The following is a 227,505-nucleotide window of genomic DNA, read 5'->3' on the forward strand; positions in this document are numbered from 1 at the left end:
GTCGGTGGGTATCAACGCGATGATCCTGTCGTTGCTCTACAAGGCCGAGGCACGCGACGTCCGTCTGCTCATGATCGACCCGAAGATGCTCGAAATGTCGGTCTACGAAGGCATCCCGCACCTGCTGGCGCCCGTGGTCACCGACATGCGCCAGGCGGCGCACGGCCTGAACTGGTGCGTGGCCGAGATGGAGCGCCGCTACAAGCTCATGAGCAAGCTCGGCGTGCGCAACCTGGCCGGCTACAACACCAAGATCGACGAAGCCAAGGCGCGGGAAGAGTTCATCTACAACCCCTTCAGCCTCACGCCGGACGATCCGGAACCGCTCAAGCGCGAGCCGCACATCGTGGTCATCATCGACGAGCTGGCCGACCTGATGATGGTGGTCGGCAAGAAGATCGAAGAGCTGATTGCCCGCCTTGCGCAAAAGGCCCGCGCCGCCGGCATCCACCTGATCCTGGCCACGCAGCGGCCCAGCGTGGACGTGATCACCGGCCTCATCAAGGCCAACATCCCCACGCGCATCGCGTTCTCGGTGGGCTCCAAGATCGACAGCCGCACCATCCTCGACCAGATGGGCGCCGAGGCGCTGCTGGGCATGGGCGACATGCTCTACATGGCCAGCGGCACGGGCCTGCCGATCCGCGTGCACGGTGCCTTCGTGAGCGACGAGGAAGTGCACCGCGTGGTGGCCTACCTCAAGAGCCAGGGCGAGCCCGACTACATCGAGGGCGTGCTCGAAGGCGGCACGGTCGATGGCGACGGTGACGGCGACCTGCTCGGCGGCGGCGACGGCGAAAAGGACCCGATGTACGACCAGGCGGTCGAGGTCGTGCTCAAGAACCGCAAGGCCAGCATCTCGCTGGTGCAGCGCCACCTGAAGATCGGCTACAACCGCGCCGCGCGCCTCGTCGAGGACATGGAAAAGGCCGGCCTCGTGAGCGCCATGAGCGGCAGCGGCCAGCGCGAGATCCTCGTGCCCGCGCGCCAGGCGGAGTGACCCGCCGGCGCACCATCGACGACGACCCCCATCACCACCGCGGCAGGGCTGGTTACGTGCTGAGAGGCAATTTGCAAACGCGCACCGGCGCTGCTGCAAATCTTCATGAAAGCCTACAGAAGCCGGCACCAGCGGCGGGTAGTGTCGATGGGCATCGCAGCAACGTTTTTCCGAGGAACCTCCCATGAAGAAACCCCGCCTCTGGCTGTTGGCCGGCCTGATCTGCACGGTGGTCGGCAGTGCCTGGGCCGACGGGCTCGAAAGCCTCGAAGCCTTCGTGAAGACCGTCAAGTCCGGCCGCGCCGAGTTCACCCAGACCGTGACGGCCCCACCGCGCGAGGGCCAGCCGGGCCGCGTGAAGACGTCGACCGGCACCTTCGAATTCCATCGCCCCGGCAAATTCAAGTTCGACTATCGCAAGCCCTTTGCCCAGAGCATCGTGGCCGACGGCAAGACGCTGTGGCTCTATGACGCCGACCTGAACCAGGTCACGCAGCGCACCCAGGCGCAGGCGCTGGGTTCGACGCCCGCGGCGCTGATTGCCTCCGCCGCCGACCTGCGCGCCCTGCAGGCCGACTTCGCGCTGGAAGCCGCGCCCGAGCGCGACGGCCTGCAGTGGGTCAAGGCCACGCCGAAGAACAAGGACGGCCAGCTGCAGAGCGTGATGGTCGGCTTCCAGGGTGACGCGCTCGCGGCCCTCGAGATCCTGGACAGCTTCGGCCAGCGCTCGGTGCTCAAGTTCAGCAAGGTCGAGGTGAATCCGGCGTTGCCCGCCAGTACCTTCGAGTTCAAGGCGCCTGCGGGCGCGGACGTGCTCAAGCAGTAATCACCCTCAGCAGGACAGTCCCCGGTTTGGCCCCGCGCACCCACCAGCCCCTCGCCGAGCGCCTGCGTCCCAAGACGCTCGGCGAAGTGATCGGCCAGCAGCACCTGCTCGGTCCGGGCATGTCGCTGCGCATCGCCTTCGAGTCAGGCCAGCCGCACTCCTGCATCCTCTGGGGCCCGCCGGGCACCGGCAAGACCACCATCGCGCGGCTCATGGCCGACGCCTTCGACGCGCAGTTCCTGAGCATCAGCGCGGTGCTGGGCGGCGTGAAGGACATCCGCGAGGCGGTCGAGCAGGCCACCGCCGCGCGCGACGGGCTCACGCAGCAGCGCACCATCGTCTTCGTCGACGAGGTGCACCGCTTCAACAAGAGCCAGCAGGACGCGTTCCTGCCGCACGTCGAATCGGGCCTGTTCACCTTCATCGGCGCGACCACCGAGAACCCGTCGTTCGAAGTCAATTCGGCCTTGCTGTCGCGGGCGGCGGTGTACGTGCTGCAGTCGCTCAACGAAGGCGACCTGAAGCAGATCGTCGCCAAGGCGCAATCGATCCAGGCGGTTCCAGCCATCGATGAGGCGGCCATCGACCGTCTGGTCGCCTACGCGGACGGCGATGCGCGCCGCCTGCTCAACACGCTGGAGACGCTGGCGGTTGCGGCCGGCGCCGAGAAGCTCACGAACATCACCGACGAGTGGCTGCTGCGCGTGCTCGGCGAGCGCATGCGCCGCTACGACAAGGGCGGCGAGCAGTTCTACGACACCATCAGCGCGCTGCACAAATCGGTGCGCGGCAGCGACCCCGACGCCGCACTCTACTGGTTCGTGCGCATGCTCGACGGTGGCGCCGACCCGCGCTACATGGCGCGCCGCCTGGTGCGCATGGCCAGCGAAGACATCGGCCTGGCCGATCCGCGCGCGCTGCGCCTGGCGCTCGATGCGGCCGAGGTCTACGAGCGTCTGGGTACCCCCGAAGGCGAGCTGGCACTGGCGGAATGCGTGGTCTACCTGGCCATCGCACCCAAGTCGAACGCGGTCTACAAGGCCTACAACGCGGTGCGCGCGCTGGTGAAGAAAGACAGCACGCGCCCGGTGCCGATGCACCTGCGCAATGCGCCGACCAAGCTCATGAAGGAGCTCGACTACGGCAAGGGGTACCGCTACGCGCACGACGAGGAGGGCGGTTTCGCCGCCGGCGAGCGCTACCTGCCCGAGGGCCTGGAAGGCCAGGTGTTCTACGAACCGGTCGAGCGTGGACTCGAAATCCGCATCGCGGAAAAGCTGCGCGAACTGCGTCGCCTCAACACAAATTCAGATCGCTGATACAGGTTTGCGCATCTGCATGACTTCACGCGCATACAGCATGAAGTGAGCGGGTAAACCCCGGTCATCCCGCCCCAAAACAGCGCCGGGGCGTGTCTACAATCCCGCCCACCAAATCTGCCGGCGACACATGTTGGCTGGTTTTTTGCTTGTCAAGCCAGTGGCGCCAAACCGGTGCCTCGGTAGGTGAATGGCACCCGCAAGGTGCAACACATAGGGAATCGCGTTATGGAAATATTGCTGCAGCAGATCATCAACGGTCTGGTTCTCGGCAGCATGTATGCCTTGATAGCCTTGGGCTACACCATGGTGTACGGCATCATCAATCTGATCAATTTTGCGCACGGTGAAGTGCTGATGGTGGGGGCGCTCACAAGCTGGACCATCATCGGGCTCATGAAGGACGGAATGCCCAACACACCGGGCTGGCTGATCCTCTTCGTTGCGCTGATCATTGCCTGCGTCGTCGCGGCAAGCCTCAACTTCGTGATCGAGAAAGTGGCCTACCGGCCGCTGCGCAACAGCCCCAAGCTCGCACCGCTCATCACCGCCATCGGCGTGTCGATCCTGCTGCAGACGCTGGCCATGATCATCTGGAAGCCGACCAACAAGGCGTATCCCAACCTGCTGCCGACCGACCCCATCCACGTGGGCGGCGCCGTGATCTCGCCGACGCAGGTCATGATCCTCAGCGTTACGGCGTTCTCGCTCGTGATCCTGATGTGGCTGGTCAACTACACCAAGCTCGGCCGCGCGATGCGCGCCACCGCCGAGAACCCGCGCGTCGCAGCGCTCATGGGCATCCGGCCCGACATGGTCATCTCGGCCACCTTCATCATCGGCGCCGTGCTCGCGGCCATCGCCGGCGTGATGTACGCATCGAACTACGGCATCGCGCAACACGCGATGGGCTTCCTGCCCGGCCTCAAGGCCTTCACCGCGGCCGTGTTCGGCGGCATCGGCAACCTGGCCGGCGCGGTGGTCGGCGGCATTTTGCTCGGCCTCATCGAGGCCATCGGCTCGGGCTACATCGGCACCCTCACGGGTGGCGTGCTGGGCAGCAACTACAGCGACATCTTCGCTTTCATCGTGCTGATCGTGATGCTCACGCTGCGGCCTTCGGGTCTGCTCGGCGAGCGCGTGGCGGACCGGGCCTGAGGAGCAGCACACCATGAAGAACAGCAAGAACCTCGCGCTCTACATCCTCGGCGTGGTCGCCGTGCTGGCGCTGCCCATCCTATTGCAGACCCAGGGCAACGCCTGGGTGCGCATCGCCGACATCGCATTGCTCTACGTGATGCTCGCGCTCGGCCTGAACATCGTGGTCGGCTACGCCGGCCTGCTCGACCTGGGCTATGTGGCCTTCTTTGCGGTCGGCGCGTACCTCTACGCGCTGATGGGCTCGTCGCACCTCTCGGACACCTTTCCGTGGTTCAAGGCGATGTTCCCCAACGGGCTGCACACCTCGCTCCTGATCGTGGTTCCGCTCGCGCTGGTGGTGGCCGGGGTGCTCGGCGCGATGCTGGGGGCGCCCACGCTGAAGCTGCGCGGCGACTACCTTGCGATCGTCACGCTCGGCTTCGGTGAAATCATCCGGGTGTTCCTGAACAACCTGGACCAGCCGATCAACATCACCAACGGGCCGAAGGGCATCACGGCGATCGACTCCATCAAGTTCTGGGGTCTCGACCTCGGCAAGGCGTGGAAGTTCGACGGCTTCACGATTTCCTCGGTCACGCTGTACTACTACCTGTTCCTGGCGCTGGTGGTGGCCACCATCATCATTTCGCACCGGCTGCAGATCTCGCGCATCGGCCGCGCCTGGATGGCCATCCGCGAAGATGAAATCGCTGCCAAGGCGATGGGCATCAACACCCGCAACATGAAGCTGCTGGCCTTCGGCATGGGCGCCAGCTTCGGCGGCGTGTCGGGCGCGATGTTCGCGGCCTTCCAGGGCTTCGTGTCGCCCGAGTCCTTCAGCCTGATGGAGTCGGTGATGATCGTCGCCATGGTCGTGCTGGGCGGCCTCGGGCACCTGCCTGGCGTCATCCTGGGCGCCGTGCTGCTGGCCGCGCTGCCCGAAGTGCTGCGCTACGTGGCCGGCCCGCTGCAGGCGATGACCGACGGCCGCCTCGACGCGTCCATCCTGCGCCAGCTGTTCATCGCGCTGGCCATGATCGTCATCATGCTGATGCGCCCGCGCGGCCTGTGGCCATCGCCCGAACACGGCAAGACGCTGACCAAGAAGAACGGCGCGCCCGTCGACCCGACCCATGCGGCCGTGGCGCCCGGCACGCTGCAGACCCATGCACCGGGCATCGACAGCCCCGCTGACGAAGTGCCGGGTGCGGCATCGCGTCCCATGTCCATCAATCCGTGAGCCAAGGACACACAGACATGACGACAGACACCATCCTCGACGTTCGCGGCATCTCCAAGCGCTTCGGCGGACTGCAGGCCCTCTCGGACGTGGGCATCACCATCAAGCGCGGCCAGGTCTACGGCCTGATCGGGCCCAACGGCGCCGGCAAGACGACCTTCTTCAACGTGATCACCGGGCTGTACACGCCCGACAGCGGCACCTTCGAACTGGCCGGCAAGCCTTACCAGCCGACGGCCGTGCACGAAGTGGCCAAGGCCGGCATCGCGCGCACCTTCCAGAACATCCGCCTCTTCGCCGAAATGACGGCGCTGGAGAACGTGATGGTCGGGCGCCACATCCGCACGCATTCCGGCGTGTTCGGCGCCATGCTGCGCACCAAGGGCTTCAAGGCCGAAGAAGCGGCCATCGCCAAGCGCGCGCAGGAGCTGCTCGACTACGTGGGCATCGGCAAGTTCGCCGACTACAAGGCGCGCACGCTGAGCTACGGCGACCAGCGCCGCCTCGAGATCGCGCGTGCCCTGGCCACCGACCCCCAGCTCATCGCGCTGGACGAACCGGCCGCCGGCATGAACTCGACCGAGAAGGTCCTGCTGCGCGAGCTCATCGACCGCATCCGCAAGGACAACCGCACGATCCTGATCATCGAACACGACGTCAAGCTCATCATGGGCCTGTGCGACCGCGTCACCGTGCTCGACTACGGCAAGCAGATTGCCGAGGGCAACCCGGTCGAGGTACAGAAGAACGAAAAGGTGATCGAGGCCTACCTCGGCACCGGAGGACATTGAGATGAGCACCGCAGAAGCAACGATGGCACCCACGACGGCAGCGGCCGCCGCCAAGGCCGCAGGCAAGAACCTGCTCAAGGTCCGCGGCCTGAAGGTGGGCTACGGCGGCATCCAGGCTGTGAAGGGCGTGGACTTCGACGTGTTCGAGGGCGAGCTGGTCTCGCTCATCGGCTCCAACGGCGCCGGCAAGACCACCACCATGAAGGCCATCACCGGCACGCTGCCGGCCGGCGCGGGCGACATCGAGTTCCTGGGCCGCAGCATCAAGGGCCGTGGCGCCTGGGACCTGGTGGGCGAGGGCCTCGTGATGGTGCCCGAGGGCCGCGGCGTGTTCACGCGCATGACGATCACCGAGAACCTGCAGATCGGCGCCTACATCCGCAACGACAAGGCCGAGATCGCCAGCGACATGGAGCGCGTGTTCGTGACCTTCCCGCGCCTGCGCGAGCGCAAGGACCAGCTGGCCGGCACGATGTCGGGCGGCGAACAGCAGATGCTGGCCATGGGCCGCGCGCTCATGGCGCGTCCGAAGGTGCTGCTGCTCGACGAACCCACCATGGGCCTGTCGCCCATCATGTGCGACAAGATCTTCGAGGTGGTGCAGACCGTGGCGTCGCAAGGCGTCACGATCCTGCTGGTGGAGCAGAACGCCAACCGCGCGCTGCAGCTGGCCGACCGTGGCTACGTCATGGAGTCGGGCCTCATCACGATGAACGGCGACGCCAAGGAACTGCTGCGCGATCCGCGCGTGCGCGCCGCCTACCTCGGCGAGTAAGCACCAGCAAGCGCCAACCGGCCAGCACCGCCGAGCGCGGTGGCTGGCCGTTTTTACGTCTATCCCATCATCGCGGCGGCGGCCTTGATCGCCTCGCGGATGCGGCCATAGGTGCCGCAGCGGCACACGTTCTCGATGGCGTCGATGTCGGCGTCCGTCGGCGTGCGCGTGCGGCGCAGCAGGTCGACCGCGGCCATGATCTGGCCCGGCTGGCAGAAGCCGCACTGCGGCACGTCCAGGTTCATCCAGGCCTGCTGCACCGGGTGCAGCGTGTTGCCGTTGGCCAGGCCCTCGATGGTTGTCACCTGGCGGCCGCGCACGTCGGACACGCGCACCGAGCAGGTCGTCACGGCCTTGCCGTCGACGTGGCAGGTGCAGGCCTTGCACACGTTGATGCCGCAGCCGTACTTCGGGCCGGTGATGCCGAGCTTGTCACGCAGCACCCACAGCAGCGCCAGGTCGTCGGGCGCCTCGACGTCGACGTTCTGGCCGTTCACCTTGAAAGATTGCACAGGCATGGCGGGTCTCCTCAGGCGGGGATCGGAACGTTGACGGGCGTGGGCAGCTTGCCCGGCGGGATCGGCGTGAAGTCGACCGGAAAGTTCAGCGGGAAGCTGCGCGGCTTGATGCCGGTGGCGCGGCCATAGGCGTTGGCGATCGCACCCGAGCTCGCCGACAGGCCGACCTCGCCCAGCCCGCCGATGGCCTCGCCGTTGGCCGGCATGATGATGATCTTCACGTCCTTCGGGTAGTGCTTCATGCGCGAGAAGTGGTACTGCGAGTAGCTGCCTTCCAGCGGCAGGCCGTTCTGGATGTGCAGCCCCGCCGACAGCACCAGCGCGATCGATTCGCACAGGCCGCCCTGCAGCTGCGCCTCGATGCCCGAGGGGTTGATCGGCGTGCCGACATCGATGGCGATGGTCGCGCGCACCACGCGGGCCTGCGCCGGCACGCGCGCGTCGATCTCGACGATGCAGGCCGTGAACGACTTCGACTCCTGGTGCACGCCCACGCCTTGCGCAAAGCCCGCCGGCATCGCCTTGCCCCATTGCGCGGCCTCCGCCACGGCCTTCAGCACCGCGCGGGCGCGCGGCAGGCGCAGGTACTCGAGCCGGAAGGCGACCGGGTCCTTGCGCGCCGCACGGGCCATCTCGTCGACCAGGATCTCTTCCACCAGCCGCGCGGGCTGGATGTGCACCGAGCGGTAGGAGCAGGTGTTCATGTCCATCGGCACCGGCGTCAGCAGCTTGGTCGTGACACCGAAGTTGTACGGCGACGTCACCATGGTCTTGAACATCACCTGCTCGATCGCGAAGTTGCCCACCGTCTGCGGGAAGGCATTGGGCAGTGCGATGGCGGCGGCCTCGAGCATGTTGCCGAAGCCGTGGCGCGTGTCCAGGCGCACGCTGGCGATGCGCTGCTCGAAGGCGATGACCTGGCCCAGCAGCATCGTGGCGCGCGCCTTCTGGTAGATCGGCGGGCGGATGCGCGTGTGGCGCATGTCGTCGGTGCGGTGGTACATCAGGCGGCAAGGGCGCCCCAGCGCCTTCGACACCTGGATCGCCTGCAGCACCGGGTCCCAGAACAGGCGCCGCCCGAAGGAGCCGCCCGAGGGCACCGCATGCACGACGACCTTGTTCAGCGGCAGGCCCAGCTCGGCGGCCACCGCCTGCTGGGTGACGATGGGACTTTGCAGCCCGGCCCAGATCTCGGCACGGTCGGCTCGCACATCGGCAATCGCACATTCGACTTCCATCGGGCAGTGCGCGGCCGGTGCGAACTCGAACTCGGCCTCGACCGTCAGCGCGCCCAGCGGCGGCAGCGCAAAGGGCAGCAGCGACGACTTCAGCTTGCGCATGATGGTGGCGTTCGACTCGCCGTCGAGCGGGCCGGCGGCCCAGGTCACGTCGAGCGCGTTCACCGCGGCCCAGGCCTGGCCGAAGGTCTCGGCCATCACCGCCACGCCCGGCGGCGTCGGCGTGATGCCGTTGGTGGCGGGGATCGGCACCACGCCGATCACGCCCGGCATGCCCATCACGGTGTTCAGGTTGTTGATGCCGACGAACTTGCCGTTGATGGTCGGCGGGCGCCGCACCATCGTCGGCTTGGCATTGGGCACCGCCTGGTCGAGCGTGAACTTCTTGCGCCCGGTGACGATGTCCAGCGCATCGAGCCGCGTCACGCGCTGGCCGACCACCGAGGGCGTCGAGCCCGAGAGCAGGCCGCCGAGGCCGCCCAGCACCGGCATGCCGGCGTGCATCGAGCGCACGCTCGACGAGCCGCCCGTGAGCTGGTTCCAGATCAGCTCGGGGCTCGCGTCGGCCGACGTGACTTCGATGGCGCTCAGCGGCAGGCGCAGCTTGTCGGCCAGCATCATCGCGCTGGCCGTGGCGATGCCCTGGCCCACTTCGAGGCGCGGCAGCGCCAGGCGCACGCGGCCGTCGCCGGTGTTCGTCACCTTCACCAGCGGCATGGTCGGCAGCGAGGTCAGCGTGACCGCGTCGCCGATGTCGATCAGGTCGGTGGTGTCGGGCGGGGTCATGGGCAGCAGCGCGGCGACTGCCGAGGCGGGCGCCGTGAGGGCGCCGAGCCCCGCGATGCCGGCCGCCGCCGAGGCCAGCGGCGCGGCCGTGGCGTAGCCCAGCACGTCGCGCCGGCGCAGGCCGTGCGCATCCCCGCCGTCCGGCCCGCGCGCGGGGCGCGGGTCCTTGTTCGAACGCTTCATCGTTGTCTCCTTGTTGTTTGGCGAACGCGGATGACTGTGGCACCATCGCCGCGCCGAAGATGTCGTTGCAACGACATTTCTTACGGACCCCGCCGACCGGCGCCTGCGACGGTTCGGCCGATGCGATGTCACGAGGGACGACAGCAGGAGGCGCGATGTCGAACGCGTTGGAGAACATGCTTCGCGAGAGCCTGTGGGCGCGCGCGCTCACGGACGACGAACTCGACCGCGTCGTCCAGGAGTCGCACGAGCGCGTGGTGCCGGCCGGCGGCTTCGTCGTGCGGCGCGGCGAGCCGGCCGATCACTGGATCGGCGTGATCGACGGCCTCATGAAGATGTCGGTGTCGCTGCCCGACGGGCGCGTGTCCACCTTCACCGGCGTGACCGCCGGCGGCTGGGGTGGCGAAGGCTCGCTGCTCACCCCCGGATGCTGGCGCTACGACGGCGTCGCGCTGCGGCCCACGCGCGTGGCCTGCGTGCCGCGGCACAGCTTCGAGCGGCTGATGTCCACCAGCATCGACTTCAATCGGTTTCTGTTGTTACACATCAATGCGCGACTGAGCCTGTTCATCGGCCTCATGGAATTCGATCGCCTGCTCGGCCCCGACGCGCGCGTGGCGCGCTGCCTGGCCAGCCTGTTCGACCCCATCCTCTATCCGCGTGCCACCCGCTTCGTGCGGCTGAGCCAGGACGAGATCGGCCTCTTGTCGGCCGTGTCGCGCCAGCGTGCCAACCGCGCGCTGCATGCGCTGCAGCGCGACGGCCTGTTGCGCATCGAGCATGGCGGCGTGGAAGTGCTCGACCTCGCGGGCCTGCGCACCTACCAGAGCGGGGCGGCCGAAGCGGCGGCGGCCGTGGCTGCGGCCACCGACACGCAGGCCGCAGCGCCCCTGGACGACCTCGTCAGTCCACCTTCGCCCCGGTGGCCTTGACCACCTTCTCGTACTTCGCCAGTTCGCTCTTCATGAAGGCGCCGAACTGCTCGGACGAGTTGCCGACCGGCTCGGCCAGCATCGAGGCGAAGCGGGTCTTCGTTTCCGGCGCGTTCAGCGCGGCGACGAAGGCCTGATTCAGTTTCGCGACCACCTCGGGCGGCGTGCCGGCCGGTGCGACCAGGCCCCACCAGGTGTCGATCGAGAAGCCCTTGAGCGTGTCGGCCACGGGCGGCACGTCGGGCAGGGCGCTGCTGCGCTTGAGCGTCGTGACCGCGATCGCCTTCAGCTTGCCCGAGCGGATGTTCGGCGCGGCCGTCGCGAGGTTGTCGAAGTTGAAGTCGACCTGCCCCGACAGCAGCGCCAGCTGCGCCGGGTTGCCGCCGTTGTACGGAATGTGCACCGCGAAGATGCCCGCTTCCTTCTTGAACAGCTCGCCCGCCAGGTGGCCGGCGCTGCCGTTGCCGCCGCTGGCGTAGTTGAGCTTAGCGGGGTTGGCCTTGGCGTAGCGGATCAGGTCGGCCAGCGTGCGGATGTTCAGGCGGTTGGCCGTCTCGGCGTTCATCACCAGCACGTTGGGCACGCGCACCATCTGCGTGATCGGCGCGAAGTCGGTCGCGGCGTTGAATGGCATCTTGCTGTACAGCCACGGGTTCACCGCGTTCGTGGCCGTGGCCGCGATGCCGATCGTGAGGCCGTCCGCCGGCGCCTTGGCGACGAAGTCGGCGCCGATGTTGCCGCCCGCGCCGGGCTTGTTGTCGATGATGACCGGGCCGCCCAGGGTGTCCTTCACCTGCTCGGCCAGGATGCGCGCCGTGTTGTCGATCGGGCCGCCGGCCGCGTAGGGCACGACGAGGCGGATCGGGCGGTGTTGCTGGGCTGCGGCATGGCCGGCGGTGAGCACGGCGGCACCGGCGATCAGGGTCAGGAGGAAGTGTCTCGTCTTCATGTTGTTCTACGGAACGGAAAGGGGAGCGCGAAGGCTCAGGGCAGGGCTTTGTCGGCTTCGGTGGTGAAGGCGTCGGCGAAGAACTCTTCTTCGGGCAGGCCAGCCAATGCCACATAGTCGCGCTTGGCCGAGTCGACCACGATCGGCGCACCGCAGGCATAGACCTGGTGGCCCGACAGGTCCGTGAAGTCTTCCAGCACCGCCTGGTGGACGAAGCCGGTGCGGCCGGTCCAGTTGTCTTCCGGCGTGGCGTTCGACACCACAGGCACGTAGCGCAGGTTCGGCATCGCGGCCAGCTGCTCGCGCAGCCAGGCGTCCATGTATAGGTCTTCGGGGCGGCGCCCGCCCCAGTAGAGCGCGGTGGGGCGGTCGATGCCCTTGAACTGCATGTGCTCCAGCAGCGCCTTGATGGGTGCGAAGCCCGTGCCCGAGGCCAGCAGGATCATCGGCTTGTCGGAGTCTTCGCGCAGGAAGAAGCTGCCGAACGGGCCTTCGATGCGCAGGATCTCTTTTTCCTTCATCGCGCCGAAGACGTGGTCGGTGAACTTGCCGCCCGGCAGGTGGCGCAGGTGCAGCTCCAGGCCCGTGCCCGGCACGGCCACCGTATGCGGCGCGTTGGCCATCGAGTAGCTGCGGCGCGCGCCGTCGCGCAGGATGAATTCGACGTACTGGCCTGCATAGAACTGCAGCGGCTCGCCGGCCGGCAGTTGCAGGCGCAGCATCATCACGTCGTGCGACTGGCGCGTGAGCGCCATCACGCGCACCGGCATCTTGCGGATCGGCAGCGCGCCGGCCTCGGTGACCTGGCGCGACTCGAGCACCACGTCGCTCGTCGGATGGGCGCAGCAGGTCAGCACGTAGCCGGCCAGCTGCTCCTCGGCGCTCAGCGCCTTGCTCTGGTGCGGGCCGAGCGTGACCTCGCCCGACAGCTTCTTGCACTTGCAGGAACCGCAGGCGCCGTCCTTGCAGCCGTAGGGGAGGCCGATGCCCTGGCGGATGCCGGCCGCGAGGATGGTTTCGTCGCCCTGGACCACGAAGTGGCGCCCACTGGGCTCGACGGTGATGGAAAAGCCCGCTTCGTGCGGCGCTGTAGCAGTCATCGGTATTCTTCGGGGGTGAACTTTCCCGGCTGCGTGCGGCCGGGACAACTGAATTGAGACAGGAAACCCGGATTTTGCCTTCAATCAATAGTCCCTCCGGCGCACTGCCGGCCCGGTTCCGGCGCGAGCGCCTGCTGATCGTCGGCTGCGGCGACGTCGGCCAGCGCGTGGCGCGCAACCTGCGCGGGCGCATGCAGCTGGTCGCGCTCACGTCCTCGGCCGACCGCGTTGCGGCGCTGCGCGCGGCCGGCATCCGGCCGCTGCTGGGCAACCTGGACGACCGAGCCACCCTGCGCCGCCTGGCAGGCATCGCCACCCGCGTGGTGCACCTGGCGCCGCCCGCGCGCGAGGGCGGCGCGGCGTGGTGGCGCGACCAGCGCACCGTGTCGCTGGCGCAGGCGCTGCGGCTGCGTTCGCTGCCTTCGGCGCTGGTCTACGGCTCCACCAGCGGCGTGTACGGCGACTGCGGCGGCGCGCGCGTGAGCGAAACGCGCGGCGTGCGGCCCGACACCCCGCGCTCCCACCGGCGCGTCGATGCCGAGCGCGCCGTGCGCTGGTTCGGCCGCAGCACCGGCGTGCGCACCAGCATCCTGCGCATCCCGGGCATCTACGCGCCCGACCGCGAGAACGGCACGCCGCGCGGCCGCCTGGAGCGCGGCACGCCCGTGCTGCGCCGCGAGGACGACGTCTACACCAGCCACATCCACGCCGACGACCTCGCGCGCGCCTGCGTGGCGGCGCTGTTTCGCGGCAAGCCCCAGCGCGTGGTGCACGCGTCGGACGACACCGAACTGCGCATGGGCGACTACTTCGACCTGGCCGCCGACCTCTACGGCATGCCCCGCCCGCCGCGCGTGGCGCGCGGCGAGGCCGAGCGGCAATTGCCGCTGCAACTGCTGAGCTTCATGGGCGAATCGCGCCGGCTCGACAACACGCGGCTCAAGCGCGAGCTGCGCGTGCGGCTCGCGCATCCGACGGTGCACACCGGCCTGCAGCCCGCAGACGCCTGAAGGGACGCACCCGTGAACAAACAGAGCGTTCGCATCCCCGACGGCCATCCGACCTTCGGCTCGACCGCCGTCTTCGACACCTTCAAGTACGCGCCCGGCGTCAAGGCCGGCGGCCTGCTGTTCGTGGCGGGGCAGGTCGGCCTGCGTGCCGACGGCAGCGTGCCCGAGAGCGCCGCGGAACAGGCCGACTGGGCCTTCCGGCGGCTGGGCGTGGTGCTCGAAAGCGCGGGGCTCGGCTTCGCCGACCTGGTGGAGATCGTGAGCTACCACGTCGACGTCGAGCACGAGCTGGCGGGCTTTCGCGAGGTGAAGGACCGCTACATCACTGAGGATTTTCCGGCGTGGACGATCCTCGGTGTGGCGGCGCTGGCGCGGCCGGCGCTGTGGGTGGAGATTCGCGCCGTGGCGGCGTTGAAGACCGCGCAAGCGGGCTGACACCGAAGCGGATGCCCAGGGGCCGGGCGTACCATGGCGGCACAGGTTCCAGATCGAACAGATCGAAGCGAAGCGGACGAAACGAATGCCCCAAACGATTGAAGCGTTGCTTGCCGATCAAGGCGCACAGGCTGTCCTCGCCTACCTGAACGCGCGCGTGCCGCATCGGTACACCGGGATCTACAGGATTCGCGCCGACCTGGTCACGAGCCTCTACCTGCACGACAAGCAAGGCGAACTGATCCCCGAGAACATCGCCGTCGTGCCCTTCGAGGCGAGCATCTGTCCCTTTGTCCTGCGCGACGGGTGGTTCCGCACCGACGACTCGAGCGTCGACGAGCGCTTTGCCACGCATCCTGGGCGGGACTACACCATCAGCTACCACGGCGTTCCGCTCTTGAACCCCTCGGGCGCGGTCGCTGGCACCTTGTGCCACTTCAACTTCACGGCCGTGCCGCTGCCGGACGACGAGTTCGAGCTGCTGCACCATGCCGCCTTGTCGCTGCAGGTGAAGCTCGCCGACGTGCTTGGCTAGGGCGGGGCGCTGCCTGGCCCGAAAGGCCCAGAGGCAAAGAAAAACCCGCTGCGCCAGTGAAGCGAGCGGGTTTCTTGATGTGGGGGTGAGACGGCGTCGTCTCGTGGTGCCCGGGGCCGGAATCGAACCGGCACACCTTTCGGTGGGGGATTTTGAGTCCCCTGCGTCTACCAATTTCACCACCCGGGCACATCCGGAAGGAAGCCCAAAATTATGGCACAGTGGCTGGCATGAATTATCCGACGATCGAAGACGCCATCGGCAAGACCCCCCTGGTTGCCCTGCAACGCATCCATGCCGCGGAAAACGCCAAGCGCGGCAACGTGATCCTGGGCAAGCTCGAAGGCAACAACCCGGCGGGCTCGGTCAAGGACCGACCGGCGCTGTCGATGATCAAGCGGGCCGAGGAACGCGGTGAAATCAAGCCCGGCGACACGCTGATCGAGGCCACCTCGGGCAACACCGGCATCGCGCTGGCGATGGCCGCGGCCATCAAGGGCTACCGCATGGTGCTGATCATGCCGGAGGACCTCTCGGTGGAACGCGCCCAGACCATGAAGGCTTTCGGCGCCGAGCTGGTGCTCACGCCCAAGAGCGGCGGCATGGAATACGCGCGCGACCTGGCCGAGCAGATGGTCGCCCAGGGCAAGGGCCGCGTGCTCGACCAGTTCGCCAACCCCGACAACCCGCGCATCCACTACGAGACCACCGGCCCCGAGATCTGGACCGACACGCAGGGCAAGATCACCCATTTCGTGAGCGCCATGGGCACCACGGGCACCATCACCGGCGTCTCGCGCTACCTGAAGGAAAAGAACCCGGCGGTGCGCATCGTCGGTGCGCAGCCGGCCGAAGGCTCGCGCATTCCCGGCATCCGCAAGTGGCCGGTCGAGTACCTGCCGAAGATCTACGACCCGAGCCGCGTCGACGAGGAAATCAGCGTGAGCCAGGACGACGCCGAGGAGATGTGCCGGCGCCTGGCGCGCGAAGAGGGCATCTTCGGCGGCATCTCGGCGGCCGGCGCGCTGTGGGCGGCCATCGAGGTGTCGAAGAAGGTCGAGAACGCCACCATCGTCTTCGTGGTCTGCGACCGCGGCGACCGCTACCTGTCCACGGGCGTCTTTCCCGCCTGATCCCTTCACACTGCGGCGGCGCCCACGGGGCGCCGCACGTCCGAGAAAAAGAACAGAGACTCCCCATGCCCCACCCCAAGTTCTGCCAGGCCTGCGCCACCCCGCTCGAATGGATCGCGTTGATGGAAGACGGCGGTCCCAAGGAGCGCCTGCGCTGCCCCAACTGCGGCCACACGCACTGGAACAACCCCACGCCCGTGCTCGCGGCCATCGTCGAGTACCGCGGCCAGGTGCTGCTGGCGCGCAATGCGGCCTGGCCGGGCAAGATGTTTGCGCTCATCACCGGCTTCATGGAGGCCGGCGAGACGCCCGAGGAGGGCATCGCGCGCGAGGTCAAGGAAGAGACCAACCTGGACGTGAGCGCCGCCAAGCTCGTCGGGGCCTACGACTTCCAGCGCATGAACCAGATCATCATCGCGTACCACGTGGTGGCCGACGGCGAGGTGAAGCTCTCGCCCGAGCTGGTGGACTACCGCCTCTACGACCTGCCCGACCTGCGGTGCTGGCCCGCCGGCACCGGCTATGCGCTGGCCGACTGGCTGCGCACGCGCGGCCACGAGCCGGTGTTCTTCACCGCGGCGGAAAACGAAGAGCGTCGCCGCGGCCTGAACCTGCCACCGGAGCCTGGCAATGCAAGTTGACCGCGAAATCGACACGCGCGGCCTCAACTGCCCGTTGCCGATCCTGAAGGCGAAGAAATCGCTCAACGACATGGCGAGCGGCCAGTTGCTGAAGGTGGTGTCGACCGACCCGGGTTCGGTGCGCGACTTCCAGGCCTTTGCGCGCCAGACCGGCAACGAGCTGGTGGCGCAGGAGACCGTGGGCAGCGACTTCATCCACGTGCTGAAGCGGCGCTAGCGTCGGCAACCGACCAAAGAAAAAGGGGCCTCGCGGCCCCTTTTTTGTTTTCAGCGCTTTGCGGCGCCCTCAGAGCTTCAGGCTCTTGAGGTACTCGCGGAACTGCTCGCCCACTTCAGGGTGCGCCAGCGCCAGCTCCACCGACGCCTGCAGGAAGCCTTCCTTGCTGCCGCAGTCGTAGCGGATGCCTTTGTACGAGTAGGCGTAGACCGATTCCTTTTTCATCAGCGCGGCGATGCCGTCGGTCAGCTGGATCTCGCCGCCCGCGCCCTTGGGCTGGTTGCGGATCTCGTCGAACACGCCGGGCGTGAGGATGTAGCGGCCGGCCACGCCCAGGCGCGAGGGCGCGTCTTCGGGCTTGGGCTTCTCGACCATGCGGTTGACCTTCACGAGGCCGTCTTCCACGTTCTCGCCGGCCACGATGCCGTAGCGCTTGACGTGCTCCAGCGGCACTTCCTGCACGGCCAGCACCGAGGCGCCCAGGCGCGCGAAGACTTCGGTCATCTGCGCCAGCACCGGCTGGCCACCGACAGGGCCGACCATCAGGTCGTCCGCCAGCAGCACGGCGAAGGGCTCGTTGCCCACCAGGTGCTCGGCGCACAGCACGGCGTGGCCCAGGCCCAGCATGCGCGGCTGGCGCACGTACGAGCAGGTCATGTCGTCGGGCGACACCGAACGGGCGATTTCGAGCAGCGCGTCCTTGCCGCTGGCTTCGAGCTGGCTTTCGAGCTCGTAGGCGGTGTCGTAGTGGTCTTCGATCGCGCGCTTGTTGCGCCCGGTCACAAAAATCATGTCGCGGATGCCCGCGGCATAGGCTTCTTCGACGGCGTACTGGATCAGCGGCTTGTCGACCACGGGCAGCATCTCTTTGGGCTGCGCCTTGGTGGCCGGCAGAAAGCGGGTGCCGAAGCCTGCAACAGGGAATACGGCCTTGCGGATGCGCGTCGGGGAAGAAGTGGACATGGGCGGTTCAGTGTCGTTGGATGCAGGGAAAAGGAGAGGGATGAGGGTGGTTACGGCGCGAAGCCGATGACCAAATCCTAGTCCCCCACCCGGGCCGCGTCTGTCAGCCGAGGCGCACAAGCTGGTCGCGCAGGCGCTCCAGCGTGGCGGTGAAATCGACCAGGCGCGTGCGCTCCTGTTCGATCACGGCGGGCGGCGCCTTGGCCACGAAGGCCTCGTTGCCGAGCTTGCCGTGCACCTTGGCGATCTCGCCCTCGATGCGTGCAATTTCCTTGCCGATGCGCAGCTTCTCGGCCGCCTTGTCGATCTCCATGTGCAGGCACAGGCGCGCCGCGCCCACCACCGCCACGGGTGCCGCCTCGGCGGCAGCCTGCCACGAGGCCTCGTCGTCGAACACCTTCACTTCCTTGAGCTTGGCCAGCGCCTGCAGCACCGGGGCCGCGTCGCGCAGGAAGGCCGCGCCCTCGGCGTCGTCGGCCACCGCGTACAGCGGCAGGCGCGTGGCGGGCGACACGTTCATCTCGCCGCGCAGCGTGCGGCAGGCGTCGACCAGCGCCTTCAGGCGCGCCACGTGCGCTTCGGCGGCTTCGTCGATCTTCTCGGGCTGGCTCTGCGGATAGGCCGCGATCATGATCGATGCGCCTTCGCGGCCCGCGACCTTCGACACCTTCTGCCACAGCTCTTCGGTGATGAACGGGATGATCGGGTGCGCCAGGCGCAGCAGCGCCTCGAGCACGCGGATCAGCGTGCGGCGCGTGGCGCGTTTTTGCGCATCGTCGCCGGTCTGGATCTGCACCTTGGCGATCTCCAGGTACCAGTCGCAGAACTCGTCCCAGGCGAACTGGTAGATCGCGTTGGCCACGTTGTCCAGGCGGTATTCCTCGAAGCCCTTGGCCACTTCGGCCTCGACGCGCTGCAGCTGCGAGACGATCCAGAAGTCGGCACGGCTGAACCTCAGGTAGCCGTGCGCCTTGCCGCCGACCTGGCAGTCTTCCTTCGTGTGCTCCAGCAGGCCGCAGTCCTGGCCTTCGCAGTTCATCAGCACGAAGCGCGTGGCGTTCCACAGCTTGTTGCAGAAGTTGCGATAGCCCTCGCAGCGCTTCGAGTCGAAGTTGATGCTGCGGCCCAGCGAGGCCAGCGAGGCAAAAGTGAAACGCAGCGCATCGGCGCCGAAGGCCGGAATGCCCTCGGGGAATTCCTTCTGCGTGTTCTTGCGCACCGCCGGTGCGGTCTCGGGCTTGCGCAGGCCTTGCGTGCGCTTGTCGAGCAGCGCGGGCAGCTCGATGCCGTCGATCAGGTCGACCGGGTCGAGCACGTTGCCTTCCGACTTGCTCATCTTCTTGCCCTGCGCGTCGCGCACCAGGCCGTGGATGTACACGTCCTTGAACGGCACAGTGCCCATGAAGTGCTTGGTCATCATGATCATCCGGGCGACCCAGAAGAAGATGATGTCGTAGCCCGTCACGAGCACGGTCGAGGGCAGGTACAGCGCCAGGTCTTGTGTCTTCTCGGGCCAGCCCAGCGACGAGAAGGGCACCAGCGCCGACGAGTACCAGGTGTCGAGCACGTCTTCGTCGCGCGTGAGCGTCTTGCCCGGCGCCTTGGCCTGCGCCTCGGCTTCGGTCTCGGCCACGTACACCTTGCCGTCTTCGTCGTACCAGGCGGGAATCTGGTGGCCCCACCAGAGCTGGCGCGAAATGGTCCAGTCCTGGATGTTCTCCATCCAGTGGTTGTAGGTGTTGACCCAGTTCTCGGGCACGAAGCGCACCTCGCCCGACTTCACGACGTCGATGGCCTTCTGCGCGATCGACTGGCCGTCGGCGCCGGGGCGCGTCATGGCCACGTACCACTGGTCGGTGAGCATGGGCTCGACCACGGCGCCCGAGCGCGCGCAGCGCGGCACCATGAGGCGGTGCTTCTTCACCTCGACCAGCAGGCCGAGCGCCTCCAGGTCGGCCACGATGGCCTTGCGCGCCACGAAGCGGTCCATGCCGCGGTACTTTTCAGGCGCGTTGTCGTTGATGGTCGCGTCGAGCGTCAGGATGCCGATCACCTCGAGCTTGTGGCGCTGGCCGACGGCGTAGTCGTTGTAGTCGTGCGCGGGCGTCACCTTGACCACGCCGGTGCCGAATTCCTTGTCGACGTAGTCGTCGGCAATGATCGGAATCAGTCGGTCCACCAGCGGCAGCTTCACGCGCAGACCGATCAGGTGCTTGTAGCGCTCGTCCTCGGGGTGGACCATCACGGCCGTGTCGCCGAGCATGGTTTCGGGGCGCGTGGTGGCCACCGTGAGCGTGCCGCTGCCGTCTTCCAGCGGGTAGGCGATGTGCCAGAGCGAGCCGTCTTCTTCTTCGCTCTCGACTTCCAGGTCGCTCACCGAGGTCTTGAGCACCGGGTCCCAGTTGCCCAGGCGCTTGCCGCGGTAGATCAGGCCTTCTTCATACAGCTTCACGAAGGTGTGCGTGACCACCTTCGAGAGGTCGTCGTCCATCGTGAAGTACTCGCGGCTCCAGTCGACCGTGTCGCCCATGCGGCGCATCTGCTCGGTGATGGTGCTGCCCGACTTTTCCTTCCACTCCCACACGCGCGCCACGAAGTTCTTGCGGCCCAGGTCGTGGCGGCTGACTTTCTGCTCCTGCAGCTGGCGCTCCACCACGATCTGGGTGGCGATGCCCGCGTGGTCGGTGCCCGGCACCCACAGCGTGTTGGCGCCCTTCATGCGGTGGTAGCGCGTGAGGCTGTCCATGATCGTCTGGTTGAACGCATGGCCCATGTGCAGCGTGCCCGTCACGTTGGGCGGCGGCAGCTGGATCGCGAACGACTCGGCGCCTTCCTTGGGCTGCTGCGTGCCGCGGAAGCCCGCCTTGGCGTAGCCGCGCTGCTCCCATTCCGGGCCCCAGTGCGCCTCGATGGCGGCGGGTTCGAACGATTTGGACAGGCTCTCGAGGCCGGGCTGGGAGGTAGGTTCGCTCATGGGGAATGCAAAACGGCACCCTCGGGTGCCGTTGGTGACAGGGTGGGATTGCCCGGGATTTTACCGGGGCGGCCCGGGGTAACCCCAGCCCCACATAATCGACTGATGCTGTTCCTGCTTTCCCCCGCGAAGTCGCTCGACTACGACACCCCCGTCCCCTCCGAAACCCCCGCCACCCAGCCCCATTTCGAAGCCCCGCGCGGCCCCTCGGTCGAACTCATCAAGCTCTTGCGCGAGAAGTCGCCCCAGGACATCGCCGAGCTGATGCACCTGTCGGACAAGCTCTCGGCCCTCAACGTGGCCCGCTACGCCGCCTGGTCGTCCAAGAGCACCGACAAGAACGCCCGCCAGGCCGCCTTCGCCTTCGATGGCGACGTCTACGGCGGTTTCGACGCCCGCAGCCTCACGCCCGCCCAGCTTGCCTGGGCCCAGGACCACGTGGGCATCCTCAGCGGCCTGTACGGCCTGCTGCGCCCGCTGGACCGCCTGCAGCCCTACCGGCTCGAAATGGGCACCGCGCTGGCCAACCGCCACGGCAAGGACCTGTACGCCTTCTGGGGCTCGCGCATCGCCGAGCACCTGAACGAGCGCCTGGCGGCCGACCGCACGCCGGTCGTCGTCAACGTCGCCTCGCAGGAGTACTTCAAGTCGGTCGACCAGAAGGTGCTCAAGGCGCGCGTGGTCGAATGCGTGTTCCAGGAATGGAAGGGCGACAGGTACAAGATCGTGAGCTTCTTCGCCAAGCGCGCCCGTGGCCTGCTGGCGCGCTGGGCCGTGCTGCACCAGGCGGCCACGCCCAAGGCGCTGGAAAAATTCGACCTCGAGGGTTATGGTTTCGACGCCGATGTGTCGACAGCCGAAAGGCTGGTGTTCAGAAGAAAGCTAGCATGACCCCCAGGCTGCGCGCACTTCGTGTCGCTTCGCCAACCCCCTTCCAGGGGGCAACACCAGCGGCCCGGCAAAGCCGGTTCCGCGGTGTTTCTGGCGAAGAACTGCGTGGAGTCATGTGTTGCGGGTCTCATTGCAGAGTGGAGGAGCACTGACATGTCCCAAGCGATCAGTCCGGAATTGCGCGAATGGCTGGTGGCCCAGCTCGCGGCCGGCCATTCGGTGCCCGCGTTGCGCATGTCGATGCGGGCGGCCGGCTGGCAGGATGCCGCCACCGACCTCGCGTTGGCCCAACTGGAGGCCGGGTTCCCCGATGTCGAGGCGGCCCTGGCGCCGGCGCGCACCGAGATGCCCGGCCCCGACCTGGACGGCGCGCCGCTGTACCTCGACGCCGGCGACCGCCGCGTGCAGGTGCTGCAGACCGTGCGGCACCCGCGCGTCGTGGTGTTCGGCAACCTGCTGTCGGTCGAGGAATGCGAAGGCCTGATCGCCGCCGCGCGCGTGCGGCTGGCCCGCTCGCTCACCGTCGAGACCCGCACCGGCGGCGAGGTGCTCAACGTCGACCGCACCAGCGACGGCATGTTCTTCGAGCGCGGCGAGAACGAGATCGTCGCGCGCCTCGAACAGCGCCTGGCCATGCTGCTGCGCTGGCCGCTCGAATACGGCGAGGGCCTGCAGATCCTGCGCTATGCGCCCGGCGCGCAGTACCGCCCGCACTACGACTACTTCGACCCGCACGAGCCCGGCACGCCCACCATCCTCAAGCGCGGTGGCCAGCGCGTGGCCACGCTCGTGATGTACCTGCAGGAGCCCGAGCAGGGCGGCGCCACCACCTTCCCCGACATCGGGCTCGAAGTGGCCCCGGTGCGCGGCACCGGCGTGTTCTTCAGCTACGACCGGCCCGACCCCGCCACCCGCACGCTGCACGGCGGCGCGCCGGTGCTGGCGGGCGAGAAATGGGTCGCCACCAAGTGGCTGCGCGAACGCGAATTCAAGTAGCAGAAGAAGCAACAAGGAACCGATGAAAGTCACCGCCAACGGCCTGCAGATCGAAGTCGACGACACCGGCGGCGAAGGGCGCCCCGTCATCCTGTTGATCATGGGGCTGGGCATGCAGCTGGTCGCCTGGCCCGACGGCTTCGTGCAGCAACTGGTCGACGCCGGCTTTCGCGTGGTGCGCCACGACAACCGCGACATCGGCCTGAGCCAGGGCTTCGACCACCTGGGCACCGGCAACCTCGTGTGGGAAACCATCCGCCACCGCATCGGCCTGAAGGTGCGCAGCGCCTACACGCTGCAGGACATGGCGCTCGATTCGCTCGGCGTGCTCGACGCGCTGGGCATTGCCCGCGCCCACATCGTCGGCGCCTCGATGGGCGGCATGATCGCGCAGCGCATCGCCGCCACCGCGCCCGAGCGCGCCGCCAGCCTCGTGAGCATCATGAGCTCCAGCGGCGCGCGCGGCCTGCCGGGCCCGCGCCGCGAGGTCGGGGCCATGCTCATGCGGCGCCCGCGCAGCCACGACGAGGCCGCGCTGGTCGCGCACAGCATCAAGCTGCTGCGGCTCATCCAGAGCCCGGCCTACCCGCAGACCGACGAGCAACTGGCCGCGCGCCTCACCTTCAGCATGCGCCGCGCCTACCACCCGGCCGGCCTGATGCGCCAGATGCTCGCCATCGGCGCCGACGACGACCGCCCGCAGGTGCTGGCCCGCATCCAGCGCCCGACGCTGGTGCTGCACGGCGACGCCGACGCGCTCGTGCCCATCGCCTGCGGCCGTGATTCGGCGCAGCGCATTCCGGGCGCGACCTTCATCGCCGTGCCCGGCATGGGCCACGACCTGCCGCCCGAGGTCTGCACGATCCTCGCCCACCATATCGCTCCGTTCGCACACGCGGCGGATGCAGGAACCGCCCCATGAGCCACGACCCGACCAACCCCAACACCCCCGAACAGTCGCAGCTCGGCCGCGCCTCGGCCTACGCCGACAAGTACGACCCGAGCCTGCTGTTCCCCATCGCACGCACCACGCAGCGCGAGGCCATGGGCATCCAGGGCGGCGCCTTGCCCTTCTTCGGCGCCGACCTCTGGACCGCCTTCGAGCTGAGCTGGCTGAACCCGCGCGGCAAGCCGCAGGTGGCTATCGCGCACTTCACCATTCCCTGCGAAACGCCCAACATCATCGAGAGCAAGTCGTTCAAGCTGTACCTCAACAGCTTCAACAACAGCACCTTCGCCAGCATCGATGCGGTGCGCGAGCACCTGCGCACCGACCTCGCCGAAGCCGCATGGCGCGGCAGCGACCAGTCGGCCGGCATCGGCGTGAAGCTGCTCACGCCCGACCTCTTCGACCGCGAGCCGGTGCACGAGATCGATGGCCTGGACCTCGACCGCCTCGACATCGAATGCACCCACTACCAGCCCGCGCCCGAGCTGTTGAGCAGCGACACGACGCAGGTGCACGTGAACGAAACCCTCACCAGCCGGCTTCTGAAGAGCAACTGCCTCGTCACCGGCCAGCCCGACTGGGGCAGCGTGCAGATCCGTTACAGCGGCCCGCCCATCGACCAGGCCGGCCTGCTGGCGTACATCGTGAGCTTTCGCAACCACAACGAGTTCCACGAGCCCTGCGCCGAGCGCATGTTCACGGACATCTGGCGACAGTGCCAGCCGACCAAGCTCGCGGTGTATGCGCGCTACACGCGGCGCGGCGGGCTGGACATCAACCCGTTCCGCACAAGCTGGCCGCAGGCGCTGCCGGTGAACATCCGCACGGCGCGGCAGTAACGGCCACCCGCGGGCGGTCGCGCGCTGCCGCGGCTTAAGCCCCTCTTCGGAATTCCTGAACTCGCAGGCGTCTCCCTGTGGCATTCTGAAATTCCCCCGCGAACTCGCGGGCGAACGAACATCCGAAGCAGAGGCAAGACACATGGTTGAAGGCAAAGTGGTCGTCGTCACCGGCGCGGGCGGCGGCATCGGGCGCGACATTGCGCTCGCGATGGCGCGGCATGGCGCGAAGGTGGTGGTCAACGACATCGGCGCGGGGCTCGACGGCGCCGGCGGCAGTGCCGGGCCGGCGCAGCAGGTGGTCGAGGAAATCCGCGCGGCAGGTGGCGAGGCGGTGCCCAACACCGACAGCGTGGCCGATGCCGCGAGCGCCGGGCGCATCGTGGAATGCGCGGTCGACAGCTTCGGGCGCATCGATGCGGTGGTGAACAACGCGGGCATCCTGCGCGACCGGTTCTTTCACAAGATGTCGGTCGACGAGTGGGACGCGGTGATCAAGGTTCACCTGTACGGCGCCTACTTCGTGAGCCGCGCGGCCGCGACGCACTTCAAGGAACAGAATTCGGGCGCGCTGGTGCACATGACCTCCACCTCGGGCCTGATCGGCAACTTCGGCCAGGCCAACTACGCGGCGGCCAAGCTCGGCATCGCGGCGCTGTCGAAGTCCATCGCGCTGGACATGCTCAAGTTCAACGTGCGCTCCAACTGCATCGCGCCCTTCGCCTGGAGCCGCATGATCGGCGCGATTCCCACCGACACCGACGAGCAGCGCGCGCGCGTCGACAAGATCAAGCAGATGACGCCCGCCAAGGTGGCGCCGCTCGCGGTGTACCTGGCGAGCGACGCGGCGGCGGCCGTGAACGGGCAGATCTTCTCGGTGCGCAACAACGAGATCTCGCTCATCAGCCAGCCGCGCCCGGTGCGCTCCATCCACCGCTCGGAAGGCTGGACGCCCGAGAGCATCGCCGAGCACGCCATGCCTGCGATGCGCGCCAGTTTCTTCCCGCTGGACCGCTCGGCCGACGTGTTCAGCTGGGACCCGGTCTGAGAAGGTGTGAACGGACCCGCCATGTCCGGATTCATTCACACCTTCTGAGGACAAACCCGCAAGCGGCTGCAGGCGACGCCGTTCGCCGGACAATGCGCGTTCCTCCCGCTTCCTTCGTGCCCGCCCGGTGAACCTGCACTTCGACCTGTTCGACCTGAAACTGTTCGTCTACGTGGCGGACGCGCGCAGCCTCACGCGCGGCGCCGAGAAGGCCTGCATCTCGCTGGCCGCGGCTTCCACGCGCATCAAGCAGATGGAAGAGGCGGTGGGCGGCAAGCTGCTGCACCGCAGTGCGCAGGGCGTGAGCCTCACGGCCGCGGGGCAGGCCGTGCTGTACCACGCCAAGCGCGTGATGCAGCAGATGGAGCACCTGCGCTGCGACATGCAGGACTTCGGCAAAGGCATCAAGGGCCATGTGCGCGTGTTCGCCAACACCACCTCGATCACCGAGTACCTGCCGCAAAAACTCGCGGGCTTTCTCACGCAGCACCCGGCCGTGCAGGTGGACCTGCGCGAATACCTGAGCGAAGAAATCGTGCGCGCCGTGGCCGACGGCGAGGCCGACATCGGCATCCTCGCGGGCGACGTGCACACCGGCGAGTTCGATGCGCGCCCGTTCGGGCGCAACCAGCTCGTGCTGGTGGTGCCGCCCACGCACCCGCTGGCGGGCGCGTCGTCGGTGGCTTTTGCCGACACGCTCGATGAGCAGCACGTGGGCCTGCACCACGGCAGCGCGATCCACCGCTTCCTGCAGCGCCGCGCCGAACTTGCGGGGCGTGGCTTCAACCCGCGCATCCAGGTCAGCAGCTTCGAAGCTATCTGCCTGATGATCGAAGCAGGCGTGGGCGTCGGCGTGCTGCCCTCGTCATCGGCGCACCGGTTGTCGATGGCGATGCGCATCTCGACCGTGGCGCTCAGCGACGCCTGGGCCGAGCGCGAACTCAAGCTCATCGCGCGCAACCGCGAGCAGTTGCCGGCCTCCGCGCGCGAGCTGTTCGACCACCTCACCCTGGCCTGAGGCGCGACGGGCCATGTCCGCCGACCTGAAATCGCTGCGCCTGTTCGTGGCCGTGTCCGACCACGGCAGCATCAGCGAAGGCGCCAAGCGCTGCCACATCGCGCTGGCCGCTGCGAGCAAGCGCATCTCCGACCTCGAAGCCCGCGCCCGGTTGCCGCTCCTGGTGCGCCATGCGCGCGGCGTCACGCTCACCTCGGCCGGCCATGGGCTTCTTCTGCATGCGCGCGCCGTGCTCTCGGCCATGGACCGGCTGGGCGCCGAGCTCGACGATTTCCAGAATGGCGTGGCGGGCGTGGTCAGCATCACGGCCAACGCCTCGACCATCGCGCAGTTCCTGCCGGCGCAGATCGGCTCGTTCCTGCGCCTGCACCCGGTGCTCAAGATCGACCTGCAGGAGCGCGCCAGCACCGAGGTGGTGAAGGCCGTGCAGGCCGGCCTGGCCGACATCGGCGTGATCGAGGGCCAGACGCCGGCCGACGGCCTCGAATGCCTGCCCTACCGCACCGACGAGCTGGCCGTGGTGGTCGCGCGCGATCACCCGCTGGCGCGCCGCAAGCGCATCGACGTGGCGGAGGTGCTGCGCCACGACCATATCGTGGTGCGCGAAGGCACGGCGCTGCACCGCGTGCTGCTGGCCGCCGCGCTCGAGGCCCAGGTGCCGCTCAAGGTGCGCATGCAGGTGGGCAGCTTCGACATGGTGTGCCGCATGGTGGAGCAGGGCGTGGGCATCGGCGTGCTGCCCTATGCGGCCATCCTGCCGCAGCTGCAGATCCTCAAGCTGCGCTGCCTCAAGCTCGACGCGCCCTGGGCGCTGCGCCGTCACCTGCTGTGCGTGCGCCGCCAGCAGGAGCTCACGGCCGCCGCGCGCTCGGTGCTCGAACACCTCGGCCGGCCCGACTGAGGTCATCGGGGCAGCGAGCCTTCGCGTCGCGCGAAGGCTCGAACTCGCCAAAAACGAATTGTTCTCCTGCGGCCCTCGCGCAAAGATGCGGGCACACCAAAGGAGACACCCTTGAAGATCATCCGCGTCAGCGCCACGCCGCTGAACATCCCCGTGACCATCGACGTGGTCGGCCTGAACAAGCAGACCTCGCTGTCGCTGTGCCTCACCGAGATCGAGACCGACACCGGCCTCGTCGGCCACGGCATGACCGCCATCACCGAAGAAGAAATCATTGCCGCCGCCGTGCGCGAAGTGGCCGGCCCCGCGCTGATCGGCGAAGACCCGATGGCCACCGAGCGCCTGTGGGAGAAGCTCTACTGGCTGCTGTCGCCGCGTGGCCAGACCGGCTACGCGAGCCACACCATCGCCGCGCTCGACATCGCGCTGTGGGACCTGAAGGGCAAGGCCTTGGGCCAGCCGCTGTGGCGCCTGTTCGGCGGCGCGCGCGCCAAGGTGCCGGTGTACGCCACCTTCGGCTTCGGCTTCTTCGAACGCGACCAGCTCGCCGCCGCCGCCAAGCTGTGGGTGTCGCAGGGCTTCAACCGCCTGAAGATGACTGTCGGCAACCACGCGCTGGCGCGCCGCGACGAGCCGCGCCCGCTCGACGAGGTCATTGCCGAAGACGTGCGCCGCGTGGCCGCCGTGCGCGAGGCCGTGGGCCCCGACGTCAAGCTGTACGTCGATGCCAACTGCGGCTTGGACCTGTTCCACGCCACCGAACTCGCGCACCGCATCGAGCCCTACGGCATCAGCTTCTTCGAGGAGCCGCTCACGCAGAACGACGTGCGGCAGATGGCCCAGCTGCGCGCGCGCACGCGCATTCCGCTGGCCTGCGGGCAGAACGAGGGCCTGGCCTTCCGCTTTCGCGACCTGCTGGTGAACCAGGCGGCCGACGTGCTGCAGCCCAACGTGACCATCTCGGGCGGCTACTCGCAGTGCCTGAAGATCGCGGGCATGGCCGCGGCCTTCAACGTGCCCATCGACAACGGCGGCGCCTGGCCCTTCCACAACATGCACCTGCACGCGGGCGTGTCCAACGGCGGGCTGGTCGAGTACCACTACGTCGCGGTGCAGATGCTCAAGCAGATCTTCGACGGCCTGCCTGTGCCCGATCAGGGCTGGCTCACGCTGCCCGAGGCGCCGGGCCTGGGCTTCACGCCCAACGCCGAGCGTGTGCGCGAACTCGCCAAGTTGCCGACCTCGCACGGGAAAGGCAAGGCCTGAGCGCCACCCGACGACACTTCCGACCACGACCAGGCCGCGCAGACGGCCGGCGCATCCCGACCACCACGGAGACAAGATGAACGACAGAAGAAGAGATGCCATGCGGCCATCGCGCCGGCATGCCCTGCAGGCCGCCCTGGCCCTGGCCGGCCTGCTGGCCGCCGCACCCGCCGCATGGGCGCAGAAGTTTCCCGACAAGCCCATCCGCATCGTCGTCGGCTACTCGGCCGGCGGCGGCGTCGACGCGGTCGCGCGCATGCTCAGCGCGCGCCTGCCTGCGGTGCTGGGCCAGCAGGTGCTGGTCGAAAACCGCACCGGCGCCACCGGCCTCATCGCGGCCGACCTTGTCGCCAAGGCGCCGCCCGACGGCTACACACTGATGATGGGCGACAGCGCCTTGCTCATCGCCAAGCTGCTGCAGCCGAAGATCGCGATCGATCCGCTGACCAGCTTCAAGCCCGTGGCCGGTGCCTTCGTGTCGCCGCTGATGATCGTCGCGGGCAACGACTTTCCTGCGAAGACACCCGCCGAACTCGTCAAGGAACTCAAGGCGCACCCGGGGCGTTATTCCTACGCGTCGTCGGGCGTGGGCACCGTGCAGCACCTGGGCTTCGAGATGCTCAAGCAATCCACCGGCGCGTTCGTGGTGCATGTGCCCTACCGCGGCGCGGCGCAGATCGTGCCCGACGTGGTCGGCGGCCAGGTGCCGCTGGGCGTGGTGAGCGCCACGGCTGCGATGGCGCAGTCGAAGGCCGGCAAGCTGCGCGCGCTCGCGCTGTTGAACAACGCCAAGCTCGAAGGCGCCGAGAGCGTCGCACCGCTGGCCGAGGCGCTGCCAGGCTTCGACGTGGCGCCGCGCATCTTCCTGCTCGCGCCGGCGGGCACGCCCAACGACGTGGTCGACAAGCTCTCGGCCGCCGTGAAGACCGTGCTCGACATGCCCGAGACGGGCACGGCCGCCGCCGCGCAGGGCACGCTGCGCGCCTACGCCACGCCCGCTCAGCTGGGCAAGGACATGGCGGAGGAAACGACGCGATGGAAACGCATCATCACGGACCAGCGCATCGTGGCGGAGGGGAACTGAGGTGACACAGCCCCATCTCGGCCTCATCGTGCCGCCCGCAGCCGGCGCCGTGCCGGTCGACGGTCCACTGCTCTACGGCGACCGCATCCGCTTCAGCGCCAAGGGCCTCGGCCTCGGCGAAATCTCCACGCGCGGCTACACCGAAGTGATCGACTCGGTCATCGGCAAGGCGCTGGAACTCAAGGAAGAGGGCGCGAGCGCCGTCTCCCTCATGGGCACCTCGCTGAGCTTCTTTCGCGGCGTCGCCTTCACCCGCCAGCTGAAGCGCGAGATGGAGCAGGCCACGGGCCTGCCCTGCACGACGATGAGCGACGCCATCCTCGAGGGCCTGCGCCATCTGAAGGTGCGGCGCGTGGCCGTCGCCACCGCCTACATCGACGAGGTCAACACGCAGCTGCGCACCTACCTCGAACAGAGCGACTTCGAACCGCTCGCACTCGAAGGCCTGGCCATCTCCGACGTGCAGGCCGTGGGCCAGGTGTCGACCGAGGTGCTGGTCGATCTGTGCCTGAAGGTGTTCGACGACCAGCCCGGCGCCGACGGCCTCCTCATTTCGTGCGGCGGCCTCGTCACGCTCGATGCGGTGCGCGAGGTCGAGGCGCGCCTGCGGGTGCCCGTGGTGTCCAGTTCGCCCGCGGGCTTCTGGGACCTCGTGCGCACCGCGGGGCTTGATGCGCGCTCGCCGGGGCAGGGCCGGCTGTTCGGCTGACCGGCCTCAGCCCAGCCAGCGCCCCACGCGGGCCGTGCCGGCCAGCTGCCAGACGCGCTCGCACAGCGCCTTCGCTTCGTCGGCCGTCGCGCCTTCGCCGTAGTGCGCCAGGCGCTGCATCTTGTCCTCGATCTCGGCGCGGCTGAGGCTGTTGCCGGGGTCGCCCTTGGGCTCGTCGACGCGGCCGGCCAGCGTGCGGCCGTCGGCGGTGTGCACGCTGACCTTGCCGATCCAGCGTGCGGGGTAGGCGGTGTCGACCTCGTCGTCCAGCGCCATCGTCACCTTCTCGCGGAAGGCCGAGACCTCGGGCGAGAGAAAGTCGCGGTCGAACTCGCCCAGGCCCGCGCGGCCGTGCACGGCGATCAGGCCCAGCACCGTGCCCATCGAGAACTTGCCCTGGTGCACCGTGGCGGGCACCGTCACGCGGCCCAGCACGTCGATGGCGCCCTGGTGCACGTGGGTCGTGACCCGGGACACGTCTGTCGGCTGGAGCTGGTTCTGTTCCATCACCTGCAGCAGCGCGTCGGCGGCCGGGTGCGTGTGGCGGCAGGAGGCGTGGTACTTGAACGAGGTCTCGGCCAGCGTCCAGCGTGTGCCCAGGCCGTCGGTGAGCTTGGCCGGATCGGCGTCGCTCGACATGCCCACGCCCAGACCCTGCGCGCCTTCGAGGATCTTCGCCGCGCCCGTGAAGCCGTCCTGCGCGAGGTAGGCCGACATCAACCCGCTGGCGGCCGCGTGCGCGCAGTGCAGCTGCTTCGAATCGGCCGCGTCGCGCAGGAACTCCCACACACCGGCCGACTGCGTGCCGGCCGAGCCGAAGGCATGCAGCATCTGCTGCGGCGACAACTCGAGCAGCCGGCCCACTGCAGCAGCCGCCGCGAGCGTGCCCGCCGTCGCCGTGGTGTGGAAGGTGCGGTAGTGCGATCGGCCCAGGAACTCGCCGACGCGGATGCCCACCTCGTAGCCCGCGACCACGGCCGTCAGCAGCTGCGCGCCGCTGGCGCCGAGGCTCTGCGCCACGGCCAGCGCGGGTGCGATGACCACGGCGGCGGGGTGGAACACCGAGCCGTTGTGCACGTCGTCCTGCTCCACGTAGTGCGAGGCCGCCGCGTTGACCAGCGCCGCGAACAGCGGCGAGCTGGTGCGCCGCGAGGTGAGGATTTCGCTCGGCCCGTCGGCCGGGCCCATCATCTGCGCGAAGCGCTCGATGCTGCGCACCGGCCGCGCCGTGCGGGCCGCGAGCACGGAGCCGAGCCAGTCGAGGATCAGGTCCTCGGTGCGGCGCAGCACGGGGGAGGGAATGTCGGCGAACTTCAGCTCGGCCGCGAAGGTCGCGAGCACCTTGCTGGGGTGGTCGATGGCGTTCATGTGCAGTCCTTCAGAACGAACGAGGCAGGCCGAGCATGTGCTCCGCCACGTAGCTCAGGATGAGGTTGGTCGAGATCGGCGCCACCTGGTACAGCCGCGTCTCGCGGAACTTGCGTTCGATGTCGTATTCGCACGCAAAGCCGAAGCCGCCGTGGAACTGCAGGCAGGCGTTGGCTGCCTCCCAGCTCGCCTTGGCCGCGAGGTACTTCGCCATGTTGGCCTGCGCGCCGCAGGGCTGGCGCGCATCGAACAGGCGGCAGGCTTCGTAGCGCATCAGGTTCGCGGCCTCGGTCTCGATGAAGGCTTCGGCAATCGGGAACTGCACGCCCTGGTTCTGCCCGATGGGGCGACCGAACACCACGCGGTCCTTCGTGTAGGCCGTGACCTTGTCGATGAACCAGTAGCCGTCGCCGATGCACTCGGCCGCGATCAGCGTGCGCTCGGCATTCAGGCCATCGAGGATGTACTTGAAGCCCTGGCCTTCCTCGCCGATGAGGTTCTCGGCCGGGATCTCGAGGTTCTCGAAGAACAGCTCGTTGGTCTCGTGGTTCACCATGTTGAGGATGGGGCGCACCGTCATGCCTTTGCCGATGGCCTCGCGCAGGTCGACGATGAAGATCGACATGCCTTCCGACTTCTTCTTCACGTCCGCCAGCGGCGTGGTGCGCGCCAGCAGGATCATCAGGTCCGAATGCTGGATGCGCGAGATCCACACCTTCTGCCCGTTGATCACATAGCGGTCGCCCTTCTTCACGGCGGTGGTCTTGATCTTCGTGGTGTCGGTGCCGGTGGTCGGCTCGGTCACGCCCATCGACTGCAGGCGCAGTTCGCCGCTGGCGATCTTCGGCAGGTACTGGCGCTTCTGCGCCTCGCTGCCGTGGCGCAGCAGCGTGCCCATGTTGTACATCTGGCCGTGGCAGGCGCCCGAGTTGCCGCCGCAGCGGTTGATCTCTTCCATGATCACCGAGGCCTCGGTCAGGCCCAGGCCCGAGCCGCCGTACTCCTGCGGAATCAGCGCGGCCATCCAGCCGGCCTTGGTGAGTGCGTCGACGAACTCGGCGGGGTAGCCGCGCGCCTCGTCGACCTTGCGGAAGTACTCGTTGGGAAACTGTGCGCACAGGTCGCGCACGGCGTCGCGGATGTCGGGGAAACGGTTGTCGGTAGCGATCATCATGTGCTTCAGTCCTGGCGGGGGCCGCCTGCTTCCTTTTCGACGCGTTGCCAGATCTCGATGGCCATCGGGTCGTCGATCTCCTCGAGGATGTGGCCCACGAGGCCGATGGCGCGCGCCATCACGCCGAAGCCGCGGATGATCTTCCACGGAAAGCCGAACTCGGCCGCAATCGCGCCGATGGCGCCCGTGGCGTTGATCGGCAGCGACTTGCCCGACACGCGCTCGGCCTCTTCCTGCACGGCCTGCATCAGCGCGACGTAGTGGCTCGACAGGCCGTTCTCGGCCGCGATCTGGAACAGGCGCGGCGTGCGCGGGTCGATCGGCTTGTGCAGCGGATGGCCCAGGCCCGGCACGATGAGCTTGCGCGCGCGGTGGTCGGCCACGATGTCCTTGGCCATGTCGGCCAGCGGACGGCTCGGCTTCTCGCCGAAGGGAATGGCCTCGTACAGCATCTTCGCGGCGCCTTCGGTGCTGCCCACGAACACGCTGCCCAGCCCGCACAGGCCTGCGGCCACGGCGGCCTGCAGGGCTTCGGGCGCGCCGGCGTAGGTGAGCCGCGCGGCCAGTGCGCTGGGCGTCACGCCGTGCTCCACCAGCGTGACGACGATGGCGTTGAAGGTCACGGACTCCTGCGGCGTCGGGATGCGACCCGTCAGCTCCAGGAAGGCCATGTCGCCCAGGTTGAGGTGGCCGAGGATTTCCGAGGGCAGGTCGCGCCCGCGCACGGTGATCTTGTCGGGCGTGCTGTGGCCGAGGTCGGTGTGCAGGGATTTCTTGATCTTTGTCATGGCCGCAAATCTATCCCCGCGCGCGCCCGCAGGCGCTCAGTGATTGCGAAACCCTCCCTTCCGCAATCGCGAATGCCCGCCGGCGGGGTCTTCGGGCACGCTGCGACTCTTCATTGCAACGGAAAAGAAAAGGCAGACAGCGCGATGGATTCCGACTCACTCCTGGCCGTGCGCGAAGCGGCGCTCGACTACTTCACCCGCAGCGGCGCCACCGCGCGACGCCGCGCCCGCACCGAACGCCCCGAGGCCGACGAGGCGCAAGGCTGGGGCGAGATCGCGGCCCTCGGCTGGCCCGGCATGCTGGCGCCCGAAGCGGCCGGCGGCCTGGCGCTGGGGCTCGACGGCGCTGCGGAAATCCTGCGCGCGGCCGGCGAACACGCGGCGCCTGAGCCGCTGCTGGCGGTGGCGGGCCTGAGCGCGCTGCTGCTGGCGCGGCTCGAATCGCCCGGCGCGCGCGCCTTGCTGGCCGACCTCGTGGCAGGCCGCAGCCTGCCCGCGCTGGCCTGGCAGGAAAGCGCGGGCGACCTCAGCGCCGTGCCGCTGGCCTGCGGCTGCGAGGCGCGCGCGGGTCAGGGGGGCGGCGTGCTGCTGCAGGGCGACAAGCTCATGGTGCTGCCCGGCGCCGCCGCCAGCGGCTGGCTGGTGTCGGCGCGCGGCGAGGACGACGCCGTGCTGCTGTGGGTGCCGCGCGGCACAGCCGGCGTGAGCGAGACGATCGTGCCGCTGGTCGATGGCAGCCAGGCCGCAAACCTTCGCTTCGAAGAGGTCGTGCTGCCGGCCGACGCCGTGCTGGCCAGCGGACCGGCCGCGCAGGAGGCGTTGCACCAGGCGCTCGCGGCGGGGCAGATCCTGCAGGCGGCGGAGCTGCTCGGCGCGGGGCAGGCGATGCTGGCGCAGACGCTGGCCTACCTGCGCGCGCGCTCGCAGTTCGGCAAGCCCATCGGCAGCTTCCAGGCGCTGCAGCACCGCAGCGTCGACATGTTCATCCACCTCGAGGTGGCGCAAGCCACGCTCAACGAAGTGCTGGCGCTGGCAAGCGACGGCACCTTGCCTTCTGACCGGCTCGAAGCCGAGGCCAGCCGCGTCAACGCGCGTTGCACGGCTGCCGCGCTGCAGGCGTCGCGCGCGGCAGTGCAGCTGCATGGGGCCATCGGCTACACGCAGGAGTGCGATCTGAGCCTGTTCTACAAGCGCGTGCTGTGCCTGTCAGCGTGGCTGGGCAATGCCACGGCGCACCAGCGCCGGCATGCCGCGCTGACTGGCGAAGCTGAAGCTGCTGCGAGCAGTGCTGCAGCCTGGAACGGCGAGTTCCTCGCGCGCACCACCGACTGGTCCGCCATGCCCGAGCCCGAGTTCCGCCGCATGGTGCGCGGCTTTTTGCAGCAGCGCTATCCGGCGCAGCTGCGCTACCTGTCGCACCGCGCGCGCTGGAGCGAGGTTCGCGAGTGGTACCTCACGCTCTCGGCGCAGGGCTGGATCGCGCCGGCCTGGCCGCAGGCGCACGGCGGCATGGGCCTGCCGGCCGACAAGCTCATCGCGTGGATCGAGGAGCTGGAGCAGCACGGCGTGGCGCGCGCGCCCGACCAGGGCATCGTGATGATCGGCCCGCTGCTGATCCAGCACGGCACGCCCGAACAGCAGCAGCGCTTTCTGCCGCGCATCCTGAGCGGCGAGCACGTGTGGTGCCAGGGCTATTCGGAGCCCAATGCCGGCTCCGACCTGGCCGGCCTGCGCACCGAGGCGGTGGCCGGGCACGACGCGCAGGGCGATCACTTCGTCGTCAACGGCCAGAAGATCTGGACCACGCTCGCGCAGGATGCGAACCACATCTTCATGCTCGTGCGCACCGACAAGGGCGCGCGCAAGCAGGAGGGCATCAGCTTCCTGCTGTGCGACCTGCGCACGCCGGGCGTCACCGTGCGGCCCATCCACACGCTGGCGGGCGAGCCCGAGTTCTGCGAGGTGTTCTTCGACAACGTGCGCGTGCCGGCCGACCAGCTCGTGGGCCGGCTGCACGGCGGCTGGACCATCGCGAAGGCGCTGCTGGGCTTCGAGCGCATCTTCCTGGGCAGCCCCAAGCAGTCGCAGTACGCGCTGGGCCAACTCGCACGGCTCGGGCAGGCACGGCGTCTGTTCGCCGACCCGGTGTTCGCACAGCGCTTCGCGGCGCTGCGGCTCGACGTGCTCGACCTGTCGGCCGCCTACACGGGCTTTGCCGACATCGTGCGCGCGGGCAAGCCGCTGCCCGCGTCGGTGTCGCTGCTGAAGATCTGGGCCAGCGAGACCTACCACCGCATCGGTGCGCTGCTGGTCGAGGCCGGCGAAGAGCAGGGCGCGGTCGCGGGCGACCAGGTGCTCGACGGGCAGAGCTTCAACGTGCTCTCGCCGCTCATCGGCTCCACCGCCGCCATGATCTACGGCGGCACGAACGAGATCCAGCGCAACATCCTCGCGCGGCAGGTGCTCGACCTGCCGGCCTGAGCGATGTGAGCCGCCAAAGAAATACACAACTGGAGACAACGCTCATGCAATCCCTCGAACTTTCGCGCCGCCAGCTCATGGCCGCGCTGGCGGGCAGCGCGGCGCTCGCCGCACTGCCTTCGCGCGTTTTCGCGCAGCAGCCGCTGCCGCCGCTCATCAAGCTGGTGGTGGGCTATTCGGCCGGCGGGCCGGTGGACGGCGCTGCGCGCCTGCTCGCGCCCGCGCTGGGCCAGGAGCTGGGCACGCAGGTGATCGTCGACAACCGGCCCGGCGCCGCCGGCTCGCTCGGCGGCAACGCCGTGGCCAAGGCGCCGCCCGATGGCGCGATGCTGTTCTTCGGCGCGAGCCCGACCATCACCATCAACCCGAACGTGCAGCGCAGCATGCCCTTCGACCCGATGAAGGACCTCACGCCGCTGGCGCCGCTGGTCGACTACACCAACGTGCTGGTGGTCAACAACGACCTGCCGGTGCGCAACGTGGGCGAGCTGCTGGCCTATGCCAAGGCCAAGCCCGGCAAGCTGTTCTACGGCTCGGCGGGCGTGGGCGCGTCGAACCATCTGAGCGGCGCGCTGCTCGAGAAGATGAGCGGCGTGCAGCTCACGCACGTGCCGTACAAGGGCAGCGCCCCGGCGCTGGCCGACGTGATGGCCGGCACCGTGCCGATGATGTTCGACATCATCGCCACCTCGCGGCCCTTCATCCAGTCGGGCAAGCTGCGCGCGCTGGCCGTCACCTCGCGCCAGCGCAACCGCATGCTGCCCGACGTGCCGACCATGATCGAGTCGGGCGTGCCCGGCTATGACGTGGGCGGCTGGTTCGGCCTGTACGGCCCGGCGCGCATGGACCCGGCGCTGGTCGCGCGCGTGAACGCCGCGGCGCAGAAGATGCTGGCGCGCGAAGACATCGCGCACCGCCTGCGCGAGCAGGGCTACGAGGTCTGGACGGGTGCGCCGGAGGTGCTCGCGACCAAGGGCGTGTCGGACCGCAAGCTGTGGGCGAGCGCCTCCAAGGGCATCGAGGCGGAATAGCCGATGCAGCCCCGCATTCATCACCTGCTCGAAGACCGCGCGGCCCGCACGCCGGACGCGGTGTTCCTCCACGAACTGGGCGGCACCACCACCTACGGCGCGTTGCAGGCCATGGTCGAGACTGCCGCGAACGACCTGCTCGCCGCCGGCGTGCGGCCTACCGACCGCGTGCTGCTGGTGGCCGAGAACTGCGCCGCCCACATCGCGCTGCTGCTGGCCTGCAGCCGCGTGGGCGCGTGGTCATGCGGCGTCAACGCGCGTATGTCGCCGGGCGAGATCGCGGCCATCGCCGAGCGCGCCGACGCGCGGCTGTGTTGCTTCACCACCGACGCGTCCGATGCGGCGCGCACGCACGCGCAGCGCGCGTCGGCCGTGCCGGCCACGCTGCCCGGCGTGATGTTCACCACCGCGCGCGCCGAGGCCCGCACCGAGCCCGATCCGGCGCTGGCCGATGCCGCCGCGATCATCTTCACCTCCGGCACCTCGGGCACGCCCAAGGGCGTGATGGTGTCGCACCGCGGGCTGCTGCACTTCGGCCGCGTGTCGGCGGCGGTGCGTGCGCTCGACACGCGCGACCGCGTCTACGCCTTCCTGCCGATGACCCACATCTTCGGCATCGGCACCGTGCTGATGGCCGCGCTCACGGGCGGGGCCGCGCTGGTGCTGCGAGCCAGCTTCTCGCCGGCCGACATGCTCGAGGCGCTGGCGCACGGGCAGGTGTCGAACCTGCTCGGGCCGCCGACCATGTACGCGCGGCTGCTGGCGCACATCGAGGCGCAGCAGCTGGCGCCGCGCTTTCCGAATTTGCGCTACGTGTACACCGGCTCCGCGCCGCTCGACCCGGTGCTCAAGCAGCGCGTGGAGCGCTTGTTCGGCCAGCCGCTGCACTACGGCTACGGCCTGTCGGAGTACGCGGGCTCGGTGTTCCTCACGCGCACCGAGGCGCCGCGCGCCGACACCTCGGCCGGTTATGTGGTCGAGGGCGGCGAGGGGCGCATCGTCACGCCCGAAGGCACTGAAGCGGCACCCGGCGACACCGGCGAGATCTGGCTGCGCGGCCCGGGCCTGATGCTGGGCTACTTCCGCGACGCGCCCGCCACCGCGCAGGTGATGCGCCCGGGCGGCTGGTACGCCACCGGCGACCTCGGCCGCTTCGACGCCGACGGCGCGCTGTTCGTGGTGGGGCGGCTGAAGGAAATGATCATCCGCTCGGGCTTCAACGTGTACCCGGCCGAGGTCGAGGCGGTGATCGGCCGCTTCGCGGGCGTGCACCTGTGCGCGGTCGTCGGCGTGCCCGAGGCCGACGGCAACGAGCAGATCGTCGCCTTCGTCGAGCTGAACCCTGGCGCGGCGCTCGACGAGGCGGCGCTGCGCGCGCACCTGGCCGAGCACCTGTCGCCCTACAAGCGGCCCGCGCGCATCGAGGTGATCGACGCGATGCCGACCACCGCCAACGGCAAGCTGCTCAAGCGGGAACTGCAATCACGGGCCCAGCAAGCCTGAGATCCGCCGGAAGGTCGCCGATGACACTGCGGCGGCCTTTCTGCGTGTCCATGTACTCGCGCATGCGGGCGATGCGGCCCTCGCGCAGTTCGAGGATGAAGCAGTAGTCGTTGTCGTAGTGCCGGCCGCTGGCGAGCGTGGCCTGCAGGCGCATCTCGAGGACCACGGTGTCGCCGTCGCAGAGCAGGTGGGTGAAGTCCACCGAGACATCGGCCACGAACAGCTTCGGAAACTCCTCGACGAGAAAGCGCACGATCGTCTGCGGCCCGATCATGTGGTCGGTGAAGCCCAGGGCCACGCCGGTGGCGTTGTCCTTGGGCGCCAGCCATTCGGCGTCGTCGGTGAAGGCGGCGCGCACGCGCTGCGGGTCGCGGCTGGCGAAGGCCTTCCAGGCGTCGACGACGGCGCGCTTGTTCTGCTCGGGGGTCATGGGGTGCGGGGATGAAGTGAAGGAGCGGCGACGATAGGTGCGCCGCGTTGCGTCGGCCCGCTGCTTCCGGACATCTGCAACGCGCTCTCGGACTTATCCTGCAAGGAGCCGCGCTGCTGTCCGCCAGTCGATGCGCCGTGCAGACCGCATCGTGGGGGCCTTCAACAAGGAATCCACGCCATGGCCGATGACCTGAGCAAGCGCGGACCGCAGGATGCGGCCCGCATCAATGTCAACGAACTCCACGAGGTTCGCTACTGGACCCAGGCGCTGGGCGTGACCGAGGCGCAGCTGCGCTCGGCCGTCGCGGCCGCCGGGGTCGAGGTGAAGGACGTGCGCACCTACCTCGGCAAACCCTGAGCGCGCGCTGAAGGTGCGGCCCGGCGGGCAGGGCGCGCGTAGGCAGGCTCCTACAGCCGCGGCGCGGAGCGGGGCCGATACTCGTGGCCTTGTTCCCGCCTTCAGGAATCCTGCCTTGACCGTGCTCCCTGCCGCCTCTCGTCCCACGGGCCGCGCGCCCTTGCGGGCCGCTGCGCCGCGATGAAGTCGTCTCCCAGCGCCCGCAGCTGGATTGCGGCCGGCGTGCGCCACGAGCTGCTCACGCGCGCCCTGCCGGCGCTGCGGCACGACATGACGGCGCCTGTCTCGGTGATCCGCATGGCGGTGCTGATGCTCAAGCGCCAGGTGGCGGCCGACCCCGTCGACCCCGCGGCCTGCGAGGAGCGGGTGAACCTCATCGACAGCCAGGTGTCCGAGCTGGTGGCCGCGATCCGCTCGCTGCGCGACTGGGAGCTGGCCACCACCGACGACGGCATCACGCGCAGTGCGCTGGTGGCGCAATGCATGACGCTGATGCGCTCGGCTTTCGACCTGCACGGCGTGGCGCTCGAGGTCGACGAGGCGCTCGCCGCCCCGCAGGACGACGAGCCGCGCTGGCCCAATGCCGCCGCGCTGCGCTACCTGTTCCTGGGCGCGCTGGGCTACCTGCACGACGGCGCGGACGAGGCCGGCACCATCCGCATCGAGCCCGACGGCACCGACGCGCTGCGCCTGCACGCCCGGGTGCGCGAGGCCGGCGGCGCGAACGCGGTGCTCGACGCCCACCGCGCGCCGCGCGCGCTGGCCATCGACACCGTGGCGCTGCAGAACCTGGCCGAAGACCTCGGCTACGCCGTGCTGCTCGACGCCGACACCGTGCGCTTCGCCCTCGCCGCAGGCTGAGGCGTCCGCAGGAAGGCGAGCAATCGCCGCTCCGCCGCCACCAGGCCGCGCGCCGGGCCGGCCGTGGCGGCGCGGGCCGCGATCTTCTCCAGCAGCGTGCCGGTCGCCGCCGTGTCGTCCTCGCGCGCCAGCGCCTCGCCCAGCGCCAGCACGGCCGGGTGCACGTAGGCCTTCTTGCAGACCGCCGGCGTGTTGCCGAGCTGCCGCGCCACGGCCGCGAGGATGTCCTTGGCACCGGGCCGGCGCTCGCCCTCCCAGGCACAGGCCAGCCGCGTGAGCTCCAGCGCCTGCACCGTGCCGTGCCAGGTGCGGAAGTCCTTGGCGGTGAAGCGCTCGCCTTCGCCCTTGCCTGTGGCGGTGGCGTCGGCGATGTAGTCGTTCACGTCGTTGGACGACACGCCGCGCACCTCGCCCGCTTCGTCCGTGTACTGGAACAGCGCCTGCCCCGGCAGCTGCTGGCACTGGCGCACCACGCGGGCCACGCGCGGGTCGTCGATGCGGGCCTCGTGCGCCACGCCGCTCTTGCCGCGAAAGCGCAGCCGCAGCGCCGAGCCCTGTACCGCCGCGTGGCGGTTGCGCAGCGTGGTGAGGCCGAACGAGCCGTTGCTGCTGGCGTAGGCCTCGTTGCCCACGCGCAGCAGCGTGGTGTCGAGCAGGCGCACCAGTGTGGCGATCACCTGTGCGCGACCGGGTGTGCGGGTGCCGGCGCGCAGGTCGCGCGCCACGCGGGCGCGCAAACGGGGCAGGGCGCGCCCGAAGGCCGCGAGGCGCTCGAACTTGGTGCCGTCCTGCAGCGCACGCCAGTCGGGGTGGTAGCGGTACTGCGTGCGGCCGCGCGCGTCCAGGCCCGTGGCCTGCAGGTGGCCCTGCGGCAGCGGGCAGATCCACACCTCGGTGTAGGCCGGCGGAATCGCCAGGCTGCGGATGCGCGCGAGCGCGTCGGCATCGCGCAGCCAGCGGCCGTGCGCGTCGCGGTAGCGAAAGCCGTCGCCCCACTTCAGCCGGCGGATGCCCGGCATGCCGGGGTTCACGTAGACCAGCCCGCCGGCCAGCGCTGAGGTGGCAGCCGGCGCGGGCCGGCATGGGGTTTGCATCGAAGGCATGACATCGCGCTTGTGCCAGCATCGACAATCGTGCGGTGTAGGACGCCGCACGCTGTTGCCGAGGCGCGCTTTCCTTTCCTTCCTTCTCTTCGGATTCCACCCATGTCCCTCCTGAACTCCCGTCGCTTCTCCCTGGGCAGCCGCGGTCTGGCGCTGTGCGGCGCCGTGCTGCTCGCCACGGCCTGTGCCTCCACCTCGCCCACGGCCGACACGCGCGCCGCTGCCGCCGCCCCCACCGGTGCCCCCGTCAAGGTGAAGGTGTTCGTGGCCGCCATGTTCGAGATCGGCCAGAACACCGGCGACCGCGCCGGCGAGTTCCAGCACTGGTACGAGCGCTACTGGAAGGGCGCGACGCCCGTGGCCGTGCCCGGTGCGCTGCAGCCCGTGTACTGCAACGCCGACGGCGTGTGCGGCGCGGTGCTGGGCATGGGCAAGGTCAACTCGTCGTCGTCGATGCAGGCCATCCTGCTGAACCCGAAGTTCGACTTCTCGCAGGCCTACTACGTGATCTCCGGCGTGGCCGGCACGCCGCCCCAGCGCGGCACCATCGGCGAGGTGAGCTGGGCCACCTGGCTGGTCGACTACGACCTCGGCCACCGCTGGGCGCCCGAAGAGAACAAGCCCGGCGAGCCCACTTTCATGCCGCGCAAGGGCTACGAGGAGTACCGCCGCTTCAAGCTCAACCCCGACCTCGTCGGCTGGGCCATGAAGCTGTCGGCCGACACGCCGCTCAAGGACGCGGAATCGGCCCGCAAGTACCGCCTGCGCTACCCCGACGCCGCCGCGCGCCGCGCCCCCTTCGTGGGCACCGGCACGCACATGACGGGCGACACCTTCTTCCACGGCCCCGGCATGTCCAAGCAGGCGCAGTACATCGCCAAGCTGTATGGCGCCGACGACTACGTGATCACCGAAATGGAGGCCGCCGCCATCACCCTCGTGATCAAGCGCACCCACGGCACCGACCGCGTGATGAGCCTGCGCGGCGCAGTCAACTTCGACCAAGGCCATCCGAAGGAAAGCACGCTGCAGCACCTGGATCCGGCACCGGGCGAGACGGCGGGCGGCTTTGCCGAGACGGTGGAGAACATCGCGCTGGTGGGCACGCGTGTGGTCGACCACATCGTGAAGAACTGGCCCACGTGGTCGGCAGGCGTGCCCAAGCCCTGAAGATCGTCAGGGCTGCAGCACGGGCTGCAGATGCCACGTCACGTTGAAGTCGAAGGGCGTCCAGCGGCTCACCGTGACGCCCGCCTGGCGCAGGCCGCGGCCGGTCCACGTGTTGCAGGTCTCGAACAGGTGATAGCTGCCCCGGGCTTCGTAGAAGGCATCGTCGTTCGCGTAGTGCGCACCCGCGATCGGCACCGCGCGGTCTGAAGGCAGCGTGGCGCGCACATGGGCCACGAGCTGCGCGTACTGCGCTTGCGAGAGCGGCAGCTTGTAGGCCCCGCGCCGCAACTGCGCGCGCTGCAGGTAGGTCACGTGCAGCAGCGAGCGGTTGCCACCCGACAGCGCCCCGAAGGCGCGTGCGGCCGTCAGGTCGCCCCAGGTCGGCGTGTGCAGGTAGAACTCGCGGTCGCCCCAGCCGATGGCGACGAACTCGGCATCGGGCGGCGGCGCCTTGAAGTCGGACAAGGGAAAGAGCTGCAACCAGTCGATGCTGGCCGAGCGGACCGGAAACACCAGGTCGGTGTGCACGCCGTTGCTCAGCACCCAGGCCTCGACCGTCGCAGGCTCGACCGGCGGTTTCGCGTTGGCCGGCCAGAAGACCAGCGCGCAAGCCACCGCCACGTACAGCGTGATGGCCAGCAGCAGCCCCAGCAGCGTGAAGGCGATGCGCAGCAGCCAGCGTCGGATCATCGTCGGGGCGGTCAGAAGAGCGACGCTGTGGTCGCCACCGGCGCCGCGCTGCGGGCGTTGCCAGCGGGCGCCAGCGCCTCGGGGCTGCCGGCCTTGGTCAGCGCGCCCACGCGCACGCCCAAGAGGCGCAGCGGCTGCTCCAGCGGCACGCGCTTCAAGCACTGGCCGCCGACCTGGCGGATGGTCTTGCCGTCGTCGGTGAAGCGGTCGATGGTCTGGTCGCGCGTGGCGATCTTGAAGTCGTCGTAGCGCAGCTTGATGCCGATGGTCTTGCCCACGTAGCCCTTGCGTTGCAGGTCTTCGGCCAGCTTCTCGCACAGGTGCGTGAAGATCGCGCCCAGCTCGGCGCGGTCGCGCACGGCGTGCAGGTCGCGCTCGAAGGTGGTCTCGCGGCTCATCGACACGGGCTCGCTCTCGGTCACCACGGGGCGGTTGTCGCGGCCCCAGGCCACCTCGTGCATCCACGCGCCGGTGGCCTTGCCGAAGGTGTCGATGAGCCAGCCGCGCTCGCGCGCCGCCAGCTGGCCCACGGTCTCGATGCCGAAGCGCTTGAGTTTTTCGTCGGCCTTCGGGCCGATGCCGTTCACCTTGCGGCAGGGCAGGGGCCAGATGCGGCTTTCGAGGTCGTGCTCGTAGACCACCGAGATGCCGTTGGGCTTCTCGAACTCGCTGGCCATTTTTGCGATGAGCTTGTTGGGCGCCACGCCGATCGAGCAGGTCAGGCCCGTGGCGTCGAAGATCGATTTCTGGATCAGCCGCGCCAGCGAGCGCCCGCCGTCGCGCTGGCCGCCGGGCACGTCGGTGAAGTCGATGTACACCTCGTCCACGCCGCGGTCTTCCATGAGCGGCGCGATGTCCAGGATCACCTGCTTGAAGGTGCGCGAGAAGCGCCGGTACTCGTCGAAATCGACCGGCAGGATCAGCGCCTGCGGGCACAGCTTGGCGGCCTTCATGAGCCCCATGGCCGAGCCGATGCCGAACTGCCGCGCGGGGTAGGTGGCGGTGGTGATCACGCCGCGCCCCGTGTAGTCCTTCAGGCGCGGAAAGGCCTCGACCGGAATGTCGGCCAGCGTGGCGCCCTCGGGCAGTTCGCGGATCGCCTCGTCGACGCGGCGCCGTCCGCCGCCGATGACCACCGGCAGCCCCTTGAGCTGCGGGTAGCGCAGCAGCTCGACGGACGCGTAGAACGCGTCCATGTCGAGGTGGGCAATGCGGCGGATCGGAGGGGCCGGGGGCGGCGCGGGCTGGAAACTCACGGTGACAATTGTCTCGCTCTCCGGGCATGTTCGCCCGCCCCGGTGTCGCGTGCAAGAATGCGGCGGAATTTCAATCTCCACGCAGGTGGCGAACGGAAAGGAATGCACGATGGGTGACGACGAGGTGGAAGGCGGCCTGTCGGTCGCACTGACGCCGGTGCAGATGGCGGCGGTGCTCGGCGGCGAAGACGTGCCCGAGTCGGCCAGCCTCAGCAACCGGCTCTGGGGCACGGCGGCGCTGATCGGCGGCGTGATCGAACTGGTCGGCGCCGGCGTGCTGTGCGTGGCGCCCGAGCCCACCATGGCCAGCAAGGTCGGCTGCGTGGTGCTGGGCGCGCACGGCAGCGACGTCACCGCCACGGCCGCGCGCCAGATCTGGACCGGCCAGACACAGCGCACCGCCACCGCGCTCACCGCCGACGCCACCGCGCAGGCGCTGGGCGCCTCGCCCGAAACCGGCGCGCAGGTGGGGCTCGCGGTCGACGTGGCGGTGCCGCTCTTCGTGGCCGGCGGTCTGGCCGCATCGCGCGTGATCGCGGTGCGCGCGAGCCGCTTCAAGCTCGAGCCCGTGCGCCTCATCGAGCACGAGGGCATTGCGGGCTCCAAGGCCGGCGGCCACACCATCCGCGAGCACGTGGGCAAGTCGGCGCAGGAGCTGCTCGACCGCTTCGCGAAGAAGCCCAGCCTGCAGCGCTCGTCGTCGTTCTTCGACCTGGCCACCGCCGAGTCGGCCATCAGCCAGACCGTGCGCGCCAATGCGCGGGCCATTCGCGCGTGGTCGCGCTCCGCGGCGGTGGGCTCCAAGCCCGTGGCCTTCGAGCACGACATCGGCACCGTGGTCGGCATCGGCGTGCAGCGCGGCAGCACCGCCGTGAGCCAGCTCACCAAGGTGCGCGTGACGCTGAACATGCGCACGTACAACGGCAAGCCGTTCTACATCCTCACCGCCCATCCGTTCTGATTTTTCCCCTACGACCCACGATGCGATTCGAACTGATCGACCACCTCACCAAGGTCTATTTCGGCCAGGACGCCGACATCCTCTTCGGCGAAACCGGCGCCGAGATCATGGCCTCGTACCGCGAGTCGAGCACCGAGGCCGAGCTGGCCGCGCTGCGCGCCGAGATCGCCGACTACCTCGGTTCGCACGACGACCTCGAAGCGGCGTTCGCGCGCGACTTCTCGCGCGACTACATCCCCGAAGATTTCGGTACGCCGGCGAAACAGTTTCTCGACAGCGTGCTGGCGGCGGTGCGGTAGCCGGTCGTCAGCGCGATTCGACCGTCACCAGCAGCGGCGAATCGAACATCGCCACGGGTGAAATCACCGGCTCGTCCATCGGCACGGCGTCGCCGTAGCGCTCGCGCATCTTGGCGCGCACGGCCGGGTCGGAAAGGTTGAAGCTGCGGATCTTCTGCAGCTCGCCGATGCGCACGCCCAGCGCACGGTCGTAGAGCTTCCACACCAGCTCCGAGCAGTAGATGCGCGAATCCGACCATTCGAAGGTCAGGTCGTACGGGCGGCCCGCGAAGTCCGAGGTGCGCGCATGCAGGCGCGCCACGGCGCCGGGCGTGAGCCGCGTGTCGGCGTCGCGCAGCCGCTTCACCACGTAACGCCCGCCGTTGCCGCGCGCCGTCCATTGCGCCAGCGGCGTGTAGCGCACCGTCGAGACCGCCTCGAACACGTAGGGTTTGCCCTCTCGCAGCAGCACGATGCCCATGTGGCTGTAGCGCGAGCCGGTGGCGCGCTGCACGGCCAGGCTTTGCGCCGAGCGCGAGGTGTGGAAGATGATGTCGCCGTCCTTCAGTGCGGTGGCCGCATGGCCTGCGCCGGCTGCCAGGAGGGTGAAAAGGGCAGACAACGACGTGTAAAGGGCTTTCGACATGCAGGGCATTTTGCGGGATGCCGCTTGCGCCCCGCGGCATGCCGGTGCCATGATCCGCGCCATATGCAAACCGTCGCCTCCATCCTCTGGCGCAGGCTCGATGCACCGGGCCACGATGCCTGTCGCCTCGAACGCAACGCCTCGGCCTGGCAGCTCGACGGCGCGGCGGTGTTCCGCACCGAGGGCGGACGCATCGCCCAGCTGCACTACCGCGTGCGCTGCGACCTGCTCTGGCACACGCAATGGGGCACCGTGCGCGGCTGGCTCGGCGAGTCGGCCATCGACCTGTCGATCACGCGCGACGCGCGCGGCCACTGGAAGCTCAACGACGAAGCGGTGTCCGACATGTCGCACTGTGTCGACCTCGATCTGGGCTTCACCCCCGCCACCAACCTGCTGCAACTGCGCCGCCTGAACCTCGCCCCCGGCGAAAGCGCCGATGCACCGGCGGCCTGGGTCGACATCGAAGACGGCGGGCTCAGCGAGCTGATGCAGCGCTATGAGCGGCGCAGCGACAGCACGTACGCGTACGAGGCCAAGCGCTTCGATTATGCGGAGGTGCTCGGCGTCACGGCGGACGGGTTCGTGAGCGACTATCCGCGGCTCTGGGCCGCGCAAGGCTGACCGTCAGTCGAACTGCGCCCGCGCCCCAGCCACCAGCGCGCGGTTGCGCCGCCGGTCCGCCGCGATCTCCTGCGCGAAGTCCTCGATGCTCCCGCCGGCCGGCAGGTTGTAGGCCTCGCGCAGGCGCGCGCGCAGCGGGTCGCCTTGCAGCAGGCGGTTGATCTCGCCATTGAGGCGCTGCACCACCGCCACCGGCGTGCGTGCGGGTGCGAAGATGCCGAAGAGCGAATCGCGGTTCGCCTTCTCGTAGCCCAGCTCTGCGAGCGTGGGCACCGCAGGCAAGGCTTCGATGCGCGCGGGCGCGCCGACCGCCAGTGCCTGCAGCCGGCCGCTCTCGATGTACTGCAGCTGCTGCGCCGCGACGTTGGTCGACAGCACCTCGAACTGGCCGCCCAGCGCATCGTTGAGCTGCGGGCCGCCGCCCTGGTAGGGGATGTGCGTGATGTCGGTGCGGCTTTGCAAGCGCACCTGCGCCAGCACCATGTGGCCGATGGTGGCCACGCCCGAGGTGGCCCAGCGCACCGCGCCGGGCTGGCGGCGCGCCAGCGCGATCAACTCTGCAAAGCCGCGGCCCGCGAAGGCCAGCGTGCCCACGACCAGCACCGGCGTGCGCATCACGCTGGCCACGGGCACGAAGGCGCGCAGCGGGTCGTAGGGCGCGCGCGCGAGCAGCGGGTGCAGGGTGAGCGGGCTGATGGCCGAAAAGGCCAGCGTGTGGCCGTCGGGCGTGGCGCGTGCGAGCGCATCCATGCCCAGGCTGCCGCCCGCGCCGGCGCGGTGTTCGATGAGCACCGGCACGCCCAGCGACTGCGCCAGCGGCTCGGCCAGCGCGCGCGCCATGCCGTCGCTCACGCCGCCGGGCGGGTAGACCACGATCAGGCGCACGGGGCGATGGGGCCAGGGCAGGGCAGCGTGCGACAGGTGCGGCAACGCGCACGCAGCCGCGAAGCCGATGCGTTGCAGGAAATGGCGGCGCAGCAGCGGCAGGGTCATGCGGCAGCGTTCCCCTCGGCCAGCCCACGCAGCAGCGCCGCGAAGTGCCGCGCCGGCAGGTTGTCTTCGTCCGCGCGCGACACCAGCGTGAGCGGCGCGTCGAGCTGGCCGCCGTCGGCCAGCCGCGAGTAGGCGATGGCGTGCGCGTGCACGCCGGTCATCGAGGTCGGCACCACCGACAGGCCGACGCCCGCGGCCACGAGGTTCAGGTTGGTCATCATGCGATCGACTTCAGCCACCACGCGCGGGCGCAGGCCCTGCGCGTGGCACAGCGCGAGCAGCTCGGCATAGAGGCCGGGCGCGCCCGGGCGGCGCACGAGGATGATGCCCTCTTCGCAGAGTTTCGACAGCGGCAGCGGCTTCGCCGGCTTCTTGCCATGGGCAGACGGCGCGAAGCGGTGATCGCTCGGCATCGCGACCCACACGGGCTCGCGCAGCAGCGTCTCGAACACCAGCCCCTCGGGCCGCGCCACCGGCACGCGCAGCAGGCCGCAGTGCAGCCGGCCCGCGGCCAGCGCCTCGGTGAGCTCGGCGGCGTTGTCTTCGCGCAGCTGCAGTTCCACGCCGGGGTGCGCGCGGCGAAAGGCGCGCAGCGCCTCGGGCATGAAGCGGTGCGCCGCGGCCGAGCTGGTGAAGCCGACCGCCAGCGTGCCGGTCTGGCCCTGGGCCACGCGCGCCATGCGCTGTTTCATGGCCTCCATGTCCTGCAGCATGCGCAGCGCCTCGGCCTGGAACAGCCGGCCGGCGTCGGTGAGCGCCACGCCGCGCGGATGGCGCTTGAACAGCAGCACGCCCAGCTCGCGCTCCAGCGCCTTGATCTGCAGGCTCAGCGGCGGCTGCTGGATGCCCAGCTGCTCGGCGGCGCGCGTCATGTGGCCGGTGCCGGCCACGGCCACGAAGTACCTCAGGGCGCGTATATCCATATGTTTTTTGTATTGAATGGGCCTTGTTATTTTATTTGACCCTAGGTCACACGGAATCTATCGTCCGGCCGCCCCTTCACAAAGCCGCCCGCCGAGGCGGCATGCCGGAGACAAATCCATGCGCACACCGCGCCCTGCCTCGAAGTTTCGTGTCGTCGTTTCGTTGATCGGTATCTCGCTGGTCCTGGCCGCCTGCGGTGGCGGCAGCGGGGGAGGAGGAAGCCCCGGCTTCTTCCTGCCGACCCCGCCGCCCGCCAGCGGCAACACCCCGCCGGCCGAGGAGCCGCCCGGCACGGCCCCCCCGCCCGTGCTGCCCGTCGTGGCCTGCGCCGACCTCGCCGGCAAGAGCCTGCCCGCCGCGCTCATCAGCCTGCCCACGCAGGGCGCCACCGTCACCAGCGCCACGCCCGTGGCCGCGGGCGACGCTGGCAGCACCCTGGGCGATTACTGCCGCGTGCGCGGCACCATCGCGCCGGTGGACCCGGCCTCGCAGCTCATCCACTTCGCGGTCAACCTGCCCGAGCAGTGGAACCAGAAGACCATCCACTTCGGCGGCGGCGGCTTCGACGGCGTGCTCATCGACGGCACCGAGGTCATCCGCTTCGGCCCCGCCGGCAAGCCCGCGCCGCTGGCGCTGGGCTACGCCACCTATGGCGACGATTCGGGCCACCAGTCGAGCAGCATCACCGACGGCAAGTTCGCGGCCAACGACGAGCAGCTGGCCAACTACGGCGGCCAGTCGCTCAAGAAGACGCGCGACGTGGCGCAAGCGCTGGTGTTCGCGCGCTATGCCGTGAAGCCCAAACACGCCTACTTCCTCGGCACCTCGACCGGCGGGCGCGACGCACTGAGCTACATCCAGCGCTGGCCGCAGGACTACGACGGCGTGATCGCCAACGAGCCCGCGCTCAACTACACCGGCACGCGCCTGTCGAACGTGGCGGTGGGCCGCGCGCTGTACAACGACGGCGGCAAGGGCTGGCTCAACCTCACGGAGACGCTGCTGGTGCAGAAGGCCGCGATGCAGGCCTGCGACAAGCTCGACGGCGCGATCGACAACATCGTGAGCAATGTGGAGAGCTGCCGCCAGCTCAACACGCAGATCCTCGCGTCGCTGCGCTGCCCCAACGGCGCCGACACGGCGGACACCTGCCTGTCGGACGCGCAGATCGACACGGTGCACGCCATCGAATCGCCGCTCGAGTTCACGAGCTATTCGCTTGCCAACGGCGTGAAGCGCGCGGGCGGCTACAACCTGCTCGAAGGCGCGTTGGTGGCCGGCCCGTACACCACGCGCGACCTCGGCACGCGCAAGGCGCCGGGCAACCCCGCCACCTCGGCCGACGCCAACATGTACGTCACGGGCGACCAGTGGGTGAAGTTCTTCGTCACGCGCGATGCCGGTTTCAACACGCTCACCTTCGATCCGCAGAACCCCGGCACGTACGCGGCGCGCGTGGCCGAGGTGTCGAAGCTCACCGACGCGACCGATCCGAACCTCGCGCCCTTCTTTGCGCGCGGCGGCAAGCTGATCATGCTGCACGGCCTGGCCGACGAGGTGATCAGCCCCAACTCGACCATCGACTACTACCGGCAGCTCGTCGCCACGCTGGGCCAGGCCGCGGTCACGCAGAACGTGCGCTTCTACACCGTGCCCGGCATGGGCCACGGCACCGGCAGCTTCATTCCCAACTGGGACTCGCTCGCGGCGCTCGAAGGCTGGGTCGAGGCCGGCCTCGCGCCCGCCACGCCCGTCGCGGTGGACGCCGTGGCCGGCAGCTACGGCCGCACGCGCCCGCTGTGCCAGTTTCCGTCGTGGCCCAAGTACCGCGGCAGCGGCAGCCTCGATGCGGCCGTCAACTTCAGCTGCGTGACCGAGGTCGGCGACCCGCTGGCCTGCCCGAACCTGCCGGCGAGCGCAACGCGCTACAAAGGCGGCAACAGCTTCGGCGAGGAACTGCAGGTGCAGATCGACCCGGCCACCCTGGCCTACACCGTGACCATCGATGCCAGCCACGTACCCACGCGGGTCGGCACGCAGCGCAGCGGCTCGCTCGTGTCGCAGGGCAGCTGCAGCTACGCGAGCGGCGAGAGCGGCGCGGTGTTCAGCTTCGGCGCCGGCGGCGTGCTGCTGGGCGGCGTGAACCCGCCGAGCGGCAGCGGCTTCTCGCCGCTGGTGGCGTTCCAGAACACCTTCCAGAATGTGTCGCCGTCGACGGACTTCCGCACCGTGTCGCTGATCTTCAATGCGGCCGGCGTGGAGCAGCTCGGTGCGGGCACCACGGCGGCGTTCTCGTCGGCGGGGCGGCTGCGCAATGCGGGCACCTTCCAGTTCTGCCGCAGCCCGGCGTCGAACAGCTTCATGACCTATGACCAGACCTGCAAGAACACCGAGAAGGGCTACCTCAGCTACAGCACGGCGCGTGGCGCCTTCGACATGTACACGACCTCGACCTCGTCGAGCGGCACCGCCGAGACCACCGGCGGCACGCTCACCGGTTCGGTGGTGATCGGGCTGGTCAACGGCGTGTCGACGCCGCTGTACCTGCGCCGCGTGGCCACCGCCGTGCCGGCGGGCGACACCCCCAGCGGCGCGGCCACCGTCATCCAGCCGGGTCTGCGCCTGCTCGCGGTGCAGCAGACCCTGATGCGCGGCGCGGCCGACGGCAGCTACGCCATGGCCAGCGTGAAGGGCGAAAGCCGCGAGGCCACCGTGGTTGGCACGGCCTTCAACCTCGGCGGCGCGGCCACCACGCTGGGCTACGACACGCCGGTGCTCGGCGTGGCGCAGGCCGGCGCCGGCCGGCCGGGCCACCTCATCTTCAACAGCGGCGTCGTGGCCTTCGCCTCCACCGACGGAGCGAACGCGACGCTGGACCTCGGAGTACGCCATTGAAAAAATACCTCTCGCAACTTGCCGCCTTCGCCTTGCTGGGCGCCGCGCCGCTGCTGTCCACGCACGCGGCACCCGTCACCGCGCCGAAGCCCACGGCCTGCCCGTCGCCCGTGCCCGAGAGCGCACGCTGCTACACCGGTGAAGACGGCGCGGGCTCGTTCTACTGGATCGCCATTCCGAAAGACTGGCAGCGCGGCGTACTCGTGATGCACGCGCACGGTGGCCCCGAGACCGGTGCGCCCAAGCTCGCGCGCAGCGAGGAAGACCTCAAGCGCTGGGCCGTCACCGTGAAGGCCGGCTATGCCTGGGCCGGTTCCACGTACCGGCGCGGCGGCTACGGCGTGACGATGGCGGCGCAAGACACCGAGCGGCTGCGCCAGATCGTCGTGCGCCACTTCGGCACGCCCCAGCGCACGCTGCTGCACGGGCAGAGCTACGGCGCGGGCGTGGCGGCGAAGGCGGCCGAGCTCTATGCGCCGTTGGGCGATGCGAAGTCGCCGTACGACGGCCTGCTGCTCACCAGCGGCGTGCTCGGCGGCGGCAACAGCGCCTACGACTTCCGGCTCGACCTGCGCGTGGTGTACCAGTACGTCTGCCGCAACCATCCCAAGCCCGACGAGCCCCAGTACCCGCTGTGGATGGGTCTGCCGATGGACGCGAAGCTCACGCGCGCGGACCTCGCGGCGCGCGTCAAGGACTGCACCGGCGTCGGCACGCCCGCCGCGCAGCGCACGCCCGAGCAGGCGGCGCGGCTGAAGACGATCCTGTCGGTCGTGAAGATTCCCGAACGCTCGCTCGTCGGCCACCTCAACTGGGCGACGTGGCTGTTCCAGGACCTCGTGCAGCAGCGCCTGAAGGGCCGCAACCCCTTCGGCAACATCGGCGTGGTCTACAGCGGCTCGGCCGACGATGCGGCGCTCAATGCCGGCGTGCAGCGCTACGCGGCCGACCCGCAGGCCCAGGGCGCACTCGCGGCCGACAGCCAGCCCACCGGCCGCACCTCGCTGCCCACCGTGGGCCTGCATGCCATCGACGACCCCACGGCCTTCGTCGAACTCGAGAACGCCTACCGCCGCATCCGCGACGCGGCCGGCACCGGCGGCAACTTGGTGCAGAGCTTCAGCGCCGAGCGCGAGCACAGCTACCTCAGCGACTCGGAATACCCCGCGCTCTTCGGCGCGCTGCTCGACTGGATCGACAAGGGCGAGAAGCCCACGCCCCAGAGCCTCGCGCAACGTTGCGCGTCGCTCATGCCGCGCTACGACACCGACGGCAAGAACGGCTGCCACATCAAACCCGAGTGGCAGCCCCCGACGCTCGAAAGCCGCGTGCCTTCGCGCGCGCCCTGATTTTTCTTTTTGACCTTGACGGAGACTTTCATGAAAAAAATGTTCGCCCTTGCGGCCGTGGCCCTTGCCGTGTGCGCCCACGCGCAGGACTTTCCCGCGGGCAAGCCCGTGACCATCGTCGTGCCCTTCGCGGCCGGCGGCCCGACCGACCGCGTCGCGCGCGACCTCGCCGAGGCACTGCGCAAGCCGCTGGGCGGCGCCAGCGTCATCATCGACAACGTGCCCGGCGCGGGCAGCTCCATCGGCGCGGCCAAGGTCGCGCGCGCCAACCCCGACGGCTACACGCTGCTGCTCAACCACATCGCGATGGCGACCGTGCCGACGCTGGTGCGCAACGTGCAGTTCAAGGTCGAGACCGACTTCGAGTACCTGGGCATCGTCAACGACGTGCCCATGACGCTCATCGCCAAGCCCAGCCTGCCGGCCACCAACTACAAGGAACTGACGGCCTGGATTGCTGCCAACAAGGGCAAGATCAACCTGGGCAACGCAGGCATCGGTTCGGCCTCGCACCTGTGCGGCTTGCTCTACCAGAGCGCCACGAAGACCGAGATGACGCCCGTGCCTTACAAGGGCACGGCACCGGCCATCACCGACCTGATCGGCGGCCAGATCGACCTCTTGTGCGACCAGAGCACCAACACCTCGCCGCAGATCGAGGCGAAGAAGGTCAAGGCCTATGCCGTGACCACGCCCAAGCGCCTGACCACGCCGCTCTTGAAAGACCTGCCCACGCTCGACGAGGCCGGCCTGAAGAATTTCCAGGTGACGATCTGGCACGGCCTGTACGCGCCCAAGGGCACGCCCGCGCCGGTGCTCAAGAAGATCAGCGACGCGCTGAAGGCGGCACTGAAAGATGCGGACTTCATCAAGCGCGAGGAAGCACTCGGCGCCGTGGTCGCCACCGACGGCCGCATCGAACCCGAGGGGCACAAGAAGTTCGTGGCGGCGGAGATTGCGAAGTGGAGTCCGATCATCAAGGCGGCGGGGGTGTACGCGGACTGAGGTTGTCGGCCGCGCGCATCGCGCTCAGAGCCCGTGGATGGCAACGGTGGCCCAGAAGGCGGCCCACACGCCGATCAGCCCCAGCAGTGCCATGACGGCGACGTAGGCGATGAAGTACGTCACGCGTCTTGCGATGCTTGGGGTGGCTGGGACCTGCCACCAGTAGATCAACCCTGCCCACAAGAGCAGGGCGCAGGCGACGAGGGCTACACCGGTCCCTGTCAGTGTCAGGACCTGGCGTCGCGCCAGGCCGGTGAGCAGGACATTGAGGACCGGGATCGAAACGACCCACGTCAGCACGCTCAGCACCAGCCGTAGGCCGGCATTCATCGAATCGCGTCGCGCGGTGCTGCGTGAGCTCTGTACTGTCATTTTTTCTCTCCCTGTCGGACCGTTGTGGCCTTCGGAAAATCATAGGGAGAGTGGTCTCATACGCTCAAAGCGGTCACACAGTAATCATCGATGACCGTGACGCAAGTGACTTGTGAGCCGCTGCAATCGCAAACCGATCGTGAGCCCTCACCCCAACCGCATCGACAACTCCACGTCACCGCCAAACGGAACCGACAGATACCCGCTGTCAGGCGAGCGCACGCGCGCCAGGTACTCCGGGCTGTGGTCGGCGTTGTCCGCCACGATCAGCGCGCCCGGCCGCAGGCGCGGTTCGACCAGCGCCAGCACGTCGGGGTAGAGCGCCTTGGCGCCATCGAGCAGCAACAGGTCGATGGAGGCGGGCAGGTCGACCGCCAGCGTCTGCAGCGCATCGCCTTCACGGATCTCGACCAGGTCGGCCACGCCGCCTTCGGCCAGGTGCGCGCGGGCCCTGGCGACCTTCGTGGGCTCGAACTCGCTGCCGATCAGGCGGCCGCCGCCGTTGTCGCGCAGCGCCGCGGCCATGTACAGGGTGGACAGGCCGAAGGAGGTGCCGTACTCCACGATGTGGCGCGCGTTGGTGCTGCGCGCCAGTTGGTACAGCAGCACGCCGGTCTCGCGCGACACCGGCAGCCACAGATCCTTGAGCCGGCTGTAGAGCGCGATGTACTCGGTCTTGCTGTGCATCAGCCGGTGGCGTTCCTCTGGGCTGACGTCGGCGATGGCCGGACTGGTGGCCGCGCTGGCCTCCTGGAACAGGCGGTCCAGCAAGGGCGCCAGGGGTGCGGTGGTCAAGGTGGTCACGGGGTTCTTTCGTGTGAAAAGCAGATGAGAAATACTATGAAGAACCCTTCATGTTTTCCATTCGCGTTCCGCCACGCTCCCATGACCGACCGTCGAAGCCCCTCGATCTCCTCTCGCAGACAGCCCCGGCAGGCGCGCTCGGCCGACCTTCTTGGGGCCATTCTTCAGGCAGCCATTCAGGTTTTGGCGAAAGAAGGCGTGCGCCGCTTCACGACGACGCGCGTGGCCGAACGCGCGGGTGTGAGCGTGGGGTCGGTGTACCAGTACTTCCCGAACAAGGCGTCGATCCTGTTCCGCTTGCAGAGCGATGAATGGCGGCAGACCACGGAGTTGATGCGCGGCATCCTCGGGGACACGCAGCGTCCCGCGTTGGAGCGCCTGCGCCTGCTGACGCATGCGTTCGTGCGCTCCGAATGCGAAGAGGCCGATGTGCGAACGGCGCTCGACGACGCCGCGCCGTTCTACCGCGACGCACCCGAGGCACAAGAGGTGCGCGCCGCCGGTGACGAGATCGTCCGCGTGTTCATGCAGGAGGCGCTGCCAGCGGCTTCCGATGCCACGCGCCAAATGGCAGGCGACCTGATCGTGGCGACGCTCAGCGCCGTGGGGAAAGAGTTCTCGGAGCGCCCCCGCACCGACGCCGAGATCGAGGCCTGGGCGGGCGCGATGGCCGACATGTTCTGCGTCTACATGGAAAGCCTCGCGTCGCGCTGAGCACTCCGCGCCGAATCGGCCCGCCCTCGACGGGGCCTTCAGCCGCCCCTCAGAACGTCCCCGGCAACAGGATGTCCGACTTCACATCGTCGATCTGCGTGCGACCGCAGAAGGCCATCGTGATGTCCAGTTCCTTGTGGATGATCTGCAGCGCGCGCGTCACGCCTTCCTGGCCGTAGGCGCCCAGGCCGTACAGGAAGCTGCGCCCGATCAACGTGCCGCGTGCGCCCAGCGCGCGGGCCTTGAGCACGTCCTGGCCGCTGCGCACACCGCCGTCCATCCACACTTCGATCTGGCTGCCCACGGCGTCGGCGATGGCCGGCAGCGCGGCGATGGAGGAGGGCGCACCGTCGAGCTGGCGACCGCCGTGGTTCGACACGATGAGCGCGTCGGCGCCGCTGGCCACGGCCAGGCGTGCGTCTTCCGTGTCCATGATGCCCTTGAGGATCAGCTTGCCGCCCCAGCGCTTCTTGATCCATTCGACGTCTGCCCAGCTCAGGGCCGGGTCGAACTGTTCGGCGGTCCACGACGACAGCGACGACAGGTCTTTCACGCCCTTGGCGTGGCCGGCGATGTTGCCGAAGGTGCGGCGCTTGGTGCCCAGCATGCCCATGCACCAGCGCGGCTTGGTGGCCAGGTTGATGAGGTTCTTGATCGTGGGCTTGGGCGGGGTGGACAGGCCGTTCTTGATGTCCTTGTGGCGCTGGCCGAGGATCTGCAGGTCGAGCGTGAGCTGCAGTGCCGACACGTTGGCGGCCTTGGCACGGTCGATCAGGCGCTCGATGAAGTCGCGGTCCTTCATCACGTAGAGCTGGAACCAGAAAGGGTGGCGGTCGGTGTGCTCGGCAATGTCTTCCAGCGAGCAGATGCTCATGGTCGAGAGCGTGAACGGAATGCCGAAGGCCTTGGCCGCGCGCGCGCCCAGGATTTCGCCGTCGGCGTGCTGCATGCCGGTCAGGCCCGTGGGCGCGATGGCCACGGGCATGGCGACCTCCTGGCCGATCATGGTGGTGCGGGTGGAGCGGCCTTCCATGTTCACGGCCACGCGCTGGCGCAGCTTGATCTTCTGGAAGTCGCTCTCGTTGGCGCGGTAGGTGCCCTCGGTCCAGGCGCCGGAGTCGGCGTAGTCGTAGAACATCTTCGGCACGCGCCGCTGGGCGATCGCCCGCAGGTCTTCGATGCAGGTGATCTTGGAAAGGTCGGGCACGGGGGAGTCTCCTGGCTGGTGTTATGGGGGGCGCGGCGCGCTGCAGCCCATGCGGGCCACGGCAGCGCCGGGGGTCGAGTCTGCAGGGGAAACGCGCCGGCGACCTGAAAAAAGCCCGCACCCCGTCTGAAAATTATTCAGCCCGGCTCGCGCAGCGCCTGGCGCAGCCATTCGACGAATGTGGCGCATTCCCAGCGCTCCATGGTGCCGGGACGCCAGCACAGGAAGTAGGCGTTGGGCGAGGGGGCGCTGTGCGGCGACAGGCGCACCAGCCGGCCGTTGTCCAGCCAGGCGCGGCCCAGCCGCAGGTGCATGAGCACCACGCCGAAGTCTTCGGCGGCCGCATCGAGCGCCAGCCCCAGGTCGTTGAACTGGTGGCCCACGGCCGGCTCGGGCAGGCCGATGCCGCAGGCCTTGAACCAGATGCGCCACGACTCCAGCGGCGTGCGCAGCAGCTGCACGCGCGCCACCTCGGCGTCGGTCGAGAAGTGCTGCTCGAAGGGGCCGTGGCGTTCCAGGTAGGCCGGGCTGCACACCGGCGAGACGTCGTCGGCCAGCAGCTGGCAGAACTCGCGGTCGTGGAATGGGCCGGTGCCGAAGCGCAGCTCGATGTCGGCGTCTTCGGCCGTGAAGTTGCGCACCGGCATGGTCACCTGCAGCATCAGCTCGATGGTCGGGTAGGCGTCGCGGAACTCGGCCAGCCGGGGCAGCAGCATCTGGCGCGAGAAGGTGGGCGTGACCGCCACGCGCAGCCGCCGCACCTGCGATGCGGGCTCGCGCCCCGGCACCTGCTGCAGCGCCGCGATGGCCTCGCGCACGCGCGCCAGGTAGGCCACGCCGTCGGCGCTCAGGCCGAAGTCGTTGCCCGTGAAGAGCTTGAGCTCGAGCTGCGTCTCGAGCTGGCGGATGCGGTGGCTCACCGCGCTGGGCGTCACGCTGAGCTCTTCGGCCGCCAGGTTCACGCTGCGCAGCCGCGCGACGGCCTCGAAGGCCTGCAGGCCCTGGGTCGAGGGGAGTCGCGTCGATGCCATGTGTTTTTTGGGAAGGAGTGAGCGATGCGATGTTATCGAAGGGCGACCAGCGCATCGAGCAGCCGCCGCAGGTCGTCGACCGCCTCGCGCGCCAGCGCCGCATCGCCCATCTGCGCCTTGACGATGGCGCCGTCGACGCCGAGCGCGGCGGCCTGCGCGATGGCCATGCGCTGCGGGCCGTCGGGCAGCAGGCCGGCGATCACCTCGACCATCTCGCGCTTGTGCTCGCGCGCGATGTCGGCGGCGCCGGCCACGCTGGCCCCCACTTCCACCACCGAGTTGATGAAGGCACAGCCCCGAAACAGCGGGTCGGCGAACCACTCGGCCATCACGTCGGCCAGCACCGGCAGCGCCTGCCCCTGCGCGATGCGCTGCTGCGCGTCGCGACGGCCCAGCGCGTCGACGAACCAGGCCATCCACACGCCGTGCCGGTGATCGAGAAAGGCGCGCACCAGGTCGTCCTTCGAGGGGAAGTGCCGGTAGAAGGTGACCTTGGTGACGCCCGACGCGGCGATCACGCGGTCGATGCCGGTGGCGCGGATGCCGTCGGCGTAGAAGAGTTCGTGCGCCGTGAGCAGGATGCGCTCGCGTGCGGGCAGTGCAGAGATGTCCATGCGGCGATTGTAGGCATGTAGACAGGTCTGTCTACTCGTGGCACATTGCGGACCTTCATCACTTCATTTCTTGACTGAAAGACCGCCATGGAATCCCGCCCGCCGCTGCCGCCCTTCACCCTTGAATCCGCCCTCCAGAAAGTCCAGGCCGCGGAAGACGCCTGGAACTCGCGCGACCCCGCGCGCGTGAGCCTGGCCTACACGCCCGACACCGAATGGCGCAACCGCGCCGACTTCGTCAACGGCCGCGAGCAGGTGGTGGAATTCCTCACCCGCAAGTGGGAGCGCGAGCACGACTACCGCCTGAAGAAGCAGCTGTGGGCCTTCATGGACAACCGCATCGCGGTGCGCTTCGAGTACGAATGGCACGACGCTGCGGGCCAGTGGTTCCGCAGCCATGGCAACGAGAACTGGGAGTTTGCGCAGAACGGGTTGATGCAAAGGCGCTACGCGAGCATCAACGACCAGCCCATTGCGGAGTCGGAGCGCAAGTTCCGCTGGGAGCGCTGAGGCGCAGGGGCCGACAACGGGCATGCCTGTTGCTTGCCCTGTCGCATCCCTTCATACCCAGGAGCCAAGCCGCATGAACCGCAACGACGTCACCGAGAAGATCATCACCGTGAAGGTGTCCAAGGGCATCCAGTGGGCCGACGTGGCCAAGAAGGTCGGCCTGTCGAAGGAATGGACCACCGCCGCCTGCCTCGGCCAGATGACGCTCGACGACAAGCAGGCCAAGGTCGTCGGCAAGATCTTCGGCCTCACGCCCGAGGAGCAGAAGTGGCTCCAGGTCGTGCCCTACAAGGGCTCGCTGCCCACGCCCGTGCCCACCGACCCGCTGATCTACCGCTGGTACGAGGTGGTGAGCGTGTACGGCACCACCATCAAGGAACTGATCCATGAAGAGTTCGGCGACGGCATCATGAGTGCCATCGACTTCAGCATGGACATCCAGCGCCAGCCCGACCCGAAGGGCGACCGCGTCAACGTGGTGCTGTCGGGCAAGTTCCTGCCGTACAAGAGCTACTGACGTTCGGCGCTCAGTCAGTACACCGGTGCCGCCGGCTTCGGCCGCGGCGTCGGGGCCGGGCGCCAGCCGGGGCCCGCCATGCCGTAGCGTGCGCCCTCGATCGCGCCGCCAATGGCACGCGCCACGCCGTCGACCGGTGTCGTCAGCCGCCGCCGCGTGCGCATGCGCTCGAAGGCGTAGCTGTCGGCGATGCGCTCGGCCAGCGGGTCGGCGGCCTCGGCCACGTCGGGGCTCACCAGCGAGACGTGCACGCGCCCCGCGTGTTCCCGCCGCAGCCCTTCGGAAATCGCCTGCACCGCGTACTGCGTGCCGTGGTACACGGCCGAGTCGGGCGTGGCGCCGCCCATGGCCACCGGCGCGACGTTGACGATGTGGCCCCAGCCCTGCTCCTGCATCGTGGGCAGCACGGCCGCTACGCCCAGCAGCATGCCGCGCAGGTTGACGTCGATCATCAGCTCCCACTCTTCGATCTTGCGCTGCCACAGCGGCGACAGCGGCATCACGCCGGCGGCGTTCACCAGCACGTCGATGCGGTCGTGCGTGTCGAGGGCGAACTCGGCAAAGGCCTCCATGTCGGGCCGGTGCGTCACGTCCAGCCGCCGGAAGCTCGCCGAGCCGCCGGTGGCATTGATCTCGGCCGCGAGCGCCGCGAGCCGTTCGGTGCGGCGCGCGCCGAGCACCACATGGGCGCCGCGCCGCGCGAGCCGCCGCGCCGTCGCCTCGCCGATGCCGCTGCTGGCGCCGGTGACGAGAACCACTGTGTCCTGGATTGCACTCATACAAAACTCCTCATGCGGGTCGATGCGCCACGGCGCGAAGGGTGCGCCGGGCATGCAGAGGAGTCTCGGGGCGAAGGGGCTGGAAGCGGTATCCGGATCGAACGAGGTTTTTGCCTGATCCTGCGAAATGCAGAAACAGGCGGGTCGTGCGCGGGGCCGCGTCAGGCGCGCCGGCCCAGCCGGTTCCCCAACGCCAGCAGCCCCCATCCCGCCAACCCGAAGGTCAGCGCGATGCCTGCGGCATAGACGGCCACGCCGCCGTAGCCGCCGACGTTGGCGGGGTTGAGGAAAGGGTAGGGGTACCAGCCCGTGTGGCTGCCGCGCACCAGCGTGTAGACCAGGTAGGCCATCGGGAAGACCAGCGTCCACAGCAGCTGCCGGCCGCCGAGGCGCCTGCGCGGCGGCTGCAGCAGCCAGTCGAGCAGCACGACGCAGGGCATCACGTGGTGCAGCAGCGTGTTGATCCACGGCCGCAGCGCGCCAAGGTCGACGTCGCGCAGCAGCAGCGAGAAGACGATGCCGACCACCACCATGTTCACGGCCGACAGGGCGCGCAGCCCTTCGTCGGGCCCCGTGGACGCCGGCCGCCAGAGGCGACGCGCCCCCAGCACCAGCACGATGGCCGCGAGCAGGTTCGAGAGGTTGGTGAAGAAGCTGAAGAAGTTGACGACGTCGAAGCCCATGCGGACATGAATCGCCAGCTGCCAGCCGATCGCCACGAGGGTCAGCAGGCCGAAGAAGAGGCGCAGGGCGGACCAGGCCATGGGATGCCGGCCCTCAGGGCCTGCAGCTGCCGCCCATGGACACCGAGCCGTCCTTGCATTCGGTGAGGATGGGCTCGCCGCGCGATGCGGGCGCCGAGGTGGCGCTCGGGGCCGGCGAGGCCGCGCCGCCTTCGCGCTGGTAGACGATCTTCTTCGTGCCCAGCTCGCAGCTGCCCACCACCTGGCCGCTCGCCGTGGCGGCGGCATCGACGGTGACGACGCTGAAGTTGGTCACGCCCGAGGCGGCGATCTTCGCTTCGATCTGGGCGCGCAGCGTTTCGCAGTTGCTCTGAGTGGGGCTCTGAGCATGGGCGCTGCCGGCGGCCATGAGCAGGGGCCAGGCGGCGGCAACAGCAAGCCAATGGCGTTTCATGAGGGGCCTGCCTTTCTTTCTTGCGTGCAGTGGGGGCGGGAGAAATCGGAGTCTAGTCGCGCACAAAGACCAACGGCCCGCCGCGTGAGCGACAGGCCGTTGGTGTGGGCACTTCCGGGCCTGGTCAGGCCCGGGAGGCGCAACGCAGCGGAATCAGACCGCCGGTGCCAGCACCGCGTTCAGCGTGGCACTCGGGCGCATCACGGCTTCGTACTTCTTCGGGTCGGCCAGGTAGTAGCCGCCGATGTCCACGGCCTTGCCCTGCACGGCCGCGAGTTCGTCGACGATCTTCTTCTCGTTGGCGGTGAGCGCTTCGGCCAGCTTCTTGAACTTGGCCTGCAGCTCCTTGTCCTCGGTCTGCGCGGCGAGTTCCTGGGCCCAGTACATGGCCAGGTAGAACTGGCTGCCGCGGTTGTCCAGCTGGCCGGTCTTGGGCGACGGGTTCTTGTTGTTGTCCAGCAGCTGGCCGGTGGCGGCGTCGAGCGTCTTGGCCAGGATCTTGGCCTGCGCGTTGCCGGTCTTCAGGCCCAGGTCTTCCAGGCTCACGGCCAGCGCGAGGAATTCACCGAGCGAATCCCAGCGCAGGTGGTTTTCTTCCACCAGCTGCTGCACGTGCTTGGGGGCCGAGCCGCCCGCGCCGGTCTCGTACATGCCGCCGCCGGCCATGAGCGGCACGATCGACAGCATCTTGGCCGAGGTGCCCAGTTCCATGATGGGGAACAGGTCGGTGAGGTAGTCGCGCAGGATGTTGCCGGTGGCGCTGATGGTGTCCAGGCCGCGCACGACGCGCTCCAGCGTGTAGCGCATGGCGCGCACCTGGCTCATGATCTGGATGTCCAGGCCCGTGGTGTCGTGCTCGTGCAGGTACATCTTGACCTTGGTGATCAGCTGCGCCTCGTGCGGACGGTAGGCGTCAAGCCAGAACACGACCGGCATGCCGGAGTTGCGCGCGCGGTTCACGGCCAGCTTCACCCAGTCGCGGATCGCGGCGTCCTTGACCTGGCACATGCGCCAGATGTCGCCCTTCTCCACGTCTTCGCTCATCAGCACTTCGCCGGTGTCCAGGTCGGTGATGTTGGCCACGCCGTCTTCGGGGATCTCGAAGGTCTTGTCGTGCGAGCCGTACTCTTCGGCCTTCTGGGCCATGAGGCCGACGTTGGGCACGGTGCCCATGGTCTTGGGGTCGAAGGCGCCGTGCCACTTGCAGAAGTTGATGATCTCCTGGTAGATGCGGGCGAAGGTCGATTCGGGCATCACGGCCTTGACGTCCTTCAGGCGGCCGTCGGCGCCCCACATCTTGCCGCCGTTGCGGATCATGGCGGGCATCGAGGCGTCCACGATCACGTCGTTGGGCGAGTGGAAGTTGGTGATGCCCTTGGCCGAGTCGACCATGGCCAGCTCGGGGCGGCCTTCGTGGCAGGCGTGCAGGTCGCGCTTGATCTCGTCCTGCGTGCTCTGGGGCAGCGTGGCGATCTTGTTGTACAGGTCGACCATGCCGTTGTTGACGTTGATGCCCAGCTCGTCGAACAGCTTGCCGTGTTTCTCGAAGGCTTCCTTGTAGAAGATCTTCACGCAGTGGCCGAACACGATGGGGTGCGAGACCTTCATCATCGTGGCCTTCACGTGCAGCGAGAACATCACGCCGGTCTTGTGCGCGTCTTCGATTTCCTTTTCATAGAAGGCCAGCAGGGCCTTCTTGCTCATGAACATGGAGTCGATGATCTCGCGGTCGAGCAGGGCGACCTTGGGCTTGAGCACGATGGTCTTGCCGCTCTTGGTGAGCAGTTCCATCTTGACGTTGCGGGCGCGGTCCAGGGTCATGGACTTTTCGCCGTGATAGAAGTCGCCGCCATGCATGTGCGAGACGTGCGAGCGCGAAGCCTGGCTCCACTCGGCCATGCTGTGCGGGTTCTTGCGGGCGTATTCCTTCACGGCGCGGGGCGCGCGGCGGTCGGAGTTGCCTTCGCGCAGCACGGGGTTCACGGCGCTGCCGGTGCACTTGTTGTAGCGCGTGCGGATGTCCTTGTCCTCGTCCGAGGTCGGGTTCTCCGGGTAGTCGGGGATCTTGTAGCCCTTGCCCTGCAGTTCCTTGATGGCCGACTTGAGCTGCGACACCGAGGCGCTGATGTTGGGCAGCTTGATGATGTTGGCTTCGGGCTTGAGCGTGAGCTTGCCCAGTTCGGCCAGGTTGTCGGGCACCTTCTGGTCGTCGCTCAGGAACTCGGGGAACTCGCCCAGGATGCGGGCGGCCACCGAGATGTCGCTCGTCGTCACGTTGATGCCGGCCGGAGCCGTGAAGGCGCGCACGATGGGCAGGAAGGCGTAGGTCGCCAGCAGGGGCGCCTCGTCGGTGAGGGTGTAGACGATGGTGGGTTGCTTCGTGCTCATGCGCTTGCTTCCGTAGGTTCTGGGTTGTCGAGAGGGCTGAAATTTCATTGGGCGAAATGGACTTTCGCCGGAGCCCCCCATTGTCGCCCGGTCGGGCCGGGGCGCGGCCGGAGAAACCCCGATGACCCCTCTGCCAGGGCTTCCCGCGATGGCTACCATTGCGCCCCATGAAAAAGCTGCCTCTTGCCGGGATCGTCGGTCTTCTCGCGTCGCTGCCGGCCGGCCCCGTGCTCGCCGGGCCTGCCGCGCAGGTCTTCGTGGCCGTCAAGACGCCCGAGGCCGTCGACGCCATGTGGCGCGCCCACCTGTGCGCCTTGCTGCCGCAGCCCTGCGATGCGCAGGCGCTGAAGCTGCACCGCCCGCGCGACGGCGGCGCACCCGACGACTACCTGCTCACCTCGGAAAAGCCCCTGGCCATGGCACGCCTGAAGCGCGACGCCGGCACTGGTGGCTGGCAGCTCGCGCAGCTGCACGATTTCTCGACCTACGTGGCCTCGCAGCAGCGCGACCGCCCCAGCACCGACCCCGAGCTGCACCTGGCCCTCGCGCCGGTGCTCTACCCGCTGGCCGAAGGCCGCTAGGCCGTGGCCGTGACCCAGCGCGAATCGGAAAGCTATTCGGGCGGCGGCGCGTCCTACGTGACGGCCGACTTCGTGCCGCTGGACACGCCGCCCGGGCAGCGCGCCAAGGCCGCGCGCGAGGGCATCCCGTACTGGTGCTCGCGGTCGATCCGCGCCTGCTTCAGCGAGAAGGAATACAAGACCTCGAAGCACTGCCACGACGAAAGCCGCGGCAGCCTGCGCATCGCCTACGACGCGCCGGCGAAGGCCGGCGGTCCCTACGTGTGGCGCTACACATGGCTGCAGAGCGAATGGCCGGCGCACACGGGGCCGGCCGGCAACAAGCGCACCAGCGTGGACTTTACGGACGACAGCGCCCGGAAGCCGACCGCCTGCGACGGCGGACTGCAGTAGGCAGGCAGCAGCAGCGGCTCAGTGCCGCGGCACCGTCACCGCGCCCACGTGCAGCGTGCGTCCCGCGCCCAGCCCCGCCATGACCAGCACCACGCCCAGGCCGACGAACAGCCACGCCGAGGCGCGGAAGCTGCCGGTCCAGCCGTGCAGCAGCCCGGCCAGCAGCGGACCGAAGGCCGCCACCATGTAGCCCACGCCCTGCGCCATGCCCGACAGGTGCGCGGCAATGTGCGAATCGGGCGAGCGCAGCACGATCATCGTGAGCGCCAGCGCGAAGGTGCCGCCCTGCGAAATGCCCAGCACCACGGCCCAGGTCCACATGCCGCCGGGGGCGTCCAGCGGCGCGAACAGCATGGCCAGCATGGCCGCCACCGTCATCGCCGACAGCACCACCGCCAGCGCACGCTGGTTGCGCAGCTTCACGGCCAGCGCCGGCACCACGAGGCAGGTCACGACCTGCGTCATGACCGACAGCGACACCACGTAGCCGGCCATTTCGCCGCTGAGCCCGCGCTCGCGCAGGATCGGCGCCAGCCAGCCCATCACGATGTACGCCAGGGCCGACTGCAGCCCCATGAAGAAGGTCACCTGCCAGGCCAGCCGGTCGCGCCACAGGCCGCGCACGGTGAAGCCCGATTCGCTGGCCACCGGCTTGAGCGGCAGCGCCTGCGGCGCCCAGATGAACGTGACCAGCGCGGCCGGCACGGCCCACATGGCGAGCGCCAGCGTCCAGCCGCCGCCCAGCGCGTGCTCCAGCGGCACCGTGAGGCCCGCGGCGCTGGCGGCGCCGCCGCACACGGCCATGGTGTACAGGCCCATCATCAGCGCGGCCTGCTTGGCGAAGTCGCGTTTCACCAGGCCCGAGAGCAGCACGTTCGACACCGCGATGCCGCTGCCCGCGATGGCCGAGGCCAGGAACAGCAGCGGGATGTTGCCGGTGCCGCGCAGCACCGTGCCCACGCCGATCAGCACCATGCAGCCCAGCAGCGTGCGCTCGGTGCCGAAGCGGCGCCCGAGCCAGGGCGCCATCGGCGCGAACACGCCCAGGCAGACGATCGGCAGCGTGGTCAGCAGGCTGGCGGCGGTGGCCGACAGGCCGGTGGCGCGGATGATTTCCGGCAGCACCACCGACAGGCTGGCGAACACCGGCCGCAGGTTGAAGGCGATGAGCACCACCGTCAGGCCCAGCAACAGCCGGCGGCCCCGGCTGGGTGTCGGCGTGGGGCGCGGCGCGGGCAGGCTGTCGACTTCGGCGTCGATCAGCAGTTCTTCGGCGCCCGATGGCGCCGCCTGGGTGCGCGCAGCAACACCCGTGGGCAAGGTCATGGAGTTCATGCCGTGCCCAGTGCGAGCGCGTTGAGCGTCGGCGCCATCAGCTCGCGCACGGCGGCGGCGGCGCGCTCGGGGTCGCGGCTGGCAATGCCTTCGACGATGGCGCGGTGCGCCGCCTCGTCGGGCTCGGGCAGGCTGGCGCTCAGCGTGCTGGCGATGGTCTCCTTGATGTAGCCGGTGATGAAGCGGCAGGTCTCGACCAGCGCCAGGTTGCCCGACACATCGACGATGGCCAGGTGAAAGGCCAGGTCGCGCTCGATGAAGGCCGCGCCACCGTCGGCCAGGTCGGGCTGGCCGCGCTTGTCGAGCAGGGCGTTCAGCCGACGCAGGTCTTTCGCGGTGTGGCGCACGGCGGCGAGCCGGGCGGCCTCGACCTCGAGCGCACGGCGCACCTCGAACTGGTCGCGCAGGCTGGCCAGGCGCAGCTTCTGCAGGCTGGCCGAGGGGTCGAAGCCCGAGCGCACGTACGTGCCCGAACCCTGCCGCACCTCGAGCAGGCCGCGCGAGACCAGCGTCTTCACCGCCTCGCGCACCGTGCCGCGGCTCACGCCCAGCAGCTGCGCCAGCTGGGGCTCGATCGGAATGCGCGAGCCGATGGGCCAGCGGCCCGCCGCAATTTCGGTACGGATGCTGTTCGCGGCGGCGTCGGCCAGGGAGGTGCGGGGCGGTTGGACGAGCATGGGATCAGGGTGGCTTATTCATTCAATGATTGGATGAATTTAACCATTGTCAAAAAGACGCGGTCGGCGGGAGGGGCATGAGGCGGCGCGGCGGGGGTGCCTGGCCGCCCGCTTTACCAGCTGCCCGAGGCGCCGCCGCCGCTGCTCGAACCGCCGCTGTCTGAGGAGGACGAGGACGACGAGGAAGAGGAGGACGACGAACTGCTGCTGCTCCAGCCGCTGTCCCCGTCGTCGTCGCCCGATTCCATGACGCCGGGCGGCAGGAAGCCGATCAGCATCGAGAAGAACGCCGCCAGCGCGATGGGAATCCACGAGGTGTCCGGCACCGGGCCGGGCGAGGTGATGTGGAACACGTAGCCGCAGATGCCCGCCACGATGGCCAGGCGCACGAGGAAGCTGAGCACGCTGCGCTGGAAGGTGTTGACCATGCAGCGCACGATGATCACCGCGAACAGCGTCACGCCGCCGATGCACAGCGCCCACAAAAAGCCCCACCAGAAGCGGTCGGCGCCGACGGTCCACGCGACGGCGACCAGCGACGCGATCACGAGCACGAAGCCGCCCATGAAGATGGCGGCCGTGCGCGACATGCCGCAGAGAAAGCCCAGGCCGTAGCCGAAGATCGCCGGCATCGCCAGCACCAGCGCGATGGCCGGGTTCAGCAGCGCCGCGCCGGCGGCCAGCGGGCCGGCCCCGAGCAGGCCGAGCACCAGGCGCAGGTCGCGCGGGGCAGGGCGCGCACGCGCCGGTTCAGGCTCGATCGCCGCCAGGGCGTCGGCCCAGGGTTCGGGGCGCGCGCTGCCCTTGCGCTGGCCCTTGCGTTTTTTCTCTTCGGCACGCCGCGAGGCCGAGGTGCCGCGCGGCGGGTCGCGCTCGATGCCGCGGCCGTGGTAGATGCCCAGGCCCAGGCCCCACAGCACCACGCCCAGCAGGCCCCAGCCTTCGGGCGTGACGCGGCCGCCGCGCGAGAGGCTGGTGACTTTCTCTTCGTCGGGTGCGGCGGCGTGGTCCACGACGATCTGCTGCGATTCGGGCGCGACGACGCCCACTTCGCCGTCGAGCAGCCGCGCGAGCGCGCCCACGGCCGCCTGCACGCCGCCGGCGAAGTCGCCCTCGCGAAAACGCGGCGCCATCTCGCGGTCGATGATGCGGGCCGCCTGGATGTCGGTCACCGTGCCTTCGAGCCCGGTGCCGACCTCGATGCGCATGCGGCGGTCTTTCTGCGCTACGAGCAGCAGGATGCCGTCGTCGGCATCGCTGCGGCCCAGCCGCCACTTCGCGAACACGCGCGTAGCGTAGCTCTCGATGGTGTCCTCGCCCGTGGTCGGCACGATGAGCACCGCGAGCTGGGCCTGAGTGCGGCCCTGGATGTCGGCGATCTGCGCGCGCAGCGCCTCGGCCTCGCCGGGCGGCAGCGCCTGCGCGAGGTCGACCACGCGCGAGCTCATCGGCGGCACCGGCACGGGCTTGGCCTGCGCGGCGCGCGGGCCGGCCAGGCACAGCACGAGCAGCAGGCCCAGGCACAGCGACAGCCAGCGGGGCATCGACAGCAGCGCGCGCATCGGCGCGTTCATCGGCGCGCGCCCTTCGCCGCCACCACGCCCGCGCCGCGCACCTCCACCCGGCGCTGGTCGACCACCTTGCCGCTGGCGTCCACCAGTTCGATCAGGTGCCGCCCGGGCCACGGCAACCACTGCGCGCTGTTGCCGCGCGCGTGGAACTTGCCGTCGATGCGCCACTGCACGCCGCGCCCTTCGGCTTCGAAACGCACGCGCTGGCGCTGCGGCGGAATGTCGGGGTCGAGCGCCAGGATCGTGCCGTCGGCCGGCGCCGTGATGCGCGCCGAGGCGGCGTCGCTCGCCATGCCGGTGTCGAGCGCGAACAGCGGCTGCTCGGTGCCCTGCAGGAACCATTCGCTGCGCGCCGCTTCGAGTGGGTTGCCGTCGGCGCCCGGGCCGAAGCTCACGCGCGCTTCGACCAGCCCGGCGGGCGGCGCGGGCGCGCGGCTGGGTTCGCGTGCGTGCAGGAAGCGCATCACCTCGGCCCACACCGGCGCGGCGCCGCTGGTGCCGCTCACGTCCCACATCGAGGCGCCGCTGGCGTTGCCGACCCACACGCCGACCGTGTAGCGCTGCGACCAGCCCACGGCCCAGTTGTCGCGCATGTCCTTGCTGGTGCCGGTCTTCACGGCGGTCCAGAAGCGGGTGGACAGGATGCTGTCCAGGCCGAAGGTGCGCGTGCGCGCGTTCGGGTCGGAGAGGATGTCGCTGACGATGAAGGCGGCGCGCGGGTCGAGCAGTGGTGCGGCTTCGGCAGGCTTCTGCTTGCCGGCCGGGGCGGGTGAGCGCGGTGTGAGCGTGGTCGCGCCGAAGCGCCCACCGTTGGCCATCATGCGGTAGGCATTGGCCAGCGACAGCAGCGACACCTCGGCGCTCCCGAGTGCCAGGCTGTAGCCGTAGTAATCGCCGCTCTCGCGCAGCGGCAGGCCGGCGGCGCGCAGCTCGCGCGCGAAGGCCTCGGGCGACACCATCACCAGCGTGCGCACGGCCGGCACGTTGAGCGAGGCGGCCAGCGCGGTGCGCGCCGACACCGGGCCCTTGAAGCGGCGGTCGTAGTTCTGCGGAATGTAGAGGCCGCTCGCGGTGCTGATCTGCGCCGACGAGTCCTCGATCAGCGAGGCCGCCGTGATGCGCTTCTCGGCGAGGGCCTGCGCGTACAGCAGCGGCTTGAGCGTGGAGCCGGGCTGGCGCAGCGCGGTCACGCCGTCGACCTCTGCGGCCTGGCTCAGCGGGCCCGAGGAACCGACCCAGGCCAGCACCTCGCCGCTCGCGTTGTCGAGCACCACGAGCGCGCCGTCTTCCACGTGGCGGTCGCGCAGCTCGCGCAGGTGGCGCTGCAGGCTGTCGAGCGCGTAGCGCTGCAGCGGCGCGCGCAGCGTGGTGCGCACGCTGGTGGGGGCGACGGACTTGTCGTTCCCTGCATCACGCAGCTCGCGCAGCACCCGCCGCGCGGCATGCGGCGCGATGCCTTCGTTGGGCTCGAACGCGCGCCGCTGCACCACGGCGCTGGTGAACATGTCGAGCGCCTCGCAGTCGGTCTTGGCGCCGGGCTCCATCACGCGCAGCACCTCGCAGGCGCGCTGCGCCACCAGCGCGGGGCGGGCGTTGGGCGCGCGCACCAGCGCGGCGGCCACGGCGGCCTCGCGCGCGTCGAGCCCGCTCGGGGCCTTGCTGAAGAGCGTGCGCGAGAGCGCGTCGATGCCGACGATCTCGCCGCGGAAGGGCACCGTGTTCAGGTAGGCCTCGAGGATCTGGTCCTTGCGCCAGCGGCGCTCCAGCTGCGTGGCGGCCACGGTCTGGCCGATCTTCTGCGTGAAGCTGCGCCCGCCCGCCGCGCGGCGCAGGTCGTCGTCGAGCAGGCCCGCCAGCTGCATGGTGATGGTCGAGGCGCCGCGCGTGCGCGTGTTCCACAGATTGCCCCAGGCGGCGGCCGAGGCGGCGCGCCAGTCGACGCCGCTGTGTTCGTAGAAGCGCTTGTCCTCGCTCAGCACCATGGCCGCGCGCAGCGCGGGCGACACGTCGGCCAGCACGGTCCACTGGCCGCGCCGCACCGTGGGGTCGGTGCGCACGCGCTGCAGCAGCTCGCCCTGGCGGTCGAGCACGGCGGTCTCGGAGGAGCGGAGGTCGCGCTTGACCTCCTCGAAGCTGGCCAGCGCCCAGGCGGAGGGTGCGGCGGCTGCCGTCAGCAGGACCACGGCCAGGGTGTGCCGGGCGGTGGAAGAAAACGAGAACGCAAGAGGCATCGCAGCAGACGGGGCCGCGGGGCGGCAGGCAAAGCGGAGACGGCCCATTCTCCGCCATGCCTTCCGGGGCGCGTCAGGTGCCGACGTACGCCGCGAGATGCTGTCCTGTGAGCGTGGCGCGCTTGGCGACCAGGTCGGCCGGCGTGCCCTCGAAGACCACGCGCCCGCCGTCGTGGCCGGCGCCGGGGCCCAGGTCGATGATCCAGTCGGCGTGCGCCATCACCGCCTGGTGGTGCTCGATGACGATGACCGACTTGCCCGCATCCACCAGCCGGTCGAGCAGGGCCAGCAGCTGCGCCACGTCGGCCAGGTGCAGGCCGGTGGTCGGCTCGTCGAGCACGTACACGCCGCCTTTCTCGGCCATGTGCGTGGCCAGCTTGAGCCGCTGGCGCTCGCCGCCCGACAGCGTGGTGAGCGGCTGGCCCAGGCTCAGGTAACCCAGGCCCACGTCGGCCAGCCGTTGCAGGATGGCGTGCGCGGCCGGCGTGCGCGCCGGGCCCTCGCCGAAGAAGGCCGCGGCCTCGGTCACCGGCATCGCGAGCACCTCGCTGATGTCGCGCCCGCCGAAGCGGTGCTCGAGCACCGAGGCGTGGAAGCGCTTGCCCTCGCACTCTTCGCAAATGGTGGCCACGCCGGCCATCATCGCCAGGTCGGTGTAGATCACGCCCGCGCCGTTGCAGGTGGGGCAGGCGCCTTCGGAGTTGGCGCTGAACAGGGCCGGTTTCACGCCGTTGGCCTTGGCGAAGGCGTTGCGGATCGGGTCGAGCAGGCCGGTGTAGGTGGCCGGGTTGCTGCGCCGCGAGCCGCGGATGGCGCCCTGGTCGACCGCCACCACGCCCGCGCCGGCGGGGATCGAGCCGTGCACCAGCGAGCTCTTGCCCGAGCCCGCCACGCCGGTCACGACCACCAGCACGCCCAGCGGAATGTCGACGTCGACATTGCGCAGGTTGTGCGCCTTGGCGCCGCGGATCGGCAGCGCACCGGTGGGCTGGCGCAGCTTCTTCTTGAGCGCGGCCCGGTCGTCCAGGTGCCGGCCCGTGAGCGTGCCGCTGGTGCGCAGCGCTTCCACGCTGCCTTCGAAGCAGACCGTGCCGCCCGCCGAGCCCGCGCCGGGGCCGAGGTCGACGACGTGGTCGGCGATGGCGATGGCCTCGGGCTTGTGTTCCACCACCAGCACCGTGTTGCCCTTGTCGCGCAGCCGCAGCAGCAGCTCGTTCATGCGCTGGATGTCGTGCGGGTGCAGGCCGATGGTCGGCTCGTCGAAGACGTAGGTCACGTCGGTGAGCGAGGAGCCGAGGTGGCGGATCATCTTCACGCGCTGCGCCTCGCCGCCCGAGAGCGTGCCGGAGGGGCGGTCGAGGCTGAGGTAGCCGAGGCCGATCTCGACGAAAGAATCGAGCGTGTGCGCCAGCTTGGCCAGCAGTGGCGCCACCGAGGGCTCGTTCAGGCCGCCGACCCAGGTGGCGAGGTCGCTGATCTGCATCGCGCAGGCCTCGGCGATGTTGAGCTTCTTGATGCGCGAGGAGCGCGCCGCTTCGCTCAGCCGCGTGCCGCCGCAGTCGGGGCAGGTGGTGAAGGTCACGGCGCGTTCCACGAAGGCGCGGATGTGCGGCTGCATCGCCTCGACGTCCTTGGCCAGGAACGACTTCTGCACCTGCGGAATGAGGCCCTGGTAGGTGAGGTTGATGCCGTCGATCTTGATCTTGGTCGGCTCCTTGTGGAGCAGGGCGTCGAGCTCCTTCTTGGTGAACTTGCGGATCGGCTTGTCGGGGTCGAAGAAGCCGCAGCCGTTGAAGATCCGGCCGTACCAGCCTTCCATGCTGAAGCCCGGGATGGTGAGCGCGCCTTCGTTGAGCGACTTGCTGTCGTCGTAGAACGCGCTCAGGTCGAAGTCGGTGACCGCGCCCCGCCCCTCGCAGCGCGGGCACATGCCGCCGGTGCGGCTGAAGGTCTGCTTCACGGTCTTGCTGGCGCCGCGCTCCACCGTGATGGCGCCGGTGGCTTTCACCGAAGGCACGTTGAAGGCGAAGGCGCTGGGCGAGCCGATGTGCGGCTTGCCCAGGCGGCTGAACAGAATGCGCAGCATCGCGTTGGCATCGGTCGCGGTGCCGACGGTGGAACGCGGGTCGCCGCCCATGCGCTCCTGGTCCACGATGATCGCGGTGGTCAGGCCGTCGAGCACGTCGACCTCGGGCCGCGCCAGCGTCGGCATGAAGCCCTGCACGAAGGCACTGTAGGTTTCGTTGATGAGCCGCTGCGATTCGGCCGCGATGGTGCCGAACACCAGCGAGCTCTTGCCCGAGCCCGAGACGCCCGTGAACACCGTGAGCCGGCGCTTGGGCAGCTCGACGCTGATGTCCTTCAGGTTGTTGACGCGCGCGCCCTGCACGCGGATGAGGTCGTGGTGGTCGGCGGCGTGCCTGCCGTTCGCGTCCTTCGCGCGCGTTGCGCTCTTTGCTTCCTTCTTCGGGGCCTTGCTGCTCATCGGGTCTTTCTCTGGAAGGGACACGGGGCCGCCACGGCGGCGGCGCCCGTGCAGGAGGTCAGGGGGCTGCGGCGCCGGAGGCCGGCTCAGCGCGTCTGCTGGATGCGGATCAGGTTGCCCGCCGGGTCGCGCACCGCGCAGTCGCGCACGCCGTAGGGCTGGTCGGTGGGCTCCTGCACGATCTCGGTGCTGCGGGCCTGCAGGCGCTCGAAGGTGCCCTCGAGGTCGGGCGTGGCCAGCAGCAGCGAGGCGAAGGTGCCCTTGGCCATCATCTCGGCGATGGTGCGGCGCTCGTCGTCGGTGAGCCCGGGCGTGGCGGCCGGCGGATACAGCACGATGGAGGTGGCGGGCTGGCCGGCCGGGCCGACCGTGATCCAGTGCATGCCGCCGTAGGCGACGTCGTTGCGCACTTCGAAGCCCAGGGTGTCGCGGTAGAAGGCCAGCGAGGCCTGCGCGTCGGTGTGCGGAAGAAAGCTCGAATGGATGCTGAGATTCATGATGGCGAGGGTCCGTGGTTGTGTCGGGCCGTCATGCTAGGTGCGAGGCGGGGTTTCGCGCTTCTCGATTCCTGATCGGCCGCGTCACTTGTTTGGCGATGCACGCCGGCATGCCCGCCGTCGCCTGCGCCGCCTCGCGCCGGTAGACGCCGGGCGACACGCCCACCAGCTCCGTGAAGCGCGTGGTGAAGGTGCCCAGCGAGGCGCAGCCGACCTCGAAGCAGACCTCGGTCACGCTCAGGTCGCCACGGCGCAGCAGCGCCATCGCGCGCTCGATGCGCCGCGTCATCAGGTAGGCGTAGGGCGACTCGCCATAGGCCAGGCGGAACTGGCGGCTGAGGTGCCCGGCCGACATGTTCGCGTCGCGCGCGAGCGCTTCCACGTCCAGCGGCTGCGCGTGCTCGCGGTCGATGCGGTCGCGCACGCGGCGCAGCCGTGCGAGGTCGGGCAAGGAGGGCTGGGGCTGCGTGGCGGTCATCGGCGGGATCGTGCCACGTCGCTACGGCGTGCTCAAGCGCAGGCAAAGGTTCCACATCCGGTAACGAACTTCACACAAGCGCCTGCATCTGGACACCCGACGCGCACGCAGCGGGGCTTCAATACGGTACGGGCTCGCAGGAGGCGCGCCCGACCGTACAGCCCCACCCAAGGAGAACTCCGCATGACGAAAACGCTCGCGCTTCTGCTGGCCGCCTCGGCCATCCTGGCTGGTTGCGTGGTCGCACCCTACGACCGGGGCCCGCCCCCGCGCGGCCACGGCTACGACCGCGACCGTGACGGCGTGCCCAACCGCTACGACCGTGACCGCGACAACGACGGCGTGCCCAATCGCTACGACCGCCGGCCGAACAACCCCTACCGCTACTGACACCGGGGCCGAAGGCCCCCAAAGAAAAAGACCGCGAGGCGCGCAGCCCCGCGGTCTTTTTTCTTGCGCGTGTGTGAATGTGCTCAGGTGGCGCGGCGCGCCATCAGCGCCCACAGGCCGGCCGCGCTCAACAGCGAGCCACCCGCCAGGTGAAAACGCCGCTGCGCGCGCGGCGAGGCGAGCAGCCGGCCGGCCGAACTCGCGAACACCGCGTAGAGCGTGGCGTTGAGCGTGGCCAGCGCCACGAAGGTCAGGGCCAGCACCCACATCTGATGCGACACGTCGGCGCCCGGGCTGATGAACTGCGGCAGGAAGGCCACGAAGAACACGATGCCCTTGGGGTTCAGGGCCGTCACCAGGTAGGTGTTGGCGAACAGGCGCCAGCGCGAGGCCGGTGCGGCCGGCGCGGCGGTCTCGGTGGACGAGATGCCGGCGCGCAGCAGCTTGATGCCCAGGTACAGCAGGTACAGGCCGCCGACCCACTTCACCACCGTGAACCAGAAGGCCGACGCGGCCAGCAGCGCGCCCAGCCCCAGCAGCGACACCACCAGCGCGGTCGAATCGCCCAGCGCCACGGCGGCCACCAGCGGCACGTTGGCGCGGCGGCCGTGCGACATCGAATAGCTGATCACCGTGAGGATGGTCGGCCCCGGAATGATCAACAGCAGCGCCGAAGCGGCGACGAAGGCGAGCCAGAGTTCGATGGGCATGGGTGTTCCTGAAAGAGGGAAGGAGAGAGGGAAGGGCGGTGCGCCGTTCAGCGCGGGAACGAAGTCTTTTTCATGCGTCCGAGGTCGAAGCAGGTGCGCCGAAACGCAGCGTGGACCGCGCCTTGGCGCGCTCGGCCTCGATGGCCCGGTCGCGCGGCTCGGCCGTGGTCACCAGCGATTCGATCAGCCGCGCGGCCGTGGCGGCCACCTCGTCCACGGCGCGCTCGAAGGCCTGCTCGTTGGCGCGCGAGGGCACGCTGAAGCCGCTGAGCTTGCGCACGAACTGCAGGGCGGCGGCGCGGATCTCCTGCTCGGTGGCAGGGGGCTCGAAGTTGTAGAGGGTCTTGATGCTGCGGCACATGGCGAATGCTCCGGTCAGGCGCGGCGCAAGGGCCGCGCGGCCAGTCTAGCGAAACAGCGCCTGGTTGCGCAGCACCCGCCGGGCAAAGGCTACTTCAGGCTCAGGACACCCAGCCCCAGCCCGATCACCCCCAGCACGAAGCTCACGAGGCTGATCTGCAGCGGGATGCGGTAGGCGGGATCGGGGTGGTCCCAGTGCGCGCGCAGCACCTCCAGCGCGGTGGCCCGGCGGATTTCCATCGCGCAGCCGTGAAAGCCCTGCATGTTGATGCTGCTCTTGGGAATCTGCAGCGCGAGCCGGGTCTCGTAGTCGATCTCGATGCCGTCTTCGGGGAAGCCCGGGTCGCGGCCGATGCCCCGGATCATGCGGCAGCAGCGCTTGCCGGCGTTCGTCTTCAGCACCACCCAGGCGTTGCGCCCGCCCAGCGGCGCCAGCCGCAGGTTGTGCACGCGGATCAGCGAGAAAGCCTCGTAGTCCGCCGGGTTGGTGAACGAGCGTTGTTGCGTGACGTGGAGTCCTGTGACCATGATTTCCTCCCTCTGTGAATGAACGCCGGTGCGCCTGCCGGACAGCCCGTGCAGGCGTCGGTTTCGACGTTAGTTCAGAAGGCGGGAGGTGCCCATTGGCGTTGCCATGGAGAGAACGATTCAATCGTCAACAATGGTGAAGCAGACGGGCGATCCGGTCGCGGCGCGCGCCTGCCCGGGCTCAGTCGCCGTCGTAGAAGAACTCTTCGCGCACGATCTTGCCGTCCTTGACGGTGTACAGCGCCATCTCTTCCATCGTGAAGCGCTGGCCCGTGGGCTTCATGGTCACGTCGAAGCGAAAGCCGACGATGAAGCGGTCGTCGTGCGGCCAGGGGCCGGCCACCTGGAACGAGTGCACCTCGTGGTTGGCCACCCACCATTCGCCCTTGGCGCGGATGGCCGACAGGCCCACCGACTCGCGCGACATGCCGGGCGGCGCGCTGGCCTCGACGCTGACGGCCTCGGGCGCGTAGAGCGCCTGGGCTTCATCGAATGTCCCTGCTTTGCACAGCGCCACGAGCTTGGCGGCGATTTCCTGGGTGTTCATGCGTTTCTCCAGTGAGTTGGGGGGATGACGGGAGGCGCAGTGTAGGCCCGCGCACCGTGCGTCGTCGACAGATGTTCAACGCGCTGGTTCGTTGAGCGCGCGCAGGCTGTCGACGCCCTCCGGCGAGAGCCACAGCAGCGTGTTCAGGTAGGTCTCGATGCGGTCGACCAGTGCGCTGCGCGGGCCCTCGCGCCATTCGGTGGAACCGTAGAACGCCGCCTGCTCGGCCTCCAGCGCCTCGCGGCTCGCGTAGGCGCGCACGAGGTGGTAGCTCTCTTCCTCGTGGTCCGACTTGCCGTAGCTCACCACGTCCATGCCCTTGCCGCGCAGCATGGGCACCGCGCGCTCATGCATCGCGCGGTGAAAGTCGTCGAGGGTGCCGGGCTTGAGGCGGTAGGTGCGGATTTCGAGCAGGCGCTTCATGGGAGTGGACGGCAGCGTTCATGCGGGAATGCGCGGTGCTTCGACATCGTGCAGCCGCGCGCTGAAGTCGTACTTGTATTCGCAGTCGCCCGCGTAGGCCAGCGCGATCTTCCCGGTCCACGTGATGTCGAAGCGGTCGGTGCCCGCGATGCGGTCGAAGCGGATGCGATGGTGGGCCGCGGCGTCGTGCCCGAGCAGGTAGATGTGAAAGACGTTGTCTTCCATGTCGTCGGGCGGCGGCAGGTCGATGCTGACCTCGAGCCCGTCGAGTCGCGCCAGGCTGAAGTCCTGCAGTGCGCAGACCGCGAAGCCGCCGCCGTCGCCCCAGGCGGTCGACGACAACGTGCAGCGGTGGTAGTTGGTCCAGACCCCGGGTGCGTCCCAGTCGGAGGGGTAATCGATGTCCTCGCCTTCGGGCTCGTCGATCTCGCGCTCGGCGTCGTAGTCCTCGCTGCGCAGGTGCAGGTCGAACCACACCTCGTTGTTCCTCACGGACGCTGTCCAGCGGAACTCCTTGATGGGATGGCCTTCGGGCCAGGGGTTGCCGGCGAAGTGAATGCGGTTTGGAAGCGTCATGGGGCGGGTGTCGTGTGTGTTCGTTGCGCTGTCGTGTGCGCGGGCATGGGCGCTGTCGTCCGCGATCGCGACGCAGCGCTCCAGCAAACCGGCCTCGCGCACCTCTTCGGTGGTGTTCACCTGGAACACGTTCTTGCCGCAGTCGCTGCAATACCGGACGCCGGGCGTGTCGGTGGCTTCGAGTGCGTCCCAGGGCTTGGGGCACGAGAGCGATCCGTCGTGCGCGCTTATCGACGGCGCCCGCGGATCGACCGGCGCGCGACCGATGCGGATCGACTTCTTCATGGGGGCGGTGGGCGGTGGGTGCCGAGGATGTACTGCGCGACCCATTCCGCCTGTTCCGGTGTGTCGGGCATGTCGACGCCCCGCGAGCGGCTCAGCAGGTGGAAGATGTTCTGGCGCGGAACGCCGAGCCCGTGCAGCAGGCTGCCCGCGATGAGGCCCGTGCGGCCGATGCCTGCGCGGCAGTGGATGGCGACGGCCTTTCCGCTCGCCAGTTCGGCGCCCAGTTCGGCAATGAAGGCCGCCGCGTCCCGCTGCGATGCCGGCAGGCCTCGGTCCGGAATCGGGAAATGCCGGAACACGATGCCATGCTCGGCGCACAGCGCAGGCTCTTCCCGGAGTTCAAGTGCCCTGATTTCCTGCGCCTCGAGCAGGGAGACCACCATGTCCAGCGAGGCACGCTGCCAGGACGCCACCTCGGCGCGCAGCAGCTCACCGCCGCGCGGGCGTGCCATCAGGCCCAGCCGATGCGGCTGTATGTCGCGGACCCAGTGGATGGTGGTCTCGAACATGGTCTGCGGACCTTACAGCCGATCGATCAGCCGCATCGCCCTCAGGTGAAAACGATCGCCGTCTTGTGCGCGATGCTCAGCCGCGCCGATTCGTACAGCAGCAGCCACGACTCGATCTCCCGGTAGAGGCCTTCGTCCTCGCCCATGCTGTCGGCGATCCGGGCGGCTTCCTCGTCCGACAGCTCGCCGTCCGAAAGCGCGATGCCGAGGGCGGGCGCCACCAGCACCAGTTCCTCAAGCAACCGGTACGACGAGCCGAGCATGCCACCGGGCAGGTCGGTCTCGTCTTCCCCGGCAAAGATCACTTCGTCGAAGTCGACCGGCAGGTAGAAACCTTCCGCGTCGGAGTGGCACAGCAGGTGGCTTTCGAACATGCCGGCCACGTCTTCGAGCGTCTCGTCTTCCGTGGGGTCGGCGTCCTCCGGCAGGGGCGTGGCGATCCAGCCGGGCGTCGTCACGCGGTGCGCGTAGGCGCGGCGCAGGTAGTGGATGAACGAATAGGGCAGGCCGTCGAGCGGCGCGCGGGATTCGAGCGGCGGCAGGCTGCGGGGCTCGACGTGCGGCGGCAGGCCGGCTTCGGCGAGCTTGCGGTTCGCGGCGGCGAAATCCGCCTCGAAGTGTTCGGCGCCTTCGGGATCGTTCTCGATCAGGTCGGCGAGGATGCCGACGCAAATGGCCAGGCCCATGGGGTTCTCCAGGTTGTGGGTTCGTCGCGATGGTGACGAGGCGCGGTGAAGGCGGGATGACGGCCCGCCTTCACCGTCGGTTGCCCCGTTACTTCGCCGCCTCCACCTTCACCCGCGCATTCGGCGTCTCGCCGAACATCTCGGGCGCGTACATCGCTTCGACGCGGCTGGGCGGCAGCGCGAAGTCGCCGACGTTGTTCAGGCGCACGGTGTATTCCATCTTCACCACGCCCTTGGGCAGGTACTCGTAGTAGCTGCGGAAGGCCTCGAAGCTGCGTTCCTCGAAGGCCGGCCAGCCGCTGCCCGACTTCTTCTCGCCCTGCGTGGCGATCTGCGAGTCGCGGCCCAGGCCGCTGCCCAGGATGGTGGCGCCGCCCGGGACCGGGTCGGTGATCACGACCCAGGTCATGTCGGTGCTGGCGTTGACCTCGATGCTCACGCGCAGCACGTCGCCGCGCGTGTACTTGCCGGCCACGGCCTGCTCGACCGGCGTGACGGTCTTCTTCAGCGCATAGCCCGCCGCGAACGGCGCCTTCAGCTGCACGGCGGCCAGCGACTGCAGCGTGAGCCACGGCTTGCCGGTGCCCTGCTGCGTGACCAGCAGCGTGTCGCGCACGGGCGCACCCGTGGGCGATGCGGACCAGGGCAGGAACATCGTGTTGTTGCGCAGGTTGCCCGGCGAGGCGGGCGCGCCGAACATCGTGGTCTGGTTCGGGGCGCCGGTTGCGTCGCTGGCTTTCACGCGCTCGACCTTGCTCCAATCGACCTGCGCCTTCACCGCGCCCAGCGTGGCGGCGGTGACGCCGGCCACCGGCGTGCTCTCGAACACCTTGCTGAACTTCTCCAGTGCCAGCCCGCCCCACAGGTTGGCGGTGGTGGTGTGCCAGGCGCCGTTCTGCTGGCGGCCGATGAAGCCGTTGGCGAGCTTGCCGATGTCGTCCTTCCAGGCCGGGTCGTCCATCACCGTGAGCAGCAGGCGCGCGGTGTTGACGTCGCCGTTGGTCATGAGCCACCACCAGTAGTCGTCCTGCTCGGTGCTGAAGATGAGCTTGGTGCCCTGGTAAGACAGGCGCGCCTTCAGCACGTTGTTGGCCTCGTCCAGGCGCTGCTGGCGCTGCGGCACGTCGTTCACGCGCTTCAGGATGTTGACCCAGTCGATCACCGCGCTGGTGGGCCACTGGTTCGGCGCGATGGTGATGCTGCCGAGCATGCTGCCCTTGGCCTTGCCGTAGCGCGACAAGGCTTCGAGCGCGGCGAGCTTGCGCACGTCCAGGTCCTTGCGCGGGCTCCAGAACTCGCGCGTGACGCGGCCTTCGACGAACGCGATCAGGCCCGACTCCATCGGTGCGCGCGCGTCGTCGGCGAGCGCGAAGGCCGGGTTGAGCTGCGCCGCTTCGTGCGTGGCCGCGAGCAGGTACGACGTGAGGATGTCGCTGCCGCGGTTGGCTTCGCCGTCGCGCGGCGGGAAGTAGCTGGCGAGGCCGTCGCTGTCCAGGTAGGTGGGCAGCGTGGCCAGCACGCCCTGCCACATCTTCGCGTCGCGCAGGCCGACCGCCTTGCTGGTCTTCTGCTCGAGGCAGCTGAAGGGGTAGTTGGCGAACCAGTCGCGCACGCCCGGCAGGCCTTCGGCCAGCTTGGGTTGCAGCGACATCTTCAAGCCGCCGCGGCCGGGCAGGGCGTCGGCGGGCGGTGCCACGTCGAGCGTGAACGGCCCGTCGACCTGCACCAGCGTGGCCTGCTGCACCGTGAGCGGCACGGCGGGCACGATGCGCTGGCGCACCTTGAGCGCGTCGCGCGCGCCACCGACGGTGTCCTTGGCCTCGATCTCCCACAGGATGGCTTCGGCACGCGTCTGCGCGAGCTGCGCGGGCGCGGTCACGTTCCAGGCCACCTCGCGCGATTCGCCGGCCGGAATGTCGACGGTCTGCGTCTCGAGCGTGAGCAGCGTGGCGCGCGGCGTGGCTTCCACCTTCATCGGCTTCTGCGTGGTGTTGCGCAAGGTGATCTGCGCGCGGAACTGGTCGTCCTCGCGCACCAGCGGCGGCAGGCCGCTGATGATCTGCAGGTCTTGCGTGGCCTGGATGCTGGCCTGGCCGGTGCCGAACAGGCTGGTGCCCGCGTCGGCCACAGCCACGATCTTGAAGGTGGTGAGCGCGTCGTTCAGCGGCACCGTCACCACGGCCTGGCCGTTGGCGTCGAGCACGATCTTCGGGTTCCACACGAGCAGGGTGTCGAGCAGTTCGCGTGTCTGGCCCTTGCCGCCGCCGCCGCCCGCGGGCACGGCCTTGCGCCCGTAGTGGCGCCGGCCGACGATTTCCATCTGCGCGGTGGAGGTGCTCACGCCCCAGCTGCGCCGCTGCAGCATCGCGTTGAGCAGGTTCCAGCTGTCGTTGGGCATGAGCTCCAGCAGGGCCTGGTCGACCGCGGCCAGCGCCACTTCGGCGCCGGCGGCCGGCTTGCCGTCGGGCAGCTTGGCGGTGATGGTGACCTGCGCCTTGCTGCGGATCGGGTAGCTGGGCTTGTCGCTGGTCACGGTCACGTCGATCTGGTGCGCGCGCGTGCCGACACGGATCTCGGCCATGCCCAGGCGGTAGGCTGGCTTGCTCAGGTCGACCATCGCGGTGGGCGCGACGTATTCCTTGCCTTCGTACCAGAAGGCGGTCCACCACTCGCGCGGCGCCTTGAAGCCCCAGGTGAAGAAGCTGTACCACGGCACTTCGCGCAGGCGCCCGCGCAGCGCGAGCACGCTCACGTAGGCGTTCGGGCCCCACTCGGGCTTGACCTGCAGGCTGACCGTCGGGTCCTTGCCGTCGAGCTGCACCACGTGCGTCTCGATGATGCCTTCGCGCTCCACGGCCACGAGCGCGGTGGCAAAGCGGAACGGGCTGCGCACCTGGAACTTGGCGACCTCGCCGGGCTGGTAGCTCTTCTTCTCGGGCAGCACGTCGATGCGGTCGTTGTCCTCGCCGCCGAACCACAGTTCGCCCTGCTTGGTCACGTAGACCGAGCTCACGGCGCTGGCGCTGCGGCCGTCGCTGTCGGTGGCGCTGGCCACCAGCTCGACCTCGCCGGCCTCCTTCAGCTCCGACTCGCACAGCAGCAGGCCGCGCGAATCGCTCTTGCCGGAGCAGACGGTGCCGATGTCCTTCGTTTCGGTCTTGTTGTCGTAGGTGTAGAAGCCGCCCACCATGCGCTTGCGGCTGGTGGTGGTGATGCGCGCCACGGCGCGCACGTTGAGCGTCACGCCGGCCTGGGGCTTGCCCGTGAGGTCGAGCGCGAGCGCCTGGAACTTGAGCTTCTGGCTGGTCGAGACCCAGCCCTCGGTCTTGATGCCGGCGATGACCGACGCGGGCCACAGCGTCTGCGTGCTGCGGATGGTCTGCACCTCGCCGTTCGGGTCGGCGTAGGTGGCTTCGAGCAGCAGCTCGCGCGCGGCCTTCACCTTGGGCACCTTGTCGATCGTGACCTTGCCGGCGCCGTCCTTGTTCAGCGTGAGCGGCAGCTTGTCGGCGATCACGCGGGTGTCGTTCACGCTGTTGAGGTCTTCCTCGCCGGCGCTGGTGTCGGCGGCGGTGGCGGCTTCGCTGCCGTCGCCGGCGGCGCGCGGCGGGTTGAAGCTGAAGGCGTCGTAGTCGGAAAAGCTCAGGCCCTTGCCGCGCACCATGGCCGACACGCGCACCGGCAGGTTGGCGGCGCCGCCGCCGGCCACGTAATTGATCTGCACGTCGGTGGGCACGCTCGTGGCGGCCACCAGCGGCTTCTTCTCGGTGGGCGCGATGCGGCCTTCGAGCACCGGCAGGCGGAACTCCTCGACGCGGAAGATACCGGTCGAGTAGGTGCGGTTGTTGCCTTCGTCGCTGGTGCCGTCGCCGCTGCGCAGCTCGACCTGGTACACGCCGAGCTTGGCGGCCGGCGGAATGGCAAAGCTGTTCTCGGCGCTCAGGCCGCCGGTGGCGGTCTTGCGCCAGGCCAGCGGCTGGGTGAAGCGCTGGCCGCTGCCCATGTGGGTCACGACCAGCGTGTCGGGCCGGTTCTCGGGCAGGCCGAAGCCCTTGCTGGTCTGCGTGCGCAGCAGGCTCTTCATCGACACCGTCTCGCCGGCGCGCAGCAGCGTGCGGTCGAAGATGGTGTGGGCGATGCCGTCGGGGCGCACGTCCAGGCTGGTGGGCACGTTGAAGCGCCAGGGCTCGATGCCGCGCTGCCAGTCGCTCCAGGTGAAGGCGAGGTCTTCCACGCCCTTGTCGTCCTTGGCGCGCGCGCTCACGAACCAGGCGCTGGTCTCGTACTCGTTCGGGCCGTTGCAGCTCGGTGCATCGGGCGACACGCCGTTGAGCATCACGATGCCGCTGGCGTCGGTGGTGCCGGTGGCCACGGCCTTGCCGTCGCAGCTGGACACGCGCACCTCGGCGCCCGCCACCACCTTGCCCTTGTCGAGCGTGGTGACCCAGGCCATCGAGTTCTCGCGGCCCAGCTTGAAGTGCACCGCCAGGTTGGTGGCCAGCGCGGTGGTGCGCACGTACATCGTGCGCCCGGCGTTGTAGCGCTCGTCGAGCAGGGCTTCGCCGAGTTTCTGCGAGGCGATCTCCAGCACGTGGAAGCCCGGCGTGAGCGGGATGCCGACCACTTCGAAGGGGCGCGGGTCGCCGCTCTCGGCCTTGGGCATGTCCAGGGCCTTCACGCCCGGCTGGCCGCCGAGCAGCGACACCATGCGCGTCTGCACGTGCGAGCGTTCGTTCTTGTCGATCACCGGGGGCAGGGCGCCCTTCACGTCGCGGCGCGCGGTGTCGCGGCTGACCGTGTAGCTGTCGTAGCGGCGCACCTTGCGGTACCACGCGATGATCTCGGCGTCGGTCTTGGGGTTGAGGTCGCTCACCTTGCCGGGCGTGAGCGCCTGCACCATGAGTTGCGGCTCCACGCGGCGCACGGTGACCGGCATCATGGCCGGGGTGCCGGGCTCGGCCAGTCGCTCGATCACGCCGAAGGGCGAGGCCGCGAACTTGGCCAGCGGCGGCATCGCGCCGGTCGCCACCTTCAGCGGAAAGCTGCCGGGCGTGCCCAGCGCGCGGCCCGAGGCGTCCTGGAAGCCGGAAGGCAGCTCGATGCTGAACTGCGTGCTCTCGGCCAGCGGCGGGCCGAAGCTCGCGCTGTTGACCACGTCGTCGTCGTTCTGCGAGCCGCCGCCGCTTTCGAGCGTGGCCTTGATCGTCTTGCCGTCGCCCTTGAGCACGATCTGCGACGCCACCTTGCGCGTCACCGGCGCGTTGAACTGCAGCTGCATCGGGCGCAGCGGCAGGCAGGCGGCCTGCGCGTTCTCGCGCTCGCAGGTGAAGGACACGGCGAAGGGTTCGCGCACCTGGTAGTCGAAACGGCGTTCCACGTTGTTGGCGACGCCCGACGGCGTGGCCACGCCCTTGCCGTAGACGACCTGCACCTTGGCGCCGGGCGTGAGCGTGCGGTTGCACTGCATCGTGATGAAGCGCAGCGGGTCTTTCGCGGCTTCCTTCTCGCGGTGGAAGGCCTTGAGCAGTTCGGTGCGCGCCTCGCCCTCGAGCAGCTTGGCTGGAATGCGTTCGCCGACGCCGTCGGCCGCGCACCAGACGTTCTGGCGCACGCTGTCGATGGTGGCCGCGCCGTTGAGCTCGAGCACGAACATCTGCTGCTCGTCGATGCGGGCGTAGGTGCCCGGCATGTAGTTGCGCACGAACGGGCCGCCGCTATTGAATTGATAGCGTTCGGGGCCGGTCAGCTCGCCGCCGCCGGCCGGCTTGAAGGTGGGAACGCGGGTGACCGAGCAGCGCACGCCGGGCGGCAGGTCGTTCTCGAAGTCGTAGACCCAGGCCTTGGCGTCGGTCCAGCGGCCGGCGCCCTTGCCGGCCTGCGCGTCCGAGCAGCTCACGGTGAGCGGTGCGGGCGCCTTGGGGTCGCCGAAGTTGACCGCCGCCTGATCGAATTTGGCGACGACCTGGCGCACGCGCGCCACTTCGCCCTGCGGGGTCAGGCTGGTGATCTGAAGTGCATGGCCCGGGCCCGCCGCGAGCGCGCCGGCGGCCAGTAGCAATGTCGGAATGAAACGGTTCACGGAGTTCTCCACCTTGAGGCAGCGCGCAGCGTAGCCGATTTGCATGGCGCTCCGGGAGTGCCAAGGGTCATAGGCCGTCCGTGTTTGAAGCCCGCGTTCGGTCGGCGTACGCCGGTCTTCTTACAATCGCTGACGTCGTGCGTGCGCTGCGCAGACCGCCACCAAGACCTCGCCGCCGACCGAATGAAACGCTACTGGGAAATAGACGCCTTGCGCGGGCTGATGCTCGTGCTGATGACCGTCACCCACCTGCCCACGCGGCTGACCGATCCGCTGGGCCAGCCTTTCGGCTTCGTGTCGGCCGCCGAGGGCTTCGTGTTGCTGTCGGCCTTCGTGGCGGGGCTGGTCTACAGCCGCATCGGCCACGTGCGCGGCGTCGACTCGATGCGCCAGGCCTTCTGGCGACGCGTGCTCAAGGTCTACCTGTGCCAGGCGGCGATCCTGCTGTTCCTGTTCACCGTGATCGCCGCGCTCGGCGTGCACATCGACCAGCCGGCGGTCAAGAACCTCGTCTCCTATTACCTGGCGGAGCCGCGCGACGGCTTCCTGTTCGGGCTGCTGCTGATCTACGAGCCGCCGCTGCTGGACATCCTGCCGATGTACATCTTCTTCATGCTCATGAGCCCCTGGGTGCTGGCCTTTGCCATGCGCCACGGCTGGACGCTCGTGATGGTGGCCAGCGCCACGGTTTGGGCGATGGCGCAGTTCGGGCTCAGCGAATGGGTCTACGGGCTGGCGGTGCGCTACCTTGGCGTGCTGGTGCCGTTCCACGAGATGGGTGCCTTCAACACCTACGCCTGGCAGTTCCTGTGGTTCGCGGGCCTGTGCCTGGGCGCCAGCCGCAACGCGCCCGAGGCCCGGCCGCTGCGCTTTCCGGCCTGGCTGCTCGTGCTGGCGGCGGGCATCGCGCTGTACGGGTTCTACTGGCGCCACACCGGCATCAACGGCCAGGCGCCGTTCGGCGGCGATGTGGAAATGAACCTGCTGTTCGACAAGTGGCAGCTCGGCCCGCTGCGCATCGTGAACCTGGTGGCGCTGGGCATCCTGGCGGTGCGCTTCGGGCCGTGGCTCATGCGCAAGATCCCGCGCCTGCACTGGCTCGAGGCCATGGGCTCGGCCTCGCTGCCGGTGTTCTGCGCGCACCTCGTGGCGGTGCTGCTGGTGCTGGCCTTCTACGGCGACAACCAGATGGCGCGGCCCTGGTGGGGCGACGGCCTGCTGCTGGCGGCGGTGTTCGCGGGGATGTACTTCGTGGCGCGCTTCACGCGCGGCGCCGACGTGCCGCCGCCGGCGGACGATGTGCCTTCGGAGCCGGCGCCGGCGTAGGTGTCCGCAGGGAGCGCCGCTCGTTTTTTGAGAAGAGGGGGAGGGCGATGATCGATTCCGTGCTTTGGAGACGTGCACTGGCGGCCTGCGTGCTGGCGTGGGGTGCGGCGGCGCAGGCGGCGCTGCCGGAGGCGGTGCAGCAGGAAGTGCAGCGCTGGCTGAACTGCTACAGCCCGAACTATTCGTCGGCCTGCGAAATCGCACTCGACAGCAGCTCCGCCCTTGGCCGTGTGCGCCGTGGTTCGGCGCTCCTGCTGGGCTCGGAGGTCGATGCCGCGACCCGCGCCCGCGCAATGGAAGACCTTCGCTCGGCGGCGGCAGAGGGCTATCCGCCTGCCTACGAATCCCTTGCGGTCTTTCTCGGGCGTGGCGCCGGCTGGAGCGAGGGCCTGCGCTGGCGCTGGCTCGGGGCCGAGCACGGCGATGCGGACGCGGCGAAACAGCTGAGCGGACGCATCGGGCTCGATGGGGCGGATCGCCAGTCGGCGGCCGACCGGATGTTCCTGTCGTGGGTCCACTGCCATCCCGCTTCGTTCGAGAGCAGCGGGCCCACGATGTCGGCCTTGAACGATGCGCGCAAGGCCTCACCGGGCGCCGACCTGACGCAGGTGATCGCCCAGGTCCACGCGAAACGGCTGAACGAAGCCAAGGCCAAGGCCGAGAACTTCCTGCACGGCTGCGTGCCGGGCGCCTACTACCTGTCCAGCCTCTCGCCCGACGACCAGGCCTGGGTGCGCAAGACGGTGCGTGCGCGCATGGTGCAGACGCTGAAGAACATCCAGGCGGCGGTGCGCAAGTTCCCCGACCTGGAGCTGCTCACGCTCCCCGAATACCAGAACCTGCTGCCGCCGCCCTGATCAGGGCGCGTTGGAAGGCGAGGTGGGCACCGCAGGCGGCATCGGCAGATGCGGCGCCACCACCGACTGCCACAGCCGGTAGCCCTCGTCCGTCAGGTGCAGCCGGTCGCCGCGGAACAGTTCGGGGCGTGGCCGTCCATCCGCGCCGAGCATCGGCGTGTGGATGTCGATGTACTCGCTGTTGGGCAGCAGGTTCAGGTAGGCCGAGATCACGTGGTTGGTCTCGCGGATCTGCGGCATGAGCTGCTCGCGCGACGGGCTGGGCTTGACCGAGATGAAGCTGATGCGCGCGTCGGGCAGCTCGGCGCGCACCGCGTTGGCAAAGCGCGCGAAGCTGTCGAGCACCTGCAGCGGCGTGCGGCCCTCGGCCAGGTCGTTGTCGCCCGCATAGAGCACCACCTGCCGGGGCTTGTAGCGCACCACGAGGTCGCGCGCGAACAGGGCGCAGTCGGCCAGCGTCGAGCCGCCGAAGCCGCGGTTGACGATGCCGCCCGGCACGCGGGAAAAGTCCTGCGACAGGCGCGTCCACATGCGCACCGTGGAGCTGCCCACGAACACCACGCCGCCGGGTTGCGGAAAGCGCTCCTGGTCGGCCCGCGCGAAGGCGGCCAGCTCGTTGTGCCAGCGGGCCTTGGCGGCGAGGTAGGCGGAGGCGGTGTCGGCGGCCGTGGCGCCGTCGGCTTCGTAGGGGAAGGCGGCGGCCGCGGTCTGGGCCTGGGCGGTGAAGGCGGCGGTTGCCAGCAGCAGGGCGGCGGTGGCCGCCAGCGCGGATTTCATCGAAGGCATCGGAAAGAGAACGGAAGCGGAGAAATTCAGGACAGGGTCAGAGCGTTTTTTCGATCAGCGGGCCATGGAACAGCACCGGCCCGGTCGGGCCGCCCGCGCTCGGGACGCCGCCCTTGGGCTCCAGGCTGATCGCCAGCGCCGGCACGCGCACATCGGATTCCGAGGCGGCCAGCCGCAGCGCCGGTGCATTGTCCAGCACGCCGAGCGAGCGCGGCGCGCCGCCGGGCGGCAGGGCCCACAGCTGCAGCGACTTGTCGGCGCCTTCGCGGAAGCTGCCCACGCGCTGCAGCACGAGCTGCTTCTTCTTCGGGTCGAAGGTCACGAGCATGGAGGCGGCGGCCTTGTCGTCGGACAGCACGGCCACGTACTGCACGGCGGGCGCGTTGATCAGCTGCTCGCGCAGGTTCAGGCCCACGCCCACGGCCAGCACGGCCACGAGCGCGCCGGCCGCGGCCGCGCCGCGCCACAGCGCGAGGCTGCGCAGCCAGCCGCCCGTCGATGCAGAGGCAATGGGCGCGGCGTTGTCGCGCTGCCGCTCGAGGGCCTGCTGCGCCTGCTCGGCGTCGATCAGGTTGCGGATGCGGGTCCAGACGGCCGGGTCGGGCGTGACCGGCTGCTGCAGCTCGGTCATGCCGGCCAGCCGGCCCTGCCAGACCAGCGCGGCGGCGCGCACGGGCGCCTGCTCGCGCGCCAGGGTTTCGAAGCGGCGGCGGGCGCCGCCGCGCAGCGTGCCCAGCGCATGGCTGGCGGCCAGCAGTTCGAGCAGTTCGGGGTGGGCAAGGAGGTTCATGGGGCGGGTCTCGTGATCAGGCGAAGCGGCCCATGCAGGTGCGCAGCTTCTCGAGCCCGCGCCGAATCCAGGTCTTCACGGTGCCCAGCGGCAGCTTGAGCTGTTCGGCCAGCTCGCCGTGGCTCATCTCGCGCAGGTAGGCCAGGCTGACCACCTCGCGCTGGCGGCCCTCGAGCTGGCTCAGGCACTGGTGCAGCGCCCAGGCCTGCTCGCTCGCATCGGCCATGTCGGCCGGGTTGGGCGTGTCGGATTCGAAGGTGTCGGCCATCAGCTCGTCGAACTCCTGCGTGAGCTGGGCGCGGTCGGCGGTTCGGCGGCGCAGCAGGTCGAGCGAGCGGCTGCGCACGATGAGCCCCAGCCAGGCCAGCGGCGGACTCAGCGAGGCGCGGTAGTCGCCGGCCACGCGCCAGATGGTGAGGAAGGACTCCTGCAGCACGTCTTCGGCCCACTCGCGCTGGCGCACCACCCGCATCGCCAGCCCCATGAGGCGGGGCGCGGTGCGGTCGTACAGCTGTCGCAGGGCGGCTTCGTCGCGATGGCCGATCCGGTCGATCAGCGCCATCAGTTCGGCGTCGGGGCTGGGTGCGGTCATCGGCGGATTGTGGGGCATCGGTGCGCATGCCCAAGGTACGGCCCGGCCGGGGCGGCGGATTCAGCGCGGCCCGCCTGAATCCACCGGCCATCGGGCTGCGTACACGGGACAGGGGGCGTCGAGATGCAGAACTCCAGACGGCGGCTCTTTCTCTTTCACCACCGATCAAACAGACACCGAGGAAACGACCATGCACATCCGCACCCTGACCGTCCTGGCTTCCACCACCGCAGCGGCGCTTGGCCTGGCCGCCTGTTCCGGCATGGGCGCCAAGCCCCTGCCGATGTTCTCGCAGGCCAGCCTGCCCGACGCTGTGAAGGTGCCCGCCGGCCACCGCGTGGCCATGGAAACCGTGGGCGCCGGCGACATCACCTACGAATGCCGCGCCAAGGCCAACACGCCGGGCGCGCACGAGTGGGTCTTCGTCGGCCCCGACGCCAAGCTGATGGACCGCGCCGGCAAGCAGGTCGGCAAGTACTACGGCCCGCCCGCCACCTGGGAGAACGCGGACGGCTCGAAGGTCACGGCCACGCAGGTGGCGGTGGCGCCGAACGGCACCGGCAACATTCCCCACCAATTGGTGAAGGCCAACCCCGCCACCGGCATGGGCGCCATGCAGGGCGTGAGCTACATCCAGCGCGTCGCCACGCAGGGCGGCGTGGCCCCCGCGGCCGCCTGTGGCGCCACGAACATGGGCCAGAAACAGGTCGTGAAGTACCAGGCCGACTACATCTTCTACCGCGCCGGCTGAAGCGCTGAAATCCCCCGCTGCGCCGCCGTTTGGAAACATTCGGCAACGTATACTGCGCCGCAAAACGGAGCGGGACCGCGTGCGCGCGGGGGTGGGAATGAAGCAAATTGCGATCGTGGTCGCGCTCTGCGTGGGCGCGTGGTATTTCTTTATCGGCGGCCGCAAGCTCGACGAGGCGATGGCGCGCGACTACTACCGCAAGGAAGCGCACGCCATCTATTCGCGCGATGCGCAGGCGCTGTGCAAGCAGCTCAGCCGCAAGGCCGTGATCGAGAGCAAGGTCACGATGATGGGCCGCACCGTCGAGAGCAGCCACAACCGCGAGGAAGCCTGCGAGGCGGTCGAGAAGACCTTCGAGCTGTTCCGCACCGTGGGCGACCGCATGGGCGGCATCCTCACCATCGAGTACGAGTACCACATCGACGCCGTCGAGGTGGCCACCGACCGCAAGAGCGCCGTCGTCACGGGCACCAGCGTGCTCAAGATGGGCGAGGCCGCGCTCCAGTACAAGACCAGTTTCAGCCAGCGCCTGGAGCGCGAGCTCGGCCAGATGCGCCTCGTGCATTCCAGCGACGCCACGGTCGTGCGCATGGGCGGCGCGGGCGCGATGAGCCAGAGCGACTTCTTCCGCAAGTAGCCGCCGCAGCCGCACTCCAGGCCCCGCCATGATCGACCGCGACTCCCTGCCGCCGCCCCCGCCGTTCTGGCACCGCCTCAACAGCTTCTTCGCCTTTCCGCTCCAGCTGCGGCCGCTGGCCTACGGCCTGGTGCTGTCGTTCTGCAGCCTGCTGTTCGAGGCCGTGTTCTTCCTGCCCGATGCGCTGGCCTTCGTCGTCATCGAGGTCGGCATCATCCTGGCGGCCAGCCGCTACGGCTTCAAGGTCATTGCGCTGGGCGCGCGCGGCATCCGCGACTCGGCCGACTTCGGCCGTGAATCGAGCGACGAGTGGACCTACCTGCCGTGGAAGCTCTTCGCCATCTCGCTGGTGCAGACGATGCTCATCGGCTGGCTCGCGTGGTACGAGCCGGTGCTGGGCACGGTGGGCCTCTTCATCATGTCCTTCACCTTCCCGGCGGCGGTGATCGTGCTGGTGCAGTCGGGCAGCTTCTTCCAGGCCATGAACCCGGGCTATGTGATGGACGCGATGCGCACCATCGGCTGGCCTTATGCGCTGCTGTGCTTCTTCCTGTTCCTGCTGAGCACGGGCGCACAGGTGGCGATCTCGATGGTGCTGCCGGTGTTCGACGGGCGCATCGTGCTGCCGATCGTCAACTTCGCGTTCATCTACTTCGGCTGGGTGATGGCGAGCCTGCTGGGCTACGTGATGTACCAGCACCACGACGCCTTCGGCATCGACCTCGTGCCCGGCGCGGGCGCCGACATCGGCGCGCCGGCCGACTGCCGCACGCCCGCGCAGATCGCCGCGCAGCGCACCGACGCCGAGGTGGCGCAGTGCATCACCGACGGCGACCTGTCTGCCGCGCTGGGCATTGCCTACGAGGCGCAGCGCACCGCCGACGCCGACGACCTGGCCGCGCAGCGCCGCTACCACCGCGTGCTGGCGCTCATGCCCGACAAGAAGGACACGCTGTTCGACCACGCGCGCCGCTTCATTCCGCTCTTGATGCGGCGCGACCTCGCGTCGGATGCGCTGAAGGTCTTCAAGGCCTGCCGCGTGATCGACAAGGGCTTCGTGATCGACGACCCGGCGATGGTCATCGCGATGGCGCGCGCCGAATGGCGCGGCGGCGACGCGCACGGCACGCTCGCGCTGCTGTCGGGCTTCGACAAGCGCTTCCGTGGTCACGCGGCGATCCCGCAGGCCTACGAACTCGCGGCCCGTGCGCTGGTGCAGGGGCTGGGCCGCGCGGACATGGCGCAGCCGATCCTCACCACGCTCGAAGCCCGCTACCCCGAGAGCGAGCAGACGCAGGAAGTGCGCTGGCTGCTGCGGCCGGCGGCCTGAGAGAGGGCCGGCCCGCGGATCAGGGCAAAATTCCGCACGCCGCGCCGGCCGGACCTGCGGACCTGCCTCCCATGCCGCCCCTTTCGCCCGAACCGTCCCTTCCTGCTTCCCCTTCTTCTGCATCGCCGGCGCGTTCCCGCCGCCGCGCGCTGGTGGCCTGGGCGGGCGCCGTGGCGCTGGCGCTGCTGCTGATCGCCGTGGCCGGCCAGTGGGCGGCGCGGCGCGAGGCGAATTTCCAGGCCGACTCGATCCGCCGCGCCATGGAAGTGCACGTGCTCGGCCTGCGCGACGCCGCCGGCAAGTACGGCTACCTGCCGTTCACCGCCGGCATGCACCCCGACGTGCTGGCCGTGCTGGCCCACCCGCAGGACCCCGCCGCGCGGCAGCGCGCCAACCACCACATCGAAGAGGTGAACCGCCTCGCGGGCTCCGACGCGCTGTACCTCACCGACCCGCAGGGCCTCACGCTGGCCGCGAGCAACTGGGCCACGCCGCAGAGCTTCGTGGGCGAGTCGTACGCCAACCGGCCGTACTTTCTCGATGCGCGGGCCGGGCGGCGCGGCCTGTTCTACGGCGTGGGCCAGACCACGGGCGAGCCGGGGCTGTTCATGTCGGCGCCGGTGCGCGCCGAGGGCGGCGGCGAGGTGCTGGGCGTGGTCACCGTCAAGGTCAGCCTGCGCCAGCTGCACGACGCCTGGGCCTTCGTGCGCGACCCGATCCTGCTGACCGACGCGCGCGGCATCGTGTTCCTGAGTTCGGTGCCGGGCTGGATGTACCAGGCCACGCGGGCGCTGAGCCCCGCCGACCTGGCCGGCATCGAGCACGACCAGCAGTACGGCACGCGCACCCGCTTCGCGCCGCTGCCCTGGCGCGTCGAGCACATCGAGGGCGCGCCGGGCTACCTGGTGCGCACCACGGTCGGCGGCAAGGCGCGCCGTTTCCTCGCCGTGGACGAGCCGCTGCCCGACCTCGGTTGGACCCTGACGGTGATGGCCGACCACGCCGAAGTCACCCGCGCGCGCGAGCGCACCTGGATGCTCGGCCTGCTGGGCGCCGGCGTGCTGCTGCTGGGCGCGCTGTACTGGCGGCTGCGCGAGCGCCGCTTTGCCGAGCAGCGCGACGCGCGGCGCGACCTGGAGCTGCGCGTGCGCGAGCGCACCCACGAGCTGGACCAGGCCCATGCCTTCCGCAAGGCGATGGAAGACTCGCTGCTGGTCGGCATGCGCGCACGCGACCTGCAGGGCCGCATCATCTACGTCAACCCGGCCTTCTGCGAGATGACCGGCTACGGCGCCGACGAGCTGCTGGGGCGGCTGCCACCGTACCCCTACTGGCATCCCGACGACGTGACGCAGCACTGGTTCCACTACGAGGCCATGATGAGCGGCCAGCCCGCGCGCTCGGGCTTCGAGTCGCGCCTGCGGCACCGCGACGGGCACGAGGTCATCACCATGGTCTACACCGCGCGGCTCATCGACGCCGACGGGCGCCACAGCGGCTGGATGAGCTCGGTGGTCGACATCACCGAACAGAAGCGCGCCGAGCTGCGCCAGCGCCAGAACGACGAGCAGCTGCAGCACGCGCAGCGCCTGGCCAGCCTGGGCGAGATGGCCTCCACGCTGGCGCACGAACTCAACCAGCCGCTGATGGCGCTGAGCAACTTCGCCAGCGCCGCCAAGGCCTTCGCCGCGCAGGGCAACCAGCCGCTGCTGGCCAGCAGCCTCGACGAGACCGTGGCGCAGGCCAAGCGCAGCGCCGAGATCGTGCGGCGCATCCGCGGCTTCGTGCGCCAGCGCACCGCCGGCACCGAGGACTGCGCCGTGGCCGCGCTGGTGGCCAACGCGCTGGCGCTGCTGCAGGGCGAGATGCGCCAGCGGCAGGTGCGCGCCGAGGTGCGCGTGGCGCCCGCGCTGCCGCCCGTGCGCGGCGACCGCGTGCTGCTCGAGCAGGTGCTGCTGAACCTGCTGTCCAACAGCCTGCAGGCGATGCAGCAGGGCACGCCGCCCGACCGGCGCGTGGTCGAGGTCGAGGCCGAGTTGCATGAAGGCCGCGTGCACATCCGCATCGCCGACCACGGCCCCGGCATCGACGCCGCGCTGGCCGAGCAGGTCTTCGCGCCGTTCTTCACCACCAAGGCCGGCGGGCTCGGGCTGGGCCTGAACATCTGCCGCACCATCGTGGAGGCCCACCGCGGCCGGCTCTCCTTTGCCGACCGGCCCGGCGGCGGCACGGTCTTCACCCTCGAACTGGAGGCTTCCCCGTGAACGCACCCCTGCTTGCCAACCACCTGTGCGTCGTCGACGACGACGAGGCCGTGCGCCGCTCCCTGGGCCTGCTGCTGCTGTCGCGCGGCCATGCGGTGCAGGCCTTTGCCTCGGGCGAGGCTTTCCTGGCCGGCGCCGACCTGCAGCGCCCGGGCTGCGCCATCCTCGACCTGCGCATGGAGGGCATGAGCGGGCTGCAGGTGTTCGACGCGCTGCGCGCGCAGGACAGCCCGTTGATCGTGATCTTCCTGTCCGGGCACGGCGACATCCCGATGGCGGTCGAGGCGGTGCAGAACGGCGCCTTCGGCTGGCTGGAAAAGCCCTGCAACGACGAGCGCCTGCTCGACAGCATCGCGAAGGCGTTGCAGAAAGCCGAAGAGATCGCCGTGCGCCGCCAAGCCCGGCAGGCCGCGCAGGCGCTGTGGGCCAAGCTCACGCCGCGCGAGATGCAGGTCGCCCGGCTCGTGGCCGAAGGCCTGCCCAACAAGCGCATCGCGCAGGAGCTGGCACCGCTGGAGCTGCGCACGGTGGAAACGCACCGGGCGCACATGTTCGCGAAGCTGGGCTTTTCGAGCAGCCTGGAGCTGGATCGCTTCCTGCGGGAGCATGGACTCTAGAACTTAGGGTTTACCCCTGCGTACCGGTACGTAGCCCCGCGGGCGGGGGCTACGGACGACAGCGCGCCCCCGGCGGACCAGACTCCCCGGCACGGCTTTCCGCGGGCTTCGCGGGGGCTGCAGCCAGAGACAAGGACCCCCCGCATGACCGCCATTGCCAGCAGCAGCACGAGCGCCGGCGCTTCCAGCCCGGACGCGACCCGCGACACCACCCCCTACACCTTCGAGGAAAAGCGCAAGCGCATCTTCGCCATCTTTGCCGCCTCGTCCGGCAACCTGGTGGAGTGGTTCGACTTCTACGTCTACGCCTTCTGCGCGATCTACTTCGCGCCCTCGTTCTTCCCCAAGTCGGACCCGACGGTCCAGCTGCTGAACACCGCCGGCGTGTTCGCCGCCGGCTTCCTGATGCGCCCGATCGGCGGCTGGCTGTTCGGCCGGCTGGCCGACCGCAAGGGCCGCAAGACGTCGATGGTGACCTCGGTCGTCATGATGTGCGTCGGCTCGCTGGTCATTGCCTGCCTGCCCACCTACGCGCAGATCGGCGCCTGGGCGCCCGCGCTGCTGCTGGCCGCGCGCCTGCTGCAGGGCCTGTCGGTCGGTGGCGAGTACGGCACCACCGCCACCTACATGAGCGAAGTGGCGATGCGCGGCCAGCGCGGCTTCTTCTCGTCGTTCCAGTACGTCACACTGATCGGCGGCCAGCTGCTGGCCGTGGTGGCCGTGGTGGTGCTGCAGCAGCTGCTCACCGAGGCCGAACTCAAGGCCTGGGGCTGGCGCATTCCCTTCGTGCTGGGCGCCCTGGCCGCCGTCGTGGCGCTGATGCTGCGCCGCACGCTGACCGAGACCGCCAGCACCAAGACCCGCGCCGCCAAGGGCGCCGGCAGCGTCGCCGAGCTGTTCAAGCACCACAAGCGCGCCTTCCTCGTGGTGCTGGGCTACACGGCCGGCGGCTCGCTGATCTTCTACACCTTCACCACCTACATGCAGAAGTACCTGGTGAACTCGGCCGGCATGTCGATCAAGACCGCCAGCAACGTGATGACGGCGTGCCTCTTCCTGTACATGTGCATGCAGCCGCTGTTCGGCGCGCTGTCGGACCGCATCGGCCGTCGCAGCAACATGCTGCTGTTCGGCGCCCTGGGCGCGCTGATGACGGTGCCCGTGCTGAGCAACCTGCAAAACGTGAGCAGCCCGCTGATGGCTGGCGTGCTGATCACGCTGGCGCTGGCGGTGGTGAGCTTCTACACCTCGATCAGCGGCATCGTGAAGGCCGAGATGTTCCCGCCCGAAGTGCGCGCGCTGGGCGTGGGCCTGTCGTACGCGGTGGGCAACGCCATCTTCGGCGGCAGCGCCGAGTACGTGGCGCTGGGCCTGAAGTCGATCGGCCACGAGTCGTATTTCTACTGGTACGTGACGGCGATGATGGGCGTGGCCTTCCTGGTCAGCCTGCTGCTGCCGAAGCAGGCCACCTACCTGCACAACGACAAATAAGCGCAGCGCCGCTTCATCAACGAACCCGGCCGCGTGCCGGGTTTTTTACGTGCGCTGCAACGCGCGCGTGACCATGTCGTTGGGCGCCAGCCGCAGCAGGTGCGGCAGCAGGCCCAGCGCGCGATCGCGTTCGCCCGCATGCAGCAGGCCGTTGGCGCACACCGAGAGCGTGTCGGCCAGCTCGGGGTGGTCGGGCGCGGTCTTCAGCAGGATGCGGCAGAGCTTGTCGGCGTCGCCGAACTGGCGGATGCGCGCGAAGCGGCGCGCCAGCCGGGCCATGTCGTCGGGCTTGAGGCGCACGCCCGGTTTGGCCTGGTCGAGGTAGGTCGTGAAGCTGGCGTGCTGCAGCGCCAGGGTGTCGGCGTCGGTGGCGGGCAGGCGGAAGATGCGGCGCGCGGCCTGGTGGAAGTCGTCGCTCGCGGGCTGCAGGCGCGCGGTATGGAACCAGGCGCGCAGCGTGTCGGTGTCGCCGGGGCGCAGGGCGGCGGCGGCGCGCCATTCAACGCACGCGGGCTCGAACTTCATGGCCGCCGACAGCTTGCGCGCGGCGGCCACGTGCTGGTCGAAGCGGTGGTCGTCGGTCACCATTTCCGACTTCACGGTCTCGGGCGTCTTCACGCGGCCCAGCCACATGGCGCCGGCCATCAGCGCCGCGCCCGTCAGCAGGCCGCCCAGGTGGGCCATGTAGGCGATGCCCTGGCCGCCGATCCAGTGCTGCACCAGCTCGTTGACGATCCAGGCCGGCAGCAAGAGCAGGGCGGGCGCCGTGACGTAGTTGAAATAGAAGAACAGCTGGTAGAAAAAGCGGATGCGCCGCAGCCGGTACATCACGGCGTACATGCCCATCAGCGCCGAGATCGCGCCCGAGGCACCCAGCCCGTAGCCGCCCTTGCCCGCATAGGCCCAGCCGGCCAGCAGCGCGGAGCCCACGCCGCCCAGCAGGTAGAAGCTCAGGTAGGTGCCGCGCCCCAGCGCCAGCTCGACCGAGAAGCCGAACAGGAAGAGGAACAGCATGTTGCCCAGCAGGTGGCCCGTGCTGCCGTGCAGGAAGGCGGCGGTGAGCCAGGTCCAGGGCTTGAATTCGGCGTCCTTGCCGTAGTCCTGCGACCAGCGCGCGGTGAACGGCGCGGGCAGCATCGCCTCGTACTGGCGGCGGTCGCGTTGCCATTCGTCGAAGCGCGGGTTCGCGGGCGTCACGACCTGGTCGGCGCGCAGCTTCTTCAGGAAGGGCTGGTCGTTCTGCAGGCCTTCGAGCAGCTGCGGGTAGGCCTCTTCATGCGCCAGCATGCGGCGCGCCAGCTTGCCGCGCTTGGGGTCGGTTTTTTCGAGCCACTCGACGAAGGGCGGCAGCTCCAGTTCGGGCAGCACGCTCTGCACGTAGAACTGCGCCGCGCGCTCGCGGCCGTTCTCTTCGCTGCGCTGCGGCCCCCAGAACACGAGCATGTTCAGGAGGATCAGCAGCACCGTCATCCACGGCGGGTTGCGCCAGCTCGGTTTGTTTTCGAGCGGGATGGCGTAGAACATGAAGCGCGGCCCTCGATGGTGCGGCCGCGGGCTTCAGCCCAGGCGCGCGCGGTGGCGGGCGACCTGTGCCTTCACCTGCACGGGCGCGGTGCCGCCCAGCACGTTGCGGGCGTTGAGCGAGCCGCGCAGGCTCAGCACGTCGTACACGTCCTTCTCGATGTTCGGGTTGAACTGCTGCAGCACGGCCAGCGGCAGCTCCGACAGGTCGACCTGGTGCGAGGTGGCGGCCTTCACGGCGTGGGCCACGGTTTCGTGCGCGTCGCGGAAGGGCAGGCCCTTCTTCACGAGGTAGTCGGCCAGGTCGGTGGCGGTGGCGTAGCCGCGCAGCGCGGCGGCTTCCATGGCCTGCGGCTTCACGGTGATGCCGCCGATCATCTCGGCAAAGATGCGCAGGGTGTCCTTGAGCGTATCGACGGTGTCGAACAGCGGCTCCTTGTCTTCCTGGTTGTCCTTGTTGTAGGCCAGCGGCTGGCCCTTCATGAGCGTGATGAGCGCCATCAGGTGGCCGACCACGCGGCCGGTCTTGCCGCGCGCCAGCTCGGGCACGTCGGGGTTCTTCTTCTGCGGCATGATCGACGAGCCCGTGGTGAAGCGGTCGGCGATGTTGATGAAGCCGAAGTTCTGGCTCATCCAGATGATGAGCTCTTCGCTCAGGCGGCTCACGTGCACCATGCACAGGCTGGCGGCGGCGGTGAACTCGATCGCGAAGTCGCGGTCGCTCACGGCGTCCAGGCTGTTCTGGCAGACGCTGTCCATCTTCAGGGTGCGCGCCACGAGCTCGCGGTCCAGCGGGTAGCTGGTGCCGGCCAGGGCGGCGGCGCCCAGCGGCAGGCGGTTGACGCGCTTGCGCACCTCGCCCATGCGCTCGGCGTCGCGGCTGAACATTTCCACGTAGGCCAGCATGTGGTGGCCGAAGCTCACGGGCTGGGCCACCTGCAGGTGGGTGAAGCCGGGCAGGATCACCTCGACGTTCTTCTCGGCGATGTCGACCAGCGCCTTCTGCAGCTCGACCAGCAGGTCGCCGATGAGGTCGATCTCGCCGCGCAGCCACAGGCGCACGTCGGTGGCGACCTGGTCGTTGCGGCTGCGGCCGGTGTGCAGGCGCTTGCCGGCGTCGCCCACGAGCTGGGTCAGGCGGGCCTCGATGTTCAGGTGCACGTCCTCGAGGTCGAGCTTCCATTCGAAGCTGCCGGCCTCGATCTCGCCGCGGATCTGCGCCATGCCGCGCTCGATGGCGGCGTGGTCCGTCACGCTGATGATGCCCTGGGCCGCGAGCATGCCGGCGTGCGCCAGCGAGCCCTCGATGTCGGCCTGCCACAGGCGCTTGTCGAAGAAGACGCTGGAGGTGTAGCGCTTCACCAGGTCGCTCATCGGTTCGGAGAACAGGGCCGACCAGGCTTCGGATTTCTTGTCGAGTTGGTTTTGGGTCATGGGAGCCGTCCAGGAAGGCAATAATGGGTTGGTCACCCGATGGATCTGATGTCTGCGATGCGCAACCCGGCGATTTTATCGGCCAGCTCCCCCTCCACGTCCGCTTCGTCCCCGGAACGCGTGCGCGCGCCCGTGCGCGGCGGCCCGGCGCTGTTCGATGCCTGCCAGATCGGCGTGGTGCTGCGCACCGTGGTGTTCGTCGAAGCGGTGGTGGCGGTGGCCACGCTGTTCGTGGTCGGCACCTTCGGCGAATGGCTGGTGCAGGCGGCCACGGTCACCGGCGGCGCGCTGCCCGCCACGCTGCTGTGGCTGGTGGCGGCCTGCGGGCTCAAGAAGCAGCTGCGGCGCCTGCCGCCCCCGGGCCAGTACGCCGCGGGCGCCGTGCTGGGCGCCGTGGCTTCTCTCTACGGCTGCGGCCTGCTGCGCCTGACCGGCGTGATCGCCAGCGCGCCCTGGCTGGCCAGCGCGCTGGCCGGCGCGCTGTTCGCGGGGCTGGTGATGGCGGCGATGGTGCTGCGCGCGCGCGGCCAGACGCCGGCCGCGACCACGGCCCGGCTCGAAGAGCTGCAGTCGCGCATCCGCCCGCACTTCCTGTTCAACACGCTCAACAGCGCCATCGCGCTGGTGCGCGAGGAGCCGGCCAAGGCCGAGACCATGCTCGAAGACCTGGCCGAGCTGTTCCGCCAGGCGCTCACCGTGCCCGGCGAATCGGGCACGCTGGCCGACGAGATCGCGCTGGCCGAGCGCTACCTGGCCATCGAGCAGGTGCGCTTCGGCGAGCGCCTGCGCATCCGCTGGGACCTCGATGCCGCCGCCAGCGACGCGCGCCTGCCGCCGCTCTTGCTGCAGCCGCTGGTCGAGAACGCCATCAAGCACGGCGTGGAGCCCAGCCCCGAGGGCGGCAAGCTGCGCATCCGCACCGAGCGGCGCGGCGGCATGGTCGTGATCGAGGTGGTCAACAGCCTGCCGCCGCTGCGCTGGGCCGACGAGCCGCTGCCGCGCGGCCACGGCATCGCCCTGGACAACGTGCGCGAGCGGCTGCGCCTGCTGCACGACATGCAGATGCAGTTCAGCGCCGGCATGGACCAGAAGAACTACCGCGTACGCATTGCCATTCCCGCCGAATCCTCATGAGCCTCAAGACCCTGATCGTTGACGACGAAGCCCTGGCCCGCTCGCGCCTGCGCACGCTGCTGCGCGACTGCACCTCGCCCGCCGCCGAGGTGACGGCCGAGGCCGCGCAAGGCGAGGAGGCGCTGTCGCACCTGGCCGCGATGGACCTCGACCTCGTGCTGCTCGACGTGCACATGCCCGGCGTCGACGGCATCGAGGTGGCGCGCGCGTTGCGCAGCCGGCCCGACGCGCCGGCCGTGGTGTTCGTGACGGCGCACGCCAGCCACGCGGTCACGGCCTTCGAGCTGGAGGCGGTCGACTACCTCACCAAGCCCGTGCGTGCCGAGCGGCTGCAGCAGGCGCTGCAGAAGGTCGAGCGCTTCCTGAAGGAGCGCCGCGCCGCCCAGCCGGCGGCTGAGGCCACGCCCGAGTGCGTGCTGATCCAGGACCGGGGCCGCGCCGAGCGCGTGCCGCTGTCCGAAGTGCTGTACCTCAAGTCCGAATACAAGTACCTCACGGTGCGCACTGCCACGCGCAGCCACATCCTCGATGGCTCGCTGAACGATTTCGAGGAGCGCTACCCGCACCGCTTCCTGCGCGTGCACCGCAACGCGCTGGTGGCGCGCTCGGCGATCCGCGCACTCGAGCGCTACGACGACGGCGAAGACGCCGATGGCTGGGCGCTGCGGCTGGACTCGGTGCCCGAGCCCGTGGCGGTGTCGCGCCGCCAGCTGGCCGCGGTGCGCGAGATGCTGAAGGAATCGCGATGACCGACGACACCCCGGCCGGCCCGAAACCGGCGCCTGAACGGCCGGTGGCTGCGGATGAGCCGCCGCCTGCGCCCGCACCGGTGCCGGCGCCGCCGGTCGACCCCGTCGAGCCCGCAGCGCCGGTCGAGCCGAGCGCGACCGCCGAAGAGGCCACCTCCGCCCTGCGCAGGCGCTTCGTGCTGCACATGCCGGTCGACGTGCGCAGCGCCTCGCTGGTGGTGCTGGCCGTGCTCGCCAGCGTCTTCGCGCTGCGCTGGGGGCAGGCCGTGTTCGTGCCGCTGATGCTGAGCCTGCTGCTGAACTACGCACTGTCGCCGCTGGTCGAGCGCCTGCACCGCTGGTACGTGCCGCGCTGGATCGGCGCGGCGGCGATCCTGCTGGGCCTGTTCGGCGGGCTCGGGTGGACGGGCTATTCGCTCTCGGGCAGCGCCTCGCAGCTGCTCGACTCGCTGCCGGTCGCCGCGCAGAAGCTCGGCCAGGCCATGCGCCGCGACAAGAACGCCAGCGCCACGCCGCTGGACAGCGTGCAGCAGGCCGCCGCGCAGCTGGAGAAAGCGGCCGAGGAAAACTCGGCGCGCGTCGCCTCGCGCAAGGGCGTGGCGCGCGTCGTGATCGAACGGCCGGGCTTCAACGTGCGCGACTACCTGGTGAGCGGCACCGTCGGCCTGCTCAACGCCTTGGGGCAGCTCACGCTGGTGGCCTTCCTCACCTACTTCGCGCTGTGCTCGGGCGACACCTTCCGGCGCAAGCTCATCAAGATCACCGGGCCCAGCCTGCAGAAGAAGAAGGTCACGGTGCACGTGCTGGACGACATCACGCGAAACATCGAGCGCTACCTGCTGGTGCAGATTTTGGTGAGCGGGCTGGTGGGGCTGACCACCGGCCTGGCGTTCTGGCTGCTCGGCGTGGAGAACGCGGCCGTGTGGGGAATCATCGCGGCCGTGACCAACCTCATTCCCTACATCGGCTCGGTGATCGTGTTGGTGGCGGCGGGGCTCATGGCCTTCCTGCAGTTCAGCAGCATCGAGATGGCGCTGCTGGTGGGCGGCGTGTCGCTGGCCATCCACACGGTGGTGGGCAACCTGCTGATGCCCTGGCTCACCAGCCGCACCAGCCGCATGAACCCGGTGGCGGTGTTCGTGGGCGTGATCTTCTGGGGCTGGCTGTGGGGCATCTGGGGGCTGCTGCTGGGCATCCCGATCACCATGGTCATCAAGTCGATCTGCGACCGGGTGGAAGACCTGCAGCCGATCGGCGAACTGCTCGGCGAATAAACCGGCCCTTCAGACCCTTCAGGAGGGTGCATCGTCCGATGCTGTAAATTATTGCGAATCAATTCGCAATAATTAAATGCCCGACGTTTCATCCGCTTCCTTGCCACCCGGGGCCGGCGCCCCGGCCCGGCTGCTCTCCATCGACGCGCTGCGCGGCCTCGTGATCCTGTTCATGCTGCTGGACCACGTGCGCGAGACCTTCTACCTGCACCACCAGGTGCCCGACCCCATGCTCGTGGCGCAGACGCCGCCGGCGCTGTTCTTCGGCCGCCTGCTGGCGCACCTGTGCGCGCCGGTGTTCGTGTTCCTGACCGGGCTGTCGGCCTTTCTCTACGGCGCGAAGCAGGCGGACGGCCGCGCGGCGGCGTCCTCGTTCCTGTGGAAGCGGGGCCTGTTCCTCGTGCTGCTGGAGGTCACGGTCGTCAACTTTGCCTGGACCTTCCAGTTCCCGCCGGCCACCGTGTTCCTGCAGGTGATCTGGGTGATCGGGCTGTCGATGCTGGCGTTGTCGGCGCTGGTGTGGCTGCCGCGCCGGGCGCTGGTCGTGTTGGGCGTGGTGCTGGTGGCGGGGCACAACCTGCTCGACGGCGTGCACTTTCCCGTCGGCCATGTGCTGCACGTGCCTTGGGCGGTGCTGCACGACCGGGGCTGGATCGAGGTGTCCGAGGCCCTGAGGCTGCGCACGTCGTACCCGCTGCTGCCGTGGATCGGCGTGATCGCGCTGGGCTACGTCGCCGGGCCGTGGTTCCTGCCCGGCGCCGATGCGCCGCAGCGGCAGCGGCGGCTGCTCGCATGGGCCGTGGGCCTGCTCGTTGGCTTCGTGGTGCTGCGCGCACTCAATGCCTACGGCGACAAGCCCTGGGCAGCAGGCGACAGCGCGCTGACGACCGTGATGGCCTTCCTCAACGTCACGAAGTACCCGCCGTCGCTGCTGTTCATCGCGCTGACGCTCGGCGTGGGGCTGTGGCTGCTGCGCCTGTTCGAGCGCCGGCAGGGCGCGGCATGGCTCGCGCCGCTGGCCGTGTTCGGCGCGGCGCCCATGTTCTTCTACGTGCTGCACCTGTACGTGCTCAAGTTCCTCTACCTGGGGGGCGAGGCGGTCTGGGGCCCCAATCAGGGCCGCTTGTTCGGTTTCGACGCCGTCTGGATGGTGTGGCTGGTCACCGGGGTGCTGGCCTTTGCGCTGTATCCGGCGGTGCGCGCCTTCGCCGCCCTGAAGGCGCGGCGCCGCGACATCGCGTGGCTCAAGTACCTGTGAGGGGCCGGCGATGAAGCGGGTCTGCGGCGCGGCCCTCGCGATGCTGGGCACGTCCGCCCTGGCAGCCGAAGGCGGGGGCTTCGTCGAGGACACGCGCTGGCGGGTGCTCCAGCGCAGCGTGTACGAGCACCGGAGCTACCTGCACGGCGACCGCAGCAACGGCGGGCGCAACGCCACGCTGCCGAAGGCGCGGCGCAGCGACCACGCGCAGGAGTGGGGCTACGGCGTCATGGGCACCCTCGCGTCGGGCTTCACGCCGGGCTGGATCGGCTTCGGCGTGGACGCGCATGCCTCGCTCGCGCGCAGCCTCGACGGCGACGATCTGCGCGTCGGCAAGATCCGCATGCTGCCGGTGGACGGCGCGGGCTACGCGCAGGACGGCATCGCGCGCGGCGGCGTGGCGCTGAAGGCGCGCATCTCCGCCACCGTGCTGACGGTGGGCGAGCAGCGCGTCAAGACGCCGGTCTTCAGCGCGTCCGATTCCCGCCTGCTGCCCGAGACCATGCGTGGCTGGCTGCTGACGAGCCGTGAGTTCGACACGCTCACGTTGCAGGCCGGCCGCTTCACCGGGTCGACCGACCGCCATGCGCGCGGCACGAACCACCCGTTGATCGTCAATTACCTCGACCCGAAGTCACCGCGCGGCGACGTGTTCGACTTTGCCGGCGGCACCTGGAAGGGCAGCGCTTCGCTGTCGCTCACGGCCTACGTCGCACGCCTGGAGGACACCTGGCGCACGGGCTACCTGGGCGCCCACTACACGGTGCCGCTCCCGGAGAAGCGTGCGCTGTCCTTCGACCTGCAGGTGTACCGCAGCAAGGACACGGGCCGCGCGCTGGCCGGCCCGGTGGACAACACCACCGCGAGCCTCATGACCAGCTACACCCACGGCCCGCACCGCGTGGGCCTGGGCTGGCAGAAGGTCGCGGGCGACACGCCGTTCGACTACGTGACGCGCGGCGCCGTCTGGCTCGGCAATGCGGCGCAGCTGTCCGACTTCAATGCGCCGCATGAGCGGTCGTGGCAGCTGCGGTACGAAGTGGATGCTGCGCGTTGGGGCGCACCCGGGTTGAGCCTGGGCGCGGCCTACATCCGCGGCAGTGGTATCGACGGCAGTCGGGTGCCGCCGCGCGGAGGCTACGCATGGCTGGGCTACGGGCAGGGCGGCCGGCACTGGGAGCGCGACCTCTGGCTGCGCTACACGGTCCAGCAAGGCAGCGCCAAGGGCCTGGCCTTCCTGCTGCGCTACGGCGAGCACCGCAACAACAAGGCGCAGGCCGAACTCAACACGCGCCAGATCCGCGTCGCGCTGGAGTACCCGATCGGCAACGACTGAGCGGGTGGCGCTGTCAGGGGGCCGTGACGGGCAGCTTCTTCACGAAGGTCGCGGCGGGGTCGAGCGGCTGGCCGTCGCGCGTGCGCAGGTCGATCGGCGCTACCGGCTCACCGTTCTCGCGCTCCAGCAGCACCGAATGCGGCTCGCCGGGCGCGAACAGGTTCGCCTCGCCCCAGTGCCGCAGGCCGACCACTACGGGGAACAGGCCGCGGCCCTTGGCCGTCAGCGCGTACTCCTGGTAGAGCGAGCCGTCCGAGGCCGGCACGAGGTCGAACACGCCTTCCTGCACCAGCCACTTCAGCCGGTCGGCCAGGATGTTCTTGGCCACGCCCAGGCTCTGCTGGAACTCGCCGAAGCGCCGCATGCCGTCGAAGGCGTCGCGCACGATCAGCAGCGACCACTGGTCGCCGACGATCTCGAGCGCGCGCGCCATCGGGCAGGCGTCGAACCTCAGACTTTTTCTCCTGGCCATCGTGTGTTTCCTGTGCGTCCCTGGGATGGCGGGATTAGACCGTAGCGCTGGATTGGTTGCAAATTAAAACCAATGCGAATAGCATCCACATGGTTTTAATTTGAAACCTAAAATGGCCATGACCCTCCCGACCCCAGCTCCCCACGACATCCCTTCCGGCGGCGACGCCGTGCCCGGCCTGCGCGCCAGCCCTGTGCGCGTGGCCGTCGTGCAGTTCGACCCGCAGGTCGGCGTCGAGAACCTCGCGCGCAACGCCGCCGCGGTGCGCGCGCAACTCGAAGCGGCGGTGGCCGGCGGCGCGCAGCTCATCGTGCTGCCCGAGCTGGCGACCACCGGCTACTGCTTCAACGGCCGCGCCGAGGCCTTCGCCCACGCCGAGCCCGTGCCGCACGGCCCCACGGTGCAGGGCTGGGTCGCGTTCGCGGCAAAGCACGGCGTGTACCTCGTCGGCTGCCTGGCCGAGCAGGACGGCATGCAGCTGTTCGACACGGCCGTGCTCGTCGGCCCCGAGGGCTACATCGGCCGCTACCGCAAGACCCACCTGTGGAACAACGAGAAGCTGTGGTTCACGCCCGGCAACGAGGGCTACCCGGTGTTCGAGACGAAGATCGGCCGCATCGGCCTGCTCGTGTGCTGGGACATCTGGTTTCCCGAGGCGCCGCGCATCGTGGCGCAGCAGGGCGCCGACATCATCTGCGTGCCCACGGGCTGGGTCTGGACGCCGCCGCCGCTGTACGACGCCAGCGGCGTGTGCATGGCGGCCTACCTGACGATGACGGCCGCGCACGCCAACAACGTCTTTATCGCCACCGCCGACCGCGTGGGGCAGGAGCGCGGCACGGGCTTCATGGGCAACTCGCTGATCGCGGGCACCAACGGCTGGCCGATGGGGCGCATCGCCGGGCCGGAGGAAGAAACCATTCTCTATGCCGACGTCGACCTGGGCGTCGCGCGCTCCGCGCCGATCTGGACGCCGCTCAACGACCTGCACCGCGACCGGCGAACCGATCTGTACGACGCGATGCTGGGCTATCGCGGGGCGCCGGCCATGCCCCGTTGACTCGCGCTGAGCCGCGCGAAGCGAACGATCATCCACGGCCCGAGCAGCGCCCCGAACCCGACCGAGCTCCACGCCGCGACCCACGCATACGTGCTGCCGAAGCCGAACCGCGCCTGCCCCCAGTCGAGCGCCAGCCCGAACACCCACGGGCTCAGCGCGCCCGCGCCGAAGCCCATCACCGAGCGCACCGAGAACGCCACGCCGAGCCGGTGCGGCGCCACCACGTCGGCCAGCGCGGTCGAGTAGACCGACGAATCGGCGATGGCCAGCAGGTTGTACAGCGCCGCCATCGCGGCCAGCGCCCACAGCGGCCAGGTCCACATCCAGCCGAAGCTGAACGACAGGGCCAGGCTCGCGAGGGTGGCGATCATCATCACGCGCGCGCGGCCCAGCCGGTCGGAGGCCGCGCCGCCCACCACGCTGCCGAACACGCTCACGAGGTGCGCGAACGCCGCCAGCGCGATGCCCGCGGCCGGCCACGCGGTCGCGCCGCCGCGGGACGAGGCCATGAGGTAGGCGGGCAGCCAGGCCCACAGCGCCATCAGCTCCCAGCAGTGGAAGGCGTAGGCCCAGTTGCCGGCCATCGCGGGCCGGTCGCGCACGGTCGCGTTCAGCGCCTGCAGCACGCCTTCGCGCGGCGCACCGGCGACCCGTGGCGCAGGCGGTGCCATGCGCCGCAGCGCGAGCTGGGCCAGCAGCACGCCCATCACGGTGCAGCCCGCCGCCACCAGCAGCCCGGTGCGCCAGTGCGCCACCACGCTGAACCCCGCCACCACCGCGAGCGACAGCGCATAGCCCATCGACGCCGCGCCGAGGAACAGGCCCATCGCACGCCCGCGCACCGCCGGCCCGGCGTTGAGCGACAGCAGCTGCAGCCCCGGCGTGTACGAGGCGCCCGCGCACAGGCCCGCCAGGCCGTACAGCAGCAGGGCCGAGCGGTGGTCGTGGGCGAAGAGGGCGAAGGCCAGCGAGGCGGCCGCGCCGATCGCGCCGCCGACGGCGAAGATGCGGTGCGGGCCGAAGCGGTCGGCCAGCAGGCCCACCGCGAACAGCGAGCTCATGTAGCCCACGTGCCAGGCGCTCTGGATGGAGCCGGCCTGCGCGGCCGTCATCTGCCAGTCGTCGCGCATGAACGGCAGTACGCCCGAGTAGGCCGTGACGATCATTCCCTGCAGCAGCCGGCTCGCGCACAGCAGCGCGAGCCATCCGCGCTGCGGCGCTGGGGTGGGGTCAGCGCAGTGCACGCTGCATCAGCACGGTGTCGACCCACCGGCCGAACTTGAAGCCGACGTGGCGCAGCACGCCGACCGTCTCGAAGCCCAGGCGCGCGTGCAGCCGCTGCGAGCCCGCGTTGCCGCTGTGGCCGATGCACGCGACCATCTGCGTGAAGCCGGCCTCGGTGCAGCGGTGGATCACCGCCTGCAGCAGCGCCGTGCCGATGCCGTGGCCGTGCATGTCGGGCGCGACGTAGATCGAGTCTTCCACCGTGTGCCGGTAGGCCGAGCGCGTGCGGTAAGGGCCGGCGTAGGCGTAGCCGGCCACCTCGCCATCCTTCAGCGCCACGAGGTAGGGCAGGCCGCGTTCCTGCACGTCGATGCGGCGCGCCTGCATCTGCGCGAGGGTGGGCACTTCTTCTTCGAACGAGCACAGGTCGTGCTGCACGTAGTGGCTGTAGATGGCCTGCACGCGGGCCATGTGGTGGGGCTCGGCATCGGCGATGTCGAGCGTGGCGAGAGCGAGGGTGGGAGAGGGCATGGGTCGATCTTGACGAGCCGGGATCGATAAGTGAAGCTTGGTCAACCTATGCAGCGCATAAGGAATACTTTGGAAAAGAACCTCAACCTCGACCAGCTCGCCACCTTCGCCCTGGTGATCGACACCGGCAGCTTCTCCGCCGCGGCCGACCGGCTCGGCCTGTCGCAGCCGGCCGTGAGCCTGCAGGTGCGCCAGCTCGAGCGACGGCTCGCCGTGCGGCTCATCGAGCGCGTCGGCAAGCGCGCGCGGGCCACGCCGGCCGGTGCGGAACTGCTGCGCCATGTGCCGCAGATCGAGGCCGCGGTCGAGAACGCCGTCGACGCAGTGGCCGACCATGCGCGCGGCGTCACGGGCCGCGTGCGGCTGGGCACGGGCGCCACGGCCTGCCTGTACTTCCTGCCGGCCGTATTGCGCCAGCTGCGCGAGGCGTTCCCCGCACTCAGCGTGGTCGTGAGCACGGGCAACACCGACGAGCACGTGCGCAAGGTGGAAGACAACAGCATCGACCTCGCGCTGGTCACGCTGCCCGCGGCCGGGCGTTCGCTGAGCGTGATCCCCGTGTGCGACGACGAGTTCGTCGCCATCGGCCGCGCCGACCTCGCGCCGCTCAAGGCCCGCGTCACACCGGCCGACCTGGCGATGTTGCCGCTGGTGTTGTTCGAGCCTGCGGCCAACACGCGCAAGCTGGTCGACCGCTGGTTCGCGGCCGAAGGCCTGCAGCCGCAGCCCGTGATGGAGCTGGGCAGCGTCGAGGCGATGAAGGAGATGGTGGCCGCGGGGCTGGGCTACGGCCTGGTGCCCGGCATGTCGATGGCGGGGCGCGGTGCCCACCCGGCGCTGAAGGCCAGTCGCCTGGCCCCGCGCATGCACCGCACGCTGGCGGTGGTGATCCGTCGCGACAAGCCGCTCAACAAGGCGCTGCGCACGGTGCTTGAGGCGATCGTGGCGGCCGGAAAGAAGCCCGGCCGCCGTTGAAGGTACTTACTCCGGAATCGCCGCCAGCGGCGCCGCGCCGCCGCGTGCGCGGCCCAGCGTGCCGACGATGAGCGCGGCGATCAGCACCAGCACGCCGCTGAGCACCATCGTGGGCGAGATGCCACGGCTGTCGACCATCAGGCCGCCGATCAGCGCGCCCGAGGCGATCGCCACCTGGAAGCCCGTCACCAGCAGGGCCTGGCCGGCTTCCTGCGCGTCGGGCACGGCTTCCATCATCCAGCCGGTGAGCGCCACCGGAATCAGGCCGAAGGCCACGCCCCAGATCACCACCACCACCGCGCCGGCCACCATGCCGGTGCCGATCAGCGTCGACAGCAGCAGCGCCGTGGCCAGCATCAGCGCCGCCAGCAAGGTGGTGCCGCGCACGCTGCGTGCCACCAGGCTGCCGCCCAGGAAGGTGCCGATGAAGCCCACCGCGCCGTAGACCAGCAGCAGCGTCGAGACCGCGTTGGCCTGCAGGCCGAACACCTGCTGCAGCAGCGGCTTCAGGTAGGTGTAGGCCGCGAAGTGGCCGGCAATGAAGAACAGCACGGCGAGCAGGCCGACCTGCGCCATGCGGCGCGTGAGCGGCGTGAGCAGGTCGCGCGCACCGATGGCGCGTTGCGGCGGAATCGCGGGCAGCAGCCACAGCTGCACCAGCAGCACGGCCGCGGCCAGCGCGCCGGTCACGGCGAACGAGGCGCGCCAGCCGAACATCGTGCCCAGCCACGAGCCCGCGGGCACGCCGAGCACCGTGGCGGCCGACACGCCGGCCAGCACCAGCGACATGGCACGCGCCTTCGAGGCGTCGGGCACCAGCTGCGTGGCGGCGGCGGGCGCGAAGGTCCAGAAGCCGCCCACGGCCAGGCCGAGCATCAGGCGCGCAACCAGCATGGTCGTGAAGTTGGGCGCGAACGCGGCCAGCAGGTTCGAGGCGATCAGCAGCAGCGTGAGCGCGATCAGCACCGTGCGCCGGTCGAGCCGGCCCGAGGCGACGATCAGCGCCGGCCCGGCAAAGGCGGCGAGCACGCCGGGCATGGTGATCATCAGGCCGGCCGTGCCGTCCGACACGTTCAGGCCGCGCGCGATGTCGGTGAGCAGGCCGATGGGCATGAACTCGGTCGACACCATCGCGAAGGTGCCGACGGCGATGGAGCCGACCGCGAGCCACGCGGAGCGGGTGGGGGCGGCCACGGCGTCGCGCGCGGGCGCCGCCAGGTCGTCGATGCAGGGGTTGCTGCCGGAAGAATTCATCATGGAGATGCAGTCCTTGAACGCATCGGCAATGAAGGCGCCAATGCCGGTGAGGGGGCATTGGAGTGTGCGAGCCGGCCGCCTTGCGACCAAGGGGCGGTGGAGCAGTAGACAGTTTCCCTGCGGCGAACAATCGACCCCTTTGGTGTCTGCAGCCGCCCGGGGATGCGGCAATGGCGCCTTTCGCCATCACCGTCTTTTTGAGTTGCCGGGATTAAGTGTGGGCAGGGCGCAACTGCAGCGCCTGTCCGTCGGCCACGAACGATTCATCGACCAGCACGCGAAAGGCCGTGCCCTGCACGAACTTCGGCTGTGCAACGTCCGGCGAGAGGAATTCGATGTCGAGCGCGATCGGCGTGCCGCGCGCGAGCGAGGTGCCCTGCGGCACGCGCCAGCGCGCCGAGAAGCCTTCGGTGTCGAGCACCAGCGCGCCCCGGTATTCGCCGGGGCCCAGCGGCACGTCCTGCGCCGGCACCGAGGGACGGCGGAAGGTGAGCTCCACGGCCAGGTGCGGCGTGAACTCGGGCAGCGCGTCGAAGCCTGCGGGCGGCGCCTGCTTCGGCGTGCGGCGCGGCAGCTTGCCGATGAGCCACGTGATCACGTTGCCGATGATCGGCACCCACAGCACCATCAGCAGCGTGGCGATGTCGCGCGTGGTGGTGCCGGGCGCCGCGTAGTGCCGCACGATGCCGCCGCCCACGGCCACGCACAGGAGGATCAGGACGATGACGCGTCGGCGGAACTGGATTTTGGTCATGAATGCGCGGGGTGAAAGCGGGTCCGGACCATAACCTACGCCGTCATCTGCCCCTTGCCTGCCGCTTGAGCGACCCGCAGCACCGCCTCCGCCGGCAGCGCCTGCCAGTCGATCCATTCGCCCACCGCCACATGGTGCGTGGGCGCGGCGGCGCCTTCGACGGTGCCCCATTGCAGCGTCAGCCGGTGCGTGCCGAGCCGCAGCGCGAGCTCGAAGCCTGGCCAGTGCGCGGGCACATGCGGCGTCATCGACAACTGCCTGCCCTTCACGTTCAGGCCCAGCAAGGTCTCGACGGCCGCGCGGTGCAGCCATGCGGCCGAGCCGGTGTACCAGCTCCAGCCGCCCCGGCCCACATACGGCGCGGCGCCATAGACATCGCCCGCCATCACATAGGGCTCCAGCTCGTAGACCGGACCGCGCGCGGGGTGCTTTGCGCGGTGGGCCGGGCTCAAGCCCTCGAAGCTCTGCCACGCCGCTTCATGGTCGCCCTGCAGCGCCTGCGCCATCAGCGCCCACACGGCACCGTGCGAGTACTGGCCGCCGTTCTCGCGCACGCCCGGCGGGTAGGCCTGGATGTAGCCCGGGTTGTGGGTCGACTGGGAAAACGGCGGCGCCAGCAGCCGCAGCAGGCCGGCCGGTTCGTCGTGCAGGTGCTTGCCGATGGCGGCCATGGCCGGGCCGGTGTGGGCCGCGTCCGAGGCGCCCGAGAGCACCGACCAGGCCTGTGCGATCAGGTCGATGCGGCATTCGCCGTTGATCGACGAGCCCAGCGGCGCGCCGTTGTCGAAGAAGGCGCGGCGGAACCAGGCACCGTCCCAGCCGGCGTCGTGCAGCGCGGCGATCCAGCCCGTGCGCGCCGCGGTCCAGCGCGCGGCGCGTTCGTGTTCGCCGCGCGCCTGCGCGAGGGGCGCGAAGCGCTCGACCACGCTGCACAGGAACCACGCGAGCCACACCGATTCGCCACGGCCTTCGTGGCCGACGCGGTTCATGCCGTCGTTCCAGTCGCCGGTGCCCATCAGCGGCAGGCCGTGCACGCCGGTCTTCAGGCTGCGGTCGATGGCGCGCGCGCCATGGTCGAACACGGTGGCCATGCGGCCGCTGTTCTGCGGCGCGTAGTAGGCGTCTTCGGCGCCCTCGGGAATGCCGGGGCCTTCGATGAAGCCGACCATTTCGTCGAGCAGCGAGGCATCGCCCGTCACCTCGACGTAGTGCGCCGACGCATACGGCAGCCACAGCAGGTCGTCCGAGAAATGCGTGCGCACGCCGGCGCCGCCGGGCATGTGCCACCAGTGCTGCACGTCGCCTTCGGGGAACTGGCGCGCCGCGTTCACGAGGATCTGCGCGCGCAGGCGCGGCGGGTCGGTGAGCGCGAAGGCCATCGCGTCCTGCAGCTGGTCGCGAAAGCCGAAGGCGCCGCCGGCCTGGTAGAAGCCGGCCTTCGACCAGAGCCGGCAGGCCAGCGTCTGGTACACGAGCCAGCGGTTGACCAGCGCATCGAACAGCGGATCGGGCGTGCGCACCTGCAGGCGACCCAGCAGCTCGTCCCAGAAGCCGCGCACCTGCGCCAGCGCCTCGGGCACGTCGCGCTGCCGCCAGCGGCGCGCAAGCTCGAGCGCCGCATCGGCGTTGCCCGCGTGGCCCAGCACGAAGCTGAAGCTCGCGGTCTCCCCCGATGCGACGACGAATTCACCGCCGAGGGCCGCGCAGGCATCAAGCCCGCTGCCCGCACGCCGCGCCAGCGTGTCGGGCACTTCGACGATGCCGCGGCCGGCGAAGAACTCGCTGCGGTCGCAGGTCCATTGCGTGGCCCCGGTCGTCGCGCCTTGCAGGCCGGCGAGCAGCAGGAAAGCCGCGCTGCCGCCGAAGCCCGCGCTCGATTCGCGCTGCTGGCCGAACACGGCCGGCTGGTCTTCGGGTTTCCAGCAATGCACGGTGCGCCGTTCGCCGCGCGCGGCGCCCAGTTGCCACTCGACCATCGCGAGCGCGCGCAGGCGGCGCTGGCCGGCGCCTTCGTTGCGCACGCGCACATGCACCAGCTTGACGGCCTCGTCGCGGTCCGCGAAGAAGGTGGTTTCGAGCACGAGGCTGCCCTGGCGGCACTCGAAGACGGTGTAGCCCTGGCCGTGCCGCACGCGGTGGCGGGTGGTGCCGTCGCCACCGCCGGCAGGTGTCAGCGGCAGCATCTCGCGCGTCGCCACGTCCTGCAGCAGGTAGTGCTCGAAGGCCGGGTCCTGCACCGGGTCGTTCGACCAGGGCGTGACCTGGTGCATGCGGCTGTTGCCGGCCCAGGTGTAGCCGGTGCCCCATTCGGACACCTGGAAGCCGAAGGTGGCGTTGGCGATCACGTTGATCCACGGGCGCGGCGTGCGGTGGTCGGGGCCGACCTCGAAGCGGAACTCGCCGCTCTCGGCGTCGAAGTCGCCGGTGGGGGCCGTGTGGGCCGGCGAGGTTGCCTGCCGGCTCAACAGCGGCGTGCGGTGTTGAATCGGTGCGCTGCTGTCGTCCGCAATCGTCGGGCTGCGTGCCTCGTGCAACGCCGCCACCTGCACTTCGAGCGCACGGCCGTCGGCCGTGAACACCACGCGCGCCAGGCTGGAGAGCGCGGCCTTTTCCGACGGCACCACGTCCTGGTCGCGCAAGAGGTAGAAGCCGGCGGTGTCGTTGCGCGGAAAGCTGTTCTGCGTCTGCTGTGCGACGCGCGTGCGCAGCATCTCGATCTCGCGCTGCAGCGGCATGAGGTACGAGTTGGGTTCGCTGTTGAGCACCACCAAGTCGCAGGCCACGCCGCCGAAGCCCCACCACGGCTGCGCGCGCAGCAGCGTGTTGATCAGGCCCATGCCGTTCATCGAGTGGATGTAGACGAGCACGATGGGCTTGTCGCCCGAGATGCCGAAGCGCCAGATCTGGCGCAGGTCGATCAGCCCGCGGTCGCTCATCACGCGCGGCGTGGTGTAGGTGAGGATGGTCGTCAGGTCCTGCAGCGCCAGGTTCTGCGCGGGCGCGATGCTCAGGTCGCGCAGCCGCACCTGCGCCAGCGTGGCCGCCATGCGGGTGGCGCGCTCCACGTGCATGGGCTGCAGGTAGCGGTCGATGCAGGGCATCAGCGCCTCGATGCTTTCGTCGGCGGCGGTGGCGAAGCTCAGGCGCGCGGTGGTGCCCGGCGCGATCGACAGGCGCACGCGCAGGCAGGCGATGGGGTCCAGGCCGTTCACCTGCTTGCCCTGGGCCGTGACCGGTTGCGGGTCGAGCGCGGGGTCGGCCAGCGTGCGGTTGCGGCCGATGAAGGCGCGCCGGTCGGTCATGCAGTCGATCGACAGCACGTTGGCATCGACCGAGGCCACGAAGTGCACCGCGGCCACCACCGCATCGCCATGCAGGCGCGGCTTGCGCGACAGCAGCAGCGCGCGCCATGCCGGTTCCCAGCGCGATTCGACGAACAGATTGGCAAAGGCCGGATGCGCCTCGTCGGCCTTGGGGTTCGACAGCACCGGCTCGAAGTACGAAATGAGTTCGAGCGTGCGCGTTTCGTCGCCCGAGTTGTGCAGCGTGATGTTGCGCAGCTCGGTGTCGTCCTCGGGGCTGATGAGCACCGTGGTGCGCACCTGCAGGCCGGGGCCGGTCGCATCGAACTGCACCTGGTCGGCCAGGAAGCGGGTGCGGTAGTGCCAGTCGGCACCGGGCGCGGGCAGGGCGGTGAGCGAGGTGAGCTCGGCTTTCCCTTCGTCGCGTACATAGAAGAAGGTGCCGTAGCTGTCGCGCAGCGGATCGTCGCGCCAGCGCGTCACGTTGAACGCGCGCCAGCGGCTCACGCCCGCGCCGTTGGCCCGCAGCGCCACCGTGTAGCGGCCGTTCGACAGCAGGTGCGTGGGCTGGAAGCCCGGCCCCGTCGGATCGACCACGCGCGGCTGGAACAGCGGCGCCAGCTCGGCCTGGCTGGGCTCGGGCGGCGTGCGCGGGTCGGCGCTGCCGATGATCTGGCGCGGCGTGCGCTCGTGCAGCAGCGACTCGTGCGCCTGCACCAGCGCGGCGCTGCCGAACCAGCGGCGCGGCGCGTCGTCGCGCAGCACGTTGCACAGCGCCACCAGCGACATGCCCTGGTGGTGCGCCATGAAGTTGCGCACGACGGTGAAGTCCTGGCCCTCGGCCTGGCGCGAGGTGGTGAAGTCGATCGCGTCGTGAAAACCGAACTCGCCACGCGCGCCGAGCGATTCGAGCAGCTCGAGGTTGCGCACCGCCGCTTCGGGCGCGAACGGCGCGGCCATCAGGCTGGCGTAGGGCGCCACCACGCGGTCGGTCGGCGGCGTGCGCCGCAGCGCCAGGCGCGGCACGCCGAAGGGCGAGTACTGGTAGGCGAGCGAATGGTCTTGCGCGAAGTAGGCCGACTCGGACACGCCCCACGGCATGTTCTGCGCGCGGCCGAAGGCCTGCTGCTCGGCGATGGCCGCGGCGTTGGCCACCTGCAGCAGGCCGTCGGTGGGCTCGGTCATCACGAGCGCCGGCATCAGGTACTCGAACATCGAGCCCGACCATGATTTCAGGCAGGGCTGGAAGCCCACCAGAAGGAACGGCCGGCCCAGCGCCATCCAGTGGCGGCGCGGCACGTCGCCCTTGGCAATCGCCAGGAAGCTCAACAGGCGCGACTCGGAGGCCAGCAGGTCGTAGTAGCTGGCGTCGAGCACGTTCTCTTCGACGCGCAGGCCGATGTGGAAGAGGTGGCGCTTGGCGTCGTAGAGGCCGCTGAAGTCCATGCCGTCGTGCAGCGCGTCGCAGCGTCGGGCCAGTGCTTCCAGTGCGGAGGCTTCGTGGGGCTGGCAGCTTGCTTCCGATGCGAAGGCGCGGCAAGCCTGCGCCAGGGCCACGAGGTGGCCCGCGAAGTTGCCGCTGTCCACGCTGGACACATAGTCCGGCGGCAGCGGCTTGAGCGTCTGCGTGTCGTACCAGTTGAACAGGTGGCCGTTGTGCTTGTGCATGCGGTCGACGGTGTCGAGCGTGGCCGTGAGGCGCGCCAGCAGGGCTTGTGTGTCGATCCAGCCGAACTCGCGCGCGCAACAGGTGGCCAGCAGGTACATGCCGATGTTGGTCGGCGAGGTGCGGTGCGCGAGGGTCGGCTGCGGTTCGAGCTGCAGGTTGTCGGGCGGCAGGTGGTGGTCGTCCGGGCCGACCACGTGCTCGAAGAAGCGCCAGGTGTCGTGCGCCAGCGTCTCGAGGTAGCTGCGTTGCGCGGGCGCGAGCGGGTCTTCGGCCTGCGCGTCGACACGGCTGCCCCACCAGGCCGCAATGGGCGCCAGCGACCACAGCACGAAGAGCAGGGGGCCGAGCACCGGCCAGGCGCTCCAGTTGGCGAGCACGGCCAGCACCAGGCACACCGCGCTACTCGGGGCCGCGCTGCGCACGAAGGGCTTCAGGCGCTGGCTCGATTGCGCCTGCGCCTGGTCGGCCGTCGTCCACTGCAGCAGGTGCCTGCGGCTCACGACCAGCCGCCAGGTGGCGAGGAAGGCCGCGTCGAGCAGCAGGCGCGTTTGCGCCGCCAGCTGCACGAACTGCCAGGCCGCGCCAGCCAGGGCGCGCAGCAGCTCGACCGCGCCCGCGTCGAAGAAGTGGCGCAGCTCGATGGCGCGCCGTGTCGGCACCAGGCCGGCCAGCGCGCCCAGCAGCGGGCCCAGCGTGAGCGCCGCACCGACGGCGGCCAGCGCCCAGCCCAGCGGCATGGCCTGCGTGAAGATCACCAGCACCAGCAGCGCGAAAGACGCCGGCACCACCAGCGACCGGCGCAGGTTGTCGCTCATCTTCCACAGGCCCAGCGCGTCGATGCCGAAACGGCGCGCGCGCCACATCAGCGGCAGCAGCTGCCAGTCGCCGCGCACCCAGCGGTGCACGCGCGAAGCGGCCACGCCGGCATGGTGCGGATGGTCTTCGACCAGCACCACGTCGCTGACCATCGCGCAGCGCGCGACGCTGCCTTCGAGCAGGTCGTGGCTCAGCACGGCGCTGTCGGGCAGGCGGTCGTTCAGCGTGGCGTGCACCGCGCGCACGTTGAGCAAACCTTTGCCGGTGAAGGAGCCGCTGCCGAACACGTCCTGGTAGATGTCGGAGGCGCCGCTGCCGTAGGGGTCGAGCCCGCACTGCCCGGCGAACACCCAGTGGAAGAAGGAGCGCTCGCTGCGCATCGGGAACGGCGTGACGATGCGCGGCTGCAGGATGCCGAAGCCCGCGACCACGCGGCGGCTTGGCATGTCGATCTCGGGCGCGTTCAGCGGATGCGCGGCAATGGACACGAGGTCGCGCAGCGCGCCGGGCGGCAGGCCGGTGTCGCTGTCGAGCGTCAGCACATAGGGCGTGCGGCCGGGCGCGAGCTGCTGGCCGGGCGCGAGCGGAAGAAAGCCGCTGGCGTCGCCGCTGGCCAGCAGGCGCATCAGCATTTCGAGCTTGCCGCGCTTGCGCTCCCAGCCCATCCAGCGCTGCTCCGTCTCGCTCCAGCTGCGCGGACGGTGCAGCAGCAGGAAGCGCGGCGCGGCGCCTTCGGTCGGTGGGTACTTGGCGTTGAGCGCGGCGATGCGTTGCTGGGCGTCATCGAGCAAGGGCGCGTCGTCGGGCATCGCCGCTTGCGAAGCGTCGGCCCAGTCGGTCAGCAGCGCGAACTGCGCGTGGGGCTCGCGGTTGGCGAGCCAGTGCAGTTCGAGCCGGTGCGCGAGCCTGGCGTTGTTCGCGGTCGAACCCAGCATCGTGGGCATGACGACGAGCGCGCGGTGCCGCTCGGGAATGCCGCTCGCGAAATCGAGGCGTGGCAGGGCCTGCACGCGCACCGACTCCGCCATGATGCGTTGCGCCAGCGCAATCAACGCTTCGGACAGCGGCCACACGAGCAGCAGCAACGCCGCGACGGCGGTCCAGTCGCCGCGATGCGGCAGGCCGTGCAGCACGGCGGCCAGCAGCAGCGCGGTGCCGAGGGCGACGGACCCCACGTACACAGGCAGGCGCCAGCCGCGATGGCTGCGCGCGGGGCGTGTGTTCGCGGTGCGTGCGGCTTGGCCCGGCGTGGCGTTCGCCTGCAGCGACGCAATCAGCGCGGGCCGGCCCTGGCCGAAGAGGTAATAGCCCGCAGTGCCGTCGGCGCGGTCGGTCTCCGCACCGGCTTCGCCGGCCGGCGCGCCCGATGCCAGCGTGACCACGGCCTGCGCCACTTCGCGCTCGGGCCGTTCGGTGTGGCGCGCCACCTGCTCCATCGCATGCGTGATCTGCTGGCGCGTGAGTTCGCTCTCGTTCGCAAAGCTCGGAAGTTCGCGCAGCACGCGCAGCGAGCGGCTCACGGGCTCGATGAGGTCGCTCCATTCGACCTGGCCGATCATGCGCAAGGTCGTGATGATGTTGCCGACCGTGAGGTTGGCCGCGGCCTGCGCGTTCTGCGCGTCGCCGATCAGCGCCGGGCCGTTGGGGCAGTGCTGTTCGGTCCAGCGCACCAGCGCGGGCATGTCGTCGCCGTGCTCGACGGGCAGGCGCTGCCACAGCTGCGTGAGGTAGCTGTCCTGCAGGCCGTGGCTCTGCAGTGCGCGGTAGAGCACGTCGAGGTCTTGCACCGAGAGATGCGGCGCTGCGTCCCAGGCCGCATGCGCGATCTCGCGCGCGACCTTGTTCTCGGCAATGCGCTCGGCCACGCGGCGCAGGTTTTCGAGCAGCACCACGCGCAGGGTGGTGGGCAGCGCCCACAGTTCGCCGAGCATGAGCTCGTCGATGTCCTGGTAGGCGTTGAGGAAGGCCGTGAACAGCGTCTTGTTGAGCACGCTGTCGGTGTGCGCCACATAGGCCCATGCAATGCCGTACACGCGCGGCAGCCCCGCCAGCGGCGGCGTGACGAGCTTGGGCAGGCGCGCGTAGTAGCTGCGCGGCACGCCGTCATGGATCTGCTGGAGCTGCGCCTCGACGAGGTGGAAGTTGTCGAGCAGCCATTCGGCTGCCGGCGACACATAGCGCCCGCTCAGCGAGATCAGCGCGATGTAGTCGAAGGCGGCGCGCAGCGACTCGAGGTTTTCGTCGACCCGCGGAAAGAAGGGCGCGCCTTCGCGCGCGCGGTGGTGTTCGTCTTCCACCACCTGGGCACGAGCCAGGCTGTGGCCGTGCTGTTCGAAACGTTGGGCGCCGAAGAGTTCGGCGCGGATCGGGAGGGCTACCGGGTCGTGCGGACCGAGCAGAAGGGTCCGGGCGTAGTGACTGAGCCCTTGGAGGCGGTCGACGACGGCAGCGGCGCTCAAGTGACCGCGAACAGGCCGATGCCCAACACCACGGCCACGCAGGCCATCGTGACAATGCGGCCCGCAGCGAGCGCGCGCACACGTTGCATGTGGCTTCGCAGCGAGAACCATCGCCCGTGGGCACGCGCACAGTGGTGCATGTGTGAAGCCAGGGCCTCGAAGTCGCTGCCGACGAAATCGACATGCGAATGGGAAAGGGACTGCGGGATGGACATTGCAACGGGCTCCTGTGAAACGACTTCGAGCTGCCGCGCGATTGCGAGAACTGTGAACGTGTCCCGACCGTACCCTTTTAAATGACCTTACAGGTACCTCATTGCCGACAGCGCACGTAGGAAAGGGCGCACAAGGCGCCCTTTGTCCATGGAGGCCGTGTGCAGGTCAGCCCGTGTTGCGCAGCCCCGCCGCCACCCCGTTGATCGAGATGTGGATGCCGCGCTGGAGCCGCTCGCCGCCGTCGCCCGCGCGGTAGCGCCGCATCAGCTCGACCTGCAGGTGGTGCAGCGGGTCGATGTAGGGGAAGCGGTGGCGCACCGAGCGCTGCATTTCTGCATTGCCTTCGAGCCGCTGCTTGGCGCCCGTGATGAGCGTGAGCGCGTCCGAGGTGCGTTGCCATTCGGCCTCGATCATCGAGAACACCTTCTGGCGCAGCTTGCGGTCGGTGACCAGCTCGGCATAGCGCGAGGCCAGTGCGAGGTCGCTCTTGGCCAGCACCATGTCCATGTTCGACAGCAGCGTGCGAAAGAACGGCCACTGCACGTACATGCGCTGCAGCAGCGCCTGGCGCTCCTTCTTGCCCGCGGCGGTGCCGGCGGCGGCCAGGAACTGCTCCACGCCCGAGCCGAAGCCGAACCAGCCCGGCAGCGTGAGGCGGCACTGGCCCCAGCTGAAGCTCCACGGCACGGCGCGCAGGTCGTCGATCTTGTGGCTCGGGTTGCGCGAGGCGGGGCGCGAGCCGATGTTGAGTTCGGCGATCTCGCGGATCGGCGTGGAGCCGAAGAAGTAGTCGCCGAAGCCCGGGGTCTCGTACACCAGCTTGCGGTACGCGGCCATGCTCGCGGTCGAGAGTTCGCCCGCGGCCGAGAGGAAGTTCGCCGGCGCCGACTTGCCCTGCGGAAGCAGCGTGGCTTCGAGCGTGGCGGCCACCAGCGTCTCGAGGTTGCGCCGGCCGATCTCGCGGTTGGCGTACTTCGAGCCGATGACTTCGCCCTGCTCGGTGAGGCGGATCTGGCCGCGCACCGTGCCCGGCGGCTGCGCCAGGATGGCCTGGTAGCTCGGGCCGCCGCCGCGTCCCACCGTGCCGCCGCGGCCGTGGAACATGCGCAGGCGGATGGGGTTCTTTTTCTTCTTGTTCAGCTCGTCGAACAGCGACACCAGCGCGATGCCCGCGCGGTACAGCTCCCAGTTGCTGGTGAAGATGCCGCCGTCCTTGTTGCTGTCGGAGTAGCCCAGCATGACGTCCTGCTCGGCACCCGAGCGCTCGATGAGCGCCTGGATGTTCGGCAGCGCGTAGAAGGCGCGCACGATGGGCGCGGCGTTGCGCAGGTCTTCGATGGTCTCGAACAGCGGCACCACGATCAGGTCGCAGGTCGCGTTGCTGTCCATCGCCCCGCGCAGCAGGCCCACTTCCTTCTGCAGCAGCAGCGCTTCGAGCAGGTCGCTCACCGTTTCGGTGTGGCTGATGATGTAGTGGCGGATGGCCGCCGCGCCGTAGCGCGCACGCGCGGTGCGGGCGGCGGCGAAGATGGCCAGCTCGCTTCGGGCGAGCGGCGAGTAGTCGGCGTCGGGCACGCGCAGCGGACGCGCGTCGTCGAGCAGCTTGAGCAGCAGCGTCTGCTTGGCCTCTTCGGCCAGCGACGCATACGAGGGCTCGATGCGCGCGGTGGCCAGCAGCTCGGCGATCACGGCCTCGTGCTTGTCGGAACTCTGGCGCAGGTCGACGGTGGCCAGGTGGAAGCCGAACACTTCCACCGCGCGGATCAGCGGGCGCAGGCGCGGCGCCGCGAGCACGGTGCCGTGCTTCTCGACCAGCGACTCTTCGATGGTGCGCAGCTCGGCCAGGAACTCCTCGGCATTCGCATACGGGTTCTGCGGCGCGACCGCATGGCGCGCGGCCTCGCCGCCGCTGAGTTCGCGCAGCGTGGCCGCCAGGCGCGCGTACACGCCGGTGAGGGCGCGGCGGTAGGGCTCGTCCTTGCGGTGCTCATTGGTGTCGGGCGAGCGCTCGGCCAGTGCCTGCATCTCGACCGACACATCGACCAGCGTGGCCGACAGCGACAGCTCGCCGCCCAGGTAGTGCACCTCGGTGAGGTAGTGGCGCAGCGCGAGCTCCGACTGGCGGCTCAGTGCGTACTCGAGCGTTTCGGCCGTGACGTTGGGGTTGCCGTCGCGGTCGCCACCGATCCACTGGCCCATGCGCAGGAAGGGCGCGACCGAGGGCGTCTGCCCGCCTTGCACCAGCGCCTTCTCGAGGTCGGCGTACACGCGCGGGATCTCGCGCAGGAAGGTGGCCTCGTAGTAGCTCAGCGCGTTCTCGATCTCGTCGGCCACGGTGAGCTTGGAGAAGCGCAGGATGCGCGTCTGCCAGATCTGCGTGACGCGGATGCGCACCTGGGTTTCGTTGTCGGCCAGCTCGATGGGGGAGAGCGCGTCTTTTCCGCCCGCATAGGCGTTCTGGCGCAGCTTGATCTCGTCGCGCGTGGTCAGCAGCAGGGCGATGGCGCGCTCGGCGTCGAGGATGCTCTTGCGCTGCACTTCGGTCGGGTGCGCCGTGAGCACGGGCGATACGTAGCTGTGGGCCAGCGAGGCGACGATCTCGTCGGGCTTGATGCCGGCCTTGCGGATGCGGGCCAGGGCGGTCTGCAGGTCGCCGTCGGCCTGCACGCCTTCGCGTTCGGCCTCGGTGCGGCGGCGGATCTGGTGGCGGTCTTCGGCCAGGTTGGCCAGGTGGCTGAAGTAGGTGAAGGCGCGGATCACGCGCACCGTTTCGGCGGCGCTCAGGCCCTTGAGCAGGTTCTTCAGCGCGCGGTCGGCGGCATGGTCGGCGTCGCGTCGGAACGACACCGACAGGGTGCGGATCTTCTCGACCAGCGCGTAGGTTTCGTCGCCCTCCTGCTCCCGGATCACGTCGCCGAGGATTCGGCCCAACAGCCGGATGTCGTCGATCAATGGCTGGTCTTCGGTCTGGCGGCGCTTGGCGGGAGATGCAGGAGTCTTGCTGGCTTTCATTCGATGTTGTTCCTGGGGACTTGAATGGACGCGCCGCCTCCGTTGCTGCGGCGCAACATGCTAGCATTCCAGAGGTCAGAAACCATGTACTTTTTTGGGAGCGATCTTGAGCAACATCGTGATCGCCACGCGCGAAAGCCGGCTGGCCCTGTGGCAGGCCGAACACGTGCAAACGCTTTTGCAAGAACGAGGCCACAGCGTCAGCCTGCTGGGCATGACGACCCGTGGTGACCAGATCCTGGACCGCACGCTGAGCAAGGTCGGCGGCAAGGGCCTCTTCGTCAAGGAACTCGAAGCCGCGCTCGAAGACGGGCGCGCCGACATCGCCGTGCATTCGCTCAAGGATGTGCCGATGGAGCTGCCCGAGGGCTTCACGCTGGCCTGCGTGCTGGAGCGCGAAGACCCGCGCGACGCGCTGGTGTCGCCGCGCTACGCCTCGCTCGACGCACTGCCGCAGGGCGCGGTGGTCGGCACCTCCAGCCTGCGCCGCGTGGTGCTGCTGCGCGCGCAGCGGCCCGACCTGCGCATCGAACCGCTGCGCGGCAACCTCGACACCCGCCTGCGCAAGCTCGACGAAGGCCACTACGACGCCATCGTGCTGGCGGCGGCCGGGCTCAAGCGACTGGGCCTCGAAGACCGCATCCGCGTCGCTTTCGACCCCGACACCATGCTGCCCGCCGCGGGGCAGGGCGCCCTCGGCATCGAGGTGCGCGCCGACCGCCAGGACCTCATCGACCTGCTGGCACCGCTGGCGCACCGCGGCGACTGGCTCTCGACCACCGCCGAGCGCGCCGTGAGCCGCGCGATGGGCGGCAGCTGCTCCATGCCGCTCGCGGCCCATGCGCGCCGCCAGCCCGACGGCACGCTGCGCATCGATGCCGCCTGGGGCGATCCGGAAGGCGATGCGCCGCTGGTGCGTGTGCACGCGCTGGCCGAGGCCGGCGACTTCGCGGGGGCCGATGCCCTCGGCCAGCGCGCCGCCGGGCTGCTGCGCGACGCCGGTGCCCACTGATCACGGTGGGCGTCGAGCGATGCGCGCGGGGCCTGTCATCGTCACGCGGCCCGCGCACGAAGCGGCGGCGTGGGTTCGTGATTTCCAGTCGGCCGGGCTCGAGGCCGTGGCGCTGCCGCTGATCGCCATTGCGCCTGCACTCGATGTGGAGCCGCTGCGCGCCGCCTGGGCGCGGCTCGCGGACTACGCGGCGCTGATGTTCGTGAGCGCCACCGCCGTCGACCACTTCTTCCAGCACCGGGGCAGCTCGGCCCTCGCCGGTTGCCGCTTCTGGGCCACCGGCCCCGGCACCGAGCGCGCACTGCTGCGCGCCGGCGTGCCGCCCGCCGCCATCGACGCCCCGCCACCCGGCGCCACGCGCTTCGACTCCGAGGCGCTGTGGGCGCTGGCCCACGGGCAGGTGTCGCCGGGCGTGCGCGTGCTCATCGTGCGCGGCGGCGACGAAGCCGGCCAGCCGGCCGGCCGCCAATGGCTGGCCCGCGAGATCGACGCCGCCGGCGGTGTGCGCGACACCGTCGTGGCCTACCGGCGTTTGGCGCCCGCGCTCGACGAGGCGCAACGCCGCATCGCGACCGAAGCCGCCGCCGGACACGGCATCTGGCTCTTCAGCAGCTCGGAAGCCATCGGCAACCTGCAGCGCGCCATGCCGGGCACTTCGTGGCAGGCCGCGCGTGCCATCGCCACCCATGCACGCATCGGCGAAGCCGCGCAGGCTGCGGGTTTCGGGGCGTTGCGTGTCTGCACACCCCTGCGGGAAGCGCTGATCGCGTCGATAGAATCCTTCGCATGAGCGCCGCGTCCCCGTCCGACGACCTTTCTCCCCCTTCCGCCGCCCCGGTGCAGGTGCCCGCCACGGTGGCGCCGCACCAGACGCCCGCCGCCCAGGCGGCCGCGGCCACCCTGCTGGCGCGCATCGGCATGGGCCTCGTGGCCCTCGTGGCGCTGATCGCGCTGCTGTCGACCATCGCGCTGTGGCAGAAGGTCGGCGGCATGAAGGAACAGCTCGCGCGCCAGAGCGCCGAGGCCACCGCCCAGTCGATGGAAGCGCGCACGCTGGCCCGCCAGGCCAGCGACACGGTGCGCGACGCCGCCGCCCGCGTGGCCCTCATCGAGACCCGCGTGGCCGAAGTCGCGTTGCAGCGCTCGCAGCTCGAAGAACTCATTCAAAGCCTCTCGCGTTCGCGCGACGAGAACCTGGTGATCGACATCGAATCCGCCGTGCGCCTCGCGCTGCAGCAGGCGCAGGTCACCGGCAGCCTCGAGCCGCTGCTCGCCGCGCTCAAGGCCGGCGACCTGCGCATCGCACGCGCCGCGCAACCGCGGCTCGCGCCCGTGCAGCGCGCCATGCAGCGCGATGCCGACCGCCTGCGCAGCAGCGCCAGCACCGACAGCGCCGAAGCCCTGCAAAAGCTCGACGAACTGGTGCGCAGCGTGGACGACCTGCCCACGCTGAACGCGGTGGCCGTGCGCGGCAACGGCGTCAACGCCTGGCGGCCCGAACCCATTCCGGCCGATGCGCCCTGGTGGCAGCGCGTGCTGCTGACCATCCGCGGCGAAGCCCGTTCGCTGGTGCGCGTGGGCCGCATCGAGAGCCCCGAGGCCGTGCTGCTGGCGCCCGAGCAGTCGTACTTCCTGCGCGAGAACCTCAAGCTCAAGCTGCTCAACGCGCGGCTGTCGCTGCTGTCGCGCCAGATGGACGCCGCGCGCGGCGAACTGGGCCAGGTCACCACATCGCTCAACCGCTATTTCGATCCGGCCTCGCGCCGCACGCAGGCCGCGGCCACGCAACTGCAGCAGTTGCAGCAGCTCGTGCGCAGCACGGAGCCGGTGCGCATCGACGACACGCTGGCCGCGCTGACCACCGCGGCCGCAGGGCGCTGATCCGTTCATGCGCGCTGCAATCTGGCTCCTCGCGCTGTTCGCCGTCGCTGCGGCGGTGGCGCTGTTCGCCGGCAACAACCAGGGCACGATCACCGTGTTCTGGCCGCCGTGGCGGGTCGATCTCTCGCTGAACCTCGTGCTCGTGATCCTGCTGCTGACCTTCGTGCTGCTGCACGTCGCGTTGCGCGCGCTCGCGGCGCTGTTCTCGCTGCCCACGCAGGCGCGCCACTGGCGGCTGCAGCAGAAGGAACGCATGCTGCACTCCGCCTTGCTCGATGCGATGGTGCAGCTGATCGCCGGCCGCTTCTCGCGCGCCCGCAAGGCCGCGCAAGCTGCGCTCACGCAGGAAAAAACACTGGCCGCGCTCGGCGCCGAGCTGCCGCAGGCGCAGCAGGTGCGTGTGCTGTCGCACCTGCTGGCCGCCGAAAGCGCGCAGGCCCTGCAGGACAAGGCCGCGCGCGACGCGCATCTGCAGCAGGCCCTCAACGAAAGCGCCGACCGCACCGTGCTCGCGAGCCCTGAAACCCGCGAAGGCGTGCAGCTGCGCGCCGCGCGCTGGGCGCTCGACGACCGCGACCCCACGGCCGCGCTCGCACGGCTCGAAGAACTGCCGCAGGGCGCGCAACGTCGCACGCTGGCGCTGCGGCTGCGCCTCAAGGCCGCGCGGCAGGACCGTCGCACGGTCGAGGCGCTCGACACCGCGCGCCTGCTGGCCAAGCACCGCGCCTTCTCCGACGCGGCGGCGCAAAGCATCGTGCGCGGCCTCGCGACCGAGCTGCTGACGGGCGCGCACGATCCGGCGCAGCTGCTGCGCGCATGGTCCGAACTCGATTCGGCCGAGCGCCAGATGCCCGAGGTGGCCATCCACGCGGCCCAGCGCATGGTCGCGCTGCGCGGTGACCTGGCGCTGGCACGCGGCTGGCTGCTGCCGGCCTGGGAGCGCATGGTGGCGAACCCGCGCGGCCTTGGCGACGGGCTGCGCGTGAAGCTCACGCGCGCGCTCGAGGCGGGGCTCGACTCGGTCGACGCCGACTGGCTCGCGCGCATCGAAAGCGCGCAGCGCAACAACCCGCGCGACGCCAACCTGCAGTACCTCGCCGGCATGGCCTGCATGAAACGCCAGCTGTGGGGCAAGGCCCAGCAGCTGCTCACGCAGGCCGGGCTCGGTTTGCAAGACCCCGACCTCTACCGGCGCGCCTGGCTCGCGCTGGCCCAGCTGGCCGAGGCGCGCGAAGACCACGCGCAGGCTGCCGACGCGTGGAAGCGCGCGGCGCAGGTCGACAGCACGCCCTGAGCGTTGCCTCAGTCCGCCGGCTTCAAGAGCACGCGGATTCCTTGGCGGTCGCCAGGCCCGTCGTTCGCACCGACGGCTTGCCGTTGCCGAAGATCAGCAGGCTGAAGCCGGCCAGCACCCACACCCCGATCCCGCCGTAGAGCATCACCCAGCCGAAGCTGTGCACCAGCGCCGCATGCACGGCGGCGCCCGACGGGTCGGCCTGCGCCAGCGCCGGGAAATGCTCGGGCAGCGAGGCGAAGCTGCCTGCCGCGACCTTCTCGGCCAGCGCGCGCAGCTGCTCTGCATCGAGCGATGCCGACAGGGCGCTCTTCAGATGCGAGTGAATTCCTTCGAGCAGCAGGAACCCCATCAGCGCGATGTTCACGGCCAGCGTGATCAGCCGCGCGCTCATGTCCATGCCCGAGGCCATGCCCGCGCGCGCGCTCGACACCGAGCCGGTGGTGGTGTTGGTCACGGGCGTGTTCGTCAGCCCCAGCCCGATGCCGGCCAGCAGGCAGCCGGGCAGCAGCGTGAGCCAGCTCGCATTCGCCACGCCGCTGCCCCAACGCATCGCGACGAAGCCCAGGCCGATCACGAACAGCCCCGCCGGAATGACCACGCCGGGCCGGTAGCGCATCGACAGCCGCTCGGCCAGCGGCGGCAGCACGAGCGTGGGCAGCGTGTAGGCCAGCAGCGCCGAGCCGGCCGTGACGGCGTCGTAGCCCAGGCCGCTCTGGAAGTAGATCGGCAGGTAGATCATGAACGGCCAGAAGCTGAAGTTCATGCCGATGGAGCCGACGATCGAGCCCGAGAAGTTGCGGATGCGGAACACCGAGAAGTCGAACATCGGGTGCGGGTTGATCTTCTCGACCCACACGAAGACCGCGAAGCAGGCCAGCGTCGCCACGAGGATGCTGATGGCCACGGGGCTCGCGAACCCAAGGCCCGGCCCCTGCGTGATGAAGTACGTGAGGCCGAACACCGCGAGCGACAGCGTGACGATGCCCGGCAGGTCGAGCCGCTTCGCATCGGGGTCGCTGGACTCTTCCACGCTGCCCATCACGAGTGCCAGCGCCACCACGGCCAGCGGCACATGGACCAGGAACACCCATTGCCAGCTCGACAGCGCGACGATCGCGCCGCCGACGATCGGCCCGAAGCCCAGGCCCATGCCGAACACCACGCCCCAGATGGCGAAGGCCTTGCTGCGCTCCTTGCCTTCCTGGAACTGGTGCGAGAGCACCGCGAGCTGGCAGATCAGCATCGCGCCGCCGGCCAGGCCCTGCAGGAAGCGGCTGACGATCAGCACCGGCGCGTTGCCCGCGATGCCGCACGCCAGCGAGGTGGCGCCGAACAGCACCACGCCGACGATCAGCACGCGCTTGCGGCCGTAGCGGTCGGCCAGCGTGCCGGCGGCCATCAGCACCGTGGTGCAGGCGATGGTGTAGGCGTTCATGATCCACTGCATGTCGCTGAAGTCGCCATGCAGTGATTTTTCGAGCGTGGGAAGAATGACCGGCACGCTGGAGATTTCCAGGCCGAACATCAAGGCAATGAGGCAGACCGCGGACAGGGCGATCCGGTTCTTGCCGGCAGGGGAGAGAGACATCGCACGGTTTCCAAAAAGGCAGAGCGGCCGATTCTGGTGAAACCCTCTTCATGATGGAAATGATTTGATTTCCTAGAATTCATTAGGAAACATCATTGATCAAAACTCCCCATGGACTTCGACCCCACGCTGTTGCGCGCCTTCGTGGCCGTCAAGGAAACCGGCGGCTTCACGCGCGCCGCCGAGCGCCTGCACCTGACCCAGTCGGCCATCAGCCACCAGATCCGCAAGCTCGAAGAGCAGGTGGGCCGGCCGCTGCTGCACCGCACGACGCGCCGCCTCGCGGTGACCGAGGACGGTGAAGACTTCCTGCGCTACGCGACGCAGATCCTGGACACGCTCGACGCGATGACGCGGCGCTTCCAGCCCTCGCCGATCTCGGGCGTGGTGCGTTTCGGCGTGCCGGACAACTTCATGGGCGATCGCCTGCCGCCGCTGCTCTCGCAGTTCGCGCGCGGGTTCCCGGCGGTGCGCATGGAGGTCTGCGTGAGCATGCACACCGACTTGCGCGCGGCCATCCGCGCCGGCGAGCTCGACCTCGCGGTCGTGATGTCGCCGCCCGACGTGGTGGAGGGCACCTGCCTGCGGCGCACGCAACTGGTGTGGGCCGCGGCCGAGGCCTTCGAGGCGCCGAAGGGCGCGTCGCTGCCGCTGGCCTTCTTTCCGAAGCCGTGCGTCAACCGGCAGGTGGCCGGGTCGGCGCTCGACCTCACGTCGTCGCTCGACTGGCACGTGGTCTTCACCTCGGCCAGCCCGCAGGGCATTCGCGCGGCGGTGCTGGCGGGGCTGGCGGTGACGGTGCTCACGCGCGAGGAGGTGGAGCCGGGCATGAAGATCGTCGACGGCCGCTACGGCCTACCGCCGCTGCCGAGCGTGAACTTCTCGCTGATCTGGAGCGAGAACGGCAAGACGCCGTGCGCCTGCCGCTTCGGGCAACTGATCCTGGAGATGCCGGACCTGCCCGGCGTCGAGGCACTGCCGCAGCAGGCCTGAACTCCGAAGCAAAAAAAACGGCGCCACGAAGGCGCCGTTTTCATTTGCGAGGGAGCAGGGCTCAGAGCGAGCGCTGCTGTTCCTGCGGCTGCTGTTGCTGCTGTTCGAACGGCAGCGACATCGAACCGAGGTCGCGGCGGGTTTCGACCAGCACCAGCGGACCTTCGTCGAGCACGATCACCGGCGGGCGTTCGCGCGGCACGTGCACCGGCTTCGGCTCGGCGGCGATCGCGGCGCGCGCCTGCGCGATGCGTTCGGCATCCGAGTTGACCCACTGCAGGCCCGAGCTTTCTGCGATCTGCGCGAGTTCGTTCAGCGGCAGTTCGAAGGCCTGCACCTTGGGCAGTGCGCGGCCGTTGCCGGCGGGCGCTGCGGCTGCGGGCTTGGCCGGGGCTTCGACCACGATGGGCGCAGCTGCGACAGGGGCCGGTGCGGGGGCCGCGGGGCGCTCGAAGCGCGGCTGCTCTTGCACCTGCGGTGCAGGTTCGCGCACTTCGACAGCGGTGGCCACCACAGCCACGGCAGCGGCTTCCGCCACCAGTGGCAGTTGCTGCTGCGGCTGGCGCTCGGCCTGGGCTTCGGCAGCCACGGCGCCTTCGGCGACCGGTGCGGCGTCTGCGCCGTTGGCTTCGTTGCCACCGTTGCCGGCGTCGTCACGCGGACCGCGTTCGCGGCGGTCACGGCCGTAGCGGTCGCGCGAACGGCCGCGGCGCTCTTCGCCTTCGCGGCGCGGGGCTTGCTGCTCGTTGCCTTCGTTGCTGCCTTGCTCGGCATCGCCAGCGGCAGCCGATTCGGCCACGCGTGCGTCGCCTTCGTTGGCGGCAGGCGCGTCGTTGCGGCGCTCGCGGCGGCCGTCGTTGCGCTCGCCGCGCGGGCCGCGCGACTCGTCGCCACGGCCGTTGCGGGGCTGGCGCTCGCCGTCGCCGGCGGTGGCTTCGTCGCGCGGCTGTTGCTGCTGCGCGTCGCCGTTGCGCTCACCGCGCTCGTTGCGTTCGCCGCCACGTTCACCACGCTCGCCACGTTCACGGCGCTCGCCGCGGGCGCGCGGTGCGCGTTCCGCTGCGGCATTGCCGTTCTCGTCGCCGCCGGGTGCCGGCTGCTGTTGTTGTTGCGCGTCGAGGTTCAGGTTGCCGTCGAGCAGGGCTTCGGCCGGTGCGTTGCGGCCTTCGCCACCTTCGCGGCGCTCGCCGCGACCGCCACGGCGTTGTTCGCCGTCGCGCGGTGCGCGTGCTTCACGGGGCTCGCGTTGCTCGCGTGCCGGGTTGGTGCTGTCGTTGCGCTGCTCGTTGTTGCGAGCCTCGCCGCGGCGTTCGCCGCCTTCACGGCGCTCGCCACCGCGTCCGCCACGGCGGTCGCCGTCGCGTCCACCCGAACGGCCGCCGCCTTCGCCACGGCCTTCGCCGCCGCGTCCGCCGCGGCGCTGTTCGCCGTCGGCGCCACGTGCACCGCGCGTTTCGCCGTCACGGCCCGGGCGACCGCCTTCGCGGCGGGGCTTCGGTGCTTCGACCGGAATGGCGCTGGGCGCCGGTGCCGGTGCGGGCGCCGGCGAGGCGCCGCCGAAGAAGCTCTTGATCCAGGCCATGAAGCCGGTCTGTGCCGGGGCCGGAGCGACCACCGCGGGCGGGGCCACCGGGGCGGGAGCGGGCGCAGCGCGCACCGCTTCGGGCTTGGGCGGCACCACCGGCGCGGGTGCGTCGGGCAGCACGCCCTTGATGACCGGCGTCTGCTTGTTGGTGGGTTCTTGCGAACGGCGCGTGACCGAGGTCGGGTCTTCGATCTCGTCGGCCATCTTGTAGCTGGCTTCGATGTGATCCAGGCGCGGGTCGTCGTGCTTCAGGCGCTCGAGCTTGTAGTTCGGCGTTTCGAGCGTCTTGTTGGGCACCATCAGCACGGTGACGCGCTGCTTGAGCTCGATCTTGGCGATTTCGGGGCGCTTTTCGTTCAGCAGGAACGAAGCGACTTCCACGGGCACCTGCACATGCACGGCGGCCGTGTTGTCCTTCATGGACTCTTCCTGAATGATGCGCAGGATCTGCAGCGCGCTCGATTCGGTGTCGCGGATGTGGCCCGAGCCGCCGCAACGGGGGCAGGGGATCGACGAACCTTCGCTCAGCGCCGGCTTCAGGCGCTGGCGGCTCATTTCCATCAGGCCGAACTTGCTGATCGAACCGAACTGCACGCGGGCGCGGTCCTGGCGCAGCGCGTCGCGCAGGCGGCTTTCGACTTCGCGGCGGTTCTTCGACTCGTCCATGTCGATGAAGTCGATGACGATCAGGCCGCCCAGGTCGCGCAGGCGCATCTGGCGGGCCACTTCGTCGGCGGCTTCGAGGTTGGTGCGGGTGGCGGTTTCTTCGATGTCGCCGCCCTTGATGGCGCGGGCCGAGTTCACGTCGACCGAGACCAGTGCTTCGGTGTGGTCGATCACGATGGCGCCGCCCGAGGGCAGCTGCACGGTGCGGGCGTAGGCCGATTCGATCTGGTGTTCGATCTGGAAGCGGCTGAACAGGGCCGCGTCGTCGCGGTAGCGCTTCACGCGGGCGGCATGCTCGGGCATGACGTGCGCCATGAACTGCTGCGCCTGGTCGTAGATGTCGTCGGTGTCGATCAGGATGTCGCCGATGTCGTGATTGAAGTAATCACGGATGGCGCGGATGACGAGCGACGATTCCTGGTAGATCAGGAAGGCGCCCTTGCCGCCCTTGGCTGCGCCGTCGATGGCGGTCCACAGCTTGAGCAGGTAGTTCAGGTCCCACTGGAGTTCGGGCGCCGAGCGGCCGATGCCGGCGGTGCGCGCGATGATGCTCATGCCCTTCGGGTACTCGAGCTGGTCCATCGCCTCCTTGAGCTCGGCGCGGTCGTCGCCCTCGATGCGGCGCGACACGCCACCGCCACGGGGGTTGTTGGGCATCAGCACGACATAGCGGCCGGCCAGCGAGATGAAGGTGGTGAGGGCGGCGCCCTTGTTGCCGCGTTCTTCCTTTTCGACCTGGACGGTGAGTTCCTGGCCTTCACGGATCACGTCCTGGATGCGGGCCTGGCTGGCCGACACGCCTTCGGCGAAGTACTGCTTGGAGATTTCCTTGAACGGCAGGAAGCCGTGGCGGTCTTCGCCGTAGTCGACGAAACAGGCTTCGAGCGACGGCTCGACGCGGGTCACGACCGCCTTGTAGATGTTGCCCTTGCGCTGTTCGCGCCCTTCGATTTCGATTTCGTAGTCGAGCAGTTTCTGCCCGTCGACGATGGCCAGGCGGCGTTCTTCGGCCTGCGTGGCATTGATCAGCATCCGCTTCATGATGCGTTGTCCTTATATGTATCGTTCTACCGGCTCATGACGAGCCAACGATGCACGGACGACGCCCGCGAAACCAGGGAATTGCCGCTTGGCCCCGGATGCTGTGACTGCCGCGCCAGGCGCGAGCAGGCCTCTCGAGCGTCAGCTCAAGAAGACAGCCGGGGTGGGGGCGCGTGGATGGGCGCGAGCCAGATTCGGTGTTGGGTGGCTGCCTTTTTGACAGCCGGTTGCGCAAGGGTGGCGCGCACTGCGGGCGATTCAATGCCTGAGGCGACTGGTCGAAACCAAGTCGACCAGCGCAGGCATATTTGAATCAGCAGCATCAACACAACAAGGGACTCGCTTCGATCCGCCTGCAGCTTGGAAGCTGCAGGCTGGGTATTCCGTATCGGTGTTTCGTGGGTGTCGGCTTGACTTGGGTGCCTGGCCTGCCACTTTGCGCGATTGCGCGGGGTTTGCGGGCTGGACGCCAAAGCGGCATCGACCTCACAGCATGGTCGTCAGTGCTCTAAACTTCTGTCTAATCAAGCACTTACACGACCGCGCTGGTGAAAAACATTATAGGTGCGAAGAAAAGCCCCGCGGGGGCTCCAAATCCCGCGGATCGACCCGCGGGCGCTGACACCGGCACGCCGCACGCCGCCATCCACTTCCTGACCGTTGACGCCGAATCTGCTGGGCAGCGGCTCGACAACTTCCTGTTTCGCCATCTGAAAGGCGTGCCGAAGACGCACGTCTACCGGATCATCCGGTCGGGCGAAGTGCGCATCAACAAGGGCCGGGCCCAGGCTGAGACCCGCATCGAAGACGGTGACTTGGTCCGGATTCCGCCGGTCCGCATATCGCCGCGCGCCGAAGAGGGCGCCACGCCGCCCGCGCCGGCGCGCGAGTTTCCCGTGCTGCTCGAAGACGAGGCCGTGCTGGCCATCGACAAGCCCGCCGGTGTCGCGGTGCACGGCGGCAGCGGCGTGAGCTTCGGCGTGATCGAACAATTGCGCACGGCGCGTCCGGGCGCCAAGTTCCTGGAACTGGTGCACCGGCTCGACCGCGAAACCTCCGGCATCCTGCTGGTCGCCAAGAAGCGCAGCGCACTGGTGGCATTGCAGGACCAGTTTCGCGAGCGCGAAACCGGCAAGACCTACCTGGCGCTGGTCGAAGGCGACTGGCCCGCCAACAAGAAGGTGCTCGACGCGCCGCTGGCCAAGTACCTGCTGCCCGACGGTTCGGGCGCCGGTGCCGGCGAACGCCGCGTGCGCGTGGTCGCCAAGGACCACCCCGACGCCATGCGCGCCGTCACGCTGGTGCGCGTGCTGGCTCGCCTCAGCCTGCCGGGCGACGCCACGCCGCTGTCATTGCTGGCGGTGACCATCAAGACCGGGCGCACCCACCAGATCCGCGTGCACCTGGCCTCGGCCGGGCATCCGATTGCCGGCGACGACAAATATGGCGAGTCCGATCGGCAACGTGCCTTGCACAAACTCGGCCTCAAGCGCATGTTCCTGCATGCGTGGCGGCTGCAATTCAACCACCCGGCCAGCGGCGAGCGCATCGCGCTGCAGGCCGGACTGCCGCCCGAGCTGCATGCGCTGATGTCGCGTGCGGCGCTCGAGGCGATGGCGCAACACCCCACCCCCACGGCCCATGACTGATTCTTCCGCCAGCTCTGTTCGTTCCCCTCGCTTCGACCTGATCGCCTTCGACTGGGACGGCACGCTCTACGACTCCACCCGCCTGATCGTGCGCTGCATCCAGGCGGCCGTGGTCGATGTCGGCGGTGCCAAGCCCAGCGAGGACGATGCCGCCTGGGTGATCGGCCTGGGCCTGGCCGAGGCGCTCGCGCGCGCGGCGCCCGACGTGCCGAAGGAAAAGTACCCCGAGCTCGGTGCCCGCTACCGCTATCACTTCCTGCAGCACCAGGACGACCTCGTGCTGTTCGACGGCGTGCTGCCCATGCTCGATGCGCTGCGCGCGCGCGGCCACAAGCTGGCCGTGGCCACGGGCAAGTCGCGCCGCGGCCTCAACGAGGCCCTGAAGACGGTGGCGTTGCGCGACCGCTTCGACGCCTCGCGCACCGCCGACGAAACCTTCGGCAAGCCGCATCCGCGCATGCTGCTCGAACTCATGGAAGAGCTCGACGTGCCGGCCGAGCGCACGCTGATGATCGGCGACACCACGCACGACCTGCAGCTGGCGCAGAACGCCGGCTGTGCCAGCGTGGGCGTGGGCTTCGGCGCGCATGCGTCGTCGACCTTCGACGAATTCAAGCCGCTGTACGTGGCGCAGTCGATCGCCGAGCTGCAGGCCTGGCTGCTCGACAACGCCTGAGGGCCAAGGCATGAGCGACTCGCGCATCCCGCTGTGCAATGCCTCGGACCTGGTCGAGGGCGGCAACGCCGTGCCCTTCGACGTGGTCCACGGCGGCGAAACCTGTCGCGCCTTCGCAGTGCGTTTCGAGGGCCTGCCGCATGCGTACCTCAACCGCTGCAGCCATGTGGCGATGGAGATGGACTTCCAGCCCGACCGCTTCTTCGACGACAGCGGCCAGTGGCTGCTGTGCGCCACCCACGGCGCCGTCTACAAGCCCGACACCGGCGAATGCGCGGGCGGGCCGTGCCGCGGCGGGCTCGTGAAGATCGCGCTGAGCGAAGAAGACGGCGTGGTGCACTGGCATACTGACTGGAACCTCCAACCTCTTTCCTTCTGACATGACCGATCCGAACCGCAGGGAACCCCAGGGTTTCGAACCGCTGGAGCCGGCCGTCCCCCTCACGACATCCCAAGACAGCCCCCGTACCATGGCCCAAGACCCCACGCAGCGCCCCGGGTGGGAGCGCGCCACCCTCGAAAAGCTCGCCTTCGCCTCCCTGAACGAGCAGAAGGCCACGCGCCGCTGGAAGACCTTCGTGCGCCTGGGCTGGCTGGCCTTCTTCGTGTTCTTGGCCTGGTTCGCGTTCTCGCGCAGCACGCCCAGCACCGCCAAGACCACGGCCCACACGGCCGTCGTCGAGATCAAGGGCGAGATCGCCAACGGCGGTGACGCCAGTGCCGAGTTCGTGATCGCCGCCATGAAGACGGCCTTCGAGGACGAGGGCGCCAAGGGCGTGGTGCTGCTGATCAACTCGCCCGGCGGCAGCCCGGTGCAGGCCGGCATCATCAACGACGAGATCAAGCGCCTGAAGGCCAAGCACAAGAAGCCGGTCTACGCGGTGGTCGAAGAGACCTGCGCCTCGGCGGCGTACTACATCGCCGCCGCCGCCGACAAGATCTTCGTCGACAAGGCCAGCATCGTCGGCAGCATCGGCGTGCTGATGGACGGCTTCGGCTTCACCGGCGTGATGGAAAAGGTCGGCGTCGAGCGCCGGCTGCTGACGGCCGGTGAAAACAAGGGCTTCCTCGATCCGTTCAGCCCGATGAACGACGCGCAGCGCGCGCATGCCCAGGCGATGCTCAACCAGATCCACACGCAGTTCATCAATGTGGTGAAGACCGGCCGCGGCGACCGCCTCAAGCTCGACACCCCGGGCCTGTTCAGCGGTCTGTTCTGGAGCGGCGAGCAGGCCGTCGAGTTCGGCCTGGCCGACCAGCTGGGCAACGTCGACTTCGTGGCACGCGAGGTGATCAAGGCGGAGGAAGTCATCGACTACACGCGCCGCGACAACGTGGCCGAGAAGCTGGCCAAGAAGTTCGGTGCCGCCATGGGCGCGGCCTCGGTGAGTGCGCTGAAGACCTCGCCGGCGCTGCGCTGAGCGCGGCTTTTGTCAGGCGGCGCTGCTGTCGCCGCTGCCGGTGAACCGGGCCGAGGCCGCCAGCGCGGCGGCAAAGGCCACCACCACATAGAGCGCGGCGGTCAGCGAACTGACCCGCGCCAGCAGGCCGATCACCGCAGGCCCTGCCATGAACCCCAAATAAGCAATGGCCGATACGGCGGCGATGCCGTTGGCAGGCGCCACGCCCGGTACGCGGGCCGAGGCGCCGAACAGGATCGGCACCACGTTCGCGAAGCCGACCCCGACACCGGCGAAGCCCAACAGCGCGAGCCAGGGCAGGTCGGTCAGCAATACCAACGTCATCGCCCCCGCCGCGAGCAGGCCGCTGCCGCGCAGCAAGGCCGTGGGTGAGAAACGGGCGCGCATCGCGTCGCCACCGAAACGCGCAGCCGCCATCGCGGCGGAAAAGCTCGCATAGGCCAGCGCGGCCTGCTGCTGCGGGCTGCCCAGTTCCTGCTGCATGTAGAGCACGCTCCAGTCGTAAATGGCGCCCTCGGCGATCAGCCCCAACGCGGCCAGCACGCCGAGCACCGCGAGCACGCCGCGCGGCAGGCGAAAGCCGTGGTCTGCCGCGGCCGCGCCGTCGGCGGGGGCAGCCGGTGTGGGCAGCATGCGCGTTGCCGCGATCGCGACCACGCCGATCATCACCACGGCCACCGTCCACAGGTGGGTCTGCGGCGCCATGCCGGCGGCCAGCGCCGCGCTGCCGCTTGCGGCACCGACCATGCCGCCGAGGCTGAACATGCCGTGCATGCCGCTCATCAACGGCTGATTGCCGCGCAACTCGAGCTGTGCGGCCTCGGTGTTGATCGCCACGTCGAACACGCTGGTGACCAGGCCGAACACCGCCAGCAGGCCCAGCAGCGCGGCATAGCCGGGCATCGCGATCAGGCCGGCGATCAGCAGTGCGTAGACGCAGCCGCACAGCGCGGCCATGCGGCGCGGGCCGTGGCGGCCGATCCAGCGCCCGGCGCTGGTCAGGCCGACCATCGCACCAGCGCCCGCCGCGAGCATGGCGAGCCCGAGCTGCGCCTCGTCGATGGCGTAGTGCGCCTTGACTGTCGGCACGTGCACGCCCCAGGTCGCGAAGATGAAGCCCGACGCGAAGAACTGGGCGCGCGACGCCCCGCGCGTACCGGCCGTGACGCCCGGCCCCACCCTCAGCGCCCGATCGCGAACACGGCGGGCAGGCGCTCGTCGGTCGTGGCCTGCGGCTTGGCGGCGCGCCAGCCTTTCACCGTCTCGCTGCGCACCTGCGCGGTGGCGAGCGTCAGGCCGCGCGCGATGGCGAGCCGGGTGTTGTGCTGCAACGTCTGCACCAGCGCCTGCAGCAGGGCGGCATTGCGGTACGGCGTTTCGATGAAGAGCTGCGTCTGGCCGGTCTTGAGTGCGAGCGCCTCGAGCTCGCGGATGCGCGCCTGGCGCTCGCCGCCGTCCTGCGGCAGGTAGCCGACGAAGGCGAAGTTCTGTCCGTTCAGGCCGCTTGCCGCGAGGGCCAGCAGCAAAGACACCGGGCCGGTGAGCGGCACGACGGTGATGCCCAGGTCGTGCGCGGCGCGCGCCACCGACGAGCCGGGGTCGGCCACGGCGGGCATGCCGGCTTCGCTCAGCAGGCCGACGTCGTGGCCTGCGAGCGCGGCAGCCAGCAGCGGGCGGGCGTCGAACTGGCCGGCGTGGTCGCCTTTCTTGTGCACTTCGCGCGGCAGTTCCTGGATGTCCTGGGCCTGTAGCGGCGCGGCCAGTGGCACGACGGCATCGATGCGCTTCAGGTAGGCGCGGGCCGACTTGGCGTTCTCGCAGATCCAGTGCGTGATGCCGGCGGCGGCCTGCAGCGTGCCCAGCGGCAGGGCGTCCTGCAGCGGGGCCTGGAGATCGCAGCCGAAATCGAGCGGCGCGGGGACGAGGTAGAGCTTGCCTTTGGCGGTCACAGCAGGTCGACCCCCGCGGCGCGCAGCATCCGGCAGGTGCGGATCAGGGGCAGGCCGACCAGCGCGGTCGGATCGTCGCTGTCGATGGCGTCGAGCAGCGCGATGCCGAAGCCCTCGCTCTTGGCGCTGCCGGCGCAGTCGTAGGGCTGTTCCGCTAATAGATAGCGCTCGATGGCGGCGTCCGAGAGGTCGCGGAACACCACGCGCACGGGGGCGATGTCGCGCTCGACGAAGCCCGTCGCATGGCAGACGACGGCCACGGCGGTCTGAAAGATCAGCGTCTGGCCGCGCATGCGGCGCAGCTGGGCGGTGGCCCGTGCGTGGTCGCCGGGCTTGCCGAGCGCTTCGCCCGCCAGGTCGGCGACCTGGTCGGAGCCGATCACCACCGCCTCAGGAAAGCGCGCGGCCACGGCATTGGCCTTTTCCAGCGCCAGGCGCTCGGCCAGCGCGCGGGGCGTCTCGCCTTCGAGCGGGGTTTCGTCGACTTCGGGGGCGTGCACCTCGAAGGGCAAATGGAGGCGGGTGAGCAGTTCGCGCCGGTAGCGCGAGGTCGAGGCGAGGATCACGGTGCGTTGCATGCAGCGATTGTGCGTGAGCGACCGGACCCGACCGGCTCGACGGGTTGCTCGCCTGGGAGGCCGGCCGGCGCGCTAGACTGGGACGGATGAAGAGAGAATTTGCCCCCGAAAGGCTCAATGTGCCCGCGTTCACCGCGGCGGCTGCCACGCTGGATGGTGCCGATCCGGTCCCGGGTTTCGCACGCCTGGTCGCCGAACTGGCGACGCCGGCCACCGATGCCGTGGTCCGCTGGGAAGCGACCGGCGAAGAGCGCCCCGGCGCCGACGGCAAGGCGACGCCCTGGCTGCACCTGGATGTCGAAACCACCGTGCCCCTGGTCTGCCAGCGCTGCCTGTCGCCGGTCGATACCGAATTGTTCGTGGACCGCTGGTTCCGTTTCGTGGCCGATGAGGCCACGGCCGAGGCGGAAGACGAGGAGTCCGACGAAGACCTGCTGGTCGTCAGCCGCGATTTCGACCTGCGCGGGCTCATCGAGGACGAACTGCTGATGGAGATCCCCGTCATGCCGGTCCACGGCGTGTGCCCGACGCCGGTGCGCCTGTCGTCCAGCGACGACGATTTTCAGGCGGCCGAAGAGGCCAAGCCGAACCCCTTCGCCGTGCTCGGCGCGTTGCGTCCGCGCAAGCCGGAAGAGGGCAAGTAGCCCTTTCTCTCCGGCTGGGCTATAATCATGGGCTTCGCGCGCGCCGCCGTGAGCAGCAATGCATACAAGGCAAAGGCAGAACGTGGCATTCCATGCATGCCGCCGGAGCTTTCACCTCATTGCCACCGCTTGAGCCCGCATCCAGTCACCCACCTAACCGTCCAGGAGCCATCATGGCCGTCCAGCAAAACAAGAAGTCGCCTTCCAAGCGCGGCATGCACCGTTCCCACAACGCCCTGGGCGTGCCCGGCATCGCTGTCGAGCCCACCACCGGCGAAACGCACCTGCGCCACCACATCAGCCCGAACGGTTTCTACCGCGGCCGTCAGGTGCTCAAGAACAAGTCCGAAGCCTGATCTCGAATCCCAAGGCCAAGGCCCGAAGCTACTTTTGCTGTAGCGTCGGGCCTTTGTTTTGATGGCTGCGCCTTTTTCTCCCGAACTCACTGTTGCGCCCGCCGCAATCACGCTCGCCGTGGATTGCATGGGGGGTGACCATGGGCCGCGTGTCACGCTCGCGGCCTGCCGCGCGTTTCTCGAGCGGCACAGCGAAGCCTCGTTGCTGCTCGTCGGTGCGCCGGCCGCATTGGCGGGGTTTGCCGACCATCCACGCGCCCGCATCGTGCCGGCCAGCGAAGTGGTCGGCATGGACGATCCCATCGAAATCGCCCTGCGCAAGAAGAAAGACTCTTCGATGCGCGTCGCGATCCAGCAGGTCAAGGATGGCGCGGCGCAAGCGGCCATATCTGCTGGTAACACGGGTGCATTGATGGCGATCGCACGCTATCTGCTCAAGACGCTCGATGGCATCGATCGTCCTGCCATTGCGCCCCAGCTGCCCAATGTGAAGGGTGGGGCGACCACCGTGCTCGATCTCGGTGCGAACGTCGATTGCGATGCTGAGGATCTGCTCCAGTTCGCCGTGCTGGGCTCGGCGCTCGTTTCGGCATTGACCGGCAACGAATCGCCTTCGGTCGGTTTGCTCAATATTGGTGAAGAAGCCATCAAGGGCAGCGAAACCATCAAGAAGGCCAGTCAACTGCTGCGTGCAGCTGCCAACTCCAAGGATCTGAACTTCTACGGCAACGTCGAAGGGAACGACATTTTCAAGGGCACGACCGACATCGTCGTGTGCGACGGATTTGTCGGCAATGTCGCGCTGAAGGCCAGCGAAGGCGTCGCGTCGATGATCGGCGAGTTCATTCGCGTCGAGTTTTCGCGAAACATTCTCACGAAACTGGCGGCTATTGTTGCTTACCCGGTTCTAAAAGCGTTTAAAGGTCGCTTGGATCACCGCCGCTACAACGGCGCGGCCTTGCTGGGCCTGCGCGGGCTGGTGTTCAAGAGCCATGGCTCGGCCGACGAAGTGGCTTTCGGCCATGCGTTGGATCGCGCTTATGATGCCGCTCGCAACAACCTGCTCGATCGCGTGCGGGCCCGTATCGCCCACGCCGCGCCTTTGCTAGCGCGGCAGGAGTCGGCGGTGCCGGCCGACGCGACAGCCCTTCACGCTTGATGACCCCTTTTTCGCGCATTACCGGCACCGGCAGCTACCTGCCCCCCCGCCGCGTCACCAATGACGACCTTGCCAAGGATCTGGCGACACGCGGCATCGAAACTTCCGATCAGTGGATCGTCGAGCGCACCGGCATCCACGCGCGCCACTTCGCGGCGCCCGATGTCAGCAGCAGTGATCTCGGCCTCGAAGCCGCGAAGCACGCGCTGGAAGCCGCCGGCCGCAAGGCGAGCGACGTCGACCTGATCATCGTCGCGACCTCGACGCCCGACATGGTGTTCCCGTCGTCGGCCGCGATCCTCCAGCACAAACTTGGCATCGCCGGCTGCCCGGCCTTCGACGTCCAGGCGGTCTGCAGCGGTTTCGTCTACGCACTGACGGTGGCCGACGCGATGATCCGCACGGGCACCGCGCGCTGCGCGCTGGTGATCGGCGCCGAAGTGTTCTCCCGCATCCTCGACTTCAACGACCGCACCACCTGTGTGCTGTTCGGCGACGGCGCGGGCGCGGTGGTGCTCGAGGCTTCCGATGAGCCCGGCATCCTGGCCAGCGACCTGCATGCCGACGGCAAGCACGTCGGCATCCTGTGCGTGCCCGGCCATGTGTCGGGCGGCAACGTGCTCGGCACGCCGCTGCTGCACATGGACGGCCAGGCCGTCTTCAAGCTGGCGGTCCGCGTGCTCGAAGACGCCGCGCGCGCCACGCTCGCCAAGGCGGGCAAGACCGAGGCCGACATCGACTGGCTGATCCCGCACCAGGCCAACATCCGCATCATGGAAGGCACGGCCAAGAAGCTGAAGCTGCCGCGCGAAAAGCTGGTCGTCACGGTGCACGAGCACGGCAACACCTCGGCCGCCTCGATCCCGCTGGCGCTCGACGAAGCCGTGCGCTCGGGCAAGGTGAAGAAGGGTGAGACCCTCATGCTGGAAGGCGTGGGCGGTGGCTTCACCTGGGGCGCGGTGCTATTGAATCTGTAGTGCGTCGCGACGCCCCGAAGCGGGCGTCGGCGCGGTGACGAAGAAACAACAATGAAATCCTTTGCTTTTGTCTTTCCGGGTCAGGGCTCGCAGGCGGTCGGCATGCTCGACGCCTGGGGCGATCACCCGGCCGTGGTCGAGACCTTGCGTGAAGCCTCCGAAGCGCTGGGTGAAGACATCGGTGCACTGATCAAGAACGGTCCCAAGGAAGAGCTGGCGCTCACCACCAACACGCAGCCCGTGATGCTGGTGGCTGGCGTGGCCGCCTGGCGTGCTTGGCTGGCTGAAGGCGGCGCCACGCCGTCCGTGGTCGCCGGCCATTCGCTGGGCGAGTATTCGGCGCTGGTGGCCTCGGGCGTGCTCACGCTAGCGCAGGCCGCGCCGCTGGTGCGTTTCCGTGCGCAGGCCATGCAGCAGGCGGTGCCGGTCGGTGTCGGCGCGATGGCGGCGATCCTCGGCATGGCGTCCGACAAGGTGGTCGCCGGCTGCGCCGAAGCCACCGCCACGTTCGGCCCCGGCAGCGCCGAGGTGGTCGAGGCCGTGAACTTCAACGATCCGATGCAGACCGTGATCGCCGGCAGCAAGGCCGCGGTCGACAAGGCCTGCGAGCTGCTGAAGGCCAACGGCGCTAAACGCGCATTGCCGCTGCCGGTGTCGGCGCCTTTCCATTCGAGCCTGATGAAGCCCGCGGCCGAAGCCCTGCGCGAGAAGCTCGCGAGCGTGGCGCTGGCCGCGCCGCAGATTCCGGTGCTCAACAACATCGACGTGGCCGTCGAGACCGATGCCGACCGCATCCGCGACGCCCTGGTGCGCCAGGCCGCCGGTCCGGTGCGCTGGGTCGAGAGCGTTCAGGCCTTGAAACTGCGCGGTGCAACCGCCATCATCGAGTGCGGTCCCGGCAAGGTGCTGGCCGGCATGGTGAAGCGCATCGCCCCCGAACTGGAAGCCGCGTCGGTGTACGACCCGGCCACCCTCGCGGACGTCCGACAATCGCTCGCCGGCTGAACGCCGCCAGGCCCCGATACTCTTTCTCTCTTATGAGCACTCCCAAATTCGAAGGCCAGGTCGCCCTGGTCACCGGCGCAACGCGCGGCATTGGCGCCGCCATTGCGCTCGAACTCGCGCAGCGCGGCCTCAAGGTCGTGGGCACCGGCACCACCGACGATGGCGCCGCCAAGATCACCCAGGCGTTGAGCGCGTTCGACGGCCGTGGCCGTGCGCTCGACGTGAACGACGGTGCTGCCGTCGAAGCCCTGATCGACGAGATCGTGCAGGCTTACGGCGCGATCCACGTGCTGGTCAACAACGCCGGCATCACGCGCGACACGCTTGCCATGCGCATGAAGGACGACGACTGGGATGCGGTGCTCGACACCAACCTCAAGGCCGTGTTCCGCCTCTCGCGCGCGGTGATCCGCCCGATGATGAAGCAGCGCTATGGCCGCATCATCAGCATCACGAGCGTGGTGGGCGCGTCCGGCAATGCCGGCCAGGCCAACTACGCGGCCGCCAAGGCCGGCGTGTCGGGCATGACCCGTGCGCTGGCCCGCGAACTCGGCAGCCGCAACATCACGGTCAACTGCGTCGCGCCGGGCTTCATCGAAACCGACATGACGGCCAGCCTGCCGGAAGCCCAGCAACAGGCGCTGCTCTCGCAGATCCCGCTGGGCCACCTGGGCAAGCCGGCCGACATCGCGCATGCGGTGGCCTACCTCGCATCGCCGCAAGCCTCGTACGTGACGGGGCAGGAACTGCACGTCAACGGCGGCATGCACATGTAGCCGAAAGGCGCAATCTTTTTCCGTACCGGAGCGCGGGGCAAATGCCACGGGCCGCCCGGCTAAAATCCACCAGTTACCTACAACCCTTAGAGGGAATCAAATGAGCGATATCGAAGCACGTGTCAAGAAAATCATCGCCGAGCAACTCGGCGTGGAAGAGTCCCAAGTGACGAACGAAAAGGCTTTCGTGGCCGACCTCGGCGCTGACTCGCTCGACACGGTCGAACTCGTGATGGCACTCGAAGACGAGTTCGGCATCGAGATCCCGGACGAAGACGCAGAGAAGATCACGACGGTGCAGAACGCCGTCGACTACGCCACCAAGAATCAAAAGGCCTGATCGGCCAGCTGACACTGCAACGACGGCCGGCGGCTCTTTTTTCAACCGCCCGCGCCGCTCGGCAGCCGTCCAGCGCTTCCAGAAAGGTTTGCCGGCATGACCAAACGCCGCGTCGTCGTGACCGGACTCGGTTGCATCGCTCCTGTCGGAAACACCGCAACCGAATCCTGGACCAACCTGTTGGCCGGGAAGTCGGGCATTGCGAACATCACCGCGTTCGATGCAAGCGCCTTCGCCTGCAAGTTCGCCGGTGAGGTCAAGGGTTTCGACATCACCCAATACATCTCGGAGAAAGAAGCGCGTCACATGGACCGCTTCATTCATCTGGGACTCGCCGCCGCCATCCAGGCGGTGCAGGACAGCGGACTGCCGACCGGCGACGCGCTGTCCTATGAAAAGGCCGTGCGCATCGGCTGCAACATCGGCTCGGGCATCGGTGGTCTGCCGATGATCGAACAGACGCATGGCGAGTACGCGAGCCGCGGCCCGCGTCGCATTTCGCCGTTCTTCGTGCCGGCGTCGATCATCAACATGATCTCGGGCCACGTCTCGATCAAGTACGGCTTCAAGGGCCCGAACATCGCCGTCGTGACCGCCTGCACCACCGGCCTGCATGCCATCGGCACGTCGGCACGCATGATCGAGTACGGCGATGCCGACGTCATGATCGCGGGCGGCGCCGAATCGACCATTTCTCCGCTCGGCATCGGCGGCTTCACCGCGCCTCGCGCATTGAGCACCCGCAACGACGATCCCGCCACGGCCTCGCGCCCGTGGGACAAGGATCGCGACGGCTTCGTGCTGGGCGAGGGCGCCGGCGTGCTGGTGCTCGAGGAGTACGAACACGCCAAGGCGCGCGGCGCCAAGATCTACGCGGAAGTCTCCGGCTTCGGCATGACGGGCGACGCGTACCACATGACCGCGCCCGACGTCGACGGCCCCCGCCGTTCGATGGCGATGGCGCTGGCCAATGCGGGTGTCAACGCCGACGAGGTCCAGTACCTGAACGCGCACGGCACCTCGACGCTGATCGGTGACCTCAACGAGACCAACGCGGTCAAGCTGGCTTTCAGCGATCACGCGAAGAAGCTCGTCGTCAATTCGACCAAGTCCATGACCGGCCACCTGCTGGGCGGCGCGGGCGGCATCGAATCGGTGTTCACGGTGCTTGCGCTGCATCACCAGAAGAGCCCGCCGACGATCAACATCTTCAACCAGGATCCGGAGTGCGATCTCGACTACTGCGCCAACGAGGCGCGCGATCTGAAGATCGATGTCGCGGTCAAGAACAACTTCGGCTTCGGCGGTACCAACGGTACGCTGGTGTTCAAGCGCGCTTGAGCGTCGCTCTCCCATGCACAGCGCACCGTCGGTGACCTATCCGGTGGGGCGCACCCGCGGCGCAACCCGGATTCTCCTGGCTCTTTGGACCTTGGGCGTCTGCTGCGCGGGCGCGGCCTGCTATCTGTTCGATAGCAATGGCTGGCGCCAGTTGCTGCTGCTCCTCAGCGTCGTCTTTTCCGGTGTCGCCGCGGGCTTTGGCCTGCGGCGGGACGGTGCAGCCACGTTGCACTTCGACGGATCGCATTGGTCGCTGACCGGTGCCGATCCGTCGCGCGGCGTGCTCGCCGCGCGCGCCGTCGTGGCGCTCGATTTCCAGTCGCTGCTGCTCATCCGCCTGGCCGAACCCGGCCGCGCGGCGCGATGGGTCTGGCTCGAGCAGCGGGCCATGCCTGAACGCTGGCGCGACGTGCGCCGTGCGGTCTATGCGCGGCCCCCGGCGGCCGAGCCGGCCGGCGACCCCTGGCGCGCGACCGCTCCGGCCGATGCGCCCTGACCCGTTTCGATGACCACGTCCCTGCCTCCCGTGCCTCCGGAGTCCGCGCTGCCCGATGAGGCGGCGCAGGCGCCGCGCCCGGGTGAGGTTGATTTCCAGCTGGTGCAGCGCACCGTCGCGGGCGACCAGAAGGCGTTCGAGCTGCTGGTCATCAAGTACCAGCGCCGCATCGAACGGCTGATCGGGCGCATGGTGCGCGATGTCGACCTGATCGAGGACATCGCCCAGGAAACCTTCATTCGCGCCTACCGCGCGCTGCACCAGTTCCGCGGCGAGGCCCAGTTCTACACCTGGCTGTACCGGATCGCCGTCAATACCGCCAAGAAGGCGCTGGTGGACATGAAGCGCGATCCGACCGTCTCCGAAAGCGCACTGCGTTCGTCCTCGGACGACGAAGATGAAACTTACCGTCCTGGAAACGAACCAACCAGCGATGAAACCCCCGAATCGGTCATGGCGGCGAATGAAATCGCCAGTGCCGTCGAGGCTGCCATGGAAGCGCTCCCGACCGAGTTGCGCCAGGCGGTCACGCTGCGCGAGATCGAGGGGATGAGTTACGAAGAGATTGCCGAGGTCATGGATTGCCCGATCGGCACGGTGCGCTCGCGTATTTTCCGGGCGCGCGAGGCCATTTCGGCCAGGGTCAAGCCGCTGCTGGACAACCAGTCCGGCAAGCGTTGGTAGATCAGCAGGTGAATGACATGAATCAGACGATGACGGTTCGGGAACAGGTGTCCGCGCTGGCGGACGGCCATTTGCAGGGCGAGGCGTTCGCGCGTGCGATCGAATCCGTCTGCGCCGAGGACGACTCGCGCGACGCCTGGCATGCGTACCACGTGTTGGGCGACGTGCTGCGCTCGTCGGCGCATTCGCGCTGCAGCGACACCTCGGCCTTCCTGGCGCGCTTCCAGCAGCGGCTGGCGCAGGAGTCGGTCGTGATCGCTCCGCCCGCGGCCGTGGCGCCGCTGGCCGCCGTGCCGGCCGCAATGCCCGTGCGGCAACGCGCCGAGGCGGCCAACGAGCCGGTGTTCCGCTGGAAACTGGTGGCCGGCGCCGCGTCGTTGATGGCCGTGGCGGCCATCAGCTGGACGCTGGTCGGCAACGGCGCTGCGGTGCCGAACGGCGGTGCCCAACTGGCCGCGGTGCAGCCGCCCGTGGCGAACTCGGTGCTGGCGGCCGCGGCCGGTGGCAGCGAACTGCCGGGCAATGGCGCCCTGACACCGACCCGCGTGCTGGTCGGCAGCGGCAATCCGCAGGTCATGCTGCGCGATCCGCGCCTTGACCAGCTGCTCGAAGCCCACCAGCAGGCCGGTGGTGCATCGCAAATGCCGTCCGGTTTCCTGCGCAACGCCACCTTCGAGGGCCCCACGCGCTGATTGCGCGACCGTCGCCGCCTGCAATGACCGTTGTTCACATGCCGATTTCCGCACGCACCCTGGTGCTCGCGTTTGCTGTTCTTTGCCTGGGGCAGATGGCCACCGCGCAGACCCGCTACGGTGCGGCGAACACGAAGAGCGTGCCCTCGGCGCAGACCGACGAACCGCCGGCCATGGGCGTGACCGAGTGGCTGCAGCGCATGCATGCGGGCGCGCGGCAGCGCAGCTACGTGGGCACCTTCGTGGTGTCGGCGCCGGGCGGCGACCTGTCGAGCGCGCGCATCTGGCATGTGCGCGACGGCGATCACCAGCTGGAGCGCATCGAAGCGCTGTCGGGCCCGCCGCGCTCGACCTTCCGGCGCAACCGCAACGTGATGACCTTCCTGCCCGAGGCGAAGGTCGTGAAGGTCGAGAAGCGCGAGAACCTCGACCTCTTCCCCAATCTGCCCGACAAGCCCGATTCGTCGGTGGGCGACTACTACGACGTGCGCGCCATCGGCAAGGACCGTGTCGCGGGTTTCGACGCCGACGTGGTGCAGCTGGTGCCGCGCGACGGCCTGCGCTTCGGCTACCGCATCTGGAGCGAACGGCGCTCCGGCCTCGTGGTGAAGCTACAGACCGTCGACAGCGACACCCGCGTGGTCGAGCAGTCGGCATTCTCCGAGCTGCAGCTCGATGCGCCCGTGAAGGCGCAGGCGCTCGCGCAGATGATGGCCAACACCAGCGGCTACCGCATCGAGAAGCTCGAACTCGAGCGCAGCACCGCGCAGGACGAAGGCTGGATGCTGCGCACACCCGTGGCCGGATTCAAGCCTCGAAGCTTCTTCCGGCGCCCCGCGCTGCCCGCCGGCGACGGCAAGCCGCCCAAGCCCGAGGCAACCACCGTCCAGTGGACCTTCTCCGACGGACTGGCGACGGTCTCGCTCTTCATCGAACGCTACGACCCCGCGCGCACGCCCAGCGATGGCGTGCTGACCATCGGTGCCACCAACGCGATCCGTCGGCGACTGCCCGCACCGGCCAGCGACTGGTGGCTGACCGCGGTCGGCGAGGTGCCGCAGCAGACGCTCAATGCCTTTGCCCAGAGCCTCGCGCGCACGCGCTGACGGGCGGTGCGCTGACGCCGTGCAGGCGTTCGGGCTGAACCAAGCCGGCGCCGGGTACTCATAGCCTCTGTCGTTATTTGCAGCTCTGTTCTTTTTGAAAGACAACCGATGATGTTCAAAGTCGAGGGACACAAGCTTCGTTCCGGTCTGCTGGCCTTTGCGCTGGCGCTGACGGCCGGCGCCACTTTCCTGCCGGTCGAGTCGGTGCATGCGCAGACGCGCACGCTGCCCGACTTCACCGACCTGGTCGACCAGGTCGGTCCGTCCGTGGTCAACATCCGCACCGTCGAGAAGGTCGCGCAGCGCGGCGGCGGCAACGGCGAGATGGACGAGGAGATGCAGGAGTTCTTCCGCCGTTTCTTCGGCCAGCCGCTGCCGGGCACGCCACGCCAGGGGCCGCGTCCGAACCGTCCGCAGCAGGAAGAAGAACGTCCGCGCGGCGTGGGCTCGGGCTTCATCCTGACGGGCGACGGCTACGTCATGACCAATGCACACGTGGTGGAAGACGCCTCCGAGGTGCTGGTCACGCTGCCCGACAAGCGCGAGTTCAAGGCCAAGATCATCGGTGCCGACAAGCGCACCGACGTGGCCGTGGTGAAGATCGAAGCCACGGGCCTGCCCGCGGTGAAGGTGGGCGACATCTCCAAGCTGCGCGTGGGCGAGTGGGTGATGGCGATCGGCTCGCCCTTCGGCCTGGAGAACACCGTCACCGCCGGCATCGTGAGCGCCAAGCAGCGCGACACGGGCGAGTACCTGCCGTTCATCCAGACCGACGTGGCCATCAACCCCGGCAACTCGGGCGGCCCGCTGATCAACATGCGCGGCGAAGTGGTGGGCATCAACAGCCAGATCTATTCGCGCTCGGGCGGCTTCATGGGCATCTCGTTCTCGATCCCGATCGACGAGGCCATCCGCGTCAGCGAGCAGTTGCGCACCTCGGGGCGCGTCTCGCGCGGGCGCATCGGCGTGCAGATCGACCAGGTCACCAAGGACGTGGCCGAAGCCATCGGCCTGGGCAAGGCGCAGGGCGCGCTGGTGCGCGGCGTCGAAGCCGGTTCGCCGGGCGAGAAGGCCGGCGTGGAGCCGGGCGACGTCATCACCAAGTTCGACGGCAAGGCGATCGAGAAGCCGAGCGACCTGCCGCGCCTCGTGGGCAACACCAAGCCGGGCACCAAGAGCACGTTGACCGTGTTCCGCCGTGGCAGCTCGCGCGACCTCAGCGTGACCATCGCCGAGATCGAGCCCGACAAGCCCGCCAAGCGCGCAACCGACCGCGATGAGCCGGCTGCGAAGCCGTCTGCTTCCGCGGCCCTCAAGTCGCTCGGCCTCGCGGTCAGCGACCTCAGCGATGCGCAGAAGAAAGAGCTCAAGCTGAAGGGCGGCGTGAAGGTCGATGCCGCCAACGACGCCGCGGCACGGGCCGGCCTGCGTGAGGGTGACGTCATCCTCGCGGTGGGCAATCTCGAGGTGGCGAATGCCCGCGAATTCGAGGCAGCGGTCGCCAAGGCGGACAAGGCCAAGTCGCTGAGCGTGCTCTACCGCCGGGGCGACTGGGCGCAGTACGCCCTGATCCGACCCGCACGCTGATACGGCGGCGGCGTCAAGTGGCCCCACCCGGCAGTCGGGTTTGGGGCCATTTTTTCGAGGTGTTTACGACGCTTCGGCGCCGGCCTCTAAAAAAATCCGGGGCCTCGAAAACGACAAGATTTGTTTGCGTTCACTAACTTATAAAAGGGCTAAGGACGAATTTCGGTAGAATAGACAGCTCCTGGCGGCCAGTCAGCGCATAAAGAGGGCGATGGCCTTCACGATGCGAGATGTCACACAGCCGTCCACCGGTGCTCCACAGATCGCCCACAAGTTGTTCAGCTACTGCTCCACCGATCCTGTTGATAAGTTGTGAGTATCTTTGATGTTGTGGACCTGCAACGAGCCCTTTGGACCCTGTTCCCGGATGTACGTGCTTCCCTTTTTGCCTACAATGAAGTTCCAACTACTGCAGTTGCCATTGCTTGTTGGTTCAGGGCGCGTCTCCAGAAGACGCGCCCTTTTTTCTTGGCCCCGCCCCTCGGCGCCCGAGCCAATTCAAGTACTTAAGCGTTCCCGTTGATGAATCACATCAGAAATTTTTCGATCATTGCGCACATCGATCATGGCAAGTCGACGCTCGCAGACCGTTTGATCCAACGTTGCGGCGGCCTCGCGGAACGCGAGATGGAAGCGCAGGTGCTCGACTCGATGGACATCGAAAAAGAGCGTGGGATAACCATCAAGGCGCAGACCGCCGCGCTGCACTACAAGGCACGCGATGGACAGGTCTACAACCTCAATCTGATCGACACGCCGGGCCACGTCGACTTCTCGTACGAAGTGAGCCGCTCGCTGTCGGCATGTGAAGGCGCATTGCTCGTTGTCGACGCATCGCAAGGCGTTGAAGCGCAGACGGTGGCCAACTGCTACACCGCGCTCGACCTCGGTGTCGAAGTGATCCCGGTGCTCAACAAGATCGATCTGCCGAACGCAGACCTCGACAACGCGCGCACCGAAATCGAAGACGTGATCGGCATCGATGCGACCGACGCGATTCCGTGCTCCGCAAAAACCGGTGTCGGCATCGACGACATCCTCGAGACCATCGTCGCGCGCATGCCCGCACCGCGCGGCAATCCCGACGGTCCGCTGCGCGCGATGATCATCGACAGCTGGTTCGACCCGTACGTCGGCGTCGTGATGCTGGTGCGCGTGGTCGATGGCCGCCTCGTGAAGGGCGAGCGCATCAAGATGATGGCGTCGGGTGCGATGTACAACGCCGACAGCATCGGCGTCTTCACGCCCGCCAACGAAGCGCGCGCGTCGCTCGAAGCCGGCGAGGTGGGCTACATCATCGCGGGCATCAAGGAACTGCAGGCGGCCAAGGTCGGCGACACGGTCACGCTGATCCGGCCCGGCACCGGTGGCGCCGCCGCCACGGCCACCGAGGCGCTGCCCGGCTTCAAGGAAATCCAGCCGCAGGTGTTCGCGGGCCTGTACCCGACCGAAGCCAGCGAGTACGACTCGCTGCGCGACGCGCTCGAGAAGCTCAAGCTCAACGATTCGTCGCTGCGCTACGAACCCGAAGTGAGCCAGGCGCTGGGCTTCGGCTTCCGCTGCGGCTTCCTGGGCCTGCTGCACATGGAGATCGTGCAGGAGCGCCTGGAGCGCGAGTTCGACCAGGACCTGATCACGACCGCGCCCAGCGTGGTCTACCAGGTGGTGCGCAACGACGGCGAAGTCATCATGGTCGAGAACCCGTCCAAGATGCCCGACGTCGGCAAGATGGCGGAAATCCGCGAGCCCATCGTCACCGTACACCTGTACATGCCGCAGGAATACGTCGGCTCCGTCATGACGCTGGCCAACCAGAAGCGCGGCGTGCAGCTGAACATGGCTTACCACGGCCGCCAGGTCATGCTGACCTACGAGATGCCGCTCGGCGAAATCGTGCTCGACTTCTTCGACAAGCTGAAGTCGGTGAGCCGCGGCTACGCCTCCATGGACTACGAGTTCAAGGAGTACCGCGCCTCCGACGTGGTGAAGGTCGACATCCTGCTCAACGGCGACAAGGTCGATGCGCTGTCGATCATCGTGCACCGCAGCCAGTCGCAGTACCGCGGCCGTGCCGTGGTCTCGAAGATGCGCGAGATCATTTCGCGCCAGATGTACGACGTGGCGATCCAGGCTGCCATCGGGGTCACGATCATTGCGCGTGAGACAATCAAGGCACTTCGCAAGAACGTGCTCGCCAAGTGCTACGGCGGCGACATCTCCCGCAAGAAGAAGCTGCTCGAGAAGCAGAAGGCGGGCAAGAAAAGAATGAAGCAGATCGGCTCCGTCGAAGTCCCGCAAGAGGCCTTCCTCGCGATTCTGCAAGTCGAAGACTGATCACCACGAACATGGCATACCTCACCACCCTGGTTCTCGCGGCGTTCGCCAGCTACGTCGGCGCCTGGTATTTCGGCGCGCTCGAAGGCAACTTCGCGCTGCTGCTGTTCGTGGCCACGGTGGTCACCGGGGTCTACTGGCTGGCCGAGCGCTTCTACTTCCTGCCGCAGCGCGAACGCGCCGCCGCCACGCTCGAGAGCTCCATCGCCGAACGCAACACGCGGCTGGCGGGGCAGGGCATCACCCAGGTCGACACCACCGACGCCAAGGCCAGCGAGCGCCTGCTGATGCAGCCCTGGTGGCTCGACTGGACGGCGGGCCTGTTCCCGGTGATCCTGGTGGTGTTCCTGCTGCGCTCGTTCCTGTACGAGCCCTTCAAGATTCCCTCGGGCTCGATGATGCCCACGCTGCTGACCGGCGACCTGATCCTGGTCAACAAGTTCACCTACGGCCTGCGCCTGCCGGTCGTCAACACCAAGCTCACCGACGGCACGCCGCTGGCGCGCGGCGACGTGGTGGTGTTCCGCTACCCGCCCAAGCCCAGCATGGACTACATCAAGCGCGTGGTCGGCATCCCGGGCGACGAGGTGGCCTACCTGAACAAGAAGCTCACGATCAACGGCCAGCCGGTGGGCAAGGCCCCGATCGCCGACTACCTCGATGGCGAGTCGATGCGCATCCTGAAGCAGTTCGACGAAGACCTCGGCGGCAAGCAGCACAAGATCCTCAACGACGAGAACGCCCCCGCCTTCGTGCCCGGGGCCAGCGACTTCCCGTTCCGCGAGAACTGCCGCTACTCGGTCGAGGGCGTGGTGTGCAAGGTGCCCGAAGGCAACTATTTCATGATGGGCGACAACCGCGATAATTCGGCCGATTCCCGTTTCTGGGGATTCGTACCGGACAAGAACATCGTGGGCAGGGCCTTCTTTGTCTGGATGAACTTCGGCGATCTCGGTCGCATCGGTCCGTTTCAATAATTAATCAACAGTCAACGTTACTGTTCGAGGGGTAAGAGGGCATGAGAACCAACAGTCGGTCCGTCCGTGGCAGTGCCGCGCACCAGCGCGGCATCTCGTTCATCGGCCTGGTGTTCGTCGCGGCGGTGCTGGGCTGCGTGGGCGTCGTCGTCGCGCAGGTCATTCCGACGCTGATCGAATGGCAGGCCATCGACAAGGCCGCCAACAAGGCCAAGGAAGGCGCCACGGTGCCCGAGATCCGTGCGATCTTCGACCGTGCCCAGGCCATCGACGACTTCAAGTCGGTCAGCGGCCGGGACCTCGAGATCAAGAAGGTGGGCGACAAGGTCGTCGTGTCGTATGCGTACGAGCGCGAGATCCCCCTGTTCGGGCCGGCCTACCTGACGCTCAAATACAAGGGCGCGTCCCGCTGACCGCGGTGTCGAACAAGAAGGTGGACGGCAGCCTCGTCGCGCTGCAGGCGCGCCTTCAGTACACGTTCTCGGACCCGCGCCTGCTCCAGCTCGCGCTCACGCACCGCAGTTTCTCGGCCGATCACAACGAGCGCCTCGAGTTTCTCGGCGACTCGGTGCTGAACCTGGCCGTCTCGCACCTGCTGTACATCCGTCTCTCGGAACTGCCCGAGGGCGACCTGTCGCGCGTGCGGGCCAACCTGGTCAAGCAGGACACGCTGCACCGGCTCGCGCTGGGGCTGGCGCTGTCGCCGTTGCTGCGCCTGGGTGAAGGCGAGGCCCGCTCGGGCGGCCCGAACCGGCCTTCCATCCTGGCGGACGCGCTCGAAGCGCTGATCGGCGCGGTCTACCTGGACGCCGGCTTTGCCGCCGCGCAGGCGCTGGTGCACCGGCTCTACGAGGCGGTCGAGATCAATCCGCGCATGGAAGCCGCCGCGAAAGACCCGAAGACCGAATTGCAGGAATGGCTGCAGGGCCACAAAATGAAGCTGCCGGTGTACCGTGTGGCAGCGACGCTGGGTGCAGCGCACAAGCAGACCTTCGATGTCGAGTGCGAGGTGCCCGAGCTGGGCCTTCGCGAGCGCGGCATCGGCGGCTCGCGCCGCGCCGGCGAGCAAGCTGCCGCGGCCGCCATGTTGATCCGGCTCAAGGCACGCGGCGCCGCGTGAAATCAGAATGAACGATGTAACCAATCCCGCAGCGGGACCCGAAGACACCGCAGGCGACATGCCTGCCACCGGGCCGCAGCACTGCGGCCTGATCGCCATCGTCGGCAAGCCCAATGTGGGCAAGTCGACGCTGCTCAATGCGCTGGTCGGCCAGAAGATCAGCATCACCTCGCGCAAGGCACAGACCACGCGCCACCGCATCACCGGCATGCGCACGCTGGGCGCCACGCAGTTCGTGTTCGTCGACACGCCGGGTTTCCAGACCCTGCATGCCAACGCGCTGAACAAGTCGCTCAACAAGACCGTGCAGGGCGCGGTCGGCGACGTCGACCTGATCCTGTTCGTGGTCGAGGCCGGCAGCTTCACGCCGGCCGACGAGCGCGTGCTCAAGCTGCTGGGCAAGGGCATCCCCACGGTGCTGCTGGCCAACAAGCTGGACAACGTGCACCGCCGCGGCGACATCGCGCCCTGGCTGCAGACGATGCAGGCCAAGCACAGCTTCGCCGAGTTCGTGCCGATGTCGGCCAAGAACGCGAAGGACGTCGAGCGCCTGTTCGGCATCTGCGAGAAATACCTGCCCGAGCAGCCCTGGTTCTACGACGAAGACGAGCTCACCGACCGCAGCGAGAAATTCCTCGCCGGCGAGCTGGTGCGCGAAAAGCTCTTCCGCCTCACGGGCGACGAGCTGCCCTACACCTCGACCGTCATCATCGACAAGTTCGAGGAAGAGCCGCCCCAGAAGAAGGGCCAGAAGCGCCTGCTGCGCATTGCCGCCACCATCGTGGTCGAGCGCGACGGCCACAAGGCCATGGTGATCGGCGACAAGGGCGAGCGCATCAAGCGCATCGGCATGGAAACCCGCGTCGAGCTCGAGAAACTGGCCGACGCCAAGGTGTTCCTCGAGCTGTGGGTGAAGGTGCGCTCCGGCTGGGCCGACGACGAGGCGCGCGTGCGCTCCTTCGGCTACGAATGAAGTGGCTGCCGCTCATCGCGTTTCGCATGAACCGGCTTACGTGCTCCATCGCTACGACTGGAGCGAGTCGAGCCTGATCCTCGAAGTCTTCACCCGCCACCACGGGCGCATCGCGCTCGTGGCCAAGGGGGCGAAGCGGCCGAGTTCCAATTTCCGTCCCGTGCTGCTGCCGCTGCAGCCGCTGCAGCTCAACTACGGCGGCGACGCCGAGATCCGCACGCTCAAAGGTGCCGAGTGGATGGGCGGCCACGTCATGCCGACCGGCGAGGCGTTGCTCTCGGGCTACTACGTCAACGAACTGCTGCTGCGCCTGCTGGCGCGCGACGACGCGCACGAGGCGCTGTTCGACGCCTACGCCGGCGTGGTGCAGGTGTTGGCCGGCGACCATGCGGGCGCCCAGGCCGCGACGCAGGCCGCCGCGCTGCGTGCCTTCGAGCTGCTGCTGCTGCGCTCGGTCGGCCTGCTGCCCTCGCTCGACGTGCAGACGCTCACCCTGGAGCCGCTGGCGGCCCGCACGCGCTACACCCTCGTGCCCGAAGCCGGCCTGCGCCAGGCGGCCAAGGACGAGGCCGCGCTGGCCGGCGCCGACTGGCAGGTGCTGCAGAGCGTGCTCGACGACCGCACCCCGTTCACCGCCACCCTGCGCGAGGTCGCGACGATGAACGCCGGCAGCAACAGTGCCCTGCGTAACCAGCTGCGGGCCTTGCTCAACTACCATTGCGGCGTGACCACGCTGCGCACGCGGCAAATGATGAGAGATCTGCAAGCACTATGAGCACTTCTTCGGGCGATGCCGGTACCACGGCCCTGTCAGTCAATCTCAACAAGGTCGCCTTGGTGCGCAACACGCGCCACCTCGGCATCCCGAGCGTGGTGGGCGCGGCCCAGGCCTGTCTGGCCGCGGGCGCGCAGGGCATCACCGTGCACCCGCGCCCCGACGCGCGCCACATCCGCGCGCACGACGTGAGCGACCTGTCGGAACTGCTCGCCAAGGACTGGCCGGGCATCGAGTTCAACATCGAAGGCAACCCCTTCCACAACCTGATGGACTTCGTGCGCGACCTGAAGCCGCACCAGGCCACCTTCGTGCCCGACAGCGAAACCCAGTCGACCAGCGACCACGGCTGGAGCTTCCCGGAAGACGCCGAGCGCCTGCGCCCGCTGGTCGCCGAAGCCAAGGCGCTGGGCGTGCGCGTGAGCCTGTTCATGGACCCGATCCCGGAGATGATGGCCGCCGTCAAGGCCGTGGGCGCCGACCGCGTCGAGCTCTACACCGAAGGCTATGCCGCCTCGCGCGGCACGCCGCAGGAAGCCACCGTGCTCGCGCGCTACGTGGCCGCGGCGCAGGCCGCCCATGCGGCGGGCCTGGGCGTCAACGCCGGCCACGACCTGAGCCGCGACAACCTCACGCCGTTCCTGCGCGCCGTGCGCGGTGTGCATGAGGTGTCGATCGGCCATGCTTTTGTCGCCGATGCGCTCGAACTCGGGTACGCCGCGACCACGCGCGACTACCTGCGCTGCATCGCCGACGCCGCATGATCTACGGCATCGGGACCGACATCTGCGATGTGCGCCGCATCGCGGCCACCTTCGAGCGCCAGGGCGAGCGCTTCGCCCGCCGGGTCCTGAGCGACGCCGAGTTCGCCATCTGGCAGGCCCGCGCCGCACGTTGGCCCAAGCGCGGCCTGAGCTACCTCGCCACGCGTTTTTCCGCCAAGGAAGCCTTCAGTAAGGCCATCGGCCTGGGCATGCGCATGCCGATGAGCTGGCGCCTGTGCGAGATCGCCAACCTGCGCAGCGGCAAGCCGGTGATCGTGCTGCACGGCGAGCTGAAAGACTGGTTCGAGGCGCAGGGCCTGACGGCGCACGTAACCGTCACCGACGAAACCGAGTACGCCGCCAGCTTCGTGGTGGTGGAAAAGGCCTGAACGAATCTCCGGCGCCGCTGCGCCTTGCCGACCGATCGACCGACATGACCGAACTGAACCACGCGCCGCTCCTCATCGATGTGGCCGGCACCGAACTCACCGCCGCCGACCGCCGGCGCCTCGCCAACCCGCATGTGGGCGGCGTGATCCACTTCACCCGCAACTGGCAGGATCGCGGGCAGATGACCGCGCTGAACGCCGAGATCAAGGCGATCCGGCCCGACCTGCTGATCTGCGTCGACCACGAAGGCGGGCGCGTGCAGCGCTTTCGCACCGACGGCTTCACACGGCTGCCCTCGATGCGCAGCCTGGGCGAGCTGTGGATGCACGATGCCCTGCGCGCCACGCAGGTCGCCACCGCCGCCGGTCAGGTGCTGGCCGGCGAGCTGCGCGCCTGCGGTGTCGACTTCAGCTTCGCGCCGGTGCTCGACCTGGACTACGGCGGCAGCAGCGTGATCGGCGACCGCAGCTTCCACCGCGACCCGCGCGTGGTCGCGCTGCTCGCCAAGAGCGTGATGCACGGCATGCTTCAGATGGGCATGCGCAACTGCGGCAAGCATTTTCCGGGGCACGGCTTCGTGCAGGCCGATTCGCACGTCGAGATTCCGGTCGACCGGCGCAGCCTCAAGGCCATTCTGGCCGACGACGCGCGGCCCTACGACTGGCTGGGCGGCACGCTCGCGGCCGTGATGCCCGCGCATGTGATCTACCCGAAGGTCGACAAGCGGCCGGCGGGTTTCTCGTCGAAATGGCTCAAGGCAATCCTGCGCCAGCGCTTCGCGTTCGACGGCGCCGTGTTCAGCGATGACCTGAGCATGGAGGCAGGGCGCTACATCGATGGCGAGCTGCTGAGCTATACAGATGCGGCGTTGGCTGCGCTCGAAGCCGGATGCGATCTGGCGCTGTTGTGCAACCAGAGTGTGGGAGACGGGCGTTTGCTGGACGACTTCCTCGACGGATTCGAGGCTGCCGTGCGCGCGGGCCGATGGCAGCCGGACACGAACAGCGAAGCGCGCCGGCAGGCGCTGCTGCCGACGGGCGCCGCACCCGACTGGCAGACGCTGGTCGCCTCGCGCGGATACCGCGACGCAAGGCGGATCGTGGACATCTGAGCGCTGCTGTCCCGCCAATCCGGAGCCCGCCATGCCCCTGTGCCTCAGTCTTTTTCAGCGCATGGATGAGGCTGTGCTGCGCAACCATGCGCACTACTGTCGCCTGTTTGGCTACCCTCACCAATGGCTGGAGAGCGACAAGCTGATCCATCCGGCGCTGCGTGCCAGCGCCAAGTACAGCCAGATCCTTCGCCATTTGCGGACGCTGGACGAGGGTGACTGGCTGTTTTTTCTCGATGGCGACTCGGTGATCTTTCACCCCGTGGCCATCGACACCCTGGTGCAAGGCTTCGACCTGCTCGCGGCGGAAGGGCCGCCAACCGACGGTCGACCGGGTCCGGCCATGACCAACACGCTGGTCGTGCGCAACACGGCGGCCAATCGGGCGTTGCTGCACCAGCTGATCGTGGACTCGGGCCATGTCGTTGCACTGGAGTCTGATCGGCTCGACGAGACGGCACGGCTGCGTCCAGCAGGACTGCTGGCGTGCAATGGCATCGTGGCCGATGTCTACTTCAACGTGTCCTGGCGCATTGCGCAGTGGCACAACGCGCGGGTCTTCGTGGTCAATCTGGCGCCATTGCCTGTTCCGTTGCCAGGCGGTGGATGGCGCGACGAGGTCCTGCACGACGTGAACCTGCAGGCCTTGCTGGTGCGCGAAGTCAACGGCGCGCTGATGCACGGTCGGCCCGTACTGCAGCCACCCCAATACCCCTCGCTTGGCGACGAACCTCTCAGCAGCCTCGACCCCGGCGCACGCATCGCGTTTGTGACGCTCTATACCCACCACGTGCAGACCTACGCCCGGGTCTCGGAGCACAACGTGCGCAGCTACTGCGAGAGGCACGGCTACGCGTACCACGTGTATCGCGAGGTCCCCAGCGAAATCGGACCGGGCATCAACGGCTCCTGGGTCAGGAGCTGGCTGCTGCAACAGCACCTGCCAGATCACGACTGGGTGATCTGGGTCGATGCCGATGTGCTCTTCTTCAACCAGTCTCGTCCGATCGAGCCCCTGCTGCAGGGGCGCGACCTGCTGCTGGCCAAGGATGTGGGCGCGTGGCTCTTCAATTCCGGCGTGATGGGGTTCCGCAGTACGCCGCGCAACCTCGAATTGCTGGCGCAGATCTGGTCGCGGATCGGCGAGGTGGCTGACAAGTCGGGCGTCTACAGCAGTATGGGCGACCAGTACTACACCAACGAGGTGTTGAGCCAGGCGTCGCTCCTGGACGAGCGCAGCGTGCTCGACAACCTGACCATCAACACGCCACCCTTGCTTGCAAGCGAAGACACGTTGCTCGTGCATTTCGTGAGCCTCGCCGAGCCTTATCGGTCCGTGTACATGGCTGCGATGGACGCCGCGTCGCAGCAGGTCCGGTAGGCAGGCACGACGCCGGTGCATTGCCACAAGCTGGGAAGCACACGCTACCACCAGATTCTTCCGATCACGGCCGATAAGCTCTATGAGCGTAGCAACGATCTCTACGACGTGGTGATCCTGGGCGATGTCATCGAGGACATGCTCCACGCGCAAGGCCGCGACTTGCTGGAATTTCTCAACTACCGGTCGCGCTATCTCATCGTTTCCGCACCGGAATGGGACATGACAACTGGGCCGGGCCCGGTCTGGCCGAGGTGGTGAGTGCGGTCAATGGGGCCTGACTTTTCAACGGACATTCCAGCGGCCAGAAGCTGCCGGTCAACCTGACGATTCGCGACACGCGCTACAAGGAACAGACCGACGGGCACAATGTGGTGCTGTATCGCCCCCTCTGACAAGCGTTGTCCCATGGCCGAAGCCGACAAGATTTCCCTTCGTGATATCGACATCATCGTCTCCTACAGGGAGGCAAATGAAGAGCGGCGAGAGAACCTCTACGCCGTGCTGGCGCATCTGGGCCGCACCTATACCGACTACCGGTTGTGGTTGATGGAGGCTGCGCCGACTCCGCGCTTCGAGTGGCAGAGGTTGAACGATCCGAAGATCCGGCATGTCTTCATCCACCACGACGGGCCGTTTCCCAAATCGATGCTCTACAACACGGGCGTTCGGCTGGCTCGCAGCCCTGTCATCTGCTTCCATGACGCCGACTCCATTGCCCAACCGTCAACGCTGCGCGGCTGCGTCGATGCGCTGCTGGACCGAGGCGACAGCGACGTGCTGTGCCCTTACTGGAACGTCATCAACATTGCCGGCGAGCTCAAGCGCAATTTCATGCAGTCGCCCGACTACGCATGGTTCGCATCGATCAACGCGGAGCAGTTGCCTGCGGACACCAGCGTGCTGTACTCGAATGCCAACGGGGGCATTGTGCTGTTCAAGCGCAGCGAGTACATCCGCGTCGGCGGATACAACGCGCGCCTGGAGGGGTGGGGCGGCGAGGACGATGAACTGCTGCGCAGGGCAGGGCGGCTGGGGTTGCGTTGGCACTCGATACCCGTGCCCTTGTTCCACTTGCACCACGACTCGGGTTCGCGCAATGCATTGATCGAGAGCATCCGCGACTCCGACAACTTGCGCGCGTCGAACGCCATCGAGAGCATGTCGCAGGAAGAAGTCGAGGCGCTGGCGCGTGAACTGTCCGGTTTCTTTGCGGACAACTGATTGATCAGATCCGGGCGTTGGCCTCGAGGATTCCGGCTCGCCACGCAAAGAACTCGTCGAGCGCAGGGCCCAACACGGCTGTCTGGCTGCGCGCGCTGAAGGCCTCGAAACCCTGGCGCGCCAGCCGTTGCCGCAGTTGCGGGGCGCTCACGAGCAACAAAGCCGTATCGGCCAGGCCGTCATAGGCAGCACCCGCGACCGCGTGCCGCAACTCCGGATAGAAGATCTCGCTGTCTGCATAGAGCTCGCACAGTACGGCCTTGCGCTGCCTGAAGAGCATGGAAAGCCTGGGGATCTCGATGATGCGCGAGTTGTCGAAGAAGTGCATGTTGAGCACCAGCTTTGCGCGTCGGATCATCTGGTCGCGATATGCGCTGTCCCACAGCACGTTGTCATTGCAGACCACGTGCAGGCCTTTTCTTCGCATGGCATCGATGACCTGTGCACGCCGTGGGTTCAGCGAGCCGAAGAAGAGTACGTCGATGTCCTGCAAGGCCTCGGGGAGTGCGTCTTCCTCGCTGACGTTGTCCGCAGCCTCTTCTTCGTATCCGAGCGGGACGTAGTGGCCATTGTGAATACCCAGTTCAACATAGCGGGCCAGGTTGTGCTGGCTGTAGTCCCAGACGTAGTGGCGTCGCAGCAGCGATAGGTAGGATTCATTGGAAGCCAGCGAACCTGCGACGAGCTGTTCGAAGTTCAGCACGATGCAGTTGGTGTGCACCCCTTCCAGGGCCTCGGGCATCAATTGGTGCGCAAAGCAGACAACGTTGATGGCATCCGGGCGCAGGGCAGCATGTTCGGTGCTGACCTCGTAGCCCAGCTTCCTGGCTGCGACAACGAAGGCATCTACCACGTTGCCGACCATGTGAGGGTCCGCAAGCGAGGTAAAGTGCAGCGGTAGCGAATGTTCCATCCCGTGTGCGGCCCCATGGTCGCCGTCTATTGCAGGCCCAGAATGTTCCGCTTGTGATAGTAGTCCGCAAGAGCGGCCCGAAGCTCGGTTGCCTTCTGGATCGTCTCCGACGAAGCACCTTTGCCCAAGCCGAAGAAGTAGAGGTCGTGGCTGGTGTGGTCGTAGTAGAAGGACCAGACCGAGAACCAGGCGTCACACGGAATGATCGCCCTGAAGTCTTCCTCGACCAGATTCTGGTAATAGTTCTGGTTGTTCTGCATGGTCAGTGGCGAATCGGTCGGTGCGTATTCGACCGTGCCGTGCTGCCGTCGTCCCGTGGAGGCGCAGGTCATCACGACGATGCCGGAATCCTTGACCAGTCGAAGCATGTTGAGCCAAGTCTTGCGCCAACCAGGGTTGTGCTCCATGGCCTCGCACGAGATCACTACATCGAACTCGTTGGCCTTGCCGCCGTAGTCTTCGCCATAGCAGACAAGGTCGACGCCATTGCCTTCACCTACATCCAAACCGATGTACTTGCATTCCTCGAAGAGTGTGCGAACGGAGCCGTTGATGTCCAGGCTACCGATTTCCAGTACCTTTTTCCGTTGGAAGAGTTCGCCGAGGAACTGCTTGATGCCACCGACGAAGAACAATTGCTGGGGATGGGACATGACGGACCTCCAGGACGGAAAACCCGGCAGTGTAGTGGTTGGCCGGACCGGGTTTCGCAAATTGGTTTCAGTTGTGAGGCGTTGGCGGAGAAATACTCATGCGCTCCCGAGGGGCTGCTTCTGGTCCACGTTTTCGACATTTGCACCCCAGAGGCGGCGGCCGTTGGTGTCTAGGTGCGTTAGATACAGCCGCAAGTCGAATTCAAGCTGCCGATAGTCCGGCTCCATGTGCATGCACAGTGCGTAAAAAGCCTTGTCGTGGTCGCGCTCCTTCATGTGCGCGAGCTCGTGCACGACGATCATCCGCAACAACGCCAGCGGCACGTCCTTGAACAGGCTCGCCACCCGAATCTCGCGCTTGGCCTTGAGCTTCCCGCCCTGCACGCGCGACACCGTGGTGTGTGTGCCCAGCGCGTTGCGGATCACGTGCAGCTTGTTGTCGAACATCACCTTCGACAGCGGGGCGGCCTTGCGCATGAACTCGTTCTTGAGTTCGGTCACGTAGTCGTAGAGTGCGCGATCGGTCTGGATGCCGTGCACGCCGTCGGGATAGCGCTTGCCGAGCAGCACCCCCAGATTGTCTTCGGCGACCAACTGGCGGACCTGGTCCAGCAGGGGCGCCGGATAGCCCGCCAGGTACTTCATGCGCGACGGCGCTCCGTGTGCGCCGCGCAGGCCAGCCCCGTGGCCACGCCGCCGAACAGGTCGCCTTCGACCAGGTTCACGCCCGCAAAGCTCTTGCGCAGGGCGTGCTGGAATGGCCGCAGCGCCGAGGAGCCGCCGGTGAGGTAGATCGCGTCGAGGTCGCTGCTGCGCAAGCTGGCGCGCTTGACGCACGCATGTGCGCAGGCGATCACGTTCTCGAGCGGGCCGGCCAGCTGCTGCGCCATATCGTCCGGTGTGAGTGAGGCCACCAGCCCGTGCTCGGCGCAGGAGAGGTCGATGGCTGTCGCCGCGTCGGTCACTGATGCATCGATCTTGGCCGCTTCCACCGCGCTCGCGATGCGGTGGCCGTGCCGTTCTTCGAGCACGGTCATCAGCCGGTCGTGCAACCGCGTGTCGCTGTAGCTCGTGCGCAGGTCTTTCGCCTGGCGCACCGCCTTGGCGGCGTAGAGCCAGTTGATCAGGTGCCAGGACGAGAGTTCGAAGAACACCTTGCTCGGCACCTCGCGCCCTTGCGGCCCGGTGTGGCGAAAGCCGAACTGCGGCATCACGCGTTCGAGGTTCAGGCGCTGGTCGAAATCGGTGCCGCCGATGTGCACGCCGCTGGTGGCCAGCACGTCGTCGGTGCGGTCCTCGCGTGCAGCTCGCTCGGGTCCGACGCGCACGACGGTGAAGTCGGAGGTGCCGCCGCCGATGTCGACGATGAGCACGATCGACTCTTTGGCGATGCGCTGCTCGTAGTCGAAGGCGGCTGCGATCGGTTCGAGCTGGAAGCCGATCTCGCGAAAGCCCGCGGCGCGCGCCGCGTGACGCAGGCTTTCCTCGGCGCGTTCATCGCGTTTCGGATCGTCATCCACGAAATGCACGGGTCGCCCGATCACCACGCGCTCGGGCGTCTGGCCGAGCTCGCGGCTGGCGCGCACGGCCAGTTCGCGCAGGAAGCGCGCGATGATGTCCTCGAAGCTCACAAGGCCGTCGTAGATCGCCGTCTTTTCCTGCATCAGCGCGCTGCCGAGCAGGCTCTTCAGCGAGCGCATCAGGCGGCCTTCGGTGCCCGAGAGGTACTGGCCGATGGCGTCGCGACCGAAGTGGGTCGAGCGGTCTTCGGCGTTGAAGAAGATCGCGGTGGGCAGGGTGGTGGCCGCGCCTTCGATGGGCAGCAGACGGGCCACGCCGTCGACCCGGCAGGCCACGGCGGAATTGGAGGTGCCGAAGTCGATGCCGATCGTCGGCAGCGACGACGGGGACAACACGCTCAAGATTCCCTGCGCAGCGCCGGGAACAGGATCACGTCGCGGATGCTCGGCGAGTCCGTCAGCAGCATCATCAACCGGTCGATGCCGATGCCGCAGCCGCCGGTGGGCGGCATGCCGTATTCGAGGGCGCGCACGAAGTCGTGGTCGTAGAACATGGCTTCGTCGTCGCCGCTGTCCTTGGCGGCCACCTGTGCGTTGAAGCGCGCGGCCTGGTCTTCGGCGTCGTTCAGCTCGCTGAAGCCGTTGCCGAACTCGCGGCCCGTGATGTACAGCTCGAAGCGCTCGGTGACCTCGGGGCGCTCGTCGTTGGCGCGTGCCAGCGGCGAGATCTCGGTCGGGTGCTCCATGATGAAGGTCGGCTGCCAGAGCTTCTCTTCCACGGTCTCCTCGAAGTACATGACCTGCAGGCTGGCGAGGCTGCGCTGCGAGAGCTTGTCTTTTTCTTCGCTCAGGCCGAGCTTGCGCAGGGCGTTGATGAGCCAGGCGCTGTCGTCCACGCCATCACCCGCATCGGTGTGCTTGAGGATCGCTTCGCGGATCGTCAGGCGCTCGAAGGGCTGCGTGAGGTCGACGGCCTTGCCGCCGTAGGTGAGCTGCTGCGTGCCCACGGCCTTGTCGGCGATGGTGCGGATCAGTGTCTCGGTGAAGTCCATCAGGTCGCGGTAGTTCCAGTAGGCCGCGTAGAACTCCATCATCGTGAACTCGGGGTTGTGCCGCACCGAGATGCCCTCGTTGCGGTAGCTCCGGTTGATCTCGAACACGCGCTCGAAGCCGCCGACGATCAAGCGCTTGAGGTACAGCTCGGGCGCGATGCGCAGGAACATCTCCTGGTCGAGCGCGTTGTGGTGCGTCTTGAACGGCTTGGCGTTCGCGCCGCCCGGAATGGGGTGCAGCATAGGCGTCTCGACTTCGAGGAAGTCGTTGGCCACCATGAACTCGCGCAGCGCGCTCACGGCCTTGCTGCGCGCGGTGAAGCGCACGCGGGCCGACTCGTCGGTGATCAGGTCGACATAACGCTGGCGGTACTTCTGCTCCTGGTCGGCCATGCCGTGGAACTTGTCGGGCAGCGGGCGCAGGCTCTTGGTGAGCAGGCGCAGGCGGCTGACCTTGATCGACAGCTCGCCAGTCTTGGTCTTCATCAGCGTGCCTTCGGCGCCGAGGATGTCGCCGAGGTCCCAGCGCTTGAAATCGGCATACGCCTCTTCGCCGATGGCGTCGCGCGTCACGTACAGCTGGATGCGGCCGGTGGCGTCCTGCACGGTCGCGAAGCTGGCCTTGCCCATCACGCGCTTGAGCATCATGCGGCCGGCCACGCTGACGGTGACGGCCTGTGCTTCCAGGGCTTCCGGCTCGGTGCCGCCATGCTGCTCGACCAGCGCCGCGGCGCGGTGGCCGGGTTTGAAGTCGTTCGGGAACGCGACCCCCTTGCCTTCGGTCTGCGCTGTGCGCAGCAGCTTGAGCTTTTCGCGGCGTTCGACGATGAGCTGGTTGTCGTCGACGGCGGGTGCAGAGGAGGAGGCTGCAGCGGGCGCGGGAATGGGAGGGGTGAGGTGATCGGACATGAGGAGCGGATGAGGCGCAACCGGAGCGTGCGCGAGCCCGGCATTTTAGCCGATCGCTTTCGAATGAAACCGCCCCTGAGCGCCCGTCAATCCTGCACAAGACGCTATAAAAAAAGAAGCAAACTATTCAGTGATGCCGGTGCGTGCCAGCAGGTCGCTCACCAGCTCCAGCCGCATCAGCGGGCTGTCGAGTTCCATCAGCCGCTGCTTCAGCTCGACCTGCATCGGCACCAGCTCGCACCAGCGGTTGGCCACCCAGCCGCAATCGTTGAAGCGGTAGGGCGCGCCGATCGGCAGGCGCACGGTGTCGCCCTGGGCGTGGCGGCGCTCTTCGAGGGTGTCGATCAGGCGGCGCAGCGCGGTGGCGGTGTGGCGCAGGTCGTCGGGGATGTCGAGCGCGATGTCGTCGGCGACGGCTTCGACTTCGGCGACCCACAGGCCGTGTTTCTGCAGCTCGCTGCTGCGCACGTGAAAGCGCTGCGTGCCGACGCATTCGATCTGCAGCAGGCCGCTTTGCGGCGCGTCGAAGGTGCGGATGTCGGCGAGCGTGCCGATGGCGGCAAAGCTTTCGGCTTCGGCGCCGGCCTTGCGCACCTCGGCGCCGCTCGTCAGGCTGACCACGCCGAAGGGGGCACCGGCCTTGCGGCACTTGCCGATCATGTCGAGGTAGCGGACCTCGAAGATGCGCAAGGGCAGCAGGCCGCCGGGGAAGAGAACCGTGCCGAGTGGGAACAATGGCAGTGAATGCAAAAGGGGTTGTGTCGTCATCGAAGAACCTTGCGTGGCTATCATCGCATTCCGCTCACGGCTGCGCCCCATGCTCTATCAGATTCCTTCGTTTCTTCTCGACGTGATCGTCGGCCTGCTCGGTGGCGCCTGCCTGCTGCGCCTGTACATGCAGTACCACCGCGTGCCCTTCGGCAATCCGCTGGGGCGTTTCGTGTTCGCCATCACCGACTGGATCGTGCTGCCGCTGCGGCGCATCGTGCCCGCGGTGAAGCGCTGGGACCTCGCGAGCCTGATCGCGGCCTGGCTGCTGGTGATGCTCAAGTTCCTGGTGCTGTGGCTGCTGGCCGGCAGCCTGGCGCGGATCACGGCGCTGCCGCTGGTGTCGCTGGTCGGCCTGCTGCAGCTGGCGGTGTCGGGCCTGACGGCGCTGCTGGTGGTGTACGCGGTGCTGTCGTGGATTCCGGGCGCTTCGCCGATGCTGCTCGACCTGATCTCGCGCCTGGCCGAACCGCTGGTGCGGCCGTTTCGCCGCTTCATTCCGCTGATCGGCGGCGTCGACCTGTCGCCGCTGGCCGCCATCGTGGTGCTGCAGGTGGTGGCGATCGTGCTGGGCAACCTGCTGGTCTTCGCGTTCCGGCTCGGCGCCTGACGCGTCGGGGTACCCCAGACGGCAAAACGCCCGCACCGCCTTTCGGCGTGCGGGCGTTCAGGCCGAAGCCTGAGCTACGGTGACGGTCAGAGCACCGCGTCGGCCGGCTGGCGCAGCAGCATGGCCAGTGTGCTGGCGATGGTCTTGCGCAGTTCGCGGCGGTCGCTGATGAAGTCGATCGCGCCCTTGGTCTGCAGGAACTCGGCGCGCTGGAAGCCTTCGGGCAGCGTCACGCGCACGGTCGATTCGATCACGCGCGGGCCGGCGAAGCCGATCAGCGCCTTGGGCTCGGCGATCACCACGTCGCCCACGAAGGCGAAGCCGGCGCTCACGCCGCCCATGGTCGGGTCGGTCAGCACGCTGATGTAGGGCAGGCCTTTCTTCGCCAAGCGCGTGAGCGCGGCGTTGGTCTTGGCCATCTGCATCAGCGAGAGCAGGCCTTCCTGCATGCGCGCGCCGCCGGTGGCGGTGAAGCACACGAAGGGCACCTTCTGCTCGATGGCGGTCTCGACGCCGCGCACGAAGCGCTCGCCGACCACGCTGCCCATGGAACCGCCCATGAACTCGAACTCGAAGCAGGCCACGACCACGCTGATGCTGTGGACCGAGCCGCCCATGACGACCAGTGCGTCGGTTTCGCCGGTGTTCTCCAGCGCTTCTTTCAGGCGCTCGGGGTACTTGCGGCTGTCCTTGAACTTCAGGGCGTCGACCGGCAGCACTTCCTGGCCGACTTCGTAGCGGCCTTCGGCGTCCAGGAAGGCGTCCAGGCGGGCGCGGGCGCCGATGCGGTGGTGGTGGCTGCAGCTCGGGCAGACGTTCTGGTTGTGCTCGAGGTCGGTCTTGTACAGAACGGTCTCGCAGGCCGGGCATTTGATCCACAGGCCCTCGGGCACCTGGCGGCGCTCGGACGGGTCGGTTTGTGCGATCTTGGCGGGTAGCAGTTTTTCAAGCCAGCTCATGGGGGCTCCTTGTGAGGGCAGTGATTATCGACCAGCCGCGTTCTTGGCCGTGGCGGCCGGCAGCGCGTCGAGCGCCTCGCGGATGCCGGCCAGGAATTCGCGCACCGTGGGCACCACGTTGTCGCGGGGCTGGTCTTCGATGAGTTGAATGATCTTCGTGCCGATGACCACGGCGTCCGCCGCCGAGCCGATGGCCTGCGCCGTGCGCGCATCGCGGATGCCGAAGCCCACGCCGACGGGGATGCTCACGTGCTCGCGGATGCGCGGGATCATGCGCCCGACCGCCTCGGTGTCGAGGTGGCCGGCGCCGGTCACGCCCTTGAGCGACACGTAGTACACGTAGCCGCTCGCGATGCGCGCCACCTGCGCCATGCGCTCGGGGGTGCTGGTGGGGGCCAGCAGGAAGATCAGGTCGATGCCGGCGGCCTTGAGGTCGGCGGCGAAGTCCTCGCATTCCTCGGGCGGGTAGTCGACGACCAGCAGGCCATCGACGCCGGCCGCGGCCGCGTCGCGGATGAAGGCCTTCTTGCCATGCACAAGGTCGTAGCGCTCGACCGGGTTGGCGTAGCCCATGAGCACGACCGGCGTGGTCGTGTCCCGGGCGCGGAAGGCGGCCACCATGGCGAGCACCTGCTTCATGCCGACGCCCAGCGCCAGCGCGGCCTCGCCGGCCTTCTGGATCACGGGGCCGTCGGCCATCGGGTCGGAGAAGGGCACGCCCAGCTCGATGACGTCGGCACCGGCCTCGACCATGCCGTGCATGAGCTCGGGCGTGATGTCGGCGAAGGGGAAGCCAGCGGTGACGTAGGGGATCAGCGCGCGACGGCCTTGCGTTTGCAGGGCCTGGAACTTGGCGGCAATGCGGCTCATCACTTGCCTCCCTTCACGCTCAGACCGCGCATCGAGGGGCGGTCGTAGAAATCGACGCCCGACAGGTCGGCGACGGTGCCGATGTCCTTGTCGCCGCGGCCCGAGAGGTTCACGAGGATGGACTGGTCGGGGCGCATGGTCTTGGCGAGCTTCAGGGCGTAGGCCAGGGCGTGGCTGGATTCGAGCGCGGGAATGATGCCCTCCGTGCGGCACAGGTAGTGGAAGGCTTCGAGCGCCTCGACGTCGGTGATGCCGACGTACTCGGCGCGGCCGATGTCGGCCAGGTAGGCGTGCTCGGGGCCCACGCCCGGATAGTCGAGGCCGGCGCTGACGCTGTGCGTCTCGGTGATCTGGCCGTCGTCGTTCTGCAGCAGGTAGGTGCGGTTGCCGTGCAGCACGCCGGGGCTGCCGCGCAGGATCGAGGCGGCGTGCTTGCCGCTGTCCAGGCCTTCGCCCGCCGCTTCCACGCCGATGAGGCGCGTGCCCGCGAACGGGATGTAGGGGTGGAAGATGCCGATCGCGTTGCTGCCGCCGCCCACGCAGGCGACCACCACGTCGGGCTGCTTGCCCTCCGCTTCACCGGTGATGCCGTCGGCCGCGAGCATGGCGGGCATCTGCGCGATGCACTCGGTGCCGATCACGCTCTGGAAGTCGCGCACCATCGTCGGGTAGGGGTGCGGGCCCGCCACCGTGCCGATGATGTAGAAGGTGTTTTCGACGTTGGTGACCCAGTCGCGCATGGCCTCGTTGAGCGCGTCCTTCAGCGTCTTGCTGCCCGATTCGACGGGCACGACGGTCGCGCCCAGCAGGTTCATGCGGTAGACGTTGGGGCTCTGGCGCTTCACGTCCTGGCTGCCCATGTAGACCACGCATTCGAGGCCGTAGCGCGCGCAGATGGTGGCCGTGGCCACGCCGTGCTGGCCGGCGCCGGTCTCGGCGATCACGCGGGGCTTGCCCATGCGGCGCGCGAGCATCGCCTGGCCGATCACGTTGTTGATTTTGTGCGCGCCGGTGTGGTTCAGGTCTTCGCGCTTCAGGTAGATCTGCGCGCCGCCCATTTCGCGGCTGGTGCGCGCGGCGTGGTAGATCGGCGAGGGGCGGCCGACGAAGTGCTTCAGCTCGTAGTGGAACTCGGCCAGGAAGGCCGGGTCGTCCTTGAATTTGGCGTACGCGTCGCGCAGCTCGTTGATCGCGTGCGTGAGCGTTTCGCTCGCGAAGGTGCCGCCGTAGGGGCCGAAGTGGCCGCTGGCGTCGGGTTGCTGGTAGTCCTGGAATTGGCTTTGCATGGTTCTCGATCGATGGGCCGCAGCCCGAATGCGATCGGGTGCGGCGGCTAACTGGAGAAGGACGAAGCGTCGGCAGCCGAGGCTTTGACAGTGTTCGCCGCATCTGCGGCTCTCACGGCGGCGACGAATGCCCGGATCTTTCCGGCGTCCTTGAGGCCCTTGTGCCCGGGACCGTCGATTTCGACGCCCGAACTCACATCAACGGACAGCGTCTTGCAGCGCGTCCGCAGGCTGTGAATGCCATCGCTCACGTTTGCAGGTGTGAGCCCACCACTCAAGACGAGGTGAGCGTCGACGGCGGGTGGAAGAAGTGACCAATCGAAAGCCTTGCCGCCTCCGCCATAACCTTCGACATGGGCGTCGAGCAGGATGGCCTGGGCGCGGGAGTAATCGGACGCGTATTTTACGAGGTCGAAGCCGGCCCCGGCAGCCCCCAGCGGAATCCGGGCGGCGCGCATGTAACGAAAGCGTCCCGGGCCGGTGGCTTCCTCGCACTGTTCGGGCGTTTCTTCCCCGTGGAACTGCGCGATGGCGCCTTTCACGCGGGCCAGGGAGGCCAGGACTTCGGGAGCGTCCGCGTTCACGAACAGCAGCACGGGCGTGATGAAGGGTGGCAGGCGCGAGGCCAGTTCGGCGGCGCGCTCGACGCTCACGGCGCGCGGGCTCTTCGGGTAGAGCACGAAGCCGATCGCGTCGGCGCCGGCCTCGACCGCCGCGTCCACGTCGGCCTCACGCGTGAGGCCACAGATCTTGATGCGGGTGCGTGGGGCGAGGGGGGCGGGAGATGTCATGGCGGGCCATCATACGAAGCCCGCTCGCCCTGGAACGTGGCCTCGGCCGGCAGACCCCACTTGGCGTCGTACAACGGGCCGAGGAAGTACAGGCCGTCGGCGGAGAAGGTGGGCGCGGCGACCTTGCGGCTGCGCGCCTCGAGCACCTCGGTGATCCATTCGGGCCGTTCATCGCCGCGGCCGATGCGCACCAGGCTGCCCATCAGGTTGCGGATCATGTGGTGCAGGAAGGCGTCGGCCTCGAACTCGAAGTGCCAGCGGCAGCGCTCGCCGTCGCCCACGCGCGTGATCTCGAGGCGCCGCAGGTCCTTGACCGGCGAGAGGGCCTGGCAGGCCGAAGCGCGGAACGAGCTGAAATCGTGCCGGCCGACCAGCAGGGCCGCCGCGGCGCGCATCGCATCGCCGTCGAGCGGGTACATCGACCAGCCGACCCGGCCCGCATCGAGGCTGGGCCGCACGGGCGACTGCGAGAGCACGTAGACGTAGCGACGCGCCAGGGCACTGGCGCGGCAATGGAATTCGTCGGGCACCGGGTGCGCCCACTGCACCGCGATGTCGTCGGGCAGGTAGCGGTTGGTGCCGCGCATCCAGGAGAACGGATCGCGTTCGATGTCGGTGTCGAAGTGCACCACCTGCATCAGCCCGTGCACACCGGCGTCGGTGCGGCCGGCGCACAGCGTGCTGACCCGGCTGCCGGCGGGCAGGCCGGCGAACTTCGCGAGGGCGGCTTCGAGCTTGTCCTGCACTGTGCGGCCCGAGCGCTGGCTCTGCCAGCCCTCGTATGCCTGGCCGTTGTAGCGGATGCCGAGTGCCAGCCTCACGAAGCGATCAGAAGGGCAGTCGGCAACCGGCTCAGCGCAGTTCGGCGAGCAGCTGCTTGGCTTGCGACTTGAGGTCGCCGGCGCTTTCGGCTTCGACTTCCTCGACCAGCGAGCGCGCGCCTTCGACGTCGCCAATGGCCTGCAGTTCGCGGGCCAGCGAGAGCTTCACGGCGTGCGGGTTGTCGTCACCGTCGTCGTCCAGGGCGGACGGCGAGGTGGTCACGGCCGCGGAGCGCGGTGCTTCGGCGACGGCGGAGCGGGCCGGCAGGCCGGCGAGGGCGCTCATGTCGAACTCGATGAAGCCCGAATCGGCAGGCAGCGTGTCGCGCAGCATGGCCGGGCGGGTGTTGTGCTCCGCGTCGTTCAGCGACGAGGGGCGCGTGTGGGCCGTCAGCGCGCCGGGGGCCGTGTCGAAATCGTTTTCAAGGTCGACAGGTGCTGCGGCGTGGCCGTTGCTCAGCGGGGCCGGTGCGGCCGTCGGCGCGTAGACCGACTTCGGCAGGCTGGCACCCACCGGAGCAGGTGCTGGTGCGGGCGGCTGGGTCAGGTCGAGGTCGAAGTCCAGCGGCGCGACCGAGGGCATGAAGGCCGGCGGGGCCGACGCCACGGGCGGTGCGGCCGGGGGCGGCGGTGCCACGACGGCTGCTGCGACTGCGGCAGCCGGCTTGGCGGCGGCGGCCAGCGCGCCGGCGAATGCGGCGGTTTCGGCCTGGCTGGCGCCTCGCGCGGTGCCCGTGCCCGATTCGTACAGTGGGTTGCCCGGGTCGAGGTCCTTGCCCATGTCGACCACGCGGTTCCATTCGGAGCCCGCGCCGTTGGTCAGCTTGTGCACTTCGGTGGCCAGGCCGTCGAAGGCGCGCACGTCGCGGCGCTTGGCGTGGATTTCGAGCAGCTTGAGGTGGATCGCGGTGCGGTCCGGGTTCAGGCGCAGCGCTTCACGCAGGATTTCCTCGGCCTGCAGGTCGCGGCCATAGGCGAGGTAAACGTCGGCTTCGGCGACCGGATCGACATCGCCCGCGTCGAGCTGGCTCGGCGAGTACGACAGCGACGACACGGTGGAGTCGCCGCGGTTCTTGGTGTCGACCGATTCGCCGCCGCTGGCGCCGAAGAACGAGTCCTTGGGAATGCGGCTCTCGAGGAACACGCTCTCGCTCATCTCTTCGCGGCGGCGGCCCAGCACGCGGTACAGCAGGAAGCCGACCAGCAGCGCGATCAGTGCGGCGCCGGCGAGCATCAGCGGGTTGTCGAGCAGCTCCTCGAGGAAGCTGCGCTCCGGCGGGGGCGGCGGCGGTGCCGCCTTGACCACGGGCTTGGGTGCGACGATGGGCGCGGCGGCGGCGGCAGCGCTGGCTGCGGCTGCCACGGGCAGGGCGGCTGCGTCGGTGGCCGACGGTGCGGCGGGTGCTGCAGCGGAGGCCGCGGCGACCGGGGGCGTTGCAGCGGGCGCGGCTGCCGGCGCCGGCGTTGCCGGTGCGGTGGCTGCGGCGGCAGGGGCCGCGGCGGGCGCAGGAGCGGCTGCGACCGCTGGCGTCGGCGTCGTGGCACCGGTCAGCGGTGCGGGAACGGCGATGCCGGGCGTGGTGGCCGGCGCTGCGGGCGCTGCGGCGGCAGCGGACGATCCGGTGCCCGTGCCGGTACCGGCCTTGAGCTTGTTCAGCTCGTTGATGTTCTTCGCGAGTTCGGCGACGCGGTTGCTGCTGTCCTGCGCCTGGCGGGCCTGCGCGACCTTTTCGTCAGCGGCGCGTGCGGCGGCGTTGCCTTGCGACACCGTGAGCTTATCGGGTGCGCTGGCGGCGGCATTGCGGTCTTCCACGCTGGCCTGCAGCTTGCCCGAGGCCTGGCGGCTCGCGGCGGCCACGTTGGTGGTCGGGGCGTTTTCGGCGAGGCGCTGGCGGTAGCTGCCGAAGTCGCGGCTTTGCGCGGTGATCGTGCGGCGTGCGTCGGCGGCCGGAACGGCGCTCGCTGCGGCAGCGTTCGGCAGGTCGAGCACGGCACCGGCCTTCATCCGGTTGACGTTGCCGCCGACGAAGGCGTCGGGGTTGGCGTTCAGCAGCGCGACCAGCATCTGGTCGAGCGAGACGTCGGCGGGCTTGTGGGCGGAGGCGATCTTGCCGGCGGTGTCGCCACGGCGCACCGTGACTTGCTCGCCACTGCCGCCGCTGGGGGCGGCGACGGCGGCACGTGCCGGCGCGGGAGCCGGTGCGGCCGCAGGGGCCGGCGCAGCCGCAGCGGGTGCGGGCGTTGCAGCCACTGCAGGCGCGGGTTCGCGGCGCACGCGCGGGGTGGGCGCGGGGCGCTCGACCGGCGTGGCGATCTGCGGCGCGATGGGCGCGACCGGTGCGGCTGCCGCCTGGCGCGTGGCCGGCGGATCGAGCAGCACGGTGTAGTCGCGCACGATGCGGCCCGAGGCGCCATTGGCTTCGAGCAGCAGGTCGATGAAGGGATCGTTGAGCGGGCGGTTGCCGGCCAGGCGCACGACGTACTGGCCGCCGGCGCGGCGCTGCAGCGTGGCTTTCACGTCGCCGAGGGCCGCGTTGTACGGGATGCCTGCGTTCTTGAAGGCTTCGGCCGTGGCGATGTTGATCTTCAGGCCTTCCGCCTCATTGGCGGCCATTTCGGTGACATCGATCTCGGCGCGCAGCGGTTCGCCCAGTGCCGACTGCACCCGCAGCGGTCCCAGCGCGAAGGCGCTGGCGTCGGCGCTGGCCAGTCCCAGCGTCAGGGCCGCAGCGGCACCCAGGATGGAAAGGCGCCAGCCATTCGACGGCAGGGCGGGGCGGGCGGCCGAAGGGCGGGCCGCGGGCAACAGATGTCTTGTCATGCTGATAGGGGCGGCTCAGGCCCTGAATTTGTAAGAGGACGTTAGCATCATCAACATGCACTGACAAGGCAATGCGCCTGATCTACCCAGTGCGCGCATACTTCCGATGACATCCTGTGTTGCCTTTCGGCAACATTTTTGTATTTCAAGGCCCTGAGCTGCCCGCATCAGGCTTCGAGCAGGATGCGCAGCATGCGGCGCAGCGGTTCGGCCGCGCCCCACAGCAGCTGGTCGCCGATGGTGAAGGCGCCGACGTACTCGGGGCCCATCGCCAGCTTGCGGATGCGGCCGACCGGGATGTTCATGGTGCCCGTCACGGCCACCGGCGTCAGGTCCTTCACTGTGGCTTCGCGCGTGTTCGGCACGACCTTGGCCCAGGGGTTGTCGGCGGCGATCATCGCTTCGATGTCGGCCACCGGCACGTCCTTCTTGAGCTTGAAGGTCAGGGCCTGGCTGTGGCAGCGCATCGCGCCGATGCGCACGCAGAAGCCGTCGACCGGCGTGGCGGCGGTGCCGAAGCCCGCGCCCTGGCCGAGGATCTTGTTGGTCTCGGCGCCGCCCTTCCACTCTTCCTTGGACATGCCGTCGCCCAGGTCCTTGTCGATCCAGGGGATCAGCGAGCCGCCCAGCGGGGCGCCGAAGTTGGCGATTTCGGAGGCGCTGAGGTTCTGCTGCTTGTGCAGCACCTTGCGGTCGATCTCGAGGATGGCCGACTTCGGGTCGTCGAGCAAGGCGCGCACTTCGGCGTTCAGGGTGCCGAACTGGGTCAGCAGCTCGCGCATGTGCTGCGCGCCGCCACCCGAGGCTGCCTGGTAGGTCATGCTGGTCATCCACTCGACCAGGCCGGCCTTGTAGAGGGCGCCCACGCCCATGAGCATGCAGCTGACGGTGCAGTTGCCGCCGACCCAGTTCTTGCCGCCCTTGGCGAGCGCGTTCTGGATCACGGGCAGGTTGACGGGGTCGAGCACGATGATCGCGTCATCGTTCATGCGCAGCGTGGAGGCCGCGTCGATCCAGTGGCCGTTCCAGCCGGCGGCGCGCAGCTTGGGGAACACCTCGCTGGTGTAGTCGCCGCCCTGGCAGGTGATGACGATGTCGCACTTCTTCAGTGCCTCGATGTCGTTCGCATCCTTGAGCGTGGTCTCGTTCTTGGCCATCGCCGGGGCCTTGCCGCCCGCGTTCGAGGTCGAGAAGAAGACCGGCTCGATGAGGCCGAAGTCGCCTTCGGCCTGCATGCGGTCCATGAGGACCGAGCCGACCATGCCGCGCCAGCCCACGAGGCCGACCAGAGGTTGCTTGGATGCGTTCGCCATTTCAGTTTGCCCTTAGTGAAGAAAGAAAAAATCAGTCTTTTTTGCCCCCGACTCGTCGGCCGGGGGAGGGCGTGACGAAGCGGGCTGCGGTTAGCCGGTAATCGTCTTTTTGGTGATGGCTGCTACGACCGCGTCGCCCATTTCGCGGGTGCCGACGCGCTTCGTGCCTTCGGACCAGATGTCGCCCGTGCGCAGCCCGGAGGCAAGCACGTGCTTGACCGCCGACTCGATACGGTCGGCAGCTTCGGGCTGGTTGAGGGAGAAGCGGAGCATCATGGCAGCGGACAGGATTGTAGCCAAAGGATTGGCAACCCCTTTGCCAGCAATGTCGGGCGCGCTGCCGTGGCTGGGCTCGTACAGGCCCTGGTTGCTCGCATTGAGCGAGGCCGAGGGCAGCATGCCGATGGAGCCGGTGAGCATAGCGGCCTCGTCCGAGAGGATGTCGCCGAACATGTTGCCGGTGACCACCACGTCGAACTTCTTGGGCGCCTTCACCAGCTGCATGGCCGCGTTGTCGACGTACATATGGTCGAGCTCGACGTCCGGGTACTCCTTGCCGACCTCGGTCACGATGTCCTTCCAGAACTGGAAGGTCTCGAGCACGTTGGCCTTGTCCACGCTGGTCACGCGCTTGCTGCGCTTGCGGGCCGCTTCGAAGGCGACGTGGGCGATGCGCTCGACCTCGGGGCGCGAGTAGCGCATCGTGTCGAAAGCTTCTTCAGCGCCCGGGAAGTGGCCGTCGGTGGCGATGCGGCGTCCGCGCGGCTGGCCGAAATAGATGTCGCCGGTCAGCTCGCGGATGATGAGGATGTCCAGGCCCGCGATCAGCTCGGGCTTCAGGCTCGAGGCGCCCACCAGCTGCTCGTAGCAGATGGCCGGGCGGAAGTTGGCGAACAGGCCCAGGTTCTTGCGCAGCCCCAGGATGGCTTGCTCGGGACGCAGCGGACGGTCGAGCTTGTCGTACTTCCAGTCGCCGACGGCGCCGAACAGCACCGCGTCGGATTCCTTCGCGAGCTTCAGCGTCGACTCGGGCAGCGGGTGGCCGTGCGCCTCGTAGGCCGCGCCGCCGACCAGTGCCGATTCCATCTCGAACTTCAGGTCGAGGACTTCGAGCACCCTGACGGCTTCCGCCACGATTTCGGTGCCGATGCCGTCACCCGGGAGAACTGCGATTTTCATAAGTTGGTCTGAGGTTTTTTCTTGAAAACGGAAATGCCGCCGATCACGAGATCATCGTGTGCGCGAGCCAGGGCTTCTGCGCCAGGCGCTCGGTCTCGAAGGCCTTGATCTTGTCCTTGTGGCGCAGCGTCAGGCCGATGTCGTCCAGCCCGTTGATCAGGCAGTACTTGCGGAAGGCCTGGACGTCGAACGCGAACTCCTGGCCATCGGGCTTCACGACCACCTGGCGCTCCAGGTCGATGGTCAGCGTGTAGCCCGGGAAGGCGAAGGCTTCGTCGAACAGCTGCGAGACCTGCGACTCGGGCAGTACGATCGGCAGCAGGCCGTTCTTGAAGCTGTTGTTGAAGAAGATGTCGGCGTAGCTCGGCGCAATGATGGCGCGAAAGCCGTACTGGTCGAGCGCCCACGGCGCGTGCTCGCGCGACGAGCCGCAGCCGAAGTTCTTGCGCGCCAGCAGCACCGAGGCGCCCGCGTAGCGCGGCTGGTTCAGCACGAAGTCGGGGTTCGGCTTGCGGCTGGCCGGGTCCTGGCCCGGAAAGCCGGCGTCCAGGTAGCGCCACTCGTCGAACAGGTTCACGCCGAAGCCGGTCTTCTTGATCGACTTGAGGAACTGCTTGGGAATGATCGCGTCGGTGTCGACGTTCTCGCGGTCCATGGGGGCCACGAGGCCCTTGTGCACGGTGAATTTCTGCATGTGATGTCTCCTGATCAGGCGAAGGTGCGCACGTCGACGAAGTGGCCGTGCACGGCTGCGGCGGCGGCCATCGCGGGGCTCACGAGATGGGTGCGGCCACCCGCGCCCTGGCGGCCTTCGAAGTTGCGGTTCGAGGTCGATGCGCAGCGCTCACCGGGCTCGAGGCGGTCGGCATTCATTGCCAGACACATCGAGCAGCCGGGCTCGCGCCATTCGAAGCCGGCGGCCTTGAAGATCAGGTCGAGGCCTTCGCGCTCGGCCTGTTCCTTCACCACGCCCGAACCGGGCACGACCATCGCGAGCTTCACGTTCTTCGCGACCTTCTGGCCGAGCTTCTTCACCACGGCCGCGGCTTCGCGCATGTCCTCGATGCGGCTGTTGGTGCACGAGCCGATGAACACCTTGTCGATGAAGATGTCGTTCATGGCCTTGTTGGGCTCCAGGCCCATGTAGACCAGCGCGCGCTCGATGGCGCTGCGCTTGCTGGCGTCCTTTTCCTTGTCGGGATCGGGCACGCGGCCGTTGATCTCGACCACCATTTCGGGTGAGGTGCCCCAGGTGACCTGCGGCTGGATCTGCGCGGCGTCGAGCTCGACCACGGCGTCGAAGGTCGCGCCGGGGTCGGACTGCAGCGTGCGCCAGTAGCTCACGGCCTGGTCCCATTCGACGCCGGTGGGCGCGAGCGGGCGGCCCTTCACGTAGCTGATGGTCTTTTCGTCGACCGCCACCAGCCCGGCGCGCGCGCCGGCTTCGATGGCCATGTTGCAGACCGTCATGCGGCCTTCCATGCTCAGGTCGCGAATCGCCGAGCCTGCGAATTCGATCGTGTAGCCCGTGCCGCCGGCGGTGCCGATCTTGCCGATGATGGCCAGCACGATGTCCTTGGCCGTGCAGCCCAGCGGCAGCTTGCCTTCGACCTTCACGAGCATGTTCTTGGCCTTCTTGCCCAGCAGCGTCTGCGTGGCCATCACGTGCTCGACCTCGCTGGTGCCGATGCCGTGTGCCAGCGCGCCGAACGCGCCGTGCGTGGAGGTGTGCGAGTCGCCGCAGACCACCGTCATGCCCGGCAGCGTCGCGCCGCTTTCCGGGCCGATCACGTGCACGATGCCCTGGCGCTTGCTCAGGAACGGGAAGAACGCGGCGGCGCCGAACTCGGCGATGTTGCGGTCCAGCGTGGTGACCTGTTCCTTGCTGGTCGGGTCGGCAATGCCTTCGTAGCCGCGCTCCCAGCCGGTGGTCGGCGTGTTGTGGTCGGCGGTGGCCACCACCGAGCTGATGCGCCACAGCTTGCGGCCGGCTTCGCGCAGGCCTTCGAAGGCTTGCGGGCTGGTCACTTCGTGCACCAGGTGGCGGTCGATGTAGAGGATCGCGGTGCCGTCTTCCTCGGTGTGGACGACGTGTTCGTCCCAGATCTTGTCGTAGAGCGTGCGTGCCATGTCGGTCTCTTCTTTCGTGGGGAAATGGATTGTCTGTCGAGGCGGTCTAGGCCGCGAGTCGTTCGGTGGCGTCGGTCGAATCGGCCGCTGCGTGCAGGTGGTTCACCAGCGTGCGCGCCGCCACCGGCAGGGTGGAGAAGTCGCGCGCCACCAGCCGGATCTCGCGCGCCGCCCAGGCGTCGTTGAGCGTCACGCTCACGAGGCCGCGGCCGATGCCGTTGCGCATGAGTTCGAAGGCGCGCTGCGGCATCACGCCGATGCCCAGGCCGTTGTCGATCATCCGGCACATGGCGTCCAGGCCCGTGACGTGGATGCGCAGCTTCACGCTGCGGCCGGCGCTCAGCGCCGCTTCGTGCATCGCCACGTAGATCGAACTGTTGGTGTGCAGGCCGACGTGGTCGAAGGCCAGCGAGTCGACGAAATCGATCGCGTCCTGCGCGGCCAGCGCGTGCCCCTCGGGAACGATCAGCGCGAGGCGGTCGTGCCGGTAGGAAAGGCTCTGCAGCTCGCCCGCGCCGCCGGCCACGTGGCACACACCCAGGTCGGCCGCGCCTTCCTGCACCGCGCGGATCACTTCGCTGCTCAGGTGCTCCTCGAGGTCGATCTTGATGGCCTCATGGGCTCGCGAGAACACGCCTAGGTCTTCCGGCAGGAACTGCACGATGGCCGAGATGTTGGCGTGCACCCGCACATGGCCGCGCACGCCGTCGGCGTATTCGCTGAGCTCGCCCTGCATCTTCTCGAGGCTGTAGAGCACCGAGCGGGCGTGGTGCAGCAGGCTTTCGCCGGCCGGCGTGAGGTCGACGCCGCGCGCATGGCGGTAGAGCAGGGCGGTGCCGAGCGTGGCCTCCAGGTCGGACAGCCGCTTGCTCACGGCCGAGGCCGCGATGAACTCGCGCTCCGCCGCGCGCCCGATGCTGCCCAGCTCGCACACGGCCACGAACAGCTGCAGCGACGTGAGGTCGATGCGGCGGGCAAAGTTGCGTTCGGACGTGCTCATGGGGCTTGGGCATCGTGATTGGCGATGAGTTGGCGATTTTCTTACTGTTTTGAAGCCGTTACCATCGCGATGCGCGATGACCTCGCTGCCGGCTGGCGAGGAGGGGCATGCCGAACGGGCAATAAAAAAGCTGCCCGGAGGCAGCTTTTTCAGGGAGCGGAGGTTCCGCAGCCGGTCGATCAGCGGGCCGAGATCGGCTTCACGTCACGCTTGGGCGAGCCTTCGAACAGCTGGCGCGGGCGGCCGATCTTGTACTCGGGGTCGCCGATCATTTCGTTCAGCTGGGCGATCCAGCCGACCGTGCGGGCCAGCGCGAAGATCGCGGTGAACAGCGGCACGGGGATGCCGATGGCGCGTTGCACGATGCCCGAGTAGAAGTCGACGTTCGGGTAGAGCTTGCGCGACACGAAGTACTCGTCTTCCAGGGCGATCTTCTCGAGTTCCTTGGCCAGCTTGAACAGCGGGTCGTTTTCCAGGCCCAGCTCGGTCAGCACTTCGTTGCAGGTTTCCTGCATCAGCTTGGCGCGCGGGTCGTAGTTCTTGTACACGCGATGGCCGAAGCCCATCAGCTTGACGTTCGAGTTCTTGTCCTTGACCTTCTTGATGAACTCGCCGATCTTTTCCACGCCGCCTTCGCGCTGGATGTCGTACAGCATGTTCAGCGCCGCTTCGTTGGCACCGCCGTGGGCCGGGCCCCACAGGCAGGCCACGCCGGCTGCAATGGCCGCGAAGGGGTTCGTGCCCGACGAGCCGCACAGGCGCACGGTCGAGGTCGAGGCGTTCTGCTCGTGGTCTGCGTGCAGGATGAAGATGCGGTCGAGCGCGCGCTCGAGCACCGGGTTCACCTTGTACTCTTCGCACGGCGTGGCGAACATCATGTGCAGGAAGTTGCCTGCATAGCTGAGTTCGTTCTTCGGGTACATGTACGGCTGGCCGACGGTGTACTTGTAGGCCATGGCCACGAGCGTGGGCATCTTCGCGATCAGGCGGATCGCGGCGATCTCGCGGTGCTCGGGATTGTTGATGTCCGTGCTGTCGTGATAGAAGGCCGACAGGGCGCCCACGAGGCCGGTCATGATGGCCATCGGGTGGGCATCGCGACGGAAGCCGCGCAGGAAGAACTGCATTTGCTCGTTGACCATCGTGTGGTTCGTCACGAGCTTGGTGAAGCTGGCCTTCTTGCCTGCGTCCGGCAGCTCGCCGTACAGCAGCAGGTGGCAGGTTTCCATGAAGTCGCAGTTGGTCGCGAGCTGCTCGATGGGGTAGCCGCGGTACAGCAGCTCGCCCTTGTCACCGTCGATGTAGGTGATGGCCGACTGGCAGGCGGCGGTCGACATGAAGCCCGGGTCGTACGTGAACATGCCGGTCTGTGCATACAGCTTGCGGATGTCGATCACGTCGGGCCCGATGGTGCCCTTGTAGATCGGCAGTTCGACGTTGTCGCCGCCATTGCTGAACGACAGCGTGGCCTTGGTATCGGATGCTTTCATTTCGGTTTACTTTCAGAGGTGGATTCAGGACGAAGGAGAAAAAATGGCAGGACGCTGAGCGCCGTCGGTACGCATCAGCTGCAGCAATGCGACCACCTCGGCCCCGGCCCATGCGGGCTCGGGCTCCTTTCTGCACAGCAGCAGGTCGAGGAGGTCGTTGTCCGACAGGTCCATCAATGTCTCCATCGCTCCCGCTTGACCGACGGTCATGTGGGATTCGTGCCGCTCGAAGAAGCGGGCGATGAACAGGTCGTTCTCCAGCAGGCCGCGCCGGCAACGCCACTTGAGCTTGCTCAGCGCGCGTTCGCCGAGCAGCGTATCGGGGGCGTTGGCGGGGGTCGACATAAGTAAGGCTTCTCGGGAAAACCGTCAGATGGCGCGACGCACCATCAGTTCCTTGATCTTGCCGATGGCCTTGGTCGGGTTCAGGCTCTTCGGGCACACGTCGACGCAGTTCATGATCGTGTGGCAGCGGAACAGGCGGTACGGGTCTTCCAGGTTGTCCAGGCGCTCGGCGGTGGCTTCGTCGCGGCTGTCGGCGATGAAGCGGTAGGCCTGCAGCAGGCCGGCCGGGCCGACGAACTTGTCGGGGTTCCACCAGAAGCTCGGGCAGCTCGTGGAGCAGCTCGCGCACAGGATGCACTCGTACAGGCCGTCGAGCTCTTCACGCTCTTCGGGCGACTGCAGGCGCTCCTTCTCGGGCGGCACGGTGTCGTTCTGCAGGTACGGCTTGATCGAGTTGTACTGCTTGAAGAACTGGGTCATGTCGACGATCAGGTCGCGGATGACGGGCAGGCCCGGCAGCGGCTTGAGCACGACGGTGCCCTTGAGCGTGTTCATGTTGGTCAGGCAGGCCAGACCGTTCTTGCCGTTGATGTTCATCGCGTCGGAGCCGCAGACGCCTTCGCGGCACGAGCGGCGGAACGACAGCGTGGGATCCTGTGCCTTGAGCTTCATCAGGGCGTCCAGCAGCATGCGTTCGTGGCCGTCGAGTTCGACCTCGACCGTCTGCATGTAGGGCTTGGCGTCCTTGTCCGGGTCGTAGCGGTAGATCTGGAATGTGCGCTTCATCGTATGGACCTTGTAAATATTCTTAGAACGTGCGGACCTTGGGCGGCACGGATGCCACCGTCAGCGGCTGCAGCTTGACGGGCTTGTACGAGAGGCGGTTGTCCGCGCTGTACCAGAGCGTGTGCTTCATCCAGTTGGCGTCGTCGCGGCCCAGCGGTGCGACCGGGTCATCCGCAGGACGCTCGTAGTCTTCCACCGTGTGGGCGCCGCGGCATTCCTTGCGGGCGGCGGCCGAGACCATGGTGGCCTGCGCCACTTCGATCAGGTTGTCGACTTCCAGCGCTTCGATGCGGGCGGTGTTGAACACCTTGGACTTGTCCTTCAGGCCGATCGACTTGACGCGCTCGCGCACGGCGGCGATCTTGACCACGCCTTCGTCCATCGAGGCCTGCTTGCGGAACACGGCGGCATGCTGCTGCATGACGGCGCGGATCTCGCCGGCCACGTCCTGGGCGTACTCGCCGCCGGTGGAGGCTTCGAGCTCGTTCAGGCGCTGCAGGGTGCGGTCGGCCGCATCCTTGGGCAGTTCCTTGTGTTCCTTGTGCTTGTCGTTGAACTCGACGATGTGGTTGCCGGCCGCGCGGCCGAACACCAGGAGGTCGAGCAGCGAGTTGGTGCCCAGGCGGTTGGCGCCGTGCACGCTCACGCAGGAGCATTCGCCCACCGCGTACAGGCCGTTGACCACGGCGCTGTTGTCTTCACCCTTCTGGATGACGACCTGGCCGTTGATGTTCGTCGGGATGCCGCCCATCTGGTAGTGGATGGTGGGCACCACGGGAATCGGTTCCTTGGTGACGTCGACGTTGGCGAAGTTGATGCCGATCTCGTAGACCGACGGCAGCCGCTTGTGGATGGTGTCGGCACCCAGGTGGTCCAGCTTCATGTGGATGTAGTCCTTGTTGGGACCACAGCCACGGCCTTCCTTGATTTCCTGGTCCATCGAGCGCGAGACGAAGTCGCGCGGGGCCAGGTCCTTCAGGGTGGGCGCATAGCGCTCCATGAAGCGTTCGCCGTTGCTGTTGAGCAGGATGGCGCCTTCGCCGCGGCAGCCTTCGGTCAGCAGCACGCCCGCGCCGGCCACGCCGGTGGGGTGGAACTGCCAGAACTCCATGTCCTGCAGCGGGATGCCCGAACGTGCGGCCATGCCCAGGCCGTCGCCGGTGTTGATGAACGCGTTGGTGGACGCACCGAAGATGCGGCCTGCGCCGCCGGTGGCCAGCAGCACGGTCTTGGCCTGCAGGATGTGCAGGTCGCCGGTTTCCATTTCGAGGGCCGTGACGCCGACCACGTCGCCTTCATCGTCGCGGATGAGGTCGAGCGCCATCCATTCGACGAAGAACTGGGTGCGGGCTTCCACGTTCTTCTGGTAGAGCGTGTGCAGCATCGCGTGGCCGGTGCGGTCGGCCGCGGCGCAGGCGCGCTGCACGGCCTTCTCGCCGTAGTTGGCGGTGTGGCCGCCGAACGGACGCTGGTAGATCGTGCCGTCGGGGTTGCGGTCGAAGGGCATGCCGAAGTGTTCGAGCTCGTACACGACCTTCGGGGCTTCACGGCACATGAACTCGATCGCGTCCTGGTCGCCGAGCCAGTCGGAGCCCTTGATCGTGTCGTAGAAGTGGTAGTGCCAGTTGTCTTCGCTCATGTTGCCGAGCGAGGCGCCCACGCCGCCCTGGGCAGCGACGGTGTGCGAACGGGTCGGGAACACCTTGGAGAGCACGGCCACGTTGAGGCCGGCACGGGCGAGTTGCAGCGAGGCGCGCATGCCGGAGCCGCCGGCACCGACGATGACGACGTCGAACTTGCGCTTGGTGATGTTTTCTTTTGTGTAGGTCATGGTGGGTCAGATCTTCCAAAGCACTTGAATGGCCCAACCCGCACAACCGACAAGCCAGACGATGGTGAAAACTTGCAGCACGAGACGGATGGCGACAGGCTGGACGTAGTCCATCCACACGTCGCGCATGCCGACCCACACGTGATAGAGCAGGGCAACGATCACGGAGAAGGTCAGGACCTTCATCCACTGTGCGGCGAAGATGCCGGCCCACAGGTCGTAACCGATGGGACCGCGCGAGAAGATCACCTGTGCGAGCAGGATGATCGTGAACAGCGCCATCAGGGCGCCGGTGATGCGTTGGCTGAGCCAGTCGCGCAGACCGTAGTGCGCGCCGACGACGATGCGCTTGGAGCCGTAATTCACAGACATGGTTGGCTCCTTCTCAGTACAGGCCGAACAGCTTGGCGCCAAGCACCAGCGTGAGGATGATGCTCGCGAGCAGCGTGAAGATGGCCGAGCTGTGGCCGAACTCCTTGGTCACGGCGGAGTGGCTCACGTCCATCCAGAGGTGACGCAGGCCGGCGATGAAGTGGTGCAGGTAGGCCCAGATGAGGGCCAGTGCGACGAGCTTGAAGAACCATCCCGGAGCGAAGCCGACGCCGATGTTGAAAGCAGACTTGAATTTCGCGAACGAATAGTCAGATGACAGCGAGGTGTCGAACATCCAGATGATGAAGGGCATCAGCAGAAACATCAGCACACCGCTCACGCGGTGCAGGATCGACACGATGCCAGCCGGCGGCAGCCGGTAGGTCGTGAGATCGGTGAAGGCGTTGATGTTCCGGAATTCGCGACGCGGCGGCCGGGGGGGAGTTGCAAGCTCTGTCATAGGGAGATGGCTTTCGTGGCTTTGTGACTTGTTGGCTTGTTCTGAGAGCGAACGCTTTTGTTTCTTCTGCGGAATGCAAACAACGCAAAATTCTATTGCAATGCACCATCGCGCACCGGACGCGCAGGAGTCAACGCACTGCGGCAGTCGGATGCTCGGGGATTGAGGTTGCGTTGCGCGGGCTGAGTGTGCGCGTTTGTGCCCGCGCGGGCGAGGTTCTTCGGCGCCATCGGATCAGCCCAGCTGGTTGCGGTAGTGGTGGGTGTCGGTGCGGTACAGGCCGCGGCGCAGTTCCATCGGCATGTCGTGGTACGTGTGCGCCACGCGCTCCACGCTCAAGAGCGGCATCTGCAGCGGCACGTCGAGCAGCTGCGCCTGTTCGGCATCAGGCAGCACGGCGCGGATCTTTTCTTCGGCACGCACCATGCGCACGCCGAACTCGGTTTCGAACATTGCGTACATCGGGCCGGGCCAGGCACGCAAGCGGTCGGCCGTGAGGCCCTTGAAGGGCGCGCCGGGCAGCCAGAGGTCTTCGAGGATGGTCGGCACGCCGCCATAGGCGAGCACGCGGCGCACCTGCAGCACGGCGTCGCCGGTGCGCAGGCTCAGCGCACGCGCCACGTCGGCCGAGGCGCGCAGGCGCTTGCAGTCGACGATGGTGCGCTCGGCCGGGCCTTCGGCGCTCGGGCTGCCGGCGTCGGGCACGAGCTTGAGAAAGCGGTACTGCACATGCTGCTCGGCATGCGTGGCCACGAAGGTGCCCTTGCCCTGGCGGCGCACCACCAGGTTTTCGGCCGCCAGCTCGTCGATCGCCTTGCGCACCGTGCCCTGGCTCACGCGGTACCGCACGGCCAAGTCCATCTCGCTGGGGATAGGCTCGCCCGGCTTCCACTCGCCGGCCTGCAGGCTCTGCAGGATCAGGGTCTTGATCTGCTGGTAGAGCGGACTGAAGGACGGCGTCGTGGGCTCGTCGAGGGTGGAGGGCGTGTTCATGGCAGCGGTGGGGTGCGCCGTGGCGGACCCCCAGAGGATATCTTATATAAGACATAAGACGGCCTTTGTCGAATCGGCTTAAAATGCGGGCCGGTCCCGCGCCGCGGGAAAGCTTCCCCCCGCTGGACCGCGGCGCCCCACGAGAGCGCTAACCCGTTTCACCACCTTCTGGAGTCTTCCCATGAGCAAAAAGCCTGTCCGCGTTGCCGTTACCGGTGCCGCCGGTCAAATCGGTTACGCCCTGTTGTTCCGTATCGCTTCCGGCGAAATGCTCGGCAAAGACCAGCCGGTCATCCTGCAACTGCTCGAAATCCCCGACGAGAAGGCCCAGAAGGCGCTCAAGGGCGTGATGATGGAGCTCGACGACTGCGCCTTCCCGCTGCTGGCCGGCATGGAAGCCCACGGCGACCCGATGACCGCCTTCAAGGACGCCGACTACGCCCTGCTGGTCGGTTCGCGCCCCCGCGGCCCCGGCATGGAACGCGCCGAACTGCTGGCCGTCAACGGCGCCATCTTCACGGCACAGGGCAAGGCGCTGAACGCCGTCGCCTCGCGCAACGTGAAGGTGCTGGTCGTCGGCAACCCTGCCAACACCAACGCCTACATCGCCATGAAGTCGGCACCGGACCTGCCGCGCAAGAACTTCACCGCCATGCTGCGCCTGGACCACAACCGCGCTGCCAGCCAGATCGCCGCCAAGACCGGCAAGGCCGTGGCCGACATCGAGAAGCTCACCGTCTGGGGCAACCACTCGCCCACGATGTACGCCGACTACCGCTTTGCGACCATCAACGGCGAAAGCGTCGCCAAGATGATCAACGACCAGGAATGGAACGCCAACACCTTCCTGCCGACCGTCGGCAAGCGCGGCGCGGCCATCATCGAAGCGCGCGGCCTGTCGTCGGCTGCCTCGGCCGCCAACGCCGCCATCGACCACATGCGCGACTGGGCCCTGGGCACCAACGGCAAGTGGGTCACGATGGGCATTCCGTCGGACGGCCAGTACGGCATTCCGAAGGACGTGATGTTCGGCTTCCCGGTCACCTGCGAAAACGGTGAGTACAAGCTGGTCGAGGGCCTCGAGATCGACGCCTTCAGCCAGGAACGCATCAACAAGACGCTCGAAGAGCTCGAAGGCGAACGCGCCGGCGTCGCTCACCTGCTGTAAAGCAAGCCCGCCCGCATGCTCGACTGGAACCCCGCGCTCTACCGTCGCTACGAGGACGAGCGCACCCGGCCCGCACAGGAACTCCTGGCGCGGGTCCCGCTTGCCGAGGCCGCCCGCGTGGTCGACCTCGGATGCGGACCGGGCAATTCCACCGAGCTGCTGGCACATCGGTTCCCGACGGCGCAGGTCACGGGCACCGACAACTCCGAAGCCATGCTGGTCAGCGCGCGCGAGCGCCTGCCGGCGGCACGCTTCGAGCTGAGCGACATCGCGACCTGGGCGCCGCGTGAAACAGAAGCGCCCGATCTCATCTACGCCAATGCATCCCTGCAATGGGTGCCGGATCACGAGACGCTGATCCCCCGCCTGTTCGACGCGCTGGCCCCGGGCGGCGTGCTCGCCGTCCAGATGCCCGACAACCGCCAGGAGCCCACGCACCGCCTGATGCGCGCGGTGGCGGCCGAAGCGCCCTGGGCCGAGCCCATCGGCGACGCCGACAAGCTGCGCACCTTGCTGCTGCCGCTCGGCGGCTACTACGACCTCTTGGCCGCGCGTGCGGCCCATGTCGATGTCTGGCACACCATCTACCAGCACCCGATGGCCAACGCCGCGGCCATCGTCGAATGGGTGCGTAGCACTGGGCTGAAGCCTTTCGTCGACCGCCTGCCGCCCGACCTGCAGGCGAGCTACCTCGCCGAATACGAACGTCGGGTGGACGAGGCCTATCCGGTGCGCACCGACGGCAAGCGCCTGCTTGCCTTCCCGCGCATGTTCATCGTGGCGCACAAGAAAAAAGACGCATGACGACGAAGACCGCCGCTGCCCATCCCGCGGACGTGCTGCTCGGCGCACAGGCCGGCGCCGTGACCCTGCCGGTGTGCGACCACTACAGCGGCGTCGAAGCCCGCATGAAGAAGAGCCTCGCGCTGCAGGGCGAGATGGCGCAGGAGTTCGGCGCCTGCGTGTTCGACGTCACCCTCGACTGCGAAGACGGCGCCCCGGTCGGCGGCGAAGCGGAGCATGCCGCGCTCGTCACCGAACTCGCGCTGGCCGCCCAGCCCGGCATGCGCGTCGGCGTGCGCGTGCACCCGGTCGACCACCCGGCCTTCGCCGGCGACGTGGTCACTATCGCCGGACGTGCCGGCCATCGGCTGAGCCACCTCATGGTGCCCAAGGTCGAATCCGTGGCCGATGTGTGTCAGGCTGTTGCCGCGCTCGACGCCGCCGATGCTGGCGCGCTGCCGCTGCATGTGCTCATCGAATCGCCCCTGGCGGTGCACAACGCCTTCGAGATCGCCGCGCATCCACGCGTGCAGTCGCTGAGCTTCGGCCTCATGGATTTCGTGTCGGCGCATGCCGGCGCCATTCCCGCCGACGGCATGGGCGCGGCGGGGCAGTTCAGCCACCCGCTGGTCGTGCGTGCCAAGCTGGCACTGGCCTCGGCGGCGCATGCCTACGGCAAGGTGCCTTCGCATTGCGTGGTCACCGAGTTCAACGACACCGATGCGATGCGCCTGGCGGCCCGCAAGGCGGCCACCGAATTCGGCTACACGCGCATGTGGAGCATCCACCCGAACCAGATCCGGCCGATCCTCGAGGCCTTCGCGCCCGACGAGGCGCAGATTCAAATTGCCACAAAAATCATTACAAAAGCCGCAGACGCGGATTGGGCACCGACACAAATTGATGGCACATTGCACGACCGCGCGAGCTACCGCCACTTCTGGCAGGTCCTGACGCGCGCCCACGCAACAGGGCGCGCGTTGCCCTCCGAGGCGAAAGCCTGGTTTGCATCGCGGTCTCCTGAAACCCACTGAATCAGCCTGAAGGAACCCCGCACATGAAGAAAATTGCACTGATCGCCGCCGTTGCACTGGCCCTGCCTTTCGCCGCCGTGGCGCAGAACGCCACCGCCACCAAGCCGGCCGCGGCCAAGGCCGAAGCCAAGAAGACCCCGCCGAAGCGCCAGGTCACCCGCAAGGCGGCCAAGGCTGTCGAAGAGGTCACGCCGATCGCCGACGACACCAACATCGTACTGTCCGAGTCCGACCTGGCCGTGGCACAGCGCGTGTCCATCGGCAAGGCCCAGTGCGAACTCGGCGCCGACGTGACCGTCACGCCCGACGAGAAGAAGCCCGGCTTCTTCACCGTGACCACCAAGGGCCTGAAGTACCGCATGCACCCGGTCGAAAGCCGCACCGGCGCCATCCGCCTCGAAGACCCGCGTGCCGGCGCCATGTGGCTCCAGCTGGGCAACAAGTCGATGCTGATGAACCAGAAGGCCGGCCTGCGTATTGCCGACGAATGCCAGACCGCCGCTCAGGTCGCCTTTGCCGACGAGATGAAGAAGAACCCGCCGAAGGCCCTTTTCGAAGGTGCCGACGCAGCCAAGAAGTAAGAAGAGCACCGAACCCGGGGTGCGGCGCGGCTCTTGCTTGGCCGCTAGAGACCGCTGCGCACGCCCGATAGCCTAGTTTCCGGAGAAAAGAAGATGTTGCAAGCCTACGTTGATCATGTTGCCGAACGCGCCGCGCTCGGTATCCCGCCGCTGCCCCTGAGCGCGAAGCAGACCGCCGAAGCGATCGAGCTCCTGAAGAGCGCGAATGCCAAGGACGGCGCCTTCCTGCTGGACCTGCTCACCTACCGTGTGCCCGCCGGCGTCGACGACGCCGCCAAGGTCAAGGCGAGCTACCTCGCGGCCGTGGCCCACGGCACCGAGAAGAACGCGTTCATCTCGCGCGCCCGCGCCACTGAACTGCTCGGCACCATGCTCGGCGGCTACAACATCAGCCCCATGATCGACCTGCTGGACGACGCCGAAGTCGGCGCCGTCGCAGCCGAAGGCCTGAAGAAGACCCTGCTGATGTTCGACCAGTTCCACGACGTCAAGGAAAAGGCCGACAAGGGCAACGCCCACGCCAAGGGCGTGCTGCAAAGCTGGGCCGACGCCGAGTGGTTCACAAGCCGCCCCGAAGTGCCGCAAAGCATCACCGTCAGCATCTTCAAGGTGGCCGGCGAAATCAACACCGACGACCTGTCGCCCGCACCCGACGCCACCACGCGTCCCGACATTCCGATGCACGCCCTGGCGATGCACAAGAACGCCCGCCCCGGCATCGTTCCTGAAGAAGACGGCAAGCGCGGCCCGGTGAAGTTCATCGAAGACCTGCGCGCGCGCGGCCACCTCGTGGCCTACGCCGGCGACGTGGTCGGCACGGGTTCGTCGCGCAAGAGCGCCACCAACTCGGTGCTGTGGTTCACCGGCGAAGACATTCCCTTCGTGCCGAACAAGCGTTTCGGCGGCGTCTGCCTCGGCGGCAAGATCGCTCCCATCTTCTACAACACGATGGAAGACTCGGGCGCACTGCCCATCGAGCTCGACGTGACCCAGATGAACATGGGCGACGTGGTCGAGCTGCGTCCCTACGAAGGCAAGGCCCTGAAGGACGGCCAGGTCATTGCCGAATTCCAGGTCAAGAGCGACGTGCTGTTCGACGAAGTGCGCGCCGGCGGCCGCATTCCGCTGATCATCGGCCGCGGCCTGACGGCCAAGGCGCGCGAGGCCCTGGGCCTGCCCGTCTCGACGCTGTTCCGCCTGCCGCAAAGCCCGGTCGACACCAAGAAGGGCTTCTCGCTCGCACAGAAGATGGTCGGCCGCGCCTGCGGCCTGCCCGAAGGCCAGGGCGTGCGCCCGGGCACGTACTGCGAACCCAAGATGACCTCGGTCGGCTCGCAGGACACCACCGGCCCGATGACCCGCGACGAGCTGAAGGACCTGGCTTGCCTGGGCTTCTCGGCCGATCTGGTCATGCAGTCGTTCTGCCACACGGCTGCGTACCCGAAGAAGGTCGACGTCAAGATGCACCACGAACTGCCCGAGTTCATGGCCAATCGCGGCGGCGTCTCGCTGCGTCCGGGCGACGGCGTGATCCACAGCTGGCTCAATCGCCTGCTGACGCCCGACACCGTGGGCACGGGCGGCGACAGCCACACCCGCTTCCCCATCGGCATCAGCTTCCCCGCGGGCTCCGGCCTCGTGGCTTTCGCGGCCGCCACCGGCGTGATGCCGCTGGACATGCCCGAATCGGTGCTCGTGCGCTTCAAGGGCAAGATGCAGCCCGGCGTCACGCTGCGTGACCTGGTCAACGCGATTCCGCTGTACGCCATCAAGTCGGGCCTGCTGACCGTGGCCAAGCAAGGCAAGAAGAACATCTTCTCGGGTCGCATCCTCGAGATCGAAGGCCTGCCCGACCTGAAGGTCGAACAAGCGTTCGAACTGAGCGATGCCTCGGCCGAACGCTCGGCCGCTGGCTGCACGGTGCACCTGAACAAGGAACCGATCCAGGAGTACATCAACAGCAACATCACGCTGATGAAGTGGATGATTGCCGAAGGCTACGCCGACGCCCGCACGCTGGCACGCCGCATCGCCGCGCAGGAAGCCTGGCTCAAGGACCCGCAGCTGCTCAAGGGCGATGCCGACGCCGAGTACGCCGCCGTCATCGAGATCGACCTGGCCGAGATCCATGAGCCCATCGTGGCCTGCCCGAACGACCCGGACGACGTGAAGACGCTGAGCGACGTGGCCGGTGCCACCATCGACGAAGTGTTCATCGGCTCGTGCATGACCAACATCGGCCACTTCCGCGCCGCATCGAAGCTGCTCGAAGGCAAGCGCGACATCCCGGTCAAGCTGTGGATCGCACCGCCGACCAAGATGGACGCGCAGCAGCTCACCGAGGAAGGCCACTACGGCGTGTTCGGCAATGCCGGCGCGCGCACCGAAATGCCGGGCTGCTCGCTGTGCATGGGCAACCAGGCGCAGGTGCGCGAAGGCGCGACGGTGATGTCGACCAGCACCCGCAACTTCCCGAACCGCCTGGGCAAGAACACGAACGTGTACCTGGGCTCGGCCGAACTGGCCGCCATCTGCTCGCGCCTGGGTCGCATCCCGACCCGCGAGGAGTACATGGCCGCCACGGGCGTGATCGATGCGTCCAGCGCGCAGATCTACCAGTACCTGAACTTCGACAAGATCGAAGACTACAAGGGCGTGGCGGACACGGTCACGGCCTGACGGTCGTTGCAGCCGGCGAGCGATTCGCCGGCCGCATGAAAAAGCCCCGCTTCGGCGGGGCTTTTTCATGCGCGTTCGCTGCCGGTGTCAGCCCGGCGGCGGATTCGGCTTCAGGTGCTCCTGGCCTTTCAGCACCATCGCCATGCCGGCGGGGCCGCCCACGGCGTAGGGCAGCGAGGCCTGTAGCGAATGGGCGAAGTCGCCCCGGTACAGCTTGGCGCCTTGGTGGGTCAGGTTCGAATTGGCATCGATGTAGATCGACTCGCCCAGCCCCGACCACAGCCGGCAGAAGCCGTAGTCTTCCGACAGGTAGCGCCGCGTGACCGGGTCGACCATCACGTCGAAGAAGCGGTAGTGCAGCCCGCGGTCGGCTTCGCCGATGCTGTCGGGCACGTACTGCAGCTCGGGGTAGGCGGCCATGAGCCGCTCGAACACGCCGCGCCGGATCGCCATGAAGCCCGTGGGCGCCTCGGTCATCTTCATGAAGCCGTCGGGCTGCACCTCGAGCTCGATCTGCGATGCGCCTTCTTCGGCCTTGGCATTGACCGTGTAGCGCGTGAACGCGGCCTCGAACTGCTGCTGCGTGGTGCCGGCCGCCACGCCGCCGGCGGGCCAGTCTTCGCGCTTGAGCGGGTACACGCCGGCGGCGATGTCGTAGCCCGACAGCAGCAGGCGGAACGCCGCCTCGGCCGAGAAGCCGATGTCCGCGTCGATCCAGAACAGGTGCGTCCATTCCGTGTTGGCCAGGAACTGGGCCACGCAGTTGTTGCGCGCGCGCGTGACCAGGCTTTCGCCCTGGTGCATCAGCACCTGCACCTTCATGCCGGCACGCTCGGCGCTCACGGTGAAGTTCAGCAATGAGGCCACGTAGTTCTGGAAGAACTTGCCGTCGTGGCTCGGCGTCACGATCACGGGGTAGAAATTCCGGAGTTCGGACGGGTCGAGCATGCGAGGGGCTCCGTGGGGTGAGGGTCTGGCTAGCGGGCAGGGCGCTGCATCAGGCCCTGCAGCAGGGTGTCATAGGTTTGCGTGGCCACCGCGTCGCCGGGCAGGTAGCGCCCGATGAGTGCGCGTTGCCGGTCGCGGTAGGCCTGGGCCTGTGCGTCATGCCCGTCGATGGCCTCGAGCACGCGGGCGCTGCCCGCGGCCACGTCGTTTTCTGCGTAGTAGTAGCCCAGGTCCGCGCACAGGTGGGCGTTGTGCACCAGCGGATAGCCCTGCCAGCAGGTCTCGAGGTAGAAGTAGTTGAGCGGGTTCTCCCACTGGTGGGAGACGACGATGTCGGTGTTCTGCGCCAGGAACACCGGGGTTTCGTGCCGGCCCAGGAAGACCGCCTTGTGCTGGCGCACCAGGTCAAGCTGGTTCATCAGCGTGATGAACTCCATGCTGTCCTTGGCCATGCGCTCCACGTTCGTGACCTGCAGCAGCGCGATCGCGTCGGGCCGGGCGCGATACGCCAGCTCGGCGATCAGGATGGGGTAGACGCAGAACTTCACCACGTTGATGTTCGGCTCCATCACGCTGAGCCGCCGCGGCCCGCTGCGCGGCTGGTACGCGCCGCCCTCCGGCAGGGCGCGGGCGCGCTCTTGCAGGAACACAGGGCTCCAGACGAAGGGCACGGCGCGCGCCTCGGCGCGGCGCAGCACCTCGAAGTACGGCTGGCTGATGTGGGCCACCTGCGGAACCATCCAGATATCGTCGTAGCGCTGGTTGATGAACAGGTTGCGGCCCCACAGCGGCTTGCCGAACAACATCGACTCCATCGCGTGCACGTACTCGAAGCCGCAGCAGTACGACACCAGCCGCGCGCCGCGGCGCTTGAGGTGGTCGGTCTGGTCGGCGTCGATCTGGCCGCCCAGCTCGATCAGCACGTCCACGCTGTCCTTGGCCGCCTCGAAAGTCACGGTCGGCCAGCGGGCCTGGTCCCAGGGCAGGGCGGGAGTGATGGGCGTGGCGGTGGTGTTGACCAGCACCACCGAGGCGACGCTGGGGCAGTGCTTCAGCGCCTCTGCCAGGAACACGGCGTTCTGCTTGATGCCGTTGTTCCAGAGGGTTTCGGCCTCGTGGTGGAGGCCGATCGTGATGCCGATGCGCAGGCCGGCACCCGAGGCGGTGGTCATTGGTTTTCGCGGGGGACGTAGCCCGTCAGGCGCCAGCCCTGGGGTTCGAGGCGGAAGCTGACTTTTTCGAAGACGGTCTTGTTGTTCTCGAGGCGGGTGGAGAAGTCGACGTTGGCATACAGGCCGGCGGGAATGCCAGTGCTGTCGTCCGGATAGCGGATTCTCGTGATGCCAGCCCAGTCACGCCGGGCCACGACGCCGACGGTCTGACGTGCGCGTTGCGTATTGGCAACAAAGTCGGCCCGAGGGAATCGGGTCTTGATGAAGGCCGAGGCGCCATCCCAGATCTCTCCAGCGCGGCCTTCGTCGATCTGCTTGAGGCTGGCGAGGCCTGCCTGGACGAGTTCATCGGCGGAACTGCCGTCCTGCTGCGCCAGGGCGCAGGAACTGGCCACGGCCAGCGTGCATGCGGCCAGGAAATGGAGGGGAAACGGCTTCATTCGAAGAACCTTTGTGAAGAAAACCGCTGTGGCAAACAGCGGCCGCGATTCTAGGCGGGGCCTCTGAACCAACGTTTCACACCGCATCCGCCCCGAACCAAATTTGTCGCCAATCGTGAAAGTTTGTGAACTAAATCATCATTTCACGGTTTCCGGTAGACCGAAATGGCTGCAAATGTAAACGGCTGCGTACATTACCGCGTCCATTGTGAACGTCAGGGTAACTACGACCCTGGCTGGGGCAACGAGCCGCGGGCGGTCGTTGCCTTCCTCCGCCGTTGATACCGCGCCCGCCCTCTGTGAACCGAGCTCGAAGAATATGAACAAGTCTTACCGAAGTATCTGGAATGAAGCCCTGGGGGCCTGGGTTGCGGCGTCTGAACTCACTTCGGCGCGGGGAAAGAAGAGCAAGTCGCGGGTGGCGACCGTGGCTGCTTTGGTGGTGGCGGGAGCGGCGGCGGGGTATGGAGGTGGGGCGCTGGCTCAGTACGTTCCGAGTTCTAACTATGGTGTGGCATCGGGTGAGTCGGTTGCTATCGGCAGCAGCAGCGGCGCTGACAGGGCCTTTGCGTCGGGTAACGGCGCTGTCGCGTTGGGTCAAGGCGCAAATGCGACCGGTGGTGTTGCCATTGGCGGCTTCTCGATCGCCAACGGCGCCCACGCCGTTGCCATCGGGCAATCGGCCAACGCGGTAAGTGGCGGCGTCGCTCTTGGATACAACGCCCAGGCGCCGCAGGATGCTGCTGTCGCCATTGGATGGGGCGCGAATGCGACAGGCTCGGCCTCAGGCATCGCAATCGGAGATCGCGCCAACGCGACGGGGACCAATGCGATCGCGATCGGGGGCAACGCAAACCAGACGGCCACGTTGGCAAATGGTGCCGGCGCTCTCGCGGTGGGGTCTGGCGCGCAGGCTACTGGGACTGGAGCAGTTGCATTCGGCGGCTTGGGCGGCACAGCCGGTGGCTCACGCGCGACCAGTACATATGCGGTCGCCATCGGCGCTGCTGCCCAGGCGACAGGCTCGGGTGCTGTCGCACTGGGCGGCGACGCCACCAGTGCCGCGGTTGCGGCCGGCACCAATTCCCTCGCTTTCGGCGCTGGGGCCAAGACGAATACGGGTACGACCGGCGCCGTCGCCATGGGCGCGAACGCTCAGGCCACGGCTTCCGACGCGTTCGCCATGGGTACGGGGGCCAAGGCCAACGTTGCCGGCGCAATGGCTCTGGGCTTGAACGCGCAGGCAACGTCGGCCAACGCGGTCGCCATCGGTGCCAATGCGATTGCCAGCACTGCGACCGCGGCGCCCACCGCGACGATCGGCCCGGTAACCTACTCGGGGTTTGCGGGCGCGTCGCCTATTGGCGTGGTCAGTGTGGGCTCGCTCAACAACGAACGTCAGATCACCAATGTCGCAGCAGGACGGATCACCGACACCAGCACGGATGCCATCAACGGCAGCCAGTTGTATTCGACGCTGAGCACGACCAACAGCAGCATCAGCAGCCTGTCGACGTCGACGTCTTCGGGCCTGAGCACGGCCACGAGCAGCATCGCCAGCCTGTCCACGGGCCTGAGCACCACAAACAGCAACGTCGCCAGCCTGTCGACCTCCACATCGTCGGGCCTGAGCACGGCGAGCAGTCGCATTAACAGCCTGTCGACTTCGACGTCGTCGGGACTGAGCACGGCCACGAGCAGCATCTCGAGCCTGTCGACCGGCCTGAGCACCACGAACAGCAACGTCGGCAGTCTTTCGACCTCCACGTCGACCGGCCTCAGTACGACCAACAGTCGCATCGACAGCCTGTCGACATCGACGTCGTCGGGCCTCAGCACGGCGACGAGCGGGATCTCCAGCCTGTCCACAGGTCTGAGTACCACGAACAGCAACGTCAGTAGCCTGTCGACTTCTACGTCGTCCGGACTGAGCACCAGCAGCAGCCGCATCGACAGCCTTTCGACATCGACGTCGAGTGGTCTGAGCACGGCGACCAGTGGCATCTCGAGTCTGTCGACTGGCCTGAGCACAACGAACAGCAATGTCGGCAGCCTGTCGACCTCCACGTCGTCGGGTCTGAGCACCGCAACCAGCGGCATCTCCAGTCTGTCGACTGGCCTCAGCACAACGAACAGCAACGTCGGCAGCCTCTCGACTTCGACGTCGTCGGGTCTGAGCACGACCAACAGCCGCATCGACAGCCTCTCGACGTCCACGTCGTCTGGCATGAGCACCGCTACCAGTGGCATCTCCAGCCTCTCCACGGGGTTGAGCACAACGAACAGCAACGTGAGCAGCCTGTCGACATCGACGTCGTCTGGCTTGAGCACGGCCACGAGCGGCATCTCGAGCCTGTCCACCGGTCTGAGCACGACGAACAGCAACGTCAGCAGCTTGTCGACCTCCACGTCGTCCGGCCTGAGCACCAGCAGCAGCCGCATCGACAGCCTTTCGACGTCCACATCGAGCGGTCTGAGCACGGCGACCAGTGGCATCTCGAGTCTGTCGACTGGCCTGAGTACGACCAACAGCCGCATCGACAGCCTGTCGACTTCGACGTCGTCGGGCCTCAGCACAGCGACGAGCGGGATCTCCAGCCTGTCGACTGGCCTTAGCACCACGAACAGCAACGTGAGCAGCCTGTCGACTTCGACGTCGTCTGGTTTGAGCACGGCCACGAGCGGCATCTCCAGCCTGTCCACAGGCCTGAGCACTACGAATAGCAACGTCAGCAGCTTGTCGACGGGCCTGAGCACGACCAACAGCAGCGTCAGCAGCCTGTCGACTTCGACGTCGTCCGGCCTGAGCACGGCCACGAGCAGCATCTCCAGCTTGTCCACGGGCTTGAGCACCACGAACAGCAACGTGGGTAGCTTGTCGACCTCGACATCGTCGGGTTTGAGCACGACCAACAGCCGCATCGACAGTCTCTCGACGTCCACATCGAGCGGCCTGAGTACTGCGACCAGTGGTATCTCGAGCTTGTCCACGGGGCTGAGCACGACGAACAGCAACGTGAGCAGCCTGTCGACATCGACGTCGTCGGGCCTGAGCACTGCCACCAGCGGCATCTCCAGCTTGTCCACGGGCCTGAGCACCACGAACAGCAACGTCAGCAGCTTGTCGACGTCCACCTCGTCCGGTTTGAGTACCGCTACGAGCGGCATCAACAGTCTGTCGACGGGCCTGAGCACGACCAACAGCAATGTGAGCAGCCTGTCGACGTCGACGTCGTCGGGCCTGAGTACTGCAGCTAGCGGCATTTCGAGCCTGTCCACAGGTCTGAGCACGACGAACAGCAACGTGGGCAGCTTGTCGACCTCGACGTCGTCGGGTCTGAGCACGGCCAATAGCCGCATCGACAGCCTCTCGACATCTACGTCGTCGGGCCTGAGCACGGCGACCAGTGGTATCTCCAGCCTGTCCACAGGTCTGAGCACCACCAACAGCAATGTCAGCAGCTTGTCGACCTCGACGTCGAGCGGCTTGAGCACGGCAACCAGCGGCATCTCTAGTTTGTCGACGGGCCTGAGCACGACCAACAGCAACGTCAGCAGCCTGTCGACTTCGACATCGTCCGGCCTGAGCACCGCGACCAGCGGCATCTCCAGTCTTTCGACCGGTCTCAGCACCACGAACAGCAACGTCAGCAGCCTGTCGACCTCGACGTCGTCGGGCTTGAGTACGGCAACCAGCGGTATCTCAAGCCTGTCCACGGCGCTGAGCAGCACCAACAGCAACCTGGACAGCCTCTCGACGTCTACGTCGTCGGGACTGAGCACGGCCACGAGCGGTATCTCCAGCCTGTCCACGGGCCTGAGCACGACGAATAGCAACGTGGGCAGCTTGTCGACCTCGACATCCAGTGGTTTGAGCACGACCAACAGTCGAATCGATAGCCTCTCGACGTCTACGTCGTCGGGCCTGAGCACGGCCACGAGCAGCATCGATAGCTTGTCGACGTCTACCTCGAGCGGTCTGAGCACTGCGACCAGTGGCATCTCCAGTTTGTCGACGGGCCTGAGCACGACCAACAGCAACGTCAGCAGTCTGTCGACCTCGACGTCGTCTGGTCTGAGCACAGCGACCAGCAGCATCTCCAGCCTGTCCACGGGTCTGAGCACGACGAACAGCAATGTCAGTAGCCTTTCGACCTCCACGTCGAGCGGCTTGAGCACAGCCACGAGTGGCATCGACAGCCTGTCGACTGGTTTGAGCACGACCAACAGCAACGTCAGCAGCCTGTCGACCTCGACGTCGTCGGGCTTGAGTACGGCAACCAGCGGCATCTCGAGCCTGTCTACTGGCCTGAGCACGACCAACAGCAACGTGAGTAGCCTGTCGACTTCGACATCGTCGGGCTTGAGTACGGCAACCAGCGGCATCTCGAGCCTGTCTACTGGCCTGAGCACGACCAACAGCAACGTGAGTAGCCTGTCGACTTCGACATCGTCGGGCCTGAGCACTGCGACCAGTGGCATCGCCAGCCTGTCGACGGGCTTGAGCACCACGAACAGCAACGTGGGCAGCTTGTCGACTTCGACGTCCAGCGGTTTGAGCACGACCAATAGTCGAATCGATAGCCTTTCGACCTCCACATCGTCGGGCCTGAGCACCGCCACGAGCAGCATCGACAGCCTCTCGACGTCTACGTCGAGCGGTCTGAGCACGGCGACCAGTGGCATCACCAGCTTGTCCACGGGCCTGAGCACGACCAACAGCAACGTCAGCAGTCTGTCGACCTCGACGTCCTCGGGTCTGAGCACCACCAATAGTCGTATTGACAGCCTCTCGACGTCTACGTCGTCGGGCCTTAGCACGGCGACGAGCAGCATCGATAGCTTGTCGACGTCTACCTCAAGCGGTCTGAGCACAGCGACCAGCGGCATCGCCAGCTTGTCCACGAGCCTGAGCACAACCAACAGCAATGTGAGCAGCCTGTCGACTTCGACATCGTCGGGCCTGAGCACCGCGACCAGTGGCATCGCCAGCCTGTCGACGGGTTTGAGCACCACGAACAGCAACGTGAGCAGCCTGTCGACTTCCACGTCGTCTGGCCTCAGCACCGCCACGAGCGGCATCTCCAGCCTGTCTACAGGCCTGAGCACCACGAACAGCAATGTGGGCAGCCTGTCGACTTCGACATCGTCGGGTCTGAGCACAGCCAACAGCCGTATCGACAGCCTGTCGACGTCCACGTCGAGCGGCCTGAGCACCACGAACAGCAACCTGGACAGCCTTTCGACCTCGACGTCGAGTGGCTTGAGCACGGCGACCAGCGGCATCTCCAGCCTCTCCACGGGCCTGAGCACGACGAACAGCAACGTGGGCAGCCTGTCGACTTCGACATCGTCGGGTCTGAGCACGGCGACCAGTGGGATCTCCAGCCTGTCGACCGGTCTGAGCACGACCAACAGCAATGTGAGCAGCCTGTCGACGTCCACGTCGTCGGGATTGAGCACAGCCACGAGCAGCATTGACAGCCTTTCGACTTCGACGTCGTCGGGGCTGAGCACCGCAACCAGCGGTATCTCCAGCCTGTCCACGGGCCTGAGCACGACGAACAGCAACGTGAGCAGCTTGTCGACCTCGACGTCGTCTGGTTTGAGCACGGCTACGAGCAGCATCGATAGCCTTTCGACTTCGACGTCGTCGGGCTTGAGCACGGCCACGAGCAGCATTGATAGCCTTTCGACGTCGACGTCGTCGGGTCTGAGCACCGCCACCAGCGGGATCTCCAGCCTGTCTACCGGCCTGAGTACCACGAACAGCAATGTCAGCAGCTTGTCGACCTCGACGTCGTCGGGGCTCAGCACGGCGACCAGTGGCATCTCCAGCCTGTCCACTGGCCTGAGCACTACGAACAGCAACGTCAGCAGCTTGTCGACCTCGACCTCGTCCGGTCTGAGCACGGCCACGAGCAGCATCGACAGTCTCTCGACGTCGACGTCGTCCGGTTTGAGCACCGCTACCAGCGGTATCTCCAGTCTGTCCACCGGCCTGAGCACCACGAACAGCAACGTCAGCAGCCTCTCGACCTCGACGTCGTCCGGCCTGAGCACGGCCACGAGCAGCATCGACAGCCTGTCGACGGGATTGAGCACGGCGACCAGTGGCTTCTCGAGCCTGTCCACCGGCCTGAGCACCACCAACAGCAACCTGGACAGCTTGTCGACGTCCACGTCGAGCGGCTTGAGCACGGCCACCAGCGGTATCTCCAGCCTGTCCACGGGTCTGAGCACCACGAACAGCAACGTCGGCAGCTTGTCGACCTCGACTTCGTCTGGCTTGAGCACGACGAACAGCCGTATCGACAGCCTGTCGACGTCCACGTCGTCGGGCTTGAGTACGGCGACCAGTGGCATCGATAGCCTGTCTACCGGCCTGAGCACGACGAACAGCAACGTGAGCAGCCTGTCGACCTCGACCTCGTCTGGCCTGAGCACGGCGGCGAGCAGCATCGACAGTCTGTCGACTTCGACCTCGTCGGGTTTGAGCACTGCCACCAGCGGCATCTCCAGCCTGTCCACTGGCTTGAGCACGACCAACAGCAACGTCAGCAGCTTGTCGACCTCGACCTCGTCCGGTCTGAGCACGGCCACGAGCAGCATCGACAGTCTTTCGACTTCGACGTCGTCTGGTTTGAGCACTGCCACCAGTGGCATCAACAGCCTGTCCACCGGCCTGAGCACCACCAATAGCAACCTGGACAGCTTGTCGACATCCACCTCAAGCGGCTTGAGCACGGCAACCAGTGGTATTTCGAGCCTGTCGACTTCGACGTCGTCTGGCTTGAGCACGGCGACGAGCAGCATTGGCAGCCTTTCGACCTCGACGTCGTCTGGTTTGAGTACTGCGACCAGCGGTATCTCCAGCTTGTCCACTGGCCTCAGCTCCACGAACAGCAACCTGGACAGCCTGTCGACGTCCACGTCGAGTGGCTTGAGCACGGCCACCAGCGGTATCTCGAGCCTGTCTACGGGCCTGAGCACCACGAACAGCAATGTGAGCAGCCTGTCGACCTCCACGTCGTCCGGCCTGAGCACTGCGACCAGCGGCATCTCGAGCCTGTCCACTGGCTTGAGCACCACGAACAGCAACGTGAGCAGCTTGTCGACTTCGACGTCGAGCGGCCTGAGCACGGCCACGAGCAGCATCTCGAGCCTGTCCACTGGCCTGAGCACAACGAACAGCAATGTCAGCAGTCTTTCGACCTCGACGTCGAGTGGGCTGAGCACGGCCACGAGCGGCATTGAGAGCCTCTCGACTGGTCTGAGCACGACCAACAGCAACGTGAGCAGCTTGTCGACGTCTACGTCGTCGGGCCTGAGCACGGCCACGAGCAGCATCAATAGCCTCTCGACCGGCTTGAGCACGGCGACCAGCGGTATCTCCAGTCTGTCGACTGGCCTGAGCACCACGAACAGCAACGTGAGCAGCCTGTCGACATCCACGTCGACCGGGCTGAGCACGGCCGCGAGTGGCATCGATAGCCTGTCGACGGGGCTCAGCACGGCGACCAGTGGCATTTCCAGCCTGTCCACTGGTCTGAGCACGACGAACAGCAATGTCGGCAGCTTGTCGACCTCGACGTCCTCGGGTTTGAGCACGGCTACGAGCCGCATCGATAGTTTGTCGACCGGTTTGAGCACCGCAACCAGCGGTATCTCCAGTCTGTCCACTGGCCTGAGCACCACGAACAGCAACGTCAGCAGCCTCTCGACGTCTACGTCGTCTGGCCTGAGCACGGCGACCAGTGGGATCTCGAGCCTGTCGACCGGCTTGAGCACCACGAACAGCAACGTGAGCAGCTTGTCGACCTCCACGTCGTCGGGTTTGAGCACTGCCACCAGCGGCATCTCCAGCCTGTCTACGGGCTTGAGCACGACAAACAGCAACGTCAGCAGCTTGTCGACCTCCACGTCGTCTGGCTTGAGCACTGCGACGAGCAGTATCGACAGCCTGTCGACCGGGCTGAGTACCACGAACAGCAACGTGAGCAGCCTGTCGACTTCGACGTCGAGCGGCCTGAGCACGGCAACCAGCGGCATCTCCAGCCTGTCCACTGGCCTGAGCACGACCAACAGCAACGTCAGCAGCCTGTCGACCTCGACGTCGTCCGGCCTGAGCACTGCGACGAGCAGCATCGACAGCCTGTCGACCGGCTTGAGCACGACGAACAGCAACGTGAGCAGCTTGTCGACTTCGACGTCGAGCGGCCTGAGCACGGCCACGAGTGGCATCTCGAGTCTGTCCACCGGCCTGAGCACGACGAACAGCAACGTCAGCAGCCTGTCGACCTCGACGTCGTCCGGCCTGAGCACTGCGACCAGTGGCATCTCGAGCCTGTCCACGGGCTTGAGCACGACGAACAGCAACGTCAGCAGCCTGTCGACTTCGACGTCGAGTGGCCTGAGCACGGCTACGAGCGGCATCTCGAGCCTGTCGACGGGCCTGAGCACTACGAACAGCAACGTCAGCAGCCTCTCGACGTCCACGTCGTCTGGCCTGAGCACGGCGACCAGCGGTATCTCGAGCCTGTCCACCGGCTTGAGCACGACGAACAGCAACCTGAGCAGCCTGTCGACTTCCACGTCGTCCGGCCTCAGCACCGCTACCAGCGGCATCGACAGCTTGTCGACGGGTCTGAGTACCGCAACCAGTGGTATCTCCAGCCTCTCCACGGGATTGAGCTCGGCAACCAGCGGCATCTCCAGCCTGTCCACCGGCTTGAGCACGACGAATAGCAATGTCAGCAGCCTGTCGACTTCAACGTCGTCGGGACTGAGCACGGCCACGAGCGGCATCGACAGCCTCTCGACCGGCTTGAGCTCGGCGACCAGCGGCATCTCGAGTCTGTCTACTGGTCTGAGCACAACGAACAGCAACGTCAGCAGCCTCTCGACCTCCACGTCGTCTGGTCTGAGCACCGCGGCGAGCGGCATCGACAGCCTCTCGACCGGCTTGAGCACGGCGACCAGTGGCATCTCCAGCCTGTCGACCGGCCTGAGCACCACGAACAGCAACATCAGCAGCCTCTCGACGTCGACGTCGTCCGGCCTCAGCACTGCTACCAGCGGTATCTCCAGCCTGTCCACGGGCCTGAGCACGACGAACAGCAATGTCAGCAGCCTGTCGACGTCGACCTCGTCCGGTCTCAGCACCGCTACCAGCGGCATCGACAGCCTCTCGACTGGTTTGAGCACGGCGACCAGTGGCATCTCCAGCTTGTCCACTGGCTTGAGTACGACGAACAGCAACGTCGGTAGCTTGTCGACTTCGACGTCGAGCGGCATCTCCAGCCTGTCGACCGGCCTGAGCACCGCCACCAGCGGCATCTCCAGCCTCTCCACAGGCCTGAGCACCACCAACAGCAACGTCAGCAGCCTCTCGACTTCCACGTCGTCTGGTCTGAGCACCGCGACGAGCGGAATCGACAGCCTCTCGACTGGTTTGAGCACGGCGACCAGTGGCATCTCCAGCCTGTCCACGGGCTTGAGCACGACGAACAGCAACGTCAGCAGCCTGTCGACTTCCACGTCGTCCGGCCTGAGCACAGCCACCAGCGGCATCGACAGCCTGTCGACGGGCCTGAGCACGACCAACAGCAACGTCAGCAGCTTGTCGACTTCCACGTCGTCCGGCCTCAGCACCGCTACCAGCGGTATCTCCAGCCTGTCCACCGGCTTGAGCACGACGAACAGCAACGTGAGCAGCCTCTCGACGTCTACGTCGTCTGGCCTGAGCACGGCCACGAGCGGAATCGATAGCTTGTCGACGGGTCTGAGCACCGCAACCAGCGGCATCTCCAGCCTGTCCACCGGCTTGAGCACGACCAACAGCAACGTCAGCAGCCTGTCGACCTCGACGTCGTCTGGCCTGAGCACCGCTACGAGCGGAATCGACAGCCTGTCGACCGGTCTGAGCACCGCCACCAGCGGTATCTCAAGCCTGTCCACCGGTCTGAGCACCACGAACAGCACCGTGGGCAGCTTGTCGACTTCCACGTCGAGCGGCATTTCCAGCCTGTCGACGGGCCTGAGCACCGCCACGAGCGGCATCTCCAGCTTGTCCACCGGCTTGAGCACGACGAACAGCAACGTCAGCAGCCTGTCGACTTCCACGTCGAGTGGCCTGAGCACCGCTACGAGCGGAATCGACAGCCTGTCGACCGGCTTGAGCACGGCGACCAGTGGCATCTCGAGCCTGTCCACGGGCTTGAGCACGACGAACAGCAATGTCAGCAGCCTGTCGACGTCGACGTCGTCCGGTCTCAGCACCGCTATCAGCGGCATCGACAGCTTGTCGACGGGGCTGAGCACCACGAACAGCAACGTCGGTAGCTTGTCGACTTCGACGTCGAGCGGCATCTCCAGCCTGTCGACCGGCCTGAGCACCGCAACCAGCGGCATCTCCAGCCTGTCCACCGGCTTGAGCACGACCAACAGCAACGTCAGCAGCCTGTCGACCTCGACGTCGTCTGGTCTGAGCACCGCGACGAGCGGAATCGACAGCCTCTCGACTGGTCTGAGCACGGCGACCAGTGGCATCTCCAGCCTGTCCACTGGACTGAGCACGACCAACAGCAACGTCAGCAGCCTGTCGACTTCCACGTCGAGTGGCCTGAGCACCGCTACGAGCGGAATCGACAGCCTGTCGACCGGCCTGAGCACTGCCACCAGTGGCATCTCTAGCCTGTCCACCGGCTTGAGCACGACGAACAGCAACGTGAGCAGCTTGTCGACTTCCACGTCGTCCGGCCTCAGCACCGCTACCAGCGGCATCGACAGCTTGTCGACGGGTCTGAGCACCGCAACCAGCGGCATCTCCAGCCTGTCCACCGGCTTGAGCACGACGAACAGTAACGTGAGCAGCCTCTCGACATCTACGTCGTCTGGCCTGAGCACCGCGGCGAGCGGAATCGACAGTCTGTCGACCGGCCTGAGCACCGCCACCAGCGGCATCTCGAGCCTGTCCACCGGCCTGAGCACCACGAACAGCAACGTCGGTAGCTTGTCGACTTCGACGTCGAGCGGCATCTCCAGTCTGTCGACGGGGCTGAGCACCGTCACCAGCGGTATCTCAAGCCTTTCGACCGGCCTGAGCACGACGAACAGCAACGTGAGCAGCCTGTCGACTTCCACGTCGTCGGGTTTGAGTACGGCCACGAGCGGCATCGACAGCTTGTCGACGGGTCTGAGCACGGCCACCAGCGGTATTTCCAGCCTGTCCACTGGCCTGAGCACCACGAACAGCAACGTCGGTAGCCTGTCGACTTCGACGTCGAGCGGGATCTCCAGTCTGTCGACGGGCCTGAGCACCGCCACCAGCGGCATCTCCAGCCTCTCGACGGGCCTGAGCACGACAAACAGCAACGTGAGCAGCCTCTCGACCGGTCTGAGCACCGCCACCAGCGGCATCTCCAGCCTCTCGACCGGTCTGAGCACCGCCACCAGCGGCATCTCCAGCCTCTCCACAGGCCTGAGCACCACCAACAGCAACGTCGGCAGCCTCTCGACCTCCACGTCCTCGGGCCTGAGCACCGCCACGAGCAACATCGACAGCCTCTCGACCGGCCTCAGCACGACGAACAGCAACGTCGACAGTCTCTCGACCTCGACCTCGTCGGGCCTGAGCACGGCCACGAGCAGCATCGACAGCCTGTCGACCGGCCTGAGCACCACGAACAGCAACGTCAGCAGCCTGTCCACCTCGTTCTCGTCCGGCTTGAGCACCGCCTACAGCGGCATCTTCAGCCTGTCGACGGGCCTGAGCACGACGAACAGCAACCTGGGCAGCCTGTCGTCCTCGACCTCGACCGGCCTGAGCACCGCCAACAGCAGCATCGGCAGCCTGTCCACCGGCCTGAGCACCGCCAACAGCGGCATCAACAGCCTGTCGACCGGACTGAGCACGACCAACAGCAGTGTGGGCAGCCTGTCGACCGGACTGAGCACGACGAACAGCAACCTGAACAGCCTCTCGACCTCCACGTCGTCCGGCCTGAGCACGGTCACGAGCAGCGTGAACAGCCTGTCGAGCTCGGTGTCCACCGGCCTGAGCACCTCGGCCAGCCGCATCGACAGCCTGTCGACCGGCCTGAGCACGGTGGGCAGCAGCGTCGACAGTCTTTCGACTGGCCTGAGCACCACCAACAGCGCCGTCGGCAGCCTGTCGACCGGCCTGAGCACGACGAACAGCAACGTGAGCAGCCTCTCGACCGGGTTGAGCACGACCAACAGCACCGTCAACAGCCTGTCGACCGGCCTGAGCACCACCAACAGCAACCTGGACAGCCTGTCCACCAGCGTGGGCGGCGCAGCCAGCGGGCTCTCCAGCCTGTCGACCTCGACGTCGACCGGCCTGAGCACGGCGATGAGCGGCATCGGCAGCCTGAGCACGACGGTCAGCTCGATCTACAACGGAGGCACCAAGTACTTCCACGCCAACTCGACCAACACCGACTCCAAGGCCACCGGTGCGGAAGCGGTGGCGATCGGGCCGCGTTCCGAAGCCAGCGGCGCCAACTCCTTCGCGGCCGGCAACGGCGCGCGGGCCACGGCCGACGGCGCGGTGGCGGTGGGCTTCGGGGCGCAGGCCACGGGCACCAACGCGATCGCCATCGGCACCGGGGCGCTGGCCACGGGCTCGCAGGCCATCGGCGCGAACTCCCGTGCCGGCGGCGGCGGCGTGGCCCTGGGTGACGGTGCGGACGCCGGCGGCACGCCGCTGAGCAAGGCGCAGAACATCGCGCAGGGCACGGCCATCGGCTTCGGCGCGGTGGTCCAGCAGACCGGCGGCGTGGCACTGGGTGCGAACTCGGTGGCCTCGCGGGCGGCGGGCGTGGCTGGCTACGTGCCGGGCAGCGCGAATGCGCAGCAGGAAGCGGCCATCAAGGCCACGACCAGCACGCAGGCGGCGGTGTCGGTGGGCGATGCGGCCAACAACCAGTTCCGCCAGATCACGGGCGTGGCAGCCGGCTCGTCCGACAGCGACGCGACCAACGTGGCGCAGCTGAAGGCGGTCTCGGCGGCTGCGAAGGCCAGCAGCGTGCAGTACGCCACCAACCCCGACGGGTCGGTGAACTACAACCAGATCACGCTGGGCACCGAGACTTCGGGTCCCACGCGCATCAGCAACGTGGCACCAGGCGTGCTGCCGGGCGACGCGGTCAACCTGGGCCAGCTGCAGCAGGTGCAAAAGCAGGTGGGCGACGTGGCGCGCATCGCCTACTCGGGCTCGGCGATGGCCTTCGCGATGTCGGGCACCTACCTGCCCACGCTGTACCCGGGCGAGAAGACGATCGGCATCGGCATGGGGTCGTACAAGGGCTACAGCGCGGTGGCGCTGACCTTCAAGGCCCTGTCGGACGACGGCAAGATCTCCTGGGGCGCGGGCCTGAGCTCCACCGGCAAGGAGTGGGGCGTCAACGCGGGCATCGGCTGGAAGTGGAAGTAAAAGGCCGCTAGGCCGACGCCCCCCGGTCCGGTGGCTCCCGCGCCCTGCGCGCGGGAGCCATTGTTTTTTTGGTACACACTTCGCCCATGCGCATCGGTATTTCAGTCCTCTCCCACGCGGGGCAGAACATCTGGGAAAACGGAATGGGACAGAACGTCCTGTTCCTGGCCCGGCTGCTGCAACGCATCGAATTCGTCGAGTCCGTCACGCTCATCGACGCGGGCGACCAGCAGGCGATGCCGCCGCAGGTCGACCTGTCGGCCATGGGGCTCACGCTGGGCCGTGCCCGCGAGCTGACCGACGCGCTCGACGTGGTCATCGAAATGGCCGGCGCGCTCGACGTGCAGTGGCTGTCGTACTTCCGCGCCTGCGGCGGACGCGTGGCCTTCCACGGCGTGGGGCAGCCCTTCGTGGCGCTGGCCGAGCCGATCGTCTTTGCCGACAAGGGGCACTTCGGCGCCACCGACCGCTGCGACGAGATCTGGCTGCTGCCCAAGGACACGGCCTTTGCGCCGATGATGCGCACGCTGCACCGCTGCCCGGTGCACGAGGTGCCGTACCTGTGGTCGCCGCAGTTCCTGGCGCAGCGCGTGGACGAGGTGCAGGCGCAGGGCTTTCGCTTCGGCTACCAGCCGCGCACGGCGGAGCAACCGGGCTTTCGGGTGGCGATCTTCGAGCCCAACATCTCGGTCGTGAAGTCGTGCAGCATCCCGATGCTGATCAGCGACGGGGCCTACCGCGCCAACCCGGAGCACGTCGCGGCGATGCACGTGCTCAACACGCTGCACCTGAAAGACCATCCGACGATGCTCTACCTGGCCAACTCGCTGGACATCGTGCGCCAGCACAAGGCCACCTTCCACGGACGGCACGACTTCGCCGGCTTCATGGTGCAGCACGCCGACGCGGTGGTGTCGCACCAGTGGCAGAACGACCAGAACTACAGCTACCTCGACGCGCTGTACGGCAACTACCCGCTGGTGCACAACTCGCCGTGGCTGCGCGACGCCGGCTACTACTACCCCGACTTCGACATCGCCGTCGGCGCCGAACAGCTGGCCGCGGCCGTGCGCGGCCACGACGCGCAACTCGACGACTACCGCGCGCGCAGCCAGCGCGTGTTCGATGCGATCGACCCGATGCACCCCGCCAACATCGACGGCTACGCGCAGCGGCTGTTGAACCTGGTGGGCGGCGATCCGGCGTTCCATGCCGGCAACGCGAAGGTGGCCGCATGAGCGAGGTGCACAACCCCACCGCAGGCCCGCGCGCGGCCGCTTCACCGACCCGGCTGAAAGTCGGCGTCTCCATCTTCATCCGCAAGGGCGAGCAGAGCCTGTGGGAGAACGGCGTCTACCAGAACTGCCTGTTCCTCGTGATGCTGCTGCTGCGTTCGCCCTGCGTCGAACGCACGGTGCTGGTGGCCGGCGGCGGCGACGGCGGCCCGGCCGACGCGACCAATTTCCTGGCCGACTCGCCGGTGCCGATCATCGACATGGCCACCGCTGCGCAGGAACTCGACCTCATGATCGAGATGAGCGCGCAACTGGGGCGCGACTGGTCGGTGGCGTTCCGCGAGCGCGGCGGAAAAATCGTCTCGATGCGCGTGGGCAACGACTACGTGATCGACATCGAGCGCATGACCTTCAACAAGCCGCACGGCATGCTGGTCAGCGGCGCGCCCTACGACGAGGTGTGGACGCTGCCCGAGTACGAAACCTCCTGCAAGCCGTACTTCGCGAGCACCTTCCGCGCGCCCACCAAGCTCATGCCGCACCTGTGGAGCCCGATGGTGGTCGAGAAGGCGATGGCGCGCGGCGCCGAGGGCAAGCGCTTCGCCTACGAGCCGGGGCGCAAGCAGTGGCGAGTGGCCATCTTCGAGCCCAACATCTGCATGGTGAAGACCAGCTTCATCCCGATGCTGGGCTGCGAGTCGGCGCACCGCGCGCAGCCGCGCCTCATCGAGAAGATGTGGGTCTACAACAGCTTCCACCTGAAGGACAAGCCGAACTTCGTCGCCTTCGCGCAGAGCCTCGATCTCGTGCGGCACGGGCTGGCGACCTTCGAAGGGCGCTTTCCGCTGTACCAGGTGCTGCCAGGCGCCATCGACGCGGTCTTTGCGCACCACTGGGAGAACGCGCAGAACTACCTCTACTACGAGGCGCTGTACGGCGGCTGGCCGCTCATCCACAACTCGCACCTGATCGGCGACTGCGGCTACCGCTACCACGGCTTCGACTGCGAGGAGGGCGGGCAGGCGCTGCGGCGTGCGTTCGCCGAGCACGACGCCAACCTGCCGGCCTACCGCGAGCGCGCCCGCGCCCTCATCGCCAGGCTCGACCCGGAAGGCGAGGAGAACGTGCGCCTCTACTCGGCGGCCATCGAGAGCCTCTACGCGTGAGGACGACACCGATGACCGCCCTGGCCCGATTCACCGCCGCAGCCTGTGTGCTCGCGGCCGGCAGCGCGCTGGCGCAAGGCGTGCTGGCCCCGCCCGCGGCGCCGCAGGACACGCTCACGCGCGCCGCCGCCAGCGTGGGCGTGCAGCGCTGCCTGCCCGCCATCACGCGGCTGGCCACGCTCACCGTGCAGGGCAGCCGCGCGCACGACGTGCTGCTCGACTGGGACCGCAAGCGCCCCGACGCCGGCCCGGTGTTCTCGCTGGTCGGCATCCAGTACCCGAACGCGGGCGTGGCCGCGTCGATCACCGCCATTCCCGACGACAGCGGCGCCTGCACCGTGGCGGCCGAGCGCATCTCGGTGGCGCCCTTCACCTGCGCCAGCGTGGCCGAGCAGGAACTGAAGAACTACAAACGCACGCCGCTGCTGCCGATCTACACGGTCTACACCGACGACAAGGAGCCGACCTCGTCGGTCTCGCTGATCGATTCGCCGCCGGGCTGCCTCGTGATCCGCCGCTATGTCGAGTACGGCTGGCGCGATCCGAATGCACCCGCGCCGGCTGCCGCGCCGGCCGGGCAGGCGCCCAAGCGCCGCTGATCCCGCGGGCCGCGCGAGCCCGTCTCCGACACGCGCGAACGCCCTTGACCGGCCCGGTGCGGGCCGGTGCCGTCCAAGAATGGACGCATGCCGCGCGCTCCGGTGCGGCGCAAGGAGACCCCATGCCACTGGCGACCCTGATCGGCCGATGGGCGATGCAGCCTTTCTCCAAGGCCCTGCCGCCGCTGGGCGACACCGAGCGTGCCGCGCTCGAGGCCGGCACGGTCGGGTTCGAAGGCCAGCTCTTTGCCGGGCGCCCCGATTTCGATGCGCTGACGGCCGCCGGCCCCAACCAGCTCAGCGCGCGCGAAGAAGCCTTCCTGGCGAACGAGGTGCCCGCGCTGTGCCGCATGCTCGACGACCACGCCATCGACCAGGCGCACGACCTGCCGCCCGAGGTGTGGCGCTTCCTGCGCGAGAAGCGCTTCTTCGGAATGATCATTCCCGAGGCCTTCGGCGGCCTGGGCTTCGGCCACTACGCGCATGCCACGGTGGTGGCGCGCATCGCGAGCGTCAACGTCGCGACCGCCGTCACGGTGATGGTGCCCAACTCGCTCGGGCCGGCCGAGCTGCTGCTGCGCTACGGCACCGACGCGCAGAAAGACCACTACCTGCCGCGCCTGGCCGACGGCCGCGAATTGCCGTGCTTCGGCCTGACCTCGCCCTACGCGGGCTCCGACGCCGCCGCGATTCCTGACCGCGGCGTGCTCGTCGAGCGCGAGTTCCAGGGCCGGCGCACGCGCGGCTTCCTGATCGATTTCGACAAGCGCTACATCACGCTCGCGCCGGTCGCCACCGTGGTCGGCCTCGCGTTCCATGCCATCGACGAAAGCCGGCCCGAAGGCCAGCGCGAGCTGGGCATCACCTGCGCGCTGATTCCCGTGCCGCATGAAGGCATGGAGATCGGCCGACGCCACCGCCCGATGGACAGTGCCTTCATGAACGGCCCGATCCGCGGCCGGCAGGTGTTCGTGCCGATGGACTGGATCATCGGCGGCGAGCCGCAGGTGGGGCAGGGCTGGCGCATGCTGATGGAATGCCTGGCCGCGGGCCGCGCCATCTCGCTGCCCGCGCTGGGCTCGGCGATGCAGCAGACCGCGCTGTACGTGAGCAACGCCTACGGCCAGATCCGCGAGCAGTTCGGCCTGCCGGTGGGCAAGTTCCATGCGGTGGCGGGGCTGGTCGCGCAGATGTCGGCGCAGCTGTACGCGACCGATGCGGCGCGGCGCTTCACGGCGGCCGCGCTCGACAAGGGCGAGCGGCCCAGCGTGGCCAGCGCGATCCTCAAGGTGCAGCTCACCGAGGCCGGGCGGCGCGCGGTCAACCACGGCATGGACATCCTCGGCGGCAAGGGGATCATCTCGGGCCCGTCGAACCTGCTCGGCGTGGCCTACCGGCAGGCGCCGATCGCGATCACGGTGGAGGGCGCGAACATCCTCACGCGCGCGCTCATCGTGTTCGGCCAGGGCGCGGTGCGCTGCCACCCGCACGTGCTCGACGAGATGGCGGCGGTGCAGGCGAAAGACGAAACGGCGCTGGGCCAGGCGCTCATCGCGCACGGCAGGCATGTGTCGCGCAACCTGTGGCACAGCCTCTTCGGCGCGCCGGTGCGCGGCGATCCGCCCGAGGCGCTGGCGGACGAAGCACGGCTCATCGCGCGCATGAGCGCCAAGTACGCGCTCACCGCCGACCTCGCCATGGGGCTGCTCGGCGGCAAGCTCAAGCGCATGGAGCTGCTGTCGGCGCGGCTGGGCGACGTGCTGGCCCATCTGTACCTGGCGAGTGCCTGCGTGTGGCGCTACCGCGTCGATGCGGCGCCCGAGCTGCTGCCCTTTGCGCAGGCCGCGATCCGGCTGCAGCTGGACGAAGCCGGCAAGATCCTGCGCGACCTCTACGCCAACCTGCCGACGCCGGGGCGGCGTCTGCTCGGCGCGCTGGTGCTGCGCCGTACCGCGCACCTGGCGCCGCTGCGCGACGTGCAGCTGATGGCACTGGCCGAGCTGCTGCGCACGCGCCCGGACGTGGTCGCGCGGCTCGTGCCCGATCTGTCGGAGCCCGGCCCGGGCGGCCTGCGCGACCTGATGCAGGCGATGGCGCTCGGCGCGCGGCTGGGCGACGAGACCACCGCGCTCAACAAGGTGCTGCGACGCACGCGCTCGCTCGACGAAGCGGCGCAATCGGCCAGCGACCCCGCGCTGGCGCTGGCCTACCTGCAGGCGGCCGACAAGGTCATTCAGGTCGACGATTTCGAGGGGCCGGCGCGCCATGCGGACGGCACCGTCGCCGATCTCAGCCGCGCGCCTGCTGCGCAGCCAGCGCAGCCAGCGCCGTCAGGGCTGCCGCCGTCTGCTCGTCCGCCGGAAAGAACGACTCCACCGCGAGTTCCTGCAGCGTGACGTCCACCGGCGTGCCGAAGATCGTGATGGTGCTGATGAAGCTCAGCACGCCGCTCGGCATGACCACCTGGAACGGAACGGCCACGGCCGACAGGGCGGTGTCGAGCTGCGGCGCGTCGTGGCTCACGGCCGGCGGCGGGTAGCCTTCCAGCTCGTCGTGCAGCGCCTGCAGCACGGTGTCGCCGGTGGCGGCGATCTGCTGCTGCAGCCGCTCCAGCAGGTGCGTGCGCCACTGCGCGAGGTTCGCGATGCGCGGCGCCACGCCCTCGGGGTGCAGGCTCAGGCGCAGCACGTTGATGGGCGGCTTCAGCAGCTCCGCCGAGCAGCCTTCCATGAGCAGCGGCACCAGCGCGTTGTGCGCCACCAGGTTCCAGTGCCGGTCCACGGCCAGCGCGGGGAAGGGCTCGTGGCCTTTCAGCACGAGGTCGATGGCGCGGCGCGCCGAGGCCATGGCGGGGTCGTCGAGCGAGCGCTGGCGGTACATGGGCGCGAAGCCGGCGGCCACCAGCAGCGCATTGCGCTCGCGCAGCGGCACGTCCAGGCGCTCGGCCAGGCGCAGCACCATTTCGCGGCTGGGCGCGGCACGGCCGGTTTCCACGTAGCTCAGGTGGCGGGTCGAGACCTCGGCCTCCTGCGCCAGGTCGAGCTGGCTCAGGCGGCGGTGGGTACGCCAGTGCCGCAGGTGGGCGCCGAACGGATCGCGCGCGCCGGGCAGGCCGGCGGCGGCGGCCTTGGACGAATGGGTGCGGGGGGTGTTCATGGAGCCGCATTCTGGCGCGACGGCGCCGCCGCGCCATGACCTCCCAGGTCATCGACGCGATCCACGCCCGGCGGAATCATCGACCCCAACGCAGCAGGACTGGCCTACAGCGTACCCACCCAGGAGATTCACATGTCTGTTTTCGCTTCCCCCCGCTTCCTGTCGAACGTGATGTGGGCCGATGCCGCTTCGTGCGCCGCGACCGGCGCGCTGCAGGTGGCGTTCACCGACGTCCTTGCCCACCTGACTGGCCTGCCGGCCTGGCTGCTCATGGGCACCGGCGTGTTCCTGCTGGCCTACGCGGCGGCCGCCGCCTTCATGGCCAGCCGCCGCACGCCGCCGCGCACGCTGATCGGCCTCGTGGTCGTCGGCAACTTCGCCTGGGCCGTGGCCTGCGTGGCGCTGCTGGTGAGCGGCGTGTTCGCGGTCACCGCGCTCGGCACGGCCTGGGTGCTGGCGCAGGCGCTGTGCGTGGTCGTGCTGGCCGAGCTGCAATGGACCGGGCTGCGCCGTACCCGGGACGCCGCCGGCATGGCGATGGCCTGAGAAGGTGTGAATAAACCTACTGCGCGTCCCGATCTCGCATCTGCGGTCCTCACCGTACGCGTGTACGGCTCCGGTCCTCGATGCGACCTCGGCCCGCTCGCTACGGTTTCTTCACACCTTCTGCGCGCCCGACGACCGTCCGCCCCACGCCCGCCGCACCCCGTGCGGCGGGCGTTTTCGCTATGAGAACGATAGTTCCGGAAGAGCCCGACAAGGAAGACCGACTACAGCCACTGACATCGAACCTCGCTATCCTTGAGAGGCTTCCACGAACACACAGGAGTCTTCTCATGGCCAAAGCCCCGGCGCACGCGTTTGCGTCCACCCTCAAGACCTTCAAGACCGCGTCGGGCAAGTCCGGCAAGTACTGGTCGCTGAAGGAACTGGCCAAGCAGTACCCGTCCGTGGAGCGCCTGCCGGTGTCGATCCGCATCGTGCTCGAGTCGGTGCTGCGCAACTGCGACGGCCAGAAGGTGTCGGCCAAGCACGTCGAGGAGCTGGCCCACTGGGCGCCCAACGCCGAGCGCACCGACGAAATTCCCTTTGTCGTCACCCGCGTGGTGCTGCAGGACTTCACCGGCGTGCCGCTGCTGGCCGACCTGGCCGCCATGCGCAGCGTGGCCGCCAAGCTGAACAAGTCGCCCAAGACCATCGAGCCGCTGGTGCCCGTCGACCTGGTGGTCGACCACTCGGTGATGGTCGACTACTACGGCACGCCCAAGGCGCTCGACCTGAACATGAAGCTGGAGTTCCAGCGCAACAACGAGCGCTACCAGTTCATGAAGTGGGGCATGCAGGCCTTCGACACCTTCGGCGTCGTGCCGCCGGGCTTCGGCATCGTGCACCAGGTCAACCTCGAGTACTTTGCGCGCGGCGTCTACAAGAGCCCGGCCGACAAGAGCGACACGCCCGTGTACTACCCCGACTCGCTGGTGGGCACCGACAGCCACACCACCATGATCAACGGCATCGGCGTGGTCGGCTGGGGCGTGGGCGGCATCGAGGCCGAGGCCGCCATGCTGGGCCAGCCGGTCTACATGCTCACGCCCGACGTGGTGGGCTTCGAGCTCACCGGCAAGCTGCGCGAAGGCGTCACGGCCACCGACCTGGTGCTGTACGTCACCTCGATCCTGCGCGCCGAAAAGGTGGTGGGCAAGTTCGTCGAGTTCTTCGGCCCCGGTGCCGCGTCCATCGCCGTGCCCGACCGCGCCACCATCGGCAACATGGCGCCCGAGTACGGCGCCACCATGGGCTTCTTCCCGGTCGACGAGATGACCGTGGCGTACTTCGAAGGCACGGGCCGCACCAAGGAAGAAGTGGAGCGCTTCGCCGCTTACTACAAGGCGCAGGGCCTGTTCGGCATGCCCGCGCCGGGCGACATCGACTACACCAAGGTCGTCAAGCTCGACCTGGGCACCGTCTCGCCCAGCCTGGCCGGCCCCAAGCGCCCGCAGGACCGCATCAACCTGGGCGACCTGTCGACCAAGTTCGCCGAGCTGTACAGCAAGCCCAACGACGCCAACGGCTTCAACCAGCCGGCCGACAAGCTCAAGCAGCGCTACGCGCTGACGCGCGAAGGCCAGAGCGGCGACACCGAAGTGCCCCCGCCGCCGCCCGGCTCGCCGCGCCCGGTCATCGAGATGGTGGCCAACCGCTCGACCAAGGCCGCGGCCCACACCAGCGCCACGGCGCCGTCGGCGCCCAAGGGTGACGTCACCATCGGCAACGGCGACGTGCTCATTGCGGCCATCACCTCGTGCACCAACACCTCCAACCCGAGCGTGATGCTCGCGGCCGGCATCCTGGCCAAGAAGGCGGTGGAAGCGGGCCTGAAGGTGCAGCCGCACATCAAGACCTCGCTGGCCCCCGGCTCGCGCATCGTCACCGAATACCTCGAGAAGGCGGGCCTGCTGCCGTACCTGGAGAAGCTGGGCTTCTACCTCGCGGGCTACGGCTGCACCACCTGCATCGGCAATGCCGGCGACCTCACGCCCGAGATCAACGAAGCCATCACCAAGAACGACCTCATCGGCGCGGCCGTGCTCTCGGGCAACCGCAACTTCGAGGCGCGCATCCACCCGAACCTGAAGGCCAACTTCCTGGCCTCGCCGCCGCTGGTGGTGGCCTTCGCCATCGCGGGCAACGTGATGACCGACCTCATGACCCAGCCCGTGGGCAAGGGCAAGGGCAAGGGCGGCAAGGACGTGTACCTGGGCGACATCTGGCCCACGCCGAAGGAGATCGACGACAACCTGCGCTTCGCGATGAACGCCAAGTCGTTCCGCGCGAACTACGAGAAGGTCAAGAGCGATCCGGGCAAGTTCTGGACGAGCATCAAGGGCACGACCGGCCAGGTCTACGACTGGCCCACCTCGACCTACATCGCCGAGCCGCCGTTCTTCGAGGGCTTCCAGATGCAGCCGCACGCGTCGGACGCGGGCATCCAGGGCGCGCGCGTCATGGCGCTGTTCGGCGACTCGATCACCACCGACCACATCTCGCCGGCCGGCTCCATCAAGGAAAGCTCGCCCGCGGGCATCTGGCTCAAGGCGCACGGCGTGCCCAAGGCCGACTTCAACAGCTACGGCTCGCGCCGCGGCAACCACGACGTGATGGTGCGCGGCACCTTCGCCAACGTGCGCATCAAGAACCTGATGATTCCGCCGGACGCCAACGGCACGCAGGAAGAGGGCGGCGTCACGCTGTTCCAGCCGGGCGGCGAAAAGATGTTCATCTACGACGCCGCCATGAAGTACATGGCAGCGGGCACGCCCACCATCGTGTTCGGCGGCGAGGAGTACGGCACCGGTTCGTCGCGCGACTGGGCCGCCAAGGGCACGCAGCTGCTGGGCATCAAGGCCGTGGTGGCGCGCAGCTTCGAGCGCATCCACCGCGCCAACCTGGTCGGCATGGGCGTGCTGCCGCTGCAGTTCCGCGGCGCCGACTCGTGGCAGACGCTGGGCCTCACGGGCGAGGAAAAGATCGACGTCGTGATCGGCGGCGAACTCAAGCCGCAGATGGACGTGAAGCTGGTGGTGCACCGCGCCGACGGCACGCACCAGGAGGTGACGGTGCGCCTGCGCATCGACACGCCGATCGAGGTCGACTACTACAAGCACGGTGGCATCCTGCCGTTCGTGCTGCGGCAGCTGCTGGCGGCCTGACGGGTCGGGCTTGATCCGCGTCGGGCTCATCTCCGACACCCACGGCCTGCTGCGCCCGCAGGCCGTGGCGGCCTTGCAGGGCAGCGACTTCATCGTGCACGGCGGGGACATCGGCGACGCCGGCATCCTCGACGCACTCGCGGCGATCGCACCGCTGACGGTGGTGCGTGGCAACAACGACCGCGAGGCCTGGGCCGGGGCCATTCCAGAGACGGCATTCCTGAAGGTCGGCGACGTGCATGTCTACGCGATCCACGACCTTTCTCAGATCGACATCGACCCCGCCGGTGCCGGCGTGCGTGTCGTGATCTCCGGCCATTCGCACCAACCCAAGGTCGAAGAACGCAACGGCGTGCTCTACGTCAACCCGGGCAGCGCCGGCCCGCGCCGATTCAAGCTGCCTATCGCCGTGGCCGAGCTGATCGTCGACGGCGACGCCGTCAGCGCGCGCATCGTCGAACTGCCCTTGTGAGCGGGGCGGGGTCGAATACCCCTAATTGAGAATAAATCTTATTTGATGGGGTATCCTCGGGCCGTTCTATGAAAAATGCACCACATCGGGGCATTTTCAAAGAACGCTCTTCTGTTCCGAGATGCTCATTCCCTTTCTCATCATGCTGCGCGAAGGCATCGAAGCCGCGCTGATCGTCGGCATCGTTGCCAGTTACCTGAAACAAAGCGGTCGCGGCGTGCTGATGCCCGCGGTGTGGGTCGGCGTGCTGCTGGCCACCGCGCTGTCGCTGTTTGCCGGCGCCGGCCTGCAACTGCTGGCGGCCGAGTTTCCGCAGAAGCAGCAGGAGCTGTTCGAGGGCGTGGTCGGGCTCATCGCCGTGGTCATGCTGACCACGATGGTGTTCTGGATGCGCAAGGCCGCCCGCTCCATCAAGGGCGAGTTGCACGCGTCGATCGACAAGGCGCTGGCGCAGCATGCCGACGGGCAGGGCTGGGCGCTGATCGGCATGGTGTTTCTCGCGGTTGCGCGCGAGGGGCTGGAGTCGGTCTTCTTCCTGCTGGCCGTGTTCCAGCAGAGCACCGGCTGGGAAGCGCCCGTGGGCGCGCTCGCGGGCATCGCCGTGTCGGTGGTGGTCGGATGGGGCATCTACTCGGGCGGCGTGCGGCTCGACCTGCGGCGCTTCTTCCGCTTCACGGGCCTGTTCATCCTGCTGGTCGCGGCCGGGCTGCTGGCGGGCGTGCTGCGCAAGCTGCACGAGGCCGGCGTGTGGAACCAGTTGCAGACCGTGGTGTTCGACATGAGCGAAACCCTGCCGATGGACAGCCCCGTGGGCGCCGTGCTGTCGGGCCTGCTGGGCTACCAGGCCGCGCCCGTGGTGGGCGAGGTGATCGTCTACCTGGCCTTCCTGGCCGTGACCCTGTTCTTCTTCCTGCGCCCGGCCACTGCTGCGGCGCCGCGCACGGCGACTGCCGGCTGATCTTTTTTCCCGATGTCTTCTTCTTCCCCCTCTTCGTCATCGACGCTCATGCGCGTCGCCGTGGGCGCCTCGGCGCTGCTGGTCGTCGCCGGCCTCGCGGCCTTCTGGTACGCCTCGAACCAGGCGCGCAAGGCGCCGCCCAAGGCGACCGACCATGCCGTCACCGTCACGATCCGCGGCAACGCCTGCGACCCGAACGAGATCACCGTGCCCGCGGGCCGCACGACCTTCACCATCGTCAACCAGTCGAACCGCGCGCTGGAGTGGGAAATTCTCGACGGCGTGATGGTGGTCGAAGAGCGCGAGAACATCGCGCCCGGCTTTTCGCAGACCATGACGGTCAAGCTCTCGCCGGGTGATTTCGCCATCACCTGCGGCCTGCTGAGCAACCCGCGCGGCAAGCTGCACGTCACGCCGTCGGCGGCGTCGCTGGCCGAAGAGGCGCGGCCGTCGCTCGTCAACTACGTGGGCGCGTTGGCCGAGTACCAGGTGTTCCTGCGGCTGGAAGCCTCCACGCTCGACGATGCGGTGCGCGCGCTGGCCGATGCCGTCAAGGCCGGCGACCTGGCGCAGGCACGCACGCTCTACGCGCCGGCCCACCAGGCCTACAAGCGCATCGAGCCGATGGCCGAGCTGTTCGCCGACCTCGACGCGCGCATCAACGCCCGTGCCGACTACTTCGAGAAGCGCGAGGCCGACCCGGGCTTCAGCGGTTTCCATCGCATCGAGTACGCGCTGTACGGCCAGGGCGACGCGAAGGCGCTGGCACCGGTCCTCGACCAGTTGCTGGCCGACACCGAGACGCTGCAGGCGCGCCTGCGCGAGTTGAGCGTGCCGCCCGAGCGGCTCGCCAGCGCCGCCTCGAAGCTGTTGCGCCGCGTGGCCGACAACCTGCCGGCCGGCGGCGAAGACCACTACGGCCACGCCGAGCTGGTGAACCTGCAGGGCAGCTTCGAAGGCACCAAGAAGATCGCCGACCTGCTGCAGCCGCTGCTCGTGAAGGCCGCGCCCGCGCAGCAGAAGGCCGTGGACGAGCGCTTTGCGGCCTTCGACGCAGCATTGGCGCCGTACCGCGCCGGCGAAGGCTTCCAGCCCGCGCCGCTGGACGAGACACAGCGCCAGGCGCTGGCCGTGCCGGTGCGCGCGCTGGCCGAGGAACTGGGCAAGGTGAACGCCGCGCTCGGTCTGGAATGAGTTGAGAGAGAACGACGACCCCATGGAACCGACGAACAAGAACGACACCGCTCCTGCCTCGCCGCACCGCCGCCGCATGCTCGGCGCCGCAGGCGTGGCCTTTGCCGGGCTCGCCGCGTCCGCGCGCGCAGGCGCTGCCGCACCAGGATCGCCCGACACCGGCGCGCAGGTCACCGACGCGCCGCAGAGCACCCACACGCAAGACCGCGTGCCCTTCCGCGGCAAGCACCAGGCGGGCGTCGTCACGCCGCGCCCCACGGCCGGCATGATCGCCTCGTTCTACGTGCTGGCCGAGAACCGCGCCGACCTGGAGCGGCTGATGCGCACGCTCACCGAGCGCATCGCCTTCCTCACGCAGGGCGGCCCGCAGACCGACCCCGACCCCAAGCTGCCGCCCGCGGGCTCCGGCATCCTCGGCCCGGTGGTGCAGCCCGACGGGCTCACCGTGACCGTGTCGGTCGGCGCATCGCTGTTCGACGAGCGCTTCGGCCTCGTCAAGAAAAAGCCGCTGCGCCTGAAGCCGATGCAGCGCCATCCGAACGACGCGCTCGACGCCGCGCTGTGCCACGGCGACCTGTCGATCCAGTTCTGCGCCAACACGCCCGACACCAACATCCACGCGCTGCGCGACATCATCAAGAACACGCCCGACCTGCTGGTGCTGCACTGGAAGCAGGAAGGCTCCGTGCCGCCGATCCCGGCGGTGGCGGGCCAGCCCGCGGAGAGCGCGCGCAACTTCCTCGGTTTTCGCGACGGCTCGGCCAACCCCGACTCGGCCGACGACACGCTCATGAACAAGCACGTCTGGGTGCAGCAGAACGGCGACGAGCCCGCCTGGGCCGTGGGCGGCAGCTACCAGGCGGTGCGCATCATCCGCAACTTCGTCGAGCGCTGGGACCGCACGCCGCTGCAGGAGCAGGAGGCCATCATGGGCCGCCTCAAGCCCAGCGGCGCGCCGCTGGACGGCGGCAAGACCGAGCACGACGTGCCCGACTACACCAAGGACCCCGAAGGCAAGGCGACGCCGATGGACGCGCACATCCGCCTGGCAAACCCGCGCACCAAGGCCTCGGACGCCAACCTGATGCTGCGCCGGCCTTTCAACTATTCGAACGGCGTCACCAAGTCGGGCCAGCTCGAGATGGGCCTGCTGTTCATCTGCTACCAGGCCGACCTCGAGAAGGGCTTTGTCGCCGTGCAGACGCGCCTGGACGGCGAGCCGCTCGAGGAATACATCAAGCCCATCGGCGGCGGTTTCTTCTTCACGCTGCCCGGCGTGCAGGGCGCCGACGACTGGCTCGGGCGCAGCCTGATGGCCGCCTGATCGCTCCCTTTTTCATCACCACCGCACCGCATCCAAGGAGATCCATGACCGTGCAGTTCCGCCGCCGCTTTCTCGCCGTTTTCGTCGCAGGCTTTGCCGGGCTCTACGCCGTCGGCGCGCAGGCCGCCGTGTCGCCGCTCGAGCTGGTCGGTCCGATCTCGGACTACAAGATCTACGTGACGCAGAACGTGCGCAAGCTGGCCGCCGACGTGCGCGTGTTCACCGCCGCCGTGAAGGCCGGCGACATCGAGAAGGCCAAGAAGCTCTACGCGCCCACGCGCACCAGCTACGAACGCGTGGAGCCCGTGGCCGAGCTGTTCACCGACCTCGACCAGTCGATCGACTCGCGCGCGGACGACCACGAGAAGGCCGAGAAAGACCCGGCCTTCATCGGCTTCCACCGCATCGAGTACAGCCTGTGGACGCTCAAGAGCACCAAGGACCTGAACCCCGTGGCCGACAAGCTGCTGGCCGACGTGCTCGAGCTGCAAAAGCGCCTGGGCGCGCTGACCTTCCCGCCCGAGAAGGTCGTGGGCGGCGCCGCCGTGCTGATGGAAGAGGTGGCCGCCACCAAGATCTCCGGCGAGGAGAACCGCTACAGCCACACCGACCTGTGGGACTTCCAGTCGAACTTCGAGGGCGCCTACAAGATCGTCGAGCTGCTGCGCCCGCTGGTCGTGAAGCAGGACAAGCCCTTCGCCGAGAAGGCCGACGCCAACTTCAAGGTGGTGTTCGACACGCTGGCCAAGTACCGCACGGCCGATGGCGGCTTCGAGACCTATTCGAAGCTCACCGAGCGCGACCGCAAGATGCTGGCCGGGCGAGTCAACACCCTGGCCGAAGACCTGTCCAAGCTGCGCGGGATGCTCGGACTGAACTGAGTCCGGCCCCGGGGGCGCGCTCATTTCCGGCTGACCCGGGACTTTTTGGGGTTGGTCAGGTTTTCGCGAGTGAGAATTGCTAGCATCTGGCTTTTGCTTACTGGCGTGTCCCGGGGTTTCCGGGGGGCGCACCTCCACCGTGCGAAACAACGACCTCGGCGCAGCGCCGACCACCACCGCGCTGAGCCTCGACCAGCTTCCGTCCCATCAGTGGGCCACCGTGCTCGACGTGGCCCGCCCCGACAGCGCGGACGACCGCGAGCTGGTGCTGCGCCTGACCGAAATCGGCTTCGTGCCGGGCGAGGCCGTGCGCATCGTCGCCACCGGCACTCCGGGCCGCGAGCCGCTGGCCGTGCGCCTGGGCCACACCACCTTCGCGCTGCGCCGCCACGAGGCCGCGCTGATCCACGTCACGCCGGGGGCCGCCAACCATGGTTGAAGCCGTCATCCAGGGGCCGGGCCGTCTCGGCGCCACCGCGCAGCCCGCGCGCATCGCGCTGCTGGGCAACCCGAACTGCGGCAAGACCGCGCTCTTCAACCTGCTGACAGGCAGCCGCCAGAAGGTGGCCAACTACGCCGGCGTGACCGTCGAGCGCAAGGAAGGCTCGCTGCGCACGCCCACCGGCCGCCGCGTGTTCGTGCTCGACCTGCCGGGCGCCTACAGCCTGAACGCCCTGAGCGCCGACGAGGCCGTCACGCGCGACATCGTCACCGGCCAGGCGCAGGAAGCGCTGCCCGACCTGCTCGTGTGCGTGACCGACGCCACCAACCTGCGCCTGAACCTGCGGCTGGTGCTCGAAGCCCGCCAGTTGGGCCTGCCGATGGTGGTGGCGCTCAACATGACCGACATGGCCAAGAAGCAGGGCATCGCGGTCGACACCGCCGTGCTCTCGCGCGAACTCGGTGTGCCGGTGATCGAGACCGTGGGTGTCCACACCGGCGGCGCGAAGAACCTGCTCGAAGCGCTCGACGCACCGGTCGCCGCCGCGGCGCCCCAGCCCTGGAAGGCGCCCGGGCTGGACGACGTGCTCGCCACGCAGCGCGAGGTGCGCCGCATCCTCGGCCTGGCCGTGAAGGAGCCCGTGGGCAGCCTGGACACCAGCGACCGCATCGACCGCGTCGTGATGCACCCGGTGTGGGGCATGCTGGTGCTGGCCGTCACCATGTTCCTGATGTTCCAGGCCGTGTTCAGCTGGGCCAACGTGCCGATGGACGCCATCAAGGCCGGCACCGAAGGGCTGGGCAACCTCATCAAGACGCACATGCCCGAGGGCATGCTGCAGAGCCTGCTGGTCGACGGCGTGATCGCGGGCGTGGGCGGCGTGATCGTGTTCCTGCCGCAGATCCTGATCCTGTTCCTGTTCATCCTGGCGCTGGAAGATTCCGGCTACCTGCCGCGCGCGGCCTTCCTGCTCGACCGCCTGATGGGCACCGTGGGCCTGTCGGGCCGCTCGTTCATTCCGCTGCTGTCGAGCTTTGCCTGCGCCATTCCGGGCGTGATGGCCACGCGCACCATCAGCAACTGGCGCGACCGCATCACGACCATCATGATCGCGCCGCTCATGACCTGCTCGGCGCGGCTGCCGGTGTATGCGCTGCTCATCGCAGCCTTCATTCCGGCGCGCGAGGTGGGCGGCATCTTCAACCTGCAGGGCGTGGTGCTGTTCGCGCTGTATGTGTTCGGTATCGTCTCGGCGATGGCCGTGGCCTGGGTGATGAAGCGCTTTCGCGACAGCACGCGGCACTCGCCGCTCTTGATGGAACTGCCGGCTTACCGCTGGCCGAACCCGCGCAACCTGCTGCTGGGTTTGTATGAGCGGGCCTGGATCTTCATCCAGCGCGTGGGCACGATCATCCTCACGCTCACGATCCTGCTGTGGTTCCTGTCGACCTTCCCGTCGCCGCCCGAAGGCGCGACCGGCCCCGCCATTCAATACAGCCTGGCCGGCATGATCGGCCGCGGGCTGGAGCACATCTTCGCGCCCATCGGCTTCAACTGGCAGATCTCGATCGCGCTGGTGCCGGGCATGGCTGCACGCGAAGTCGCGGTGGGCGCGCTGGGCACGGTGTATGCGCTCTCGGCCACCGGCGACGACGTAGCCAGCGCGCTGGAGCCGCTCATCGCCGGCAGCTGGTCGCTGGCGACCGCGCTGTCGCTGCTGGTCTGGTACGTGTTCGCGCCGCAGTGCATCTCGACGCTGGCGGCCGTCAAGCGCGAAACCGGCTCCTGGAAATACGTGTGGATCATGGCGGGCTACTTATTCGCCCTGGCATACGTGGCATGCTTCTTGACCTATCGCATTGCACTCGCTTTCGGCGCGGGGTAAAACCACAGGGAAAGGGTTGAAGAAGACATGACACAGCAACTGATCGTCGGATTGATCGTCGCGGCCGCCGCGCTCTACGCGGTCTGGCGCTGGATGCCTGCCGGCTGGCGCCGTGGCGCCGCGCGCAAGTTCGCGGCCGGCACGCAGCGCGCGGGCCTCATCGATCAGGCCCGCGCCGATCAACTCGCCGCCTCGCTGGCCAAGACCTCGGGCTGCGGCTCGTGCGACAGCTGCGGCAGCTGTGCCCCCAAGAAA

Annotated in this window: 202 protein-coding genes, 1 tRNA gene and 1 pseudogene (2 of these 204 cut by a window edge); 112 read left to right on the forward strand and 92 right to left on the reverse strand. The window is 68.3% G+C overall.

All coding sequences use genetic code 11. From position 1 onward, the window contains the following. From AC1RLW_RS12390 to AC1RLW_RS12420, 7 genes are all read left to right on the forward strand, one after another. Positions 1–1,000, forward strand: partial view of a DNA translocase FtsK gene (locus AC1RLW_RS12390; protein ID WP_062481035.1) — the 3' portion only. 1,451 nt of this gene lie to the left of the window's left edge; only the last 1,000 of its 2,451 coding nucleotides appear in the window; its start codon lies beyond the left edge, outside the window; its stop codon occupies positions 998–1,000. Between the two features lie 184 nt (positions 1,001–1,184). Next, entirely contained in the window at positions 1,185–1,826 is a 642-nt protein-coding gene (gene lolA / locus AC1RLW_RS12395; RefSeq protein ID WP_493193241.1) for an outer membrane lipoprotein periplasmic chaperone LolA, read from the forward strand. Positions 1,827–1,852: 26 nt separating this feature from the next. Further along, a complete protein-coding gene (locus tag AC1RLW_RS12400; protein ID WP_062481021.1) occupies positions 1,853–3,145 on the forward strand; it encodes a replication-associated recombination protein A in 1,293 nt (430 codons plus the stop codon). A gap of 228 nt (positions 3,146–3,373) precedes the next feature. After that, entirely contained in the window at positions 3,374–4,303 is a 930-nt protein-coding gene (locus AC1RLW_RS12405) for a branched-chain amino acid ABC transporter permease (protein ID WP_062481019.1), read from the forward strand. Positions 4,304–4,316: 13 nt separating this feature from the next. Then, on the forward strand, positions 4,317–5,525 hold the full coding sequence (locus AC1RLW_RS12410; RefSeq protein ID WP_062481017.1) for a branched-chain amino acid ABC transporter permease: 1,209 nt from the start codon (positions 4,317–4,319) through the stop codon (positions 5,523–5,525). Between the two features lie 17 nt (positions 5,526–5,542). Continuing rightward, the gene (locus tag AC1RLW_RS12415) at positions 5,543–6,316 is read left to right on the forward strand and encodes an ABC transporter ATP-binding protein (protein ID WP_056572293.1); all 774 of its coding nucleotides are present in this window, start codon (positions 5,543–5,545) and stop codon (positions 6,314–6,316) included. A gap of 1 nt (position 6,317) precedes the next feature. Beyond that, positions 6,318–7,091: an ABC transporter ATP-binding protein gene (locus AC1RLW_RS12420; protein ID WP_373866832.1), complete on the forward strand. Its 774-nt coding sequence runs from the start codon at positions 6,318–6,320 to the stop codon at positions 7,089–7,091. Between the two features lie 59 nt (positions 7,092–7,150). Here the strand turns inward: AC1RLW_RS12420 and AC1RLW_RS12425 are convergent, their stop codons facing one another. Then, positions 7,151–7,609, reverse strand: coding sequence for a (2Fe-2S)-binding protein (locus AC1RLW_RS12425; RefSeq protein WP_056572291.1), 459 nt, complete (start codon positions 7,607–7,609; stop codon positions 7,151–7,153). An 11-nt stretch (positions 7,610–7,620) separates the two neighbouring features. Further along, a complete protein-coding gene (locus AC1RLW_RS12430; protein ID WP_095746548.1) occupies positions 7,621–9,816 on the reverse strand; it encodes a xanthine dehydrogenase family protein molybdopterin-binding subunit in 2,196 nt (731 codons plus the stop codon). A 155-nt stretch (positions 9,817–9,971) separates the two neighbouring features. Here AC1RLW_RS12430 and AC1RLW_RS12435 point away from each other — a divergent pair, with 155 nt between their 5' ends. Continuing rightward, positions 9,972–10,748, forward strand: coding sequence for a Crp/Fnr family transcriptional regulator (locus AC1RLW_RS12435; RefSeq protein ID WP_095746547.1), 777 nt, complete (start codon positions 9,972–9,974; stop codon positions 10,746–10,748). Here AC1RLW_RS12435 and AC1RLW_RS12440 read toward each other — a convergent pair. Then, positions 10,720–11,697, reverse strand: coding sequence for a Bug family tripartite tricarboxylate transporter substrate binding protein (locus AC1RLW_RS12440; RefSeq protein WP_307694904.1), 978 nt, complete (start codon positions 11,695–11,697; stop codon positions 10,720–10,722). The two genes, AC1RLW_RS12435 and AC1RLW_RS12440, sit on opposite strands and share 29 nt — an antisense overlap. A 35-nt stretch (positions 11,698–11,732) precedes the next feature. Next, the gene (locus tag AC1RLW_RS12445) at positions 11,733–12,797 is read right to left on the reverse strand and encodes a CDP-6-deoxy-delta-3,4-glucoseen reductase (RefSeq protein ID WP_095746545.1); all 1,065 of its coding nucleotides are present in this window, start codon (positions 12,795–12,797) and stop codon (positions 11,733–11,735) included. 74 nt (positions 12,798–12,871) lie between these two features. Between AC1RLW_RS12445 and AC1RLW_RS12450 the strand changes: the two genes are divergently transcribed. From AC1RLW_RS12450 to AC1RLW_RS12460, 3 genes are all read left to right on the forward strand, one after another. Beyond that, the gene (locus AC1RLW_RS12450; RefSeq protein WP_493193245.1) at positions 12,872–13,807 is read left to right on the forward strand and encodes an SDR family oxidoreductase; all 936 of its coding nucleotides are present in this window, start codon (positions 12,872–12,874) and stop codon (positions 13,805–13,807) included. 12 nt (positions 13,808–13,819) lie between these two features. Then, a complete protein-coding gene (locus AC1RLW_RS12455) occupies positions 13,820–14,242 on the forward strand; it encodes a RidA family protein (protein ID WP_493193247.1) in 423 nt (140 codons plus the stop codon). A gap of 85 nt (positions 14,243–14,327) precedes the next feature. Beyond that, positions 14,328–14,777 (forward strand): guanylate cyclase, encoded by a 450-nt coding sequence (locus AC1RLW_RS12460; RefSeq protein WP_369629885.1) that lies wholly within the window; start codon positions 14,328–14,330, stop codon positions 14,775–14,777. A 104-nt stretch (positions 14,778–14,881) separates the two neighbouring features. Here the strand turns inward: AC1RLW_RS12460 and AC1RLW_RS12465 are convergent. After that, positions 14,882–14,966 (reverse strand) — tRNA-Leu (locus tag AC1RLW_RS12465). A gap of 41 nt (positions 14,967–15,007) precedes the next feature. Between AC1RLW_RS12465 and cysM the strand changes: the two genes are divergently transcribed. The 3 genes from cysM (at position 15,008) to AC1RLW_RS12480 (ending at position 16,768) form a co-directional block, all read left to right on the forward strand. Continuing rightward, positions 15,008–15,910, forward strand: coding sequence for a cysteine synthase CysM (gene cysM / locus AC1RLW_RS12470; RefSeq protein ID WP_062479803.1), 903 nt, complete (start codon positions 15,008–15,010; stop codon positions 15,908–15,910). A gap of 65 nt (positions 15,911–15,975) precedes the next feature. Then, positions 15,976–16,551: an NUDIX domain-containing protein gene (locus AC1RLW_RS12475; RefSeq protein WP_056572274.1), complete on the forward strand. Its 576-nt coding sequence runs from the start codon at positions 15,976–15,978 to the stop codon at positions 16,549–16,551. Further along, positions 16,541–16,768 (forward strand): sulfurtransferase TusA family protein, encoded by a 228-nt coding sequence (locus AC1RLW_RS12480; protein ID WP_056572272.1) that lies wholly within the window; start codon positions 16,541–16,543, stop codon positions 16,766–16,768. Before AC1RLW_RS12475 ends, AC1RLW_RS12480 begins: the two co-directional genes overlap by 11 nt. A 69-nt stretch (positions 16,769–16,837) precedes the next feature. On the opposite strand, the gene galU is transcribed toward AC1RLW_RS12480, so the two are convergent. After that, positions 16,838–17,731 (reverse strand): UTP--glucose-1-phosphate uridylyltransferase GalU, encoded by an 894-nt coding sequence (galU, locus tag AC1RLW_RS12485; RefSeq protein ID WP_492684696.1) that lies wholly within the window; start codon positions 17,729–17,731, stop codon positions 16,838–16,840. Positions 17,732–17,834: 103 nt separating this feature from the next. Beyond that, positions 17,835–20,705 carry a valine--tRNA ligase gene (locus AC1RLW_RS12490; protein WP_493193249.1) on the reverse strand — a complete coding sequence of 957 codons (2,871 nt, stop codon included), beginning with the start codon at positions 20,703–20,705 and terminating at the stop codon, positions 17,835–17,837. 105 nt (positions 20,706–20,810) lie between these two features. On the opposite strand from AC1RLW_RS12490, the gene yaaA reads away from it, so the two are divergent. The 10 genes from yaaA to AC1RLW_RS12540 all read left to right on the forward strand — a co-directional run bounded on the left by yaaA (position 20,811) and on the right by AC1RLW_RS12540 (position 30,406). After that, positions 20,811–21,596 carry a peroxide stress protein YaaA gene (gene yaaA, locus AC1RLW_RS12495; RefSeq protein WP_307586504.1) on the forward strand — a complete coding sequence of 262 codons (786 nt, stop codon included), beginning with the start codon at positions 20,811–20,813 and terminating at the stop codon, positions 21,594–21,596. A gap of 153 nt (positions 21,597–21,749) precedes the next feature. Next, complete coding sequence (locus tag AC1RLW_RS12500) at positions 21,750–22,592, forward strand: 2OG-Fe(II) oxygenase (protein WP_492697319.1); 843 nt, start codon at positions 21,750–21,752, stop codon at positions 22,590–22,592. 22 nt (positions 22,593–22,614) lie between these two features. Then, a complete protein-coding gene (locus tag AC1RLW_RS12505; RefSeq protein WP_493193250.1) occupies positions 22,615–23,514 on the forward strand; it encodes an alpha/beta fold hydrolase in 900 nt (299 codons plus the stop codon). Further along, positions 23,511–24,380, forward strand: coding sequence for an NADPH-dependent 7-cyano-7-deazaguanine reductase QueF (gene queF, locus AC1RLW_RS12510; RefSeq protein WP_493193251.1), 870 nt, complete (start codon positions 23,511–23,513; stop codon positions 24,378–24,380). The genes AC1RLW_RS12505 and queF overlap by 4 nt, the downstream gene beginning before the upstream one ends. A gap of 142 nt (positions 24,381–24,522) precedes the next feature. Then, the gene (locus AC1RLW_RS12515) at positions 24,523–25,428 is read left to right on the forward strand and encodes an SDR family NAD(P)-dependent oxidoreductase (RefSeq protein ID WP_369646013.1); all 906 of its coding nucleotides are present in this window, start codon (positions 24,523–24,525) and stop codon (positions 25,426–25,428) included. Positions 25,429–25,555: 127 nt separating this feature from the next. Beyond that, positions 25,556–26,446, forward strand: a complete 891-nt coding sequence (locus tag AC1RLW_RS12520; protein ID WP_095746534.1) for a LysR family transcriptional regulator — start codon at positions 25,556–25,558, stop codon at positions 26,444–26,446. 13 nt (positions 26,447–26,459) lie between these two features. Continuing rightward, entirely contained in the window at positions 26,460–27,347 is an 888-nt protein-coding gene (locus AC1RLW_RS12525) for a LysR family transcriptional regulator (protein ID WP_099795466.1), read from the forward strand. Between the two features lie 111 nt (positions 27,348–27,458). Then, the gene (locus AC1RLW_RS12530; RefSeq protein WP_099795467.1) at positions 27,459–28,613 is read left to right on the forward strand and encodes a mandelate racemase/muconate lactonizing enzyme family protein; all 1,155 of its coding nucleotides are present in this window, start codon (positions 27,459–27,461) and stop codon (positions 28,611–28,613) included. Between the two features lie 100 nt (positions 28,614–28,713). After that, positions 28,714–29,697: a Bug family tripartite tricarboxylate transporter substrate binding protein gene (locus AC1RLW_RS12535; RefSeq protein ID WP_493193254.1), complete on the forward strand. Its 984-nt coding sequence runs from the start codon at positions 28,714–28,716 to the stop codon at positions 29,695–29,697. 1 nt (position 29,698) lies between these two features. Next, entirely contained in the window at positions 29,699–30,406 is a 708-nt protein-coding gene (locus tag AC1RLW_RS12540) for an arylmalonate decarboxylase (protein WP_493193255.1), read from the forward strand. A 6-nt stretch (positions 30,407–30,412) separates the two neighbouring features. Here the strand turns inward: AC1RLW_RS12540 and AC1RLW_RS12545 are convergent, their stop codons facing one another. The 3 genes from AC1RLW_RS12545 to AC1RLW_RS12555 are packed head-to-tail and all read right to left on the reverse strand — an operon-like array spanning position 30,413 to position 33,736. Continuing rightward, a complete protein-coding gene (locus AC1RLW_RS12545; RefSeq protein ID WP_493193256.1) occupies positions 30,413–31,774 on the reverse strand; it encodes an MmgE/PrpD family protein in 1,362 nt (453 codons plus the stop codon). 10 nt (positions 31,775–31,784) lie between these two features. Then, entirely contained in the window at positions 31,785–32,948 is a 1,164-nt protein-coding gene (locus AC1RLW_RS12550; RefSeq protein WP_492681648.1) for an acyl-CoA dehydrogenase family protein, read from the reverse strand. Positions 32,949–32,953: 5 nt separating this feature from the next. Then, positions 32,954–33,736, reverse strand: coding sequence for a citryl-CoA lyase (locus AC1RLW_RS12555; protein WP_192195334.1), 783 nt, complete (start codon positions 33,734–33,736; stop codon positions 32,954–32,956). 144 nt (positions 33,737–33,880) lie between these two features. On the opposite strand from AC1RLW_RS12555, the gene AC1RLW_RS12560 reads away from it, so the two are divergent. The 3 genes from AC1RLW_RS12560 to AC1RLW_RS12570 are packed head-to-tail and all read left to right on the forward strand — an operon-like array spanning position 33,881 to position 38,751. Beyond that, complete coding sequence (locus AC1RLW_RS12560; protein ID WP_493193259.1) at positions 33,881–36,217, forward strand: acyl-CoA dehydrogenase family protein; 2,337 nt, start codon at positions 33,881–33,883, stop codon at positions 36,215–36,217. A 44-nt stretch (positions 36,218–36,261) separates the two neighbouring features. After that, the gene (locus tag AC1RLW_RS12565) at positions 36,262–37,248 is read left to right on the forward strand and encodes a Bug family tripartite tricarboxylate transporter substrate binding protein (RefSeq protein WP_493193261.1); all 987 of its coding nucleotides are present in this window, start codon (positions 36,262–36,264) and stop codon (positions 37,246–37,248) included. A gap of 3 nt (positions 37,249–37,251) precedes the next feature. Then, positions 37,252–38,751, forward strand: a complete 1,500-nt coding sequence (locus AC1RLW_RS12570; protein WP_493193263.1) for a class I adenylate-forming enzyme family protein — start codon at positions 37,252–37,254, stop codon at positions 38,749–38,751. Here AC1RLW_RS12570 and AC1RLW_RS12575 read toward each other — a convergent pair. After that, positions 38,714–39,181, reverse strand: coding sequence for a nuclear transport factor 2 family protein (locus AC1RLW_RS12575; RefSeq protein WP_493193265.1), 468 nt, complete (start codon positions 39,179–39,181; stop codon positions 38,714–38,716). The two genes, AC1RLW_RS12570 and AC1RLW_RS12575, sit on opposite strands and share 38 nt — an antisense overlap. A 180-nt stretch (positions 39,182–39,361) precedes the next feature. Between AC1RLW_RS12575 and AC1RLW_RS12580 the strand changes: the two genes are divergently transcribed. Both AC1RLW_RS12580 and AC1RLW_RS12585 read left to right on the forward strand, forming a co-directional pair. Further along, complete coding sequence (locus AC1RLW_RS12580) at positions 39,362–39,541, forward strand: DUF3606 domain-containing protein (RefSeq protein WP_493193266.1); 180 nt, start codon at positions 39,362–39,364, stop codon at positions 39,539–39,541. 180 nt (positions 39,542–39,721) lie between these two features. Next, the gene (locus AC1RLW_RS12585) at positions 39,722–40,402 is read left to right on the forward strand and encodes a hypothetical protein (protein WP_095746526.1); all 681 of its coding nucleotides are present in this window, start codon (positions 39,722–39,724) and stop codon (positions 40,400–40,402) included. On the opposite strand, the gene AC1RLW_RS12590 is transcribed toward AC1RLW_RS12585, so the two are convergent. Continuing rightward, positions 40,348–41,505, reverse strand: coding sequence for a DNA topoisomerase IB (locus AC1RLW_RS12590; RefSeq protein ID WP_493193268.1), 1,158 nt, complete (start codon positions 41,503–41,505; stop codon positions 40,348–40,350). The genes AC1RLW_RS12585 and AC1RLW_RS12590 overlap by 55 nt on opposite strands. A gap of 102 nt (positions 41,506–41,607) precedes the next feature. Between AC1RLW_RS12590 and AC1RLW_RS12595 the strand changes: the two genes are divergently transcribed. After that, the gene (locus AC1RLW_RS12595; RefSeq protein ID WP_369646029.1) at positions 41,608–42,675 is read left to right on the forward strand and encodes a purine-nucleoside phosphorylase; all 1,068 of its coding nucleotides are present in this window, start codon (positions 41,608–41,610) and stop codon (positions 42,673–42,675) included. A gap of 6 nt (positions 42,676–42,681) precedes the next feature. On the opposite strand, the gene AC1RLW_RS12600 is transcribed toward AC1RLW_RS12595, so the two are convergent. Both AC1RLW_RS12600 and dinB read right to left on the reverse strand, forming a co-directional pair. Further along, the gene (locus tag AC1RLW_RS12600; protein ID WP_493193269.1) at positions 42,682–43,365 is read right to left on the reverse strand and encodes a TIGR02117 family protein; all 684 of its coding nucleotides are present in this window, start codon (positions 43,363–43,365) and stop codon (positions 42,682–42,684) included. 11 nt (positions 43,366–43,376) lie between these two features. Next, the gene (gene dinB / locus AC1RLW_RS12605) at positions 43,377–44,561 is read right to left on the reverse strand and encodes a DNA polymerase IV (RefSeq protein ID WP_493193953.1); all 1,185 of its coding nucleotides are present in this window, start codon (positions 44,559–44,561) and stop codon (positions 43,377–43,379) included. A gap of 169 nt (positions 44,562–44,730) precedes the next feature. Between dinB and AC1RLW_RS12610 the strand changes: the two genes are divergently transcribed. Together AC1RLW_RS12610 and AC1RLW_RS12615 are read left to right on the forward strand one after the other, a co-directional pair. Continuing rightward, the gene (locus AC1RLW_RS12610) at positions 44,731–45,582 is read left to right on the forward strand and encodes an RNase A-like domain-containing protein (RefSeq protein ID WP_062477997.1); all 852 of its coding nucleotides are present in this window, start codon (positions 44,731–44,733) and stop codon (positions 45,580–45,582) included. A gap of 20 nt (positions 45,583–45,602) precedes the next feature. After that, positions 45,603–45,881 (forward strand): contact-dependent growth inhibition system immunity protein, encoded by a 279-nt coding sequence (locus AC1RLW_RS12615; RefSeq protein WP_095949631.1) that lies wholly within the window; start codon positions 45,603–45,605, stop codon positions 45,879–45,881. A gap of 7 nt (positions 45,882–45,888) precedes the next feature. Here the strand turns inward: AC1RLW_RS12615 and AC1RLW_RS12620 are convergent, their stop codons facing one another. Next, complete coding sequence (locus AC1RLW_RS12620; RefSeq protein WP_493193271.1) at positions 45,889–46,506, reverse strand: YiiX family permuted papain-like enzyme; 618 nt, start codon at positions 46,504–46,506, stop codon at positions 45,889–45,891. A 63-nt stretch (positions 46,507–46,569) separates the two neighbouring features. Here AC1RLW_RS12620 and AC1RLW_RS12625 point away from each other — a divergent pair, with 63 nt between their 5' ends. Beyond that, the gene (locus tag AC1RLW_RS12625) at positions 46,570–47,130 is read left to right on the forward strand and encodes a putative glycolipid-binding domain-containing protein (protein WP_492738858.1); all 561 of its coding nucleotides are present in this window, start codon (positions 46,570–46,572) and stop codon (positions 47,128–47,130) included. A 3-nt stretch (positions 47,131–47,133) separates the two neighbouring features. On the opposite strand, the gene AC1RLW_RS12630 is transcribed toward AC1RLW_RS12625, so the two are convergent. Further along, entirely contained in the window at positions 47,134–48,123 is a 990-nt protein-coding gene (locus tag AC1RLW_RS12630; protein ID WP_493193273.1) for a Bug family tripartite tricarboxylate transporter substrate binding protein, read from the reverse strand. Further along, positions 48,120–49,046, reverse strand: a complete 927-nt coding sequence (locus tag AC1RLW_RS12635) for a LysR family transcriptional regulator (protein WP_493193275.1) — start codon at positions 49,044–49,046, stop codon at positions 48,120–48,122. The genes AC1RLW_RS12630 and AC1RLW_RS12635 overlap by 4 nt, the downstream gene beginning before the upstream one ends. A 118-nt stretch (positions 49,047–49,164) precedes the next feature. Between AC1RLW_RS12635 and AC1RLW_RS12640 the strand changes: the two genes are divergently transcribed. From AC1RLW_RS12640 to AC1RLW_RS12650, 3 genes are read left to right on the forward strand one after another with little or no spacing between them, the layout of a single operon-like run. After that, positions 49,165–51,942 carry a tannase/feruloyl esterase family alpha/beta hydrolase gene (locus tag AC1RLW_RS12640; RefSeq protein WP_493193277.1) on the forward strand — a complete coding sequence of 926 codons (2,778 nt, stop codon included), beginning with the start codon at positions 49,165–49,167 and terminating at the stop codon, positions 51,940–51,942. Next, positions 51,939–53,291: an alpha/beta hydrolase family protein gene (locus AC1RLW_RS12645; RefSeq protein WP_493193279.1), complete on the forward strand. Its 1,353-nt coding sequence runs from the start codon at positions 51,939–51,941 to the stop codon at positions 53,289–53,291. Before AC1RLW_RS12640 ends, AC1RLW_RS12645 begins: the two co-directional genes overlap by 4 nt. Positions 53,292–53,321: 30 nt before the next feature. After that, entirely contained in the window at positions 53,322–54,296 is a 975-nt protein-coding gene (locus tag AC1RLW_RS12650; protein ID WP_493193281.1) for a tripartite tricarboxylate transporter substrate-binding protein, read from the forward strand. Positions 54,297–54,320: 24 nt separating this feature from the next. On the opposite strand, the gene AC1RLW_RS12655 is transcribed toward AC1RLW_RS12650, so the two are convergent. Next, positions 54,321–54,668: a hypothetical protein gene (locus AC1RLW_RS12655; protein ID WP_493193282.1), complete on the reverse strand. Its 348-nt coding sequence runs from the start codon at positions 54,666–54,668 to the stop codon at positions 54,321–54,323. Between the two features lie 147 nt (positions 54,669–54,815). Next, a complete protein-coding gene (locus tag AC1RLW_RS12660) occupies positions 54,816–55,472 on the reverse strand; it encodes an O-methyltransferase (RefSeq protein ID WP_095949622.1) in 657 nt (218 codons plus the stop codon). A gap of 81 nt (positions 55,473–55,553) precedes the next feature. On the opposite strand from AC1RLW_RS12660, the gene AC1RLW_RS12665 reads away from it, so the two are divergent. Continuing rightward, complete coding sequence (locus tag AC1RLW_RS12665) at positions 55,554–56,186, forward strand: TetR/AcrR family transcriptional regulator (protein WP_493193283.1); 633 nt, start codon at positions 55,554–55,556, stop codon at positions 56,184–56,186. Positions 56,187–56,235: 49 nt separating this feature from the next. Here AC1RLW_RS12665 and AC1RLW_RS12670 read toward each other — a convergent pair whose 3' ends face one another. The 3 genes from AC1RLW_RS12670 to AC1RLW_RS12680 form a co-directional block, all read right to left on the reverse strand. Continuing rightward, positions 56,236–57,393, reverse strand: coding sequence for an alpha-hydroxy acid oxidase (locus AC1RLW_RS12670; protein ID WP_493193285.1), 1,158 nt, complete (start codon positions 57,391–57,393; stop codon positions 56,236–56,238). A 137-nt stretch (positions 57,394–57,530) separates the two neighbouring features. Next, entirely contained in the window at positions 57,531–58,424 is an 894-nt protein-coding gene (locus AC1RLW_RS12675; protein WP_062478020.1) for a LysR substrate-binding domain-containing protein, read from the reverse strand. A gap of 32 nt (positions 58,425–58,456) precedes the next feature. Then, the gene (locus AC1RLW_RS12680) at positions 58,457–59,038 is read right to left on the reverse strand and encodes a TetR/AcrR family transcriptional regulator (RefSeq protein ID WP_159273148.1); all 582 of its coding nucleotides are present in this window, start codon (positions 59,036–59,038) and stop codon (positions 58,457–58,459) included. Positions 59,039–59,125: 87 nt separating this feature from the next. Between AC1RLW_RS12680 and AC1RLW_RS12685 the strand changes: the two genes are divergently transcribed. After that, the gene (locus AC1RLW_RS12685) at positions 59,126–59,548 is read left to right on the forward strand and encodes a nuclear transport factor 2 family protein (RefSeq protein WP_369646043.1); all 423 of its coding nucleotides are present in this window, start codon (positions 59,126–59,128) and stop codon (positions 59,546–59,548) included. 73 nt (positions 59,549–59,621) lie between these two features. After that, positions 59,622–60,065: a cyanase gene (gene cynS, locus AC1RLW_RS12690; protein ID WP_095746510.1), complete on the forward strand. Its 444-nt coding sequence runs from the start codon at positions 59,622–59,624 to the stop codon at positions 60,063–60,065. 14 nt (positions 60,066–60,079) lie between these two features. Here cynS and AC1RLW_RS12695 read toward each other — a convergent pair whose 3' ends face one another. From AC1RLW_RS12695 to AC1RLW_RS12710, 4 genes are all read right to left on the reverse strand, one after another. Continuing rightward, positions 60,080–60,844: an SDR family oxidoreductase gene (locus AC1RLW_RS12695; RefSeq protein WP_492731949.1), complete on the reverse strand. Its 765-nt coding sequence runs from the start codon at positions 60,842–60,844 to the stop codon at positions 60,080–60,082. Positions 60,845–61,005: 161 nt separating this feature from the next. Continuing rightward, on the reverse strand, positions 61,006–61,608 hold the full coding sequence (locus AC1RLW_RS12700) for a Pr6Pr family membrane protein (protein WP_493193287.1): 603 nt from the start codon (positions 61,606–61,608) through the stop codon (positions 61,006–61,008). Positions 61,609–61,621: 13 nt separating this feature from the next. Beyond that, positions 61,622–61,981 (reverse strand): DUF1161 domain-containing protein, encoded by a 360-nt coding sequence (locus tag AC1RLW_RS12705; RefSeq protein ID WP_240531186.1) that lies wholly within the window; start codon positions 61,979–61,981, stop codon positions 61,622–61,624. Between the two features lie 153 nt (positions 61,982–62,134). After that, the gene (locus AC1RLW_RS12710) at positions 62,135–64,369 is read right to left on the reverse strand and encodes an NADP-dependent isocitrate dehydrogenase (RefSeq protein WP_095949616.1); all 2,235 of its coding nucleotides are present in this window, start codon (positions 64,367–64,369) and stop codon (positions 62,135–62,137) included. A 167-nt stretch (positions 64,370–64,536) separates the two neighbouring features. On the opposite strand from AC1RLW_RS12710, the gene AC1RLW_RS12715 reads away from it, so the two are divergent. Both AC1RLW_RS12715 and AC1RLW_RS12720 read left to right on the forward strand, forming a co-directional pair. Beyond that, complete coding sequence (locus AC1RLW_RS12715; protein WP_493193289.1) at positions 64,537–64,950, forward strand: hypothetical protein; 414 nt, start codon at positions 64,537–64,539, stop codon at positions 64,948–64,950. Between the two features lie 3 nt (positions 64,951–64,953). Further along, a complete protein-coding gene (locus AC1RLW_RS12720; RefSeq protein ID WP_493193290.1) occupies positions 64,954–65,343 on the forward strand; it encodes a hypothetical protein in 390 nt (129 codons plus the stop codon). 18 nt (positions 65,344–65,361) lie between these two features. On the opposite strand, the gene AC1RLW_RS12725 is transcribed toward AC1RLW_RS12720, so the two are convergent. From AC1RLW_RS12725 to AC1RLW_RS12755, 7 genes are all read right to left on the reverse strand, one after another. Then, positions 65,362–66,678 (reverse strand): CynX/NimT family MFS transporter, encoded by a 1,317-nt coding sequence (locus AC1RLW_RS12725; RefSeq protein WP_095746504.1) that lies wholly within the window; start codon positions 66,676–66,678, stop codon positions 65,362–65,364. Then, the gene (locus AC1RLW_RS12730; RefSeq protein ID WP_095949614.1) at positions 66,675–67,355 is read right to left on the reverse strand and encodes a FadR/GntR family transcriptional regulator; all 681 of its coding nucleotides are present in this window, start codon (positions 67,353–67,355) and stop codon (positions 66,675–66,677) included. Before AC1RLW_RS12730 ends, AC1RLW_RS12725 begins: the two co-directional genes overlap by 4 nt. Positions 67,356–67,468: 113 nt before the next feature. Continuing rightward, entirely contained in the window at positions 67,469–68,929 is a 1,461-nt protein-coding gene (locus tag AC1RLW_RS12735) for a TPM domain-containing protein (RefSeq protein ID WP_493193291.1), read from the reverse strand. Beyond that, complete coding sequence (pbpC, locus tag AC1RLW_RS12740) at positions 68,926–71,157, reverse strand: penicillin-binding protein 1C (protein WP_493193292.1); 2,232 nt, start codon at positions 71,155–71,157, stop codon at positions 68,926–68,928. Before pbpC ends, AC1RLW_RS12735 begins: the two co-directional genes overlap by 4 nt. Positions 71,158–71,230: 73 nt before the next feature. Continuing rightward, positions 71,231–73,642 carry an ATP-binding cassette domain-containing protein gene (locus AC1RLW_RS12745; RefSeq protein WP_493193293.1) on the reverse strand — a complete coding sequence of 804 codons (2,412 nt, stop codon included), beginning with the start codon at positions 73,640–73,642 and terminating at the stop codon, positions 71,231–71,233. 86 nt (positions 73,643–73,728) lie between these two features. Next, on the reverse strand, positions 73,729–74,139 hold the full coding sequence (locus tag AC1RLW_RS12750) for a VOC family protein (protein ID WP_095949610.1): 411 nt from the start codon (positions 74,137–74,139) through the stop codon (positions 73,729–73,731). 31 nt (positions 74,140–74,170) lie between these two features. Then, positions 74,171–74,617 (reverse strand): helix-turn-helix transcriptional regulator, encoded by a 447-nt coding sequence (locus AC1RLW_RS12755; protein ID WP_369629846.1) that lies wholly within the window; start codon positions 74,615–74,617, stop codon positions 74,171–74,173. Positions 74,618–74,800: 183 nt separating this feature from the next. Here AC1RLW_RS12755 and AC1RLW_RS12760 point away from each other — a divergent pair, with 183 nt between their 5' ends. Continuing rightward, positions 74,801–75,007, forward strand: a complete 207-nt coding sequence (locus tag AC1RLW_RS12760; protein ID WP_062474353.1) for a hypothetical protein — start codon at positions 74,801–74,803, stop codon at positions 75,005–75,007. 83 nt (positions 75,008–75,090) lie between these two features. On the opposite strand, the gene AC1RLW_RS12765 is transcribed toward AC1RLW_RS12760, so the two are convergent. From AC1RLW_RS12765 to AC1RLW_RS12805, 9 genes are all read right to left on the reverse strand, one after another. After that, complete coding sequence (locus tag AC1RLW_RS12765) at positions 75,091–75,717, reverse strand: LysE family translocator (protein WP_492738876.1); 627 nt, start codon at positions 75,715–75,717, stop codon at positions 75,091–75,093. 70 nt (positions 75,718–75,787) lie between these two features. Continuing rightward, complete coding sequence (locus AC1RLW_RS12770) at positions 75,788–76,078, reverse strand: DUF2277 domain-containing protein (RefSeq protein WP_493193295.1); 291 nt, start codon at positions 76,076–76,078, stop codon at positions 75,788–75,790. Positions 76,079–76,167: 89 nt separating this feature from the next. After that, complete coding sequence (locus AC1RLW_RS12775) at positions 76,168–76,605, reverse strand: hypothetical protein (protein ID WP_095949607.1); 438 nt, start codon at positions 76,603–76,605, stop codon at positions 76,168–76,170. A 181-nt stretch (positions 76,606–76,786) separates the two neighbouring features. Continuing rightward, the gene (locus AC1RLW_RS12780; RefSeq protein WP_062474347.1) at positions 76,787–77,152 is read right to left on the reverse strand and encodes a nuclear transport factor 2 family protein; all 366 of its coding nucleotides are present in this window, start codon (positions 77,150–77,152) and stop codon (positions 76,787–76,789) included. Between the two features lie 75 nt (positions 77,153–77,227). Then, a complete protein-coding gene (locus tag AC1RLW_RS12785; RefSeq protein ID WP_369629843.1) occupies positions 77,228–77,575 on the reverse strand; it encodes an NIPSNAP family protein in 348 nt (115 codons plus the stop codon). Between the two features lie 18 nt (positions 77,576–77,593). Further along, on the reverse strand, positions 77,594–78,436 hold the full coding sequence (locus tag AC1RLW_RS12790; protein WP_493193298.1) for a hypothetical protein: 843 nt from the start codon (positions 78,434–78,436) through the stop codon (positions 77,594–77,596). Further along, positions 78,433–78,945, reverse strand: coding sequence for a phosphatase domain-containing putative toxin (locus tag AC1RLW_RS12795; RefSeq protein ID WP_493193299.1), 513 nt, complete (start codon positions 78,943–78,945; stop codon positions 78,433–78,435). The genes AC1RLW_RS12790 and AC1RLW_RS12795 overlap by 4 nt, the downstream gene beginning before the upstream one ends. A 41-nt stretch (positions 78,946–78,986) precedes the next feature. Further along, complete coding sequence (locus tag AC1RLW_RS12800; protein ID WP_493193301.1) at positions 78,987–79,631, reverse strand: putative DNA-mimic protein; 645 nt, start codon at positions 79,629–79,631, stop codon at positions 78,987–78,989. A gap of 88 nt (positions 79,632–79,719) precedes the next feature. Next, entirely contained in the window at positions 79,720–85,710 is a 5,991-nt protein-coding gene (locus tag AC1RLW_RS12805; RefSeq protein ID WP_493193955.1) for an alpha-2-macroglobulin family protein, read from the reverse strand. Between the two features lie 183 nt (positions 85,711–85,893). Between AC1RLW_RS12805 and opgC the strand changes: the two genes are divergently transcribed. Then, positions 85,894–87,036, forward strand: a complete 1,143-nt coding sequence (gene opgC / locus AC1RLW_RS12810; protein WP_493193302.1) for an OpgC domain-containing protein — start codon at positions 85,894–85,896, stop codon at positions 87,034–87,036. Positions 87,037–87,083: 47 nt separating this feature from the next. Further along, entirely contained in the window at positions 87,084–87,893 is an 810-nt protein-coding gene (locus AC1RLW_RS12815) for a hypothetical protein (protein ID WP_493193303.1), read from the forward strand. On the opposite strand, the gene AC1RLW_RS12820 is transcribed toward AC1RLW_RS12815, so the two are convergent. The 3 genes from AC1RLW_RS12820 to AC1RLW_RS12830 are packed head-to-tail and all read right to left on the reverse strand — an operon-like array spanning position 87,894 to position 90,061. After that, positions 87,894–88,670, reverse strand: coding sequence for an SGNH/GDSL hydrolase family protein (locus AC1RLW_RS12820; RefSeq protein ID WP_493193957.1), 777 nt, complete (start codon positions 88,668–88,670; stop codon positions 87,894–87,896). Positions 88,671–88,716: 46 nt separating this feature from the next. After that, a complete protein-coding gene (locus tag AC1RLW_RS12825) occupies positions 88,717–89,469 on the reverse strand; it encodes an anti-sigma factor (protein ID WP_070062210.1) in 753 nt (250 codons plus the stop codon). A gap of 16 nt (positions 89,470–89,485) precedes the next feature. Continuing rightward, positions 89,486–90,061, reverse strand: a complete 576-nt coding sequence (locus AC1RLW_RS12830; protein ID WP_235944176.1) for an RNA polymerase sigma factor — start codon at positions 90,059–90,061, stop codon at positions 89,486–89,488. Positions 90,062–90,251: 190 nt separating this feature from the next. On the opposite strand from AC1RLW_RS12830, the gene AC1RLW_RS12835 reads away from it, so the two are divergent. The 6 genes from AC1RLW_RS12835 (at position 90,252) to AC1RLW_RS12860 (ending at position 97,151) form a co-directional block, all read left to right on the forward strand. After that, positions 90,252–90,812: a DUF3455 domain-containing protein gene (locus tag AC1RLW_RS12835; RefSeq protein WP_493193305.1), complete on the forward strand. Its 561-nt coding sequence runs from the start codon at positions 90,252–90,254 to the stop codon at positions 90,810–90,812. A 97-nt stretch (positions 90,813–90,909) separates the two neighbouring features. Further along, complete coding sequence (locus AC1RLW_RS12840) at positions 90,910–91,449, forward strand: hypothetical protein (RefSeq protein ID WP_493193307.1); 540 nt, start codon at positions 90,910–90,912, stop codon at positions 91,447–91,449. Positions 91,450–91,477: 28 nt separating this feature from the next. Continuing rightward, positions 91,478–92,779, forward strand: a complete 1,302-nt coding sequence (locus AC1RLW_RS12845) for a hypothetical protein (protein ID WP_493193309.1) — start codon at positions 91,478–91,480, stop codon at positions 92,777–92,779. 71 nt (positions 92,780–92,850) lie between these two features. After that, positions 92,851–95,043: an ATP-binding protein gene (locus tag AC1RLW_RS12850; RefSeq protein WP_493193311.1), complete on the forward strand. Its 2,193-nt coding sequence runs from the start codon at positions 92,851–92,853 to the stop codon at positions 95,041–95,043. Continuing rightward, positions 95,040–95,660, forward strand: a complete 621-nt coding sequence (locus AC1RLW_RS12855; protein WP_493193313.1) for a response regulator transcription factor — start codon at positions 95,040–95,042, stop codon at positions 95,658–95,660. Before AC1RLW_RS12850 ends, AC1RLW_RS12855 begins: the two co-directional genes overlap by 4 nt. 144 nt (positions 95,661–95,804) lie before the next feature. Beyond that, on the forward strand, positions 95,805–97,151 hold the full coding sequence (locus AC1RLW_RS12860) for an MFS family transporter (protein WP_095949595.1): 1,347 nt from the start codon (positions 95,805–95,807) through the stop codon (positions 97,149–97,151). Between the two features lie 45 nt (positions 97,152–97,196). On the opposite strand, the gene AC1RLW_RS12865 is transcribed toward AC1RLW_RS12860, so the two are convergent. After that, positions 97,197–98,675 carry a rhomboid family intramembrane serine protease gene (locus tag AC1RLW_RS12865; protein WP_307637461.1) on the reverse strand — a complete coding sequence of 493 codons (1,479 nt, stop codon included), beginning with the start codon at positions 98,673–98,675 and terminating at the stop codon, positions 97,197–97,199. Positions 98,676–98,708: 33 nt separating this feature from the next. Further along, positions 98,709–100,106, reverse strand: a complete 1,398-nt coding sequence (gene argH / locus AC1RLW_RS12870) for an argininosuccinate lyase (RefSeq protein WP_354342703.1) — start codon at positions 100,104–100,106, stop codon at positions 98,709–98,711. A gap of 57 nt (positions 100,107–100,163) precedes the next feature. Here argH and AC1RLW_RS12875 point away from each other — a divergent pair, with 57 nt between their 5' ends. The 5 genes from AC1RLW_RS12875 to AC1RLW_RS12895 all read left to right on the forward strand — a co-directional run bounded on the left by AC1RLW_RS12875 (position 100,164) and on the right by AC1RLW_RS12895 (position 105,857). Then, complete coding sequence (locus AC1RLW_RS12875) at positions 100,164–101,240, forward strand: sensor histidine kinase (RefSeq protein ID WP_493193959.1); 1,077 nt, start codon at positions 100,164–100,166, stop codon at positions 101,238–101,240. Next, complete coding sequence (locus AC1RLW_RS12880; RefSeq protein WP_493193315.1) at positions 101,237–101,989, forward strand: LytR/AlgR family response regulator transcription factor; 753 nt, start codon at positions 101,237–101,239, stop codon at positions 101,987–101,989. Before AC1RLW_RS12875 ends, AC1RLW_RS12880 begins: the two co-directional genes overlap by 4 nt. After that, positions 101,986–103,263, forward strand: a complete 1,278-nt coding sequence (locus AC1RLW_RS12885; RefSeq protein ID WP_493193316.1) for an AI-2E family transporter — start codon at positions 101,986–101,988, stop codon at positions 103,261–103,263. The genes AC1RLW_RS12880 and AC1RLW_RS12885 overlap by 4 nt, the downstream gene beginning before the upstream one ends. A gap of 76 nt (positions 103,264–103,339) precedes the next feature. Continuing rightward, positions 103,340–104,521 (forward strand): acetyltransferase domain-containing protein, encoded by a 1,182-nt coding sequence (locus tag AC1RLW_RS12890; RefSeq protein WP_493193318.1) that lies wholly within the window; start codon positions 103,340–103,342, stop codon positions 104,519–104,521. Between the two features lie 10 nt (positions 104,522–104,531). After that, positions 104,532–105,857 carry an OprD family outer membrane porin gene (locus AC1RLW_RS12895; protein WP_493193320.1) on the forward strand — a complete coding sequence of 442 codons (1,326 nt, stop codon included), beginning with the start codon at positions 104,532–104,534 and terminating at the stop codon, positions 105,855–105,857. Between the two features lie 13 nt (positions 105,858–105,870). On the opposite strand, the gene AC1RLW_RS12900 is transcribed toward AC1RLW_RS12895, so the two are convergent. After that, the gene (locus AC1RLW_RS12900; RefSeq protein ID WP_095746483.1) at positions 105,871–106,329 is read right to left on the reverse strand and encodes a winged helix-turn-helix transcriptional regulator; all 459 of its coding nucleotides are present in this window, start codon (positions 106,327–106,329) and stop codon (positions 105,871–105,873) included. Positions 106,330–106,447: 118 nt separating this feature from the next. Here AC1RLW_RS12900 and AC1RLW_RS12905 point away from each other — a divergent pair, with 118 nt between their 5' ends. Then, a complete protein-coding gene (locus tag AC1RLW_RS12905) occupies positions 106,448–107,389 on the forward strand; it encodes a nitrilase family protein (RefSeq protein WP_493193323.1) in 942 nt (313 codons plus the stop codon). On the opposite strand, the gene AC1RLW_RS12910 is transcribed toward AC1RLW_RS12905, so the two are convergent. After that, positions 107,359–108,633: an MFS transporter gene (locus AC1RLW_RS12910; protein WP_493193325.1), complete on the reverse strand. Its 1,275-nt coding sequence runs from the start codon at positions 108,631–108,633 to the stop codon at positions 107,359–107,361. The two genes, AC1RLW_RS12905 and AC1RLW_RS12910, sit on opposite strands and share 31 nt — an antisense overlap. Beyond that, a complete protein-coding gene (locus AC1RLW_RS12915) occupies positions 108,620–109,144 on the reverse strand; it encodes a GNAT family N-acetyltransferase (RefSeq protein WP_493193327.1) in 525 nt (174 codons plus the stop codon). Before AC1RLW_RS12915 ends, AC1RLW_RS12910 begins: the two co-directional genes overlap by 14 nt. A gap of 48 nt (positions 109,145–109,192) precedes the next feature. Between AC1RLW_RS12915 and AC1RLW_RS12920 the strand changes: the two genes are divergently transcribed. Next, positions 109,193–110,119: a LysR family transcriptional regulator gene (locus AC1RLW_RS12920; RefSeq protein WP_493193961.1), complete on the forward strand. Its 927-nt coding sequence runs from the start codon at positions 109,193–109,195 to the stop codon at positions 110,117–110,119. Between the two features lie 6 nt (positions 110,120–110,125). Here the strand turns inward: AC1RLW_RS12920 and AC1RLW_RS12925 are convergent, their stop codons facing one another. The 5 genes from AC1RLW_RS12925 to ppc form a co-directional block, all read right to left on the reverse strand. Continuing rightward, complete coding sequence (locus AC1RLW_RS12925; RefSeq protein ID WP_062474304.1) at positions 110,126–111,376, reverse strand: MFS transporter; 1,251 nt, start codon at positions 111,374–111,376, stop codon at positions 110,126–110,128. A 211-nt stretch (positions 111,377–111,587) separates the two neighbouring features. After that, positions 111,588–112,130 (reverse strand): hypothetical protein, encoded by a 543-nt coding sequence (locus tag AC1RLW_RS12930; protein WP_493193328.1) that lies wholly within the window; start codon positions 112,128–112,130, stop codon positions 111,588–111,590. A 35-nt stretch (positions 112,131–112,165) separates the two neighbouring features. Continuing rightward, on the reverse strand, positions 112,166–120,376 hold the full coding sequence (locus AC1RLW_RS12935; protein ID WP_493193330.1) for a glycoside hydrolase family 94 protein: 8,211 nt from the start codon (positions 120,374–120,376) through the stop codon (positions 112,166–112,168). Beyond that, positions 120,373–120,591, reverse strand: coding sequence for a hypothetical protein (locus AC1RLW_RS12940; protein ID WP_492697209.1), 219 nt, complete (start codon positions 120,589–120,591; stop codon positions 120,373–120,375). Before AC1RLW_RS12940 ends, AC1RLW_RS12935 begins: the two co-directional genes overlap by 4 nt. A gap of 166 nt (positions 120,592–120,757) precedes the next feature. After that, positions 120,758–123,604: a phosphoenolpyruvate carboxylase gene (ppc, locus tag AC1RLW_RS12945; RefSeq protein WP_307586635.1), complete on the reverse strand. Its 2,847-nt coding sequence runs from the start codon at positions 123,602–123,604 to the stop codon at positions 120,758–120,760. 106 nt (positions 123,605–123,710) lie between these two features. On the opposite strand from ppc, the gene hemC reads away from it, so the two are divergent. The 4 genes from hemC to AC1RLW_RS12965 are packed head-to-tail and all read left to right on the forward strand — an operon-like array spanning position 123,711 to position 127,791. Beyond that, positions 123,711–124,616 (forward strand): hydroxymethylbilane synthase, encoded by a 906-nt coding sequence (gene hemC / locus AC1RLW_RS12950; RefSeq protein WP_493193332.1) that lies wholly within the window; start codon positions 123,711–123,713, stop codon positions 124,614–124,616. Positions 124,617–124,635: 19 nt separating this feature from the next. Then, on the forward strand, positions 124,636–125,406 hold the full coding sequence (locus tag AC1RLW_RS12955; RefSeq protein WP_493193333.1) for a uroporphyrinogen-III synthase: 771 nt from the start codon (positions 124,636–124,638) through the stop codon (positions 125,404–125,406). After that, complete coding sequence (locus tag AC1RLW_RS12960) at positions 125,403–126,497, forward strand: uroporphyrinogen-III C-methyltransferase (RefSeq protein WP_062482753.1); 1,095 nt, start codon at positions 125,403–125,405, stop codon at positions 126,495–126,497. Before AC1RLW_RS12955 ends, AC1RLW_RS12960 begins: the two co-directional genes overlap by 4 nt. Before the next feature lie 7 nt (positions 126,498–126,504). Beyond that, entirely contained in the window at positions 126,505–127,791 is a 1,287-nt protein-coding gene (locus tag AC1RLW_RS12965) for a heme biosynthesis protein HemY (protein ID WP_159275620.1), read from the forward strand. A 22-nt stretch (positions 127,792–127,813) separates the two neighbouring features. Here AC1RLW_RS12965 and AC1RLW_RS12970 read toward each other — a convergent pair whose 3' ends face one another. Next, positions 127,814–129,382: an MFS transporter gene (locus AC1RLW_RS12970; RefSeq protein WP_493193335.1), complete on the reverse strand. Its 1,569-nt coding sequence runs from the start codon at positions 129,380–129,382 to the stop codon at positions 127,814–127,816. 111 nt (positions 129,383–129,493) lie between these two features. Between AC1RLW_RS12970 and AC1RLW_RS12975 the strand changes: the two genes are divergently transcribed. Continuing rightward, complete coding sequence (locus tag AC1RLW_RS12975) at positions 129,494–130,375, forward strand: LysR family transcriptional regulator (RefSeq protein WP_492732019.1); 882 nt, start codon at positions 129,494–129,496, stop codon at positions 130,373–130,375. A 61-nt stretch (positions 130,376–130,436) separates the two neighbouring features. Here AC1RLW_RS12975 and AC1RLW_RS12980 read toward each other — a convergent pair whose 3' ends face one another. Beyond that, entirely contained in the window at positions 130,437–133,667 is a 3,231-nt protein-coding gene (locus AC1RLW_RS12980; protein ID WP_493193336.1) for an Rne/Rng family ribonuclease, read from the reverse strand. A 548-nt stretch (positions 133,668–134,215) separates the two neighbouring features. Between AC1RLW_RS12980 and AC1RLW_RS12985 the strand changes: the two genes are divergently transcribed. Genes AC1RLW_RS12985 through AC1RLW_RS13000 form a run of 4 tightly spaced genes read left to right on the forward strand, consistent with a single transcriptional unit; the run spans position 134,216 to position 137,413 of the window. Further along, a complete protein-coding gene (locus AC1RLW_RS12985) occupies positions 134,216–135,316 on the forward strand; it encodes an RluA family pseudouridine synthase (RefSeq protein WP_062475576.1) in 1,101 nt (366 codons plus the stop codon). Then, positions 135,309–135,992 carry an HAD family hydrolase gene (locus AC1RLW_RS12990; RefSeq protein ID WP_070062236.1) on the forward strand — a complete coding sequence of 228 codons (684 nt, stop codon included), beginning with the start codon at positions 135,309–135,311 and terminating at the stop codon, positions 135,990–135,992. The genes AC1RLW_RS12985 and AC1RLW_RS12990 overlap by 8 nt, the downstream gene beginning before the upstream one ends. A 10-nt stretch (positions 135,993–136,002) precedes the next feature. Then, positions 136,003–136,371 (forward strand): Rieske (2Fe-2S) protein, encoded by a 369-nt coding sequence (locus AC1RLW_RS12995; RefSeq protein ID WP_070062237.1) that lies wholly within the window; start codon positions 136,003–136,005, stop codon positions 136,369–136,371. A 1-nt stretch (position 136,372) separates the two neighbouring features. Further along, the gene (locus AC1RLW_RS13000) at positions 136,373–137,413 is read left to right on the forward strand and encodes a S49 family peptidase (protein ID WP_095949576.1); all 1,041 of its coding nucleotides are present in this window, start codon (positions 136,373–136,375) and stop codon (positions 137,411–137,413) included. A 12-nt stretch (positions 137,414–137,425) separates the two neighbouring features. On the opposite strand, the gene AC1RLW_RS13005 is transcribed toward AC1RLW_RS13000, so the two are convergent. Genes AC1RLW_RS13005 through AC1RLW_RS13015 form a run of 3 tightly spaced genes read right to left on the reverse strand, consistent with a single transcriptional unit; the run spans position 137,426 to position 139,940 of the window. Then, positions 137,426–138,592, reverse strand: a complete 1,167-nt coding sequence (locus AC1RLW_RS13005) for an MFS transporter (protein WP_493193339.1) — start codon at positions 138,590–138,592, stop codon at positions 137,426–137,428. A gap of 2 nt (positions 138,593–138,594) precedes the next feature. Beyond that, on the reverse strand, positions 138,595–139,362 hold the full coding sequence (locus AC1RLW_RS13010; RefSeq protein ID WP_139140261.1) for an SAM-dependent methyltransferase: 768 nt from the start codon (positions 139,360–139,362) through the stop codon (positions 138,595–138,597). Beyond that, a complete protein-coding gene (locus AC1RLW_RS13015) occupies positions 139,359–139,940 on the reverse strand; it encodes a Maf family protein (protein ID WP_493193341.1) in 582 nt (193 codons plus the stop codon). The genes AC1RLW_RS13010 and AC1RLW_RS13015 overlap by 4 nt, the downstream gene beginning before the upstream one ends. 86 nt (positions 139,941–140,026) lie before the next feature. Between AC1RLW_RS13015 and AC1RLW_RS13020 the strand changes: the two genes are divergently transcribed. The 25 genes from AC1RLW_RS13020 to AC1RLW_RS13140 all read left to right on the forward strand — a co-directional run bounded on the left by AC1RLW_RS13020 (position 140,027) and on the right by AC1RLW_RS13140 (position 162,152). Further along, positions 140,027–140,584 carry a YceD family protein gene (locus tag AC1RLW_RS13020; protein ID WP_493193962.1) on the forward strand — a complete coding sequence of 186 codons (558 nt, stop codon included), beginning with the start codon at positions 140,027–140,029 and terminating at the stop codon, positions 140,582–140,584. 173 nt (positions 140,585–140,757) lie between these two features. Next, positions 140,758–140,940 carry a 50S ribosomal protein L32 gene (gene rpmF, locus AC1RLW_RS13025; RefSeq protein WP_057592299.1) on the forward strand — a complete coding sequence of 61 codons (183 nt, stop codon included), beginning with the start codon at positions 140,758–140,760 and terminating at the stop codon, positions 140,938–140,940. A gap of 61 nt (positions 140,941–141,001) precedes the next feature. After that, a complete protein-coding gene (gene plsX / locus AC1RLW_RS13030) occupies positions 141,002–142,099 on the forward strand; it encodes a phosphate acyltransferase PlsX (protein ID WP_307586658.1) in 1,098 nt (365 codons plus the stop codon). Further along, the gene (locus AC1RLW_RS13035; RefSeq protein ID WP_070062242.1) at positions 142,099–143,076 is read left to right on the forward strand and encodes a beta-ketoacyl-ACP synthase III; all 978 of its coding nucleotides are present in this window, start codon (positions 142,099–142,101) and stop codon (positions 143,074–143,076) included. Before plsX ends, AC1RLW_RS13035 begins: the two co-directional genes overlap by 1 nt. A 51-nt stretch (positions 143,077–143,127) precedes the next feature. Then, entirely contained in the window at positions 143,128–144,081 is a 954-nt protein-coding gene (fabD, locus tag AC1RLW_RS13040) for an ACP S-malonyltransferase (RefSeq protein ID WP_307586661.1), read from the forward strand. Positions 144,082–144,113: 32 nt separating this feature from the next. Continuing rightward, positions 144,114–144,857 carry a 3-oxoacyl-ACP reductase FabG gene (gene fabG, locus AC1RLW_RS13045; RefSeq protein ID WP_062475549.1) on the forward strand — a complete coding sequence of 248 codons (744 nt, stop codon included), beginning with the start codon at positions 144,114–144,116 and terminating at the stop codon, positions 144,855–144,857. A 100-nt stretch (positions 144,858–144,957) separates the two neighbouring features. Beyond that, positions 144,958–145,197: an acyl carrier protein gene (acpP, locus tag AC1RLW_RS13050; RefSeq protein WP_007830471.1), complete on the forward strand. Its 240-nt coding sequence runs from the start codon at positions 144,958–144,960 to the stop codon at positions 145,195–145,197. 96 nt (positions 145,198–145,293) lie between these two features. Next, the gene (gene fabF / locus AC1RLW_RS13055) at positions 145,294–146,538 is read left to right on the forward strand and encodes a beta-ketoacyl-ACP synthase II (RefSeq protein WP_493193345.1); all 1,245 of its coding nucleotides are present in this window, start codon (positions 145,294–145,296) and stop codon (positions 146,536–146,538) included. Positions 146,539–146,551: 13 nt separating this feature from the next. Then, a complete protein-coding gene (locus tag AC1RLW_RS13060; RefSeq protein WP_493193347.1) occupies positions 146,552–147,034 on the forward strand; it encodes a hypothetical protein in 483 nt (160 codons plus the stop codon). Between the two features lie 9 nt (positions 147,035–147,043). After that, a complete protein-coding gene (gene rpoE / locus AC1RLW_RS13065; protein WP_235926394.1) occupies positions 147,044–147,718 on the forward strand; it encodes an RNA polymerase sigma factor RpoE in 675 nt (224 codons plus the stop codon). A 17-nt stretch (positions 147,719–147,735) separates the two neighbouring features. After that, positions 147,736–148,410 carry a sigma-E factor negative regulatory protein gene (locus tag AC1RLW_RS13070; protein ID WP_493193349.1) on the forward strand — a complete coding sequence of 225 codons (675 nt, stop codon included), beginning with the start codon at positions 147,736–147,738 and terminating at the stop codon, positions 148,408–148,410. A gap of 38 nt (positions 148,411–148,448) precedes the next feature. Next, positions 148,449–149,516 carry a MucB/RseB C-terminal domain-containing protein gene (locus AC1RLW_RS13075; RefSeq protein WP_493193350.1) on the forward strand — a complete coding sequence of 356 codons (1,068 nt, stop codon included), beginning with the start codon at positions 148,449–148,451 and terminating at the stop codon, positions 149,514–149,516. 108 nt (positions 149,517–149,624) lie between these two features. Then, entirely contained in the window at positions 149,625–151,103 is a 1,479-nt protein-coding gene (locus tag AC1RLW_RS13080; protein ID WP_062475536.1) for a DegQ family serine endoprotease, read from the forward strand. A 522-nt stretch (positions 151,104–151,625) separates the two neighbouring features. Continuing rightward, complete coding sequence (gene lepA / locus AC1RLW_RS13085; protein WP_070062248.1) at positions 151,626–153,437, forward strand: translation elongation factor 4; 1,812 nt, start codon at positions 151,626–151,628, stop codon at positions 153,435–153,437. 11 nt (positions 153,438–153,448) lie between these two features. After that, the gene (gene lepB, locus AC1RLW_RS13090) at positions 153,449–154,414 is read left to right on the forward strand and encodes a signal peptidase I (protein ID WP_062475534.1); all 966 of its coding nucleotides are present in this window, start codon (positions 153,449–153,451) and stop codon (positions 154,412–154,414) included. A gap of 41 nt (positions 154,415–154,455) precedes the next feature. Next, positions 154,456–154,827: a DUF4845 domain-containing protein gene (locus AC1RLW_RS13095; RefSeq protein WP_062475531.1), complete on the forward strand. Its 372-nt coding sequence runs from the start codon at positions 154,456–154,458 to the stop codon at positions 154,825–154,827. Between the two features lie 20 nt (positions 154,828–154,847). Next, on the forward strand, positions 154,848–155,534 hold the full coding sequence (gene rnc, locus AC1RLW_RS13100) for a ribonuclease III (RefSeq protein ID WP_056572447.1): 687 nt from the start codon (positions 154,848–154,850) through the stop codon (positions 155,532–155,534). 7 nt (positions 155,535–155,541) lie between these two features. After that, positions 155,542–156,507: a GTPase Era gene (era, locus tag AC1RLW_RS13105; RefSeq protein WP_493193352.1), complete on the forward strand. Its 966-nt coding sequence runs from the start codon at positions 155,542–155,544 to the stop codon at positions 156,505–156,507. Between the two features lies 1 nt (position 156,508). After that, positions 156,509–157,282, forward strand: a complete 774-nt coding sequence (gene recO, locus AC1RLW_RS13110) for a DNA repair protein RecO (protein WP_062475523.1) — start codon at positions 156,509–156,511, stop codon at positions 157,280–157,282. After that, positions 157,279–158,046 (forward strand): pyridoxine 5'-phosphate synthase, encoded by a 768-nt coding sequence (locus tag AC1RLW_RS13115; protein ID WP_493193354.1) that lies wholly within the window; start codon positions 157,279–157,281, stop codon positions 158,044–158,046. Before recO ends, AC1RLW_RS13115 begins: the two co-directional genes overlap by 4 nt. Then, on the forward strand, positions 158,043–158,435 hold the full coding sequence (gene acpS, locus AC1RLW_RS13120) for a holo-ACP synthase (RefSeq protein WP_056572075.1): 393 nt from the start codon (positions 158,043–158,045) through the stop codon (positions 158,433–158,435). The genes AC1RLW_RS13115 and acpS overlap by 4 nt, the downstream gene beginning before the upstream one ends. 44 nt (positions 158,436–158,479) lie before the next feature. Further along, complete coding sequence (gene nagZ / locus AC1RLW_RS13125; RefSeq protein ID WP_493193356.1) at positions 158,480–159,547, forward strand: beta-N-acetylhexosaminidase; 1,068 nt, start codon at positions 158,480–158,482, stop codon at positions 159,545–159,547. Positions 159,548–159,578: 31 nt separating this feature from the next. Continuing rightward, positions 159,579–160,928, forward strand: a complete 1,350-nt coding sequence (locus AC1RLW_RS13130; protein ID WP_493193358.1) for a glycosyltransferase family protein — start codon at positions 159,579–159,581, stop codon at positions 160,926–160,928. 15 nt (positions 160,929–160,943) lie between these two features. Beyond that, positions 160,944–161,189, forward strand: coding sequence for a hypothetical protein (locus AC1RLW_RS13135; RefSeq protein ID WP_493193360.1), 246 nt, complete (start codon positions 160,944–160,946; stop codon positions 161,187–161,189). A gap of 147 nt (positions 161,190–161,336) precedes the next feature. Further along, positions 161,337–162,152, forward strand: coding sequence for a galactosyltransferase-related protein (locus AC1RLW_RS13140; RefSeq protein ID WP_493193362.1), 816 nt, complete (start codon positions 161,337–161,339; stop codon positions 162,150–162,152). Positions 162,153–162,156: 4 nt separating this feature from the next. Here AC1RLW_RS13140 and AC1RLW_RS13145 read toward each other — a convergent pair whose 3' ends face one another. The 6 genes from AC1RLW_RS13145 to AC1RLW_RS13170 form a co-directional block, all read right to left on the reverse strand. Next, positions 162,157–163,017, reverse strand: a complete 861-nt coding sequence (locus tag AC1RLW_RS13145; protein WP_493193364.1) for a hypothetical protein — start codon at positions 163,015–163,017, stop codon at positions 162,157–162,159. A gap of 74 nt (positions 163,018–163,091) precedes the next feature. After that, a complete protein-coding gene (locus AC1RLW_RS13150; protein ID WP_493193366.1) occupies positions 163,092–163,718 on the reverse strand; it encodes a class I SAM-dependent methyltransferase in 627 nt (208 codons plus the stop codon). Between the two features lie 96 nt (positions 163,719–163,814). Further along, positions 163,815–164,363 carry a YgjP-like metallopeptidase domain-containing protein gene (locus tag AC1RLW_RS13155; protein WP_493193368.1) on the reverse strand — a complete coding sequence of 183 codons (549 nt, stop codon included), beginning with the start codon at positions 164,361–164,363 and terminating at the stop codon, positions 163,815–163,817. Next, positions 164,360–165,640, reverse strand: a complete 1,281-nt coding sequence (locus AC1RLW_RS13160; RefSeq protein ID WP_493193369.1) for an Hsp70 family protein — start codon at positions 165,638–165,640, stop codon at positions 164,360–164,362. The genes AC1RLW_RS13155 and AC1RLW_RS13160 overlap by 4 nt, the downstream gene beginning before the upstream one ends. Next, the gene (gene lysS, locus AC1RLW_RS13165) at positions 165,637–167,199 is read right to left on the reverse strand and encodes a lysine--tRNA ligase (protein WP_493193371.1); all 1,563 of its coding nucleotides are present in this window, start codon (positions 167,197–167,199) and stop codon (positions 165,637–165,639) included. Before lysS ends, AC1RLW_RS13160 begins: the two co-directional genes overlap by 4 nt. Positions 167,200–167,322: 123 nt before the next feature. Beyond that, a complete protein-coding gene (locus AC1RLW_RS13170) occupies positions 167,323–167,967 on the reverse strand; it encodes an LON peptidase substrate-binding domain-containing protein (protein WP_493193373.1) in 645 nt (214 codons plus the stop codon). 49 nt (positions 167,968–168,016) lie between these two features. Here AC1RLW_RS13170 and AC1RLW_RS13175 point away from each other — a divergent pair, with 49 nt between their 5' ends. Continuing rightward, positions 168,017–168,577 carry a YggT family protein gene (locus tag AC1RLW_RS13175; protein ID WP_056572059.1) on the forward strand — a complete coding sequence of 187 codons (561 nt, stop codon included), beginning with the start codon at positions 168,017–168,019 and terminating at the stop codon, positions 168,575–168,577. An 86-nt stretch (positions 168,578–168,663) separates the two neighbouring features. Here the strand turns inward: AC1RLW_RS13175 and accD are convergent, their stop codons facing one another. From accD to AC1RLW_RS13265, 18 genes are all read right to left on the reverse strand, one after another. Next, a complete protein-coding gene (accD, locus tag AC1RLW_RS13180) occupies positions 168,664–169,536 on the reverse strand; it encodes an acetyl-CoA carboxylase, carboxyltransferase subunit beta (protein ID WP_062475492.1) in 873 nt (290 codons plus the stop codon). 24 nt (positions 169,537–169,560) lie between these two features. Further along, positions 169,561–170,406, reverse strand: a complete 846-nt coding sequence (trpA, locus tag AC1RLW_RS13185; RefSeq protein ID WP_493193375.1) for a tryptophan synthase subunit alpha — start codon at positions 170,404–170,406, stop codon at positions 169,561–169,563. Continuing rightward, entirely contained in the window at positions 170,406–171,692 is a 1,287-nt protein-coding gene (gene trpB, locus AC1RLW_RS13190) for a tryptophan synthase subunit beta (protein ID WP_139702440.1), read from the reverse strand. Before trpB ends, trpA begins: the two co-directional genes overlap by 1 nt. 47 nt (positions 171,693–171,739) lie before the next feature. Beyond that, on the reverse strand, positions 171,740–172,483 hold the full coding sequence (locus AC1RLW_RS13195) for a phosphoribosylanthranilate isomerase (RefSeq protein ID WP_139702441.1): 744 nt from the start codon (positions 172,481–172,483) through the stop codon (positions 171,740–171,742). Further along, positions 172,480–173,304: a tRNA pseudouridine(38-40) synthase TruA gene (truA, locus tag AC1RLW_RS13200; protein WP_070062263.1), complete on the reverse strand. Its 825-nt coding sequence runs from the start codon at positions 173,302–173,304 to the stop codon at positions 172,480–172,482. Before truA ends, AC1RLW_RS13195 begins: the two co-directional genes overlap by 4 nt. 31 nt (positions 173,305–173,335) lie before the next feature. Then, the gene (locus AC1RLW_RS13205) at positions 173,336–176,125 is read right to left on the reverse strand and encodes a FimV/HubP family polar landmark protein (protein ID WP_493193378.1); all 2,790 of its coding nucleotides are present in this window, start codon (positions 176,123–176,125) and stop codon (positions 173,336–173,338) included. 167 nt (positions 176,126–176,292) lie between these two features. After that, a complete protein-coding gene (asd, locus tag AC1RLW_RS13210) occupies positions 176,293–177,438 on the reverse strand; it encodes an aspartate-semialdehyde dehydrogenase (protein ID WP_493193380.1) in 1,146 nt (381 codons plus the stop codon). Between the two features lie 90 nt (positions 177,439–177,528). After that, positions 177,529–178,617, reverse strand: coding sequence for a 3-isopropylmalate dehydrogenase (gene leuB, locus AC1RLW_RS13215; RefSeq protein ID WP_493193381.1), 1,089 nt, complete (start codon positions 178,615–178,617; stop codon positions 177,529–177,531). Between the two features lie 43 nt (positions 178,618–178,660). Next, positions 178,661–179,311: a 3-isopropylmalate dehydratase small subunit gene (leuD, locus tag AC1RLW_RS13220; RefSeq protein WP_062479700.1), complete on the reverse strand. Its 651-nt coding sequence runs from the start codon at positions 179,309–179,311 to the stop codon at positions 178,661–178,663. Between the two features lie 14 nt (positions 179,312–179,325). Continuing rightward, a complete protein-coding gene (gene leuC / locus AC1RLW_RS13225; protein WP_493193383.1) occupies positions 179,326–180,747 on the reverse strand; it encodes a 3-isopropylmalate dehydratase large subunit in 1,422 nt (473 codons plus the stop codon). Between the two features lie 46 nt (positions 180,748–180,793). Then, positions 180,794–181,747: a LysR substrate-binding domain-containing protein gene (locus AC1RLW_RS13230; RefSeq protein WP_493193384.1), complete on the reverse strand. Its 954-nt coding sequence runs from the start codon at positions 181,745–181,747 to the stop codon at positions 180,794–180,796. Positions 181,748–181,926: 179 nt separating this feature from the next. Beyond that, positions 181,927–183,237 (reverse strand): citrate synthase, encoded by a 1,311-nt coding sequence (gltA, locus tag AC1RLW_RS13235; RefSeq protein WP_062479703.1) that lies wholly within the window; start codon positions 183,235–183,237, stop codon positions 181,927–181,929. 24 nt (positions 183,238–183,261) lie between these two features. Then, positions 183,262–183,582, reverse strand: coding sequence for an FAD assembly factor SdhE (locus tag AC1RLW_RS13240; protein ID WP_062479704.1), 321 nt, complete (start codon positions 183,580–183,582; stop codon positions 183,262–183,264). Positions 183,583–183,606: 24 nt separating this feature from the next. After that, positions 183,607–184,308, reverse strand: a complete 702-nt coding sequence (locus AC1RLW_RS13245) for a succinate dehydrogenase iron-sulfur subunit (RefSeq protein WP_062479706.1) — start codon at positions 184,306–184,308, stop codon at positions 183,607–183,609. A gap of 22 nt (positions 184,309–184,330) precedes the next feature. Then, positions 184,331–186,139: a succinate dehydrogenase flavoprotein subunit gene (gene sdhA / locus AC1RLW_RS13250; protein WP_493193386.1), complete on the reverse strand. Its 1,809-nt coding sequence runs from the start codon at positions 186,137–186,139 to the stop codon at positions 184,331–184,333. 6 nt (positions 186,140–186,145) lie between these two features. Beyond that, on the reverse strand, positions 186,146–186,511 hold the full coding sequence (sdhD, locus tag AC1RLW_RS13255; RefSeq protein WP_056572026.1) for a succinate dehydrogenase, hydrophobic membrane anchor protein: 366 nt from the start codon (positions 186,509–186,511) through the stop codon (positions 186,146–186,148). Between the two features lie 13 nt (positions 186,512–186,524). Next, the gene (sdhC, locus tag AC1RLW_RS13260; RefSeq protein ID WP_492732057.1) at positions 186,525–186,971 is read right to left on the reverse strand and encodes a succinate dehydrogenase, cytochrome b556 subunit; all 447 of its coding nucleotides are present in this window, start codon (positions 186,969–186,971) and stop codon (positions 186,525–186,527) included. 234 nt (positions 186,972–187,205) lie between these two features. Next, positions 187,206–187,964 carry a GntR family transcriptional regulator gene (locus AC1RLW_RS13265; protein ID WP_070062271.1) on the reverse strand — a complete coding sequence of 253 codons (759 nt, stop codon included), beginning with the start codon at positions 187,962–187,964 and terminating at the stop codon, positions 187,206–187,208. 181 nt (positions 187,965–188,145) lie between these two features. Here AC1RLW_RS13265 and AC1RLW_RS13270 point away from each other — a divergent pair, with 181 nt between their 5' ends. The 5 genes from AC1RLW_RS13270 to AC1RLW_RS13290 all read left to right on the forward strand — a co-directional run bounded on the left by AC1RLW_RS13270 (position 188,146) and on the right by AC1RLW_RS13290 (position 194,209). Continuing rightward, entirely contained in the window at positions 188,146–189,132 is a 987-nt protein-coding gene (locus AC1RLW_RS13270) for a malate dehydrogenase (protein ID WP_042578072.1), read from the forward strand. Between the two features lie 15 nt (positions 189,133–189,147). Next, on the forward strand, positions 189,148–189,936 hold the full coding sequence (tam, locus tag AC1RLW_RS13275; protein WP_493193387.1) for a trans-aconitate 2-methyltransferase: 789 nt from the start codon (positions 189,148–189,150) through the stop codon (positions 189,934–189,936). Next, positions 189,933–190,949, forward strand: coding sequence for an HpcH/HpaI aldolase/citrate lyase family protein (locus AC1RLW_RS13280; protein WP_493193388.1), 1,017 nt, complete (start codon positions 189,933–189,935; stop codon positions 190,947–190,949). The genes tam and AC1RLW_RS13280 overlap by 4 nt, the downstream gene beginning before the upstream one ends. A gap of 23 nt (positions 190,950–190,972) precedes the next feature. Continuing rightward, positions 190,973–191,530, forward strand: a complete 558-nt coding sequence (locus AC1RLW_RS13285; RefSeq protein WP_062479718.1) for a hypothetical protein — start codon at positions 190,973–190,975, stop codon at positions 191,528–191,530. Positions 191,531–191,623: 93 nt separating this feature from the next. Further along, positions 191,624–194,209: a bifunctional aconitate hydratase 2/2-methylisocitrate dehydratase gene (locus AC1RLW_RS13290; protein WP_139702450.1), complete on the forward strand. Its 2,586-nt coding sequence runs from the start codon at positions 191,624–191,626 to the stop codon at positions 194,207–194,209. A gap of 87 nt (positions 194,210–194,296) precedes the next feature. Here the strand turns inward: AC1RLW_RS13290 and AC1RLW_RS13295 are convergent, their stop codons facing one another. From AC1RLW_RS13295 to AC1RLW_RS13305, 3 genes are read right to left on the reverse strand one after another with little or no spacing between them, the layout of a single operon-like run. Beyond that, on the reverse strand, positions 194,297–195,157 hold the full coding sequence (locus tag AC1RLW_RS13295; protein ID WP_493193390.1) for a hypothetical protein: 861 nt from the start codon (positions 195,155–195,157) through the stop codon (positions 194,297–194,299). A gap of 29 nt (positions 195,158–195,186) precedes the next feature. Next, positions 195,187–196,329, reverse strand: a complete 1,143-nt coding sequence (locus AC1RLW_RS13300) for a DUF2827 domain-containing protein (RefSeq protein WP_493193391.1) — start codon at positions 196,327–196,329, stop codon at positions 195,187–195,189. After that, positions 196,326–196,769, reverse strand: a complete 444-nt coding sequence (locus AC1RLW_RS13305; RefSeq protein ID WP_493193393.1) for a DUF4019 domain-containing protein — start codon at positions 196,767–196,769, stop codon at positions 196,326–196,328. The genes AC1RLW_RS13300 and AC1RLW_RS13305 overlap by 4 nt, the downstream gene beginning before the upstream one ends. 319 nt (positions 196,770–197,088) lie before the next feature. On the opposite strand from AC1RLW_RS13305, the pseudogene AC1RLW_RS13310 reads away from it, so the two are divergent. Continuing rightward, a pseudogene (locus AC1RLW_RS13310) lies at positions 197,089–198,240 on the forward strand (ESPR-type extended signal peptide-containing protein); the annotation flags it as partial. Here the strand turns inward: AC1RLW_RS13310 and AC1RLW_RS13315 are convergent. From AC1RLW_RS13315 to AC1RLW_RS13330, 4 genes are all read right to left on the reverse strand, one after another. Continuing rightward, positions 198,168–208,481, reverse strand: a complete 10,314-nt coding sequence (locus AC1RLW_RS13315; RefSeq protein ID WP_493193395.1) for a hypothetical protein — start codon at positions 208,479–208,481, stop codon at positions 198,168–198,170. The pseudogene AC1RLW_RS13310 and the gene AC1RLW_RS13315 sit on opposite strands and share 73 nt — an antisense overlap. 27 nt (positions 208,482–208,508) lie before the next feature. Next, positions 208,509–209,171 (reverse strand): hypothetical protein, encoded by a 663-nt coding sequence (locus tag AC1RLW_RS13320; RefSeq protein WP_493193396.1) that lies wholly within the window; start codon positions 209,169–209,171, stop codon positions 208,509–208,511. 15 nt (positions 209,172–209,186) lie between these two features. After that, a complete protein-coding gene (locus tag AC1RLW_RS13325; protein WP_493193398.1) occupies positions 209,187–209,537 on the reverse strand; it encodes a hypothetical protein in 351 nt (116 codons plus the stop codon). An 84-nt stretch (positions 209,538–209,621) separates the two neighbouring features. Further along, on the reverse strand, positions 209,622–209,837 hold the full coding sequence (locus tag AC1RLW_RS13330) for a hypothetical protein (protein ID WP_493193400.1): 216 nt from the start codon (positions 209,835–209,837) through the stop codon (positions 209,622–209,624). A 477-nt stretch (positions 209,838–210,314) separates the two neighbouring features. On the opposite strand from AC1RLW_RS13330, the gene AC1RLW_RS13335 reads away from it, so the two are divergent. From AC1RLW_RS13335 to AC1RLW_RS13350, 4 genes are all read left to right on the forward strand, one after another. Then, complete coding sequence (locus tag AC1RLW_RS13335; protein WP_493193402.1) at positions 210,315–211,466, forward strand: DUF2827 domain-containing protein; 1,152 nt, start codon at positions 210,315–210,317, stop codon at positions 211,464–211,466. Further along, on the forward strand, positions 211,463–212,629 hold the full coding sequence (locus AC1RLW_RS13340; RefSeq protein ID WP_493193404.1) for a DUF2827 domain-containing protein: 1,167 nt from the start codon (positions 211,463–211,465) through the stop codon (positions 212,627–212,629). The genes AC1RLW_RS13335 and AC1RLW_RS13340 overlap by 4 nt, the downstream gene beginning before the upstream one ends. Before the next feature lie 11 nt (positions 212,630–212,640). Further along, positions 212,641–213,228 (forward strand): hypothetical protein, encoded by a 588-nt coding sequence (locus tag AC1RLW_RS13345; protein WP_493193406.1) that lies wholly within the window; start codon positions 212,641–212,643, stop codon positions 213,226–213,228. Positions 213,229–213,350: 122 nt separating this feature from the next. Then, entirely contained in the window at positions 213,351–215,624 is a 2,274-nt protein-coding gene (locus AC1RLW_RS13350) for an acyl-CoA dehydrogenase (protein WP_493193408.1), read from the forward strand. Here AC1RLW_RS13350 and AC1RLW_RS13355 read toward each other — a convergent pair. After that, on the reverse strand, positions 215,518–216,384 hold the full coding sequence (locus AC1RLW_RS13355) for a helix-turn-helix domain-containing protein (RefSeq protein ID WP_493193409.1): 867 nt from the start codon (positions 216,382–216,384) through the stop codon (positions 215,518–215,520). The genes AC1RLW_RS13350 and AC1RLW_RS13355 overlap by 107 nt on opposite strands. Positions 216,385–216,516: 132 nt before the next feature. Here AC1RLW_RS13355 and AC1RLW_RS13360 point away from each other — a divergent pair, with 132 nt between their 5' ends. From AC1RLW_RS13360 to AC1RLW_RS13405, 10 genes are all read left to right on the forward strand, one after another. Beyond that, positions 216,517–216,930 carry a hypothetical protein gene (locus AC1RLW_RS13360; RefSeq protein ID WP_493193410.1) on the forward strand — a complete coding sequence of 138 codons (414 nt, stop codon included), beginning with the start codon at positions 216,517–216,519 and terminating at the stop codon, positions 216,928–216,930. Between the two features lie 290 nt (positions 216,931–217,220). Beyond that, on the forward strand, positions 217,221–220,094 hold the full coding sequence (locus AC1RLW_RS13365) for an aconitate hydratase (RefSeq protein ID WP_493193412.1): 2,874 nt from the start codon (positions 217,221–217,223) through the stop codon (positions 220,092–220,094). A gap of 10 nt (positions 220,095–220,104) precedes the next feature. After that, positions 220,105–220,566 (forward strand): metallophosphoesterase family protein, encoded by a 462-nt coding sequence (locus tag AC1RLW_RS13370; protein ID WP_493193414.1) that lies wholly within the window; start codon positions 220,105–220,107, stop codon positions 220,564–220,566. A 121-nt stretch (positions 220,567–220,687) separates the two neighbouring features. Next, on the forward strand, positions 220,688–221,524 hold the full coding sequence (gene efeU, locus AC1RLW_RS13375; RefSeq protein ID WP_493193415.1) for an iron uptake transporter permease EfeU: 837 nt from the start codon (positions 220,688–220,690) through the stop codon (positions 221,522–221,524). Positions 221,525–221,536: 12 nt separating this feature from the next. Then, the gene (efeO, locus tag AC1RLW_RS13380; RefSeq protein ID WP_493193416.1) at positions 221,537–222,718 is read left to right on the forward strand and encodes an iron uptake system protein EfeO; all 1,182 of its coding nucleotides are present in this window, start codon (positions 221,537–221,539) and stop codon (positions 222,716–222,718) included. Positions 222,719–222,740: 22 nt separating this feature from the next. Further along, entirely contained in the window at positions 222,741–224,042 is a 1,302-nt protein-coding gene (gene efeB, locus AC1RLW_RS13385; protein ID WP_493193418.1) for an iron uptake transporter deferrochelatase/peroxidase subunit, read from the forward strand. 44 nt (positions 224,043–224,086) lie between these two features. Beyond that, positions 224,087–224,923, forward strand: coding sequence for an iron uptake system protein EfeO (efeO, locus tag AC1RLW_RS13390; protein WP_493193419.1), 837 nt, complete (start codon positions 224,087–224,089; stop codon positions 224,921–224,923). Positions 224,924–225,062: 139 nt separating this feature from the next. After that, positions 225,063–225,362: a FeoA family protein gene (locus AC1RLW_RS13395; protein ID WP_070062301.1), complete on the forward strand. Its 300-nt coding sequence runs from the start codon at positions 225,063–225,065 to the stop codon at positions 225,360–225,362. Next, positions 225,355–227,250, forward strand: coding sequence for a ferrous iron transport protein B (feoB, locus tag AC1RLW_RS13400; protein ID WP_493193420.1), 1,896 nt, complete (start codon positions 225,355–225,357; stop codon positions 227,248–227,250). The genes AC1RLW_RS13395 and feoB overlap by 8 nt, the downstream gene beginning before the upstream one ends. Before the next feature lie 27 nt (positions 227,251–227,277). After that, on the forward strand, positions 227,278–227,505 hold the 5' portion of the coding sequence (locus AC1RLW_RS13405) for a DUF6587 family protein (protein ID WP_493193421.1). Its footprint extends 75 nt past the window's final position; 228 of the gene's 303 nt are visible here — the first part of the coding sequence; it begins with the start codon at positions 227,278–227,280; its stop codon lies beyond the right edge, outside the window.

The organism is Variovorax sp. GW822-FHT04A09 (assembly GCF_058801005.1).

Bases quoted from the DNA above. Each gene is read 5' to 3' on its own strand.
- AC1RLW_RS13295 (WP_493193390.1), bottom strand. From the start codon at position 195,157: ATGCTCGACCCGTCCGAACTCCGGAATTTCTACCCCGTGATCGTGACG.
- AC1RLW_RS12575 (WP_493193265.1), bottom strand. From the start codon at position 39,181: ATGACCCCCGAGCAGAACAAGCGCGCCGTCGTCGACGCCTGGAAGGCC.
- AC1RLW_RS13130 (WP_493193358.1), top strand. From the start codon at position 159,579: ATGCCCCTGTGCCTCAGTCTTTTTCAGCGCATGGATGAGGCTGTGCTG.
- AC1RLW_RS13080 (WP_062475536.1), top strand. From the start codon at position 149,625: ATGATGTTCAAAGTCGAGGGACACAAGCTTCGTTCCGGTCTGCTGGCC.
- AC1RLW_RS12975 (WP_492732019.1), top strand. From the start codon at position 129,494: ATGGACTTCGACCCCACGCTGTTGCGCGCCTTCGTGGCCGTCAAGGAA.
- AC1RLW_RS13335 (WP_493193402.1), top strand. From the start codon at position 210,315: ATGCGCATCGGTATTTCAGTCCTCTCCCACGCGGGGCAGAACATCTGG.
- gltA (WP_062479703.1), bottom strand. From the start codon at position 183,237: ATGAAAGCATCCGATACCAAGGCCACGCTGTCGTTCAGCAATGGCGGC.
- AC1RLW_RS13075 (WP_493193350.1), top strand. From the start codon at position 148,449: ATGCCGATTTCCGCACGCACCCTGGTGCTCGCGTTTGCTGTTCTTTGC.
- sdhC (WP_492732057.1), bottom strand. From the start codon at position 186,971: ATGACAGAGCTTGCAACTCCCCCCCGGCCGCCGCGTCGCGAATTCCGG.
- AC1RLW_RS12525 (WP_099795466.1), top strand. From the start codon at position 26,460: ATGTCCGCCGACCTGAAATCGCTGCGCCTGTTCGTGGCCGTGTCCGAC.
- trpB (WP_139702440.1), bottom strand. From the start codon at position 171,692: ATGCAAAGCCAATTCCAGGACTACCAGCAACCCGACGCCAGCGGCCAC.
- AC1RLW_RS12565 (WP_493193261.1), top strand. From the start codon at position 36,262: ATGCAATCCCTCGAACTTTCGCGCCGCCAGCTCATGGCCGCGCTGGCG.
- AC1RLW_RS12725 (WP_095746504.1), bottom strand. From the start codon at position 66,678: ATGAACTCCATGACCTTGCCCACGGGTGTTGCTGCGCGCACCCAGGCG.
- AC1RLW_RS12625 (WP_492738858.1), top strand. From the start codon at position 46,570: ATGCAAACCGTCGCCTCCATCCTCTGGCGCAGGCTCGATGCACCGGGC.
- AC1RLW_RS12970 (WP_493193335.1), bottom strand. From the start codon at position 129,382: ATGTCTCTCTCCCCTGCCGGCAAGAACCGGATCGCCCTGTCCGCGGTC.
- AC1RLW_RS12425 (WP_056572291.1), bottom strand. From the start codon at position 7,609: ATGCCTGTGCAATCTTTCAAGGTGAACGGCCAGAACGTCGACGTCGAG.
- AC1RLW_RS13365 (WP_493193412.1), top strand. From the start codon at position 217,221: ATGGCCAAAGCCCCGGCGCACGCGTTTGCGTCCACCCTCAAGACCTTC.
- AC1RLW_RS12635 (WP_493193275.1), bottom strand. From the start codon at position 49,046: ATGGATATACGCGCCCTGAGGTACTTCGTGGCCGTGGCCGGCACCGGC.
- AC1RLW_RS13340 (WP_493193404.1), top strand. From the start codon at position 211,463: ATGAGCGAGGTGCACAACCCCACCGCAGGCCCGCGCGCGGCCGCTTCA.
- AC1RLW_RS12600 (WP_493193269.1), bottom strand. From the start codon at position 43,365: ATGATCCGACGCTGGCTGCTGCGCATCGCCTTCACGCTGCTGGGGCTG.
- AC1RLW_RS12890 (WP_493193318.1), top strand. From the start codon at position 103,340: ATGCCCGACGTTTCATCCGCTTCCTTGCCACCCGGGGCCGGCGCCCCG.
- AC1RLW_RS12865 (WP_307637461.1), bottom strand. From the start codon at position 98,675: ATGTTCTACGCCATCCCGCTCGAAAACAAACCGAGCTGGCGCAACCCG.
- acpP (WP_007830471.1), top strand. From the start codon at position 144,958: ATGAGCGATATCGAAGCACGTGTCAAGAAAATCATCGCCGAGCAACTC.
- AC1RLW_RS12735 (WP_493193291.1), bottom strand. From the start codon at position 68,929: ATGAACGCGCCGATGCGCGCGCTGCTGTCGATGCCCCGCTGGCTGTCG.
- AC1RLW_RS12460 (WP_369629885.1), top strand. From the start codon at position 14,328: ATGCCCCAAACGATTGAAGCGTTGCTTGCCGATCAAGGCGCACAGGCT.
- AC1RLW_RS12610 (WP_062477997.1), top strand. From the start codon at position 44,731: ATGGGTGACGACGAGGTGGAAGGCGGCCTGTCGGTCGCACTGACGCCG.
- AC1RLW_RS13000 (WP_095949576.1), top strand. From the start codon at position 136,373: ATGACCGATCCGAACCGCAGGGAACCCCAGGGTTTCGAACCGCTGGAG.
- AC1RLW_RS12885 (WP_493193316.1), top strand. From the start codon at position 101,986: ATGACCGACGACACCCCGGCCGGCCCGAAACCGGCGCCTGAACGGCCG.
- lysS (WP_493193371.1), bottom strand. From the start codon at position 167,199: ATGTCCGATCACCTCACCCCTCCCATTCCCGCGCCCGCTGCAGCCTCC.
- AC1RLW_RS13265 (WP_070062271.1), bottom strand. From the start codon at position 187,964: ATGAACACGCCCTCCACCCTCGACGAGCCCACGACGCCGTCCTTCAGT.
- AC1RLW_RS12830 (WP_235944176.1), bottom strand. From the start codon at position 90,061: ATGACCGCACCCAGCCCCGACGCCGAACTGATGGCGCTGATCGACCGG.
- AC1RLW_RS12850 (WP_493193311.1), top strand. From the start codon at position 92,851: ATGCCGCCCCTTTCGCCCGAACCGTCCCTTCCTGCTTCCCCTTCTTCT.
- AC1RLW_RS13355 (WP_493193409.1), bottom strand. From the start codon at position 216,384: ATGAACACCCCCCGCACCCATTCGTCCAAGGCCGCCGCCGCCGGCCTG.
- AC1RLW_RS12955 (WP_493193333.1), top strand. From the start codon at position 124,636: ATGCGCGCGGGGCCTGTCATCGTCACGCGGCCCGCGCACGAAGCGGCG.
- AC1RLW_RS13060 (WP_493193347.1), top strand. From the start codon at position 146,552: ATGCACAGCGCACCGTCGGTGACCTATCCGGTGGGGCGCACCCGCGGC.
- AC1RLW_RS13350 (WP_493193408.1), top strand. From the start codon at position 213,351: ATGCCACTGGCGACCCTGATCGGCCGATGGGCGATGCAGCCTTTCTCC.
- fabD (WP_307586661.1), top strand. From the start codon at position 143,128: ATGAAATCCTTTGCTTTTGTCTTTCCGGGTCAGGGCTCGCAGGCGGTC.
- sdhA (WP_493193386.1), bottom strand. From the start codon at position 186,139: ATGACCTACACAAAAGAAAACATCACCAAGCGCAAGTTCGACGTCGTC.
- AC1RLW_RS12780 (WP_062474347.1), bottom strand. From the start codon at position 77,152: ATGAACACCCAGGAAATCGCCGCCAAGCTCGTGGCGCTGTGCAAAGCA.
- AC1RLW_RS13195 (WP_139702441.1), bottom strand. From the start codon at position 172,483: ATGACATCTCCCGCCCCCCTCGCCCCACGCACCCGCATCAAGATCTGT.
- AC1RLW_RS12620 (WP_493193271.1), bottom strand. From the start codon at position 46,506: ATGTCGAAAGCCCTTTACACGTCGTTGTCTGCCCTTTTCACCCTCCTG.
- AC1RLW_RS12515 (WP_369646013.1), top strand. From the start codon at position 24,523: ATGGTTGAAGGCAAAGTGGTCGTCGTCACCGGCGCGGGCGGCGGCATC.
- AC1RLW_RS13290 (WP_139702450.1), top strand. From the start codon at position 191,624: ATGTTGCAAGCCTACGTTGATCATGTTGCCGAACGCGCCGCGCTCGGT.
- AC1RLW_RS12880 (WP_493193315.1), top strand. From the start codon at position 101,237: ATGAGCCTCAAGACCCTGATCGTTGACGACGAAGCCCTGGCCCGCTCG.
- AC1RLW_RS13305 (WP_493193393.1), bottom strand. From the start codon at position 196,769: ATGAAGCCGTTTCCCCTCCATTTCCTGGCCGCATGCACGCTGGCCGTG.
- AC1RLW_RS12580 (WP_493193266.1), top strand. From the start codon at position 39,362: ATGGCCGATGACCTGAGCAAGCGCGGACCGCAGGATGCGGCCCGCATC.
- lepA (WP_070062248.1), top strand. From the start codon at position 151,626: ATGAATCACATCAGAAATTTTTCGATCATTGCGCACATCGATCATGGC.
- AC1RLW_RS12410 (WP_062481017.1), top strand. From the start codon at position 4,317: ATGAAGAACAGCAAGAACCTCGCGCTCTACATCCTCGGCGTGGTCGCC.
- AC1RLW_RS13115 (WP_493193354.1), top strand. From the start codon at position 157,279: ATGAGCACTTCTTCGGGCGATGCCGGTACCACGGCCCTGTCAGTCAAT.
- AC1RLW_RS13015 (WP_493193341.1), bottom strand. From the start codon at position 139,940: ATGCAACGCACCGTGATCCTCGCCTCGACCTCGCGCTACCGGCGCGAA.
- plsX (WP_307586658.1), top strand. From the start codon at position 141,002: ATGGCTGCGCCTTTTTCTCCCGAACTCACTGTTGCGCCCGCCGCAATC.
- AC1RLW_RS12820 (WP_493193957.1), bottom strand. From the start codon at position 88,670: ATGAAATCCGCGCTGGCGGCCACCGCCGCCCTGCTGCTGGCAACCGCC.
- argH (WP_354342703.1), bottom strand. From the start codon at position 100,106: ATGACCCAAAACCAACTCGACAAGAAATCCGAAGCCTGGTCGGCCCTG.
- AC1RLW_RS12840 (WP_493193307.1), top strand. From the start codon at position 90,910: ATGAAGCAAATTGCGATCGTGGTCGCGCTCTGCGTGGGCGCGTGGTAT.
- AC1RLW_RS12655 (WP_493193282.1), bottom strand. From the start codon at position 54,668: ATGACAGTACAGAGCTCACGCAGCACCGCGCGACGCGATTCGATGAAT.
- era (WP_493193352.1), top strand. From the start codon at position 155,542: ATGAACGATGTAACCAATCCCGCAGCGGGACCCGAAGACACCGCAGGC.
- AC1RLW_RS13345 (WP_493193406.1), top strand. From the start codon at position 212,641: ATGACCGCCCTGGCCCGATTCACCGCCGCAGCCTGTGTGCTCGCGGCC.
- efeO (WP_493193419.1), top strand. From the start codon at position 224,087: ATGACCGTGCAGTTCCGCCGCCGCTTTCTCGCCGTTTTCGTCGCAGGC.
- AC1RLW_RS13070 (WP_493193349.1), top strand. From the start codon at position 147,736: ATGAATCAGACGATGACGGTTCGGGAACAGGTGTCCGCGCTGGCGGAC.
- feoB (WP_493193420.1), top strand. From the start codon at position 225,355: ATGGTTGAAGCCGTCATCCAGGGGCCGGGCCGTCTCGGCGCCACCGCG.
- AC1RLW_RS13360 (WP_493193410.1), top strand. From the start codon at position 216,517: ATGTCTGTTTTCGCTTCCCCCCGCTTCCTGTCGAACGTGATGTGGGCC.
- AC1RLW_RS12640 (WP_493193277.1), top strand. From the start codon at position 49,165: ATGCGCACACCGCGCCCTGCCTCGAAGTTTCGTGTCGTCGTTTCGTTG.
- cynS (WP_095746510.1), top strand. From the start codon at position 59,622: ATGAACCGCAACGACGTCACCGAGAAGATCATCACCGTGAAGGTGTCC.
- fabG (WP_062475549.1), top strand. From the start codon at position 144,114: ATGAGCACTCCCAAATTCGAAGGCCAGGTCGCCCTGGTCACCGGCGCA.
- AC1RLW_RS12445 (WP_095746545.1), bottom strand. From the start codon at position 12,797: ATGACTGCTACAGCGCCGCACGAAGCGGGCTTTTCCATCACCGTCGAG.
- AC1RLW_RS12480 (WP_056572272.1), top strand. From the start codon at position 16,541: ATGCAAGTTGACCGCGAAATCGACACGCGCGGCCTCAACTGCCCGTTG.
- AC1RLW_RS13175 (WP_056572059.1), top strand. From the start codon at position 168,017: ATGCTCTATCAGATTCCTTCGTTTCTTCTCGACGTGATCGTCGGCCTG.
- AC1RLW_RS12930 (WP_493193328.1), bottom strand. From the start codon at position 112,130: ATGACCAAAATCCAGTTCCGCCGACGCGTCATCGTCCTGATCCTCCTG.
- rpmF (WP_057592299.1), top strand. From the start codon at position 140,758: ATGGCCGTCCAGCAAAACAAGAAGTCGCCTTCCAAGCGCGGCATGCAC.
- AC1RLW_RS13325 (WP_493193398.1), bottom strand. From the start codon at position 209,537: ATGGCCGTGCCCTGCGCGATGTTCTGCGCCTTGCTCAGCGGCGTGCCG.
- leuB (WP_493193381.1), bottom strand. From the start codon at position 178,617: ATGAAAATCGCAGTTCTCCCGGGTGACGGCATCGGCACCGAAATCGTG.
- AC1RLW_RS12590 (WP_493193268.1), bottom strand. From the start codon at position 41,505: ATGCCTTCGATGCAAACCCCATGCCGGCCCGCGCCGGCTGCCACCTCA.
- AC1RLW_RS13170 (WP_493193373.1), bottom strand. From the start codon at position 167,967: ATGACGACACAACCCCTTTTGCATTCACTGCCATTGTTCCCACTCGGC.
- AC1RLW_RS13145 (WP_493193364.1), bottom strand. From the start codon at position 163,017: ATGGTCGGCAACGTGGTAGATGCCTTCGTTGTCGCAGCCAGGAAGCTG.
- dinB (WP_493193953.1), bottom strand. From the start codon at position 44,561: ATGGACGCGTTCTACGCGTCCGTCGAGCTGCTGCGCTACCCGCAGCTC.
- nagZ (WP_493193356.1), top strand. From the start codon at position 158,480: ATGACCGAACTGAACCACGCGCCGCTCCTCATCGATGTGGCCGGCACC.
- AC1RLW_RS13020 (WP_493193962.1), top strand. From the start codon at position 140,027: ATGAAGAGAGAATTTGCCCCCGAAAGGCTCAATGTGCCCGCGTTCACC.
- AC1RLW_RS12505 (WP_493193250.1), top strand. From the start codon at position 22,615: ATGAAAGTCACCGCCAACGGCCTGCAGATCGAAGTCGACGACACCGGC.
- fabF (WP_493193345.1), top strand. From the start codon at position 145,294: ATGACCAAACGCCGCGTCGTCGTGACCGGACTCGGTTGCATCGCTCCT.
- AC1RLW_RS12770 (WP_493193295.1), bottom strand. From the start codon at position 76,078: ATGTGCCGCAGCATCAAGACCCTCTACAACTTCGAGCCCCCTGCCACC.
- AC1RLW_RS12745 (WP_493193293.1), bottom strand. From the start codon at position 73,642: ATGAGCAGCAAGGCCCCGAAGAAGGAAGCAAAGAGCGCAACGCGCGCG.
- AC1RLW_RS12900 (WP_095746483.1), bottom strand. From the start codon at position 106,329: ATGGCCAGGAGAAAAAGTCTGAGGTTCGACGCCTGCCCGATGGCGCGC.
- AC1RLW_RS12650 (WP_493193281.1), top strand. From the start codon at position 53,322: ATGAAAAAAATGTTCGCCCTTGCGGCCGTGGCCCTTGCCGTGTGCGCC.
- AC1RLW_RS12765 (WP_492738876.1), bottom strand. From the start codon at position 75,717: ATGCCCATCGAACTCTGGCTCGCCTTCGTCGCCGCTTCGGCGCTGCTG.
- AC1RLW_RS12430 (WP_095746548.1), bottom strand. From the start codon at position 9,816: ATGAAGCGTTCGAACAAGGACCCGCGCCCCGCGCGCGGGCCGGACGGC.
- AC1RLW_RS12710 (WP_095949616.1), bottom strand. From the start codon at position 64,369: ATGAGCACGAAGCAACCCACCATCGTCTACACCCTCACCGACGAGGCG.
- AC1RLW_RS13035 (WP_070062242.1), top strand. From the start codon at position 142,099: ATGACCCCTTTTTCGCGCATTACCGGCACCGGCAGCTACCTGCCCCCC.
- AC1RLW_RS12585 (WP_095746526.1), top strand. From the start codon at position 39,722: ATGAAGTCGTCTCCCAGCGCCCGCAGCTGGATTGCGGCCGGCGTGCGC.
- AC1RLW_RS13150 (WP_493193366.1), bottom strand. From the start codon at position 163,718: ATGTCCCATCCCCAGCAATTGTTCTTCGTCGGTGGCATCAAGCAGTTC.
- trpA (WP_493193375.1), bottom strand. From the start codon at position 170,406: ATGAGCCGCATTGCCGCCAAGTTCCAGGCCCTGCAAACGCAAGGCCGT.
- AC1RLW_RS12685 (WP_369646043.1), top strand. From the start codon at position 59,126: ATGGAATCCCGCCCGCCGCTGCCGCCCTTCACCCTTGAATCCGCCCTC.
- rpoE (WP_235926394.1), top strand. From the start codon at position 147,044: ATGACCACGTCCCTGCCTCCCGTGCCTCCGGAGTCCGCGCTGCCCGAT.
- AC1RLW_RS12960 (WP_062482753.1), top strand. From the start codon at position 125,403: ATGAGCGCCGCGTCCCCGTCCGACGACCTTTCTCCCCCTTCCGCCGCC.
- AC1RLW_RS13245 (WP_062479706.1), bottom strand. From the start codon at position 184,308: ATGAAGCGCACATTCCAGATCTACCGCTACGACCCGGACAAGGACGCC.
- AC1RLW_RS12905 (WP_493193323.1), top strand. From the start codon at position 106,448: ATGACCCTCCCGACCCCAGCTCCCCACGACATCCCTTCCGGCGGCGAC.
- AC1RLW_RS12730 (WP_095949614.1), bottom strand. From the start codon at position 67,355: ATGCTCGTCCAACCGCCCCGCACCTCCCTGGCCGACGCCGCCGCGAAC.
- AC1RLW_RS12630 (WP_493193273.1), bottom strand. From the start codon at position 48,123: ATGACCCTGCCGCTGCTGCGCCGCCATTTCCTGCAACGCATCGGCTTC.
- AC1RLW_RS12535 (WP_493193254.1), top strand. From the start codon at position 28,714: ATGCGGCCATCGCGCCGGCATGCCCTGCAGGCCGCCCTGGCCCTGGCC.
- AC1RLW_RS12990 (WP_070062236.1), top strand. From the start codon at position 135,309: ATGACTGATTCTTCCGCCAGCTCTGTTCGTTCCCCTCGCTTCGACCTG.
- AC1RLW_RS13155 (WP_493193368.1), bottom strand. From the start codon at position 164,363: ATGAAGTACCTGGCGGGCTATCCGGCGCCCCTGCTGGACCAGGTCCGC.
- AC1RLW_RS12835 (WP_493193305.1), top strand. From the start codon at position 90,252: ATGCACATCCGCACCCTGACCGTCCTGGCTTCCACCACCGCAGCGGCG.
- efeU (WP_493193415.1), top strand. From the start codon at position 220,688: ATGCTCATTCCCTTTCTCATCATGCTGCGCGAAGGCATCGAAGCCGCG.
- AC1RLW_RS13140 (WP_493193362.1), top strand. From the start codon at position 161,337: ATGGCCGAAGCCGACAAGATTTCCCTTCGTGATATCGACATCATCGTC.
- acpS (WP_056572075.1), top strand. From the start codon at position 158,043: ATGATCTACGGCATCGGGACCGACATCTGCGATGTGCGCCGCATCGCG.
- AC1RLW_RS12475 (WP_056572274.1), top strand. From the start codon at position 15,976: ATGCCCCACCCCAAGTTCTGCCAGGCCTGCGCCACCCCGCTCGAATGG.
- AC1RLW_RS13240 (WP_062479704.1), bottom strand. From the start codon at position 183,582: ATGTCGACCCCCGCCAACGCCCCCGATACGCTGCTCGGCGAACGCGCG.
- ppc (WP_307586635.1), bottom strand. From the start codon at position 123,604: ATGAAAGCCAGCAAGACTCCTGCATCTCCCGCCAAGCGCCGCCAGACC.
- AC1RLW_RS12555 (WP_192195334.1), bottom strand. From the start codon at position 33,736: ATGACAAAGATCAAGAAATCCCTGCACACCGACCTCGGCCACAGCACG.
- asd (WP_493193380.1), bottom strand. From the start codon at position 177,438: ATGGCGAACGCATCCAAGCAACCTCTGGTCGGCCTCGTGGGCTGGCGC.
- AC1RLW_RS12895 (WP_493193320.1), top strand. From the start codon at position 104,532: ATGAAGCGGGTCTGCGGCGCGGCCCTCGCGATGCTGGGCACGTCCGCC.
- AC1RLW_RS12405 (WP_062481019.1), top strand. From the start codon at position 3,374: ATGGAAATATTGCTGCAGCAGATCATCAACGGTCTGGTTCTCGGCAGC.
- cysM (WP_062479803.1), top strand. From the start codon at position 15,008: ATGAATTATCCGACGATCGAAGACGCCATCGGCAAGACCCCCCTGGTT.
- lepB (WP_062475534.1), top strand. From the start codon at position 153,449: ATGGCATACCTCACCACCCTGGTTCTCGCGGCGTTCGCCAGCTACGTC.
- AC1RLW_RS12415 (WP_056572293.1), top strand. From the start codon at position 5,543: ATGACGACAGACACCATCCTCGACGTTCGCGGCATCTCCAAGCGCTTC.
- AC1RLW_RS12875 (WP_493193959.1), top strand. From the start codon at position 100,164: ATGCGCAACCCGGCGATTTTATCGGCCAGCTCCCCCTCCACGTCCGCT.
- AC1RLW_RS12695 (WP_492731949.1), bottom strand. From the start codon at position 60,844: ATGAGTGCAATCCAGGACACAGTGGTTCTCGTCACCGGCGCCAGCAGC.
- opgC (WP_493193302.1), top strand. From the start codon at position 85,894: ATGAAACGCTACTGGGAAATAGACGCCTTGCGCGGGCTGATGCTCGTG.
- queF (WP_493193251.1), top strand. From the start codon at position 23,511: ATGAGCCACGACCCGACCAACCCCAACACCCCCGAACAGTCGCAGCTC.
- AC1RLW_RS12490 (WP_493193249.1), bottom strand. From the start codon at position 20,705: ATGAGCGAACCTACCTCCCAGCCCGGCCTCGAGAGCCTGTCCAAATCG.
- AC1RLW_RS12755 (WP_369629846.1), bottom strand. From the start codon at position 74,617: ATGACCGCCACGCAGCCCCAGCCCTCCTTGCCCGACCTCGCACGGCTG.
- AC1RLW_RS12700 (WP_493193287.1), bottom strand. From the start codon at position 61,608: ATGGCCTGGTCCGCCCTGCGCCTCTTCTTCGGCCTGCTGACCCTCGTG.
- AC1RLW_RS13230 (WP_493193384.1), bottom strand. From the start codon at position 181,747: ATGAGCACGTCCGAACGCAACTTTGCCCGCCGCATCGACCTCACGTCG.
- AC1RLW_RS13270 (WP_042578072.1), top strand. From the start codon at position 188,146: ATGAGCAAAAAGCCTGTCCGCGTTGCCGTTACCGGTGCCGCCGGTCAA.
- AC1RLW_RS13205 (WP_493193378.1), bottom strand. From the start codon at position 176,125: ATGACAAGACATCTGTTGCCCGCGGCCCGCCCTTCGGCCGCCCGCCCC.
- AC1RLW_RS12965 (WP_159275620.1), top strand. From the start codon at position 126,505: ATGCGCGCTGCAATCTGGCTCCTCGCGCTGTTCGCCGTCGCTGCGGCG.
- AC1RLW_RS12570 (WP_493193263.1), top strand. From the start codon at position 37,252: ATGCAGCCCCGCATTCATCACCTGCTCGAAGACCGCGCGGCCCGCACG.
- AC1RLW_RS12825 (WP_070062210.1), bottom strand. From the start codon at position 89,469: ATGAACCTCCTTGCCCACCCCGAACTGCTCGAACTGCTGGCCGCCAGC.
- AC1RLW_RS12435 (WP_095746547.1), top strand. From the start codon at position 9,972: ATGTCGAACGCGTTGGAGAACATGCTTCGCGAGAGCCTGTGGGCGCGC.
- AC1RLW_RS12440 (WP_307694904.1), bottom strand. From the start codon at position 11,697: ATGAAGACGAGACACTTCCTCCTGACCCTGATCGCCGGTGCCGCCGTG.
- tam (WP_493193387.1), top strand. From the start codon at position 189,148: ATGCTCGACTGGAACCCCGCGCTCTACCGTCGCTACGAGGACGAGCGC.
- AC1RLW_RS12785 (WP_369629843.1), bottom strand. From the start codon at position 77,575: ATGAAGCGCCTGCTCGAAATCCGCACCTACCGCCTCAAGCCCGGCACC.
- galU (WP_492684696.1), bottom strand. From the start codon at position 17,731: ATGTCCACTTCTTCCCCGACGCGCATCCGCAAGGCCGTATTCCCTGTT.
- AC1RLW_RS12420 (WP_373866832.1), top strand. From the start codon at position 6,318: ATGAGCACCGCAGAAGCAACGATGGCACCCACGACGGCAGCGGCCGCC.
- AC1RLW_RS12675 (WP_062478020.1), bottom strand. From the start codon at position 58,424: ATGGCATCGACGCGACTCCCCTCGACCCAGGGCCTGCAGGCCTTCGAG.
- AC1RLW_RS12705 (WP_240531186.1), bottom strand. From the start codon at position 61,981: ATGAAACGCCATTGGCTTGCTGTTGCCGCCGCCTGGCCCCTGCTCATG.
- AC1RLW_RS12545 (WP_493193256.1), bottom strand. From the start codon at position 31,774: ATGAACGCCATCGACCACCCCAGCAAGGTGCTCGCGACCTTCGCGGCC.
- AC1RLW_RS12915 (WP_493193327.1), bottom strand. From the start codon at position 109,144: ATGCCCTCTCCCACCCTCGCTCTCGCCACGCTCGACATCGCCGATGCC.
- AC1RLW_RS12995 (WP_070062237.1), top strand. From the start codon at position 136,003: ATGAGCGACTCGCGCATCCCGCTGTGCAATGCCTCGGACCTGGTCGAG.
- leuD (WP_062479700.1), bottom strand. From the start codon at position 179,311: ATGCAGAAATTCACCGTGCACAAGGGCCTCGTGGCCCCCATGGACCGC.
- AC1RLW_RS12815 (WP_493193303.1), top strand. From the start codon at position 87,084: ATGATCGATTCCGTGCTTTGGAGACGTGCACTGGCGGCCTGCGTGCTG.
- efeB (WP_493193418.1), top strand. From the start codon at position 222,741: ATGGAACCGACGAACAAGAACGACACCGCTCCTGCCTCGCCGCACCGC.
- leuC (WP_493193383.1), bottom strand. From the start codon at position 180,747: ATGGCACGCACGCTCTACGACAAGATCTGGGACGAACACGTCGTCCAC.
- AC1RLW_RS12615 (WP_095949631.1), top strand. From the start codon at position 45,603: ATGCGATTCGAACTGATCGACCACCTCACCAAGGTCTATTTCGGCCAG.
- AC1RLW_RS12860 (WP_095949595.1), top strand. From the start codon at position 95,805: ATGACCGCCATTGCCAGCAGCAGCACGAGCGCCGGCGCTTCCAGCCCG.
- AC1RLW_RS12750 (WP_095949610.1), bottom strand. From the start codon at position 74,139: ATGAATCTCAGCATCCATTCGAGCTTTCTTCCGCACACCGACGCGCAG.
- AC1RLW_RS12550 (WP_492681648.1), bottom strand. From the start codon at position 32,948: ATGATGATCGCTACCGACAACCGTTTCCCCGACATCCGCGACGCCGTG.
- AC1RLW_RS12500 (WP_492697319.1), top strand. From the start codon at position 21,750: ATGTCCCAAGCGATCAGTCCGGAATTGCGCGAATGGCTGGTGGCCCAG.
- AC1RLW_RS12925 (WP_062474304.1), bottom strand. From the start codon at position 111,376: ATGATGAATTCTTCCGGCAGCAACCCCTGCATCGACGACCTGGCGGCG.
- AC1RLW_RS12790 (WP_493193298.1), bottom strand. From the start codon at position 78,436: ATGAAGAAGTCGATCCGCATCGGTCGCGCGCCGGTCGATCCGCGGGCG.
- AC1RLW_RS12940 (WP_492697209.1), bottom strand. From the start codon at position 120,591: ATGTCCATCCCGCAGTCCCTTTCCCATTCGCATGTCGATTTCGTCGGC.
- AC1RLW_RS12775 (WP_095949607.1), bottom strand. From the start codon at position 76,605: ATGGTCACAGGACTCCACGTCACGCAACAACGCTCGTTCACCAACCCG.
- AC1RLW_RS12795 (WP_493193299.1), bottom strand. From the start codon at position 78,945: ATGTTCGAGACCACCATCCACTGGGTCCGCGACATACAGCCGCATCGG.
- AC1RLW_RS12920 (WP_493193961.1), top strand. From the start codon at position 109,193: ATGCAGCGCATAAGGAATACTTTGGAAAAGAACCTCAACCTCGACCAG.
- AC1RLW_RS13285 (WP_062479718.1), top strand. From the start codon at position 190,973: ATGAAGAAAATTGCACTGATCGCCGCCGTTGCACTGGCCCTGCCTTTC.
- lolA (WP_493193241.1), top strand. From the start codon at position 1,185: ATGAAGAAACCCCGCCTCTGGCTGTTGGCCGGCCTGATCTGCACGGTG.
- AC1RLW_RS12680 (WP_159273148.1), bottom strand. From the start codon at position 59,038: ATGGACATCTCTGCACTGCCCGCACGCGAGCGCATCCTGCTCACGGCG.
- AC1RLW_RS13280 (WP_493193388.1), top strand. From the start codon at position 189,933: ATGACGACGAAGACCGCCGCTGCCCATCCCGCGGACGTGCTGCTCGGC.
- AC1RLW_RS12595 (WP_369646029.1), top strand. From the start codon at position 41,608: ATGTCCCTCCTGAACTCCCGTCGCTTCTCCCTGGGCAGCCGCGGTCTG.
- AC1RLW_RS13095 (WP_062475531.1), top strand. From the start codon at position 154,456: ATGAGAACCAACAGTCGGTCCGTCCGTGGCAGTGCCGCGCACCAGCGC.
- AC1RLW_RS12715 (WP_493193289.1), top strand. From the start codon at position 64,537: ATGAAAAAGCTGCCTCTTGCCGGGATCGTCGGTCTTCTCGCGTCGCTG.
- AC1RLW_RS12980 (WP_493193336.1), bottom strand. From the start codon at position 133,667: ATGAAGCGGATGCTGATCAATGCCACGCAGGCCGAAGAACGCCGCCTG.
- AC1RLW_RS12800 (WP_493193301.1), bottom strand. From the start codon at position 79,631: ATGGGCCTGGCCATTTGCGTCGGCATCCTCGCCGACCTGATCGAGAAC.
- AC1RLW_RS13300 (WP_493193391.1), bottom strand. From the start codon at position 196,329: ATGACCACCGCCTCGGGTGCCGGCCTGCGCATCGGCATCACGATCGGC.
- efeO (WP_493193416.1), top strand. From the start codon at position 221,537: ATGTCTTCTTCTTCCCCCTCTTCGTCATCGACGCTCATGCGCGTCGCC.
- AC1RLW_RS12760 (WP_062474353.1), top strand. From the start codon at position 74,801: ATGACGAAAACGCTCGCGCTTCTGCTGGCCGCCTCGGCCATCCTGGCT.
- AC1RLW_RS12665 (WP_493193283.1), top strand. From the start codon at position 55,554: ATGACCGACCGTCGAAGCCCCTCGATCTCCTCTCGCAGACAGCCCCGG.
- accD (WP_062475492.1), bottom strand. From the start codon at position 169,536: ATGAGCTGGCTTGAAAAACTGCTACCCGCCAAGATCGCACAAACCGAC.
- pbpC (WP_493193292.1), bottom strand. From the start codon at position 71,157: ATGCCTCTTGCGTTCTCGTTTTCTTCCACCGCCCGGCACACCCTGGCC.
- AC1RLW_RS12560 (WP_493193259.1), top strand. From the start codon at position 33,881: ATGGATTCCGACTCACTCCTGGCCGTGCGCGAAGCGGCGCTCGACTAC.
- sdhD (WP_056572026.1), bottom strand. From the start codon at position 186,511: ATGTCTGTGAATTACGGCTCCAAGCGCATCGTCGTCGGCGCGCACTAC.
- AC1RLW_RS12845 (WP_493193309.1), top strand. From the start codon at position 91,478: ATGATCGACCGCGACTCCCTGCCGCCGCCCCCGCCGTTCTGGCACCGC.
- yaaA (WP_307586504.1), top strand. From the start codon at position 20,811: ATGCTGTTCCTGCTTTCCCCCGCGAAGTCGCTCGACTACGACACCCCC.